The following is a 228,755-nucleotide window of genomic DNA, read 5'->3' as shown; positions in this document are numbered from 1 at the left end:
AAAGCGGCGAGAGGCGCAGCATCCGGCAGCGCGAGCGGATCGTGGGCAAGAGCCGCGAAGGCTGATGGGTGACCAGAAGCAGGGTGGTGCGCGCTGGCGGCTCTTCCAGCATCTTCAGAAGGGCGTTCGCGGCCTGTGTGTTCATCTGGTCGGCGGCATCGACGATGACCACCCGGCGGCCGCCATCGGTTGCGCTGAGGTGGATGAAGCGCGAAAGGCCGCGAATTTCGGGGATGCGGATATCCTTGGAAAAGCGCCCCTCGGCGAAGGCCTTGTCGCGTTCGCTTTCGGTCGAGCCGGCACCGCCGCGCCGCACGAGGTAGAGCCCCGGGTCCGATCCCGCCATGAGGCGCCGGGCCACCGGGTGATCGGCGGGAATTCCGAGTGTGTCGGGCGGGGGCGGCGCGTCGCCGAAGAGCCCGCCATCGTCGTCCCCCGGCGCGGGCGTCGCCAGAAGGAAGCGCGCGATCGACCAGGCCAGCGTCGCCTTGCCCACGCCGCGCGGGCCGGTGATCATCCAGGCGTGATGCAGCCGGTCGGTATTGAAGGCGTCAAGAAAGTCGCGCTCGGCAGCGCCCTGCCCGATCAGCCGCGGGGTTTCGCGCGGATGCGGCGCGCCCTCGATCCGGTCGGGTTCGATGCGGGGGCTGTCATCGTTGGCGCTCATGGCAGCCATGACTCGACGATGTCACGAATATCGGCGGCGACCGCGTCGATCTCGCGGTTGCCATCCACGGTGACGAAGCGCTCGGCGAACTCGCGCGAAAGGTCCAGAAAGCCCTGCCGGACCTTCTGTTGCATGGCGTCGCCGAAGGATTCAAAACGCTCCTCGCCCTCACCGCGACCCAGAGCGCGCGCCAGCCCGGTGCCGGGGTCCATGTCGATCAGCACGGTGAGGTCGGGTTCGCGCCCGATCATCAACTCATGGAGCTGATCCACAACCGCGCGCAGATCGGCCCGCGCAAGCCCCTGGTAGAGCCGCGTGCTGTCGGCGAAACGGTCCGTGATCACCACCTGCCCGGCCGCAAGCGCCGGTTCGATGGTGCGTTCGAGATGGTCCCGCCGCGCGGCCGTGAACAGCAAGAGCTCGGTTTCGGGCGACCAGCGGTCGGTGGCACCTTCCAGAACCAGCGCGCGGATGTCCTCGGCGCCGGGGCTGCCGCCGGGCTCCCGCGTCAGCACAACGTCGCGCCCGGTGCCGCGCAGATGCTCGGCCAGAAGCCGCGCCTGCGTCGACTTTCCCGAACCGTCGATCCCCTCGAAGCTGATGAAATATCCCCGTTTGCCGCTCAAATCGCGTCCTCGGACTCCTGGCGCAAGCGCGTGACAAGCAGCCCCGAGACCGTGCGGATCCGCGCCATGAAGCCACCGCGCGGCACGTCCTGCGCGGCGACCAGCGGCACGCGGGTTTCGGGCAGGCCTTCGGGCGCGAAGACCAGCTCGGCCAAAGCGTCGCCCGCCTTGACGGGCGCGCGGATCGGACCCTGGTAGACCACTTCAGCCTTGATGTCGTCGCTGGCCAGAACCGGCATCAGCGTCGAGATATCCTCGGCCGGGGTCAGGCCCACGCTGGGCATGTCGCCCATCCAGACATCGGCACGTGCCACCTCGGTGCCCGCCTTGAGAACCGATTTCTCGACGAACTGGCGAAACGCCCAGTTGACGATCGCCTCGGCCTCTTCGGCACGGCCCGGCTGGGTGTCGATCCCGGAGATCACGAAGACGACACGCCGGTCCCCCTGCTTGGCCGATCCCACAAGCCCGTAGCCCGCTTCCTGCGTATGGCCGGTCTTGAGCCCGTCCGCGCCGATATCCAGTGCCAGAAGAGGGTTGCGGTTGCGGGTGTTCTGCGGTGCGCGGCCATCGAATTCATACCTGGTTTCGGAGAACATCGGATAGAAGCCGGGGAAATCCTCGATGATGCGGCGCGCAAGAAGAGCGAGGTCGCGCACGCTCATGCGGTGGCCCGCCGCAGGCCAGCCGTTGGAGTTGATGAAAGTCGAGTTCGTCATGCCCATCCGTTGGGCGCGCTGGGTCATGTAGCGGGCAAAGCCCGCCTCGGTGCCGTCGGGGCTGAGCGCCTCGGCCAGCACGGCGCAGGCATCGTTGCCCGAGAGCACGATAATGCCGCGCAACAGGTCTTCGACGCGGACCCTGTCGGTCGTATCGAGGAACATGGTCGAGCCGCCATAGCTCATGGCGTGCTGCGAAACAGGCAGGCGTTCATCGAGCGAGAGGCGCCCATCGCGGATCGCCTCGAAGGCGACATAGAGCGTCATCAGCTTGGACATGGAGGCCGGCGGCAGCGGCTCGTCGGCATTCTTGTCGAGCAGCACCGTGCCGGTCTTCATGTCGAACACGAAAGCGGCCTTGGCTCGCGTATCGAAGGCGGCCGCAGGCAGGGCCAGCGCCAGGACAAGGAGAACCGGAGTCAGCAGGCGGAACAGACGGGTCATGGGGCCTCGGGTCTAGTTGGTTACCGGATAGGCGTCAGCAAAGCCGACCCCCTTGATCTTCTTGAGGAGAATGCCGCGTTCCGAGCTGTTGGCGGCCGGACCGACGATCACGCGCCAGAAATCCTTGCCCTGGGTGGTCTGCTTCTTGACCGTGGGCACCATGCCGTTCTGACGCATGGCGGTGGCGGTGTTGCGGGCGTTTTCCTCGACGCTGAAGATGCCGATCTGGATGAAGGGCTTGTCGAGCGAGGATGCAGGGGCGCGCGGCGCGGATGCGGCGGGCGGCGGCGATACCGGTCTTGGCGCGGATTCGGCGGGCATCGAGGCATCTGCGGCGTCGATTGCCGCTGCAGCGCCCGCGACCGGATCAAGTGAGGAGGTCTCGATCGCGGCGGGATCGTCAAGCGGTTCAGCGGCGGCCTCTTCGGCGGGTGTTTCCGCAGGGGCTTCCTCGCGGCGCAGCGCGGTCACGTTGAGCTGTGCCGGGGCACCGGCCAGCATGCCCAGCGCGGCGGCGGCGTCCGACGAGACCTGGAAGGCCGGGCCAGGATTTTCGCGCTCGCGCCGGAACAGCGCGCCGATCACGAATTTGGAATTGGCGGCGTTGCGGATGATCACGCGCTCGGGTTCGTTCACATCGGGATGGGCGACCCAGACACCGCCCAGCGAGGGGCGGCCATCCCAGAGGCCCATATCGGTCTTCTGGAACACATCGGGCGCTTCGACATCGCGCTCGACCAGCTTGGTGGAGGTGCTGTCGGCCGCGGGTGCCGCTGCGGATTCGCTGGCGTCGGGCCTTGATTTGAAAGGATTGATCTTGCCCATTTCCTGGCAACCGCCCAGCATGAGCAGCGACGCCGTGACCACGACCACGCCTTTCAGCCCCCGTGCTGTGCCCTTGTCCAAACGCTCGATGTCGACCTGCCCCATCCCGAACCCCTTGCCTGTGATGCGTGCCGGTTCTCCCGGCCTTGTTCCATCGTGACGCAGGCGGCTACCCGCCCGCGCGCCGACATTCTAACGCCTTGCCCGCTTCAAGAAAAGCGCGCAGGCACCATTCGGCGGAATTCCCCTGAGATCAGCATCTTCCAGAATCGCTGCGCGGGCTATAGGGAAGTGCGGACCGGAGGAGTGGCAGAGTGGTCGAATGCACCGGTCTTGAAAACCGGCGTGCGTGAAAGCGTACCGTGGGTTCGAATCCCACCTCCTCCGCCAACTAGACGACCGCCCGTTAAGCACTTGAACTTAAACATCTTTATCCATCAAGCATACAAGCCACCACACACACATACCACACACATTAAGAGCATCATCCGATGCACAAGCCAACCGCACGGTCGCTTTAACCCTGATTCCACATCGGTTAGCCTCCAGAAATGGGAAGAAAGGCTAATCACCACATAGTACCGCAATACTATTTGAGGCAATTCGCACAGGGAGTTAAGCGCAACGCTCGCGTTGTGGCTTTTGATGTTGAAACCGGCCACTCATTCCCCACTTCCGTCCGCAATGTAGGCGCTAAGCGCGACTTCAACCGCGTAGAGATCGAAGGTGTTGAACCTAATGCCGTAGAAGATGCTCTCGGGGAGCTGGAAGCTGACTTCAACGGCGCACTCAAGTCCATCGTAGCCGACCGACGCTTCAGTTCCGACGAAGACTTCAACCTACTGCTAAATTTGATTGCTCTTCTTTCGGTTCGAAACGAACGAACCAGACAGGAGTTTCAGAGATTCACATCTGAGACACTTCGCTTGACGATGCAAGTTTCGCTCCAATCGGAAGGGGGATGGTCCGGGATGACAGAGAAAGCTCGCGATGCCGGGTATGATTTATCAGACGTCTCGTACCAAGATATAAAAGAGGTACTTGACCCCGAGAAGTATGACATTGGATTTGAACAAACGTATTTCGTCACGAAAGAACTAGAAGCCATAGATGTTGTGCTGCCCTATCTGGCTCGACGCAATTGGACGCTACTTGAACCAACAGCATCAAATAGCTTCGTAACCTGCGACCATCCGGTAATACTCTCATGGGAAGATGGAGCCAATCAAGGTCGCTTCAGGCCGCCCGGCCATGGGCTTATAGGAACTGCCGTGTTCTTCCCACTGGCACCCAGTCTAGCAATCTACGGTACCTTTGAACGCATGACGCCAGAGTTTCTTAAGGTATCCGATGGGACAGTAGCGCAACTAAACAGCGAGATAATCATCAACGCTAATCGTCACGTTTTCGGTCGAGATACGCTGTGGAAGTTTTGGACACCCAATGGCTACCCTGAAGCCAGTGACCTATCCAAAGGGCTCCGATTTCTCAGAGGCGAACAATCATAGATGCTCGTATTACTTCGCAAACGGACAATTAAGCCCCACCATTGAAGGAATGACGACGTGGACGACGTCGAGGAGTTGGATAGCCCCAGTTCCAACTGAGGCACAGCTCCAGCAATTCCTTCAGCTGGTCCGTTGCTCGGTTCCCCATTGGGCAGGTTTCAATACTTGCCTGAGGGGTAGCTGAATCCATCACTTGAGTATGCAGCCTCAGGGCGTGCAATCTGCATAGGCTGCGGACCGCTCCGATTCACACAAGAAACAAGCGGACCATTGCAAATGATCAAGCAACAACAAGCACTTAAGCGGGTGAAGAGAACCCAAGTGCCGCTGAAGGACCTTTGGACTAGACCTGAGGTCTTCCAGTATCGAGATAAGGAAGTGGAAAACCACCACGTCGAAGACATAGCCAGTGTGATTAAGCTTAAAAGGACTGTTGATCCTCTAGATGTCTGGAAGGACCCGTCCAACGGCGCACTAGTGGTCATCGACGGCCACCATCGTCTTGCAGCCTATAAGCGAGCCGGTGTAACACGACAAATCCCGGTTGTGATCTTCGAGGGCCCAGAGACAGCAGCCCGTCTTCACGCATTGAGCGAGAACGCGAAGGCGCGACTGCCGATGACAGCGACCGAGAAGAACAATGCCGCATGGCGACTGGTCTGCCTGACAGCTGATGACGGAAAGAGCATTTACAGCAAGGCGGATGTGACAAAGCACACGGGCGCTTCTGATGGAACCGTGGGCAACATGCGCCGAACGCGGAGAAAGCTATTGAAAGCCGACGAATGGCTGCCTGAGACTTGGAAGGCGGCATTAGCACAGCTGAAAGGACAAGAGCAGGAAGAACTCAGCGACGAAGACTGGAACGCAATCATCCGTGAGCGGGCACAGCGCCTCGACGATAAGGTCGGCAAGGAAATCGGCCACATGGGAGACCTACAGATCGACGCGGTGGCCTTGATGCTCGAGAAGCGCTTGGGAGGCAAAACGGAAATCCTTGGCGAGCGCTGGAGGACGGACCTTGTCGACGGCGAAGAGTTTCCGTTCTAGAACCGCAGGGCACTGCAGATGGCACCCAAGAGGTCTACACCTCATAAATCTCAGCGGGTGAATACATATGCTGCAGTGCTTTCTTTTCCCCCGTCGGGCCATACCGTGGCAGTCAACACGCGGGAATGATGAGTGATGCAGAGCACGTTGAACCCCATCTGCTTGGCTCGCGCTGTCGCTGTGACAGCCACTCGCGATCATCGCTGCAATGAACACGGAAATGCTTCCGCCAGCGCTTGGGCAACACCAGAGAAAAAGGGGGCATTCCATTTGCTTCGATTGTCGGCTGCCCAGTCCAAGTACGCTTGTCGACCTGCCGCTCGAGATGGGAACCAGCCTATCGCCAGACCAGCGTCGCCACCAACTTGGCAATTGGCCATCATAACGTGTCCTGCGCCTTCGATATATGCCTCACAATAGCTGTGTGCCTTGCGGCAATCTGGGATCATCATTTCTACTGATTGCGCTGAGATACTCGTCGCGGTCATGACGAGCATCATCGAAGTATTCAACAGCTTGGACACTTGAACTCCTCGCTTGCTCTATTGCCGCCCGTTGGTAACTGGACAGGTTTTCTGAAGCAAGAAATCTGGGCAGATCGAAAAGTTCGATTTGAGTATACCCATAGAAGACGCTTGGACAACACAGCCCAAGTGTACTTTTAGGGTTGATTTGCCGATTTCAGGACAATATGGGTTAAGGGTCTAGAGCCAAAAAGGACAACAGAACATGCCGACATATGGATATGCCCGCGTCTCAACCACAAGCCAAGACCTCGAACTTCAACGCAAGGCACTGCAGGCTGCAGGCTGTGAGGTCATCAGGGAAGAGAAAGTCAGTGGTACTAGTCGTCGAGGCCGCGAAGAACTGAAGACCCTGCTGGAGTTCCTGAGAGACGGCGACACGCTGGTTGTGACACGTCTTGACCGATTGGCCCGCTCGATGGATGACCTCTCTAGCATCGTCACAGAGCTTCAGGCGAAGGGCGTGGCTTTGAAGGCCACAGAACAACCCGTGGACACCAGCAGTGCAGCAGGGAAGGCCTTCTTCCAAATGCTGGGTGTGTTCGCTGAGTTCGAGACAAACCTCAGGAAGGAACGCCAGATGGAAGGGATCGCCAAGGCCAAGAGCAAAGGTGTCTACAAAGGCCGCAGGCCGTCTATCGACGTCGAGGAAGTAAGGCGCTTGCGGAACGTTGAGGGGCTGGGGGCTACAGCAATCGCGAACAAGCTCGGCATCGCAAGAACATCCGTGTACCGCGTATTAGGCGACTAACAATCGCAGAAGCGGCTGGGAAAGGCTTACGCAACCGGAGCCGGTCTCAGTCGTGCATGACCTTAGTGTCGAAGTCTTGAGTTGGGTACGACAGAGCCTCCAGAGCGTTCAGCTTCACGTCAAATGGTGCCCCTGCCGAGTAGAGCCCATACGTCAGCGTTGGAATGTCATGCCCAACAATCCTAGCGCTCACGGCTTCGGGCACTCCTGCTGCGTCGAGTTGGGTCGTGACTGTCATACGGATCGAATGGAAGACCTGCGTTGGGCCATACCCGAGAGATGCCTTCAACCGACCGAAGCGTTTTCCTACTGCGTTTGACCTGTCCGCATATTTGTTCCGAGTTAGCCCAGACAAGACGTATCCGTCTGTGCTGTTATCTCGAAGATGGGCCATCGTTTCGCGCAACTGGCTATGGATGGGAACCTCTCTCCAACCGGCTTCTGACTTCGCGTCTTCGATCCAAAAGCGGTCTTGCTCGACGTGATGGACGCCAAGCGCACAAAGCTCCTCAATTCGACATCCCGTCCACATGCCTAACCAGATCAATCGCACGAGGTCTCGGTCGCCCTTGTTGGCGGCCTGTCTCAGCAACCCAACCACGTCACTCGGCTGAAACGCTCTCCGTTTATTGGCAACGTCTCGCTTGGACAGTTTCTTCTTGGCGGGCACAACTGCATGGAAAGGATCGACGTCATCAGCAACCACGTCGAGACGTTGAAGGTAGCTCCAGTACCCTCGACATGCTGACATGATACGACGCACGGTCTGGGGTTTCAGCCCGTCCTCGTGCTGCAAGTGAAGGGCCCAGCGCTGAACGGCTTTCTTGCTCACCCTCCTCGTCGTCTTGAAACGTGCGCACAACCTCTTCAGGTCAGACCGTTTCATATCGATGCTCTTCGGCTCGTTGTCGAGCGTAGCCAGCCATTCCTCAATCTTCTCACTCGTCTCGACCCATTGCCGCGTAGCAACCTTGTAGAGTGCGAGCCCAGCCCCATCGTGCTGCCTTTCCACCTGCTCCGCTTCGTCTTGAAGGATCATCTCATACTTGGGCCAATCGTCGTTTGAGGCGTCATCCAACAGATCACGCCACCCCTTAGCTTTCTCCCGAAGGTGCTGGAGTGGCGCAGTGTCTCCAGTACGTGCGACCTCGATTTCTGCCTTCCATTTGGCAATGAGAATTGGACAACGCCGTTCGGCTTCGGTCAGGCTCTCCGTCTGCAAGCTCTCAATGAAACGAGGACGACCACCGAATGCAGGTCTCAGCTGGCGCGGGATGTCCAGCTTTGCGTACCAGCGCCGTCGACGCTTCTCCAGATAACGAGGCATAGGCTCCTCCACACACGGTTTCCACACACGCCTCACACACCAACCTTCTGTTATTCAAGCAAATAAGTGCTTTGGAGCCGCCACGCGGAGCATCCCACCTCCTCCGCCACCATCAAATTATTTATGGTAACTAATGGCTTAGCATTGTTCTCTACCGGCCGGAGACAGGCTTCCAAACACATCTGTTCTTCAACGACAGCTGACTAGCGCAACGCCAGGACAGCGAAACGACGCGCGGCTCGGTGAGGCAATTCTTCGGCAACGGACACAGGTCGCTTCAGTATCCTTCACCCATTTGTCGAGGTAATCTCGGGCATAAGGGGCAGTTCCCCCTGACCTGGCTGAGACTGGCACGAATTCGTCTGGCACCATCGCCTGACCGCGGGGGTGAAAGTTCAGTAGCAGGTCACCGCAGCGCGATGAATTCGCGGTTCTGGCACACTCCAAGCCGCTCCACACGCAGCGCGGTGTCGACAGGACACATCATGAAGAAATCAGAAACCCGGGTCGCGGCATCGCTGGCGTTTGACGGTGCCTTGTTCCTATCACTGCAGCGTTTGCATTGAGGCAGCAAACTTCAGAAGGGAGGACGAAATGTTGAAAGTAAACTTCACCGGGAGCTTGAAAGCCGTCGCGCTGGGATGGCTCGTCTGTTCGACGCCGATGAGTATTGCCCATGCCGATGCTCTTCTGGATGAGGCGGTCGCTTTCAATGGCACGATCCTTCACCTGCAATCCGACGCGCCAGGACTCATCCTGGGAGCGGTGAGAGGCGGCGAGACATCGATCATGGGTTTCGGTGAAACGCAGCTTGGAAACGGCATCACGCCGGACGCTGACACAATCCTGCGTATCGGCTCGATAACGAAGGTCTTTGCCGGGGAAATGCTTGCCCATGCAGTGGCACGCGGCGAGGTGGGCTTCACCGATCCGGTTGGCGGGTACCTGCACGGACGACTGGGAGAAGCCGTCGCCAAGCACCCGCCCATTCGCCTGATCGATCTGGTCACGCATTCCGCAGGCTTGCCGCGCGAGGTGCCGCGCGCCGAGAGCCCGCCTAAGGATCCTTTCGCCACGATAACTCATGACGCTTTCGCCAAATGGCTGGAAACCGAGCAACTGCAATTCGAGCCCGGCAGCAGCATCGCCTACTCGAACTTCGGCTTCGATCTGCTATCGGCGGCGCTGTCCGACGCCGGTGGCATGCCCTATGCTGATCTCCTGGACGAACGGATAACCCGCCCGCTCGACATGACGGATACCGGTTTCGATCTCATCGAGGCGACAGCGGATCGCCTGATGACGGGACATGCACCCGATGGTTCGCCACTTCCCGATGTTCCCTCAGGCAGCGTTATCACGGGGTCGGGTGGGCTGCGTAGCACCGCCAGCGATCTCTTGCGCTGGATGCAATGGCACCTGGATCACGGCGGGCCGGACAAAGAGGTGCGCTTTCTCGATCATGCGGTCTATGTGCAACGCGACGGGATGAAAACAGTCCTCGCTATGGACGAATCCGGGCGCATGGATGCGATGGGGCTCGGTTGGGTTGCCATGGCCTCAGATGCCGAGCGGCCCTTCGTCCTGCAAAAGGCGGGCGCATTGCAGGGACAGATGTCCTACATTGCCTTCGCGCCCGAGCATGGAACGGCGGTGTTCGTATCGATGAACCAGTTCGATTTCGCTTCTGCCTATGCGATGACCGAACTCGCCAATGGGCTCTTGGCCAATCTGAGCGGGTATTGAAGCCGATAGAAAACGCCCGGCCAGCCTGAAGCAGAGGACCTCTTCAACGCGGAGCGCCGACACTACTCAAGATCAGATGTCCGGCTGAACCGCGACGACGCTCTGGCTAGGTGACGCGGCCTTGGAATGACAGAAATGGCAGTTACCATGCTCTGACCGAGATGCGTCCGAAGCCGTCTGAGACCGCCTTTGGGGTAGATGGCTCGCGCGCCGATACAGATCAGCGTTTGCGCGATGCGCCCGAACCGACGGGCACCGCGCTTCGCCAGGCGTTCGACCCCTTGCAACGTCGACAAATCCGTTCTCCGAAACCTTCGCTCAAGAACGAGGTATCGCATCGCAGGCATTGGCGTTCCTGAGGAACGTCTCCCAAGGCCCTTGCAGTCGTGATGTTTGGAATTGCACCTTCGGCCATGGTCTTGTTCGCCATCACATCTGTCCCGCTGCGTGGGGGCGGCGCGAGGAGGCCGGTGTTTCCGGTTGCGAAGGCATGCCTTCGTTCTCGGCAGCCCGGATTGACGCGTCGTCGCGCGCCCCTTGGGTGGTCGTTTTCGATACGGAGACGTTCAGATCGGGACCAGGCGTCCCGTACCCTGAATAGAGATGTCGCAGATGCGCCTCGGAGACACCGTCGGCCTGCATCACGAGACGCACCATCGGATCAGCCAGCATTTCCTCGAGGAAGAAGTCGGACAACGCCCTGCCCGTCAGCTTGTCTCTCGCCCGCGCATGGTCCAAATCGGCAAGGGAAACTGTCAGGGTCCGCGCAAGTCCGGGATGCGACATCCTGGGGTGAAGTTTCACAAGGACGGAGGCTTTCCAGGCTTCGGAATCTAGTTGATCGGGGGGTGAAACCAACTCCGTTTCGATCTCGTATTCTCCCGCCGGGAGCGTCTCGGCAAAGCCTGGCACAGTGAACGGCTGGGAAAAAACCGCAATGGTCTTGCTCGTCAGGTCTTCCATTGGCGGGATCCTCTCCGTTGTTGCCGCGGGTCGTCCGCGCCCCCTTTTCTGAAAGGGGCGCGTGGCCTGTGCATATCTCAAGATGTCTTGGAGTCCGGAGGCGTTTCCTTACCGGCGGCCTTGGGCTCGTTCTCCTTGGCAGGGGTCGTCTCGGTCTTGGCTGGATTCGGCTTCATTGCGGCCGCAGCCTGAGAGGTCAGGTCCTTGAAGGACATGTCATTGATCCTTTGATTGACCGACACCAACTCCTCGTCCGTGACGGACAGGGATGTTTGGCATCGGTATTATCTATATGGGGACTGGCAGCCCGAATTACGATGGCTCAGCGCGAGCGATGAAGCATTTCCGCATCTGATTTACCTTCGGCGCGCTCCACACGCGGCAATGGCAGGGCACCGAGGGCAGAGGCCGGTCAACCTAGCCTCCACCCTGTTCGCATGGCAAAATGCGGGTTTCCGGACCGTCTACGCGCCGACATCAAAAGGAAATCAGGAACAGACTGATCTGCGGGTAGAAAATCAGGATCAACAGCCCAAGGATGATGGTGGCGATAAAGGGCAAGACCCGGCGCGAGACCTCTTCGACGGTCAGCCCCGATATCCCGCATGCGACGAAAAGGTTAACCCCGAGCGGTGGGGTCAGGAAACCGATCTCGCTGGTGACGACAAGGATGATGCCGAAATGGATCGGGTCAATCCCGAGTTGACGGACCAGCGGCAGGAGGATCGGGGTCAGGATGATCACCGTCGAAAGCGTCTCCATGAAGGTGCCCAGCACGATCAGGATCGCGCTGATGATCAACAGCATCATGACCGGGTCGGTCGTGATCGCCTGTAGCGATGCCGCGATGCGCTGCGGGATCATGTTGAGCGCCAGGAACTCGCCGAAAAAGATCGCCGTGCCCATGATCACGATCAGACCGCCGCAGATTGTGCTTGCCTCACCCAGCGAGTCCCAGATACGCCGCAGACCGATCGTTCGCTTGATGACGATGCCAACGAGCAGCGCATAGACCACGGCGACGATCGAGGCCTCGACCGGGGTGAAAATGCCCGCGTAGATCCCGCCCAGCACGACGAAGGGCGTGGCCAGCGAGAACTTCGCGTTATAGATGCTGCGAATAAAGGCGGCGCGCTCGAACGGGCGCGGGGTACCCTTGTAGCCGTTGCGCCGCGACAGAAGATAGGTGGTGCCGATCAGCAGGCTGCCCATCAGGATCCCCGGCAGAAGCCCGGCAAGAAAAAGGTCGCCGATCGAGACCGAGGCCAGCACACCATAGACGATCATCGGGTTGCTGGGCGGCAGCAGGATCCCCAGCGTCCCCCCGGACGAGGCCACGGCGGCGCCGAAATCCTTGGGATAGCCATCTTCCTTCATCGCCGGGATCAGCAGGCTGCCGATCGCGGCGACCGTGCCCGGCCCCGACCCCGAGATCGCAGCGAAAAACATGCAGGACAGGATCGTCACGATGGCGAGCCCGCCATAGGCCTGACCGACAATGGCGCGCATCACGTCAATGATGTCCCGCGTGATCCCGGCCCGCGACATGATCGCGCCCGCCAGCACGAAATTCGGGATCGCCAGCAACGGAAACTTGTCGACCCCATCGAACAGGCTGTGTGCCAGCGATGCCAGGGGGATGGGCGACGACACCAGCTCGACCAGCGATGGCACCCCCAGCGTGACGAAGATCGGAACGCCCAGCACCAGGCAGACGAGGAAGATCAAGGCGAAGATCATCGCGCGGCCTCCTCGGCCACCACGGTTTCCGCCGCGATCAGCGGCTCACCATGTTTCCACGCCCGCCACTGGCGTTCTAGGATGCGCAGGATCATCAGCGCATGTGCCAGCGGAATGACCAGGTAGATATAGGCCAGAGGGATGAAGAGCGAGGTGGAATAGACCGGATAGGTCAGTGTTCGCTGCACCAGCATCAGCCCCGCGACCACGACGAAGCCGTTGAAAACCACCCAGATCGCATCCGCCAGCAGGAAAAGATACCTGTCTGGCACCGGCAAGAAGCGGGCAAACAGGGTGACCCGGATATGGCTGCCGCGATGAGCCGCAAGACTGGCCGAGATGTAGACGAACCACACGAACAGGAAGCGCGAGATTTCCTCGCTCCATGACAGCCCGATCTGCAAGACGTAGCGAAAGAAAATCTGGGCCGCCAGCACCAGAACGAGCGCGGCAAGGCTCGTATTGGCCAGAACGAGTTCAAGGCGGCTCGACAGTGAAAGCAGGCGCGCGATCATCTTGGTCTATCCCGGTGAAAGTGTCAGACGCGAAGGATATTGCGAAAAATCCGTGAGTGGCGGCGAGTTGCCGGCACAAGGCCGGCAACCCAACTTAACGCTATTCGATCTTGCCGGTTTCCTTGTAGGTCAACGTGGTTTCGACCCAGTCTTCCCCGCCGCCGACCAGATCGTAGAGTTGCGGCCAGATGGCGCGCGCCTTCTCGGCCCAAACCTCCGGGTCCTTCAGCTCGCAGAAGGTGACACCGTGATCCTGAATCAGGGCCTCGCGCACCCGCGTGCCATTCTCGGCGACATATTGAGCGTGCGAGACATCCGTTTCCTCGGCCGACTGGCGCAGGATGGCGCGGTCTTCTTCCGAGAGGCTCTGGAGGAAGTCGTTGTTGATGATCACCACGGCGGCCTGCGGCAGATAGGTCGCCTCGGTGATATACTTGATATGCTCATGAAAACCCATGTTGAGCACCACATCCGTTGGGCTGTCGAAGGCATCGACCACGCCGGTGGCAACCGCGCCATAGGTCTCGCCCCAGGCGATCGGATAGGTGGACACGCCCCAGCTTTCCCACATGGCCGTCATGACCGGGTTCTTGGGTGCGCGGACCTTCAGCCCGTCGAGGTCGCCGATCTCGTCGACGCATTCATCCTTGGTAAAAATGCTGCGAAAGGCGTTGTTGAACCCGCCGATCACACGCAGGCTTCCGCTTTCCTTAAGCACGCGTTCGTTGAGCGCATCCCGATAGGGACCGGCGCGCAGCAACCCGCCCTCGCCGGTCAGGTCCTCGGGGCCGCTGTTGAGGTAAGGCAGCACCAGCACATTCAGGGACGGCGCAAGCTGCGCCACGTTGTTCGAGGTGATGCCGCCCATCTGGACACTGCCCAGTTGGACCTTCTGGGCGATGGCCTGCTCTGACCCCATGACGCCGCCGTCCAGAACCTCGACCTTGATCTCGCCGTTGGAGTTCTTCTCAACCGCATCCGCGAACTGATGCGCATAGACGCCGTAAGTATGCTCTGCCGGGCAACAATGCGCATAGGTCAGCGTCACTCGCGGTTCGGCTTGCGCCAGCCCGGTCCCGACGCCCATCGCGGCGATTGCCAGCATGGGCAACATCCCAAGCCTTTCGCACAATTTCATGAACATGATTTCCTCCCTTTTCCGGCTCAGATTGCCGATGTCCCGCGAAGCGCCCTGGAGCGCCTTGCGGGGTTTCTATGGTCCGGCCACCGCAAAACGCGGCTCCGGCACGCCGCGGGCATCGAGCCCGCGGATAGCGAACAGGCCACCGGCCAGCGGTTCCTGTGAAAGCTGTTCTTCCGTCATCGAGAAGGTTGCCGAGGTTACATAAAGCGTCGCCATGTCCGGCCCGCCGAAGGCGCACATCGTCGGGCAGTTCACCGGCAGCCGGACAAGCTGCAGCAACGCGCCCTCCGGCGAGAACCTCGCGACCGCTCCGCCATCAAACAACGCCCCCCAGTAGTCGCCTGCCTCGTCAACCGTAGCCCCGTCGATCCGTCCCGCATAGCTGCTGGTTTCCACGAAAGGACGGCGATTGCTGATCTTGCCGCTTGGCATGTCCAGATCGTAGCGGATCGACTCGTCTGTCCGGCTGTTGGAAAAATAAAGCGCCTTGCCGTCGCGGCTGAAGGCGATGCCATTCGACACCGTGAACCCGTCATCCATGCGATGCCATGTCAGATCCGGATCAAGGCGGTAGAGCGCAGCTTCCTTGCACTTGAAATCAAGGCACATCGAACCGCACCAGAACCGCCCCGCCGCGTCCACCTTGCCGTCATTGAGCCGCGTGGGCAACCCCGGCTCGGGATCGCCGATGCGCTCCAACCGCGCTTCCTGCCCGGAAATGTCGATCAGGGCGAACCCGTTGGCCATTCCGGCAATGAGGCGGCCATCATCGCAGAGGCCGATCGAGCCGATGGTTTCCGGCATGTCCCAGAACCGTGCATCCGACCCGTCGTAGTCAAGCTGCCAGATTTTCGCACCGTCGCTGTCGATCAACAGAAGCCGGTTCTTGCGCGGGTCCCAGAGCGGGCATTCGCCCAGCCGCGCCGGCCCCGGCCAGATACATTCGACACTGACCCCGCCAGTGCTCTGTGCAGCGTCAGTCATCGATCTGTCAACGGTCTGGCGATCCATCGCACCCTGCTGCTTTCCGTGAGTCTCCGCAGGAGGGTAGCAACAATCGCAAAACTGGAATAATGTATTTTATGAGCGATCAAGAGTTATAAAATGAATATCTCGCTACGCCAGCTCCGCTATGTCGTCACCGCGTCCCAGACTGGCTCCATCCTGGGTGCGGCTCAGGCGCTGAACATATCCACATCATCGATCCTCATGGCGATCGACAAGTTCGAACAGGAGTTCGGCACGCAGGTCTTCGTGCGCCAGCGATCCAAGGGGCTGGTCACCACTGCCGCGGGGATACGCGCCATCGCCCGGACGATCCGGCTGCTCGACGAGATGGATGCCTATGTGCGCGACATTTCCGGAGGCGAGAAGATTCCCTCGGGCGAGTTGCGGGTGGGTTCGTTCACCTCGCTCTCTCCCAACGTCACACCGCAGATCATCAGCGACCTGCATGCCGCCTGTCCCGACCTGATCGTGCATCTTTCGGAAGGCGACATGATCTCGATCCAGGAGAACCTGCGCAGCGGAATGGTCGATATCCTGCTGACCTACGATGCCGGACTCTGGGAGGAATTCGACTATGAAATCCTCGCCAATGCGCCGCCCCATGTCGTCCTTGCGGAAACCGACCCGCTTGCCCGCAAGGCGCGCATTTCGCTGGCGGATCTGGAGAACAAGACACTCCTGCTCTTGAACCTGCCGCAATCACGCGATTACGTCGGTTCCCTGTTCGAGCGCGCCGGGATCAAGCGCGGCCCCGTGCAGCGGCTGGAATCCTTCGAGATGGTGCGCAGCTCCGCCGCCGCCGGGCTTGGCGCGGCGATCCTCAACATCCGCCCCTTCACCGACAATACCTATAGCGGGCTGCAGGTGGCTTGCCGGCCTCTGGTCGAATCTCAACCTAGCCCGAACATCGTACTCGCGACCCGGGGCGGCGCGCGGATCAGCCGCCGCGCGCAGGCCTTCGCGTCCTATAGCCGTGCCTTCTTCAAAACGCCGCGCGCGCAGAACCTGTTCGTGACCTGAGGACGCCGGGGCAGACCTGACCGCAACCGGCGTCCGCCTTGTATGAAGGAAGATGGAGGATCCGGTTCTGAACCGAGCGGCCATCCTGCCAGAGAAAAACCGCCCCGGGTTTACCGGAGCGGTGCGCCTTTGGCTGGCGAAATGGATCGGCTGTGACCGCTTCGCATCCCGCGCGGCCACAGCCGATGCGAGGTCTCAGCTTCCCTCGCGTGGTTCCTTGCCAAGCACTTCAAAGGCCTTTTTCACGTAGGCTTTGCCGTCAAAGCCCAGCTCGGCTGCACGGTCGTAGAATTGCTTGTAGGACGCCCCCGCGAACTCAGCGGCCGTGACGCGCTCCACCTCCGAGGCGGGCGCAGTCCAGAGTTCGACGCCTTCGGCCTCCATCTCTTCGACGGCGGCGCGCACACTGGAATAGAAGTCATAAAGCGCCTCTTTTTCCAGCGCATCCATCTCGATCTGGATCGCGCTCCGGTGCTCCTCGCTCAGCCCGTCCCATGTGTCCTTGTTCATGATCACGACCCAGCCGGTGATCGGCCCGATCTGCCAATTCTGCACATTCGGTGCAAGGCGCCAGTATTCCTGCCCATTGCCGTAGCAGGTCGAGGTGAACACCCCGTCGATCACACCGCGTTCAAGGGCGGGGGGCACTTCCGACAGCGGCAGCGGCGCGGGTTTCGCACCGATCGCTTCCATCAATGCGGCGGTTTGCGGGTTATGGACCCGCAGGCGCTTGCCTTTGAAATCCTCGAGCGTGCGGATCGGCTCCTTGGAGAACAGCGCCTGGCTGCACCAGGCCCCTTCGGCAAGAACAACCGAATTCCAGCGTTCTTCCCAGAGGGCCTCGATATCGCCGCACCAGAACGCCTCGCAGAGATAGGCGTATTCCGCCATGTTGTTGATCAGCCCCGGGAGGTTGAAAAGCCCCATGCGCGGGTCCTCGCCCGCGAGATAAGTATGCAGGGCGCCCGACATCGGCACGCGGCCATCGCGCACGGATGCAGTGATCTGGGTTCCGCCCACAAGTGAATCGTTCAGGCTGACCGTGACCGCGCCACCGGTCGCCCGGCTGATCCGCTCGGGCACCTGTTCCATCATCTTCGTATAGAGCGAATTGGGCGAGGGCAGCACGCCCATCGTCAGATCTTCGGCCTGTGCCGGCGCGACGAATGCCCCGGCGGCCAGACCAAGCATCACCCCCAAAGCGCCAGTCGTGGCGCGCGCTTTCATCAGTAGCGTCATTTTCTTCCTCCCAATAATCAGCTGTCCGCGACCACCTTGCTCGCAGACATTAGGATTGTCATACAATATTACGATAATTGCAACCTTTCAGGGCTTGATGTAAAACGCATGGGAAGCCGGATTGACCGGTGCACGAGACAGGGGGAGCGGAGCGTGTCTGATTCATTTTCATCGCCAACACGAGCCGATGCGGAAAACCGCTATGAGGACGCCTTGAATCGGCTTGCCGGGATCACCGGGGTGATCAGTGCAATCGGTGTTCTGGCGATGACCGGGATCGTGGGCTACGAGGTGCTTTCGCGCTCATTGTTCAATGAACCCACGATCTGGAGCGCCGAGATCTCGACCTATCTCCTGGTTGCCATCGCCTTTCTGGGACTGACAGCGGCACTGCGCGGGGGCGATCACGTCCAGGTCGAGGTGCTGCTGACAGGTCTGCCCGACCGCTGGTCGCGGCGGCTCCTGTGTTTCGGGGATTGGCTCGGCCTGACGATGGTGGCCTTCGCCGCCTGGCAGATGGCGTTCTTCAACTACGCCGAATATGTCAACGACACGCGCGACTGGGGGCTGCTTGCCACGCCGCAATGGATACCGGAGTTGCCGGTCAGCATCGGACTCGCGCTATTCGCCGCCGGTCTCTTGCTTGAGATCATGCGCAAGTCGGAGCGGGTTTTCTCGGTGATCATCGTGGCGTTGCTGATGGCGGGGCTGGCCATCGCGCTGTTCATACTGGGCGCGCGCCCGCCGTCGATTCTCGGCACGCGGCTAGACTGGGGATCTGCCAGCATCGCGATCTGGATCTGCCTGAGCGCGCTGGCCATTAACGGACCCGGAATGGCCGGGGCGGTGGGTGCCGCCCTGATCGGGGTTTCGGGCATTTACTGGCTGGCCAACGGGCTTGGGTTGGCGGCAGTCGGGGCGCTGATTGCCATGACCATCCTCGTGCTGCTGGTGATCGGTGTCCGGGTGGCGCTGGCGCTTGGCATCATGGGACTCCTGACGCTTCTTTTCCTGCTGCCCACACCGCAATTGTCTGTGCTGGCGGAACGCTCGTGGAACAGTGTCAACACGTTCACGCTGACGGCCGTCCCGATGTTCGTGCTGATGGGGGCCTTGCTGATCCGCAGCGGCGTGACACGCGAAATGTTCGACGCAATGGGCAAATGGTTCGGCCGCACGCCGGGCGGCCTGGCCCATGCCAGCGTCGGCGCATCGGCAGTCTTTGCCGCCGTCTCCGGCTCAAGCCTTGCAACGGCGGCAACGATGGGGAAGGTCGCCTGCCCCGAAATGATTGAGCGGGGTTACGACCGGCGGCTGACCTACGGGGTGGTCGCGGCAGGCGCCACGCTTGGCATCCTCATACCGCCCAGCATCGCGATGATCATCTATGGCACGACGGTGGGCGTGCCGGTCACGCAGTTGTTCATGGCGGGCGTGATTCCGGGGCTGCTGCTGAGCGCGGGCTTCATGGGCTGCGTGTTGATCTGGTCGCTGCTGCGTCCCGAGGCCACGCCACGCGGAATGCATTACAGCCTTGCCGAGAAGATCCGCGGCAGTCTTTCGGTGCTGCCCTTCGGCCTCATCATCGTTGCCGTGCTCGGCTCGCTCTACGCCGGCTTCGCAACCCCCACCGAGGCCGGCGCGGTCGGCGCCATCGCCTCGCTTCTGGTCTGCGCGATGCGGCGCATGGTCAGCCTGCGCCTACTTTACGAAACCGCACTGGAAACGGCGCGGATCACGTCTTTCCTGCTGTTGATCGTGGTCGGTGCGGCGATCATGAGCTGGGGGTTCGATTTCCTTCAGATTCCGCGCTCGCTTGTCAGCACGGTCGACAACGCGAACCTGCCCCCTTGGGCCGTGGTGCTGATACTTGCGGCGCTCTATGTCGTTCTGGGCATGTTCGTTGAATCGATCTCGATGATGCTGATGACGCTGCCGGTCACCTTTCCGATCATCATCGCGCTTGGTCTTGATCCGATCTGGTTCGGGGTTGCGCTGGTGGTGATGATCGAGCTGGGCCTTGTCACCCCGCCCGTGGGCATCGTGCTGTTCGTCCTGCGCGGCGTGAGCGGGGATGTCCCGTTGCGCGACATCGTTTACGGGGTGCTGCCCTTCGTGGTGGTGATCCTGCTGTTCCAGGTCCTGATCTATTTCGTGCCCGAACTGGTCCTATGGCTGCCCGAACAGACCAAATAGAAAAGCCCCGGCACCGCGTCGGCGGGCCGGGGCAAGAAAGAGCAACATCGCGACGATCATTCGAGACCGGGCATGTTGCCAGGAAGGTTAACCGCCCTCGGCCGGTTCGATATCGAGACGGACGATCCAGTCCTCGGCCTGTTTGGACAGAGGGGGATAGAGGCTCATCACCTTGGGGTCGTGACCCGGAATGATATGTCCGGGCTTTGCCAGGCTGCGCAGGGTATCATAGCCGAGAAGCGCGTCCGAAACGCTGTCGCAGGTCGGAAAGACCTTGCCCTCGTCCATGTGCCTGTAGTGATGTGTTGCATCCGACGCCAACAGAACCGGGCCGCGCGCCGTCATGACGCGCACGCATTGCAGCCCGCGCGCATGGCCGCCCACATGGTGCAGCGTGATCCCCGGCGCCAGTTCGGACACCGTGTCATGAAACTGAACCGACCCCGCATAGACCCGCCGCACCAGCCCCACCACATCCTCGACATTGTAGGGATGGTTTGCATGGGCATGGCACATGCAACGACCGGTGGCGAAAGCCATCTCGCTGTCCTGAAGGTGAAAGCAGGCGTTCTGAAAGAGGTCGTTGTTGCCCGCGTGGTCGTAGTGCATATGAGTGATGATCACGTCCTTCACCGCATCCGGGTCCACACCCGCCGCCTGAAGCCCCTCCGACACCGGATGCAGGATGTCCCTGCCCCGCTCTCTTGCCTGCTGCTCGCCGAAACCGGTATCGACGACGATGGTGCGATGCGCGTTGCGGATCACCCACACGAAATAATCGAGGGGCATATCCGTGTCATGCGGATCCCCCCCGATGAAATTCTCGGGCGATCGCCGCGCGTTATGCGCATAGCGGATCGCCAGAAGTTCATAGATTTCGCTCATCCTCGCCTCACATTTCCTCGAAGGCCTCGCGCGCCGTGCGGAACGCATCCACCGCAGCAGGAACACCGCAATAGATAGCAACCTGAAGGAACACTTCGCAAATCTCCTCCTTCGAGACGCCGTTGCGCAATGCGCCCTTGATATGCATCTTCAGTTCATGCGGCCGGTTCAATGCGCTGATCATAGCCAGGTTGAGCATCGAGCGGGTCTTTTTCTCAAGCCCGTCCCGGCCCCAGACCGCGCCCCAGCAATACTCGGTCACGAGCTCCTGCATCGGGCGGTTGAAATCATCCGCATTGTTGATCGAGTTCTCGACGAATTCCGCGCCCAGAACGGATTTGCGGATTTCGAGGCCCCGCTCGAAGGTTTCCTTGTCCATCATCTTGCTCCTTCTATTTTAACTTTCCTTCGGCTGTGCCGGGCCTTGCGACCCGGCACGGCATTTGTCATTCGGTCGGCCATTTAGGCGCGGCGACAGCCAGCTCCTCGGGGAATACCGTTACCGGCACGCCCTCCTGCCACTGGATGATCGTCAGACTGGCCCCTTCACGGCGACCCATGTCGTCAAAGCTGATGGTGCCGCCGGGATAGTATTCGGATGGCCCGCCGTCGAGATTGCGCAGTGCCTCGCCCAGTGCCTCGCGGTCGCGGCTGCAGCTCTCCTCAAGTGCCGCTTTGAACACCCACATGTCGCCATAGGTCGAAATGGCATTCTGCGTCATCCACGGCTCGCCATATTCATCCTTCAGCCGCTGGATCAGGTCCTCCTGACCGGCGGCACCCCAGTTGGCCACAGCCGACATCACCCCGTCGAGAAGCTCCGGGTCCATGGTGTTGAGCACTTCGGGTTCCGCGATGGCGATCCCGAACGAGATCGTGGGAACGCTGACACGGAATTCCTGCATCTTTTCAAGGATGAGATTGGCATCCGAAATAACCGTCGGCAGGAAGAACAGCAGATCGGGCTGGCGCGCCCGGATCGTCTGGATCAGCGATGTTGCATCGCTGAGCGGCGGCGTGAAGACCTCTTCGGAAACCAGCTCAAGCCCGACATCGTCAAGCAGCCCGTTCTTCATCCGCTCGACGGATGACAGCGAGGCTGCGGTGTTGTCGGTGATCACCGCCACCGTTTCGGGGCGCTTGCCGGTCTGCTCCTCGGCCAGGTCCATGATGATCGGCAACGCGATCTCAGCCTGGCCACCGGCTGTCGCCGACGTCTGGAACACATTTTCATACCCGCGCTCGGTGATGAGATCCGAATAGGACAGGGTCAACACCGGCAGGTTCGCGCGCTCGGTCACCTCGGTCACCGCCAGGGTGAAAGAGCTGAGATACGAACCGGTGGCGCCCACCAGGTCCGGATAATCGGCCACCATCCGCTGCGCGGCATTGGTGGCTTTCTCCACCGAGTCGCCGGAGTCGATCACAACCAGTTCAAGCGGCGCACCGTTGAGGCATTCGATCCCGCCAGCGGCGTTCACATCCTCGACACCCAATTCTGCGCCCATCTTCATCACCTGGCCGGGCCGTGCATAGATCCCCGACACCGGCGCGATCAGCCCGATCTGAACCGGCTCGGCATCCTGCGCCAGCGCGCTTCCAGCGCCGAGCGCGGCGACGACCGTGCTGCACATCAATTTTCTCATTATATTCATTGTCGTTCCTCCCTTTTCAAACGGTCTACATGCCGAGATATGCCTGCCTGACGCGGTCATCCGCCTTCAGTGTCTCGCCATCGCCCTCCAGAACCACGCGCCCCGTTTCCAGCACGTATCCCTTGTCAGCGACCTGCAGCGCCTCGGCGACGCGCTGCTCCACGAGCAAGATGGTCAAACCGGCATCCTTTCGGATTTCCATGAGCTTATCGAAGACGAAATCGGCGATCGCCGGGGCGAGCCCCATCGACGGTTCATCCAACATCAGAAGTTTGGGCGAAGACGCGAGACCACGGCCGATGGCGACCATCTGCTGCTCGCCGCCCGACAGTGTCCCGGCGAACTGCCCAGCGCGATCCTCGAGGACCGGCAGCCAGCTATAGATCTGCTCCAGCGTCTGGGCCCAGTTCTTCTTGCCCGCTTCCGTGATTGCGCCCATCTCGAGATTCTCGAGCACGGTCAGCGAACTGAACACCTGACGGCCCTCGGGCACATGCGCGATGCCCAGGTGCGGGCGCGCGGCGGGGGCAAGTTTCATCAGGTTCTCGCCCTCGAACAGGATTTCCCCGCCCATTGGCTTCACGGTGCCCGAAATCGTCTTGAAAAGCGTCGATTTACCCGCGCCGTTCGGCCCCACGATCGAAACGAACTGGCCCGCCTCCACGCCGACGGAAAGGTCGTGCAGAACCGCGATTTCGGAATACCCAGCAGAGAGATTACGAATTTCAAGCATTGCTCGCCCACTTCTTGCCAAGATACGCCTCGATGACACGCGGATCGCGGGTGACGGCTTCGGGCTCGCCCTCGGTGACGACCTCGCCGTGATCCAGAACCAGGAAACGATCCACCAACTGAACCATTGCCTGCATCGTGTGCTCGATGATCACGATGGTCTTGCCGCTTTTCGCAAGCCGCCGGATGATTGCGATCACCTCTTCGGATTCATGTTTGCCGAGTCCGGCCAGAGTCTCGTCCAGCAACAGGATCTCAGGCCGCCCCGCCAGCGCGCGCGCCAGTTCCATCAGGCGCAGATCCTTGGTGGTCAGGCCCCCGGCCATCCGCTCGGCGATACCGTCGAGCCCCGCCTCGTGCAGCGCCGCGCGCGTGATCTCTTCGGCCTCGTCCTCGCTAGCGGCGTGGACATATGCGCCGACCTTGACGTTGTCATGCACGCTCATCCGCTTGAACGGGCGCATGATCTGAAAGGTCCGGCCGACCCCGGCGCGGCAGATCGCATGCGGCTTTTCACCCAGCACGTCACCGCCATTCAGCCTCACACGCCCCTCATCCGGTTTCTGAAAACCGTTCAGCAGGTTGAAAAGCGTGGTCTTGCCCGCCCCGTTGGGGCCGATGATGCCCAGGATCATGCCGGCAGGCACCTTGAAGCTGACATTCTGCACCGCCTTCAGGCCCCCGAAACTTTTCGACAGGTTGTCGACCTCAAGCACCGGTTCGGCGTCTGCATCCGCACTCGTCCTGAACTGGGTGGGCAAGGGCGTGACCGTCGCCAGCGCCTCGGCATCCGCCGGTGTCTCGGACTTCGGCATCTCCGTTTCGCCACCCGTTCCGCTTCGGCCGCGAAACAGGTCGCGCGCCTTCCAGTACAGACCTTCGGGTGCGGCGATGATCAGCACCACGATGGCAATGCCATAGACAACCCCTTGGATGCCGGGCAGGTAGCTGCCCAGTTCGGCGTGCAGCGTTTCGGCGATCGGGATCAGGAAGGACGCACCGATGATCGGCCCCCAGACCGTCCCCACACCGCCGAACATGGTCACGGTCAGCGCCTGGGCCGAGATCAGCATCCCGAAAACGCTGTGGGGGGTGATCACCAGGATCACGACGGAATAGAAGGCGCCGACCAATCCCGCGATTCCGCCACTGACGGCGATGGCGGCAAGTTTCCAGCCCAGGGTATTGATCCCCGCTGCCTCTGCCGCCGCCTCGTTCTGCTTGATGGCGATCAGCGCCATGCCGAAACGCCGGGTTTCGATGATCCGGGTCAGCACCACGATGGCGGCAAGGATCAGCATCGCCAGGAGCGTGTATATGCGCCCGTCATCGAACTGCATGTAGGCCGCGGGGTTTTCCCTTTCGCGCGGCAGGCTGATTTCGGGATAGCCAAGCCACTGAAATACATACATGAATGCCAGCGGGTAGGCGAGCATCGAAAGCGCGAAGTAATGTCCGCGCAGACGGAATGTCGGCAGGCCGATCAGCACCCCGGCCGTCGCGCCGATCAGGGCCGAGACCGGCAACATGATCCAGGGCGAGATCCCCAGATGGTAATGCGCCAGCACCGTCGCAAAGGCGCCGAGCCCGAAGAACGAGGCATGACCGAAGGAGATAAGGCCGGTATAGCCGCTCAGCATGTTCCAGGACAGCCCGAAGCTGGCCCAGACCAGAACCATCGTCAGGATGAACTGGTAGTAGGAATTGGTCACGACCATGCTGAGGGCAAGATAGGCGACCGCGAAGATCCCGAACGGGATGAGTGACTTGAAGACCTTGCTCATCAGGTGCGCTCCACGTTGCGGCCAAAGAACCCCTGCGGGCGCAGGATCACGATCAGCAGGAAGAAGACGAAGATCGTCGCGTTCTGAAGCTGTGTCGGCAGAATGATGGTGGACAGCTGTTGCACCAGCCCGATCGCCATGCCGCCCCAGAAGGCCCCGATCACGCTGCCGATCCCGCCAAGGACGACCCCGGCATACATGATGATCACGTACTCCAGGCCGACGAACGGATGGAACGGATAGTTCGTCGCCAGCAGCCCCCCCGCCGTCGCGGTAATCGCGGTTCCCAGCGCAAAAGCCGTCCGGTGCGAGCGGTCTACGTCGATCCCCATATAGATCGCGGCCTCGGGGTTGTCGGCGGCGGCACGAAGCGATTTGCCCAGGGTTGTGCTCTTGATGACCCACCAGAGCGCGACAATGATCACCACCGAGATACAGGCCGAAACCAGCCGCGCCTTGTTGAGGAACACCGCGAGCCCGTCAAGAAACGGCCCCACGAAGATCGCATCACTCGAAAGCGGCGTGCGGATCGAGATCAGTTCGGCGCCGAACAGAATCATCGCCCCGTTCTGAAGGATAAGCGCGATCCCGAGCGTCAGGATCAACTGGGCGTAATGCCCCTCGCCTTCCAGGTCCGCCGTCTCGATCCCGGTGACGCGCCGGATCAGCGTCCGGTGAATGAGCCAGCCGAAGCCATAAAGAAGCGGCGCCGCCAGCAGCACCGCCACGTAAGGCCCCACCACCGGCCCCAGGAAGGACGGCAACCCAAGCAGCGTCAACGCAAAGAAGGCGGCATACATGCCGATCATCATGAAGTCGCCCTGAGCGAAATTGATGACCCGCATGATCCCGAAGATCATCGCCAGGCCGACGCACATCAGCCCGTAGATCGCTCCGATCAAAATGCCCGCTGCGATGGCCTGCAGCGTGGACTCTATGAGTATCTGTGTTTCGGTCATGTGCTTGTCTCCAGCCCGCCCAGGCTCGCGACGCGCGCCGCATCATCCAGCGATGCGAGCATCTCGATAGCCTTGCCCAGTTGCTCCGCGCGATCCTGTCCCAGAAGATCCCGGCCATGACGGTTGAACCGTGAAACGATAAGTTCGGGGGTCGCGAAATGGATGTCGTCATGCGCGCATGCCGTCTCGCTGCCATCAAGGAAACGCAGCGTGACCCGCGCGCCCTGCTTGCCGGGGAACGCGGCGTTCAGTTCGGGCGATACATCAAAGCGCATAGCGCCGATGAGACGCTTGATCGCGGCGTCATCGAGCTTCTGATAATTGGTCTCTGCGATCTCGCCGGCATCAAGCGCCGCAGCCACGCCGAACGCGATGCTCATCTTCGCCGCCAGCGGCGTGCCAAAAGGGCCAAGCGATGCGCATCCGGGATAGTTGAGTGCCGCGTCATAGGTTTCAAGCCGCACCTCTCCGATCTCGCTGGCGGGCTTTCCCGCCTTTTGCAGCGCCGCAAGCGCGGTCTGTGCGGGCGACTGGGCGAAATTGCAGGCCGGGACATCCTTGTTGAAGACGGTGGCGATCTCGGCCTCGACCTTCGTGGGGAATAGCTCCAGGGCAGCGCCATCGGTGACCCGTGCGAAGGCCGCCAGAAGCCCGGACTCCCCCTCGAGGATCGCCGGCGATCCCCAGGCGCCCGCCTGCGCAAGCCGCACGCTTGTCAGCGCGTTGCGCACTGCGAATCCGGGGTGGAAATACATCTCGTCAGCGCCGTGATGCGGCCACTGGTTCATGCCGCCCGCCGTATTTGCCGCCAGCGACAGCGCGCTGGCCGTGACATCCACCGGCAGGCGCAAGGCGCGCGCCACCGCCGCCGCGGCCGCTACCGGCCCGACAAGGCCGGTGGGCCGGAACAGCCGCGCGACTTCCGGCGTGACCAGGGCGCGTCCCAGACGGCCACCCATCTCGTAACCGACCACAGCCCCGGCAAGAAAATCCTCGCCGGAGATCCGGTGCTCCTGCGCGGCCGCCAGCAGCGCGGGCCAGACGACGATGCCCAGATGCGCGATCGAACCCGGATGCATGTCTTCGCGCACCAGACCGTGACCGCGCACCGCATTGGCAAAGGCTGCATCGCCCGGAACCGCCCGCTTGGCGGCGCCGATTATCGTCGCACCGGTCGGCGACGGCTCAGCCACGGCCTCGGCCTGTTGCGACCAGGGCAGGCCCGCCGCCTCGAAAGCGCAGCTGTAGAAATCCGTCAGGCAGATCCGCGCCTTGTCGAAATGCGGCGCAAGGGTCGCCAGCGGCACCTCCTGTGCCACTTTCGCCGCGGCCTCAATGGCGTATGTCTCCCCCCTGTCTGTCATCAGCCACGGATCTCCACTCCGGTCCAGTCCTCGACCAGCTTCGCCATGCAGGTGAAATCCGAGTCAGGCCCGTATTTGGAATTGGTGATCGCCAGAATCTCGCGCACCATCGCCCCACCCAGCATCGGCACCCCGAGATTCTCGGACTCGTCGATGCACAGGCGTACGTCCTTGTAGGACAGCGCCGTCGCAAAGCCGAAATCGAACGTCCCCGGCAGGACCGCCTTGGGGAACTTGTCCTGCGAGGCGCTGTTGCGGCCCGTGGACAGGTTGATGATGTCCAGCATGGTCTTGGCATCGATCCCCGCCTTGACCCCCATCGCCATCGCCTCGGAGGTCAGGAAGATCGCCGCCGCTGCCAGCATGTTGTTGGCCAGCTTCACGACCTGCGCCTGCCCGGCCTCCTCGCCGACATGAAAAGACTTGCCGAAATGAGCGACGATCGGGGCGACCTCATCAAATACGTCCTTGGGACAGGACAGCATCAGCGCCAATGTTCCCTCCTGGGCACCCTTGATCCCGCCGCTGACAGGGCAATCGACCCATTGCTTGCCCTTCTCGGCCAGACCGGCGGCCACTTCGCGCGCCGTGGTCGGCCCGGTGGTCGACACGTCAAGCATGATCCGTGCGCGCTTGCCTTGCACGATACCGTTCTCGTCCAGCGCGACGGCCTTGACGATAGCCGGGGTCGGCAGGCTCGTGAGCACGATATCGGCCCTGTCGGCCACGGCCGCGGGACTGTCTGCTCTGCTGGCGCCCGCCTCGACCACGGCTGCGATCGCCTCGGCGCTCTGGTCGTTCACGACCACCTCGTAGCCCGCCGCCAGCAAGCGACGCGACATCGGTCCGCCCATCCGGCCCAGCCCTACGAATCCAAGTACTGGTTTGCTCATGTCTTCAGTCCTCCTGACCCTCACGGGCCCTTGATTGTCATCCCGCTGTCGACTTTCAGCGTCACTCCGGTGATGCAGCGCGCATCATCCGAGACAAGGAACAAGCCGGCCTTGGCGATGTCCTGCGCGGTTGGAAGTTCGCCAATCAGTGTCTTTGAGGCGCGCGAGCGCCAGCCGTCCTCGTCGATCACCTTGGCAGTGCCGGGCGTCGCGACGGTGCCCGGTGCCAGCGCGTTCACGCGGATGCCGTGGCCGCCAAGCTCGGCCGCCTGCTGTCGCGTCAGCGCGTCGATGGCACCTTTGATCGATGTATAAACAGCGGTGTTCATAAAAGCCTGCGTCACCGTCACCGAAGACAGGTTCAGAATCGACCCGCCCCCGGCCTTGCGCATATGCGGAATGCAGGCCTGGCTGGCCCAGATCGCCCCCTTGTAGCCCACGTCGATCATCTTTGACGCAACGTCAGGGTCGAACCCTTCAAGTGGCTCGTAGTGAAAGAAGACCGCGTTGTTGACCAGGATGTCGACCCCGCCATGCGCCTTGGCGAAGGCATTGACCCCCGCGAAAACCGCCTCGCGGTCCGATACGTCACACTCCACAGCGACAAGCCCCAGATCAGGATGATCCGCGACGGCCTTGTCCAGAAGGGCCTTATCGATATCGGCAATCGCCACTTTCGCGCCTGCCATGGCGAATTCGCACGCTATCGCCAGCCCGATGCCCCCGGCGCCTCCGGTCACGAATGCCGTTTTTCCTTCCAGTCGCATCTTTCCTCCCCCAAAGCTCGATCTTTCAGTCAGGTGATTCATAACAAAATTATACGATCATACAATCCTAAATGTCTGGCAATGCTTTTTCGCTTCGGTTAAAATTGCTATATGTCCTCTTCACCCCTTGATGTGCTTGGAGTTAAATATGTCAGAAGCGGCGGCTAAGCGGGAAACGCGGCAAGACTTCCGGGTCGCGCGCGAAGCGAGTACCTTGCGCCATCAGGTGACCGAAGCGATACGCAACGCGATCGCTGCCGGCCATTACGAGGCCGGGACACGGATGCCGGAAAAAGAGCTCTGCGAGTTGACGGGCGTCAGCCGGACACTGGTGCGCGAGGCCCTGCGCCAGCTTGAAAGCGAGGGGCTTGTCCAGGTCATTCCACACAAAGGCCCCATCGTCGCGAAGATGACCGTCGAGCAGGCGGCCGGAACCTACGAAGTGCGCGAGGTTCTCGAGGCCCTGGCGGCACGTCGCTTTGCCGAATACGCCACCGACGAGCATATGAATCAGATCGAGGCCGCCTTTGAGGATGTGCGCAGAGCCTATGAATCCGGCAAGGTCGTGGATCGCCTCGAAGCCAAGAACATCTTTTACACCCGACTCGTCGAGGGCGGCGGCAACGAGGCCATCGGCCTCGCATTGCACATGATCAATTCACGCACGATGCTTCTGCGGGGCCGCTCCCTGTCCCGCGAGAACCGCTGGCAGCAAAGCCTGCTTGAACTCGAGGCACTGCTCGAGGCGCTGCGCAAGCGCGACCCCGAGGCAGCGCACCGGCTTGCCACCGAGCATGTCCGCATGGCCGCGAAAGCTGCGTTGTCCTCTTTCGACGAAGGCGCGGCCCTTAAGCGCGGCAACTAGTCTCGCGGCCTTCCATCCGACCTCCTGCACGCAAAAGTCAGAAGGCCGGATTTGCGCGCCATCCCCTCGTTCGGGTTGTGCCGCCGATGGATACGCGGGCGGACCTCCCGCAGGAGGCAGTTTACATCGGGTCATCAATCTGCAAGACAAATCAGGCGTTTTCTTCCAAGACTGGCCCTTGTCATGACCGCGAGACCTGCTCTGAACAAAGCCCTGTTGCCATTTGTCGCGATGGCCATGTGCATGCTGTTGGTATCCTGCGGCTTTACACCCGCCTATGGTGAAAAATCCGAGGCCCGCGCCGTGCTGGAGCGGATCCGGCTCGAAAACCCGCGCGATCGCAACGAATACAGGTTTCTGAAAGCCGTCGAAGCGCGCATCCCCCAATCGGCGGATCCGCTCTATGAGGTCAGATATCGCGTCCGCGCCCGCGACCGGGGCGTGCCCGTGCGCGGCGTTCCCCGACGGCAGCTTCATGGCGACGTGCGGTATCACGTCGTGGATTTGAGCAGCGGCAAGCGGGTCTTGACCGACGAGATCGAAACCTTCACCAGCTACACCGACGAGGGCGATCTGCGGATTCCCCAGAAGCTCGACGCCGAGGAACGTCTGATGCAGATCCTCGCCGACCAGTTCGTGACGCGCATGACGATCAAGAGCGCCAGGATCGCACCGCGTTCCGAGTAATCCCGCCACTGCCCTGCCGTGGCGCGCTGGCGACAGTCGGCACGCTGCATTCCGTCAGGGGCGCGAGGCAGGACTTTCGGTCTGTGCGCTGCCATGCGGCCCTGCCGCGATCAGATCGGGGATATTCTCGATTGCCAGGGGGTCGATCTGCCGGATAACGGATTTTCGGTTCTGGCTTTCGGTCACCAGCGATGTGTCACGGCGACGCTTGAAGATGATCGTATCCTTGGCCGTCCGGTGCAACCAGCCAGCGGCCAGCGTTTCGATCGCGAACTGGGAATCCTGATAGGAGAGGCCGTTGGGGATATCGCGCGAGACATACGGGATATCCAGGTGGGCCTGTCGCGGAGCCATGCAAAGGCTGTCGTAGTAATTCTCGAAATAGAAGAAAACGGGCGAGAAAATCGGGCTTTCCTGCGGCGTGACTGCCATTAGCGCCTGATCGGCATCGAATATCCAGTTGATCGCGGGATGCGCGATGACCCGTTCGCCCGCTGCCGCGCCAGCATCCAGAACCGCCGCGCCCTGCGCCAGCCAGTTCTCGCTGAACAGGTCGTCGGCGTCGAGAAACGCAACATAAGACCCGCGCGCCATCCGCACGACACGGTTGCGGGCACGGCCCAGATCCCGCTCGCTCAGGTCGATCAGCTGCCAGTCCGAATAGGCCGGGTTTGAAAGACAGGCGCGCGTGCGCGGGGTGGCCGCATCCAGAACAATGATCTTTTCGACCGAATATCCCGCGCGTTCCGCCGCTTTTACCGAGGCGTTCGCCGCGATCATGGTGACGCCCGTCACCACCGTTTCATTATGCACCGTCAAGATCAGCGAAATATCGACCTCGGGCGCCTCCGTACAGGGTGCGTCATCCGTCCCGCCGACGTCTGGCGGGGTCTCGGCTGAGCTTGGCGCGGCGATTGCGGTTGAATCATCGAGCCGGACAATGCGTTTCGCGCAATCCGGACTCAGGCTGAACCAAGCGATCAACTGATCCCGCGCGGCTGCATCGAGAACATGGATCGCGGCAAGCACTTCGAAGAACCGATAGAATTGTCGTTGGGTGAAGCTGTTGCCGGGATGGGCGGAAAAAAATGCGCTCACCTCGCACGATGCCACGAGGGCCCTGCCATAGAGGGCCATGACGCCCCAGATCATTTCGCTGTCGGCAAGGATCACACGGCCCGGATGCACCGAGCGGATGAACTCGAACAGCACGCGTTGGGCCTCGGCGTCGGTCAGCCGCGCCATATGCGGAGAAACTGCGAATATCCGCAGCGACTCGCCCTTCAGCGCCAGCGCCCGCTCGCGCGAGGTATCTATCACCAGGATCGTCTCGCCCTGCGCCCCGACCTTGTCGATCAGGGCCTGGACCTCGGCGGGATCGGCCACGTCGCTGCTCACCACCACCGTGTCGAAACGCCGCCGGCCGATGCTTTCCTGAAGGTCCAGAATCCCGTTCATCATGTTGAGAAGAACCGACCCGGTGAACGGATGAACGAGCATCGGAAGGGACGGGCTGTAAGGCGGGATCAGGGGCTCGATCTTTCGGGCCGCGTCGGCCATGTCGTGCAGGGCACCCGATGTGAGCCCGCTCACCAGGTCCTGCCGAAAGTTCTCGAGCCATTTCGTGATCGTCGCGGGGGCGCGCCCGTGATAGCGAGCGAAAGCCTCCAGCGCGGCCTGTTCGACCCGCCGTTTGCGTCGGCGCAGGATCAGCATGCGTGCCAAGGTGAACGGCAGAATCGGGAACGCGGCCAGCAGCAGCCAATTCCTCTGACGCTTCAGTTTCTTGATTTGATCCATGGTCGACTTGTTGCTTCTTGATTGCCTATCCGCACGGTGATCGTGAGGTATCAGTGTTTCTAAGCCCGACGCGAGCCCGTGGTGCCAGCTATGTTCTTGTCAGATACCCGATTGCGCGGCAACTCTCATTCGCGCTCCTGGGTTGCGGCGGCCCGCTCTGGGCGGTCGAGATGAAACAGATCACGGTAATACGCGCTGTTCGCCGCCAGATTGTCGGGCGTGTCGAAGCCCGCCAGATGACCGCCATCCAGCAGGATCGTGCGATCCACATATTGCAGGGTCGATGCGCGGTGGGTCACGAACAGGATCGTGCGGCCCGGCATGTCCTTGAGGAGGTTCTCCATGATCTTGCGTTCATTCTCCCCATCAAGCGCCGAGGTCGCCTCGTCGAAGATGAAGAGCTTGGCATCCCGGATCAGCGCGCGCGCGATACCGACCCGTTGCTTCTGTCCGCCCGAGAGCGACACGCCGTTCGGGCCGACCTCGGTGTCCAGACCTTTATCAGCGGTCTCGATCATTTCGGTCAGGGCCGCGATATGGGCAGCGCGCTCCACCTCCTCATCCGAGGCCGAAGGGCGCCCGTCGCGGATATTGTCCCGGATCGTGCCCTCAAACAGGAACACATCCTGACTGATCAGCGCGATGTAATCGCGCAGAGATTTCTCGGCGACATCGTGAAGGTTGTGCCCCCCCAGACGCACGACACCTACAGTCGGGTCGTAAAAGCGCATGACGAGGTCGATCAGCGTGGTCTTGCCCGCGCCGGACCGCCCGACGATGGCGACCCGCTCGCCGGGTTCGATCTCGAAACTGACATTGCACAGGGCCGGGGTGCGCTTCTTGTACTCAAAGCTCACATCCTCGAACACGACGCCCGGCGCGGCATCGTCAAGTTCGACATCGCCATATTCCCTCTTCTCGGGCGGCTCCGAGATCATCTCCATCATCTTCTGCGACTGGATCACGCTCTTCTGGATCTCGACCCAGACATTCGACAGCCGCTCGGCGGGCTGGTAGGCCATGATGAAGGCAATGATGAAGGCGGTGAATTCGCCGGGTGTCTTGCCGTGGGTAATGGTCTGCCAAGCGGCATAGACCACAAAGAGCGCGATCACGACGCCGCCCAGCAGTTCCATCAGCGGGACGGTGGCCTTGGTGATCTTGGCAATCTTGAAGATACGGTTTTCCAGCTTGTCCACGGCGCCGTTGAATCGCCTGATCGTCTTGTCCTGCAAACCATAGGTTTTCACGGTCTTGATGCCGGCAAAGGCCTCGGAGCCGACCTTGACGAAACCGCCTTCCAACTCGGCCTCGGCGTTGGCCATGCCGCGAATCCGGTTGGACAGGTTCGAGACCAGCAGGAAGATCAGCGGAAACAGGACGCTGCTGAACAGGGTCATCAGCGGATCCTGGATGATCATCACCGTGAACAGCCCAAGAACGGTAAGGCCCTCGGTCAGCAGCTTGTTGGACACATTGACCACGACATTGGCGCAGGCATCGCCGTAGATGCGCACCTTGTTCATCTGAACCGAGGCGTGTTCCCCGATGAAGTGGCGCACTTCCTTGTGCAGCAGCTTCTCGAAAACCATCTTCTGATAGGCCGATGCGACCGAGCGCTGGAAAATCACCGAGATGACGTCGTTGGCGTATTGGAACGCGCTCTTGCCGATCGTGACGCCCAGGATCAGCAGCGCGACCTGGATCGCCGCCGTGGCATCGCTCGCGACGAACACGTCGTTCACGATCAACCGGGTCGAATAGGCCAGCGCGGCGGTGAACCCGGCGACACCCACCATACAGAAAATGGACAGCGCAAGCAGCTTCCAGCGCGACGGCAGAGCCTCGCGCAGAAGGTGCGTTATCGTTTGCATCGGGGTCAGTTTCGCCGGTTTCATGCAGGCCTTTCGGATCGGACTCCCTACGCGGGTGACGCATAGGGATTTATCGCCCTGCGGGCAAGGCGGTTGTCGGGACCGGGTGCGGATATGGGGTCGCATCCGGGCTCAAGCAAGAATTTCATCTCCTTTGCTTGCCTTGCAAGCCCGTCGCACAGAGCGAGGGCGCATTAGCTCTTGATGAAATGCGAACTTTCTTTTCTAACAGAGGCTGCGCAAAAAATGGCACGGGGACGGAAATGGCAGATGCAAACCGGAGAGGTCTTGCAGACCTGGCTACGACCTATTGGAGCGATAAAGGCCCTTCGCGCCTGCCGTTCCACGGCTATGCATTCGTTTACGAGGCGCTTTTTTCGAACTGGCGCGAAAAGAAGCTGAACATTCTTGAGCTGGGCCTTGCGCGCACGAACGCGGATTTCCGCGGGCGCAGCGAGATCAGATCCGAGAGCATGAGTCCCTCGGTCCAAATGTGGCTCGATTACTTTCCCAACGCACATGTGACCGGCTTCGACCTGAGCGATTTCTCGACGGCGCAGAATGAACGATTCACCTTTGTGCAAGGCGACCTCGGTCGCGAGGAGGACCTTCAGAAGCTGAACGTGAAGGGCCAGCAGTTCGACATCATCATCGATGATGGGTCGCACGCAACCGTCCACCAGATGCTGACCTTCAAGGAACTATTTCCGCTCGTGCGCGATGATGGTTTCTTCATCATCGAAGACCTGTCTTCACAGCCGCAGGAAATAGAACAGGCCAATCCTGCGACACACACGATGGCCGATCTGTTGGCAGAGTATCTCCGACTGGGTTACTTTCCAGATTGCGACCCAGTTTCAGCCGACGCATTCAACGCGTTCCGGGACGAGATCAACTGCGTGATGCTTCTTCCCTATCAGCTTGTTTCGGGCAAGCCGACACAGCTTGCGGTCATCCATAAGAAATCCGGCAGTCGTTTCAGCGATTACCGGGCTAAAATTCGCTTCTTCCGCGCGCAGCCGACCGAAGATGACGTTCCTTCTCTCTTGAAACTGGAGGCCATTGATCCGGCATGTGCGTATTCCAAGAGTGAGTTGGCCCGTGTCGCTCAGCAGAAAGGGGATCTGCAACAGGCGGTCTCTCTCGCGCGCGAAGCCAGCGCATTGGAACCAGATGACCTGGATCTGGCCATCCTGCTCGCACGTCTCCTTGCGGAATCCGGTGAGTATGAGGAAGTCACCACACTTGCGCTGGAACAGATGACAATCGAACCCAAGGCGCTGGAAATGGCTCGAAACGTCATTCCAGCCTTGATCGACGGGGGTACTCTGAACGCCGCCGAAATCATCATCGACCGCATGGAACAGATCGACCCGAAATCGAGCCACGGCTTTTACCTACGCGGGCGATGCCATGAGGCGCAAGGGAATTTCGCCGAGGCGAGCGAGCGATACCAGCTGGCCTGCGAACGCCTGCCCGCAAAACTGCCCTATTTCGAAGCCTATGCACGCGCTGCCGGCAAGGCCGCGGCGCGTGGTGACATTCCCGCTCAAACGGTCACCGACACGCTCGAGCGTCTCTCCCAGACAAACGCGGCCAAGGCCAGAACCCATCTCATTGTGGCGCAGACCAATGCGAAGATCGGCCAGACAGAAGCCGCAACGCATGCCGCTCGACGGGTTCTGAACATCGATCCCGAAAACACGAAAGCGCATCAACTTCTTTCTTATCCGCCCGGAGCGCCTGATGAACCGTCTGATCGGGGTGGGCTGCTCTCCCGTCTGGGAAAGAAGATCACAGGTAAATGACGAGAGGTCTGAAACGCTACGTCAGGCTTATCGACGTTGGCGCTTCCAGGAGCTTCCATCCTGCGCTTGAGAATTCGGGTATTTCCCGAAAGCCGAAGAGGTCCCGGAAATACTCGTTGGCGATGACGCCGACATGCGCTTCCGCGCGCTCGTCGGGCGTGTAAAGCGACAGATCGTAAATGCGGCTGTAGAACTCGCTGCTGCTGAGGCTTTCCTCTTTCTCGGCAAGATTCCACGTCACGTCATCGAACGCTATAAGAGCCCCCGGGTTGAGCAGCGGAATACAGGCCATTGCGGCGGCGAAATCGACATACATCGTGTGATGACCGTCGAGATAGATGAAATCGAATTTCGCGCCTTCGCGCTTCAGCCGGATCAGGTTGTAAAGATACGTGCCGGTCGTATTCCCCACGTAACGCATGCGGTCTGGGGAGATGCCGAGGCGGTCGCGCTCGGCGGCGTGAGTGTCGCAGACCGGCTGGAAATCAAGACCGGTAAAACTGATGCCCAGCCGATCGATCGCTTCCAACCGCGACGGGCGAAGCTTGGGGCCGAGGCCGATTTCCATAAACGAGCGGATCTCGAATTGTTCGAGAATGGTCTCGATATTCTTGTTGATGTCCTTGCGCTTCACGTCTCGAGTCTCCGTTGTGCGGACGTCGCCGCGAATGCGTGTCATCGCGAGCAGGCGAAGAGACCGCTCATTCCTCGGCCCAGTTCGTCCGCTGGTGCCGATCAAGGTATTTCATAACCGCTGCCGGGTTGTTGAACCGATCCACGATGCGCGACGGATTGCGCTTCACGGCATCCGACGTCATCGGCATCGGCTCGACACCCAGAAACGCCAGCAGCTTTTCCAGCACCGGCTCCTGGCCAAGCTCGGAATAGACCATTCTGAACACACGCTCTTCCGGGATCACTTCGAGCTGCCGGTTCACCTCGTCGTCCCACTTTCCCTGAGCGTTCATGAAATGCTCAAAGTCGCGGGCGTCGAAATCAAGTTTCGCTTGGCGCACCTGTTCGCCCACCCTGACCGCGCCTTGCCCCGTCATCGCGGCGATCCGCGAGCTGGAATATGTCGCCAGCAGGTTCGGTCGCACCAGCCGGATGATCTGCATGTCAGGGCGGCGGGCGATCTGGCTCACGGGCAGGAACTGCTTGGGGAAGACCTTGAAGCCCAGCGTTCTCGCCTCGGGTGCCACAAAACTCTCAAGCTCGTCCAGAAATCGGTTGGGCTCGCTCGTGCGCTCCTCGATGGGAAGGAAGTGTGCAAATTCCTCGCCAATCAAGTCGGTGACCCTGTAGCCGTCCCGGAAAACTTCCCCATAGCAGGCAATCTGCGGATGGGATTGTAACAGCGAAACGAAATGGTTCGTTCCTGAACGCTGCTTACTGACGATCATGAAACGCTTCATGATAATTCCTCATCTGGCGCCACAAAGCGGGCTGCGCCCGTACATCTGGAAAACTCAACGCGCTACTGATACCAAAAGCAGCAGACGGCGCAAGCGAACAGTCGCGTCTGAAGCCTCGTTTCCCTCGATATGTCCGCGAAGAATCCACAACGGCAGATAGATTACGGGACCACAAATTTGCCCCCCACGGTCTTTCTTCTCGATGCCGATTGCCTTAAGGCACACACAGGTTTGTAGTTCATTCAGGGACAGTGTGCAGTGCAAGAAGACGATTTCAAGGTCACACCTTTTCCCGATCTCTCGGGGTGTAGGGTCGAGAGTCAGGTGCAGCGCCGTTTGCGGGTCTGCATCGTCACCGAGGAAATCTTCGGCCCGGTGCGCAATGGCGGTATCAGCTCCACCTACATGTATCTTGCCAAGATGCTCGCCAAGGCCGGGCATGATGTCAGCGTGCTCTACCTGAAGGGACGCGCATCCGAGGATCACTCGATCGATCACTGGATCGCCTGGTATGCCGAGGCGGGCGTTACCTTGGTTCCCCTGCCCGATCCGGAATGGAACTGCTCGGGCGCTATGTGGCAGTTCCGGCACTACGCCGCTTATCACTGGCTCAAGTCTCAGCCGGATTTCGACATCGTCCACACCTCGGAATGGCGCGGCGGCTGTTATTACGCGCTGCTTGCCAAGCGCCAGGGCCTCGCCTTCCAGAACACGATCTTCCTCGTCAAGACATCCTCGCCGCATGTCTGGAACCGGCATTACCAGATGCAATTCCTGACCGATCCTCAGGCCTTCAAAGTCATGTATCCCGAACAGATGTGCGTCGAAAACGGCGACATAGTCATCGGCGGCAGCGCGCATCTTCTGCGCTTCATGGAGCAGGTCGGATATACGCTGCCCGAGGGGCGCGTGTTCGTTCAGCCCAACGTGATCGAACTGGCGCATCTGGATGTCGAGGACAAGCGCCCTCCCGTCGAACCCGGCGACATTGTTCAATGTGACGAACTGGCGTTCTTCGGTCGGATCGAGACCCGCAAGGGGCTCGAGGTATTTTGCGAGGCGCTGGATTACCTCGTTGCGCGCGGGACGGTCCCCTCCAAGGTCAGCTTCCTCGGCAAGCCAGGTGCGCTGCTATCGAACCCGGATATGAACAGCCTGCAGTATCTCGAGCAACGTGCCGCCCGCTGGCCCTTCGAGGTCGAGATCCATACCGGTTTCAACCAATTGCAGGTGATCAGCTATCTGACCGAGAAAAACCGCATCGCCGTCATGCCCTCGCTGATCGAGAACTCCACGATGGCGGTCTATGAAGCGCTGATCTACAAGGTGCCGTTCATCGCCTCCAATGCCGGCGGCACACCCGAACTGGTAGCCCCCGAACATCACGACGAGACCCTTGTTCCCGCGCGCCCCCGCGAACTCGCGAACGGGCTGGAACGCGCGCTGCGCGATGGCGCGCGCGTCGGCAGATGCAGCTTCGACAATACCGAGAACCTGCGCGTCTGGAACGCCTTTCACGAATTCCTCGCCGCCCGCTTCGAGACAGCGACCGCACCCGAGATCATCGAGGAAATGCGCTATGCCGGCACGCCCCGCCGCGCCACGTCGCCGCGCCTCAGCATCTGCCTGCTGCATCGCGGCCCGACTGACATCGCGCAGACTATAATCGATACCCTGGCTGGCGAGGCCGCGGATCGCCCCGATCAGATCGTTCTGGCGGTGCATGAACACGCCGAAAGCACCGAGGCCTTTGCCGAAATCAAGGCAGCCCTCACCGCGCCCGAAGGCGTCGCATTGGACGTGGTCAGCGCGAATGAACGCACCTTGGGCGAGGCATTCAACCTTGCGCGCCAACATGCCACCGGCGACGCGCTGGTCTTTGCGCGCACCGACATCCATACGCCCTATCCGCAAACCGCCAAGGTTTTCCGTAGCGCGTTCGCGCAGTCGGACGCATCGGTCTTCACCTGCTTTTACGACACGCTCGGCCAGACAAGCCTGGAGCGCATCCATCAGATCTGCATCGGCGCAGACATGGCGGCGGGCTTCTATGATCGCACCACGATGGGCAGCACCATGATCGCCGTCCGCGCGGATCTGTTCGACGAGAGGGGTGGTTTCATCGACATTTTCGGCGTTGACGGGGTTGAGCACAATTTTGTCTTCAGCGCGATCAATGCCGGTACCGGGGTCGAGATCATTCCCGAACACCTGGTGCTGGAGAAGCCCGACATGGACAGCCTGTCGCTCAATCAGGCGAGCGCCCAATACCTGGTCGCGCGCGATCTGATCCAGTCGCCGTCCTACCCGCTTCGCCGCCTGCTTCTGGCAAGCAAGAGCAACCAGGGGCAGGTCTCGGTCTCCTCGAATGTCGGTTCGCTCTATCAGCTTACGCTCTCGGCGCTTCCGTCCCGTATCCGAAGTGAAGACGCTCTTGACGCTGCGTTTCAGAAAAAGGAGCGCTGGGGACGGATTCTGGTGCAGCGCCCCTTGGCTTTCGAGGAATGGATGGCGGTGCGCCGCCTCAATCGCCTAGACTGGCAACACGCCGCCAGACCGACCTCGGAAACGCTGCTGCTCAAGGCCCTCCCGGCAGAGATTCGCACGTTCGAATGCGTCGAGAAGATCATCAACAGCGATGTCACCTGGACCGACATCCTGAAAAAGAACCCGCTCAACCTGACCTACGCGGCTGCCGTCAAACGGCTCCAGAGAACGCATCGCAATGCGAACCGCTGACAAGGCGCAAGTCGATGGGGCCGGCGTCTAACCGGCCGCTTCGATCACGTCGCCGTTGTGAATCTCGATCGCGGGAAACTGGTCGAACCGGGTTTCACTATCGTCTGACTCGTGCTTGCGGATATAGAGATTTTGCACCGGCACGGTATCGATCGTGGCCTCCTCGGAACGTACCCCAACGCCATAAAGCATCTGGCGAATGCCGCGAAACGCGCGGCGCGGGGGTTGCACGATCCAATGGGTCTTGTCGATCACGTCGATGACGGCTGAAATCTCGATCTGCCAGCCATTCTGCTGAAAATAGGCCGACAACCATTCAGGACCCGGCTGATAAAATCCGTGCTGCATCCAGTTGTTCGCAGGCGAAAGATGCACAAGGCAGCCCCCCGGACGCACGAAGGATGCTGCATGCTGAAGCGCATGCGAGATGTGAAAGACATGCTCCAGCGTACCGCCGGTAAACACCATGTCGTATTGCCCCAGCAGATGCGCGGGCGCCTCGGGCTGGTTCAGGTCGAAAATATGATCCGACCCTTCGTAATCTGAGACATCGAGGCTTTGCACGTCATCGAAACCTAGCGCCTCAAACACGTCGGTTTGCGTCAGGTCCTTGCGAAGGTCACGCTGCCCCAGCATCTCCGCCAATCTGGCAGAGCTGAACATCACGGTCTGCTCACCCAGCGTTAGCACCCGTCCCTTGCGCCGCGGCAGGCGCCGGAAAAGCTCGATGATGTTCGGATTCAACGCCACTGCGGGTCACTCAGCAACGCGCGGCAAAGGCCCCTGCCCTCGCCGCGCGTCACGATCAATTCCACTTGGAGATACAAGGGATCTTGTTGCGATCGCAATTGTCGGCGTATTTGCGCGCAATCTCGGTAACTTCGTCCAGAAGCCCAGCTTCCAGCGTGATCGGCTCGAGCCCAAGGCCCAGGAACCGGTCGTTGGCGACGTGCAAATCGTTCTCGTCGGCCTCGTTGCGCGGATTCTCGACAAACGCGATCTCGGCGCCGGTCTGATCGGCGATCATCTTGGCCAGGTCGCGCACACGGTGCGTTTCGGTCATCTGGTTGAGGATGTTCACGCGCTCGCCCTTCTGCGGCGGATTGGTCAGCGCGAGCTCGATGCAGCGGCACGTGTCCTGAAGGTGGATGAAGGCGCGGGTCTGTCCGCCCGTGCCATGCACGGTCAGCGGATAGTCGACGGCGGCCTGCATCAGGAAGCGGTTCAGAACGGTGCCGTAATCGCCGTCATAGTCGAACCGGTTGATCAGACGCTCGTCCATCTTGGTCTCGTCGGTCTGCGTGCCCCAGACGATACCCTGATGAAGGTCGGTGATCCGGACCTTGTCGTTCTTGTTATAGAAATGGAAGAACAGCTGATCCTGGGTTTTGGTCATGTGATAGATCGAACCCGGATTGGCGGGATACAGGATCTCGGTCTTGTGCGGGCCGTTCGGCGTGTCGACCTGGACCTCGAGATACCCTTCGGGAATCTGCATGCCGGCGGTGCCGTAACCGTAAACACCCATCGTGCCAAGATGGATGAGATGCGTATCGACCCCACTTTCCACGATGGCGGCAAGCACGTCATTGGTCGCATTGAGGTTGTTGTTGACCGTATAGCGCTTGTGCGCGGCGGATTTCATCGAATAGGGCGCGGCGCGCTGTTCGGCGAAATGGATGATCGCGTCCGGCTGTTCCTCGCGGATCATGGTCATCATGCGATGGTAGTTCTCGCCCACGGTGAAGGTCTCGACCCGGATTTCCTCACCTGTCAGTTCCTTCCAAGCGGCGATCCGCTCGCCCAGGGGCCGGATCGGCGTCAGCGAGGAGACCTCGAGCTCGATATCGATATTGCGGCGCGAGAGATTGTCCACGATGATAATCTCATGGCCCTTCTTGGACAGGTGCAAGGCGGTCGGCCAGCCGCAAAACCCGTCGCCCCCCAGAACGATAACCTTCATCGAGAAACTCCTTCACAGTTTTGTTAACGGCTCTGCTAGAAGAGCTTCTACATGAAGTCAATCGCACCCACCGTCGTCTTGGCGGAATGCAACCGATGCACGACGAATTCAACCCCGAACGCTCGATTCCTGTGCTGAATTGAGCGCGAAATGTCACACAATTCCTGCAATTCACGGCGCGCTGCGGCAATCCGCCAGCTTTGGCCCTTTATTCGCGAGGCCTCGCGTCGTATGGGGGCGCAACAAGTAAACGGAGGGACAGATGCGGATACTCGTGACCGGCGGCTGCGGCTTTGTCGGTGTGAACCTGAGCCATTACCTCAAGTCGTCGGGCTACAACGTACGCGTGTTCGACAACATGCGGCTTGGCAGCCCGGCTCATCTCGAAGGGCTGGACGTGGAGATCATCGAAGGCGACATGCGCGACAGGTCCGCCGTGGAACGCGCGGTCGATGGCGTGGACGCGGTGGTCCACCTGGCCGCCGATACGCGGGTGATCCCCTCGATCGAGGATCCGCAGTTCAACTTCGACAACAACGTTATCGGCACCTTCAACCTGATCGAGGCGATGCGCGCGGCTGGTGTCACGCGGCTGGTGAACGCCTCCACGGGCGGGGCGATCCTGGGCGATGTGCCCCCGCCGGTGCATGAAGGCATGGTGCCGGAACCCATCTCCCCCTATGGCGCCTCGAAACTGGCCTGCGAAGGCTATCTATCAGCCTATGCCGGCAGCTACGGCATGCAGGCCGCCTCGCTGCGCTTCACCAATGTCTACGGGCCGCGCTCGTTTCACAAGGGTAGCGTCGTGGCGCATTTCATGAAGCAGATCCTGAAGCAGGATGACCTGGTCGTCTACGGCGATGGCAGCCAGGCGCGCGACTACATCTATGTCGACGACCTTTGCAAAGGCATCATGGAATGCATCACGCGCGGCGCCGCCGGCGTGATCCAGCTTGGCACAGGCATTCCGACACCGCTCAATGACCTGATCGCGGTGCTTCGCGACGTCGCCGGGGCCGACGGCATCACCTTCAACGTGCGCTACGAAGATTGGCGCCCCGGCGAAATCCGCGACACCTATGGCCTGATCGACAAGGCAAATGCGGTGCTGGACTTCGCCCCCGAAGTGAAGCTGGACGAGGGTGTTGCCCGGACCTGGGCATGGTTTCGCGAGCGGTATCAGCAGGGCGACTGAACTCAAGACGCCGTCGCACCGCCCCGTTCACAGCGGGAACATGCAACGGTGGCCGCGGTCGCCCTCGGTCTGCCAGTCCGGCTCATTGACCTTGCACGCGTCGCGCGCCCAGGGGCAGCGCGGGTGAAAATCGCAGCCCGACGGTCGGTTGACCGGGCTCGGCACCTCACCCGAAAGCTCGACGCGCTCGCCGCGCGCATCGGGGTCGGGCTCGGGGTTCGCGCAGAGAAGCGCCTTTGTATAGGGGTGGCGCGGGTGCTCGAAAATGCGCCCGGTTGGCCCTTCCTCGACAAAGCGGCCCAGGTACATGATCGCCATGCGGTCGGTCACGTGGCGCACCAGGTTGAGGTTATGGGTGATCACCAGGATCGCGACGCCGGTCCGCTGCTGCACCTCATTGAGCAGGTTCAGAACCTCGCCCTGCACCGACATGTCAAGCCCCGCCGTCGGTTCGTCGGCGATCAGCAGACGGGGATCGAGCGCCAGCGCACGCGCCACGCCGACCCGGCGCGCCTGGCCTCCCGACAACTGATGCGGGTAGCGCGCCGCGTATTCGCCCGGCAGCCCGACAAGGCTCAGCAGGCGTTCGGCCTCGTTGCGATCCGCCTTCTGCCCGTGGATGCGTAAGGGCTCGGTGATCAGCGACCTGACCGTCAGGCGCGGCGAAAGCGAGCCGACAGGGTCCTGCCACATCATCGACATCTCGCGCCGCAGCCGCGCCCAATCCCGCGCCGAGGCGCTGGCGACCTCCTCGCCGTCAAAGACGATACTGCCCGAAGCGGGCGCCTTGAGGCCGATCAGGGTGCGCGCGATGGTGGATTTTCCCGACCCGCTCTCGCCCACGAGGCCCAGCGTCTGCCCCGCCTCGATCGAGAAGGACACGCCGCTCACGGCCTCGAAATCATGTGCCTCTCCGCGCAGGGCGGCGCGCAGCCGTCCCTGCCTTGCATAGCGCACGCGCAGGTCGGTGACTTCGAGAAGGCTCATGCCGCGCCCTCCTCTGCGTCCGCAAGGTGGCAGCGGATGCGGTTGTCCCCGGCGTCACCCGCATAAAGCGGCGGGTGCTCGCGCTCGCAGCGCTCCCAGCCATGCGGGCAGCGGGCGCGATAGGCGCAGCCGGGCGGCGGCTGGCGCAGGTCCGGCAGGGTGCCGGGAATCGTGGGCAGATCGCGGGTGGCGTCCTTGATGCGCGCCGGGTCGCAATCCAGCAACGCCTGCGTATAGGGATGCCCGGGCGTGTGAAAGATCGCCCGCGCGCTGCCATATTCCACCACCTCGCCCGCATACATCACCGCCACCTCGTCGCACAGCTCGGCCACCGTGCCCAGATGGTGCGACACGAACAGGACCGAGCAGCCGAACTTGCGCTGCAGTTCACGCAACAGGCTGACGATCTGCATTTCCAGCGTCGCATCAAGCGCCGTGGTCGGCTCGTCGGCGATCAGCAGGTCCGGCTGCGTCAGCAAGGCCATTGCGATACAGACCCGCTGGCGCATCCCGCCCGACAGCTGGTGCGGATAGACATCCAGCTTTGAGGGCGCATCGGGGATCTGCACCTGCTCAAGGAATTCGATGGCGCGCGCGCGCTTGGCGGCGCGGCTCGTGTCGTCGCGATACTGGATGTCCAGCATCTGCTGACCGATCGTCGTCACCGGATTGAGTGCCGTCATCGGGTCCTGAAAGATCATCGCGATCCGTCTGCCGCGCAGGTCGCGCCAGGCGGCAGGGCCAAGCCGGGTCAGATCCTGATCGCCCATCCTGATGGCGCCGCCCGCCACGCGGGCATTCTCGGCCAGAAGCCCGATCAGCGAATAGGCCAGCGTGGACTTGCCGCAGCCGGATTCACCCACCAGCCCCAGCACCTTGCCCCGTGGCACCTCCAGATCGATGTCGCGCAGCGCATGGACCGTGCCGCGCCCGGTGTCGAAATCCACCGACAGCCCCTCGATGGAAACCAGTGCATCACTGGCGGCGCCGGACCCGTCGGCCGTGGCGGCGTTGAGTGCAGTGGAAACCATCAGCGGGCCTTTCTGAGCTTGGGGTCGAAGATGTCGCGCAGGGCCTCGCCCATGAAGGTGAACCCCAGCGTCACGAGGATGATCGGGATCGACCCGCCGATGACCGGCCAGGGCGAGTTGCGGATGAAATTGTAGCCGTCATTGAGGATGACGCCCCAGGACGGCGTCGGCGGGCGCACCCCCATCCCCAGAAAGCTGAGACCGGCCTCGGTGGCGATCACCAGCGGCACGTCCATCGACGCCAGGATCAGCAGCGGCCCCAACACGTTGGGCAGGACGTGAATGGCCAGCAGGCGCGGCATTCCCACGCCCATCGCGCGCTCGGCCAAGATGAATTCGGCATTCTTGAGCGCCATCGTCTGCGTGCGCACGATGCGCGCATAGATCGGCACCGAGGTGATCGCCACCACCAGAACCACGGTGAACAGGCTCGGCCCGATGATCGTGACCACCGCAAGGCCGAACACGATGACGGGAAACGAGCGCAGCGCGTCGAACAGCAGCAGCAGCACATTGTCGAGCCAGCGCGGCCCCAGCCCCGCGATCAGCCCCAGCGCCAGCCCAACGCTCAGCGCCGACGCCAGCGAGGCCATCGCCACCAGCATCGCGATGCGCCCGCCCGCGATCACGCGGCTGAAGATGTCGCGCCCGATATTGTCGGTTCCCAGCCAGTGCTCTGCCGAAGGTGGCGCCATGCGCGGCCCTACCATGATCGCCGTCGGATCGTATGGCGCAATCCAGGGTGCCAGCACCGCCGCACCGATGATCAGCGCGACCAGCACGAAACCGATCACGCCTGTCCGGTTGCCCGACAGCACCCGCAATGTGCGCGCCAGGACCGTGGGTTCGGGCAGCGGGCCTTGCGATGCGGCGGCGGATGTAGGTGTGGTGTCGCTCATCTTACAGCTCCTCGCGCTGACGCGGATCGAGCAGCGCGATCACCAGGTCCGAAATCAGCGTCGCCAGCACGATGATCCCGGTCGTGACCAGCACCGCGCCCAGCACGATCGGGTAATTGCGCTCATTGACCGCCTGCACGATCAGCGCGCCGATACCGGGGCGCGCAAAAATCACCTCGACAAAGACCGCGGCCGAGAAGAGATGCGCCACCCCGGTCCCGATCAGCGTCACTGCCGGCAGAACGGCGATCTTGAGGATATGGGATTGCGTGATGCGCCGCTCGGGCAGGCCGAAGGCGCGCGCCATGCGCACATGCGGCTGGCCCATGATCTCGAGCATCGAGGCGCGCACCATCCGCGCCACGTAACCTACCCAACTGACGCCGATGGCAAAGGCGGGCAGGATCAGGTGGGTGATCGAGTCAAGAAACCCCTCGCCCGCCCCGATCGCGGGCAGCCAGCGCAGCCAGACCGCGAAGATCAGCACCGAATAGAGCGCCATCACGAAAGCCGGAATCGAAATCGTGCCGACCGAAACGACTCCCGACAGCGTGTCGAACCAGGTGTTGCGGCGCAGCGCCGAATAGGCGCCCAGCACGATGCCCAGCACCGCCGACCACATGATCGCCACCGCGATCAGGATCAGCGTATAGGGCAACTGCTCGAACACGATCCGCGACACGGCGCGGCCCGTGAACACATCCTGGCCAAGATCGCCGCGCAGGATATTGCCGAAGAACGTCACCAGCTGCATCAGCAGCGGGCGGTCCAGCCCCATCGCCTCGCGGGTCCGTTCGATCAGTTCGGGTGTCGCCCGGGGACCAAGGACCAGAACGGCCGGGTCGCCGGGCACCACATGCAGCATCAGTTTCAGGATCGAGACCGCGACCATGACGATCACGACCGACAGGACAAGCCTTTGCGCGGTATAGAATAGCACGGGTCGCGGTCTCCTTTACGTCGCTTCAGGCTCAGGTCTCGCCATCGAAACCGATGAACAGCGGGCGGCCATCCGGGCGCAGCGCCGGTTCCAGCCCCTCGCGATACATCACCGGCGTCCCCTCGTGGGTGATGAACTTGTAGGCGCCGGTCGCCTCCATCATGTCCTGCATCTGGCGATACATCTCGGCGCGCTTCTCCCCATCGCTCTCGCTCAGCGCCTTCTGGTGAAGCTCGTCGAACGCCTCGTTCGAAAACCGCTCCCAGTTCCAGATGCCGACCTGGTCACTGACGAACCAGCTGGTCGCGTAATAGGGGTCGGGCAGCATCGAGAAGCGGTTGAGAACAAGCTGCATGTCCTTCCAGCGGTCGCCTTCGCTTTCCATGCCCAGCGTCCAGAACGAGCCGGAATCCTGAACGTTGATCTGCACCTCGATACCGATCTGCGACAGCTGCGCCTGGATCACCTCGGCCATCGTCTTCCAGACCGTGGCATTGAGCGCGTCGATCGTGATCGGCTCGGCGGGCGGGCCGCCCGCGGCCTCGAGGAAGGCGCGCGCCTTCTCCAGATCACCTGCCACCGGCACCGAAGGTGTCTCGCGATGGCCCGGCAGGCCCGGCGCAATCATCCCGGTCGCCGGTGCGGCCTCGCCGAAATAGGCCGCGTCGATGATCTGCTCGGCATTGATCGCGTGCTGGATCGCCTTGCGCAGGTTCTCGTCCTTGAGCACCGGATTGTCGAGGTTCATCCCCAGCCAGACATAATAGAGCGAGGGGTATTCCTCGATCACGGTATTCGCGGGCTTGTTGCCGCGATACTGCGCCAGCGATGACAGCGTGATCTCGGTGAAATCCAGGTCACCCGCCTCATAGGCGCGCTCGGCGGTCTTGGTGTCGTCCATCGGCAGGATGCGGATCTCGTCGAATCCCGGCGCCTCGCCTTTCCAGTCCGGATTGCGGACCAGGTGGACATACTGGTTCGGCTTCCATGCTTCGAGGATGTAGGGGCCGGAAAACGCCGGCGGCTCCATCCCGAAATTCCCGCCCGATTCCGTGGCTTCCATCACCGCCTTCTTCGACACGATATGGCCGGTGCCATAGGGCAGCGTGATGGTCCAGAGCGGCTGGAACGGCTCCTTGAGGACAATCACGCCCTCATAGGTGCCGGTCACTTCCACATGATCCAGCGGACCCCAGTCGCTCTTGACCGGGCTGTCATGTTCCAGCACCCGCTCGAACGAGAATTTCACGTCCTCGGCGGTCATTTCGCCGTAACCGCCGGTGAACATCATGCCCTGTTTCAGCTTGAAGCGGATATGGGTGTCGTCGACCTGCTCGATCTCTTCGGCGGCTTCCAGTTCCCAATCCCATTCGCGCCCCGGCACATATCGCACCAGCTTGGAATAGATGCAGTTCATCACGTCGACATTATAACCGTTCTGGTAGAAACCGGGATCGAGCGCGTCGATATCGGCATAGGAACTGACGCGCAGCACCTTGCCCGATTGCGCCCAGATCCGCGAACCCAGAGGCATGGTCGCGGCGGCAAGCCCGGTTGCGGTGGCCCCTTTCAGAAACGCCCGGCGGCCGAAGCCGGCTGGATTGGCTGTCTTGATGTCGGTCATTTGGTTTATCTCCCTGACAGGGCCGTCATGCGGCCATTATGAATTTGCAGGATGACCCCGTTAATCGGGGCGTGGTTCATGTTGCGCGCCCGATGCCTTTGAAGCAATTTCGCATCGGGCGCGAAAAGACGCTGTTTTTGCGTCACTCTGCGAATAAAACCGCGCGATCACGCAAGATCCCTCGGGATCTCGCACTCCCAGCTTTCCTCGTGGGCAATCGCGTCGCCCTCGCGCGCCACCAGACTTGCCTTGACGATGAAATGGGTCGCCGTTGCGGTCATTTCGGTTTCCGTGCGGCTGCTCATCCGCCAGTCGCCCCGCGACATGTCCAGATCCCAGACCACATGCCCCCTGAACGAGCGCCAGTCATTGCCGCTGAAGCCATAGGTCTCGACCCCGCAGCCGCCGGTTTCCATGCCGCTGTCCTTGATGCGCACGCGACCTTCATCATCGGTCACGGTCACGCGCGTGTCGCCGCTGGCAAGGTTCTCGGTCACGACCCAGTCGGCGCTGGCCGCGGCCAGGCGCTCGATCTCGGCGGGCGCGGCGCCCTTCGGCGGGCCGAACGCGCGCGGCGCGGGATCGTCCGAGGGCTTGCGCAGCGGCAGCACAAGGCGGCTTGCCGCCGTGTCCAGCGACAATGTCACCGGCTCGGGCGCGGGCCACGCGATGGGGAAATAGCTGGTCGAGACCGACAGCCGCAGGCGATGCCCCGCGCGAAATGTCTGCGCGACATGCTTGAAGGGCACGGTCGCCTTGTAGACCTCGCCGGGGACCAGCGCCTCGGGGGTTTCATGGCTGTCGCGATGGGTGAGGTTCAAGAGCCCATAGCTCACACGGGTGGCCGCACCATCGGGCGCCACATCCACCAGCCGCGCGGCAACCTGCGCAACGGGCCGGTCCACCGAGAATGTCAGCTCCAGGTTGGCATCGCCCGCAATCTCAAGCGGAGCCTCCAGCGGCGCTGTCTCGAACACCAGGCTTCCGGCATCGTCGCGGCGCTGGTCGACCGGCTGATCGCCCGGCTTGGCATATGAACACCACTTGCCCCCCGCAAGCCCCGTGCCCAGGGGCGAGCAGATCGAAACGCTACCAGTCTGCGCGCCGTCCTGCCCCAAGGTGCCATCAGCACCCAGCGCAAAGGGCGTGCGCGCCACGTTGGGCGAGGGCCAGGACGGCTCCTCGATCCAGCGCCCATCGCGATGGGCATAGTAGCTCGCGGGTTCGGCATGGTCCTGCATGTAAAGGCGCAACTGCGGCTCGTCCATGATGCCGGTCTCGATTCCCTTCAGCCACTGATCCCACCAGCGCAGCTCTTCCGCCGCCCAGTCGATCGCCGGGCCGGGCACCCCGATATGCGGGTATTTGTGCGACCACGGGCCGACCAGCCCCTTTTTCGGACCTTTCAGGCTTTCCATCAGCCGGAACACCGTGCGGCAATAGCCATCGGCCCAGCCCGACACGGCATAGACCGGCACTTTGATGCGCGAAATGTCCTCGCAGACCGAACCATGTTTCCAGAACGCATCGCGGCGCTGATGCTCCAGCCATTTCTTGAGCCACAGCCCCGACCCCCGCAGCCGCTCGAGCCACATTTCGCGCCACTTGTCGCCCACAAGATCGGGGTCGGGCGGCAGTGTGTTGATGGCGAACATGTTGGACGCCCAGGATATCTGGTCGATCACCATGGTCCCGCCCATGTAATGCACATCATCGGCATAGCGGTCATCCGTCGAGGCGATCGAGACCACCGCCTTCAGCGCCGGGGGCTGAAGCGCGGCAACCTGCAACCCGTTGAACCCGCCCCAGGAAATGCCGACCATGCCGACATTGCCATCGCACCAGTCCTGCGCCGCCATCCAGGCGATCACGTCGCAACCGTCCTGCAACTCCTGCGCGGTGTATTCGTCCTCCATCAGCCCTTCGGATTCGCCGGTGCCACGCAGATCGACGCGCACATAGGCATAGCCATGCGCGGCGATATGGGGTGCGCGCACCGCATCGCGGGCCAGCGTGCCGTCGCCCTTGCGATAGGGCAGGTATTCCAGGATCGCAGGCACGGGCGTGCCATCGGCAGGGCGCCAGATGCGCGCCGCCAGAACGCAACCGTCAGGCAGCGTGATCTCCACATGCCGCGCCTCGGTGACCTCGTGAAGGTTGGTGCGAGCCTGATCCATGCAAACGTTCCCTTGTCAGTATCCGCAGCCAGCCTGACACGGGGCGGCCCTGCGTCACAACTTCGCTGACCGTCGCAGGTTGACTTTCAAAATGCGTCAAGTAGCGTATGCCCATGGTATCAGATCCCCTTCCCGACAACCTTTCCTACGCCTGCAGCCTGTTTCCATCCATCGCGCATGTCTGCCGCCGGATCGGAATCAACCGCCAGCAGTTCAACAAGTATCTCGCCGGGTCCGTGCGTCCCTCGCGTCACAACATGCGCAAGATCTGCGACTTTTTCGGTGTGACCGAGGCCGAACTTCTGGCCGAAACCCCGCGCTTTGCCGAACTCATATCCCTGCGCCGCCGCGCCGGAACCGAACAGGATCACTCGCCCCTCGGCCCGACCCTTATGCGGCTCAACCAGTTTTCGACACCGCTCGACCGCTATTGCGGGGCGTATTTCAGATACTTCTTTTCCTACAGCAATCCCGGCCAGATCATCCGCTCCTTCGCGCTTCTGACTCGGCGCGACGGCTACTACCTCTGGAAGAACATCGAACGCGAACAGATCACCTCGGGCGGCGCCAGGGATGTGTTCAAATACGAGGGCATCGCGTTCTATCTCGGCGAGCGCATCAACGTGGTCGAAAACGAATGCCTGCTCTCCTCGTCGATCACACAGATGATGCTCTACCCCTCCTATGCCGCCGGAATCGACTATCTGCTGGGCATCCAGACCGGCGGCCCGCTCAAGCGCGGGCGCAAACCCGCCGCCTCGCGGGTGCTGCTCGATTACCTTGGGCAGAACATCGATTCACGCCGCGCGCTCGGGCAATGCGGCCTCTTCAAACCCGAGGACCTCGATCCCCGTATCGTCGAACTCGTGCGCAACGAGATGCCGCCGGGCGCCACCGTCTTCGAAGTCGAACAGCTTTAGCACCGCGCGCCGTCAGATCGCCCGCGCCAGCCGCAGCCCGTCATAGACCACGGCGTGAATGTTGCGCGACGCCACCGCGTCACCGATGCGAAACAGCATGAAATCGCCATCCGGATTGCGCGTCACCTCCTGCTGGCGCCCCGACAGGAACGCGGCATCCTGCCCAATGCGGGGCAGTTCTGCGTCGCCGGATCGCGGATGATCGTCGCGCGCGAAATCGCCGACGAGCTGGCCGCGCGCCTGACCGCGCGCTTTCAGTCGCACAGCCCCGCCCCCACCTGGGCCGAGCAGCCCGGCTTTTCGCCGATCATATCGGAAACGCAGCTTTCGCGCATCGACAGCATCGTTTCGGCCTCGCGCGCTCAGGGCGGCGAGATCCTCTGCGGCGGCGCACGGTTCGATTGCGAAGGCAGCTTCTACCGCCCCACGCTGATCGCCGGAACGACACCGGACAACCCCGCCGTCACCGACGAGATCTTCGGCCCCGTCGCCACGTTCCAGACCTTCGAAACCGAGGAAGAGGCCCTCGCCCTCGCCGCCCATCCCACCTACGGGCTGTGCTCGGGGATCTTCACCCGCGACCTCGGCCGCGCCCTGCGCCTGTCGCGCCGGATCGAGGCGGGCACCGTCTGGATCAACCGCTACGGGCGCTCGCTCGATCACATCCTTCCCACTGGCGGCTGGAAGGCCAGCGGGTTAGGCAAGGATCTGGGCCGCGAGGCCTTCAGCGCCAACCGCCGCACCAAGGCGGTGCTGGCCGCGCTCTGAGCCGCACCGCAACACAGGAAGGGACCACCATGACCAGCCACAGGATCGCCCTCATTCCCGGCGACGGGATCGGAACCGATGTCAGCGACGCCGCGATGCAGGTGCTTCACGCGGCCGCCGCCACGGCGGGCTTCAGCCTTGAAACCGAAACCTTCCCCTGGTCATGCGCCTACTACCTCGAAACCGGCGCAATGATGCCCGAGGACGGGATCGAAACGCTGCGCGGCTTTGATGCGATCTATCTCGGCGCGGTCGGCTGGCCCGACACGGTGCCCGATTCCGTCTCGCTGCACGGCCTGCTATTGCCGATCCGCAAGGCGTTCGACCAATATGCCAATATCCGCCCGCACCGCCTGTTGCCGGGGGTCGAGGGGCCGCTGAAATCCGAGAGTTTCGACATCCTCTGCATCCGCGAGAACACCGAGGGCGAATATTCCGGCGCGGGCGGGCGCGTCCATCAGGGCCGCGACAACGAAGTGGCGCTGGAAACCTCCGTCTTCACCCGCAAGGGGGTGGAACGCATCTTGCGCTTCGGTTTTGAGCAGGCCCGCGCACGGCGCGGCCACCTCACCTCGGTCACCAAGTCGAATGCGCAGAAATACTCGATGGTATTCTGGGATGAAATGACACGCGCGCTGGCGGGCGAATACCCCGACGTGACCGTCAGCCACATGCATATCGACGCGATGGCCGCGCGGATGGTGATGGCCCCCGAAACGCTCGACGTGGTGGTGGCCTCGAACCTCTTCGGCGACATCCTCACCGATCTCGGCGCCGCCATCCAGGGCGGTCTCGGCTTTGCCGCGTCGGCCAATATCTGCCCCGACCGCGCCGCGCCCTCGATGTTCGAGCCGGTCCACGGCTCGGCCCCCGACATCGCCGGTCAGAACATCGCCAACCCCATCGCCGCGATCTGGTCCGGCGCGATGATGCTGCACCATTTGGGCGAAAGCGCCGCCGCCGAAGCGGTGGAAAACGCCCTTTCCGCCACCACCGCGCAGGGAATCGGCGCACGCCCCGGCAGCCATTCGACGCAACAGATCACCGACGCCGTGATCGCCGCCCTGCAAGGCTGATCCGGGCAGTAGGGAAAACCGGCGAAAATTCCCCTTCGCCGCAAATCCTATTCGACCTATACGTCCGCATAGTCAGCGAGTCGTATGAGCATCCCGGTTGCAGAGTGTTGGCACGTGGAAAGGGGGCCTTCGTGGCCCCCTTTGGTCTTGGCGCCCCCCCGACCTTGCCCGCTCACAGGCGCACATCCCGATCGCAGGCCCGCCCTTGGCCACAGCACGCGCGTGTCACAACACAGGCCGCGCCCCGGCATGACTCCCGCCTAGAGGCCAAGATCGTCCAGCCGGGCCTTGAGTTCCGCCTCGGGGATCGGCGCCTTCCAGTTGAGCTTGCTCAGCGGAAAGCCCTGCTCTCGCGCGCTCAAGAAAGGCCCCGCGTCGCTGGTCCCGTCAATAAAGGCCTGCAAGAAAAACGCCGGCACCGCAGGCAGCGCCCCGGACCCGCGAAACGCATGGTTCAATTCCTTGCGCTTGAGTATCGCCCACTGGAAAACATAGACCATCATGAAATACTTGTCCGGCTTCGTCCGCAGGCCCGATACGTATTGATGATAGCTTTCGACCCATTGATTGATCAGCTCGTTTTGCGGATGGGCGGCGATGAACCAACTGTCCAGCCACCTGTCGTAATAGGGGCCGCGAAAGGCAAAGAAACCGGTCTGTCCGGCAATCAGCGGGAGCCACCCATCCAAAGGCCGGTGACACAGCGCCGTCGCATCCGCCCAGACCCCACCATGACGCGCCAGCAATTGCAGGCGCAACAGGTTCGACCTGAAACGAACCGGCAGCGCATCCACTTGCTCCAGGCTTTCGGCATATTTCGCAACGTTCCCGCCATCCAGCACCCGCACATCCCAGCCGGGATTGTGATCGCGCCAGGATTGGATGCACCGCCGCACAAGGTAAGGCGCCTGATCCTCGCCCTGCTCCCAGTAGATCCATATGATCTTGGGAATATCCCGGTCACGATACCGCGCGGTGTAATCCTGCCATGCCGCCGCGCCCCCGCCGCGCAGCCGCGCGGTCAGTGCACGGTTGTCCCGGTCGATAAACCGTGTGTAAATCTCCAGTCCCGGCGCCCTGGGCAATTCCGTGACCGCCCAGCGCGCAAGCGTTCGCCCGCGGCGAAGTATCTTCCCAATTCCTTTTCGCAATGCGCTGCATTCCAATCAAAAAACAATGCGGAAAGCATGCCGCTTTCCGCATCGTCTGGCAACCGCCTCATGGCCTGACCGGGCCGGAACCTGCGCGGCCCCTTCAACAGGAACCGCGCGCGGGGTCCGACCGGTTCAGGCGGCCCGCTTGCGCGACTTGCGCAGCCGCATCGAGGCCAGCACGCCAAGCCCGCCCAGCAGGAACGCCGCCGAGGCCGGCAAGGGGATCGGCGCAACCGCCGTCGTCACGCGCAGCGTGAAGTTATTGCCGGCGAACTGGTCCGAAAGGAAAATCCCGTAGTTGAGATTGAGGTTGGCGAGATCCTCGATGAACGGCTCCTCTTCAAGCGAGACACCCCAAAGCGACTCGAATTCCTCGAGCGTCGCCTTGCGGATCGGGTCATCCAGAATACTGACCGCTTCCCCGTCAACGACCGTGCGCAGCGCTTCCCAGAGCCCCGCTTCCTCGTCGAACCACGCCATGACCAGCGCATCGGTGGTCACATCCCCGTCATCGTCCCACAGCAGCCCCGCCGGGGCCATTTCCTGGGACAGCCACGCACCGTCGAACAGCCCCGCATAGGCGCCATAGATACCCGTGCTGACAAGCATGTCCTCATCCGACGTGTCCAGCGTGAACCCTGAACGCGCATTGTCGAAGAACCCGTCCAGCGTGAAGTTGTTGTTCGCCGATGCATCTCCGAACAGGCCGAACGGATACTGCGTGAACGCCTTGAGATCGTTCGGCCCCAGCGCGACATTCGCGAAAGACAGCCCGTCGCCATCGGTCGATTGCTGGAACCCGTCGCCGACACCAAAGCCCAGCTCGACAGAAACGTCGTGAATGACCTCTCCCGTCAGGTTCACGAGGCGCTGGAACACCTGATAGACCGAACCCTCGGTGTTGTCCGAAAGGCCGTTGGTGGTCGGATCGACGTTGAAGACCAGATCGACCGGACCGGTATCCGTCAATTGCTCTTTGAAGCGCTTGCCGCTCTGGAACGGCCCATTGCAGGCGGTTCCGCTGGTCGCAAGGATACAGCCATCGAATGACTCGCCCTGTGCAGTATAGCTGAGTTGCTGAACCTCCAGGCCGGGCGTATCCGATTCCGGCGCCTCGTAATAGATTTGCGCATTGGACGTCGCCGTCGCCGGATCGCCCTGATAGATCACGCTGACGTCGCTGTCACCGTCAGCCACGACCGGGTCGCCGACATCGACATTGCTTGTGTTCCAACTGGTGATCGTCGCGGCCCCCGCCAACGACGGCACACAGGCGACAGCGGTCAGGAACAACGCGGACTTCAGTCTGATTCCAGATATCATTTTTCCAATCCCCCACGGAAATGATGTTTTTATTCAATAACTTGCCGCCGAGAAATCAACGGCATAACACTCGTAAAATACAGTCACATATGAATTATCGCATATTTATCTGACCAACTCTCTGACTCAAGTCAACATTCAAGTTCCAATATGTTTTCGCCAGCCATGCCCGCGCGCACCCCTTCACCGAACGAAAAAGCGGCAGCCGTGGGAGGTCGGCTGCCGCTTGCGCAACGCCTGCCGGGAGGGAAGAACCGGCAGCGTCATGTCTTGCCGGTTCAGTCGTTCATCCCGGCATCCGCCTTGGCGTTCACGCTGGCGTTTACGCTGGCGCGCAGATCGGCCAGATTCATCGCATATTCGACCGCGCCGGTGGCGTCCTGCTCAAGGCTGCGCACATCGACAGCGATACGGTTGGCGGCAAGGTTCGCGCTCTCGCTGACCGAGATCAACGCCTGCGTGCGCCCGTCATCCGCCGTGCGGGTGCCAGCGATCTCGCCGATCACCTGCCCGTCGGCCGACATGATCGACGTGCCCTCGTTGAGCCCGTTCAGAGCCTGCGCCGCAACGCCGCTCGCCGAATTCATGGCATCCGAGGCCGCGGCCTCCGCTCCGGCATCCGCGCCCACATTCGCACCGGCATCGCTGGTGTCGCGATCGGCACCGCTGTCGCCGACACCCGCGTCGGCATTGCCGAACCCGGCATTGGCACCCGTGCCGGTGCCTGCATTTTCGCCGATGCCGCCAACTGCGCCGACACCGCCGCCTGCCTGAGCGCCGCCGCCGACATCCTGTGCGTGAACGGCCAGCGCGCTCGCGCTGGTGAGGATTGCTGCGAGGGTCATCTTACGGAAGGACATGTGTCTCTCCTTTTTCATCTGCTTCGTGCTTCATCTGCATCTCAGTAAGTGCCGCCTGATTGCGGCCCTTCCATCCGCCCAACGCAAGGTCCCGCCCCCGGTTCCATAGCCGCGCAACATCCCCTTTCGCGCGGCGCGGGAACCGGCAAGATTGTGCCTTCGGGAGGGGGAGGAAGGGGAGAGCGGACGTTCGTTGCGGCGTGTGCATCGAGGTCGTCTGTGCGGGACATTACCGTCGTTGGTTGCAGGCCGCCTGCGCGGAATCAAGGCCGCAGGCCGCCGCGCATCGCCGGGCCGCCCCCCGGCACGGCGATTTGGCTGATCTTGGCGCAGGTTCGCAGGTTCGGGGACTTGGCTGGGATAAAGTGCCAGATCACCAGCATCGGATCGCCGAACCGCGGCCCGACGCTGCACGGCTCGTTTACCGCGCCACAAAGGGCTCGTTCCGGTTATTCGCTGCAGTTGTCCTAAACGACGCGTGTGCGGACAAAGTGAGTTTTCGCGGTGGATGCGCCAACGACTGCATCGGTGCTTCTCTCAGAAGAACTCCTTTGGAGAAGTGGCGCGACGTCTATACGCCATCCAAACACAAAACTCTCAGTCCAGAATTGAGCTAAAACTAGACTAACCCTTCGCGTTCGAGCACAGCCCTTATCTCTTCAAAGGCTGCGGAGATATTGTTTTTTGGGAAGCGAATTTGACCGAGGCCTTGAATGTTCGAGAACTCCTCGCACCCTTCTTCCAGCACTACGATAGCTTTGGTAAATCCCAATCGCCCTTGGAAGAGTCCAACTTCATGAATTACATTCATCCTAGCTTGCATCGTGCCGTCGGCCTTCTCATCTTCTGCCGTCAAAAGTATGAGGGCACAACTGGCACCGTCCAGCATCTCGGATAACCGAGCTATGTTTGTAACTCCTGCGACTGGCACGCGGTTGAATTCCTCGTAAGGAAGCTTCAGCCGGTCAACGACAAAGTCTTTCAGTTCCCGCCACAACAATGAGCGACCATGCCCAATGAAAATGTTCGTGCCAATCCGCGCCGAACGTTGTGCGCTTCTCTCCTTCCGTGACATATGAGAGCCGGCCTTTCTGATGATTGCAGCCAGATCGGACGCCACATCACAAGGCATCTGAAGCGCTGCGGTTTCGGCGATGATTTCTTGGTGCGGCGCAAGCTGAACACCGGCTAGTGCAGCGTTGCTGTCCCTAGACATCATCTGGCCGCTCGAAAGCATTGATCTGCACATATTGGAATAAGTTAGAAGCTTGATGCTTTCAGCCTCTTCTTTGAGACGTTCGAGGAAGGTATCTTCACGATCATCCAGCGCGACCGTTAGGACTGACAAGAGCTCATCACGCGCTCGATTTACTAGAGATCCCAAATCCGAGCTCGCTTCTTCGACACCGCTCAAATCGGGGTGATCTGCCCGCTCGTAGATTGCATTTTTGACGGCCTCAGCGGGATACTCACACCATGAACCTACCGTACCCATACTAGTGTAGCTCATATCCATGAGCCCCCACTCTGCGCTGAATTGAGCTCCGGGAGGTCTTGGATCCAAATTTTCGTAGTAGACCAATGCGTGATATCCGAGGTTCGACCCGCTCCAAGATTTATGGACTTCTGTGGCGGCGTCAGTCAGCGCCTTCAGCGTTTCCTTATGCTCAACTTGAAAGTCTTTGGCTGCCGCCTCTAACTGATCGGCTAGCTCCAAAAGCTCGATTGACAACTCTTTTTTTCCTTACAGGGCGACACCTTGTGTGGGTGCAGCGTTTAACATGTAGATTCTTCCATTGGTTCCTATAGCAGACGTCGGTGGAACTCGCAGCATTAGACATTTTGGGCTCACAGCGGCCCTTCGCTGCGCGGAACGTGAACGGCAGCTCTTGTTTGATCGCGCGGGACGTCCAGGATTTTAAAGCGCTGGCGCTGCTGCGCTGCCGGAGGGCCGCTCGACATGTCCTTCCCAGCGGTTTCGATCATCTGCTTGCCACCTGCTTCGCGAGATCCTAGTTCCTCGGATGAGGACGGCCTCACCATCTTGGTCATCATGCGGGACGGCCCGGAACAAGGAGATCAAGCATGGCTTGGATCTGTCTTTTCGCCGCCGGTATCCTGGAAATCGTATGGGCATTCTCGATGAAAAAGTCCGCCGGTTTCACGCTTCTCATCCCGACGACCATCACCATCGCAACAATGATCGTCAGTTTCGGTCTGCTGTCGGTCGCGATGCGAACACTTCCGCTCGGCACGGCCTACACGATCTGGACGGGCATCGGGGCTGTTGGTGCGTTCGTCGTCGGGATCACCGTATTGGGCGAGGCCATCACCCCGGCAAGGATCGTTGCGGCGCTTCTCATCATCAGTGGCATCATCACGATGAAGCTGGCCAGCGCCCACTGAATTGCTTTCCAGGGAAACGGTGATGTCTCCCCCGTCGCACCACCCCCGAAGGGGGGTTGAGGCGTTCTGTACAGAACCGGGCCGCTCCGGGCCGAAAGAGGTACAGAACCGGCGTACAAACCGGACGTTTTGTACGCCCGTCACGCCGCGCCGGGCGTCTTGTTCCGGGCGCGCGGACTGGACTCATATCTGCTGCGCGTCTGGTGGTATGTCATCATTCACCTCTGGGCCTAGGCTCGTCGAGGGAGGACACGACATTGAAAAACAAGGCAAAGCAGCAATGCTGATGCGCGGTCTGGAAGCAACCTGCGCCGCGGTCTCCGCCGTCATGGGGCGCATCGGCTGGGTCTTGATCCTGTATTGCATGGCCTTCGGCGTCTCCGACGTCTTCATGCGCTACGTTCTGAACGAACCATCCATGTGGATCGGCACCTCGCTTCAGGCGGCGATGGTGCTGCTGGCCTGCACCGGCGGCGTCTATGCGCTGCAGCATGACAGCTTCGTCAAACTGGACCTGTTCTACGCGAACGCGCGCACCCGCACCAAGGCGCTCCTCGACATCGCGACCGCGCCCGTCGCCTTCCTTTTCCTCGCTGTGTTGATCTGGAAAGGCTATGATGCGGCGATGCTGTCGCTCAAGCTCAAGCAGGTCACGCCGACGGCGGTTCCGATTCCGATCTACCCCATCAAGTTCGCCATTCCGCTAACCGGGGTTCTCGTATTTCTTATTGTTCTCAAGCAGTTCCTGCGCGACGTGCGCACGGTTCTGGGCCGCGAAACACAGCATTAGCCACCGCGGGCACCCTTCCAGAGGCGTGGCCGGGCAGCAGAAACGATAAAACCGAAACGCAATTTCCAGAGGAGGAAACCATGAAACAAGACCGATTTATCCGGACATTCCTGGCAGCAGGGGTGGTGGCCGTTTCCGGCACACTCGCCATCGCTCAGGATGGCCCGCCCGATGAAGTGACCGAATGGGTCTTCCAGCCCGCATTCGACCAGACCGACGCAGGCTGGGACAACGGTGTGATCCCCTGGGTCGAGGCCGTCGAGAAAGCCACCGAAGGCACGGTGAAAATCCGCGTCGAGCCCGCTGGCGCGCTGGTCAGCGGCGCCGAGGCCTTCACCGCCGCAGCCGCGGGCCAGACCGACGGCTATGCCGGCTGGGCCACGGTCTATGGCGGCGACATGCCCGAAGGCATGCTCGCCTTCGGCATGCCGATGGGTGCCAACAGCCCCGAGCAGGCCTGGGAAGCCATGTGGGGCAATCCCGACTACCGTATCGGCGAAATCGTCCAAGAGGCCGCCCATGCCCGCAACCTGCATTGGGCCGGTTGGAGCAACCAGGGTCCCAACGCCATGTTCACCAAGTTCCGTGTGGAAAAGATGGAGGACCTCGCAGGCCACAAGATGCGTGCCGGCGGGCCACAGGCGCTGTTCCACTCCACGATGGGCGGCTCGCCCGTTTCGATGAACGCGGGTGACATCTACACCGCCATCAAACTCGGAACGATCGAAGGCACCTACTGGGACACCGGCGGGATCGACGACATGTCGTTCCACGAGGTGATCGACTATGCCATCATGCCGGGCTGGAACCCTGCCCAGCATCAGGAAATCTTCATCAATCTCGACAGCTGGAACGCTCTGACCCAATGGCAGCGCGACCAGATCGACGGGATCTTCAAAGAGACGTATTTCCAGACCAGCCAGATGCACGCCGATGGCGTCGAAGAGGCGCTGCAAATCCTGAGGGATGCCGGCGGCGAGGTCATCGAGCTGTCCGACGAGGAGATCGCACGGATGCGCGAGAAGTCGATCAACGACGTCTGGCCGCAGATCGCCGAGCAATCCGAAGGCAACGCACGCGGTGTGGAGCTCTGGAAGCAATATCTCAAGGATGTCGGCGCCTACTGAGCCGGGATGACAGAAAACCAGACCGCCGGCCCGCACCCATCGGGCCCGGGCCGGCGGTTCAAACCAGCACCGCGCCAGATCGGCCAAATGGTCTGGCGCACGCTTTGCGAATGACCTCTTGAACAGCCGAACAACAAGGAAAAAAGAAACGCCATGAGCCTCGAACTCATCACCGCGCTGTATTTCATCGTTCTGTTTGCGCTGCTTTTCATGGGGTTGCCCGTGGCCTTCGGTCTCGGCGGGACGGCGGTCATGTTCGCGATGATGGTCGAGCCGCGCGCGCTTCTCTCGGTGCCGAGCGCCTTCTATTCGACTCCGTGGAACTCGATCCTGGTGACGGTCCCGCTATTCCTGTTCATGGGCGGGCTCATACGATTTTCCGGGATTGCCGAGGCCGCCTATGACGCCGTCTACAAGCTGATCGGGCATATCAACGGCGGGCTGGCGATGGGCACCGTGCAGGTCTGCACCATCTTCGCGGCAGTGACCGGCATCACCCCGCCCGCGACCACGACGATGGGCCAGATCGCCTATCCGTCGATGATGAAATACGGCTATGACCGCTCGATCGCCATCGGTTCGATCGCGGCCGGCGGGGCGCTCGGCGCGCTGATCCCGCCAAGCGTGCCGTTCATCTTCTATGGCCTTCTGGCCAAGGTCTCGATTGGGGATCTGTTCATGGCGGGGATCATTCCCGGCCTGATGCTGGCCACCTTTTACGTGATCTATATCGGGGTGCGCTGCAGGATTCAGCCGCATCTGGGGCCGGGGCTTCCCGAAGAGATGAAGTTCACCCCGCGCGAAAAGGTCCGCGCAGTCATCAGCATATGGCCCTTTGCCGTTCTGATCGCGATCGTTCTCGGGGTCATCTGGGGCGGTATCGCGACCCCTGCCGAAGCCGCCGCTTTCGGCGCTGCCGGTGCCTTCCTGATCAATGCGATTTACGGCCGCCTCAGCTGGTATGTGCTCCGCGAGTCGCTGGTGTCGACGCTGAAACTGACCGGGATGGGGCTTTGGATCCTGATTGGGGCAACCGTTTACCTGAACGTGTTCAACTCCATGGGAAGCCAGGATTTGCTGACCGAGCTGGTTCTGGCGATGCCCGGCGGGAGCACCGGGATCATGCTGATGATGATGCTGATCATCCTGGTTCTTGGCATGGTGATGGACGATTGGGCGATCATCATGCTCTGCACACCACTGTTCATCCCGATCATCGACGGTCTCGGGATCGACAAGCTGTGGTTCGGCGCGCTGTTCATCGTGAATATCCAGATCGCCTATCTGACCCCACCCTTCGGCTTCGTCCTGTTCTGGATCAAGGGTGTGTTGCCGCGCGATGTCAGCATGGGCGACGTCTACAAATCGGTCGGGCCCTTCGTCCTGTTGCAGTTCCTGGGCCTGACGCTGATATTCCTGTTCCCGCAGATCGCCACCTGGCTGCCGATGGCATTGAAATAGCGTGGAATGGAGGCGGATCAGGAGATCAGCCTGACCGCCTCCAGAACGTCTTGGTCAAGACCCTCACCGCCATGCGCGACATAGTCCTGTAGCTGGTCGCGCATTCTCGGCTCCCAGAAATCGGTCAGGTGGTTAGCGACCTTTTCGGCCTTGTCATCTCCAGGCTGGGACTTGAAGAAAGTGGCGATCTGGTTCGCCATGTGAACCATTTTATCAGGCGACATCGGTGACCTCGGATGTGATGCGTTCGGGATGAGAATATATGTCGAAGCCGCCCTCGCGGGCAAAAGCGACGACCGTGATTCCGGCGCCTTCGGCCAGCCGCAGAGCATGCGCCGTGGGCGCCGAAACGGCAATCAGGACGGGGCAGCCGGCCATCGCGCATTTCTGCACAAGCTCGAGTGACAGGCGGCTGGTCAGAACAAAGGCCCCATCGGCGGCGGATATGCCCTGACGCGCCATCGCGCCGATCAGCTTGTCGAGCGCGTTGTGACGGCCGATATCCTCGCGCACGGCGATGATACCCTGGCCGGGAACAAGGAAGCCCGCCGCATGAGTCGCGCCCGTCTTGGCGTGAAGCGGCTGCGCTGCGCGCAGGTCGTCTGTCGCGCGGGCGACCTCGCGATGCGCCAGGCGCAGCGACATATCGCCGACATGCGGCAGTGCGCGATTGGCCTGTTCGAGGCTGTCGATACCGCAAAGCCCGCAGCCCACCGGCCCGGCCATGAAGCGCCGCCGCGCCGCCAATGCCTCCTGCCGGTCCTCGCGCAGCCAGAACCGCGCCTCGATTCCGGCCTCGTGGCACTGCTCCTCGAACCCCTCGATCTGGTCGAGGCTGTCGATCACCCCTTCGGTCAGGGCGAAGCCATACGCGAAGTCGGCGATATCGCCGGGGCTGGCCATCATCACCGCGTGGGTCGTGCCGTCATAGACCACCGCGACCGGAACCTCTTCGGGCAAGGTGCGCGTGATCTCGGCGCGCCCCTCATCATGCGCCGAAATCCCCGGCAGACTGCGGCTGAGGGAAAAGCGCATGATGCGCCCTCACTCGGCCGCGGGCAGGATACGGCGCGAGCGCGCGGCCTGCTCGGCGTAATCCTCCTGCCAGTCGGTCGGCCCATTCGAGGGGCTGATCTGCACCGCCGTCACCTTGTATTCCGGGCAGTTCGTGGCCCAGTCGGAATAGTCGGTCGTGATGACATTGGCCTGCGTATCGGGATGATGGAAGGTCGTGTACACCACACCGGGACTCACGCGGTCGGTCAGCGTCGCGCGCAGCGCCGTCTCACCCGATCGGCTGGCCAGCTTCACCCAGTCCCCATCCTTCACGCCACGTGTTTCGGCGTCATGGGGATGGATCTCCAGAAGGTCCTGTTCGTGCCAGACGACGTTCTCGGTGCGCCGCGTCTGCGCCCCGACATTGTACTGGCTCAGAATCCGCCCGGTGGTCAGCAGCAGCGGGAATCGCGGCCCGGTCTTTTCGTCGGTGGGCACATATTCGGTGATCATGAAGCGGCCCTTGCCGCGCACGAATCCGTCCACATGCATCATCGGCGTGCCCTCGGGATTGGCCTCGTTGCAAGGCCATTGCACGCTGCCCTTCTCCTCGAGCAAGGCGTAATCCACATTCGCGAAGGAAGGCGTCGTCGCCGCGATCTCCTCCATGATCTGAGCGGGATGGGTATAGTTCCAACCGGCCCCCATCGCATTGGCCAGCAGCTGGGTGACCTCCCAGTCGCCATAGCCATTCTTCGGCGCCATCACCTTGCGCACGCGGTTGATCCTGCGCTCGGCATTGGTGAAGGTGCCGTCCTTTTCAAGGAAGGTCGAGCCGGGCAAGAACACATGCGCGTAATTCGCCGTCTCATTGAGGAAAAGATCGTGCACGATCACGCATTCCATCGCCGCCAGACCGGCGGCCACATGTTTGGTATCCGGATCCGATTGCAGGATGTCTTCGCCCTGGCAGTAAAGCCCCTTGAAGCTCCCATCGACGGCCGCGTCCAGCATGTTGGGGATGCGCAGGCCGGGTTCCGGGTCGATCTCGACGCCCCAGGCATCCTCAAAGATCTTGCGCACCTCGGGCAGTTTCACATGGCGGTAGCCCGGCAATTCGTGCGGGAAAGACCCCATGTCGCACGAACCTTGCACGTTATTCTGGCCGCGCAGCGGGTTCACGCCCGCACCTTCATGCCCGACATTGCCAGTCAGCATCGCAAGATTGGCGATCCCCATGACCGTGGTCGATCCTTGCGAATGCTCGGTCACGCCAAGGCCGTAATAGATCGCGCCATTGCCGCCCGTCGCATAAAGCCGCGCTGCCTTGCGCAGTTCCTCGGAGGGCACACCGGTCAGCATCTCCGTCGCCTCGGGTGAGTGGCGGGCATCGCTGATGAACGCGGCGTATTCCTGGAATTCCTCCCAGTCGCAACGCTCGCGGATATAGGCCTCATCGAACAGGCCCTCGGTGACGATCACATGCGCCAGCGCGCTGACCACGGCCACATTGGTGCCGGGGCGCAGCGGAAGGTGATGCGACGCCGCGATATGCGCCGATTTGACCAGGTCGATCCGTCGCGGGTCGATCACGATCAGCTTCGCGCCCTCCCGAAGCCGCTTTTTCAGGCGGCTGGCAAAGACCGGATGGCCATCGGTCGGGTTGGCGCCGATCACGATCACCACATCGGCATATTGCACGCTGTCGAAATCCTGCGTCCCCGCGGACGTGCCATAGGTCTGGCCGAGGCCATAGCCGGTCGGCGAATGGCAGACCCGCGCGCAGGTGTCGGTGTTGTTGTTGCGAAAGACGGCCCGTGCCAGTTTCTGAACGAGGAACGTTTCCTCGTTCGTGCAGCGGCTCGAAGTGATGACGCCGATGGATTTCTGGCCATAGCGATCCTGCAGACCGCGCATACGATCCGCCGCAAAGCTCAGCGCCTCGTCCCAGCCGACCTCGCGCCAGGGTTCATCGATGCTGTCGCGGATCATCGGGTTCAGGATGCGGTCCTTGTGATTGGCATAGCCATAGGCAAAGCGGCCCTTGACGCAGGAATGGCCGCGATTGGCCTTGCCGTGCTTGTAGGGCACCATCCGCACCAGTTGGTCGCCGTTCAACTCGGCCTTGAAGGAACATCCGACCCCGCAGTAGGCACAGGTGGTCACGACCGAACGGTTCGGTGTGCCCATCTCGATCACGGACTTCTCCTGCAGGGTTGCGGTCGGGCAGGCCTGCACGCAGGCGCCACAGCTGACGCAGTCAGATGTCAGGAAATCATCCGCCGGCGTTCCCGCACGCACCCGGCTGTCGAAACCGCGTCCCTCGATTGTCAGCGCAAAGGTGCCCTGCACTTCCTCGCAGGCGCGCACACAGCGGCTGCAGACAATGCATTTGCTGGGGTCATAGGTGAAATACGGATTGCTGTCGTCTTTGGGCAGCCATTCCGGATTGGATTCGCCACTTGTGTTGCGGGCCTCGAAATGGTTGGCCAGCGTGCCAGCTTCGGGCGCGGTGTAGCGAACGTCGCGCAATCCGACCATTCCGGCCATGTCCTGCAATTCGCAATCGCCATTGGCGGCGCAGGTCAGGCAATCCAGCGGGTGATCCGAGATATAGAGCTCCATCACACCGTTGCGGATCTTGCGCACCTTGTCGGACTGAGTCCGGACGACCATTCCGGGCGTCACCGGCGTGGTGCAGGACGCGGGCGTGCCACGTCGCCCCTCGATCTCGACCACGCAAAGCCGGCACGAGCCGAACGCCTCGAGACTGTCGGTCGCGCAGAGCTTGGGCACCTGGATGCCCGCCTCGGCGGCGGCGCGCATGACGGACGTGCCCTCGGGCACGGTCACGTCGAAACCGTCGATGCTCAATGTGACGGGGGCACCCTTGGTTGCCGGGGTGCCCATGTCACGGTCGTCGGGGATGATGAAATCCTTCATTCTGCGGCCTCCTTCGTGGTCGCGAAATCGTCGGGGAAATGGGTGACGGCAGACATCACCGGCAGCGGCGTGAACCCGCCAAGCGCGCAAAGCGAGCCATCCTTCATGGTCTCGCACAGATCGGCCAGCAGCGGCATCGCATCGGCGTCGCCCTGTGCGATCCGGTCAATGGTCTCGACCCCGCGCACCGCACCGATCCGGCAGGGCGTGCACTTGCCACAGCTCTCGATGGCGCAGAACTCCATTGCGAAACGCGCCATGCCCAGCATGTCGGCGCTGTCGTCGAACACCACGAGCCCGGCATGGCCCAACAGCCCGCCTTCGGCATCGAGTTCCTCATATCCGAGCGGCGCATCGAATTTCGCAACCGGCAGATAGGCCCCGAGCGGGCCACCCACCTGTACCGCCTTGACCGGTCGTCCCGAAGCGGTGCCGCCGCCAAGGTCATTCACCACCTCGCCCAGGGTGATCCCGAAGGCGGTCTCGAAAAGCCCGCCGCGCGCGACGTTGCCCGCGATCTGAAGGGTCACGGTCCCACGCGACCGGCCGAGTCCGAAATCGGCGTAGTGCTGCGCCCCTTTCTCGAAGATGACCGGCACCGTGGCCAGCGAAATGACGTTGTTCACGACGGTCGGCCGCCCAAGGAACCCTTCCAGTGCAGGCAACGGCGGCTTGGCACGCACCACGCCGCGCTTGCCTTCGAGGCTGTTGAGAAGCGAGGTTTCCTCGCCACAGACGTAGGCCCCCGCCCCGACCCGGATCTCCATATCGAAGGCCCGGCCAGAGCCAAGCACATCACTGCCCAGAACACCTTTCTGGCGCGCGATCTGCACGGCGGCATTCATGACCTTGATCGCATCGGGATATTCCGAGCGCAGATAGACGTACCCCCGGGTCGCGCCCACGCCAAGGCCCGCAATCGCCATCCCTTCGATCAGGGTAAAGGGGTCGCCCTCCATGATCATGCGGTCGGCAAAGGTGCCGCTGTCGCCTTCGTCGGCATTGCAGACGATGTATTTCTGTGGCGCTTCCGCCTCCAGAACGGTGTTCCACTTGATCCCCGTCGGAAACCCCGCGCCGCCGCGACCGCGCAGGCCCGAGTCGGTGACCTCCTTGACGATCTCGGCGCCGCTCATCGCGGCCGCGCGGCGCAGCCCGGTCAGACCGCCATGCGCCTCGTAATCCGCAAGGTTCAATGGGTCGATCACGCCGCAGCGTGCAAAGGTCAGCCGCGTCTGACGCGCGAAGAACGGGATATCCTCGACCGGCCCCAGGCTTTCCAGAGCACCGTCCAGCAAAGCGGGTACATCCGCCGCACCAATCGGCCCGTAGGCCTGACGCCCTTCACCGCGGTCGATCTCGACCAGTGGTTCCAGCCAGATCATGCCGCGCGTGCCGTTGCGCACCAGTTCGATTTCAAGCCCACGGCGCGCGGCCTCGGCGCCGATCGCCTCGGCCACCGTGTCCGCTCCAAGCGCCTTGGCGGCGCTGTCCATCGGTACCCATATCTTCATGCGCCCGCCTCCTTCAGAAGTTCGGACATCCGGGATGCATCGAGACGCCCCACGACCTTGTCGTCCACCATCGCGGCGGGACCGCAGGCGCAAAGCCCCAGGCAATAGACCGGCTCGATGGTCACCGCGCCATTCGCCGTCGTGCCGTGCCATGCGACCCCAAGCTGACTCAAAGCCGCATCAGCCAGCGCGTTCGCGCCCATGGCCTGACAGGCCTCGGCGCGGCAGATCCTGACCACGTGACGACCGGCGGGCACCTCGCGGAAATCGTGATAGAAGCTCATGACCCCATGCAGTTCCGCGCGGGAAATGTTGAGCACATCGCAGATGATCGGCGTCGCGGCCTGCGGGACACATCCGAAATGCTCCTGCAAGGCATGCAGAATGGGCAGCAAGGGGCCTTCCATTTCGGCATGTTCGTCAATGATGGCCCGGATTTCGATATCCTCGGCCCGTGGCTCTGCGCTTTGCATGGCTTTCCTCAACTCCGGTCCTCTGCGGTCCCGATACCAGACCAAATCCACACCCCTACAATCAATATCGCTATTCCGTGGCCCGATCAGGATTCTCAATCGTTCCAGCGGGGCAAACGGCGCGCCTGCGTAAGAAGCGCGTCGATGACCGGTGTGTGGGGTTCGCGATAGGGGGCGACAAGGCCCACTGAATGCCCCCTTCCCGCACCGGAAAGAGGTATTATTTTCAATGGCTTGCCACCTGCCAAGAAGCGCGCGATATCGGCGGGAAGCACCGTCAGCCAGTCGCCTGATTCCACATTGGACACAAGCGCGACGATGGAATTGGATTCGATCCAGGCCTCCGGCGCGATTCCGGCGTCCATGAAATTCTTGTTGATGATGCGGCGGTTCTGCATGTCAGGGGTCAGAAGACACAGCTTTTGCCCATCCAACTCACCCCATCCGACCGACTTTTGCGAGGCGAATGACGAGCGATCCGAGCAGACCAGCATGTATTCCTCGTGATAGAGATGCTCGGTGCTGACGCGGCCCATCGGTTCGTTGTCGATGTAGGATATTCCGATATCGGCCTCGAAATTCTCGAGCATGGTCAGGATATCGCGCGACGTCCGGGACAGGATCGTGAACCGCACGTTGGGATGCTGGTCGTTGAAGATCGCCGACAGCCGCGCCGCCCAGGTCAGCGCCGTCGGGATCGCCGCGATCCTCACCCGACCGGACAGGCCATGCCGGGTATTGCGCATCTCGTCCTTCAACTGGCGCGCGTCCCCGACGATGCGGCGCGCCCAGACCAGCGCGCTCTGCCCCTCGGGGGTCAGCCCGCCAAAGCGCGAGCCGCGAAAGATCAACTGCACGCCAAGCTGTTCTTCCAACTGCTTGATTCCCGCCGACAAGGTGGGCTGCGTCACCCCCAGGCTGTCGGCTGCCCGACCGAAATGGCGCTCCCGGGCCACGGCGATGAACATTTCAAGCTTGTCGAGCATGATAGAAAATTCCAATCGAAAAGCTGTTGATTGATTGCACCTCGGGCAATGGAGCAAGCGCTGTGCGCCGTCAACACCTTGCCATGCAACGTGCCGCAAATCGAGCCTCGCGCGCCGTATCCCGCCGCGGAAATGGTCGTCCGGGGCGCAGGATCACGCGCGCCCCGGACCGTTGCGATCATTCCACAGGCACGGCCGCCAATTCGGCCTCGTCGTGGTGATGGTGCTCTTTCACGGGCCTCATGACGAGGTTGGCGAAGAATGCCACCACCAACAGCGCCGCCATGCAATACATCGTTGTATTGTAGAGGCTTGGCGTCGGGTCGATGGTGCCCTCAGGCGCGATCTCCATCAGTCGCGAGATCGTCACGGTCTTGGCAGCGACCAGCTGGTCCAGTTGCGCGAGCGGCGCGCCGAACTTCTCGGCAAACGCCGCCGGATCGACTTTGGCAGCGAGATCGTTGATCGCGCTGGTGACCGACATCTGTCGCAGCGACGTGATTGCCAGCGGGCCAAGCACACCCGCCGTCGACCATGCCGTCAGCAGCCGCCCGTGGATGCCCCCCACATGCATCGTGCCGAACATGTCGGCCAGATAGGCCGGGATCGTCGCGAACCCGCCGCCATACATCGAGAAGATGATCATCGTCGCAGCATAGAAACCGATCAGGTAGATCATGGCCGGATTGCTGGCGACAGCCGTGGCGAAGTAGGGAATCGACAGATACAGCAGCGTGCCCAGAACGAAGAAGCACATATAGGTCGCCTTGCGCCCGATGTAATCCGAGGTCGAGGCCCAGAAGAACCGGCCAACCATGTTGAAGACCGAAATCATCAGAACATAGGTCGAGGCAAAGGCCGCGGTGACGACCAGCGGCATCACCGTCCCGAAAATCTCCGACATCATCGTCTTGGCCACGCCGATCACACCGATCCCCGCGGTCACGTTGAAACACAGCATGACCCACAGCTGCCAGAACTGAGGTGTCTTGATCGCCTGGTCGATATGCACGTCATTCTGGGTGACAAGCCCCGAGCGGCTGGGTTTCGGCTCCCATCCTTCGGGCTTCCAGTCCTTTGCGGGGACACGATATTGGAAGGCCGCGATCACCATCACGATGAAGTAGACCACACCGAGCGTCATGAAGGTCTGAGCCGCGCCGGTGTCACCGGTCCCGACGACATAGACCCCGGCCTCGCTTCCGAGTTCGGCCGCCTGCGCCGCCGAGGCGATGACCACCTCGACCTTACCGGCCGCAGTTTCGGCGAAGATCCGGCCGTTCTCGACCATCGTCGTCACGGCATCCTGAGCACCCAGATACTCGGGCGTGGTCTCGAACAGGTTCAACAGCCACCCCTTGACCGGGGCCGCGATCATCGCGCCGCCGCCGAAGCCCATGATCGCCATGCCCGTTGCCATGCCGCGCCTGTCGGGGAACCAGCGGATCAGGGTCGACACCGGCGAGACATAGCCAAGCCCCAGACCGCAACCGCCGAAGACCCCATAGCCAAGGTACACCAGCCAAAGCTGATGCGACGCGATACCAAACGACCCGAGGATAAAGCCACCACCCCAGAGCAGGGCTGCGACCACGCCCACCATCCGCGGGCCGACCTCTTCCAGCCACTTACCTGCAAAGGCAGCGGCAAGGCCCAGGAACACGATGGCGACAGAAAAAATCCAGACGACCGATCCAAGGCTCCAATCCTCGGCGGCAGGCGCCACGACGCCCAACTGGCGTGTCAGTGGCGGGTTGAAGACCGACCAAGCATAGACCGAGCCGATGCAAAGATGGATCGCGATCGAAGCAGGCGGCACCCGCCAGCGATTGTAGCCGGGTCTGGCGACGATGTGGTCCTTGTAAAGGAACCCCAATGCCCCTCCTGAGCGTGCATTGCTCATGACAAATTTCCTCCCATTGATGTGCCTGGCGCGCTTCCTGGCCTCCACCCAAAGCTCGCCAACATTGCGGCATGCTGTTGCATGCCCGCAAAAACAGTTCGCCAAGCGCAACCAAGTCTGTCAATATATTTATTGTTTTATATCAATATCTTAGATGGACTTTTTGACGCTCCGGCGGGCTTGGACCAGGTGTGACCGGGACTTTCTGTCGGTCGCTCGTCACCAGACCGGCTCCAACCGGGACATTCTGTCCAAACCGGGGGCTTTCGTGGATTTGCGAAGAAAGTCGCGATGTGCCGGGACATTGCCGGGTCAGCTGCGCCTTCACCTCAGTCGACCGGGGGCTCTTGCGCCGATTCACCCCTGCGCTGGAATGCGGCGGGTATCAGACGCCCCAGGCGGCACATTTGCGTTCGATGGTCTTTCGCGACACGCCCAGCCGTTTCGCCGCCTCGGTGCGATTCCCGCCAACCTGCTCAAGCGCGCGCAGGATCTCGCGGCGCTCAACCTGGTCCAGCGGCACGATCTGCTGATCGGTCATGTCATTTCCGAGCGTCTCCAGCGGAAAGCTCCCGAAAATCAGTGACCGCTCGATGAAGTTGCGCAATTCACGGATGTTGCCGGGCCAAGTATGCCGCAGGATAGCCGCCCGTGTCGCGGTATCGATCTCAAGACGCTCCAGCCGCAGGCGCGATGCGATTTCCTCAAGAAACAGCTCGGCCAGTTCGATCACGTCGGTCTCCCGGCGGTTGAGCGGCGGCATCCGGATCTCGACAACGTTCACGCGAAACAACAGGTCCTCACGAAAACGCCCCGCTCGGACCTCTGCCGTCAGGTCGCGGCTGGTCGCCAGAACAAAGCGCAGGTCGAGCTGGATGTCCCTCTCCGTGCCGACCGGACGGATCAGCCCATCCTCAAGCACCCGCAGCAGCGCTGATTGGGCAGCGGCATCGAGTTCCGATATCTCGTCGAGGAACACCGTGCCGCCCTGCGCCGAGGCCAGCAACCCCTCGCGCCCACCCTGTGCACCCGGAAAGGCGCCGGGCGCATGGCCGAACAGTTCGATTTCAATCATCTCGGCGGGGATCGACCCGCAGGAGATCGGCACGAATGGCATCTTGGCGCGTGACGAATGCGCATGGAGGTGCCGGGCAGCCACTTCTTTCCCGGTGCCCGACGCACCCGTGATCAGCACCGGGGTCGAAACATTCTCGACACGAGCAAGGGTCTGGCGCACGGATTCGATGACTTCGGAACTTCCGATCAGTTCATGACGCCGTTTGCGGCCGATGTCGGTTGCGTCAAGTTCGCGTTGAAGCAGCATGTTCTCGCGCCGCAAGCGCGACATTTCTATCGACCGCTGGATGGCGTTCAGCAGCTGGTTCGAGCGGAACGGCTTGAGTATGAAATCCGAGGCCCCCGCCCGCATGGCTTCGATCGCCGTCTCAAGGTCCGCATAGGCGGTCACCATGATGGTATCGGTGAACCCGCCCTTGCTGCGTTCCTCGGCCAGCCATTCGATGCCTTTGCGCTCGGGCATTATATTGTCGAGAATCATAACGTCGTAATGGCGTTCGGCGAGGCAGGCACTGGCGGCCTTGGCGTCGGCGGCCTCTGCGACATGGGCGCAGAAGGGTTCGATCGTCTTCATCATGAAATTGCGCATGCCGGGTTCGTCATCGACGATCAGCACGCTGGCATTGCCAAGGCGCTCGCCCCACTGCTTGTCCGGGATCGTGTCGGTTGAATCCAAGGCCCCCTCCGTTCAGGCGCCATAATGGTCAAACAGATCGCTCAGACCAGCCATTTTTTCGATCCGCTCCGCCTTGATCCGCGCAGCCGATGAAAACAGGCAAAACCGATAGGGCGGGGCGATGAAGGGCCTGCCTTCGACGCGTCCCCGCCCCTGCCCGACCGGTTTCGTCAGGCTTGCACGGCTTTCATGAAACGGTCGCGGATGACGACCGGGTCCATCGTGATGACAGGCATCTTGGCGTTGCCGCTTTCGCACTTGCAGACGATGACCGTCATCTTGCGGGCATCAAGCGCCTCTTGCAGGACGCGCCCGGTATCTTCGGCTTGGCATTCGATAACGCGTTCGCATCCGCAGGCCTCGGCCACCTTGGCCAACGATGTCTTGCGCCCGGCATAGGTAGGCTGATCGCCGGTCGACCCATATGAGCCATTGTCGATGATCAGCAGGATGTAGTTATCCGCGACGTTGTTGGCGATGGTCGGCAATGTCCCCAGATTGGTCAGGACCGAGCCGTCCCCATCGATGACCACAACCGGCTTGGGCTGCGCGAGCGCAAGGCCAAGGCCGATCGACGACGCCAGGCCCATCGTCCCGAGCATGTAGAAATTCGTTGGCTGGTCATCGATGGCATGCAGCTCCTGGCTGGGAATGCCGATATTGCACACGACAAGCTCGTCACGAAGAATCGGGGCGATTTCCTTCAGGATTTCGGAACGGATCATCTCAATAGCCTCCCCAGAAGCTGGCATCGGTCAGGATCGCGACCGGCTTGTTGCACATGAATGTAAACTCAAGAATCTTCGGCAGCTCGGCGACATCCGCCTGATGGTGGAAATGGTAGGTCGGGATATGCATCTGCGCCAGCAAGGCCTTGGTGTGCACTGCCATTTCGACCTGACAGGCCACCGGCTCGCCCAGTTCACCGCGATAGGAAATCAGCATCGGCAGCGGCATCCGGTAGAACTGCGTCAGTGTCGCCAGCGTGTTCAGCGTCACCCCGAGCGCCGTGTTCTGCATGATGATCGCAGGGCGTTTCCCGCCCATCCAGGCGCCCGCGCACAGGCCCATCCCCTCGTCTTCCTTGTTTGACGGGACATGCGCGATCTCAGGGCGCCGATCAATCTCGTCGATCACGCCTGCAAGCTGCTTGCAGGGCACGGTGGTGACGAATTCGATCTTGCTGGCGACCAGATCGTCAGTAATTCGGGTATCTATGGACATTGGCGGTCTTTCACCTTTTCAAGAAGTTCAGAGCCAGCCAATGTCGCGCCGTCGCGACGCCGATGGATACGATACCACCGCGCCCGGCACCACGCACCGGCCGGGACGGCTGACTGCGCGGAATGCTAATCGGCTGTCGCCGCGTGAACAATGGGTTTCTTGCCCGCTGCCGCCAACGCACCCGGGGAAAGTGGGTCGGACTCTCTCGGTGCGGGTCCGTGATTGGGATTGACACTGCCACATTCTCCGCGCGTAAATGTGGCACAACACAAACCGCTGTCATGAAAGTTTCGTGCGCGCATGGCATGCGGATACGGCTATTCAAATCACCAGACGGGGACCAACATGAAGACGACATCGAACCAAGTGACGCTCGCCACCGCGATTGCGGGCCTTCTGGCACTGAGCCAACCCGCTGCGGCAGAAACGCTCCGCCTGCTGACATGGGGTGGCTATGCGCCCGAAAACGTGGTGGCGAAATTCGAAGAGGAAACCGGCCACAGTGTCGAGGTGACCCTTTCAAACAACGAAGAGATGATCGCCAAGCTGCGCGCGACCGGCGGCGGCGGCTTTGACCTTGCCCAGCCCAGCCAGGACCGGATCGCCGGACCGCAGGCCGAGTTCGGCATCTACAAGCCGATCGACCTCTCGAAGATCGACGCCTCGCAATTCATTCCCTCGATGCTCGAGGCGACCAAGGCGAACACCACCGTGGATGGCAACGTCTATGGCGTGCCGCATGTCTGGGGAACCTCGGGTCTTGTCCTGAACACCGCCGAAGCCGGCATGGTCAAGGACTACACCGACCTTTGCGCACCCGAGGTGGCCGGCAAGGTATCCTACCGCCTGCGCCGCCCGACCCTGATCGGCTTTGCCTTCTCGATGGGGATGGATCCGTTCGCCGCCTATGGCGACGAGGCCGCCTATACCGAGATCATGGAAAAGGTCGAAGCCAAGCTGATCGAATGCAAACCCAACGTGAAGGCCTACTGGAGCGGCGGTGACGAGCTGATGAACCTCATGCGTTCGGGCGAGGCCGTTGCGGCGATGGCATGGGATACCGGCGGCTGGAAGCTGAACGAGGACAATGCGGACGTGACCTTCGTCGCCCCGACATCGGGCGCACTGGGCTGGATCGACACCTTCGTCCTGCCCGCCAAGGGCAGCGCGGACGATGCCGCCTATGACTGGATCAACTTCGTCATGCGCCCCGAGGTCTCGGCGATGATCACCGAAGCGGCGGGCAACTTCACCGCGTCGAAAGGTGCCGACGAGTTCGCCTCGGACGAACTGAAGGCCAAGTATCAGGCCAGCTTCCCGCCTGAGGCCGTTGACAACATCAAGTGGTATCCCCCGGTTCCCGCAGGCCTCGAGGTGATCGAGGGCGGCGTTCTCGACCGCGTCAAAGCGGCGAACTGAGGCTGATCAATTTCAGGAGGCCCCCGCTCCTACGGCGGGGGCCTCTTCTTTGTGAAGGACCACGACGACATGACAATTCCCGATCTCGAATGCACCGACCTGACGAAACGTTTCGGCGACACCAGCGCCGTCGAGAACGTCTCCTTCGAAGTGCCGCCGGGGTCGTTCTTTTCCATCCTCGGGCCATCGGGCTGCGGCAAGACCACGATCATGCGGATGATCGCGGGATTCCTTGCCCCCACCAGCGGCGATATCCGGATCAAGGGCCGCTCGGTGCTGGACGCGCCGCCCAACAAGCGCCCGGTCAACATGGTCTTCCAGCATCTCGCGCTGTTCCCGATGATGAACATCGCCGACAATATCGGCTACGGGCTGCGCCGTCAGGGCGTGTCCAAACCTGAAATCACCCGCAAGGTGGGTGAGGTCCTGGAACGGATCGGCCTGCCCGATATCGGCGAACGCAAGGTCGATGAGCTGTCGGGCGGCCAGAAACAGCGGGTCGCCATCGCCCGCTGCATGGTGCTGGAACCCGATGTGCTGCTGCTTGACGAACCGCTTGGCGCGCTCGACCTGAAGCTGCGCGAACATATGAAGATCGAACTGAAGGCACTGCAGAGCGCGTTTGACACGACCTTCGTCTACATCACACACGACCAGAGCGAAGCATTGGTCATGTCGGACAATATCGCAGTGATGAACGCCGGCCGCTTCGAACAGATCGGCAGCGCGCGCGACCTCTATTACCGCCCTGAAACGCCTTTCGTCGCCAGCTTCGTCGGCGACAGCAACCGCTGGCGCGGGCGCGTCGTCTCGGTGTCGGGCGACAACCTGCGCCTGCGCAGCGAAAGCGGGCTCGATCTTTGCGGCAACAGCCACGGCCGCCCCGTCTCGGATGGCGACGAGGCCGAGATATTCGTGCGCCCCGAGGCGATCCGCCTTGGCCGTGGCGAAGCCGACATCGCCCATTTCGACAACCGCCTGTCGGGCCGGGTCACCAGCCTCCTGTTCAACGGCGCCGCCAGCCGTATCCTTCTGCGTCCCGACAGTGGCGGCGAGGAAATCGAGGTCGCCCTGCCCCAGTCGGGCGAATTCGCGCATCTGTCGCGTGGCGACACCGTGCATGTCGGATGGTCCAGCGATCAGGGCAACTGTTTCGCGACGGAGACAGGCTGATGCAGGCGGCGCATCGACTGGGCTTCGTGCTGCTTCTGACGCCGCTTCTTCTGTGGCTTTCGTTGCTGATCCTCATTCCGCATGTCGACATGTTCCTCGTGTCGCTGCGCGAACGTGTCGGGGTCGGTGAATATGCCACCAGCCTCGCCAATTACCGCAGTTTCATCGACGAACCGCTGTATCTCTGGACCTTCGCGCGCACGGCGGTCATGTCGGTGATGGCCACCGCGCTGACGCTGCTGATCGGCTTTCCCGTCGCCTATTACATCGCCAAGATGGCGCGTGGGCGGGTGCGCTCGGCGCTGTTTCTGCTCTGTCTCGTGCCGTTCTGGGTCTCGGAACTGGTGCGCACCTTCGGCTGGATGATCCTTCTTCGCGAAACGGGCCTGTTCTCGTCGCTGCTGCAATGGGCCGGGCTGGTCGATGGGCCGGTCGAGATGCTTTACAACGATGTCGCGATCATGGTCGGGCTGGTCTATACCTCGATGCTGTTCATGGTGGTCCCGCTGGTGACGACGCTCGACAGCCTCGACGACTCGGTTATCGAGGCCGGTTACGACCTTGGCGGCTCCGGCCCCTCGATCCTGCGCGAGATCGTCATCCCCCATGCCATGCCCGGCATCGTGTCGGGCTCGATCGTGGTGTTCATGCTGTCGCTGGGCAATTACCTCACCCCGATCATGCTTGGCGGCAAGGACAGCCTCTGGTTCACCGAGCTGATCTATTCGCAGTTCATCGTCCGCTTCAACTGGGAGTTGGGCGCCGCCTTCGGCTTCATGCTGCTGATCCTGTCGTCGGTCATTGTCTGGGGCACGCTTCGGCTGACCGGGCAGACGCTCGAAAAGACAATGGGATAAGGAGAGGCGCGCGATGATCCCCACGATCCCCCAAAACCGCACGATCCGCGCCGCCTACATGGCCTATGTCGTGCTGTTCTTCCTCTACCTCGCGCTGCCCCTGGCGGTGGTCGCGGTCTTCGCCTTCAACGACAGCCAGTTCCCCTCGCTGCCCTGGGAGGGGTTCACCTGGGCCTGGTTCTTCGGCGACGAAAGACCGATGATCGGGGTGTTTCACGAGCGTCCCATCCTGCGCGCCATCGGCACATCCGCCTTCGTCGGGCTGTGCGTTTCGGTGCTGGCCGTGGCAGTGGGCACCACCAACGCCTTTCTGTTCAACCGCTACGAGTTTCGCGGGCGGGGGTTGCTGTACGTTCTGATGCTTCTGCCGCTGGTCATTCCGGGTATCGTTCTGGGCATCTCGATCCTGGTATTTTCCTCCACCGTCGCCAATGCCGCATGGGACATGGCGAATCTCGACCTTCAGGCATTGCGTCCCGGACTCGTTCTGGTGGTGCTGGGGCAGTTTTCCTTCATCACCACGATCGCGACGCTGGTGATCGCCGCACGGCTTCAGAAATTCGACCGCACGCTGGAAGAGGCCGCGCTCAACCTTGGTGCCGGTCGCCTGACGGCGGTGCGCACCATCACCATTCCGTTCCTCATGCCCGCCATTGTCGGCGCCTTCGTGGTGGCCTTCCTGATGAGCTTCGAGAATTTCAACACGACGCTTATGCTGGTGGGCTCCGACGCGCCGCTGACCATCGCCATGTTTGACCGCCTCAAGGAGGGATCGACACCGTTGCTGAACGCGGTCTCGCTTCTGCTGATGGTGGGATCGAGCCTGCTGGCGCTGGTCATGATCCTGTTCCAGCGCCGATAACTCCAACCCGGCCAGCCCCACCGATCCGGCTTGCGAAAAGACACGGGGTTGAAAGACCGTTTTACGGCTGCCATATCCCCCGGCATATCGAAACATCATGTCCGCTTAACCCATTTCATGGGCCGGGAGGCTTTTTTTGACTGACAAGATCGTTGCTGAAAACCTTTCCAAGGTGTTCGGAGACGACCCGCGCGAGGCGCTCGAACTCATCCGCCAGGGCAAGACCAAGGACGAGGTTCTTGCCCAGACCGGACAGACAATCGGAGTCCATTCCGTCGATTTTTCCGTCGCCGAAGGCGAAGTCTTCGTCGTCATGGGCCTTTCCGGGTCAGGCAAATCCACCCTGGTGCGCATGCTGAATCGCCTCGTTGAGGCCAGCGACGGCGCCATTTATCTCGACGGCGAGGATGTCTGCACCGCCAATCCCTCGGCGCTGCGCAGGCTTCGGCTAGAAAAGATCACGATGGTCTTTCAGCATTTCGCGCTTTTCCCGCACAAGACGGTTCTCGAGAATGTTGAATATGGCCTCAAGATCGCGGGCGTCCCGGCGAGCGACCGGCATGAGCGCGCCCGCGACGCGCTTGACAAGGTCGGGCTGTCTGCCTGGGGTGATCGCCGTCCAGCGGCCCTCTCGGGCGGGATGCAACAGCGCGTCGGCTTGGCGCGCGGACTCGCGGTCGACCCCGAGATCCTCTTGATGGACGAGCCCTTTTCGGCACTCGATCCGCTCATTCGCAGGGACATGCAGAACGAATTGCTGGTCCTCCAGCGCGAGCTGAAGAAGACCATCGTCTTCATCACCCACGACCTTGACGAGGCCCTGACCCTCGGCGACCGGATCGCCATCATGAAGGAGGGCCGTTTCGTTCAGGTCGGCACGGCCGAAGAGATCGTCGGCAACCCGGCGGATGACTATGTCGCCGCCTTCACGCAGGATATCGACCGCGCGCGTGTGTTCGATGCAGGCCGTGTCATGGACGTGCCCGAGGCGCTCGACCTTGACGCCGACGATCCCTCCACCGCACGTCAGCGGCTTGACGACCTTGGCCGCGACAGCGTGCATGTGCTGGCCAAGGGCGCGCTAGCCGGGATCATAACCCGCCGTTCCCTCTCGCAGGTCGAGGGCCGGCGCAATGCTTCGCTGGACGATGCGCTGCAAAGCGAGGCCCCGACCGCGCGGCCCGAGACGCGTCTCTCCTCGCTTTACGGCGCGTGCCGCTCGGGCCTGCCGGTCGCCATTGTCGACGACAGCGGTGATTTCGTCGGCGTGGTCACGCCCGAAGCCGTGTTCGACCTTCTCGCACAAGACAACACCAATCCAGGCGAGTCCGGCGAACCCGCTGACGCCGCGCCTGCGTTTTCGGCGTGAACGGGAGAAACGACCATGTGGCAACCATCCGATAGCTTTGAAATCCCGCTCGACACCTGGGTCGAGGCCGGTATCAAGGACTGGCTCGTGCCGAATTTCCGCGAGGTCTTTCAGGCGGTCCAAACCCCCATCGCGTTGGTGCTCGATGGGTTCGACATGGGTCTTCAGGCCATCCCGATGCCGATATTCACCATCGTCATTGCGCTTGTCGCCTGGAGTGTCGCCAGCCGAGGCCTGGCGGCATTCACCCTTGTCAGCCTGGCTTTGGTCGATCTGATCGGCGTCTGGTCGCAGACCATGACCACGCTGGCGATGATCCTGACCGCGGTGCTGTTCTGCGCGCTTGTGGGCGTGCCCCTCGGGATCGCGGCGGCGCGCCGCGACGGGTTTGAAAAGGGCATCCGCCCGGTGCTCGACATCATGCAGACCATTCCGCCCTTCGTTTACCTCGTGCCGATCGTGATGCTGTTCGGCGTCGGCATGACGCCGGGGATCATCGCCACGATCATCTTTGCGCTTCCGCCAATCATCCGCCTTACCAATCTGGGCATCCGCTCGGTCCCCGCCGACCTGATCGAGGCCGCCTACGCCTTCGGCTCGTCGCCAAGGCAGGTGCTCTGGGAAGTGCAGTTGCCGCTGGCGCTGCGCACGATCATGGCGGGGCTGAACCAGACCCTGATGCTCGCGCTTTCGATGACCGTGATCGCGGCCCTGATCGGCGCGGGCGGGCTTGGCCTGACGGTCTATACCGGGCTGGGGCGGCTTGATGTCGGTGCGGCCACCGAAGGCGGCCTCGGGATCGTGCTGCTGGCGATGATCCTCGACCGGATCACTCAGGCGCTCGGCAGCGATGCAACCCGGCAGTCGCCGGGGCTGCTGGAGACACTTAAATCGTTCTTTCGCAAACGGGCACCGGCAACGTCGTCGCATGGCTGACGCCGAAGCGTACCCGTGACACCCATCCCATGCGGTCATGCGCTGCCGGCATGACTGCTGATCCGCCCCCGGCGCGCGAAACGCCGGCGTGGCGACAATCCGAGAAGAAGGAGGACTTTCGCGATGATCAACAAGAAAGCGATCCTGAAGACCACGACCACGATGGCCGTTGCTGCCCTTGTGGCGATGCCCGCCGCGACGGCAGCCCAAGAGAAAAGCATGCCCGGCGAAGGCGTCAGCATCGACATGGCGCGCGCCGGCTGGGATACGGGCTGGTGGCAGGCCGAAATCTACAGCCAGTTGCTTCAGGAACTGGGCTACGAGGTGTCGCGCATCACCACGCTCGACAACCCGCCCTTCTACCAGACCGTGGCGCAGGGCGATGTGGACCTCTGGGTGAACGGCTGGTTCCCGCTGCACAACTCCTACGAGGACGCCTTTGAGAACGGCGCCGAAAAGATCGGTTATGTCGCCAAGGGCGGTGCGCTTCAGGGCTACCTGATCGACAAGAAGACGGCCGAAGAGCATGACATCACCTATGTCTCGGACATCACCAAGGACGAGAACCAGGAACTTTTCGACGCCGATGGCGACGGCAAGGCCGATCTTGTCGCCTGCCCGCCGGGCTGGGGATGTGAAACGGTGATTTCGCACCATTTCGAGGCCTATGAATGGGGCGATGACTTCAACGCCATCAAGGCCGGGTATTCCGCGTCGATGGCCGATGCGCTTGGCCGGTTCCAGAGCGGTGAGCCGATCTTCTTCTATACCTGGACGCCGAACTGGACCGTGGGCGAACTGACGCCCGGCGAAGACGTCGTCTGGCTTCAGATGAAGGAAACCAAGCTGCCCGAGGACCAGGCGGATCTGGCCGATGCCACCACCGTCGAGGACCTCGAAGGCTGCCGTGGCGAACAGCCCTGTGATCTGGGTTGGCCCGCCAACGACATCCGGCCCGTGGCGAATTCGGAATTCTTGGAAGAGAACCCGGCAGCCGCCGAGCTTCTGCGCCAGGCCAGCATTCCGATCAGCGCCATCTTCGATCAGAACGCGAAGATGAACGAAGGTGCCGACAGCCCCGAGGATCTGGAACAGCAGGCCTCGGCCTGGATCGAGAACAACCGCGACAAGGTCGACGGCTGGCTCGATGCCGCGCGCGACGCGGCCAGCATGTAACGGTGAAGGTCCGGCCGGGGTTTCAACGCGAAATCCCGGCCGCCCCGCGACTTGTGGCATTGCCCGCGCGCCCATTCGGGTGCGCGGGCATTTTCGTTTTAGGTTCCCAGCCTGCGGCACAACGTGGGATCAGGGATGAACCCTCGCCACGCCGGGCGCAGTCGCATAGAACCGGTGCGGCAACATGCCGGCAAGCCTAGGCGCGACCGGTCCTGATTCAGTGAAACGAGGCTGCCCCGTGACGACATCATCCGCCCCGCCCCGCCCCATCGCCGCCACCATCGCCACCGTGATCCGGGACCAACAGGTGCTGCTCGTGCGCCGCGCCAATCCCCCTGATGCGGGCCGCTGGGGCTTTCCGGGGGGCAAGATCGAGCCGGGCGAAACCATCAGCGATGCTGCGCTGCGCGAACTCTTCGAGGAAACCGGCACCAAGGCCGAGGCTGAGCGCATTTTCACCGCTGTCGATGTCTTCGAGCCCGGCGGCGATGGCGCGCTTGGGCGTCACTTCATCCTGATTGCAGTGCTGTGTCGCTGGATCTCGGGAGACCCGGTCGCGGGTGACGACGCGCTCGAGGCGCGCTGGTTCGACCTCGAAGCGCTCGACGGGGACGATATCGTGCTCAGCCTCGATGTCGCCCGCGTCGCCCATGAGGCCGCGGCACTGCGCCTTGCATGACACCGGAAAACAAAGATGCCCGCCAAGACTGGCGGGCATCCATTTCCACTTGATCGCAGTGCTTACTTCACGCACTCGCGCAGCGCTTCGACATCGGGACCATTGGGCGTGCGGCCCAGGTTGAACGGTGCCGACGCGTCGCGCCACTGAGCATAATCGTTCACGTATTCCATCATGCTCAGATAGACCTTGGCCGAGTTGGGATTCTCGCAGGCGGTCTCGATGATCACCTCGTTGGCCATTTCCTGAACGCGGGCCAGCGTCTCGTCGTCATAGCGGTTGATTTCGACGGCTTCGTCGAATTTCGCATAGGCTTCGGTGGCGCGCTTCTCGGTGAAGGCAAGCGACCAAACCAGCGTCGCATCTGCCGCGATCTTCAGTTTCTCTTGCGTTTCGGGGCTCAGCGCGTCCCAGGCGGACTTGTTGATCATCACGCCGAACACCGATGCGGACTGGTGCCAACCGGGCGTCGCCCAGTATTTCGTGACCTGCTGGAAGCCACCCGACCAGTCGACATTCGGGGTCGAGAATTCGGCACCGTCGATCACGCCGCGTTCCAGCGATTGATAGATCTCGCCGCCCGCCATCGACACCTGGTTGCCACCGAGACGCTCAAGCAGCTTGCCCTGTTCGAGGCCCGAAAGACGCAGGCGCTTGCCTTGCAGGTCGTCGAGGCTGACGATCGGCTCGTTGGTCCGGAAACCGGATTCATTGTTGGTCACGCCATAAGGCAGATAGACCATCCCGTAATTGCCGTAGATCTCGTTGTAGAGCTCGGCACCGCCCCATTGCTGAATCCAGTTCACATAGTCGATCGCATTGAACAGGCTGGGCGTTGTCGCCAGCGGCGAGAACGCCGAGTCGCGCCCGGCCCAGTAACCCGGCCAGTCGGCACCGGCCTGAATGGTGCCGGATTCAACCGCGCCGAAGACCTCGCCCGAGGGGACGATCGCGCCGCCTTCAAAGAATTCGATGGTCAGCTCACCGGCAGTCAGCTTGTTCGCCAGGTCGACGAAATGCCGGTCGGTCTCGATCAGCTCCAGCGACGACGGCCAGGTCGTCGTCATGGTCCAGCTCTCCTGTGCGGTCGCCTGCGCGGCCAGCGCGCCGGCAGCTCCTGCGGCGAAAACAAATGCTTTAATGGTCATTCTCTTCTCCCTTTCATGGTTTAGAGGTCACTTCGTATAAAGAACATCCGGCAGCCACGTAACGAGCGCCGGGAACGCCGCCACAAGCACGCACATCGCGACGATCAGCCCGATAAACGGCAGCACGCCGCGGATGATCGCACCAGTGCGCACCTCACGCGGGGCAATGGCGCGCAGATAGAAAAGCGCATAGCCGAATGGTGGCGTCAGGAACGAGGTCTGCAGCACCACCGCCATCAGCACGACGAACCAGAGCAAGTTGACATCCGGCATCTCCTGAATGATCGGCAGGAAGATCGGGAAGGACAGCAGCACGATCCCGGTCCAATCAAGGAACGCCCCGAGGATGAACACGATCACCATCATCATGGTGATCAGCATCCAGGGTTCCATATCCATTGCGCGGATCAGCTCTTGGGTGGCGCGCAGCCCGCCGGTGATGTTGAACACCCCGGTAAAGGCGGTGGCGCCGACGACGATGAACAGGATCATCGCCGATGTCCGCCCGGTCTCCAGCATCGCGCCGTAAAAGGTGCCGAGCTGGAACTTGCCGCGCAGGATCACGATCAGCAGCGCCAGTGCCGCGCCAATCGCCGATGCCTCGGTCGCGGTGGCGATCCCCGCCAGCAGCGAGCCGAGAATCCCGAAGATCAGTACCAGCGGCGGCATCGCCTCAAGCACCAGCATCCGCATCAGCGCGGAGCGGCCGATCTTCTCGTCGGGCTCGACCGCGGGTGCCAGATCAGGGCGCAGAACCGAGATCACGTAGACGTAAAGCGCGTAGCTAAGGCCAAGCAACACACCCGGAAGCATCGACCCCGCGAACAGCTCGCCCACCGACAGGGGCGAATAGCTGGCCATCAGGATCAGCATGATCGACGGCGGGATCAGGATGCCAAGACAACCCGAGGCCGCGATCACGCCGGTGGTCAGCGTCTGGGAATAGCCATATTGCAGCATCGGGCGGAGGGCCATCACGCCCATAACGGTGATCGACGCGCCAATGATGCCCGTCGTCGCCGCCAGCAGGATCGAGATGAACACCACCGCCAGCGCCAGACCCCCGCGCACCCGGCTCATCAGCAGGCGCAGGGTCTCGAACATTCGGTCCGTCACGCCTGAATCCGACAGGAATCGCGCCATCAGCACGAAAAGCGGAATAGCGATCAAGGTGTAGTTATCCAGCACATCACCGAAGATGCGGTTGATCACGATGCCAAGCACCATCGGCTTCCCGGCGATGATCGCCGTCAGCACGGCGGTGCCACCCAGGACAAAAGCCAGCGGATGCCCGAGGAACAGGCCCGAGATCAGCAGGCCGAACATCAGGACGGCAATGAGTTCGGGGTTCATTCAGAGGCCTCCTGCCGGTCGAAAATCAGTTTGATGACCTCGGCGACGCCTTGCAGCATCAGCAGGCCCGCCGCCAGGCACATGGCCATCTTGAGCGGATAAACCGGCATCTGGATCGCCCCATAGGTCACCTCGCCCTGCGCCCAGGAGCGCGCGGCGAATTCCCAGGATCGCGTCAGGAAAACCCAGGTGAAAGGAAAGAAGAAGACCACATAACCCAGCAGGTCCGCCACCCGCTGCGCACCGCGGCCCAGCTTCTCGGTAACGATGTCCACCCTGACATGCGCCTTGTGGCGCAGGGCATATCCACCGAGCATCACGAAATAGAAGCCGAACATCTGCTTTGCGACGTCGAAGGCCCACCTGGTCGGCTCGTTGAAGACATAGCGCAGGACCACATCGTAGATGATGATCGCCGCAAAGCCGACTGCGAAGACGGAAACGATCCGTCCTACGACCTCATTCAGCCCGCTGATCGCGCGCACTATCATGAATTTCTCCTCCTTGGCGGTGTCGCACCGCGCAGAATCACCACCCGCACCGACCATCCGCCGTCATCGCGAGACTGGCGTGAATCAATAGGGAGTTCAAGCGTATCAGTGCGCAATTGCATACAGACCACGGCGGCGAAACGCCGCTCTTGGATCGCATCCTGCCCACAGATTGGCGCGGGGGCTCGATCCCTCTCACGCGGTCAGTTCGCGGGTCAACCGACGGGCGATCATTACCGCACCCAACGACAGCGCGACGCACCACGCGCCCATGAACAGGCACTGTGTCGGAAAGTCGATTCCGGCGTCGATCAGAATGCCGGTCAGGCCGGGGCCGATCGCGGTCGAAACCACCATGATCGTTGTCGCCAGCGACCGGATCGCGCCCAGATGTCGGGTTCCATACGCCACCGGCAGCAACACACCCCAGAGAGCCCCGGCCATGCCCTGGGTAATCCCGATCACCCCGAGCGCCACATGCCACGCGACGACCTCTTCTGCGGGCCAGATCAACGCAATTCCCAGTCCCATCGGCAACAGCAGGACCGGCAGCAGGGTCTGCGCCCCGAAGCGGTCTGCCGCCCAACCGGCGGCAAAGGACGCGGCCACCGCGCTTGTTGCATAGGCCGAATATGCCGGCGCCATGCCGACCAGGGTCCAGCCCTTCACATCGGCCACATGGACCTGCTGAAAGAACACCACCGTGCCGATGAATCCCGGCGTCAGCAACATCGGCAACAATGCCGGCAACAGCCAGTGCCGCGCCGCGTCCCGCCGGCTCCATTGACGCCCCATCAGGCCCGGTCTCGCGCCGCCGCCCTCGACTCCCTCTGGCGCGCGCCCCTCGCTCAGCAACAGCCACAAGAGCGGCGCGACCACAAGCAGCAGCAGAACCGCAACGCCGATCCATGTGGGTCGCCAGCCGATCCCGGCAATCGCCAATACCGCCAGCAGCGGGATCACGATCTCGCTGGCGGGGTGGCCCAGGCTGGTGATCGCCACCGCCTGCCCGCGCCGCGCCTCGAACCAGCGCCCCATTGCGGTCATCGCGATATGGCTGAACATGCCCTGCCCGCAGAAGCGCAACAGAAAGATGCACAGGCCCAGAAGCCAGACATCGCGCGCCACCGCCATGCCGAGCGCCGCCAGCGCGAAACCCGTCGCGATCGCCGGGGCCAGCCGCGACAGGCGCATGGTGTCGACAACCGATCCGCGCGAGAACAACAGCGCCGCAGATGCCAGCGTCGCAACCGTGTAAAGACTGCCCCAGCCGCCATCGCTGAGCCCGTATTCGTCCTTGATCGCCCCCGCGAACAGCGAGATGAACCATGTCTGCCCGAAGGCCGAGGCGAAGGTCAGCAGCACCCCACCCGCCAGCCAGCGCAGGTTCTCGCGCAGGAATGTCAGCATGTCGGCTCAGTCCCGCTTGGCTCGCGCGGCTCCCGTCTCATCGCATGATCAGAACCGGCACGCGGCAGGATCGCAGCATCTCTGTCGTGGTCGAACCGATCACTAGGTTGCGCACCCGCGAATGCCCGTATGCGCCCATCACCAACAAGCCATGCGCGCCCTCGATGATGATCTCGCCCAGCACCGCTTCGGGGTCGCCGCTGCGGATCTCGATATCGACATCGCTTCCGCCCGCCTTCAGCGTAGCATGTGCATCCTCAAGCGCCTTGCGCATCTCCGGCGTGTCCTTGCCGGCGAATACCAGCGTCACCCGCAGCCCCACGAAAAGCTCGCTGCGCGCGATGTAATCCACCGCCTTGAGCGACGACGTCCCGCCATCGAAGGCCACCAGAACCTTGTCGATGGGTTTGAATGCGCGGTTGGCGATGAAAACCGGCCGGTGGCTGGCGCGCACGATCCGTTCCAGGTTCGAGCCCAGATGCTCCATCGCCAGCGCGGCCGCCTCGCCGCGCTTGCCGATCACGACCATCTCGCCGCTTTCCTCCTTGGCGGTGACGGTCTCGACCAGATCACCCTGGCGCAGGCGGGTTTCGACCTCGATCGCCCCGTCGCCTTCGACAATCGTCCTTGCGTCATCAAGGATCGCGCGCCCGTGCTCATGCGCAAGCTTGGCACGCGCCTCGTCGAGCTCGGTCAGCTGAGCCAGAAGCGCCGTGCGCGCACCCAGCCGGATCGCGCCGCTCAGGTCCTGGCTTTCGATCCGGTCACGGCGGCCCATGACGTGATAGATCTTCACCTTCCAGTCGTTCTTCCCCGCGATCCAAGCCGCGTGGTGACAGACGCTTTCGGAATAGGCCGAACCGTCGACAAGGGCGATCAATGTGTTCGTGCTCATGGATCCGTTCCTTTTCAGTGGCCCAGCAGGCGATCCATCGCCCCCGGTTTGTCATGGATGGCCAGCCGGTCGACAATCGTCTCCGACGCCTCGTTCATGCCGATGATCTCCACATCAGCCCCCTCGCGACGGAACTTGAGCACGGCCATGTCCACCGCTGCAACCGATGAAATGTCCCAGATATGGGCACGGCTCACATCGATCGTCACTTTCTCGGGCGCTTCCTTGAAGTCGAACGCCTTCATGAAGTCCTCGACAGAGGCAAAGAACAGCTGCCCCTCGACGTGATAGGTGCGATGGATCCCGTCCGCGGTGATCTCGGTGCGCACACGGAACAGCTGCGCGATCTTCCAGGCAAAGAAGATACCCGACAACAGAACGCCCACCAGCACGCCAATGGCCAGGTTATGGGTGTAAACCACGAAGAACACCGTCGCCAGCATCACGATCGAGGACGAGCGCGGATGCTCGCGCAGAGACTTGACCGACGACCATGAAAAGGTGCCGATCGAGACCATGATCATGATCGCCACCAGCGCGGCCATCGGGATGATCGCCACGATATCGCCCAGCACCACGCAGAGGATCAGCAGGAAGATCCCCGCGACAAAGGTCGACAGCCGTCCGCGTCCGCCCGACTTCACGTTGATGATCGACTGCCCGATCATGGCGCAGCCCGCCATCCCGCCGATGAAACCGGTCGCGGTATTGGCCAGCCCCTGGCCCACGCATTCCTGGTTGCGGTCGCTGCTGGTGTCGGTCAGATCATCGACGATCTGCTGGGTCATCAGGCTTTCCAACAGCCCCACCACCGCCACGGCGATGGAATAGGGCATGATGATCCGAAGTGTCTCGAAGGTAAGCGGGATGTCCGGGATCAGAAAGATCGGCAAGGTGTCCGGCAACTGGCCCATGTCGCCGACTGTGCGCACCTCCCAGCCCATGGCCACCGTCAGCAGAGTCAATACGATGATCGTGACAAGCGGCGACGGGATCGCCGTGGTGATGCGCGGGAACAGATAGATGATCGCCAGCCCGCCCGCGACCAGCGCATAGGTCAGCATCGGCACTTTCGACGGGTCGAGTTCCGGCAACTGCGCCATGAAGATCAGGATCGCCAGCGCATTGACGAATCCCGTCATCACCGAACGCGACACGAACCGCATCACATACCCCAATCGCAGGAACCCCGCCACGATCTGCAACAGCCCCGCCATAACAGTCGCCGCCAGCAGGTATTCCAGCCCGTGATCGCGCACCAGCGTGACCATCAGCACCGCCGTTGCCGCCGTCGCAGCCGAGATCATCCCCGGCCGTCCCCCCGTGATCGCGGTGATCACCGCGATCGAGAAACTCGCATAAAGCCCCACCTTCGGATCGACCCCGGCAATGATCGAAAAAGCGATCGCCTCGGGAATGAGCGCCAGCGCGACGACAAGCCCTGACAGAAGGTCGCCACGGATATTGCCGGTCCATTGGCGGCGGTATTGGGTAAGTGAGATCATGAAAGTCTGGTATCCTCGGGCCGCGCGGCGATGCCTGCGGTCTTGATTGCCGTGTGGTCTGGTGCGGGTTTTTGTTGTCCGGCGGATCGGCGGCCGGAAGAGCCAGCCGGGGATCGCACCCGGCTCCTTGCGTATCGCGACGGGCTATAGTCGCTTAGCCGGTGATTGCCAAGCTGCGAAACTGATGTTTCGCGCTCCTCGCCGGGATCACGGCACGGGGCGGGCGTGCCGCCTGCTAGTCGCGCGCGTCAGGAGCGGGCCGCATCGTCGCGACAAGTTCGGCCACCGTCATCCCGAACTTGCGCATCTGCGACCGATTGATGATCGCACCGTCGCGCGTCAGGTAAAGCCAGTCGGTCACGTCCAGAACATGCCCCCCTGCCTCCTTCGGCAGGACGATCCGGTACCGCATCTTCACCGTCGATCCCGATATCCATCCCTGCGCCACGCCGCGTATATCGTCCGCCGTCGCGGTGAAGCGCCCGGCCTTGCCCAGGGTGATGTGCCAGGCGCGCGCCTGTTGCCGGTCGTTGGAATAGGTGAAATTCTCGCTCAGGACGCCGCTCTCCCCGTCCCACTTGCCCGACATTTGCGCCACAAAACTGTTGGTCATCCGCCCGTCGGGGCCAAAGATCACCCCTTCAGACAGGATATCGCCTGACAAGTGTTCGTTCAGCAAAAACTCCGGCCCACGATCCACGTAATCGCCTGGTTTCTGACTGCGGAAACTGAAGTGGCGGGATCGGACATATACCGCCACGAGGATCAGCGCCAGCAGCGCAGCCAGCGCGCTCATGCGGGTTGCGCCTCGGCCGGCAGGCGGAAGACCAGCACCAGCGCAGCAAGTTTCAGGATGCAGGGCAACACCGCGTAGGAAAAGTTCAGCATGCTCAAAGCACTCTCATCGTTGATTTCTCCGGGGGCGAAACCGCTCCCCTCCAGCAGCGGCAGCACCGCGAATGCTGCCAGCGCCAGCCCCAGCTTGCCCGCAAAGGACCAGATCCCGAAAGCCATCGAGGCCTTGAGCCCCGCACGCGTCAACGCAACCGAGAACATCGCGGGAAGGATCACCATGTCCGCCCCCAGGGCGGCCCCCGACGCCACGCAGATCACCGCGAAGCCGACCAGGTTGCCCGGCGCCAGGAAAGCCGCGCCGATAAAGCCCAGGATGGCCAGCGGCATCGCCACCAACAGCGTCGGGCGCGACCCGATCCGCTGGCTCATCCGCGCCCAAAGCGGCACGCTCAGACCGGCGCTCAGGAAAAACACGATCAGAAGCGGCCCCGCCATCCCCTCAAGCTGCAAGCGATCCTCGACAAAGAACAGGAACAGAGTCGACGTGATCGCCACCGGCAGGCTGTTGACCAGCGCCAGCGCCAACAGCCTCAGCGCCCCTGCCTCGCCAAGCCCCTCCAGCGACAGGCGTTCGCCCAGCACCGCGCAGCGTCGCCATGCGGGCCGCGTCAGCAACGCCACCACCACCGCCAGCGCGCCAAGGAACAGGCCGAAGGCCGGATAACCCCGCCCGCCCGCGCCAAGCCCCATGAGGACCGCGGGCGCAATCGCCGCGATCACCACGCCCGCCAGCATCCCCGCCTCGCGATAGGCGGCCAGCGTCATCAGTTCCTGGGGGGTGCCCTCACGCGCCAGCGTCGCGCTGCGCCCGTAAAGCAGGATCATGCCCAGACTATAGGCCGAAAAGAGCAGCACCAGGATCGCGATCAACCGCGCCACCACATGTGGCCCCGCCTCGAGCGTGAACAACAGCGGAAACCCCACCGCCAGGCCGCCCGCCGCCAGCATCGCGAACAGGGACTGCGCGCGCGGCCAGCGGTCGATCGCCCAGCCGATCAGCGGGTCCTGCACCAGGTCGATCAGCCGGATCACCAGCAAGACGGTTCCGATCACGCCCAGCCCGATCCCCAGGTTGACCGAGGCAAATCGCGGCAAATGGATGTAAAGCGGGATCCCCGCTGCCGCCAGCATCATCGCGTAAAGGCTGACGCGCGGATAGCGCATCACTCGCCCTTCAATGCGCGGGTGAAGCTTCTCGAGCGGCTGTTCTCGCCCAGGAAGATCCGCATGAAGCCTTGCTTGATACCGGGATGCGCCACCGTGCAGACCCGCCGGTCATTGCGCCAGAATGCCAACCGGTCGGGACCATCCGACACCGCGGCATAGCGATCCCCGGTCTGCACAGCCTCGAAACACTGCTGCAGCTGGTCGCGCACCGGCAGCGGCGTGCCGGTGCGGCGCAATTCTCGCATCGTGCTTTCGACAAGGTCATAAGCGGTCAGGTTGCGCCTGTATTGCAGCTCCAGCCCGAAATCCTCGCTCCAGTCCAGCGGCGCGCCGTCCTGCGTGTAAAGGCGCGCATCGTAGAGCGGGAAGCCGACAAAACGAAACGTGGCCGCGCCCCGCAGTTCCGCATCCGCCAGTACGGATTTGATGATCGACGCCTCGGCCAGCGCCGGGCAGACCATCACCGCCGCGATCAGCACCGCCTTACGCATGAGCCAGCTCCACCTGCACCACATCGGTATGGCCCACCGCGAAGGAGGCCGCGCAGATCTCGAGATAGTATTTCCAGTTGCGGAAGAACGCCTCGCCATGACCCATTTCTGCGATCCGCCGTTTCTGCGCGCTCAGTCGCTGCGACCAGGTCCGGCAGGTGCGCGCGTAATCCTGGCCAAAGGCGAAACTGTCGCGCAGCTGCAACCCCGCATCGGATGCCTGGCGCGCAATCACCTTGCTTGACAACAGCATCCCACCGGGGAACACGTATTGGCGGATGTAATCGGACGACGCCGCATAGCGGTCATAGAATGCATCGCTCACGGTGATCGCCTGCAACACCACCCGGCCACCCTCGGCAAGGTTGTTTTTCAGCACCGAGAAATAGCTTGGCCAATAGCGCGCACCGACCGCCTCGATCATCTCGATGGAAACGATATTGTCATATTGTCCCGCCACGTCGCGATAATCGCGCAGCTGGATATCGGCGCGCCCGTCAAGGCGGCACTGCGCATAGGCGTGCTGGTTGCGCGAGATCGTCACCCCAGTGACGTCGCGCCCCTCGCCCGCCGCCTGTTCGGCAAAACCGCCCCAGCCGCAGCCGATTTCCAGAAGCCGCTCACCCGACCCCAGCCGCGACAGGACGCGGGCGTTCTTGCGCGCCTGAGCCTGGCCCAGGTCATGATCCGTCTCGTCCGAATCGAACAGCCCCGCCGAGTAGGTCATCCCCTCGTCCAGCCACAGCCGGTAGAATTCATTGCCCACATCGTAATGTGCGCGGATGTTCCTTTTGGCGCCGCGCTTGGAATTGGAACGCAGCACACCGTCCACCAGCCGGAATTTCGCACGGTTCAGCAGGCTGGCGTGGTCATAGGCGCCCAGATGGTCGCGGTTCAGCATCGCCAGCTGCGTCAGCCCCTCGATCGAGGGCGTATCCCACAACCCTTCGACATAGGCTTCGCCCAGCCCGACCTGGCCATGCGCCGCCATCGCCGAGACCGCCGCCCAGTCGTTAATGACCATCTCTGCCTCGGGGCCGGAACTGCCGAAGTGATGGCACTCGCCCTCGGGCGTGCGCAGTGTCAGGCGACCTTCACGCAGACGCTCGCAGGTCGACAGGAATTCCGATCTCAGGGCCTTGTTCGTGAAACGCAATCTCGCTTCCTTTCGTGTGATCCTGGGCATTGATCCCGCGCACGATCCGCATCGCGCTGGCGATGCCGTCCTCGTGGAACCCATGCCGGTTGTAGGCGCCGGCGAACCATGTGCGGTTGCGCCCCTGCATCTCGCGGATCCGCTGCTGCGCGCGCAGCGCCGCCTTGTCGAACACCGGGTGGGCGAAAGTGACCTCGTCATAGATCGACTCGGCCGGGATTTCGCGCGACGGGTTCAGCGTGACGAAAAGCGGGTCGCTTTCCGGGATACCCTGCAAGCGGTTCATCCAGTATGTGACGCCGATCGCGCCACCCTGCGAGCGATAGACCCAGCTTGACCAGCACGCCCGCCGACGGGGCATCTGACCGGGATCGCAATGCAGGACCGCATGGTTGTCCTGATAGCGGATATCGCCCAGCGCCCCGGCTTCTTCTTCGCTGGCGTCACCTCCAAGGATCGCCAGCGCCTGGTCCGAATGACAGGCCAGGACGACGTCATCAAACAATGTTTCCCCCGCGCCCGGCGCCATCACCCTCACACCGGCAGACCCACGCGTGATGCGCGCCACGGGCGCGTCTAGACGGATATCGCAGCCCCGCGCCACCAGCGCGGCCTGCAGACGGTTGACATATTCGATGCTGCCGCCCTTGACCGTCCACCACTGGTGCTGCCCCGACCCGGCCAGAAGCGCATGATTGCGAAAGAACTGCACCAATGAGCGTGCCGGAAAGCGGTCGACCTCCTCCATCGGGGTCGACCAGATCGCGCCGCACATCGGCAAGAGGTAATTGTCCCGAAACCAACCCCCGAGGCCCAGCTCGTCGACCAGTTCGCCGATGGTCTTTTCGTCATCCATCGCCGCCGCCTCGGCCCGTTTGCCAAAGCGCAGGATGTCGGCGATCATGCGATAGAACTGCGGGCGGACAAGGTTGCTTTTCTGCGCCGTCATCGCGCCCAGATTGCTCAGGCTGTATTCCAGGCGGCCGTTGTCGATGCTCGCGCCAAAGCTCATCTCGCTCTTGATCACAGGAACGTCGAGTTCCCGGAAGAGGCCGGTAAGATAAGGATAGGTCGCATAGTTGAACACGATGAAACCGGTATCGACCGGCTGATCGCCATTCCTGCCCGCCATCACGGTGCGCGCATGACCGCCCAGGCGCGGCGCCGACTCGAAGATCGTGACATCGTGATGCGGAGAAAGATAATAGGCCGCCGAAAGGCCCGAAATACCACCGCCGACAATGGCGATCTTCTTTCGGGGATACTGCACTTGGTCGAACATTCGGCCCTCGTCTTTTTCTGTCATTGCCCACCTGTTACGCGAGGCGGGAACGCATGGATCAAAAAATGACGCCACGACAGGGGGGTTGCAGGATTTTGCGCCCCTGCACTGAACCCGGCGCGCAAGTGATCCGGCGGCGCGCGCGCGACGTATCACCCACATGGTGATCGAACACATCCAGGGCCAGACCTATCACGCGCGCCGCGGCGCGGTGGTGAACGCATTCCGCTACGGCGTCGATTACGTCCTGCTCGATCCGGAGTCAGACCACCTCCCCCGTCTCATCTCGCGCAACCGCTTCAACCTCTGGTCCCTGCACGACAGGAATCATGGCGGGCCGCGCGGGGAAGGCCGCGGGGCGACCTGGTTTCGCGAGGTGCTGGCCGAACACGGGCTCGATCCCGGCACGGTCGATATCCGCCTGCTCACCCAACCCGGCTACCTGTGGTTCCACTTCAACCCTGTCAGCTTCTGGATCGCCCTGCGCGATGGCGCACCCTGCGCCTTCGTGGCCGAGGTGAACAACACTTTCGGCGACCGCCACTGCTATTTCTGCGCCCATCCCGATTTCCGCCCGATCACGGCGGCCGACACGATCACGGCGCAAAAGCTCATGCATGTCTCACCCTTCCAGCAGGTCGCGGGGCTCTATCGTTTCAATTTCAGCTTGTCCGAGCACGCCATAGCGATCCGCATCGCTTATGAGAACGGCGATCAGGGCGTGCTGGCGACGTTGACCGGCAAGCGTGCGCGCGCCACCAACCGCTCGCTTCTCTGGGCGGCGCTGCGCCGCCCGACAGGGGCGTTGCGGGTTCTGGCGCTGATTCACTGGCAGGCGCTGATCCTTTACTTCAAGCGCGCGCCCTTCCTGCGCCCGCCTCCTGCACCCGAAACATTGCTGTCCGACAGCCAGGCCTTCAGGGAACCCACCAAATGAGCACCATCGCGGGAAAGACATTCTGGCTGATCGGCGCCAGCGAGGGACTGGGGCGCGAACTGGCTGTCTTGCTTGATGCCGCGGGCGCGCGGCTGGTGCTCTCGGCGCGCAGTGCCGAAAGGCTCGAAAGCCTCGCCGCCACGCTTGACGACGCGCGCGTCCTGCCGCTCGACGTGACCGACCTTGCGGCCGTGCGCGATGCCGCCGCCGATATCGGGCCGCTCGACGGGCTGATCTACAACGCCGGCGCCTACGAGCCGATGCCCGCCACAAGGTGGGACAGCGATGCCGCGCTGAAGGTGTGCGATGTGAACTTCACCGGCGCCATGCGCGTGCTGGGCGAAATCGTCCCCCGCTTCGTCGAAACGCGCGCTGGCGACATCACCCTTGTCGGCTCGCTTGCGGGTTATCGCGGCCTGCCCTCGGCCATCGCCTACGGGGCCAGCAAGGCCGCACTCATCAGCCTTGCCGAAACCATGCGCCATGACCTGCGGAACAGCGGCGTGACCGTGCGGATCGTCAATCCCGGTTTCATCAAGACCCGGCTGACCAGCAAGAACGATTTTCACATGCCGATGCTGATGGACCCGAAAGAGGCCGCAAAGCGTGTGCTTTCGGCCATGCAGCGCCGCCGCTTTCGCACCGATTTCCCGGCACCGTTCTCGTGGTTCATCCGCGCGCTGGTCTACCTGCCCGACCTCGTGATCTATCGCGGCCGCTAGGCGCGCGCCCGCCGGTCAGATCCGAAACAGCGGTTGCAGCAGGCGCGGCACGATCGCGCGGAACCGCAGCGGCGCATCCGTCGCCGCAAGGCAGATGCAGGCATCCCCCGGATCGGCGACAGGCGTGTGCTCCAGGTCCTCATCCGCGATCTCAAGGTCGCCGACCCCGAAGCGCCCCGTCGCATCGCTGAAACTTCCCTGCAAAACCAGAGTCAGTTCCAGCCCGTTGTGACTGTGATCGGGCACCGCCTGTCCGGGCGGGATATACAGCAGCCGCACCGAACCCTCCTTGCCCGCATGCAGGATGTCCTGACGTACCCCCATGCCCAGCGACTTCCAGCGCGGTTCGCGGCCCTTCAATGCGCTCATCACCGGGCCGGGCAGCGCGCCCTTGCGCCGATGCACGGGCTCGGGCGTGTAGGGCGCATCGAGACGCGCCAGGATATCGGCCTTGAGACCGTCCGAAACGGCCACAGTTTCAGCCGACTCCAGCAACGCGCCACCAATACCCTGATGCGCCTCAAGCGCGGCGCGGCATTCGATGCACAGCGATACATGGCTCGCGATCACCAACGCGAAAGGATAGGGCAGACTGCCCGCCGCGTAGGCGGCCAGCATGGCGTCGGGGACATGATGCGAAATGGCTTTCATGACTTGAGTTCTCTCAGCTCGTGTCTCAGGCGATCGAGGCCAAGGCGGATGCGGGACTTGATCGTGCCCAGCGGCAAACCCGTCTGCTGGCTGATTTCCTGATGTGTCAACTCGCCCATATAGGCTTTCTCGATGATCTCGCGCTGGTCGGGCCTCAACTGCCCCAGCGCCGCTTTCAGACGCCGTGCTTCCTGTTCGAGCGCCAGGATCTGGCTCGCATCCGCCTCGCTGCCGGGCTCCTCATGCAGTTCCTCGGGCATGGGGCGGCGCTCACGGCGCAGGATGTCGATCTGCCGGTTGCGCGCGATCTGGTAGATCCACGCCGAAACCTGCGCCCTGTGCGGGTCGAACATCGCGGCCTTGCGCCAGACTGTCAGCATAACGTCCTGCACGATCTCTTCCGACTGATGGGCAGACAGGCCCGAACGCATGATGAATGCCTTGAGGCGGGGCGCGAAGAAATCGAACAGCGCGGCAAAGGCCTCGCTGTCACGGTTGTCGCGAACTGCCAACATCCAGACCGTCTGCTGTGATAGCTCCGTATTCTCTTGCGACACCTTTTTCCCTTCTTCACTGGGCATCACGGGCACAATGGGCCCGGCGCGCGAAGTATCAAGGTCAAGCATCAGCATAACCGCAATACGCAGGTGCATGTAAGTTGGATCATTTTATGCGCGCCGGTTTTTTGCCCCCCGCCCCGACGGGCGGGCGGGGGGAGGCACGCCACCGTCAGGCGCTCTGGCGCCCGGTCGCGATATCGCGCTCCGCTGCTTGCGGCATCACGCAGACCGCATCGGCCTGACCTGCGGCATGCGGTCGGCCAAGGTCATGCGGCAACAACACCGCCGCGCCCGCGACACCCAGATCCTCAAGCTGCGCCGGCGTGCCGCCGCGATACTCCAGGTGCCCCCGGCCGATGATCCCCACGACCAGCGGCTTGTCGGGTTCGTTCAGCCGCGCCGCGATCCGGCAGGCAAAGGCCCGGTCCCATGTCTGCTGGGCGCGCACGAAACGGTCGAATGCGGGGTCGTCGGGCGTCTGCGCCGTGCGATCCGGGTGCGGACCGCCGGTGATCTCGAACAGGAAACGGCGATAGTCCGGGCTCGCCGCACATGCCGGGGTCAGTCCCTCGCGTTCGGGTTCGGGCACGCCCTCCCAGCCCAGCTTGCCCACCTCCGAAACCAGCCCGCGGCGGCAATTCAGTCCGATCATTTCCAGCCCGAAATCCCTGCACAGCCGAAAGATCGGCATGTATAGCTCGGGGTCGAAATTCCACACCTGCCGCCATTCGGCACGTTCAAGGAAGCCCGCCTCATCAAGGCCCCCGGCCACCCATTCGGCCAGAACCGGCGTGAGCCGCGCCGGAAACATCTCGAAACCGACGACGATATCGCGCCGATGCGCCATCAGCCCCGCGATCACATGCGCCTGCCAGCGGTGGATATCGGCCCGGTCATGGGTCTCACCCAGCAGCACCGCAGGCGCCCCGGCGGCGCGCGCAAGAACGGCCTCGTGGCGCATCGCCGCGCCCGAGCCCGGCTCGAACCAGTCCCCGGCCCTCATGCCCGCGCCACCGTCAGACCAAGCGGCGCGCCGCCCTGACCCAAGGCTTGCCAGCCATCCGCCGCTTCGCGCCATTCGCTTACGACATCGGCGGCCAGATGCAGGTGGAACCCCGGCGTGATGATGTTGATATGGCCGCCCATCGGCATCAGCTTCTCGATCTTTCCGCTCCAATGCTGGCGCATCCCGTCGCGCCAGGCCTCGATCCCGACGACCGTGCCATCCTCGCGCAATCGCTCGAGCAGCGCAAACCCCGGATCGGCGGGATCGATATCTTCGGGGCGCGCCTCGGCGGGCGTTTCGCCGCGCGGCGGGGCGGGCCGGCGCGCGATCCCTTCAAGCGCGTTCAGCATCGGCGCGCTCCCCTCGAGCCCGGTCACGCTGAACAGCCGCTCGCCATCCGCGCCCGAGAATTCAAGCCGCGGATAGGGCTTGTCGCGCATGGTGGTCGTCGTATCCAGAATGCACGCCGTCAACAGCCCCTGTGGCAGGCGTGTATCCTGCTGGTCTCCGGCGATCAGGATATCGCCATCCTTCACGGTCACTGACGCCACCGGCCCGAGACGCTCATGCAACAGCCCGTCCTGACGGATCGCCAGCATCACCCGATCCATGTGCACCAACAGCTCCAACACCGCCTCGGGGGAAATACCCTCCAGATGCCAGCGACCCTTCTCGATATCCTTGGCCTCGCTCACTGCGCTATCGCTTTTCGTCGTCATGCGGATTTCCTCTCTTCTGCATTGTCATCTCCGATTCTCCATATCTCGTAAGGCGCCAGCGGCTTTGGCGGGCGATGGGCCACGCACAGGATCGCCGCATCCGGCAGCGCGGCGCGGATCACACCCAGCACCTCCGCTTCGGCCTCCGCGTCCAGCGCGCTGGTCGCCTCGTCCAGCACCACCCAGTCGGGTCTCAGCAACAGCGCGCGTGCCAGCGCCAGCCGTTGCCGCTCTCCCATCGAAAGCCCCTCCAGCGCACCGGGGCCGCGCATGTCCAGCCTGTCCAGCCGATGACCCAATCCCAGGCGCGTGATCGCCTCGCGCAACTGACCGGGCGAGAATTCCTCCGGGTCAGCCGGGTAACACGCCGCCGCCGCCAGCCCTTCGGTAAACAGATGCGGCTTTTGCGGCAGGTAAAGAAACCGCCCCTCGGGCAGGCAAATGCGCCCCTCGCCATAAGGCCAAAGCCCCGAAATCGCCGCCAGAAGCGTGCTCTTGCCGCGCCCCGATGCTCCCGCGATCCAGACCCGCGCGCCGGGCAGCACGCTCTTGTCTGGCACCGGCGCCAGCGCCTTGCCCTGCGGCGTGGAAAGCCGCAAACCCTCGACATGCAGCGCGGCGTCGGGTGACCTTTCGCGCAGGATCGCGCGCGGCGCACCCGGCATCGGCGCGGGCGACACCGCATTGGCGAACAGATCGTCCAGGCGCTCGGCCACGGCGGCGAACTCGGCCAGGTTGCGATAGGAAAAGATGAACCAGCTCAGCGTCTGCGTCACCCGCCCGAAGGCGCCCGATAACTGCATGAGCCCCCCCAGCGTGATCGCGCCCATGAAATAGGCCGGCAGTGCGAAGAACAGCGGCACCCGCAGGATCGACTGGAAATAAGGCCGGGTGAACAGCCCCAGGATAAGTTCGCGCCGGATCAGCCGGTTCCAGTTACCCCGGATACCATCGAACCGCGCCGCCAGCCGCCGCCGCTCGGCGGGTTCGCCGCCCGAATAGGCGATCTCGGTCGCATTGTCGCGCAGCTGGATCAGGCTGTGCCGGAAATCGGCCTCGAAACGCTCCTGATGGAACACCAGCGATTTCAGCGGGCGGCCCATGAGATGCGTGAACAGGCTCGACACCGCCACATAGATAAAGGCCAGCCAGACAAGATAGCGCGGAATATCGACGCTCGAGCCGAAGATCGGCAGGGTCAGCACGAAATCCGAAAGGTTCCACAGCACCGCCACATAGGACACCAGCGCCACGATCCGCGTCACCAGATCCAGCGTCTCTTCCAGCAACAGGCGAACGTAATGACGGCAATCCTCGGCGACGCGCTGGTCGGGGTTGTCGACCGCCTTGGGCGACATTCCCGGACGCAGATGCCAATAGGCGCGCGAGCCGGTCCAGCGATCCAGCGCCTGATCCGTCAGCCGCGCCCGCCATCGCAGCAACAGCCGCTTGCGCAGGTAGTCGCTGATCAGGAATATCGCCGCCGACAAACCCACAATGCCGCCGAACACCCACAGCTCCCGGATCGCCGTCGCGGCGTCACGCTGCTCCAGCGCATCGAAGAACCGTTTGGACCAGTCGATCATCTGCAGATCGACCCAGATATCGGCGAATTGCAGCCCCAGAACGGTGCCGAACAATGTCAGTCCGACCCATGCCCGCGGCCCCGAGGCCGCAAGCAGGGTCAGACGCCAGATTCGTCCCAGAATGACCCGCATCTAGAACGTCTTGTCAAAGCTGATCGAAAAGGTTCGCCCCGGCCCGGTCTGAAGCTCGATGGGGTCCCCGATCGCCACCGCGGTCGATGCAGTGTCACTGTAGGTGGCCGCATTGGCGGTGAAATAGCGTTTGTCGAAAACATTCTGGATCCCCAGCTTCAGGAACCCGTTATCCACGACCTCCCATTTCGCATAGAGATCCAGGATCGCGTAGCCATCCGGCTTGAAATCATTGGCATTCGCCGTTTCCTCGACATCGCCCGCGAATGTCGCCACCCCTTCCAGCATCAGGCTGTAGGCCGGGATGTAATGGCTCAGCGACAGGCTCGCGGTCAGCGGCGGCAGGGTGTGCGGGGTCTTGGCCGCCGTCGGGTCCAGCCGCTGGCGACCCTTCTGCCACGCCGCCGAGAAACCAAGCTGCGTGCGCTCGGACAGGTCCCATGACCCCGCCGCCTCGATGCCCCAGACCTTGACCTTGGATATGTTGCGGTAGGTGATATCGATCGTGCCCGGTATCTGGTAGAAACTCTGAATGAAGTTCGAGTAATCCGCCTGGAACGCATTGATCGACGCAAATCCCCGGTCATGCTCGAACCTCAGCCCGACCTCATAGCTTTCGACCTCTTCGGGCTCCAGATCGGGCGCCGGGATCAGGTTGAAAAAGGTCGAGGGCAGCGAGGTATAAAGTTGCTGCGCGGTGGGCATCTTGAACCCTTCGCCATATTTCGCCCAGACCGACCAATTGTCGTCGATGCGATACATCGCGCCCAGGCTTTTCAGCAGCGCCTCGTCCTTGCGCTTGCGCGGTGCCTTACCCGGCACGGTCAGGTAGTCGCTGTCGGGGCGCGGGTCGATCTCGTAGGTCGCATAGCGCAGACCCGGCGTCAGCTCGAAGCGCCCGTCCCAGAAGGATATCCTGTCCTCGATATAGATATCCGCCCGCGTCGTCGTGGCGTTGGCAAAGTTGAAACCGCCCGCGCGCGTTTCGGTCATCGTGCCGGTGGTCAGGTTGTTGGCGATGTCGCGCCGCTCGTAATCGGTCCATGCGATGTCGCCGTCAAAACCCATGATCACCCGGTGATCAGCCGCGCCCGTGCTGAAGTCCGATCTTGCCTGAAGATCGAATTCCACGAAATCCTCCGCGTATTTCAGCTCGTCGCGCGCGAATATCCGGTCCCCCGCCGCCGAGGTCGACCGCTCGGTGCCGGTGCGCGTATAACTGTGCGGCGCATAGGCCAGCGTGGTGCGCAGCTCGCTCAGCAGGCCGCTTTCGGGCGTGTATGTATGCTCGATCGCATAGCGTTGCCGGTTCAGGTCCAGCTTGCGCCCCTTGCCCTGAACGATCTCGCCCGTCGGCAAGCCCGTGATCGTCGAAACCGTTGGTCCCAGGGCGTAATTCTGATCGACCGCCGTGTCGCGCTGCAGCAGGTCGGCGGAAAACTCCAGCCGGTGACGCGTGCCCGGAGTCCAGACCAGCTTGACGAGGCCCCGCGTCGAATCCGACGTCATCGGGTCAATGCTGCCGCAGGGCGTCGCGCCATAGCTCAGGTTGCGCGGACATCCATAGATGCCGCCATCGTCGCGCGCATTGGACAGTTCCGGCTCGTGCTTGGTTTCGCGCGCCAGCCCCACAAGCAGGCTCAGGTCAGGCGACAGGCGCTGGCCGAATGTCAGCGCCACGTTGCCCGACTCCTCGAAACTGTCAAAGCCGCCCTTCAGGTTCACCGCCCGGTCGCGCCCCTCCATCAGGTCTTCGGGATCAAGCGTCTCCATCGCCACAAGCCCGCCCAACGCATCCGCTCCCCACAGAACCGAGGCCGGTCCGCGCACGATCTCGACCTGCTTGGTGAAATTGAAATCAAGGTAGTCTCGGGTGCCGTCGATGATCCGCTCCGCCACGCGCGAACCGTCCATCTGGATCGCCACCCGGTTGCCGCCGACGCCGCGGATGGTGAACCCGCCAAAGGTGCTGAACGGATCGGCGGTCGATGTCTGACGCCCCACGCTCACCCCCGGCACATTGCGCACAAGGCTCTGCATGTCGGTGATCTGGCGATCCTCGATCTGGTCGCCGTCTATGACCGTCACATTGGCGGGCTGGTCCAGCACCTCGCCACCGGCACGGTCGGTGCGCAACAACAGCGTGCCAAGCGGCACGGAATCGCCGGGCGCCTCCTGAGCGAAAGCGGGCGTCACAAGGCAACAGCCCAGCAGAAGGCGGGCGCCAAGGCGCAGGGAACAGGTGAATGAATCGGACAAGATGCGATCTCCTTCGAGTAAGCGTTCTCTAGTGCTGGCTCGAAGGGCTGGCAGTGTCAGGAAAGGCCACTACCAATCCTGAATTTTTCTGTCAACTTTTATTATCCGCCTCTATGCGCTTTTCCTATACGCCAAGACGCGACATTCAAATGACTGATAATAAATGACTTTGATGCTTTTGCGCGCGGCAGGAAAAGACCCGGCCGCGCGCTGGCCGGTCACTCAGCGGCGACACTGGCGCCGATGCTCTGGATCGACCGGAATCCCTCGAAATGCGGCGATCCTTCATGCAGCTTGCGGGTCTGCCCGGCCTTGGAATGAGCATCGCGGAACTGCGCGCTCTTGGTCCAGGCGGCGAAATCCGCCTCGCTTTCCCAGACCGTATGCGAGGCGTAAAGCACCTTGCCCTCGGTCTCGGGGCCTTTGAGCATGTGAAAGCTCACGAAGCCCTCCATCTCGTTCAGGCGGCTCTCCCGGCTCAGCCAGAGTTCCTCGAATTCGGCTGCGTTCTCCAGCGGCACGGTGAATCGGTTCATAGCAAGATACATGGTCGTCCTTTCAGGGTTGCGCCATATGCGGCGGTTTCGGGAGAAGATCGCCTGACGGTGGGAATACCGGGCGCGCAGAGCCGCGACTCCCGCGCGCGCGCCCCCGGACAATGCTTGGCGATGGCTGCGCAGGGCAATCGGGATGCGTGGCTCAGATTTGATACCCGATTCTTTTAGTCTGATTAAAGCCGCCCCGCAACCAAGAACACCCCGCGTGTCCTTACTGCGTCGTTGCGGCGGGCAGGAAGATCCTGAAATCGCTGCCTTCTCCCGGCACCGAACTTGCACTGATCGTGCCCCCGGCGCGGCTCACCAGCGTCTGGCTGATCGACAGCCCCAGCCCGGTGCCCTCGGCCTGCTTGGTGGTGAAGAACGGATCGAAAATTCGCTTCAGCACCTCGGGCGCGATGCCCTGCCCGCTGTCGCGGATATGGATCACCACGCCGCCCTCCTCGTCGCTGGTGCGGATCGTCAGGGTGCCGCCGTCCGGCATCGCGTGCACCGCGTTCAGAACGAGGTTCACCAGCACCTGTTGCAGCTCGGTGCGGGCAATCAGAACGCCGCTTGTGCTGTCCAGATGCGTGACCACGGTCACATGCGCGGCTTCGATCTGATGGCGCGTCAGCACCAGGCAGTCGCGCACCACCTCGGCGGGGAAAATCACGTTGGCCGCGCCAGAGTACTCCTCGGGCTTGGCGAATTGCAGCAGCTTCGAAACGATGGCGCTGATCCGGTAGACCTGATCGTCGATCAGGCGGAATTCGGTATCCACCTTCTTCGCCTCCTCCTGCGCCAGAAGGTTGCGCGCCACTTCCAGGTTGCCCTGGATCACCGCGATCGGGTTGTTGATCTCATGCGCGACACTGGCGGTGATCTCACCCACGGCTGCCAGCTTTTCGGACATGATCAACCGCTCGGTGGTCTTTTCCAGCTTGCGGTTTGCCGCGCGCAGATCGCGGGTGCGTTCCTCGACCTTGCGTTCGAGACGTTCGGCCCATTCGCGCAACTGGCGGTCGCGCTCCTGCACCTGGTCCAGCAACACATCCAGATGCCCGGCCACCTGCGCGATCTCGCCGCTCTCCTCGGCCGGACGGTTGCGCGCATCAAGGTCCCCCGCCTCGACCCGCGCGATGGTCTGGGTCATCTTTTCCAACGGCAGGAAAATGCGCCCCGCCCAGCGCAGGAAGATCGGCACCGACAACAGCGCGATCAGCACGAAGGTCAAGGTGATCGTGATCACCGAATTGGTCTTCGCCGCCCGGAACGGCGCCTCTAGGAAACCGACATAGAGCATCCCGACGCGCGCGCCCTTGCTGTCCACGATCGGCTCATAGGCCGAGATATACCAGTCATTGACCACGAACGCCCGGTCCAGCCACGTCTCGCCCTTGTCCAGCACCCGCGCCCGCACGGCTGCCGACACCCGAGTGCCCAGCGCGCGCACATTCTCGAACAGCCGCACATTGGTGGAAATCCGCACATCCTCCAGGAACAGCGTCGCCGTGCCCTGGCTGCCCTCGGGCAGGCTCTGTTCGCGATAGACCAGCGCGTTGATCGTATCGATGAAATCAAGGTTGCGGTTCAACAGCATCCCCCCGACAAGCGCGCCCTGACCGCCCGTGCCGGTTCGCTCGACGGGGGCGGCAGAATGGATCACCATGCCCCGGTCCTCGACGCTGCGCTCGGTGGGCACCGCCGCCTGGGTCGGCACCAGCCGGATCGCGGCGCGCTCCGACAGGCCCGGCGATATCCGCTCGAGCGCCGCCGCGCTCATGATGTCCACCTCGCTGCGCCATGTCCCGCTCAGCGCGCTTTCGATCACAGGCCAGTCGCCGGGCGCAAAACCCTCGGGCGCATCGCTGCCATCGGTCAGATACAGGAAATCGAGCCCCAGCCTCCGGCGCTCGCCGTCCAGCAGCGCCGCCAGCGCCTCGGGATCGTCCATCGCCCGGTTCAGGGCGACCGACCCCGCCAGCGCCTCCAGCCGCTCGCCCGAATTTTCCAGCAACCGTTGCAGATACTGATCGGCAATCGTCAGATCGCCGTTCACCTTGGTAATCAGGATATCGTCGACCTTGCCCGCCCAGCGCAGCATCGAACCGCCCAGCAACAGCGGCAACAGCACCAGCATCGGCAACAGCGCGATCACCAGCAGCCTCACCCGGACCGAGCCGAAGACCCGCCTCAGCATCGCCAAGCCGCAGCCCCCTGCCTCGCGGCATCCTCGCCCCGGCTGCCGCCCGCTTGTCCTGTCCGCTCTGCCATGCGCTGCGTCATCCACTCCTCCACCGGCCCATAATGGCGCAAGAATCGCGACGATCCACCGGTTTCTGCCACGGCCCGCCCATGACATCCGTGTTCTCGCGACCACAGCTTTGCCTGCGGTGCATCAAATCGCTTTTCTCGGGGCCGCGACTCGGTCTAGAAGGGCCGCACTTCGGTCCGGGTGGCTTGCCGCCCGGTGAAAAGGGAACAACGGTGCGGCATCGCCTGATGCCAAGTCCGTGACTGCCCCCGCAACTGTAGGCGGATAGCGAAGCCGGAACATGCCACTGCCGCGCCATGCGGTGGGAAGGCACGGCCAAGCAATGACCCGCAAGTCAGGAGACCTGCCGAGGCGATCACCCTGTCCGGACGCGGGGCGCGTCATGGACAACGGAACCTTCCGTCAGTGGTGGCATCTATCGCCGTCTGCCGGGAAGGTCTGTCCTTCCTCACGACATCACGACTTGACCTGGCCATATCGGCCAACGGAGGGACATGAGAATGCACCGTTCGATCTTTACTTGCCTGTTGGCAGGCACAGCCCTGACCACCCAAACCGCACTTGCACAAGACTCCATCGCGCTCGATCCGATCATCGTGTCGGGCGGGCTCACACCCGTCGCCGCCGCGCAATATGGCCGCGCCGCCAGCGTCGTCACCGCCGACGAGATTCAGTCGCGCTCGATCCAGTATGTCTCGGACGCGCTGCGGCTCGTGCCCGGTGTCTCGGTGACGCGCACGGGGTCGTTGGGTGGCACCACCGCCGTCCGCCTGCGCGGCCACGAGAGCAATCACACGCTCGTGCTGATCGACGGGGTCAAGGTCGCCTCGCCGGACACGGGCGCCTATGACTTCAGCGGGCTGCTCGCCACCGATATCGAACGCATCGAGGTCATTCGCGGCCCCCAATCCGCACTCTACGGCTCGCAGGCGATGGGCGGCGTGATCTCGATCACCACCAAGCGCGCCGAAGAACCGGGGATCAGCGGCCGTGCCGGCGCCGAGGTCGGCTCGGACGGCACCCACCAGGTCGATCTGGCCCTGCGCGGCAAGGGCGCACGCGGCGATATCAGCTTTTCGGCTTCGCGGCGGCATTCGGGCGGCTTTGACGTGTCTGGCACGCCGGGGGGCGAAGAGGACAGCGCCCTCCACCGCAGCTACACGCTCAACGGGCGGTATTTCCTGACCGATAACATCACCGTCGGCGGCAGCCTGCGCCATGTGGACCGCATCACCGACAACGACAATTTCAACTTCGCCGCTCCCACCACCGCCGGGCTTGTCACCGATTCCATCGCAGCCAGCACCGCGCAGGAAACCTATGGCGCGCTTTATCTCGACGCGACCGCCTGGGGCGGGCGCATGTCGAACCGGCTGACCTATTCCTTTGCCGATATCGACCGGCAGGGCGTCGACGGCACCGGCACCAAGGATGCCGACAACACCGGCACCCGCCGCAAGATCGCCTATCAGGGCACGATCGCCCTCGATGCCGCGACTCTGGCCAGCGCCAGCCATACCCTGACTTTCGCCGCCGAGTTCGAGCGCCTCACCTACCGCGAGAACGACCCGACCATCGTGTTCGGCGTCGGCCAGCTTGCGAAACGCGAGCGCGAGCAAACCGCCTACATCCTCGAATACCAGGGGGATTTCGGAAACGGCCTCGCGCTTCAGGCCAGCCTGCGGCATGACGACAACGATGCATTCAAGGATTTCACCACCTACGCGATTGGCGCCTCCTACACGCTGCCCAACAACAGCACCCGTCTGCATGCCTCCTATGGGACCGGCGTGCAGAACCCCACCCTGATCGAGCAGTTCGGCTTCTTCTCGGATTTCGCGGGCAACCCCAACCTCAAGCCCGAACAGAGCGAAGGCTGGGATATCGGCATCGAGCAGCAGTTCCTCGACGGGCGCGGGGTGTTCGACATCACCTATTTCGATGAAACTCTCGAGGACGAGATCGGCTCGCAATTCGACGTGGGCCTCGGCAAGACCGTCCCGATCAACAACACCGGGCGCAGCGACCGGCGCGGGATCGAGGCCACGGCGCGCTATGACGTGACCGACCGCCTCGGCCTGTCGCTGGCCTATACCTGGCTTGACGCAAGCGAACCGGTTCCCGTTGCCATCGGCGGCACCCGCAACGCCATCGAGGTGCGCCGCCCCGAACATGAACTCTCGCTCGGCGTGGATTACACGCTGCCCAATGACCGCACCCGCCTGCGGCTCGACGTGCAGCGCGTGGCCGGTCTCTATGACTCCAACTTCAAGACCGCCAGCTTTCTCAGCGGCAACCCCGATGACGATTTCGACCGCGTCCGCCTCAGCGACTACACGCTTGTCAATCTGGGCTTCACCCATGACATCACCGACAAAGTTCAGTTGACCGGACGCATCTCGAACCTTCTCAATGAAAGCTATGAGGAACTCGAAGGCTATGCCACACCGGGCCGGACCATGTATCTTGGCCTTTCCGCGCGCTTCTGATCGGCGCCGCGGCAGCGGGCGGCGCAGTGGCGCCGCCCGTCTGGCGTGCGCTGCGCTGGCCGCCCTGGCAGCGCTCGGCGCACTGACGCCGGCCGCTCTGGCCGATGCGCCGGACCGTGTCGTGTCGATGAATCTCTGCACCGATCAGCTGGCCATGCTGATCGCGGACGATGGCCAGCTTCATTCGGTCAGCCATGTGGCGCTCGACCCGCGCGCCTCGGCCATGGCCGACGAGGCTGCGCGCCACAGGATCAATCATGGCCGCGCCGAAGAAGTCTACCTCATGCAGCCCGACCTCGTGCTGACCAGCACCCTCTCGGCGCGCCATACCACGGCGATGCTCAGGAGGCTTGGCATTCCCGTCATCACCCTCGCGCCCGCCAATTCGCTCGAGGACGTGCATGACCGCATCCTCGAGATGGGCGCGGCTCTGGGGCGCGAGGATCGCGCCCGCGCCATTGCCGCCGCCTTTGACGAAGACCTCGCGCGCCTGCGCGCCACCGCCACGACACGCCCCTCGGCGGTGCTTTACTATGCCAATGGCTATACCTTGGGCGATCAGACGCTCGCGGGTCAGATCCTTCTGGCGGCCGGGTTCTCCAACGCCGCCAGCGCGGCGGGCTACGAGACCGGCATGCGCATGCCGCTCGAGGTGCTGGCCATGACCGCGCCCGATACCGTTGTGACCTCGCGCCGCTATCCCGGCGCCTCGCGCGCCGAGGACATCATGGATCACCCGGTGGTGCAGGCCCTTCGCCACAGCAGCACCGCAGCCGCCATCGCCGATCACGACTGGCTTTGCGGCACGCCCCATGTGCTGCGCGCCATCGAAAGCCTCGTGCGCACCCGCCGCGCCCTTCAGGGGGATGGATCATGAGCCGCCTTGCCATCGGCCTTTGCCTTCTGGTGATCGCGCTTTTCGCCGCCTCGCTGTTGATCGGCCCGGCGGGAACCGGGCCGGGCGAAAGCCTTGCGGCGCTTTTCGCAGGGGATGGCGGGCCGCTGACACTGGTGATGCGTGAAATCCGCCTGCCCCGCGCGATCCTCGCCCTGATGATCGGCGCAAGCCTCGGGCTGGCGGGGGCGGCGATGCAGGGTTACCTGCGCAATCCCCTGGCCGAACCGGGCCTGATCGGGGTGTCCGGCTCGGCGGCGCTCGGCGCCGTGCTTTCGCTTCAGACCGGGCTTGCCGCGGCCTTCGCGCTGGCGCTGCCGCTCTCGGCGCTCCTCGGGGCGCTCATCGGCATGGGGCTCGTGATGGCGCTGGCAGGGCCGCGCGGCGGATCGCTCACGCTGATCCTTGCGGGGATCGCCGTATCGGCACTGGCGGCGGCGCTCACATCGCTGGTGCTGAACCTCTCGCCCAATCCCTTCGCCGCCAATGAAATCGTGTTCTGGATGATGGGCTCGCTGGCCGACCGCTCGTTTACGCATGTCTTGCTGGCTCTGCCGCTGATGGCGCTTGGCGCGCTGCTGCTCGCGCTGGTCGGGCGCGGGCTCGATGCGCTGACACTGGGCGAAGACGCCGCCGGCGCGATGGGGATCGACATGCGCCGCCTGCGCCTCACCATCGTCACCGGCACGGCCTGCGTGGTGGGGGCGGGCACGGCTGTTGCCGGGGCGATCGGCTTTGTCGGCCTCGTCGTGCCGCATGTGCTGCGCCCGCTGGTCGGCGCGCGGCCCTCGCGCCTGCTCTGGGCCTCGGCGCTTGGCGGCGCGGCGATGCTGCTGGCCGCCGATATCGCGGTGCGCGTCATCCTTCCGGCGCGCGACCTCAAGCTGGGGGTGGTGACCGCCCTTGTCGGCGCGCCGCTCTTTCTGCACCTTATCCTGAAACTGCGGACCGAGCGGATATGAGCCTCCTCACCCTCTCCAACCTTTCCGTCACGCTGCGCACGCGCGCGGTGCTCCGCGACGTGTCGCTTGATATCGGCGAGGGGGAGTTCGTCGGGCTGATCGGCCCCAACGGCGCGGGCAAGACGACGCTGATGCGCGCCGCCCTTGGCCTCTTGCCCTTCAGCGGGGAAAGCTCGCTCACCGCCCTGCCCCAGCATGAGCGCGCCCGCATCGCCGCCTGGATGCCCCAATCGCGCGAGATCGCCTGGCCGATCAGCGTCGAAACCCTGGTGCTGCTGGGACGCATCCCGCATCTCGGCGCCTTTGGCGACCCCTCGCCCGAGGACCGCGCGCGGGTCGATGCCGCGCTCGACTGGATGGGTCTGGACGCGATGCGCCACCGCGCCGCCTCGCGCCTGTCGGGAGGCGAACAGGCGCGCGCCCTGATCGCCCGCGCACTGGCGCAGGACACGCCGCTTCTGATGGCCGACGAGCCCATCGCCGGGCTTGACCCCGCGCACCAGATTTCCACCATGCGCACCTTCGCGCAACTGGCCGAGGCCGGGAAATCCGCGCTCGTATCGCTGCATGACCTCGGCATGGCCGCGCGCCACTGCACCCGGCTCGTGATGCTATCCGAAGGCCGCCTTGTCGCCGATGGCCCGCCCGCCGAGGTGCTGACCCCCGAGCGGCTCGCCGATGTCTTCGCCATCACCGCATGGTATCAGCATACCGATCAGGGCACGGTCTATCAGCCGCTCGAGGTGCTCCGTTGACCGCCCTTCGCCCCCGCATCACCCTTGACCGCCCCTGGCTGGAATTCGACCTCGGGGCGCCGATGCAGGTGCTCAGTTGGGCGCTTGATCGCCCCGGCCTCGTGCGTGCGCGCCGCATCCTGTGGCGCGAGGTGCGCAATGCCGACCTGCCGCAGGATCTCGATGTCGGAGCGTGGCTTGCGGATGAACTGGCGGCGCGCGGTGCAGAGGATGCCGTGACCTTCCTCACCTCGCGCGATATCCGCGCCCATGATATCGCCAGCGCCCGCGCCGGGGCCGTGCAGGCCCAGGCCGTGGCGACAGTGGGCCTTTCCAATGCCGAACGGGTCGGTCACCGGGTTGATCGCACCGGCCATGACTGGGGCACGATCAATGTCGCCCTGCATGTGGATTGCGGCCTCAGCGAAGCCGCGCTTCTGGAACTTCTCGCCATCGCCGTGCAGGCCCGGACCGCCGCCGTGATGGATGTGAACCTGCCGCTCGCGCCGGGGCGCGCCACCGGCACCGGCACGGATTGCGTCGCGGTGGCCGCGCCGCAAGGCGCAGGCCAATATGCCGGGCTTCACACCGACGCGGGCGAGGCCGCGGGCCGCGCCGTTTATGACGCGGTGCTTGCGGGCGCGCGCTGCTGGATGGATACGGTCCGGCGCCCCGAAGACACCTCCCTGCGCGCCTGAGCGCGCCTCACCCCACCCGGATCAGGTGATTGTCCCAGGCCCGGTCATATGATTGCGCCGGGCGCATGGCCTCGCCCCTTATGCGCAGCACGCCGCCCATACCGTCCGTCACCAGCAACCCGCCGTTTGCCGCCGGGGCCACGCCGCAGACATCCGCGCGCTTCAGGCTGGCGCGAAACTGCCCGTCCATGCCGAAGACATGCACCCGCCCGCCACGCGGCGAGGTGATCGCGACCTGCCCGCCGCTCATCGCCACCGATCCCGCGTAACCCTCCATCGCGAACTGCTCGGCCATATCCGCCGCGCACAGAACCGGCGCCTCACCGCGCCGATGCAGGCCCAGCAAGGGCGCATTGTCGGGCAAGTCCCCCTGCCATTGCATCGCGAAACCGACCACGCCCTCCGCCTGCGCCAGATGCCGGATCGACGCCAGATGCAACTCGGGCTCCAGTTCCACCTGCTCCTCGATCCCGCCGCGCAGCGTCAGGTAGCTCAGGTTCGGGCGCATGGTTTCCAGGTTGAGCTTCTCGCGCCCCCGGTCGGGATGGGTGCGGATGCCGCCATTGGCCACCACCAGCACATCGCCATCCAGCCGCAATATGTCATGCGGCCCGACGCCCCCCGACGGGATCTCGCCGATCCGCGCATAGCCCTCGTCGCGCGCCCAGAGGCCCAGCCACCCCCGGCCGGTCTCGATATCGTTTTCCGGCGTGACCAGCACTGCGCCGTCCTCGACAAAGGCGCCATGACCGTAGAAATGGCGCCCCTCGGGACTGTGCAGGCGATGCGTCTCGCGCCCGGCCACGCAGTCGATCACCAGCGCGAACCGCCCCGGCCTGCGCGCGAAACCCACCGCCTCGGGCGCGCTCGGATGCGCGGTGGCGGCATGGCCGCGTTCAGGCAGCGGGATGCGGAAAATCTCCGCCCCGTCCTCGCCAAGCCCGTAAAGCGCATAAGCCCCGTCCGCCTCGCGCGCCGCCGCCAGGTAAGCAGGGTTGCCCGCATCCGCCCAGCCCAGCCGCGGCATCGCGGCGGAAAACAACATGCTCGACAGGAAACTGCGCCGGTCCATGCCTCAATCCCCGTCCTGCGAATTGAACCCCGCCGTGACACCCAGCGCCACGCCGATCTCCTGTGCCACCGCCTCTTCGATCCTGCGGATCTCCTGCGCCAGCACCTCGACCTTCAGCCGCCCCTGCGGCGTCGCGACACCCGCGAGAACCGGATCGTCCAGCGCCTCGGCCCTCTCCAGCGCCTGTGCAAAGGCCGCCTCGCTGTCCTCCATCGGCCCGTCCGCCAGCGCCCGTGCCATATCGCGCAGCGCCTCCAGCGACAGCACCACATTGCGCAGCGAGCGCTCCGAGCGGCGCGCCTCGGCACGGTTCGGGCGCGGGCGCTCGAAACTGCCCATCACCCGCCCCAGCCTCTGATCGCGGTTGAACTCCAGCCCCGACATCAGCGCGGTATAAAGCGCCTGGCTCGCCTCCTCGGGCTTGAGGAACACGTCATTGCCCGGCGCACCGGCGCTGCGCAGCAATCCGGCGAAATCGGGCCACTCCTCGTCCATCTCCCGCGCCATCCGCGCAAGGTCCACCGAGATCGCCCGTGCCAGCCGGCATTGGTAATCGCCCTTGCCATAGCCCGCCAGGTGCGGCTCGTATAACAGCCGCTCAAGCGCCATGAGCCCGCGCCCCGCCACCGACACATCAGCGAAATCCTCGGCCGAATCCACCACAGGGTCCGCATCCGCAACCAGCCCCGCCACCGTGCGCCCGACCATGCCGCGCGTATCGGGCCAGAACGCGATCGCCAATGCCCGGCCACCCTGCTCCAGCGGCCCCAGATGCAGGTGGCTCACCCCCATCCAGGCATCATAGGCGGCGTGATAGGCAGGTTTCAGCGCCTCGGCGCGGCAATCCTCTTTTGCGCTCGCCGCCAATGCCGCGCTGCTCTCGGCGAACGCACCGAACCCCGGCAGCACATGACGCGACAACGCCTCGTCCACGCCCGCCCTCGCCATGCCCGAAAGGCCACAGGCCAAGGCCAGCGTGATCGTCAGGCTTCGCATTGCAAGGGATGTCCGCATCATAAACTCTCCAGGAACCGGATCAGTGCCGCACGCGCCCCGGCGGGCATCTCGACCACCCGGTCCCGTGCCGCCTGCGCCTCGCCACCATGCCACAGGATCGCCTCCAGAATCGAGTGCGCCCGCCCGTCATGCAAGAACCGTGTATGCCCGTTCACCTGCCCGGTCATCCCGATTCCCCAAAGCGGCGGCGTGCGCCATTCCTGCCCGTCGGCCACGCCTTCGGGCCGCCCATCCGCCAGCCCCGGCCCCATGTCGTGCAACAGGAAATCCGAATAGGGCCAGATCAGCTGGAAACTCTGCTCGTCCTGCCCTTCAAGCCGGTGGGTCACGTATTTCGGGCTGTGGCAGGCAATGCAGCCTGTCTCGTAGAACACCTGCTTGCCGCGCAGCACCTCGGGGTCATCCACATCGCGCCTTGCGGGCACCGCAAGGTTGCGACTGTAGAAGGTCACAAGGTCCAGCCCCTCGCGGTCGATCTCGAAGACACGCTCGTCGCCATCGCCATGCGGCCCCGCGATACAGCCCTCCTGCGCCGGGGTGCAATCGCCCGCCGCGCCAGGGAAAAGCGGGTTGGAAATGCCGATATCCCCGGCAAAGGCGCTGGCGCTCTGCTGCTCGATGGTGGGGTTGCCCGCCTTCCATCCGAACCGCCCCAGCATCGGGCGCTCATGCACCTTTGACCAGGCGATCTGCGCACGCCCCGAAATGCCGTCGCCATCACGGTCATCGGGATCGGCATGGGCCAGGATATCCGCCGCCGGGATCGCCTCAACGAGGCCCAGCCCGATCATCTGCGGCGCCACCCGCGGCGAGATCAAGAGATCATCCGAAAGCGGCCCGTATCCGGGATCGGCGATGGTGTAGCTCGGTGTATGCAGGGTGGCGCTCTCGCCATCCGAAAGGGCGATGTCCGCCTCTTCATAGGTGATGCGCATCTGCCCTTCTGCGGCATGGCCGGTCACGGCCAGGTCCTGCAACTGCCCGCCATAGACCGGATCGGGACGGGTGCGCGGCGTGTCGATCCCCTGCGCCGCCAGGTAGGTTTCTATCTCGCTCATCGCCGCATCGTCGTGGGCAGGCACAGACAGGCGCAGGAACATCGACACGCGGCTGTCCTCGTCGCCCTCGGGCGGATGCCCGCGACCGTCCTTCAGATGGCAGCGCTGGCAGGACCGCGCGTTATAGACCGGGCCAAGCCCGTCCGATGCCTTGGTCGACGAGGGCGACGACACCCAGACCTTCTTGAAGAGTCCGTTGCCGAGCTTGAAATCCATCTCACGCGCAAAGGTGATATTCCCGGATGGTTGCGAAAACGCATCCGCGTCCTTGCGTGCGCGCACCGTGGCCGCGCCGGCCGGGTTGGTCTCGAAAGGTTCGGGGGCGCCGAACTCTGTCGTCGGGGCCGTCACCGTCTTGATGCGCGCGGCTTCGTCTTGGCTGCGCGGCACCACATCCAGATGCACATCCTGCAGCGGTTCCGCCGCCGCGCCGATCGGCGCGACGCCAAGGAAATACGCGCCAAGCGCGATGCATGCACTTCGGGAAAGGAACGCGAATCCGGGTCTGAACTGGGGGCGTGTCATGGCACTCTGGCTTTCAGGTTGGTCTTGGTCCTGATGACGTGGCGCATTATCTTGACAATTTCAATCGGAAATAATCAGGGGCGCCGGATTGTCGCGCCCGGAACCGGATCGCGGCCCTTGGCGGGGTCGCGATCCGAAGTCTTCCGGCGGCTTACTGGAACACCGCGTCGGGATTGTCGAGGCTGTCGGACCCCTCGAAACCGATCTGCCCGACGCCCAGCGCCGTCACCGCGCGCTCGATCGAGCGCGTCTGCTTCACCAGCGCATCGACCGCGCTCATGATCAGCGCTTCGCCCTCTTCATTGCCGCGCGCCAGCATCTGGTCATAGCTTGTCCCGGCCTCGGCCGACGCCTTGATCTGTCCCAGCTCGATCATCGTCGCGTTCAGGTCGGCGCGCAGCGCGGCATCCACCGCCTCATCCGATTCCGCCACCAGCGAGGACAGGCTTTCGCCCGACACGACGCTGCCATCGACGCGCACATACTCGCCCATATAGACGTTCCGCACGCCCAAGCCGTCATAGAAATGGCTGTTATGCGTGTTGTCCGAGAAGCAATCATGCTCTTCCTCGGGATCGTTCAGCATCACGCCCAGCTTCATGCGCTCACCGGCCTGTTCGCCATAGGACAGGCTGCCCATCCCGGTCAGCATGGTGACGATCCCGGCGTCCGGGTCGGCCGTGACCGCCTCGCGCGCTCCACCTCCGTCGGCCCATTGCGCCGTCATCCACTCAAGGTCCGAAATCAGCAATTCGGTCGCCGCCGTCAGATACGCGCCGCGCCGGTCGCAGTTGCCGCCGGTGCAGTCATCGCCGCTGGCGTAATCGGTCCAGGGCCGCTCGCCCGCACCCGGCTCGGTGCCATTGAGGTCCTGCCCCCACAGAAGAAATTCGATGGCGTGGTAGCCGGTCGCGACATTGGCCTCGACCGCATCCGCCTCATGCAGCCTGTCGGCCAGCAATTCGGGCGTGATCTCGCGCGCGTCGATCTCTTCGCCCGACAGGGTGAAGGTCGGATTCGCGATGACATTCAGCGCCGCAAGCTGGTTCTCATCCGTCGCTCCGCCATAGGCGCTGTCGACATAGTCAATCAGCCCCTCGTCCAGCGGCCAGGCATTCACCTTGCCCTCCCAGTCATCGACAATCGGATTGCCGAACCGATAGGCCTCGGTCTGCTGATAGGGCACGCGGGCCTCGATCCAGACCGCGCGCGCCGCGTTCAGCGTCTCGGGCGAAGGATCCGCCAGCAGCGTCTCGATGGCCGCCTGCAATTCCCGCGCCTTCAACAGGCTGTCCTCATAGCCCGCATGGGCAATATCGGCATAGGTCTCCAGCACCTCGGCCTTGCCCGCCAGGGCAGGCGCGCCAAAACCCAGCACAAGCGCCATCGCTGTCATGGATGTTTTCATCTCGATCGGTCCTTTTTCGTTTCCGCCGCACGCGCACGCAGGGTCGCACCTTCTGGCACGTCACACCCCGGCACGTGAGAATTCCACCTGCCCGATGGCAGGCCCCATTTGGTTGACAGAAAGAGTCGGATTGGTCAATTCCGATTATTTCACTCGGATAATTTTCATGCCCTGCGAGCAGGAAAAACCCCCGCACGCTTCGCAGCTTGCGGGGGTAAATGTTTTATTTGTCAAAGGCTTGAAAGACAGCCCTGAATTGGCGCCGGGTTTCGCTCCTGCACTCAGCCCTGTGCGGACTGGAACGCATCCAGCCCCGCCTGCGCCACTTCGCGGTCCTGAGCCGGCGTGCCGGAACTCACGCCGATCCCGCCCACGACCTCGCCGTCGACGATCACCGGCAGGCCGCCGCCGACCACCATCAGGCGCCCGCCAATGGCCGACCCGATCCCGTAGGCCGGTGCGCCCGGCTGGCTCGCCTCGCCATATTCATGCGTGGCCTTCTTGGCACCCGAGGCGGTATAGCTCTTGTCGATGGCAATGGTGATCGACGTAACCTTGCCGCCGTCCATCCGCTCGAAGGCGACAAGGTTGCCGCTCTCGTCGGTAATGGCGATGCACATCGGCACGCCGATCTCCGTGGCCTTCTCGCGCGCGCCCTTCAGCAGGCTGCGCGCATCCTCCAGATCCAGTCGCTTGATCGTCAGCATCTCTCACTCTCCCTTTTGTGCCTGTGCCTTGGCCACCCGCCGCGCCGCGTGCAGCAGCGGTTCGGTATAGCCCGAGGGCTGTTCGGCCCCCTTGAAAATCAGGTCATGCGCCGCCTTGAACGCAGGCCCGTCGAATCCCGGCGCCATCGGCCGATAAGCCGGATCGCCCGCATTCTGCGCATCGACCTTGGGCGCCATGCGCCTCAGCGATGCCTCGACCTCCTCGGCGCTGCAAATCCCGTGCAGCAGCCAGTTGGCCAGGTATTGCGACGAAATCCGCAAGGTCGCGCGGTCCTCCATCAGGGCCACGTCATTGATATCGGGCACCTTCGAGCACCCGATCCCCTGATCGACCCAGCGCACCACATAGCCCAGGATCGACTGGCAGGAATTGTCGAGCTCGCGCTGCACCTCCTCGGGCGACAGGTTCCGCCCCACCATCAGCGGCGGTGTCAGCAGCGCCTCGCGCGACGCGGGCGCGCGGTCCTTCAGCTTCGCCTGAAGGGCCGCCACATCCACCTGGTGATAATGGGTGGCATGCAGCGTCGCGGCCGTGGGCGAGGGCACCCAGGCGGTATTCGCGCCCGCCTCAGGATGGCCGATCTTGGCCTCCAGCATCGCCGCCATGTCGTCGGGGCGCGCCCACATGCCCTTGCCGATCTGCCCCTTCCCGGCCATGCCCGCGGCCAGCCCGGCATCGACATTGCCGGCCTCATAGGCGGCCAGCCACCCGGACTGCTGCATCTCGCCCTTGGGCACGACAGGCCCGGCCTGCATCGCGGTGTGGATCTCGTCGCCGGTGCGATCGAGGAAGCCCGTGTTGATGAACACGCAGCGTTCCTTCACCGCCTCGATACAGGCCAGCAGGTTCGCCGACGTGCGCCGCTCCTCATCCATCACGCCCAGCTTCACGGTATTGCGCTCAAGCCCCAGCAAGTCCTCGACCCGCGCATAAAGCGTGTCGGCAAAGGCCACCTCTTCGGGGCCATGCATCTTGGGCTTGACCACATAGACCGACCCCGCGCGCGAATTCCCCTCGCCCTCGCGCGCCAGGTCATGCATCGCCGCCGCCACGGTGACGGCCGCGTCCAGCATCCCTTCAGGGGTTTCCTGCCCGTCCATCAACACCGCATCGGTGGTCATCAGGTGGCCGACATTGCGCACCAGCAGCACCGCGCGCCCCGGATGGGTGACGCTGTTGCCCTCCGGATCAAGATAGCTCACGTCCGGCGCAAGGCGGCGCGTCATGGTCTTGCCGCCCTTCTCGAAGCGCTCCTCCAGATCGCCGCGCATCAACCCCAGCCAGTTGGCATAGGCCAGGCACTTGTCCTCGGCATCCACCGCCGCGACCGAATCCTCGCAATCCTGGATCGCCGTCAGCGCACTTTCGAGCCGCAGGTCGGCGATCCCCGCCGGATCGTCCCGCCCGATGGCGGAGTCGCGGTCGATCACCACCTCGATCAACAGGCCGTTGGCGCGCAGGAAAACATTGCCCGCCTCGGTGTAACCGGCGAACTGGCCGGGATCGGCAAGGGCGCTTCCCTGCCCCTTCACCGCGACCTTCAGCGCACCGCCCTCCACATCGAGCGCGGTCACATCCGCCCAGGACCCGGTCGCAAGCGGCACCACCCGGTCGAGATGCGCACGCGCCCAGGCGATCACCTTGGCGCCGCGCGCCGCGTCATAGCCCTGGCCCTCGGGTTTTCCCTCGATCGCGTCGGTGCCGTAAAGCGCATCGTAAAGCGAACCCCAACGCGCATTCGCGGCATTGAGCGCGAACCGCGCATTCATCACCGGCACCACCAGTTGCGGCCCCGCAACGCTGGCGATCTCGGGATCGACATTGCGGGTCGTCACCTCGAAGGGCGCAGGCGCGGGCAGCAGGTAACCGATCTCCTTGAGATAGGCGCGATACGCCTCGCCATCGAAAGGCTGGCCGCGATGGGCGATGTGCCATTCATCGATCCGGCGCTGCAATTGCGCGCGCTTTTCCAGAAGCCGCGCGTTCTGCGGCGCCAGGTCGCGCAGCATGGCAGCATAGCCCGACCAGAACTGATCGGCGCTCACGCCCAGCAGAATCTCATCCTCCAAAAGCCGCGCCAGCGGCGCAGCCACCGACAATCCGTGACGGTCTACATATTCGCTCATGTGCTTCCTCCGTTTCCAGCGCAAGGGCTAGCGCAGCGGGCGCGAAGCTGTAACAAATGGAAAAATGTTTTCCACGGTATGGAAAGGTATACCGAAATGAGCCCGGACAAAGCCGAAGGCGTGCAATCCGTCGCCCGCGCGCTGCGCCTGCTGCGCCATCTCAGCCAGCATGACGACGGACTCCGGGTCAGCGACCTCGCGCGGCTCAGCGGCTTGGCGGTGTCCACCACGCATCGCCTGCTGACCACGCTCGAATTGCAGGGCTTCGCGCAGTTCGACCCCGACAGCGCGCTCTGGCATGTGGGACGCGAGGCCTTTGCCGTGGGCGCCTCCTTCGGGCGGCGGCAGAATTTCGTGGCCCCCGCCCTGCCCTTCCTGCGCCGCCTGCGAGACGCCACGCGCGAGACCGCCAATCTGGGGATTCTCGACAATGACGAACTGGTCACCGTCAGCCAGGTCGAAAGCCGCGAGATCATGCGCGCAATCTCGCCCCCCGGCGGGCGGGTGCCCGCCTTCTGCTCGGGCATGGGCAAGGCGATCCTCGCCACATGGGAGGATGCCGATATCGCCGCGTTCGTCGCGCGCACCGGGCTGCACCCGATGACGGCGCGCTCGCATCGCGATGTTGACAGCGCGATGCGGGATATCGCCCGGATCCGGCAGCAGGGCTACGCGCTCGATGACGAGGAACATGTGACCGGCCTGCGCTGCATCGCGGCGGTGGTGTGGTCCCCGCAGGGCGAAGCCGCCTGCGCGATCTCGATCTCGGGCCTTGCCGCGCGGCTGCCGGATGACAGGCTCGACCGCATCGGCCAGATCGTCGCCCGCGCCGCCCACGACCTCACCGAAACCCTCGGTGGCCAGCCTCCGTCGCCGCCCTGACGCAGCACCCGGACGTCCTCACACCGGCTGGCTGACCACCTGCCGCTCAACCAAGCGCGCACAGAGGCGAAGCGCTCGCGATCCCTGCCCTCATCCTTCGCCTCGCCACCCGACTTTCGGGCCAGAGACGCGACAACATCGGGCAGATCGCCGCCCGCGCCGCCCACGACCTCACCCAAACCTCGGGCGGCCAACCCGCCTCGCAACGCTTGCGCGGCACCCGGACGGCCTCGCGCAGCGGGCTTGCCGCACCCGCCGACGCGGGCGTGGCGCTTGCCCTTCACGCCATGTCCGATGCAATCATGGGCGAAGCGCAACCCGACAGGAGGCACGGACATGGACCCAATCACCGGCACTTGCCTTTGCGGCGATGTCAGCATCACGGCCTCGGGACGGCCCGACCGGGTCGGGATCTGCCATTGCCTCGATTGCCGCAAGCATCACGGCGCATTGTTCTATGCCGCCGCGATCTTTCCCGAAGGCGCGGTGACGATCGAAGGCGAAACCAACGCCTATGAGGGGCGGCATTTCTGCCCGCGTTGCGGATCGTCGGTCTTCGCCCGCAGCGGCGACGAGATCGAGCTGCACCTCGGCGCCCTCGATATGCCCGACCCTCCGTCATCCGACACCGGCCTGACGCCCAGCTACGAATGCTGGACGGTGCGGCGCGAATCCTGGCTCCCGCCTTTCCCTCGCATGAAGCACTACGGGCATGACCGGAAGAGCGACCGCCGCGGCTGAATCCGGCTTGCATGGTTTGCCTGCCCATCCGCTCTGGTGCCCATCTATCCTGTTATCGCATCATCGTTGTCTTGCTCCTGCCCGTTTGCCCCGAATCATCGCCCGATGCGGGTGATGCGATCAGTAGAGCGCATGAGTGTTGCGAATGCGTTACCGCGGCGTCCCGCGCGGCGGCGGCAAGACGTTTGTACAAACCGGATTCCGAAGACCGCGACTTCGGTACAAAACCCATGTACAATTCGTCTGTTTCGTACGTTCCGCCCACGCCTCTCAATGGCGCACAGTCACTGTTCGGCGCGGATGGTTGCCATTCCGTCCCGGCTTCTGTTTAACGGGCGCGTATTTACAGCGTTTCGCGCGCGGGTTCTGCGCGCATGTCCGTTCCCCGAAAGGTCTCCCATGACATTGCTCGCGCGTTTCACCTTTGCCCTCTCGCTCTGCATCGCCCTGACCTCTCCGGCCCTTGCCCAGCAAGGCGGCGGTCAACCGACCCCGGTCACGGTCGTCACCCTCGAGCCGCAGACCATCACCCTGACAGCGACCCTGCCAGGCCGCGTCGCCGCCTCGGCCCTCGCCGAGGTGCGCCCGCAGGTCAACGGGATCATCACCGAGAGGCTTTTTGAAGAGGGCGCGCATGTCGATGTGAACGATCCTCTTTTCCGCATTGATTCCGCGACTTACGAGGCAACCTTGCAGCAATCTCGCGCCAGCGTGGCGCAGGCCGAAGCGCAACTTCGCGCCGCCGAACGCGATGCCGGGCGGCTCGAGGAATTGCAGGCCCGCAACGTCGCCAGCGAACAGGCGCTCGACGATGCGCAAGCCGCCCGCGACTCCGCCGCCGCCGCGCTGGAACTGGCGCGCGCCCAGATGAATTCGGCGCAGATCGAACTGTCGCGCACCACGATCCGCGCCCGTCTCTCCGGGCGGATCGGCCTATCGCAAACCAGCCAGGGCGAGCTTGTAACCGCCAGTCAGGCACAGCCGCTCGCGGTCATCCGCACCATCGATCCGGTCTATGTGGACGTCACCCAATCCTCCGCCGACCTCCTGCGCTGGCGGCGCGGCGAAACCGAACGCGCCCTCGCCGACGCCGACCGCACCGTCCGCCTGACCCTCGCCGACGGCTCCGTTTATGAACACACCGGTCGCCTTCAGGCAGCGGAACCCAATGTCGATCCGCAGACCGGCGTGGTCACCATGCGCATGCAGTTCGAGAACCCGCAAACACTGCTGTTGCCGGGCATGTATGTTCAGGTCGAGATGCCCGTCGACGTGGCCGAGAACGTCTATCTTGTGCCTCAGGAAGGCGTCGTGCGCGACCGGCGCGGGCGCCCGACCGCATGGGTTGTTAACCCCGATGGCGTCATCGAGGAGCGCCCGCTGTCGATCGTTCAGGACCGCGACAACGAATGGGTCGTCGACGAAGGGTTGAACCCCGGCGACAGGGTCGTCGTCGCGGGCTTTCAGAAAACCGCGCCCGGCGCCACCGTCGCACCGGAAGAACGCGACACCAGCAAGACCACCGCCGACGCAGCGTCGGAATAACCGGCGGAAACGGGGACAGATATCATGGCACGCTTCTTCATCGACCGTCCGGTCTTTGCCTGGGTGATCTCGATCCTCATCATGGGGATCGGGGTGCTCGCGATCCGGATGCTGCCCGTGGCGCAATATCCGCAGATCGCGCCGCCCTCGGTTTCGATCAACGCCAGCTACCCGGGGGCCTCGGCCGACACGGTAGCCAATACCGTGACCCAGGTCATCGAACAGCAGATGACCGGACTCGATGGCTTGCGCTATTTCTCGTCCAGTTCGACAGCGGCGGGCCAGGTCCAGATCACCCTCACATTCGAGACCGGCACCGATGCCGATATCGCGCAGGTCCAGGTCCAGAACAAGCTGAGCCAAGCCACGCCGCTCTTGCCGGAAATCGTGCAGCGACAGGGGATTACCGTCGAAAAATCCTCGGCTGGTTTCCTCATGGTCGTTGGCCTGACCTCAACCGATGGCAGCCTCGAACAGGTGGATCTTGCGGATTACATGGTCACCAACCTCGTTGACGAACTGAGCCGCATTCGCGGCGTCGGCTCGGTCAATGTGTTTGGCGGGCAATACGCCATGCGCATCTGGCTCGACCCGGCCAAGCTGGCCGCATTCGAGCTGGCGCCCTCGGATGTGGTGGCGGCGGTTTCCGCGCAGAACGCGCAGATTTCGGCGGGCGCTTTCGGTGCACGCCCGGCGGTCGAGGGGCAACAGCTCAACGCCACGATCACCGCACAATCGCTGCTCAGCACGCCGGAGGATTTCCGCCAGATCGTGCTGCGTGCCGAAACCGATGGCGGGCTGGTGTTGCTGGATGATGTCGCCCGCGTCGAGATCGGCGCCGAGAACTACGCCACCATCGCGCGCTTCAACGGCAGGCCGGCATCAGGCATGGCCATCAGCCTCGCGCCCGGCGCGAACGCGCTCGATACCGCAGAGGCGGTCAAGGCCCGTATGGAGGAATTCGCCCGCTTCTTCCCCGAAGGCGTGGAATACGTGATCCCCTATGACACCACACCCTTCATCGAGATCTCGATCAAGGAAGTGGTCAAGACCCTGTTCGAGGCAATCGGCCTCGTGTTCCTGGTGATGTTCCTGTTCCTGCAGAACCTGCGCGCAACCCTGATCCCGACCTTGGCCGTGCCCGTGGTCCTGCTGGGCACGTTCGGCGTTTTGGCGGCGGCGGGATTCACCATCAACACCCTGACGATGCTGGCGATGGTGCTGGCGATCGGCCTCTTGGTGGATGACGCGATCGTCGTGGTCGAGAATGTCGAACGGATCATGGAAGAAGAGGGCCTGCCCCCGCGCGAGGCCACGCATAAATCCATGGGACAGATCACCGGCGCGCTGATCGGTATCGCCATGGTTCTGTCGGCGGTGTTCGTGCCGATGGCCTTCTTTCCGGGCTCGACCGGCGTGATCTACCAGCAGTTCGCGATCACCATCGTTTCGGCCATGGCCCTGTCGGTGGTGGTGGCGATCACCCTGACGCCGGCGCTCTGTGCCTCGCTTCTCAAACCCAAGGGACATGCGGCACAGCGCGGACCATTCGCCTGGTTCAACAAGGGCTTTTCAGGTCTGACCTCGGGCTATACCGGCACCGTGCGCTGGACCGTGCGGCGCCCCTTCCGGGTGGCGATCGTCTATCTTGCTTTGGCCGCTGCAATGGCGTTCCTGTTCATGCGCACGCCGACGGGCTTTCTGCCCGAAGAGGATCAGGGCATCCTTTTCACCCTGATCCAGACCCCGACCGGCGCCAGCGCAGAGCGCACTCTCGACGTGGTGAAACAGGTCGAAAACTACTACCTCACGCAGGAAGAAGGTGTCGTGGATTCGATGTTCGGCGTGGTCGGTTTCAGCTTCGCGGGCAGCGGGCAGAACATGGGCCTCGCCTTCGTGCAGCTCAAGGATTGGGACAAGCGCCCCAGCCCGCAACAAAGCGTGCAGGCATTGGCCGGACGGGCCTTCGGCGCATTCAGCCAGATCCGGGATGCGCAGGTCTTTCCGGTGGTGCCGCCTTCGGTGATCGAACTCGGCAACGTGTCGGGTTTCGACTTCTACCTGCAGGCGCGTGAAGGGCAGACCCATGACGAACTGGTGAACGCCCGCAACCAGCTGCTTGGCATGGCCGCGCAAAGCCCGGTCGTCACATCAGTGCGCCCTAGCGGCCTCGAGGACGCGGCACGCTTCAACCTGGATATCGACTGGCGCATGGCCGGCGCGATGGGGCTGACGCCGAACGATGTGGGGCAGCTGCTTCAGGTCGCCTGGGCAGGCACCTATGTGAACGACTTCATCGACCAGGGCAGGATCAAGCGGGTCTATGTACAGGGCGAAGCCGAGGCCCGCGCGACACCCAAGGACATCGAGAAATGGCGCGTGCGCAATGTCAGCGGCGGGCTTGTTCCCTTCTCGAACTTTGCCCAGGGCAACTGGGATTACGGCGCGCAGGGGCTTTACCGCTATAATGGCGTGCCCTCGATCCAGATTCAGGGCTCACCCGTCGAGGGCGTGACCACCGGCGAAGCGATGGCCGAGATGGAACGCCTCGTGGCGCAACTTGGGCCGGGCTTTGACGTGGCCTGGACCGGCCTTTCGCTCGAGGAGCGGGAATCGGGCAGTCAGGCGCCCTTGCTCTATGCGCTCTCACTGGCGGCGGTGTTCCTGTCGCTCGCTGCGCTTTACGAAAGCTGGTCGATCCCCTTCGCGGTAATGCTGGCCATGCCCATCGGCGTGCTGGGCGCGCTGATCGGTGCGTGGCTGGGCGGCTTCGAGAACGGCGTGTTCTTCCAGGTCGGGCTGCTGACCGTCATCGGCCTCACGGGCAAGAACGCGATCCTGATCGTGGAATTCGCGCGCGAGCGCTATGAGGCCGGCGAGCGGGTGATCGACGCTGTCGCCACCGCCGCGCGCCAGCGTTTCCGCCCGATCATCATGACCTCGATGGCCTTCTCGCTGGGCGTTCTGCCGCTGGTGCTCAGCTCGGGCGCGGGTTCGGGCGGGCGCAATGCCATCGGCTCGGGTGTCCTGGGCGGAACGATTTCGGCCACGGTCCTCGGCGTGGTCTTCGTGCCGCTGTTCTTCATGATCGTGACACGGATCTTCCGCCGGGCCGGCGGGGCCTGAAGGCTCAGAAACCAAGAAGGGGGCGTCGAAACGCCCCCCTTCCGTGCATCATTTCATGCATCTGTCGAGCACCGCTCGGTGCGGTCAGACCACCAGCACCGGAATTCGCGAAAGGCCCGTGACCTTGTGCGAAACGCTGCCCAAAAGGTAGTCCTCGACCGAGCCCATGCCACGGCTGCCGATCACGATCAGGTCCATCCCATGTTCCTGCGCGAACTTGACGATGGTGCGCGATGTCGGCCCCGATTTGACGAAGGCGCGTGTCTCGGTCAGCCCGGCCTCCTGCGCGACGCTCTTGGCGCGCTCGGCGACCTCCTTGGCATGGTTGCGCATGATGTCGTCCATATTGCCCGGATCGTCGGGGCGCACCATCGACAGCGACGCCTCGAGCATCGAGTGATGCCGATAGACCGTCAGAATGGTGACCTTGCCGCCGCATTCGTGCGACATGTCGATGGCCATATCCAGCGCCTTCTCGGCATTGGGCGAGCCATCGAAGGGAACGAGTATAGATTTGAACATAAGGGTCTCCTGACTACTTCGCGAAGGCAAGGTCACGCAGGAACAGCGCGATCTGCGGGAAGAAGATCAGCGCGACCGCCACCGACAGCAGGATGAAGATGAACGGCGGCGTGCCGCGGATGACCTCGAAATAGGGGCGCTTGAACACGGCGATGGCCGTGAAGATGTCGCAACCGAATGGTGGCGTGGCCGATCCGATGGCCACCTGCAAGGTGACGATCGTGCCCACCAGAACCGGGTCAAGCCCGACCGAGTTCACCACCGGCGCGAAGATCGGCACCATGACCAGGATCACCACGATCGGGTCGACGAACATGCAGCCTATGAAGAAGGCGATCGAGATCACGAACAGAACACCGATTTGACCCATCTCGTCGACGCCGATACCGCCAAGGATCTGCTGTGGGATCTGTGCGAACGAGATCACCCAGGAAAACGCCGCGCCAACGCCCACAAGGATGAACACCACCGCCGTGATCAGCCCGGTCGACTTGGCAGTGTCATAGACCCCGGCAAGGTCGAGTTCCTTGAACACGATGACTTCAAGGATCAGCGCATAGAGCACACAGGCGGCGGCGGCCTCGGTCGGGCTGAAGATACCGCCATAGATTCCGCCGATGATGATCGCCGGGAACCCCAGCGGCCAAAGCGCCTTGCGCGCGGCAGCCATGCGTTCGGGCCAGCTTGTCTTGGGTTCGGTCGGGACCTGGTGGCGCACCGCATAAAGCCAGGAATAGAACGAGAAGAGCACGAGGATCAGCAGCCCCGGCCCGATCCCTGCAATGAACAGCTCGGCGATCGAGGTGTTCGACACCACGCCATAGATGATCATGCCGATCGAGGGCGGAATGAGAAAGGCGATATCCGACGAATTGACGATCAGCGCCAGGATGAAACTGTCCTTGTAGCCCGCCTTCTGCATCCGTGGACGCAGCGGCGAACCGATGGCGACCACCGTCGCCTGGGTCGACCCCGAGACCGCGCCGAACATCGTGCAGGCCGCCGCAGTGGATACCGCCAGCCCACCCTTCAGATGCCCGACAAAGGCCATCACCAGGTCGATCAGCCGGTTGGCCGATTGCCCGCGCGTCATGATATCGGCGGCGAAGATGAACATCGGCACCGCGATCAGCGAGGCGGGCCGGATGCCCGCCATGATCTGCTGGATCATCGTTTCAAGCTGGCTCATCCCGCCGAACAGCGAGAAGAAGCCCACGAAAGCCCCCACGATCAGCGGGATCATCATGGGAAAACCCAGCAGAAGGAGCACGATCATGATCGAGAAAATCGTCAGTGCCATCTTTCAGACCTCCATCTCGTCGTCGTCATATCCTTCGAGCACGGCGGTCGAGAGATAGGTATCTTTTTCAATGATGTTCTTGATGGCAGTCAGCGCATATTGCATCCCCGTCATAAAGAACCCGAAGGGCACCCAGACCAGCGTGATCCACACCGGGATCTGAAGCGACGGCAGCACGCGGCCCCGTCCCGCCTGAGTGAGAATGTAGTTGAACGAGTAGTAGCAAAGCCCGAACATGAAGACCGCCGTCACCACCGCGATGATGATCATCATGATCTTGCGCCCCTTTCCGGGCAGCGCGTCATAGATCGCCGACATACGGATATGACGGCCCTGACGCGCGGCATAGCTGATGCCGGCAAAGGTGATCATGATGATGAGAATGCGGTTCAGCTCTTCGGAAAAGAAGATGCTGTTCTGAAAGACGAAGCGCCCGACCACGTTGGCGATCGTATTCGCGGCCATCAGCAGCACACCCGCCGCCAGCACGATGGCTTCGATCTTGCTGATCAGATTGTCCAACGTGCCCAGAACGCCGGGAAGCGTGGATTGATAGTCCTTGAAGGATGCGTCATCCGTCGAGGTGGTGTCGGTTTGCGACTGTGTCTGAGACTCGTTCATCCCTGTCCAGGCCCCGCGATGATGTTGAATGTGATGTGGGTAAAGTAAACCGGCGGCCCCATCTTCGATGGCGGCCGCCGGTCCCTGTCTTTAGTTTTCGACAGCTTCAAGGTCCGCCTTGAGCTGTTCGAGAATCTTGGCGCCGGAATCCCCGGTCATCTCAAGGAAGGTCTCTTCGACCGTTGCAGCCGCTTCGACGAAGGGCGTGCGCTCTTCCTCGCTCAGGACATTGACCTGCATGTCGGGCTTGGCTTCCTTGATCTTCTCGATGCTCTCTTCGTGCAGACCGCTCTGATAGTCGATGATGTGGTCAAAGGCAGTATCCATCGCCGCCTGCACCATCTCCTGATCTTCTGCCGAAAGGCCGTCGAAGAACTGCTGGTTCGCCATCACGGCCGTGGTGAAGTTGTTGTGGCCCGCGCAGGTGATGACGTCGGTCACTTCATACATCTTGGTCGACTCGATGAAGAACATCGGGTTTTCCTGACCCTGGATGATGCCCGTCTGCAGTGCACCATAGACTTCGCCCCAGGGCAGCGGCGTGGGTGTGGCGCCGAACGCCTTGTAGCTTTCCACCAGAAGCGGGTTGGTCATCACGCGGAACTTCACCTCGTTGAGGTCATCCGGCCCTTTGACGGGCTCCTGCGTGGTCATGCAGACCTCGCCTTCGGGGAACATCACCAGAAGCTCGAGGCCCTGCTGGGCGTAAAGCTCGGGGAACATTTCGTTGATCGCCTTGGAACTGCGGAAGAATTCGCTCAGCTTCTCGGTGTCCTGGGGCAGCAGATATGGCACGAAGAACACTTGCGCCTCCGGGATCAGCGAACCCGTGAAACCCGGGCTCTGGTCCACGAATTGCAGGATGCCGGCCTGGGCTTGTTCCATGATATCCGCCGATTCACCCAAGGTGCCATAGGGGAAAAGCTGGACCTCGTGGTCGGAATTCGCTTCGATCTCTTCCTTGAACTTCTGGGCGAAAACGCCCTGCACCTCGTCGATGGCCTCCTCGAACGCGTAGCGCCAGGTGTCGGCCTTTGCCATGCTGCCTGTGATGGCCATGACACCGACGGCGGCCGCAGCTGCGAACGTGTTGGTCATGAATTTCGCCATTACTTTGCTCCCTGTTTCATAAAATGCACTGGAAGCGTGTGACGCATTGTATTGCATGTCAAACCAATAATTGACGCATGACAAATGTCAGTATTCAAGAGGAAAGGCGATTTCATGCGTCGCTCGGAGCAACATCGAGACCCGCTCGAGTGCCGTCCTGAACTGGGTTTCATCGCGCACGCCGCCCACGGAAATCCGCACCGCATCAAGGGCCGGAGCCTGGGCTGTCAGAAAAGGAGTCGCGGGCGCCAGCGCAACGCCAAGCTGGCGGGCATTGCGCACGACATCCTCGGTCGAGCGCCCCTCGGGAAGGGTCAACCAATAGTGCAGCCCGCCCGGATGACCCTGAAGCCTCTGATCGCCCAGAACCTCGTTGACGATCCGCCCGCGCGCGGCCAGCGCAGCGCGCTGCCACTCGGCCAGGGCGGCGGCGGTGCCGTCGCGCACCCAACGGGTGGCGATCTCACCGACCAGCGGCGTAGCCGCCCATGAGAACACCAGCAGGCGGCTCAGCAACGCCGATTGCAGATACGCGGGCGCGGCCATGTAACCCGCGCGCAGCCCCGAAACGGTGCATTTGGTGAATGTCGTCAGGTAGATCGTGCGCTCCGGTGCCAGCGCCGCAATCGGCTCGGGCGCATCCTCGAGGATCTGCGCATAGGCATCGTTTTCGATGACCACGAGATCGCGGGCTTGCGCCACCGCGGCGACTGCACGCCTGCGCGCCTCGCTCATCAATCCCCCACGCGGTGCCGCCAGGTTCGGCAGCGTCACGATCGCACGGGCATCGTGACTGCGACAGACCCGCTCAAGCGCGTCCGGGCACATCCCCTCGTCGTCTCCCGCCACCCCGATAAGCGTCAGGCCAAGGTAACGGCAGAGCGAAATGATAAGGTGATGGGTCACATCGTCGGCCAGCACCACGTCACCCGGCGCGGTCACCGCTGACAGCGCCGCCGCCATGCCATGCGTCACGCCGTTGGTCAGCAGCACCCGGTCGGCGCTGGTGTTCAGGCGGCACCGTGCCAGCCAGTCGACAGCCGCCGCGCGATGCGCGGTCTGCCCGATATTGGGACGGCAGGACAGGATCGTCGCCGGATCGGCATTGCCCGCCATCTCGCGCAGCGTGCGGCGCATGGCCTGGTCATGCCTTGCATCGTAAAGCGGGCGCGAAATCGCCAGGTCCAGCACATCTTCCCGCTGGGATTTCAGCGCATAGGGCGGCTCGTCCCGCGCCGAGGGGTCGACAACGAAACTGCCCCGCCCCACATGCCCGTGGATCAGGTTGTGCTGGCGCAGGCGGTCATAGGCCTTGCTGACGGTATGGACACTCAGCCCAAGCTCGTTCGACACCGCCCGATGCGTCGGCAACCTGTCTCCGGGGCGCAGCACGCCTTCGCGGATCTGCCGCTCGATGGCGGCGGCAAGGCTGGCATAGAGCGGCTCTGCAAGGGCCTCCCGGTCGGGGAATTCGAACGTCATCCTGAACTCACGCTGATTGTGGCCTTTCGGGATATCAATAGCACATGGCGCGCAGAACGCATGTGCTTTGGCAATAGGCCAGATACCCGCAGCCGCCTTGAATGGCCTTGCCGGGTCGGACGCATATCGCCATGATCTGGCCCTCACGCGGGCTTTGGGATAAGGGCTGCACATGAAATTCACGCTCGCCGATCTCCGGTCTCTCAACGACCTTCCCGCCGATACGGTGATCGACGCCCGCTCGCCCTCGGAATTCGCCGAAGACCATGTGCCCGGCGCGATCAACCTGCCTTCGCTCAGCGATGCCGAGCGCGCCGAAGTCGGTACGATCTATGTGCAGGACGACCGCTTCAAGGCGCGCAAGATCGGTGCGGCCTATGTGGCGTGCAACGTCGCGGGGTATCTTCAGAACGAGCTGGCCAACAAGCCCGGTGGCTGGCGTCCGATGGTCTATTGCTGGCGTGGCGGCCAACGCTCGAACGCCTTCGCCACGATCCTGCACCAGATCGGCTGGCGGGTGCGGGTGCTGGATGGGGGGTACCGCGCCTATCGCCGGCTGGTCGTGCAACGACTTTACGACAATACGCTTCCAATCCGCCCGGTGCTTCTCGATGGCAATACCGGCACTGCAAAGACCCGGCTTCTGGCGCTTCTGGCGGAGCGCGGCTGGCAGGTGATCGACCTTGAGGGGCTGGCCAATCACCGCGGTTCGGCGCTTGGCGGGGTCGCCGGCGGGCAACCCGGCCAGAAGCTCTTCGAAGGGCGGCTCGCGCAAGTGCTGTCGGGGATGGACCCGGCGCGCCCGGTCGTCATCGAAGCCGAGTCGAACAAGGTCGGCCAACGCATCGTGCCGCCTGCACTCTGGTCCGCGATGTGCGCCGCCCCGACTGTCGAGATATCCGCCCCCCTTGCCGAGCGCGCCCGCTATCTGGCCCGTGCCTACAGCGACATCACCGCGACCCCCGACCACCTCGCCCGGCAACTCGACCTGCTGCGCCATATCCGTGGCAATGCCCAGGTGGATGAGTGGCAGGGCATGGCGGCGGCCGGGGAATTCGAGGCGCTGGCCGGGGCGCTGATCCTTCGGCATTACGACCCGGCCTACACAAAGGCCCGGGGCCGCAAGCCTCAAGGCCCCGAACAGCATGTCGGCATCGCGGCACTGGACGATGCCGGTTTGCAGCGTGCCCTGCCCGACCTTGAAGAGGCGCTGACACGCGCAGCGCGTGACTAGAGCAGCGTGATGCGCGGCGGCCCCTCGGTGATCCGCCCGATCACGCTCGCGGCAACACCCTCTTCGCCAAGCACGGCGAGACAGACATCGACGCACTCTTCGGGCACCGCCGCAAGCAGTCCACCCGCCGTCTGCGGATCGAACAGCCACGCTGGTGCATCACCCACGCAATCAATCGCGGGCTGCGCATAGGCCGCGTTCGCCGCGTCGAGCGACGAGCGCACCCCCTGCGCAAAGAGTTGCTCGGCGCCTGGCAACAACGGCACGGCGCCGAGATCGATCTCGGCACCCTGGCTGCTGGCGCGACAGATCGCCAGAAGATGCCCCGCAAGACCAAATCCCGTGACATCCGTCATGGCCCGCGCCATGCGCAGCGCGCGCGCATCGCCGGCAAGGCTCCGGCTCATCGACCCTATGGCCGCACGCACCACGTCGCCATCAACCTCGGCCCGCATCGCCGCCGCCATGATGGCGCCGGTGCCAAGTGGTTTGGTCAGGATCAGCCGGTCGCCGGGACGCGCGCCGTCCAACCCGATCGCCCGGTCTTCGCTCAGCCCCGTCACCGTGAAGCCGATGGTCAATTCGCTGCCCTGCGTGCTGTGCCCGCCGATGATCGCGGCCCCCGCCTCGGTCATGACGCCGCCCGCACCATCCATGATCTCACGCAGTGTGCGGCGCTGAAGCGGCTCGCTCATCCGCGGCAGGACAATATTGACCAGCGCCGCCTGCGGCTCGGCCCCCATCGCCCAGACATCGCCAAGCGCATGGATCGCGGTGATCCGCGCCATCTGCCAGTGATCTTCGACGAAGGCCCGCAGGTGATCGGTGCTCAGAACCTGAATCTGCCCGCCGATGCGCAACACGCCCGCATCGTCCCCCGGCCGGCTGAGGACATCAGCGCGCTCCGGCGGCGCCAGCTCGTTGATCAGCCCCATCAGCGCGCCCGGCCCCACCTTGGCGCCACAGCCGCCACAGATTATCGGATGCGCCGACATTTCGGCGCGCACACCTTCGGCCATTTCGCGCGGCAGGTCCGGCGCGGGCATTGCGGGCAGGTCGTGAAACTTCTGCATGAACCGCCGGTCGATCCAGTCCTTCCAATACCAGAGCCCCGGCAGTTGCAGGCCGATCCCGCCCTTGTCGGCCACTGCCGCCTTGCGCCCCAGCGATACCAGCTTGAGGAAATCCCTCTGCGGACGATACGCGCGGCGGCGGCCGCCGCTCAGATCGGCGCGCAGGTTGTGAAACAGCACCGGCGCGGCGCGCACCGCATAGACCCCGGCCTTGGGGCGCGGCGCGTGCGAAAGATGCGCACAGTCGCCCGCGGCATGGATCGCCGGATCGTCCGTGACGCGCAGACCGTCGTCCACCTTGATAAAGCCGTTCTCGAGCGGCAGGTCTGTCGCCTCGAGCCAGCCCCAGGGCCGCGCCCCGGCGACGCCCACGACCAGCGCAGCCGCGCGCAGCCCGCCATCCGCCATTTCGACGCCATGCCCGGTGATCCGTGCGATCCTGGCATTCTCGGTCAGCGAAATCCCCGCCCGCGCCATCTCGCGCAACAACGCGCGGCGCGTCCCCGGCGCCGTGCCCTGCAAGGCGCGACTGGCTTCCAATACGTCGATCTCTGGACGCTTGTCCGTGACGCCGGTCAGCCTGTGATGCATCGCCAGTGCCAGTTCCACCGCCCCGACACCGCCGCCGACCACCGCAACCTGTGGCGGTTTTGCCCCCCGCGCGACCGCCACCACGAAATCCTCCCAGATTTCGGCGTATGGCCCCAGCGGCTTGGCGGCGATGGCGAAGTCGTCGAAACCTTCGATCTCGCTCGCCGCCGAGGTGATCCCGATATCTATGGACAGGTGATCGTAGGCGACGGGCAGACGCCCTTCCAGCATGACCAGACGCGCGGCACGGTCCAGCCCGTTTGCACGGTCCATTATCAGGCGCGCTCCGGCGAACTGCGCAAGCCGGACAATGTCGATCTCAAGATCGCCGCGCCCGTAATGCCCGGCCACATGACCCGGCAGCATACCCGTATAAGGCGCCTTGACGTTCGGTTCGATCAGGGTCAGGCGCACCCCCGGCAGAGGGTTCATCGCCCACCTGCGCAAGACCAGCGCATGGGCGTGACCGCCTCCCAGAAGCACCAGATCACGCGTAAGCGGAAGTTGACTTTCCATGAAGAATCCATAGCCGCTGCGGCGCGCCGCGGCCATACGCAAAGCGCATGCCAAAAATGCCCGGATTCAGGTGCCGCCGTTGCCCTTGCTGATCTTGTTGAGGTGGCGCGGATAGACCTCCTCCTCAACCAGCAGCTCGTTGAGCAGCGATTTGTAACATTGGGTACCGCTTGCGCCATCGGCGCGTTCGCTGCGCACGTTGCGGCGCTCCTCGAAATCGACAAGGGTGGTATCGCGCTGCATCTCGGGCACGGGCCCTTCGGTCGACTCGTCGGCGCTGCGGGCAGCATTGAACAGAACCCGCAACGCGCCCGATTTGGTCACCCAACGCAGCGGATGCTGTTTGCCGACCGCCAATTCCAGAGGCACATCGACCGGAAGCTGCGCCAGCGCCAGTTGAAGCCGGCGATTGAGCGGCTGTTCGATGTCGTCGCGACCAAGCGCGCTGCGCCCGTTCTGAATGCACAGGAACACACCCGCGCCGCGATAGGAAATGAAACAGCTGTCGCGCTTCATCGTGTCCGAGATCACCCCGGCCACCGCCTGGAGCATCTTCTGGAACTGCTCATCCGAGCAGAGCTTGTGGGCCTTTTCGGCGTTCAGGATGCGGATCGAACAGATCGACGACAGGAACATGCCGAAGCGCGGCAATTGCATGATGTAATTTTCAAAGGCGGTATAGCCCAGGACCCGGTCGACATTGTGAATGTCGATCACATCGAGAAAGGCATTGCCCTCGGATGTCTCGGACAGGTCGGCGGACGCTTGGTCCGTGGTCGCCTGCGGATCCGACGACCCACGTTCAGCATCCTCCGCTGCGCCTGCGTTTTCGGCCTGCTCTTGGGCGAAACGCTGGCTGCTCCTGATACGCGCGCTCAGTTCGCCCAGCTCGAACGGCTTGGTGATGTAGTCGTTGGCCCCCGCCGCAAACGCCCGGTCAAGGTGATCGAGCTGTGTCATTGCGGTCAGCATGATGATCGAGGTGTTGCTATAACGCGGGATCTCACGGATGCGCTTGCACAGCACGATCCCATCGATCTGCGGCATCTGGATGTCCAGGATGAAGCAATCGAACGGCTCATCCGTCCGTTCCAGCAGCTCCAGCGCAGCAACGCCGCCAGCACAGGCCGAAACGTCGTGTCCGCAGGACGCGCTCAGATACTGCTTCAGCAGCGCCAGAATGCTTTCGTCATCGTCAACCAGCAGAATCTTCATTCCGTCGGCCTCCAGTTTGGTCCGAAGTTGGCTGCCTACAGAACCCACGGCGGCACCCCAGCAGAAAGGCAGATGGGCGCGCACCAACACACGCGTTAACCAATACTAAATGAAATCGACCAAATTATGGCGTGGCGCTCTCCTGCATGCACCCCAAGGTAGAATTACAGCGGTGCGAACACGCCTCTTTTTCCCGATCGCCTGATAGCCGCGCAATACCACTCGTGCTTGCAGAATATCCTGTGGATGCAACTCAAGCTGCGTGCAAACCCTGCAAAAACCCCTTAAACGACCATGCCGGCGGCCATACGGCACGCGCTGGCATCGCGCGGCCCCGGCTGTGCCGATGCCCTCGCATTGGGGATGACCTAAGTTCTACCGCAATTTGCGCAAAGAAAATCCAGATTCGGATGCGAGCGTGCAGCATGCGCGTTGCGGTTGCGAGTTCCAGTTTTTCTATCCTCCAGAATACACAGGGCAGCCGATGAAAATCCTCACCGTTGACGACGACGATTCGTTCGTGGAACTGATCGAGCGGTCTCTGACAGTCAGCGACAACCACGAAATCGTCACGGCGCAGTCCGGCATCGAAGCGATGAACATCCTCACCCATGAGGACGCGGCCTTCGATTGCCTTTTGTTCGACATCCAGATGCCCGAACTGGACGGCATCACACTCTGCCGCAATGTGCGCAACACCCCGCGCTTCTCGGCAACGCCGATCATCATGCTGACCGCGATGTCGCAGAAACATTATCTCGACAACGCTTTTGCGGCCGGCGCATCGGACTACCTCAACAAGCCGTTCGATTTTCAGGAACTGCGCGAGAAGCTGCGGACATGGCAACGCACCGACCTGGCCTTTCACAAGCCCGATATTCACTTTGACGGCTACCAGCGGGTCGAGGCCCGCTCGGTTAAGGCCTCGGACGCAGAGCTTGCCCGCCAGCTTGAGAAACAGGATCTGCCACGGCTGGTCGAATACCTCGCCTTCGAAAATTTCTGCGTCAAACGCGCTCAAAGCGGTCGTCGCCGCTTTTGCGTCAGCGCGTTGAAGATATCGAATTTCGAGCAGTTGCAGGACAACCTTACCGCCGACCAGTTCGCCGAGTCGCTCTTTGCCTTCGCCAAGGTGCTTTCGGCCAGCCTCAAGGGGATGGACGCGATGTTCTCCTATCGCGGGCGCGGAATCTTCCTGGTAGCTTATTCTGCGGCCAACGCGCTGCTCAACGTCAAGCTTCAGGCGGCGATGCGCCGTGCGGTGGGTCAGGTCAAACCCCGCGAGGCGATCGCGCAATCGCGTATCCGCTACGTTCTGGGAACACCCGTCAAGGTCAATCCCCGCCTGTCATCCGATGCCCTTTTCGCGCTTCATGCGGCGGTGAAAAGCGTTGAATCCAAGAATATCGAGCATTCGCTCGACAACGTTCCGACCAAACATCTGGGCAGTCTCTACCTCAAGGACGAGCTTTCGCATCTCGAGGCACGCGGCTATCGCGCGCTCTTCAATGACGAGATCCGCGACCGCGACGTCAGCTGGCCGCCCCGCAAGATGCTGACGCGCAAAGCCTGAACCGGCCCGGCCCGTTTTCCCTCTCTCCCCCGCCCGCTTCGAGCGGGGGTGCGCTGGCGGTTTTTCCTCCGAATCGACATTCTTGCCATGCCCGCACGCCGACTCAGCGTGGCGCGGTGCATGCGCATGAACGGCATATTTTCCTTTTGAATCCTTACAGATGCAGCCTTACGCATCGTCAACCGACGGCGCAACTCGCGTAAATGTTGAACAATTTCAAAAAATTCACGCGAATTGTCGCTGCAACGCGAAAAAGGACTGGCATAATTGCACCACCATGTCTCATAATAGCCACTAAAAAGACATATTTGGGCGCAGGCCATGAAGAATTTCAGAGTTCCATCAGACACAACTTCTGCGGCAACGGTATTTCCCGAACTGCCCTCCGACGGCAAAGCGCTCCGCGATGCTGTCAGCAGCCGCGAGAAGAAACGATCCCTGATCCGTGCCAACCGACAGGTCGAGAGGGCAGAGCATGTGCGCGCCACGAGCCTCTCGTTTCAGAACATGCATCAGTACGGGGAGCTTCTGGTCAATTACCTCAAGGCAAGAAAGCGCGTTTTCATAGATCAGCTCGACTGGCAGATCTACGAAGCCGACGGCATGGAGTTCGATCAGTACGACACGCCCCAGTGCCGCTGGATCATCGTCCACGAATTCGGCGAAATCCTGGCCGGCATCCGGCTCTCGCCGACAACAGCGCGTTGTGGCACCTACAGCTACATGCTGCGCGACGCACAGCGCGGCATCCTCGAAAACATGCCGCGCGACGTGCTGTTCATGGATGCGCCCGTCGATCCCAGGGTCTGGGAAGCGGCGCGCGTGTTCATCACCGAACATGTGCCCGCGCAGCGGCGCATGGAAATCCAGCAGGTTCTCGTGAACCAATTGATCACCACCGCCCGCGAGCTTGGCGCATCGCATGTCATTGGTATCGTGCCTGCGATCTGGTCACGCTGGCTGCGTCGGCTTGACCTGCGGGCCGTGCCCATCGGACCGCGTTTCCGCACCGATGGAACCTACAGCCAGGCGATCCTTTTCAATGTCGTTCAGGCCATGAACTGACACGCGCCGCGCGTTTCATTCACCCGGCACGAACGCCATCGAACGCGGGCGCCCGTCGGCCGCCGCCTCGTCTTCATCCTCGAACTCCAATTCCTCCCTGTCGGGGACGTGAAGATCGAACTCCAGGAAAAAGGTGGTGCCCTCGCCGACACGGCTCTTGTAGTGGATCGTGCCGTTATGGCGCTCGATGATGCGCTTGCTGATATTCATCCCCAACCCGGTGCCGCCGACCTTGCGCTGATCCGATGAATCCACCTGGCTGAACCGCCCGAACACCTGCGACTCGCAATTCTCGGGAATGCCTGCGCCGGTATCCTCTACGCTCACCCGCACCCGATGGTCCTGACGCTGGACCGTCACGGTGATCACGTCACCCGCCTGCGAGAACTTGAGCGCATTGGACAGAAGATTGCCCAGCACTTGCTGGATGCGCGCCTCGTCGCCGTTGATCAATGTGTCTTCTTCGGGAAAGACCGTGCGCACCTTGATCTCCTCGGCATTGGCCTGCGCCATGATCGCATCGACACTTTCCGCCACCACCCGCGAGATATCGAGGCTCTGGAAACGGAACACCATCTCGCCGCTTTCGATCTTTTGCAGATCCAGCGTCTCGTTGATCAGTTCGGCCAGCCGGCGGCTGTTCTTGACCGCGATATCCAGGATCGGCTTCAGATCGTCCGGCACTTTGGCCACACAGCCCGAATCCATCAGGTCCAGCGAGAACTTGATCGAGGTGAGCGGCGTGCGCAGTTCATGGCTCATGGTCGACAGGAATTGCGACTTGATCTCATAGGCCCGCTTGGCGCGATCATGCTCCAGCTTGATCTTGTGCAATTGCTTGAGCCCCTTGCGGTAGAGCTTGAGGAACATGAACGAGCAGTCGACGATGAAGTAGAGAACGAAGATCACCGTGAAGAACTCAAGCCAGAGATAGGAATCGATAGTCGGCTTCTCACGCACGATGTCCAATATCGGAATCGTCAGGAAGGTGACCCCGTATATCGCCAACCGCAAAACCAGCGACGGAACGACCTGGTGGTTGTTCATCGCCGCGAACAACGCCGCCGCGAAAAGGAAGAACAACGGCATGAAGTGATCGCCCGACTTTTGCTGTATGGCGATCAGAAGCACGAAAACCGAGATCATGCTCGCGCTCAGCGCCGTGTTCACCATCACCCAGGCCAGAAAACGGCGCGCGCCAACCGGATCGTTGCCTTTCCACGCCCGCACCCGGCGGGTCAGAACCAGGTCCAGCACCTCTGTAAACAATAGTCCCGCGTAGCACATCAATGCCATCACCGGATCGAAATAGAAGGCCGACAACAGCATCGCGGCAAGGAAGCTGGCCTGCCGTTGCCAGATCAGCTTCTTGGTGATTTCGACATAATGGCGCAGCTGGCGCTCGCGGGTGTCGCCCGCCAGATTCTTCTCTAGCTTGGAATGAATATCATGCGCCATGTCGTCGAAATACCGGTCCGGAACTGATTTTTGTCAGGCTACTGCGACATCGCGAAATTATTGGGTCGCGATTGCGGAGAATTTGCGACCTTGCCGCATTTGAACTCACGTAGCGACGCCGCCGTTGCCGGATCCATAGATCTCGCGCCAAACCTGCATCGCGGGCGCCAGATCGCTTTCGTTCACCACCAACAGCAGACAATCCGCGCCGTCCGCTGCGATCAACAGGTGGCGCGCACCGGGCAACGACAGGATCGTGCAGCGCGGCGCCTTGCCCCCAACCTGGCAGGGCAATGCGCAATCTCCGGCCAATGCAGACAGAACGTCGATCAGTTCGCCCGGCCCTTCGCTGCGCATATCATCCCGGTCCCCGCACATCGCCCAGGCAAGAGCGCGCGCACGCAGCGCACGCAACACGCCCTCCAGCCGGATCTCCGTATCCAGCGCGATCACGGCCGCAGCAAGCTGGCGTGCCGAGCAGCTTGCCGCGCCGCCCCGGTCCGCGCCCAGGGCCGGGCCGATCGCACGCAGCGACAAGACCCACCCCTTGTCTACAAGCCGCTTGAGCCGTTCCGCATGGACCTGCGCGGCGGTTTCCGAATCCGGGGGCTGGGCCGCATCCGTCGGCACCGCTCCGGCAAGGTCAAACGCGGCAAGGCGCCTGTTCGACATGGTCAGCCTAGCCTGCTCCTGCCCCTGCGCCATCAGCGCGAATGAACGCGGCAGGACCGCATCGTCGATCTCTCGCGTCAACAGCCGCAAGAGTGACGCGGAATCAGACGCGGTTTCGTCACGCTCCTCCAGAAGTTCCGCAGCGTTCGCCGACAGGCGCATCAGCTTCTCGCGCAAGCGTCTGGCGGCGTCGCGATCCGGCGTCGGTCTGGCGTGCATCATGCGTCTCATCAGCCGCCCCTTGCCGCGACGCGCAACAGCTCGCGCGCCGATGCTATCATTGCCGGAACCGCCTCGTGGCTGTCACCCACCGCGCAGACCACATCCGCGCCATTGCTTTGCGAACGCACGAAAACCCGCAGGTCGCGCGGCGTCATCACCAGCGTATCTTCGGCCGGTTCACCGCCTTGCGCCATGTCCTGCGCCAGCTTGTCCGCCGCGGCAAAGCTGGCCACCGCCTGGGCGAAAATCTCGTCGAGCTTTTCACGCGGACAGGGCGCTGCGGAACTGGTGCGCAGCGCAAGCGCGGTCTGAAGATCGCCAAAGGACACCAGCGAACATCCCGCGATATCTGCGCGCATCGCATCAAGACGCTCCGAATGGATCATGCGCCTGCTCCTGCCGGATAGATTTCAAACGGCTCAGCCACCATCCGCCGCCTCTCGCCGCGCGGGCCGTCGCGAGCGCCTTGGCTGATCAACCGGGGGCTGCACCCGCTTGGGCCTGACCCGTGGTCCGTCCTCCGCCACATCATCCTGCGCACTCTCGTCCTCAACCGTTGCGCGCCGCGACATCTGGACGATCTCGGCGCCCGTCGTCGCCCGGTCGGCGCCGTCGGCGCGCGGGCTTGCGGCGCGCTGACCGGTCTCGGCACTCAGCAGCAGCTCGACCAGATGCTCGACGAAATCCGCCGCGCCGCTCTCCTGCCAAAGCGCAGCGTCCTCGCCCGCCTCGATCGCACCTGTCAGCGATATGGGATAGATCGCCTCGAACAGACCTTCGGTTTCCTTCCCGACGCGTGACATCACCCGCCCACGTTCACGCCCCTTGCGCAGCTTGTCGATCTGCGTGACCAGCAGCAGGTTGCGTCCGTTGGTAGCACCTGCGATTTCCTCCCAGACCGCGGCCTCGGATTGCCGCCAGGCCTGCGTGGCATGGGTGCACCAGACCACGCTGTCGACCTCGTCGATCAGCGATTGCCAGACCTCCGCCGCCATGTTTGGATCGGAAATGCCGGGCATGTCGATGAGGTCGCAGATCTCGAGCGTGTCGGCCACCATCTGCATGCGGATGAACTTCGTGTCCTCCAGCGACACATGCGCAAGCTCCGCGATGCTCAGCGCACGCTCTTCTCCGTCATGCGACACCGCCACCACCGAATCCGGCCCATATGAGATCCAGATCGGAGGCAAGCGCGTGGCCGTCACCCGCACAGGCAGAGCTCTGCCTCCCAACAGCATGTTGCTGAGGGTGCTCTTGCCCGCGCTGAATTCCCCCATCAATGCCAGCCGCGGTTTGCGGGCGGGCATCTTGCCGGATTCTTCTGCTGCGGTTGTCAAAATTGCCTCCCCTGTCATGCGACATGCCGTTCGAGGATCGTTAGCGCGCCGTTCAGCGCCTCGCGCCGGGCCTGTTCGTCGCCCGTCCCGAACAGCGCGCCGACATCGTCCCGACCTTCTGCGCCTGCGCCGAGTTCCATCAGGATATCCTGCTGCTGATCGAAGAACGCGCCAAGCCCCGCCAGAATACCGGCGCGGATGTCACGGGTCTGGATATCGGTCATCTGGGTCATGAAGTCTTCGGTTTCACCGATGATCAACTGGCGGAACTGCTTGGCGAAAGCCTTGTAGCCGCGCGTGCGCCGCCACCAGGCGGCCCACCAGCTATCGTTGAAATCAAGCGCGATCGTCTGCGCCAGGGCCACCGGCGCTGGGTGTTCGGGCACATCAGGCACGCCCAGCCGGACTCCCTCGACCGCCGGTCCGAACCCGCGATAAAGCACTCCCGCCGCCGCGCCCACGGCCTCTTCGTAGCGCGCCTCCGCCGCCTTGCGCGTGCGGCTGCCCAGCACCGACCAGGCCGAACGCAACAGGATGCGCAACCCGGCCGGGTCATATTCCCACATCTCGTCCGATCCGCGCTGCTCCAGATGTTCGAGCAGCGAATGCGTGGCCCGATCCACGAAGGTCTCATGCGCACGCACGGCTCGGGCGCGGTATTCATCGAGGATTGAATCGAGATCGCCTTCCAGCGCCGCCAGCGCCTCGTGCGCGACCCGATCCATTTGCGCACGCAGCTCTTGCGCACCGATCCCGTCGGCAAATCCTCGGCCCTGCACCTCGACCGATGCGGCGGCCTCCTGCGATGTCGCCAGCGTAATCGCCGGGCGGGCGATCCCGGCCAGGCAGGGCGCGCCCAGATTGGTCACGATCCGCCTGCTCAGCGCCTTCCAGAGCGCGGGAAGACCCGACATTTCCCACACGATATTAGCGGGCGAATGGTTGCTGTCCGACAGTTCGAGCTTGGCCTCCGTCCAGGCGATCAGCGCCCGCGAACTGGCACTGTTCATCTCTTCCAGCTCGCCGCTCAGCACCGTGTTGGCCCAAGCCGCGCTGCCAAAGATGATCTCGGCTCCGGCAGGGCCGTCATGGTCTTTCAGAGTCTGGCGGATGCTCTCTTCGATTTCGGGGATCTGCGCCACCGGGTCGGGCAGTTCGTCGATCCGGTTCACAAAGATCACCACGTCGCGCGACTGAAGGTTCGCGATCATGCGGATCAGCGCCATGTCCACCGATGTCAGTGCCTGTCCCGCCGACAGCACCACCACGCAGATCCGGCTGTCGCGCACAGCCTTGATCGTCACCATCTCGCGCATCATGAAGGTATCGTTCACGCCCGGCGTGTCGCGCAGGCACATGCGGAAGGGCACGGCCTGGCAGTTCAGGAACAGGTCGGCGGAGCGCGTGATATCGGCGAAACGCCCCTGATCCTCTACGCCCTCATCCGCGCCGCCAGCATCGAAATCGTCGCCAAGACAGATGTAACGCTCCAGCAGGTTCTTGTCGAAGAAGCCGTAATCGTGCTCCTGCCCCATCAACAGCTCGAAATTGCGCCCAAGGCGCGCACGCGCCTTGTCGCGCATCGCGTCGATCTGGCGGCGGATCTTTTCCAGCTCACCCTCGGCGCCCGCACGCCCCGCCAACTCGCCGATCCGTCCGCCCTTGACGGTCAGACGATCCCATTCCTCTTCGGTCATGAAACGGAATCGCGCGCCCGTTTCAGCGCGCCGACTGGCTGGGGCGAGGTGCAGCGAGGTCACAACCGAGGTCCAGGGATTGACGTCCGACGGCAACAGATCGGACCAGCCCGCCATCGCGTTGATGAGCGAGGTCTTGCCCGATTTCACCTGCCCAAGCAGCGTGACGCAGGGCTCGAACCCCTGAAGCTGCGTCTTCAGCTTTGCGACGGCGCGCGCCGCATCCGGCCCCGACAGATCGGCCAATTGTTCCAGTGCATTCTCGATGCTCGCGGCCTCCTGCGCGAATTGCGCAAGGGCCTCCATCCCGGCCTTGAGGTTGGTCGGGCGCGCCTGCGCCCTGATCTCGGTGGTGGGGTCAATCTCTGCCTTGATATTCATGCGTCATCCGCCTGCGTTGGGCAAAGGGCTGTTTCGGTTGGGGTATCGGGGGCCTGAACAAGGGCGTCACTCACTGGACTCACTGCCGAAAGGTGGAACCTGAATGTGGTGACAATTGGGCTGGCGCCGGGGTTGGAAACGCTCATGATTGCGCCCTCCCGGCGGTTTTCCCGACCATTTCCTTGCGCAGTTGCAACAGCAGCGTCACCGCATCCAGCGCCGCCTCCTCGCCGCGTTCGAGCTGGAACAGCAGCAGCATTTCCTCGCCGTCCTGCAGGTCCAAGCGCAGATCGGCGGCGTCGGAGTCATCCTGGGGCGCACGCTCCATGATCCCGGCCAGGGCGGCCACGGCATCGACGCATTGATCCAGCAGCGCATCGCTGTCCAGATCCTCGCTTTCGTCCAGCAACTCCAGCATCCTGCCCGCCCGGTCCTGCAACAGCGTTGCGGCATCCATCAGCGCCTCACCTTGCGCAGGACTGCCCGTGGTGTCGGGTCTCGCGGGTTCTTGCGGTTCCGTGGGCGCGGGGGCCGTGACAGGCGCCGCGCGGCCCCGCCCGCTATGCGCGCTCAGCCTGTCCAGCAACAGCTGCGCCTGATCCACATCCGATGAGCGGCCCAGCTCGGCCTGGTGCGCGATGCATTGCGCCAGGGCCTTGCCGCCGCTTGCGGCCCAGAGATCACCATCCACCCCGTCGCCCGCCGTCAGCGCGCTCAACCCCTGCATCGTCGCCACCGGGTATAGCCCCAGGAACTCCTCGGCAACGACCGGCTCCAGCGCGGCGATCGTCTGACCGAGAATCCCGCGCATTACCTGACGATCGGCCATCGTCAACACCAGCAGGCTGTGATCCTTGATCGGGTCGGGCACGGCGCTCCAGAGGCGCTGTTCGGCGGCGGTGAAACTCTCGCTGCACCACAGGATGATATCGGCCTGCGCGACAATCTCCTGAAGCCGCGTCATCTGCGCGTCGGGATGGGCTGGCAGGCCGATCTCTATCAGGCTCCGTCGCGCCAGTTCCGGGTCCGGCAATTCCTGGCGCACCCGCCTTACATCCTGCGGCCAGACCGCATCGCGCGCCAGCCCCACGCTTTGCCTGACCGACCCGTCGCGCCGCTCGAACAGGGTGCGCGCGTCGCTGCCATGCGTGATCTCGCTCACCTCCGCACCGCCCTGAGCACCCTGCCCGCCCAGCACGTTCTGCCCCGCCAGCATGTTCAACAGCGCGGTCTTGCCGCTTCCCGGCAGGCCGGTCACGACCACCTGCACCGGCTTGCGCAGATGTGACAACAGCCGCGCGCCCCAGCGATGATAGGGCGCCGGAACATCCGAAGCCTCCAGCACGGTTTCCAGGCGCGCCACGACAGGGTTCATATTCTCGGCAATGCTCACTTCGCTTTCCCCGTGCTTGCGCCTTATCCGGCGCTCCGCTTCACCTTGGCCAGAATCGTGACCGAGCCGTTTCGCGCCTTGAACTTCCGGCGCAGCACCGGGTCTTCGGCGGGTTGCGCCGGTTCGCCCTGTTTCTGCACCTTGATCACGCAAAACGAGACATTGTCCTGCCAGGGGTCATCCAGCCGCGCGATATCGCGCAACAGCCCGTCCGCGATGCGCTCGGCCGATTGGTTTCCGGCAAAGCGCAGCAGCGCCTCGATCCGTGGCTCGCTCAGCGATTGCAGCCCGTCGCTGGCAGCGATCACGATATCGCCATGCGCCAGCCGCACCGGCGTCGCGCGGCAGTCGATCTGCGCTATGTCACGCCCGGCAAGAACCGATGTCAGACAGTGCTGGTCGGGATGATTGACCGCCTCTTCGCGCCCCATCAGCCCGCTGTTCACCATGAAATCAATCTGCGACACCAGCACATGATCCGCGTTCAACCGGCTCAGCGTGCCGTCGCGAAACAGGTAAAGCGGCGAGTCCCCGATCGACACCCAGTAGAGCCGGTCATCCATCAGCACCGGCGCCAAAAGGGTCGCGCCCATGCCCTCATGTTCGGGCGAACGGCTGGAATAGAGGCCGATGCACTCATTCGCACTCAGCGCCGCATCGCCCAGGATATCCCCGATCCGCTGCTCCAGCACCTCGGGATCTCCCGATTGCATCTTCAACTCGCTGAACACTTCGGTCACCACGATCTTGCTGGCGACATCGCCCCCCGCATGCCCGCCCATGCCATCGGCCAGCACCACGAAGCCAAAGCCGTTCCCGGTCGGGAAATCCGACACGATCGCATCCTCCTGACGCGCGCGCCGCCCCTGGTCGATGACCATCGCGGCGTCATAAAGGAATTCAGGCAAGCGAGGCTTGGGCATGGCTGCTGTCCTGCCCCTCGTCCCAGCTGAACTCAGGACCGCAGAGCGGCGCAAAGCGCAGCGTCGTTTCGCCGATCACGATCAGGTCGCCGGCCTGCATCTCCTCGGTGCTCAGCACCGGGCGGCCATTGCGGCGCACCAGATTGGCCTTGCCGCCGTGGCCGATGAAAAAGGCTTTCTGCTCCGGATCATAGGCGATCGCGGCATGGTTCTCGCGCGAAATGCTGTTATCGCCGAAATCAAGCCGAACCTGCTGTCCCGCGCCGCGTCCGATCTGGGCCACGCCGGTCTGCAGCGTGAATGCCTCGCCGCGCCCCGGTCCCTTGACCACGACCAGCCAACCGACAGGAAAGCGCGTATCGGGCGCGTCAGGCCTTTCGCGCTCCGCCGCCAGAGGATCAAGCCCCGGCGTCTGCCCGCCATTGAAGCCCAGCAGCCTTGTCTTGACGCGTCCGGCGCGCCCCGCCGCGCGGCCCAGGGCCGGTGCGGTCACATCCACCGGCGCCGAAGGTTCGGCGTCGGGTGCCGGGCAGCTCATTGCCGGCTCGACAGGTGTTGCGGCCTCTGGCGCGCTTGCCTCTGGCGGCTGCCGGGTTTCGGCGGCTGCAGGGACGTCCTCTTGCGGCACGTCAACCTCGGGAAGGATCGCCGCCCGCTCCGCCTCGGGCGCGCGCGGCGCCTCCCGGCGTTCAAGCGGCGCGTCATCCGGTTGCGTCGCCTCTGCTTCCGCCCCGCCCGCACGCATCGCGCTCAGAACAGCATCAAGGCCCTCGTCGGCGGTCTCTTGGTTGTCCAGGGGCTCCTCTCCCGGCACGTCAAACGCTGCGTCGGCGGAATCCTCGTGCCAGAGATTATCAACCTCCTCCTCCGCCCACGGATCCGCCAACACCTCATCCTCGGCATCATCCGCCTTCGCAGCCGTCAGAGCCATACGGATCGACTCCGCGGTCGGATCCACCGCCTCGGTCTCCTCCTCGAAACCCGCCCGGCGGGTTTCGTCCTCCGTGCGATCCTCTGCCCCGGAGTCGAAGAAACCTGCATATCCTGCCAGCGCATCGGACCGCCGGTCCGCCTCGTCTCGATCCGGCACCACCTCTTGGGGCGGCACACGGCTGAACGCATCCAGCTGCAATGGCGCGGCATGTGCCGGTTCAGATACGTCCGGCGCGGCTGCGGCCGCGTGATCCTGCTCGAAAGGCATCGCATCGCCCTCCGCGTTCTGGCGCTTCTCGCCGATGATGTCGCGTATGAATTTCATCTCCGATCCCTTCAGTTCCGGATCATTTCTTCGTCACCCGACCTGCGCCGCCCCTTCACGAGGGCGCGGACAAGCCGGGAAAGAAGCGATGTCGGGCGTGTCTCGTCATAACCCGCCGCCAGGGTCTGACGCGGGGCGCGTTTCGCCCATCCCGACCGGCGCGTCCCTTCGGGCTTTGCGCCTGCCTGCCCGGTCCCATCACAAGCGCCCTTCCGTGACAGGCGGTCCTGTTCCTTCAACCATGCTTCGACATCGTCGACCGGCTCTCCGAAGATGTCATACAGCTGCTCAGGGCGCGTTTGGTCATCCTGGCGCTCTGCCTTGGGCGCCGCCGGCCCGTGTCGCACATGCATGGCGCGCAAGGCGCGGTCATGCGGGCCGGGCGACAGATGGCTGTTGGTGTCACGCACCAGCGACGAGATCGCCTTGAACAGCGCAGGGTCCAGCTCCTTGACCCGTTCGGCGGGCACCTGCCCGGTTTCCTCCTGCACGGCGTCGACCGGCAGCAGCTCTTCGCAGTCCAGAAGCTCGACCCATTCCGCAACCGACTGGATCCGGTCCTGCGGCGCCACCGACAATGCGCGGTCGATCGTCACCAGCATGTTGTGGCGCAGGTTCCAGGGGCCAAGCGCCAGCGGCTGATAGGGATCGGCGCAATCGGACGCCATCGCCGCCAGGCGTTTCTGGCTGTCGGGCGGGGCCGAGCCCGTGATCAGGTGATAGAATGTCGCCGCCACCGAGTAGAGATCGCTCGACGGGGTTTGCGCCATGTCCTTGAGGTAGAATTCATGGGGCGAATAGCCGTCCTTGACCGACAGCACTGCCGACAGCGCACGCGACTTCTGACAATACCCTTCTCGCGCGGCGCCGAAATCGATCAGCGTAAGACTGTCATCCTCGCCCAGCAGCAGATTGTCAGGCGAGATGTCGCGATGCAGCATGTCGAACCCATGCACATAGCCCAGCGCATCCAGCGTGTCGCGCAGCGCCTTTTCCAGCACCTCCCGTGTCAGGCGCGGCGAATCCTCCTGGCGAATCGTCAGCAGGTCCAGCCCCTCGACCAGGTCCATCGCCATGTAGGCCGTGTTGTTTTCCTCGAACACCTGGTGAACCCGCACGATGCCGGGATGATCCAGCCGCGCAAGACGCCGTGCCTCCATGATGAAATTGCGGATCACGCTTTCATATTGCGCTTCCTGGCTTTCACTGCGCGGCCGCACCTCGCGGCCCCGGCGCAGGCAGAGCGCGCTGGGATAGCATTCCTTGATCACCACGCGCCGGTCCAGGCTGTCACGCGCGAGATAGGTCAGCCCGAAGCCGCCCCCGACCAGTTGCTGTTCGATTTCATATTGACCGTGCAGCAGCGTTACGCCGCCGGGCAGTTCATCGGTCAGGCTGTCGTCTTGGCAGATCGCATTGTGTTGCACAGCGAGGTATGTCCATCCGTGAGCAGAGAAGCGGCAAGGAAACCACGGTCACACTCGTAAACAGGACGAGATTGCAGAGGAATTATGATCAGAAAGTGGCCATTATCCGCCAAAGACTCGGCATTCCCGCTATTGGGCCGGTCATGGTGCCGCACCCACCCTGATCCGCGCCGCTGTCGCGCCCTCAGTTTGTAAATTTTAGCTTACACAAATCATAAGTCTTTATTCCTTTTCGTTAGGTAAATTCATCATTATAACTCTCGGACAGTATTTCATGAGCGGGAGGCGTGTCGCGTGACGACCAAGGCGGAGGTTCTTGAAGTTTCGGTCTGGCGTGGGTCAGCCGATGGTGGTGCACTCGAAACCTTCGAGGTGCCCGCCCGCGAAAGCCAGACGGTTCTGGACGTGGTCAGCTGGATTCAGCAATTCGCCGACCCGACCCTGACCTATCGCTATGCCTGCCGCGTGGGCATGTGCGGCAGCTGCGCCATGATGGTCAACGGAACGCCACGCTGGACCTGCCGCACCCATGTGCAGAAGGTCGCCGAGGGCAACAGCCTGCGTATCGAACCGCTGCGCAACCTGCCGGTGATCAAGGATCTCGCCGCCGACATGGACCCGTTCTTCGACAAATGGGTCGAGGCCGAGGCGGTGCATCATCCCACCGGCACCCGCCATGACCCGATCGCGCATGTCGATGCGGACTCTGGCGCGCGGCAGGCGGCGGATGCCGGGATCGAATGCATCAACTGCGCAGTATGTTACGCGGCCTGCGACACTGTGGCGGGCAATGCCGACTACCTTGGCCCGGCCGCGCTGCAGCGCGCTTGGACGCTGCTCAATGACACGCGGGACGGCGGTGGTGCGTCGATCCTCGATGCGGTTTCGGGCGGCGGCGGATGCCACAACTGTCACTCCATGGGCAGTTGCACGCAATATTGTCCCAATGAACTCGACCCGATGTCAGCCATTGCCGGTCTCAAACGTGAAACCGTGCGGCGAGTGTTCCGGAGGCGGCGCGATGCTTGATTTCAGACTCTACATGGCGCAGCGCCTGACGGCCCTGATCATGGCACCGCTGGTGCTGGGCCATATCGCGGTGATGATCTATGCGATTCAGGGTGGCCTCAGCAGCGCCGAGATCCTCGGACGCACCCAGGGGTCTCTGTTCTGGCTCCTGTTCTACGGGCTCTTCGTGCTGGCAGTCTCGATCCATGCCGCGATCGGCATCCGCGTGATCGTGCATGAATGGGCCGGTCTCAAGGGCGCGGCGCTGTCGGCGCTGACTTGGGCCACCGGCCTTGGACTTCTGGCTATGGGAGCACGCGCCGTCTGGGCCGTGACCGCAGCATGATCCGTCCGGCCCGCACCCACCCGCTCTGGCTCGCCTATCTGCTTCACCGTGTTTCGGGACTGGCGCTGGCATTGTTCCTGCCGCTGCATTTCTGGGTTCTGTCCAAGGCCCTGACCGCACCGGATGAACTTGATGCCATGCTTGCCTTCACCGACAACCCGGCAGTCAAACTGGCCGAATTCGGCCTGGTTTTCCTTCTGGCGGTGCATTTCTTCGGGGGCCTGCGTCTCCTGGCGATGGAGTGGCTCCCCTGGTCTCAGGGCCAGAAAACCGCCGCCGCCGCCGCATTGGCGCTGGCCTTCTTCGTTTCCGGCACATTTTTTCTCAAGGCGATCTGACCCATGCGCCACGATATCGACCGACATGACACCGACATCCTGATCCTCGGCACCGGGGGGGCGGGCCTGTTTGCCGCGCTCCATGCCCAGCAATCCGCGCCCGAGGGCACCCGTATCACCATCGCGGTGAAGGGGCTGATCGGCAAATGCGGCTGCACCCGCATGGTGCAGGGCGGCTATAACGTGGCGATGGGCGGCGGCGACACCGTCGAGCGCCATTTCATGGATACCGTCAAGGGCGGCAAGTGGCTCCCCAATCAGGACATGGCCTGGCGGCTTTGCGAACAGGCGGTCGTGCGCATCCGCGAACTCGAGAACGAGGTCGGCTGCTTCTTCGACCGCAACCCGGACGGCACCCTGCATCAAAAGGCCTTCGCCGGGCAGACCGCCGACCGCACCGTCCACAAGGGCGACCTGACCGGTATCGAGATCATCAACCGCCTGATGGAACAGGTGCTGGCCCGCCCGGTCGAGAAACTGCAGGAACACCGCGCTATCGGACTGATCCCGACGGCCGACGGCAGCGCGCTCGCGGGGGTTCTGATGATCGACATGCGCACCGGGCGCTTCCGGCTCGTGCGCGCCAAGACGGTGCTGATGGCCACCGGCGGTGGCCCGACCATGTACAAGTATCACACGCCCTCGGGCGACAAGACGATGGACGGGCTGGCAATGGCGCTGCGCGTCGGCCTGCCGCTGCGCGACATGGAAATGGTGCAGTTCCATCCCACCGGCCTTCTGGCCGGGGATCACACGCGGATGACCGGCACCGTGCTCGAAGAAGGGCTTCGCGGCGCGGGCGGTCATCTTCTGAACGGTGCGGGCAACCGCTTCATGTTCGACTATGACGGCAAGGGCGAACGCGCCACCCGCGACGTGGTCAGCCGCTGCATCTATGAAGAGATGCGCAAGAACAACACCTCCGAGAATGGCGGCGTCTATATCTCGATGGGGCATCTGGGCGCGGATTTCGTGGCCGAGAAGTTCAAGGGCATGGTCAAGCGCTGCGCCGATTGCGGCTTTGACCTTGCCGGCGGGCGCGTCGAGGTGGTGCCAACGGCGCATTACTTCATGGGCGGCGTGGTGGTCGATGTCGACACCCGCACCGCGCTCGAAGGGCTTTACGTGGCGGGCGAGGACGCGGGCGGCGCGCATGGCTCGAACCGCCTTGGCGGCAACGGCGTGGCCAATTCCACCGTCTATGGCGGCATCGCGGGCGACGTGATGGGTAGCGACATTCGCAACATGGGCGCGCTGCGCGACCCCGACGAAACCATCCTCGCCGCCGAAATCGACCGCGCCACCCGGCCCTTCTCGAAACCCGCTGGCCTCGTGCAGCCCCTGCGCCAGAAACTGCAAGAGGCCATGTGGGAAGATGTCGGCGTCATGCGCACCGAATCCAAGCTGCGCCGCGGCATCGACGAGGTCGACGCGATTCGCGCCGAACTCATGGAGACCGGGGTGTCCGCCGACAACCTCGCCTTCAACCTCACCTGGCATGACTGGCTGAACTTGGCCTCGCTTTGTGATATATCAGAGGTTATCGCCCGCGCGGCCCTGTGGCGCGAAAACTCGCGCGGCGCCCATTACCGCGAGGATTTCCCGGACGAAGGCGATCTGGAGAATTCCTACTTCACCGTGGCCCGGCGTGACGGCGACAGCGACTCCGACAACGGCGTCAGCGTCACGCGCGCGCCCGTTCAATTCACCATCGTTCGCCCCGGCGAAACCATCCTGCCCGAGGGCGAACCCGAAACACTGGTAGCAGCCCAATGATACCCATCGACCAGATCCAGACAACGGCCGAAACCCTGATGGACAAGGCCGCCATCGAGATCCCGCAGGACTACCTCGACGGGCTCAAGGCCGCCGCCGAGACCGAGGACGGGGATCTCTCATCCTTCGTGCTTCAGGCAATGCTGGAAAACTACGACGCCGCGAAAGAGGACCGCCGCGCCATGTGCGGCGATACCGGCGTGCCGCGCTGGTATGTGAAGATGGGCAACGAGGCCCAGGTCGAAGGCGGGATGCTGGCACTGGAAACAGCCCTGCGCCGCGCCACCGCTCGTGCCACCAACGGCGTGCCACTGCGCCCCAACCGGGTGCATCCGCTCTGGCGCACGGATCACAACAACAATGTCGGCATCGGCGCTCCTGAAATCGAATACGGGTTCGAGCCCGAAGGCGACTGGATTGATCTCATCACCGTCCACAAGGGCGGCTTGTTTGGCACCGACTACCGGATGCTGTTCCCCTCGGACGGAATCGAGGGGATCAAGCGGTTCTATCTCGATACGCTGGTGGCGTTCGGCAAGCGCGGCCTTGCCTGCCAGCCCGCGATCATCGGGATCGGGCTGGGCGGCTCGAAGGATACCTGCATGGTGCTGGGCAAGCGCGCATCGACGCTGCGCACCGTGGGCAGCCGCAACAGCGATCCGAAGATCGCCGAGCTCGAGGACGAGTTCAAGGAACTGGGCAATTCGATCGGCATGGGCGCGATGGGGTTCGTCGGCAAGAACATGGTGATCGACTGCAATATCGAGGTCGGCTACTGCCATACCGGCGGCATGCAGATGAGCGTCCACGCCTTCTGCCTCAGCTCCCGGCGCGCGGTGGCGCGGCTGTTCCCTGACGGGCGCGTTGAATACCGCACCGACCCCGACTGGTTCACCCCCTATCAGCGCCGCGAAACCGTGGAATGGCCGCCTGCTGCCTCTCAGGCCGCGGAATGACCCAAAGCGCGCTCGACGCTACTGATATCAACGCGCTTGCACGGGCCAGTACGACCCATGACGCCACCACAGGAGGGCCACAGAATGAAACCGCGTGAGATTCGTCTCAGCACCACGCCCACCGACGAGGACATCGCCCAGCTTCGCCTTGGCGATATCGTCTATCTCGACGGGCTGATGTATACTGCCCGCGAGGGCGTCTACATGCGTGCACTGGAAAAGCAGGCCAATATCCCGATGGAACTGCCCGCTGACAGTGCCGCGAATTTCCACTGCTCGCCCGCCGCCGTCATCCGCGAGGATGGCAGCTTCGACATGGGCGCGGTGACCGCGACCGCCTCTTTCCGCTTCGCCAAATGGTTGCCCGAATGGATCGCCAAGACCGGCGCCAAGCTGATCATCGGCAAGGGCGGCATGTCCTCGAAGGACTACAAGGAATATTTCGTGCCCAACGGCGCGGTCTACCTCTCGACTGTCGGCTATGGCACCGGCGCGCTTCTGGGACGCGGGGTCGAGAATGTCGAAGCCGTTCACTGGCACGAGGAGCTGGGTCTTGCACAGGCCATGTGGGTCATCAAATGCAACAAGATGGGACCGTTCATCGTCGCCTCGGACATGGAGGGCAACTGCCTGTTCGAGCGCGAGAACGCCCGCATCGCCGAGAACCTCTCGCGGGTCTATGAAGGCACGCGGCCGGCCGTTCTCAAGCGGTTCGGCGAAACCGATGACCGCAACGATGAGCTGATCGGCTGAAGGGCCGAAGGGCTGCGCTCAGCCCTTCGCCGTCTCTCGTGACAACGTGCGATAGCGCGCGATCTCTTCGGGCAGGGCTTCGATCCCCAGACCGGGCCTTGCCCCGATGACGAAATCGCCCCGTGCGGCTGGACCCTGCGCGAAGAACGCATCGCGCAGCGGGTTGTCATTGGCATCAAGCTCCAGCATCCCTGGCCCGCCCGCCGCCGCCAGCAGATGCGCCGAGGCCGCAAGGCCGATCCCCCCCCCAAGAAAATGCGGGCAATAATTCAGCCCCGCCTCCAGCGCCTCGCGCGCCACGCCGATGCATCCGCCGACACCACCCCATTTGGCGACATCCGGCTGCACCACCGCCAGCGCGCCGCCCTGCACCGCGCGGGTGAAATCCGCATGTCCGACGATGTTCTCGCCCGCCGCCAGCGGAATCGAAGAGGCCTGCGCCAATGTATGCCACGCATCCGCCGGGGCATCCGCGCCGATGGGTTCCTCCAGCCAGCCAAGGCCGAGATCACCCGCCGTCTCGACGAAACGCAGCGCCTCGCTCAGCGTCCAGGCCTGGTTGGCATCCGCCATCAGCCCCTCGCCTTCGCCCAGATCGGCGCAAAGCATGCGCAGATCCGCCATGTCGCGCATCGCATCGAACCCGATCTTGACCTTGAAGGCGCGAACGCCCGCCTCCCGCGCCGCCGCGATTGCATCGGTTGCCGCCGAAACATGCAGCCCGCTGGCATAGACCGGCACCGACTCGGCCGCGCCGCCCGGCGCCAGCATCTTGGCAAGCGGCACGCCCGCGCGCCGTGCCAGCAGATCGTGCGCGGCAATGTCGAGCCCTGCAATGACCTGCCTGAACGGCCCCCATTCACCGCATTGCAGCGCGCGCACATGGGTTTCCCGCGTCAACCCGGCCCATAGCTCCCCCGGCGCACCGACGCCGCGGCCCAGCACCAGATCAGCGATATCCTCAAGCAGCAGCCTTGCGCGATGCTCGGCCCCCGCAGACGGCCAGTTGGCGAAAATCTCGCCCCAGCCAAAGGCGCCGTCGCTGTCCTCGATGCGCACGAACACCGCCGGACGGTCGCGCATCACGCCGAACGACGTCGCCACCGGCCGCGTCACCGGCGCACGGAATACATCCACATTGATTCTCTCGATCGTCATATCAGCTCCCTCACCATCAGAATGAGTCCCGACAGGAAACACATGCCGATCAGCAACCGTCGGAACAGATCGTCGGGCAGGCGGCGAAACACCTCGATTCCGACCTGCGCGGCAAGCAGCGTCACCGGGATCGCGACCGCAAGGTAGATCACCATCTTCGCCGTGTAGACGCCCTGCAGCCAAAGCGTCCCCGTCGTGATGCTCAGAATTGCAACGTTGAAGGGCTGCAGGACCGCGCGGGTCGCATCCTTGGTCCAGGGGCGCATCGAACACCACATGGTCGGCAAGGCCCCCGACAGCCCCGTCGCGCCCCCAAGGATACCACCCAGGAACCCGACCCCCGAATCCACCAGCGGCGTGGGCCGCTGGAACCGCGGCAATGACCGGCGCAGGGTGAAGAACCCTCCATAAAGCAGCAGGAAGCCCGCGATCACCAGCTTGAGCGCGACCGCGTCGATGACCGACAGCGCCATCACCCCGAGCGGAATGCCCAGCAAACCGGGCAACAGGAACCGCATCAGGCGGCGCGGCTCGTCCCAGATCGCGCCGCGCACGACCCAAAGCCCCTGCAGGCCGCTCAGCACCGACAGCACCACTACCACGCCCACAGCCTGCGGCGGCGTCATGACATTGAGAAAGAATCCCAACGCGAACAGCGACGTGCCAAAGCCGGCCAGACCGTTGATGAATCCTCCCGCGGCGGCCCCGGCAATCACCAGGACGATCTCGTGCGTGGTCATGAAGCAGCGCTCCCGCTTTCGCTTGTGGTCACTTCGCCGCGCAGGGCGCCCGGCTCGAAGGTTCCGATCCGCACGCCTTCCAGCAATGCGTCCTCCATCCCCGTCATCACCCGGCTGCGCGGATTGTCACGCCGATAGATCAGCCCCAGGTGCCGTGTCGGCGCGCCCTCGCCCAGCGACAGGCGCTTGAGCGGCAGCGGGTTGCAGCTGCGCACGCAGCTTTCCGGCACGATCGAGACACCCAGATTCGCCAGCACCATGCTGGAAATCGCCTCCAGCCCCTCCAGTTCCATCGATTCATGCACCCGGATGCGCTCTTTTTGCAGCCAGGATTCGATCTGATGCCCGACCACCGCATCGCGGTTGAACCGGATGAACGGCTGCGTCGAGAGCAGCGCCCGCGCGTCGTCGCTTTCGATGTCCTCCGAAACCAGCAGGCGCAACGGCTCCTCGGCGATCTCGCGATACTCGAGATCGGGCGACACGACCATCGGGCGCGACACCAGCGCCGCGTCGATCGCGCCGCGCTCGACCTGCGACACCAGATGCGCCGTCAGGCCCGGAAACAGCCGCACATGCAGCTTGGGATATCCGGCCTTCAGCAGTGAAATCGCCAGCGGCGCCAGCCCGATCAGCGTGGTCGGCACCGCCCCCAGCATGACCTCGCCCTCAAGGCTTTCACCGCTGATGACCGAGGGCACGATATTGTCATAGGCGCGCACCACCTCGCGGGCGCGCGCGACGATGGCCCGCCCGGTCGGTGTCAGTTCCGGGGTGCGCTTGGAGCGATCGAACAAAGCGACTTGCCAATCGTCTTCCAATGCGCGCATCTGCTGACTGACCGCAGCATGGGTGACATGCACGGCATCCGCCGCGGCGCTGAAGGTCTTGTTCTCCTCGACCGCGATCAGCGTGCGAAGCATTCGGATGGACATGGATGTGCGCGCCCTTGTCATTTATTATAATGTTCGTTAGTTTTTCTAACGGTTTGTGTAATAGATTATTTCTTCTATTAAGTTCACCTTAAAGATATACGAAGTCAAGGGCCACGGAATTTCGTGCTACCATAGGCCCAAGTCATAGGAATCCAGGGAGGAGCAACATGACACTCAAGACAATTTTCACGGTCGGCGCATTCGCGGCCGGGCTCACAGCCACCGCGGCACTTGCCGAATATCCCGAACGACCCATCAACATGATCATTCCCTACGGCGCCGGCGGCGCGACGGATATCTCCGCGCGCACCATCGCCGAGCCGCTGGGTACGGCGGTCGGCAAGCCGCTGGTGATGGCCAATGTCACCGGCGCGGGCGGCGCGACCGGCTCGGTTGCGGTTCAGAACGCCAGCCCCGATGGCTACACCATGCTGTTCGCGCGTGTCGGGTCGCATTCGGTGAGCCCGGCAATGAAGGCCACGCTGCCTTACACGCTGGACGATTTCCGCTTCGTCACCGTCTACGAGATCAACCCGGTCGCCTGTGCCGTGAACCCCTCCTCGGGGATCGAATCGATGGAAGACCTTGTCGCCAAGGTCAAAGAGGGCGGCGTTACCTACAGCTCTTCGGGCGTCGGTTCGCTGCTGCACCTCGCCGGGGCGATGGTCCTGCGCGAATTCGGCATCGAAGATCCGCTCGAGGCAGCCACGCATATTCCGCTCAAGGGCGGCGGCGCTGCGGCCACGGCGGTCCTCAATGGCACCGCGACCTTCATCTGCACCAACTCCTCGGCGCTGGCCAGCTTCGTGGCGAACGAACAGCTCAACCCGATTCTCGTGACCACCGCCGAACCGGTCCCCGGTTTCGACGCGCCGACATCGGCCGATGTCGGCAAACCGCAGCTCGAGCAGCTTGTCGGCTGGACTGGCATCGCCGGTCCTGCGGGTCTGCCCGATGACGTGGCCGCGAAATGGGGCGAGTGGATGGCCACTGCCACCAAGGACGAGGATTTCCTCACGAAGATGACCGAGCGCGGCTCGGTGATCGAGCTGATGAGCCCCGAAGAAGCCAACGAATTCATCGAAACCCAGTACAACACCTTCCGCAAGCTGGTGGATGAACTCGGAATGCGTGTCGAGGGCTGACGCCCCGACACACCCAAAGCCAAATCCACGCCGGGCCGTCTGCGGTCCGGCGTGATCTCGCCAGGGAGGAGCGGCGTGACCAACAGGAGCGTTCAACTGCAATTGGGACTCGGGGCCTGCATCGCCTCGCTGTTCCTGATTTTCGTGGCCATACCGGGCTGGGTGGCATCGCCCACCAACGTGCGTAACATCATCTTGTCGCCACTGTTCTGGCCCTATGTGCTGGCCGGGCTGACCGGACTCACCGGGCTTGGCCTGCTGGCGGTCGGATGGTTCACCGAGGAAGACGGCGTGCCGCTCAACGACGCGGCCGACAAGCCCCACACCGCCTGGCTACGCCTGTTCGGGCTGGCCGCGATCATGGTGGTGACGATGCTGCTTCTGCCCCGGATCGGAATGGTCTGGACCAGCATGCTGGCCTTTGTCGCCACCGCCTTCACGGTGCGCACCCGCCATCCCATCGCAGCGGTGATCTGCGCCATCGTGATTCCGCTCGTCCTTTATGCATTTTTCGCCCATGTCGCCGGAGTGGCGATCCCGCAGGGCCATTTCGTGAGACTTCCATGAGCTTTATCGACAGCCTCCTTGCCGGCCTGGCCCTCGTGGGCAATATCGAGGCCTTCCTGGCGCTTGGCGCCGGGGTGGCGATCGGTGTGATCGGCGGCGCCATTCCGGGCATGTCGGCCACGATGGCCGTGGCGCTAACCCTGCCCTTCACCTTCGCGATGCAGCCCATCACCGGCATCCTTCTGCTGCTCGGGGTCTACAAGGGCGGCATCTTCGGCGGCTCGATCCCGGCGATCCTGATCAAGACACCGGGCACCCCGGCCTCCTCGGCAACGATTCTCGACGGCTATCCGATGGCCGAACGCGGCGAGGCGGGGCGCGCGCTCGGCATGGCGCTCTGGGCGTCCTGCACGGCCGACCTCATCTCGAACCTGGCGCTGATCGTCTTCGCGGGCTGGCTCGCCTCCTTCGCGCTCAATTTCGGCCCGCCCGAATTCTTCACACTGATCCTGTTCTCGCTGACCATCATCGCGGGCGTCTCGGGCGACAGCCTTCTGCGCGGCGCGCTCTCGGCTGTGCTGGGTCTGTTGCTGGCCACGATCGGGCTTGACCTGGTCTATGGCACCAACCGCTTTACCTTCGGCAGCCCCGACATGATGGGCGGGCTCAACTTCATCGCCGTTCTGATCGGCCTCTTCGCCATCCCCGAGATCCTGGCAATGGCCTGGAACCCGACGGCCCACCTGGGCAAGACGCGCTCGCTTGGCAACAAATGGGTCACGTTCGCCGATTACCGCAGGTGCTTCCGCTCGATCGTGCGCGGCAGCATGATCGGCGTGTTTCTGGGCTCGATCCCCGGCATCGGCGCTGCCCCCTCGGCCTTCCTGAGCTACTCCGAGGCACGGCGCAAATCCAAGAACAAGGCCAATTTCGGCAAGGGCGAGGTCGAAGGCGTCGCCGCTTCCGAGGCTGGCAATAACGGCGTCGCCGGGGCCACGCTGATCCCGCTTCTGGCGCTTGGCGTGCCCGGTGACGTGATCACCGCGATCATCATCGGCGCGTTCATGGTCCACGGGCTGCAGCCGGGACCGATGATGTTCGTCCTCAACGTGGATATCATCTACGGGCTGTTCATCGGCCTGATCGTCAGCTCGATCTTCCTGTTCTTCATCGGCACCGCCGCCATCCGCGGCTTCAAATACGTCGCCGACATCCCCAAGCGGCTGCTGATCCCGTCAGTCTTGGTGCTGTGCATCTACGGCGTCTTCGCGGTGAACAACAACATCTTCGACGTGGGCGTGATGTTCGCGATGGGCTGGGTCGGCTATTTCATGATGCGCTATCACATCCCGGCCGCCCCCTTCCTGATCGCCTTCATCCTCGGCCCGCTTCTCGAGGACAATTTCCGCCAATCCATGCTGATGTCCGGCAATGACTGGATGGTGCTGTTCCGCGGCCCGATCACCTGGTTCTTCTGGACCGTGACCATCATCACCGTCGTCGCGATCATCCGCGCGGGCTACCGCGCGGCACGCAACATCGGCGCAAACCGCTTGAAGGGCTGACATGACAGAAACACGCGGCGCAGACATCCTGGTCAGGGCACTGGCCGAGGCCGGAACCGATACGATCTTCGCACTCTCGGGCAACCAGATCATGCCGGTCTTCGACGCCTGCATCGACGCCGGGCTGCGCATCGTCCACACCCGCCACGAGGCCGCCGCCGTCTTCATGGCCGAGGCCCATGCCCAGCTGACCGGCCAGGTCGGCGTGGCGCTGGTCACGGCAGGGGGCGGGATCGCCAATACAGGCGGCGCGCTGTTCTCGGCCTCCGAATCCGAAACCCCGGTGCTGCTTCTCTCGGGCGACAGCCCGGTGGCACAGGACGGGCGCGGCGCCTTCCAGGAGATGGACCAGCTTGGCGTGACATCCGCGCTCACGCGCCTCTCGCTGCGCGCCACGCGCGCCGACGCGCTGGCCGATAATCTTGCCCGCGCTCTCGATGCCGCCGCTGGCGGGCGTCCCGGTCCCGTCCACATGGCACTGCCCTTCGACGTGCTGAACGATCCCGTCCCCGATGACGGCACCGCCACCATCGCGCGCCCGGCGCGCGACGTGCCTGCAGCGGACGATATCGCCAAGGTCGCAGCCGCCCTCACCAAGGCCAAGCGCCCGCTGATCATCCTCGGCCCCGCGCTCAACTCCACCCGCGCTCCCGGCCTCGCCGCGCGCCTGCGCGCGCAGACCGGCGCGCCTGTCTGCGCGATGGAAAGCCCGCGTGGCCTCAAGGATCCCGCATTGGGCCATTTTGGCGAACTCATCCCCGACAGCGACCTCATCGTCACCATCGGCAAGCGGGTGGATTTCACCCTTGGCTTTGGCGCCGGCGACATGAGCTGGATCTGCGTACAGGCCGACGCCGACGAGGCCGCCCGCGCCGCGCTGAACCTCAAGGACCGGCTGCACCTCGCGGTGCAGGCCTGCCCGCGCGCCTTTGCCGAGGCGCTGGCCGACCACGCGCAAGACGCGCCCGCCCGCGACGTCTGGTGCGCCAGCGTGGACGACCTGATCGAAGAGCGCCTCTCCGGCCCGCCTGAGGACGCCGACGGGCGCATCACCTCTGCCGGCCTCTGCATGGCCGTGCAGGCCGCGCTTGCGGCCCGCGCGCCAGCCGAAACGGTGGCGATCTGCGACGGGGGCGAGTTCGGCCAATGGGCACAAGCCATCCTGCGCCCCGACGCGCGCGTCATCAACGGCCCGTCCGGCGCCATCGGCGGCGGGCTGCCCTATGCCCTTGGCGCGCGCGCCGCGCGCCCCGACGCCGCGATCGTGGCCATGATGGGCGACGGCACCGTCGGCTTCCACCTGCCGGAATTTGAAACCGCGATGCGGGAATCCCTGCCCTTCGTCGTGGTGATCGGCAATGACCGGCGCTGGAACGCCGAACACCAGATCCAGCTGCGCAATTACGGGGCCGAGCGCCTGATCGGCTGCGAACTGAGCGGCGCGCGCTACGATCTGGCCGCCGCGGGGCTCGGCGCACATGGCGAATACGTGACCCGTCCCGACGATCTGCCGGCGGCGCTCGAACGCGCCTTCGCCGCGGGCAAGCCCGCCTGCGTCAATGTCGAGATCGCCGGCTTGCCCGCGCCCTCCGGCCACTAGCGGCCAAGAGGCCCGTCAGGCAAAGATCTGCGCGGCGTGCTCTTCGAGATAGATGCGCAGCCAGGGCGTGAAGCGCCCCGGCTCGTCACGGGTCCGCGCCGCCAATTCGGCAAGATCCACCCATTCGGTATCCATGACCTCGTCGGGGTTCGGCGCAACCGCGATACGTTCCGCCACGCGCGCCACGAAGATATCGACCAGCTCATGTTCGATCATCCCGCTGCCCACATCGGCGCGGTATTCCACCTGCGCGCGGTGATCCAGCTCCAGCCCGGTGATGCCCAGTTCCTCATCGAGACGGCGCACCGCGCAAACCTCCGCCGCCTCGCCCCAATGGGGATGCGTGCAGCATGTATTCGCCCAAAGGCCCGGCGTGTGATACTTGCCAAGCGCCCGGCGCTGGATCAACAGGTCCGCCCCCTGCAGGACAAAGACCGATACCGCCTTGTGCCGCAGCCCCCGGCGATGGGTCTCGATCTTGCCCACCGGCATCAGCGCGCCATCGACCCAGGCCGGGATCGCACCGCTGTCTTGTGGCTGTTGCGTCGCTGAGGTCTTGGGGGTCATCACGCGTCTCTCGGCTTCGGTCGCGCGCTTATAACCACCCATCCGCCCCAAGGCCAGCACCCAGCCGCCGCTCTGGACGTGCGCAGCGTTCCGCCCTAAACTTCAATTCAACCCGATGTTCCACCCCTACAATCCAGGATGATTGAACTTGGCCATCAAACTCGAAATGCTGCGCTGTTTTCGCACCGTCGCCGAACAGGGAAGCCTTGCCGATGCCGCCGAGGTGCTGGGGCGCACCCCTTCGGCCGTATCGATGATGCTGCGCCAGTTCGAGGACCATATCGGCGCGCCGCTCTTTGAAAGCGCGCGCAAGTCGCGCCTCACCCCGCTGGGCGAGCTGATCTTCTCCGAGGCCCGGCGCGAGCTGGCTCATTTCGACCGCACCATCGCCGCCATCGAAGGCATCTCGCGCGCCGAGGCGGGCCACGTCCGGCTTGCGGTCACGCCCTCGGTCGGGCAGGTCATCATGCCCCCCATCCTGCGCGCCTACATGGCCGCCCATCCCGGTGTCCATATTGACATGCGCGACGGCGATTCCGCCTCGGTTCAGGACGAACTGAGTGCAGGGCGCGCCGATATCGGGCTTGCCACGCTGGGGCCGATCCCTGGCTTCACACGCAGCCTTATCTTTACCGACCGGTTCGGTGTCGTCTGTCCCTCCGGTCACCCGCTGGTCGAGAACTGGTCGCGCCTCAGCTGGGCCGACATGGACGGGGCCGATTTCATCACCAACGGGCTCTGCCAGCACATCACCGACGAAAGCGTCGCCCCGATCCTCGACGCGGCGCGCCTGCATGTAGCCAATACCGCCTCGCTTCTCAGCATGGTGCGCGCGGGCGCGGGCGTCACCCTCCTGCCCGAACTCGCCTTGCAGCAAAGCGAAGGCGGGCTTGTCTTCCTGCCCCTCCTCGACAGCAGCGCACGGCGCGAGGTCTGGATGCTGACGCCGCCAGATGACCTCATGACTCCCGCCGTCAAGGCGCTGGCCCTCGCCATCAAGCGCGCCGATCTGCCCGGCTCTTCCGCGCCGCCCGACGCGAAACTTAAGTCAATCTGAATTTTGCTTCAAATGTTTGCGTTTGCCTGAAATCGCCTGACGTGGCCTTCTGTCCGCCATCAACTTGAATGCGCGACTCAGGACAAGGGCGAACCATGACCGAGACGAAACTCAACCATATCGCGGGCGAATGGGTCTCCGGCGGCAGCGAGATCGAAAACCGCAACCCTTCGGACCTCAGCGACCTTGTCGGCCGCTTCGCGCAGGCCACGCCCGATCAGCTCGACACCGCGCTCGACGCCGCCATCGCGGCACAGGCCGAATGGGCCGCCTACGGGCTCGAGCGCAAACAGGCCGTGCTCATGTCCATCGGCACCGAGATGATGGCCCGCGCCGAGGAACTGGGCACGCTTCTCAGCCGTGAAGAGGGCAAGCCACTCGCCGAAGGCAAGGGCGAGGTCTACCGCGCCGGACAGTTCTTTACCTATTACGCCCATGAAATCCTGCGCCAGCTGGGCGAAAACGCCGACAGCGTGCGCCCCGGCATCGAGGTGGACATCCGCCGCGATCCCGTCGGCACCGTCGCCGTGATCAGCCCCTGGAACTTCCCCACCGCCACCGCCAGCTGGAAAATCGCCCCCGCGCTGGCCTTCGGCAACGCGGTGATCTGGAAGCCCGCCAATCTCACACCCGCATCCGCCCATGCCCTGACCGAGATCATCACCCGTCAGGACATCCCCAAGGGTCTCTTTCAGCTGGTCATGGGTGCAGGGCGCGACGTGGGCCAGCGCCTTGTGGAAAGCCCCAAGGTCGATGCCATCTCTTTCACCGGCTCGGTGCCCGTGGGCAAGGGCATCGCCGCCGCCGCGATCGGGAACCTGACCCGCGTGCAGATGGAGATGGGCTCCAAGAACGCGCTCGCGGTGATGGATGACGCCGATCTCGATCTTGCCGTGACGCTGGCGCTTGGCGGCGCCTTCGGGGGCAGCGGGCAGAAATGCACCGCCTCCTCGCGTCTGATCGTGCATGACGCCATCCACGACGCCTTCGTCGACAAGCTGGTCGCGGGCGCGAAGGCGATGAAGGTCGGCCACGCCCTCGCCGAGGGCACCCAGATGGGTCCGGTGGTCAGCGAACAGCAACTCGCCGAGAACCTCGCCTATGTCGAACTGGGCAAGTCCGAAGGCGCCGAACTCGCCTGCGGCGGCGCACGCCTCACGATGGAGACCGAGGGCTATTTCATGTCGCCCGGCGTGTTCCTCAACACCACCAACCAGATGCGCATCAACCGCGAGGAAATGTTCGCGCCGCTCGCTTCCGTGATCCGGGTCGGTTCGTATGACGAGGCCCTCGCCACCGTCAACGACACCGACTTCGGGCTGGTCTCGGGCATCGTCACCCGCAACCTTGCGCGCGCCACCGATTTCCGCCGCAAGGCGCAGACCGGCGTCGTCACCGTCAACCTGCCCACCGCGGGCACCGATTACCACGTCCCCTTCGGCGGGCGCGGCCTCAGCTCCTATGGTCCGCGCGAACAGGGCACATACGCGCGCGAATTCTACACCAGCGTCAAGACATCCTACATCGCGTCCGGAACGCCGGAGTGACCCGCATGAGCCCCCGCATCGATTGCCTGCAATATGCCAACTGGTCCGAAAAGATCTTTCGCCAGATGCGCGAAGGCGGGCTCGATGCGGTGCATGTGACCATCGCCTATCACGAGACCTTCCGCGAAACCGTTCTCAATATCGAACGCTGGAACCGCTGGTTCGAACAATATCCGGACCTGATCTTTCAGGGCGAATGGGCCAGCGATATCGACAAGGCCCGCGACAGCGGCCGCACCGCGATCTTCTTTGGCGCGCAGAACCCCTCGCCCATCGAGGACGATATCGGCCTCGTCGAGGTGCTGCACAAGCTGGGCCTGCGCTTCATGCAGCTCAGCTACAACAACCAGTCGCTACTGGCGACGGGCTGCTACGAGGCCGAAGACCCCGGCATCACCCGCATGGGCCGCCAGGTCATCAAGGAAATGAACCGCGTCGGCCTGGTGGTCGACATGAGCCATTCCGCCGACCGCTCCACCATCGAGGCCGCCGAGATCTCCGAACGCCCCATCGCCATCACCCATGCCAATCTGCATTCTTGGCAACCCGCCCTGCGCAACAAGCGCGACGACGTGCTGCGCGCGGTGGTGGAAAACGGCGGGATGATGGGCTTCTCGCTCTATCCGCATCACCTGCGCGGCAAATCCGACTGCACGGTGGATGATTTCTGCGCCATGATCGCCACCGCCGCCGAACGCTTCGGCGCCGAGCATTTCGGCATCGGCAGCGATCTTTGCCAGGACCAGCCCGACAGCATCGTCGAATGGATGCGCGTGGGCCGCTGGAGCAAGGAAATCGACTATGGCGAAGGCTCTGCCAGCGCGCCGGGCTTCCCGCCCCAACCCGCCTGGTTCCGCGACAACCGCGACTTCGGGAATATCGAAAGCGGGCTGCGCAAGACCGGCTTCAGCGACTCCGAGGTCGCCGGCCTGATGGGCGGCAACTGGCGCCGCTTCTTCGAGACGAACTTCATCCCGGCAAAGCCAACGCCGGACATGTAAGGGCCAACGCGCCCACCACGGTCATTCGCAGGGAGGAAAGAATGTCCGAAACCACCCACACCGACGCCAGCCGCCAAGGCGGCCTGCACCATATTAACAAGCCGCTTTTCGCCGTGACCGGCGGCTTCATCGCGCTGTTCTGCCTGATCGCGCTTTATGACCTCGACATGCTCTCGTCGATGGTCGACTCGAGCTTCGCCTTCTCGGCCAGGTATTTCGGCCTCTACTGGCAGCTCCTGCTGCTTGGCACCTTCCTGATGGGACTCGTGCTGGTGGTGCTGCCGGGCAGCAAGGCCATCATGGGCGGACGCGACACGCCTGAATTCCCGCTCTTTCAGTGGGGAGCCATGATCATGTGCACATTGCTGGCCGGGGGCGGCGTGTTCTGGGCCGCGGGCGAGCCGATGGCGCATTTCCTTTACAATCCGCCCTATTTCGGCGGCGACGGCCCGACCGAGGCCGCGGTCAATCCCGCCCTCGCGCAGAGCTTCATGCATTGGGGCTTTCTTGCCTGGGCGATCCTCGGGGCTCTGACCACGGTGATGCTGATGCATTACCACTATGAAAAGGGTCTGCCGCTCTCGCCGCGCACGCTGCTTTACCCGGTCTTCGGCGATCGCGCGATCAATGGCCCCATCGGCCTCATTGCGGACGCCTCCTGCATCATCGCCGTGGTGGCGGGCACCGTCGGGCCGATCGGCTTTCTCGGGCTTCAGGTCAGCTACGGGCTTAACGCCCTCTTCGGCATCCCCGATGCCTTCGGCACGCAAATGGTGGTGATCCTCGGGCTGGTGGCGATCTATACGATCTCGGCAATGACCGGCCTCTCCAAGGGCATCCAGATCCTCAGCCGCTTCAACGTCATCCTGGCGGGGCTGTTGCTGCTGTTCATGCTGATCGCCGGGCCGACCATGTTCATCCTCAAGGGCTTCTTCGGCGGCTTCACCACCTATATCGGCGATTTCTTCGGCATGGCGCTCTATCGCGGCGAGGCCGGGCTCTTCGGCGATCCGGGCTGGCTTGGCTGGTGGACGGTGTTCTTCTGGGGCTGGTTCCTCGGTTACGGGCCGCTGATGGCGATGTTCATCGCGCGGGTGTCGCGCGGCCGCTCGATCCGCTCGATCATCATCATGCTCTCGATCGTCGCACCCATCGTCACCGCCTTCTGGTTCACCATCGTCGGCGGCACCGGCATCAGCCAGGAACTGTCAAATCCCGGCTCGGTCTCGACCGCATTCGAGGGCTTCAACCTGCCCGCCGCCCTGCTGGCCATCACCCAGCAATTGCCGATGGGCTTTCTCGTGTCGGTGCTGTTCCTGATCCTGACCACGGTCTTCGTCGCCACCACCGGGGATTCGATGACCTATGTGATCTCGGTCGCCATGTCGAACGAGGACATCCCCTCGCTGCCGGTGCGTATGTTCTGGGGCGCGGCGATGGGCGTAATGGCCCTGATCCTGATCTACACGGGCTCCGGCGGCGTCGGCAAACTGCAAAGCTTCATCGTCGTCACCGCCGTGCCGGTGTCGCTGGTGCTGCTGCCCTCGCTCTGGGATGCGCTGCGCATCACCCTCGCCAAGGGCCGCGAGGCCGGCGGAAACTGACGCCAGAAAACGGGGCGGCCCTTTCGCGGGCCGCCCTATATCGTTCACAATGGGATGACAAAGGGAGGCCCCAGCATGGAACAGCACCAGGGCATGACGGTGCCGCCCCGTGACCCCGATCAGGTGATGCGCCTTTCACGGCTCGGCTCGTTCCATCAATCCCGGCTCAGCTTCATGCGCATCCTTCTGCGCCGCATGGAATCCGAATCCTGGCGCTTCGAGCGCCCCGTCTTCGACATCGACGCGGCGGGCACCGGGCGCGCGGTCTATACAGCCCACGGCCCCGAACACAGCTATTCGCTGGTGGCCTTCGCCAATGACCTGCCCGCCGATCAACGCTCGGACCGGGTGATCGCCACCGCATGGGACGCCACATTCGCGCTGTTCGACGGTGTGCCGACCACGGCCGATCTCGACCGCCTGGAACAGAACGTCCCCCGTCAGGAGGCCGGCCGCATCACCGAAAGCGAGCTGTCGCTCAGCCGCGCCAACCGCTCGGTGCGGCTGTGGGATCATGTGGTGGAACGACTGGCCGCGGGGCAACAGCCCGACCGCACCACGGTCGAAGAGGTCGGCTATCTCATGCGCACTACCGCCGTCTACGGCTCGGGCAAATTCGGCGCGGCGGATCGCGAACGCACCGCCGAGCGTCCCGAATTCCAGCCCCCTTTTCAAATCGAGATGCTTTCGGTCTACCTCACCCGCGCCTTTGTCATGGACCTCGTCGAACACATGGCTTTGATGCGCGCACCCGACACCGCCACGGCACTTGATCCCGACCTGCGCCGCCGCTTCGGCATCGGCAATTCCACCGGCCTCGGCATGGCGCCCTTCCTCGTGACGCACCCGGCTCTTCTCAACAACTGGATCGGCGCGCGCGAAGAGGCGCTGTCGCGTATCCGCTCGCTCCCCGGCGCCAGCAGCAGCGAGGCCGCAAGCCTGCGCGCCTTCGCGCGCCGCGCCGCCGCGCATGTGGGCGAATGGCACTCCGAACACCCCGCACAGATCGCCAAGCTCGACGCGCTCGGCGCCGACATGCAGGCGCTTCTCGCGCATCTCGAGAGCGCCGATCTTTGCGCGGATCACCCCTGGAACCGGCTCTGGCTCTGGGGCGAAAACGCGCTCTCTCTTGAGGGGCAGGAATTGCTGGCCTCGCTTCTGCTTGAACCCTACCCGCATCTCGTCGACGGGCTTGCCAGCTGCATGGCGGCGGATGAATCCGCCACATGGCGCATCGACGGGGCGATGTCCGTGGCCCGCCTGCGCGAACTGGTCGAACGCATCTATGGCTGGGCGCTCGCAACCGACTGGAACGATCCCGCCGCGCAGGCGCGGGTCTGGTATGTGTCCGAAGAAAAGCTCGAACCGCGCCTTGGTGAGCGCTCCACCGAGCCACTCGAACCCTATGAACAGCCGCTCTGTCCGGGGCGCGACGCCGCGCGGATGCATGCCGACCTGGCCACCACGCGCGAAACCACCGTCGCCGGGTTCCTCATGCGCCATCCCGAACACCGCCACATCCTGCGCCGCGCCCAGATCGCCGCGCGCCTGCCCTATGCCGAGATTCGCGACAACACGATCGACGCATCGGTGCTGCCCATCGACATGCTCCGCATGAAACTCAGCTTCTTCGGCGCCAGCCATTTCGACCCGCGCTCGGATCGCTGGGTGCGCATCAACATGTATCAGCACGCCCCCTTCCCGCATGAACTGGGCACGCGCTCGGGCGACGACTGGGCCTATCCATTCCTCAACGGGGCGGTGTCATGACCTGGTCGCTCAACGAAATCGAGACGCTCTCGCGCAAGGCGGCACGCGGCGCGGGACTCAGCTGGGGCCTCGCCGAAGAGGCCGGCAAGGCCACTCGCTGGCTTGCCGCCGCCGGTCTGCCGGGGCCGCAGGTGCTGGCCGATCTGCTGACGCGCAATGACGGGCGCGACTACGAAACCCTCTGCCCGCACGAAGAGCACGAAGGCACCTGGATCGCGCGCGGCGGCACGCTCTGCCCGCTGATTTCCGGCGCGGCGCTCTCGGATCACGCCGGGCGGCTGGCGCAGGGCGACGCGCTCACCCTGGGGCGCACGGCCTCGCCGATGCTGCTGCTTCCCTATCTCGACGCCGCCGCGCAGCTTTCGGGGCGCGACATCACCGTCAGCTGGGATGGCGTCACCGTCGCCTGCGGCCCCGCCATGCGGCCCGATCCGGGCGCCGGGGCGGCGCTCGGCGTCGCCATCGTGGACAGCGTCACGATCAAGAGCACCCCTTCATCGGGCAACGCGACACCCCGGCCCGCCCAGGGCCGCGCCGATATCGCCCCCGAAACGGCGGCCCGGCTCGACGCGTTCGCGCGCCGCACCTATGCACCCGAAACCCCCGAAAGCCGCCTCTCGGGCGCGGGCGCGGGCCTGACCGACAACGACTGACCCCCGGTCCCGAAATCGTGACCCCAAAAAATCCGTGGCCGTGTTAAGCTTTGGTCTGTGCGGGTCTCCCGCCGCTGCCCGAGTCCCGCCCAGATCGCCCGGCGCGCATATCGCGCCCGAATGTGCAGAATTGGAGGGCAACATGGTCAAGACAATCGGAAATCCATTCACCTGGGCCGCGCAAGGCGTCTCGCATATGGGACATGCCGCGCGCGATGCCACCGCCGCCCTTGGCAGCGAAGTCACCGAACCGCCCGAGGTCAACGCGATCACGCCCCGCGACCTCGGTATCGCCCTGCGCAAGGGCTATCGCGATTTCACCCGCTTTCGCAGCGACGTGATGTTCGTCGTGCTGCTCTACCCGATCATCGGCCTCTGCCTTGCGGCGCTGGCCTTTCATGGGGCGCTCCTGCCGATGCTGTTCCCGCTTGGTGCAGGCTTCCTGCTGCTTGGCCCCATCGCCGCCATCGGCCTTTACGAGATGAGCCGGCAGGGCGAAGACAACGACGATGTCGGCTGGGGCGCCGCGCTGTCGGTGCTCAGGGCGTATAATATCGGCCCCGTTCTGGTGATGACCTTCTATCTTCTTGCGCTGTTCCTGCTATGGATGGCGGCTGCGATGCAGATCCACGCATGGACCCTCGGCCCCGGCATGCCCGCCAGCGTGACCGGTTTCGCCGCGCAGGTCTTCACCACCGAGGCGGGCTGGACCATGATCGCTGTCGGCATGGGGGTCGGCCTCGTGTTTGCCGCCATCGTGCTGGTAATCAGCCTCACGGCCCTGCCGATGCTGATCGACCGGCATGTGGGCCTGCCGGTGGCCGTGGCCACCTCGGTCAAGGTGGCGCGCCGCAACCCGTTCACCGTGGCCGGCTGGGGCCTTCTGGTCGCGGTGGCGATGCTGCTGGGAACGCTGCCGTTCTTCCTGGGGCTGATCGTGGTGCTGCCGATCCTCGGCCACGCCACCTGGCACATCTACCGCGCCGCGGTGCCGCGCAGCTGACCCTGGCCGCAGGCCTTAAAAGAGGGCGCACCGGATCGGACCGGCGCGCCCTTTTCATGTCTCGCCTTCAGAACTGCCAGAGCGCGGGAACGAAGCGATAGACATCGCCGTCGCGCTGCACATGCCCCACGCCGGGGAAGGGGAAATGATAACCCAGAACCGCGATCCGGTCCGCGGCCGCCATGTCCAGCAGGCGCTTGCGCGTCGTCACCGTCTGTTCGCCGTCACTGTCGAAGTTGTTGTACCATTCGGGATGGGCGAAATTCGTATAGGCGTGGCTCATCGCATCGCCCAGCGCGATCAGCGACTGGTCCCCGCTGTCCACCCGCAGGCTCATATGCCCCGGCGTGTGACCCGGCGTGTCGAACATGGTCAGGCCCGGCACCACCTCGTGCCCGTCCTGCACCAGGGTCCATTCCGCACCGTCCACATTGATCGAATTCACCGCCCCCAGCACGAACTGCTGGTCTTCTGCGGGTACGCGATCCACCAGACCGTCCTGCATCCAGTAATCGTGCTCGGCCTCGCCCATCAGGTATTGCGCATCCGGGATGATCGCCTCGTCGAACCCGTCGCGGATGCCCCAGATATGATCGGGATGCGCATGGGTGATGACCACATGGGTGATCCCGTAAGGATCGATCCCCGCCGCCTCCAGGTTGCCCATCAGCTTGCCGGTATGTTCCATGAACCGGTTGCCCGACCCGACATCGACCAGCACCTTCGCATCGCCGATTTCGACGAACAGGTGGTTGGTATGCGAATAGCCCAGATCGGGCGACAGGAAATGGCGCTTGAGAAACGCCTGCACCTCGTCGCGATCGGCGTTGACGCCAAGCCCGTCCGTGGGCAGGCGGAAATACCCGTCCGAAACGATGGTGATGCGCGCATCCCCCACCGAAAAGCGGAAATGCGCCGGGTTGGTGCCCTCCGGCGCGCCCAGCTCGGCGCGTGCGGCGGCAGGCATCGCGAATGCAGGCGCGGCCGCGGCCATTTTCAGAAGATCGCGGCGCGTGGGTCTGAGCAACGTCATGAAATTCCTCCCTTGGTTTTGGCCAAGGATAGTGCCCGCATGCATTTACGCAATGGATTTCGTGAATATGAATGCACCGATCCGCCAGATGCGCGACGAATGCGAAACCGCCCCTGAAACGTCACACTCCTTTCGCTTGACTGCCGCATCGCCCTGCCAGGCAACGCCCTGACGCCACGCCAACGGGAGAGCCCGATGCCTGACGCCTCATACCTGCCGCCGCGCAGCCAAACCGTGACGCAGGGCTTGCAGCGCAACACGATCCTGCTCGGGTTGGTTGCCTGCCAACTTGCGCTGGCATCGGCGATATCGGCCATCGCGGGCGCACCCTTCGATGATTCGACCGTGACGACGCTGCTGCTTCTGGCCACGACGCTGGTGCCGCTTTTCATGGTCGTGCTGATGGTTGCGCATTTTCTGCACCTTGCCCTCCTTCGCCGCCCCGGCCGCCCGCTGCAAAGCTGGCTACGCGACATACGGATCGTCGCGCTTGATCCGCGCCGCCTTGGGGCTGGGCTTCTCTCGCTGCTTCTGGTGGCGATCTTCACAAGCGCCTTTGCCGATGCCAAATCCAATATCGCTCTGATCCAGCCATTCGCATGGGATCCCTGGCTGGCGACCCTCGACCGGTGGCTCCATTTCGGCCACGATCCCTGGGTCTGGCTGCAACCGCTCTTTGGCTCGCCGCTGGCGACGACGATCCTGAACGCCAACTACCATTTCTGGCTGTTCATGATGCACTTCATGATCTTCATGGCCTGTTTTGATCGTCACGAACGCGCCCAGAGCGCCCGCTTCATCTTTGCGCTGCTGCTCGGCTTTGCGCTTGGCGGCAATGTCCTTGCGCTCGTCCTGTCCTCGGCGGGGCCGGTCTATTTTCAGGCGTTCGGCTTCGGCCCGGATTTCGCGCCGCTGGTGCAGGGGCTGCGCGCATCCGATCAGGTCAGCCCGGTCTGGGCGCTCGACGTGCAACGCACGCTGCTCAAGGGCTTCAACGACGAGACAACGGTCAGCGGCATCTCGGCGATGCCGTCCATGCATGTGGCCAGTTCGGTGATCATGACGCTCTATGCGTTTTCGTGGCGGCGCTGGGCGGGGTGGCTGCTGGTGCTGTTCAGCGTGCTGATCGTGCTCGGCTCGGTTCATCTGGGATGGCACTACGCCGTTGACGCCTATCTGGCGATTCCGCTGGCTCTGGCCTGCTGGTGGCTCGCCGGACGGCTCTGCCGCCTGCTCGCCGACCCGGCCTGAGCGCGGCAATGCACCCGCCTTGCGCTGCGCTGCGCACCGGCCCGTGAAAAAACGCCGCTGCCGCGAAAACGGCCCAATCGCGCCGGGACACTGTCACGATCCTTCAGCATATAACCCGCAGTATTGTTCTGTTCGATGATCGAGGTCGTGCAATGGAATTCCAGGTCAATATCGCCACCGCGTGGTCCAGCCTTCCGGGCCGCGCGATCTGGCTCAACCGGTTCCTGCTCACGCTCGCGGGGCTGCACCTCGTGGCGGCGCTGATCGTCTCATGGGCGCTCGGGCAGCCGTTCTATTCCTCGACCGTCACGATCCTGCTGACGCTGTTCAGCTCGATGGTGCCCTTCTTCGTGCTCTTGCTGGCGCTTGGCCGCCTGGGCTGGATCGCCATCGTGCTGCGCCCGGCCTATCCGCTGCGCCGCTTCTTTCAGGACATCAAGGCCCTGCTGCTTGACGGCGAACGCCTGCTTGGCGGCGCCGTGGCGCTGGTCACCATCGGCTTCATCGTCAGCACCGCCACCTTCCTCAAGGACATGATCCCCATGATCGTGCCCTTCTCATGGGATCCCACCTTTGCGGCGCTCGACCGGGCGCTCCATGGTGGCCAGGATGCCTGGCGTCTGCTCGCGCCGCTCCTGGGTTATCCGTTGGTGACCACAGTCATCAACGCTGCCTACCACGTCTGGATCATGCTGCTCTATTTCCTGGTGTTCATCGCCTGTTTCGGCCGCGCCGAGGCCACCGGCCACCGGGCCTTCCTGTTGTCGATGGCGATGGCCTGGGTCTTTGCTGCCAACCTGCTGGCAACGGTGTTCTCCTCGGTCGGGCCGGTCTATTACGCGGCCTTCGGCTTTGGCGACACCTTCGAGCCCCAGTTGCAGATGCTGCGCGATCTGCACGATGTCAGCCCGGTCTGGGCGCTCGGCGTGCAGGACATGCTGCTGGAAGGCTATCGCAATGGCGGGCCGGTGCGTGGCATCTCGGCCATGCCCTCGATGCATGTGACCACCGCGGTCCTGATGGCCTTCTACGGCTTCAGCCTGTCGCGGGCGGTTGGTTGGGCGCTCAGCGTCTTTGCGGCGATGATCGCGCTCGGTTCGGTGCATCTTGCCTGGCATTACGCCGTCGACAGCTACCTCGCGATCATCCTCGCGGCGCTGTTCTGGACGGTCTCGCGGCGGCTCCTGTCGCGCGATCCGATCTGAAATCGCACCGCCCCCGGCGGCTGCCCTATCAAAGCGTCTCCTGCAACCGCGCCACATAGCGCGCCAGCGTGTCGATCTCGAGATTGACGAGATCGCCCACCTGCGCCTCGCCCCATGTGGTCGCCTGCTTGGTATGCGGGATCACGTTGATGCCGAAATCGCGCCCCTCGACCTCGTTGACCGTAAGCGACGTGCCATTCAGGGCCACCGACCCCTTGGGCGCGATGAACCGTGCCAGCGCCTCGGGCGCCGTCATCGTGATCCGCGTGCTGTCGCCCTCGTCCCGGATCCCCACGATCTTCGCCAGCCCGTCCACGTGACCCGACACGATATGCCCGCCCAGCTCGTCACCGACCCTGAGCGCGCGTTCCAGGTTCACCCGCCGCCCCTCGGTCCAGCTCGCAAGATTGGTCTTCGACACGGTCTCGGCGCTGATATCCACGTCGAACCAGTCGCCGCCCTTGTCCACCACCGTCAGGCAGACCCCGTCGCAGGCGATCGAGGCGCCGATATCGACGCCGCCCATGTCATAGCCGCTCGCGATCCGCGCCCGCAGATCGCCGCGCCGCTCCAGCGCCCGCACCTTGCCGACATCGGTGATGATCCCCGTGAACATGGCTCGCCTCCACACTTCATGCCCTTCGCACCTAGCCCCGCCTGCGCCCGGTGACAAGTCATCACGCGCCGCGGCATGCCGTGACCCCGCCCCGGAAAGGACTTATTTTCACCGCCGAACTGCGCTAGGGGTAACCGACGGGTAACAGATGCGCGTTTAGGGTTTTGGCATCATGGCAGGCAGCGACCGGACATTTCTGTTTCTCCAGGGGCCGCATGGCCCCTTCTTTCACAAGCTGGCGTCGATGCTGCGCCGCACAGGCGCGCAGGTCTGGCGCGTCGGCTTCAACACCGGCGACAGGGTGTTCTGGGGCGATCGCGCCAGCTATATCCCCTATCTCGGCACGCTTGAGGATTGGGGCGACAGCCTGCGCGCCCTGCTCCGCGACAAATCCGTAACCGACCTTGTGCTTTACGGCGATACCCGCCCGGTCCATGCCGAAGCCGTCGCCATCGCCCGCGCCGCGGGCCTTCGCATCCACGTCTTCGAGGAAGGCTACCTGCGCCCCTATTGGGTCACCTATGAGCGGGGCGGATCGAACGGCCATTCCCGCCTGATGTCGCTCGACATCGCCGACATGCGCGCGGCACTCGAACGCTGCGACATGGACGCGCCGCCACTGCCCCCGGCCAGCTGGGGCGACACCCGCCAGCATGTGTTCTACGGCGCGCTCTATCATGGCTTCGTGCTGTTCCTGAACCGGCGCTACCGCCATTTCCGCCCGCATCGCGCGCTGTCGGTCGGCCAGGAATTCAGCCTCTACCTCCGCCGCCTGCTGCTCATGCCCTTCCAGGCGATCGAGCGGCGCATCGCCACGCTGCGCGTCACCCAGGGCGGCTTCCCCTATCACCTGGCGCTCCTGCAGCTCGAACATGATTCCGCCTTCCAGGCCCATTCGCCCTTTTCCACGATGGGCGAATTCCTCGAAACCGTGATCGCCGATTTCGCCAGCGGCGCGCCGCGCCACCATCACCTTGTGATCAAGGCCCACCCGCTCGAGGACGGGCGCGCACCGATCCGCCACGACGTGCGCCGCTTCGCGCGGGCGCATGGCATCGCGAAACGGGTCCATTTCGTGCGCGGCGGCAAGCTCGCGCGCCTTCTCGACGAGGCCCGCAGCGCCGTCACCGTCAATTCCACCGCCGCCCAGCAGGCGCTCTGGCGCGGCATTCCGCTCAAGACCTTCGGCGCCGCGGTCTATGACAAACCCGAATTCGTCTCCTCGAAACCCTTGCCGGAATTCTTCGCCTGTGCCGAACGTCCCGACCGGCGCGCCTATGCCGATTATCGCCGTTTCCTGTTGGAAACCAGCCAGGTGGCAGGGGGGTTCTACTCCTCTCGCGGGCGCCGCCAATTGCTGCGCCAGACCGTCGACATGATGCTCGCCCCCGAAGATCCCTATGATGCGCTGCGCTCAGGCACCGCGGCTCCACGGCAACAGTTGCACGCCGTGACCTGAGCCAAACCGCTCAAGACTCTGGATTTAACAGCGCATTTCCGGTAGCTTGCGGAAAAAGACCAAAAAAGAAGCAGGCAGAATAGGTCGAGGAGACCGAGCAGTGAAACCCAGAACCAGTCGCCGGGCGCTATCCGTCGCCCTGTTAATCAGTGTCGCTATGGTCTCAGCCTGCGGCACTCTCCCCCGTGTCGGCCCCAACAAAAAAGAAATCTACGCCGGATCGGTGCAACGCCAGGGCGACGCCTTCATCGTCACGGTCAATGACCGCGTGACCCGCGCCACCGCCGTGCAACCGGCCCTCGGCTTCTCCGACGCCTTCCGCAACGCCGGGCGCCTCGGGTCGGACACGATCCGCCCCGGCGACGTGCTGGGCCTGACCATCTGGGAAAACGTCGATGACGGGCTGCTTGCAGGCCAGGCTGCCAACCAGACCATCCTCGAAGAGGTCCAGGTCGATGGTTCCGGCTTCATCTTCGTGCCCTATGCCGGGCGCATCCGCGCCGCCGGCAACACGCCCGACGCGATCCGACGGATCATCACCTCCAAGCTCGATGAACAGACCCCCGACCCCCAGGTCGAAGTGCGCCGCGTCGCCGGTGACGGCTCCACCGTGTCGCTCGTGGGTGCGATCGGCGCCCAAGGTGTCTACCCGATCGAACGCCCGACCCGCACGCTCTCGGCGATGCTGGCCGCGGCGGGTGGCATATCCATCGAACCCGAAATCGCGCAGATCACCGTCATCCGTGGCGGCGAGCGCAGCCAGGTGTGGTTCCAGGATCTCTACAAGGATCCCACCTATGATATCGCCCTGCGTGCCGGTGACCGGATCCTCGTCGAAGAGGACACCCGCTCCTTCACCGCGCTTGGCGCCACCGGCGCCCAGGCCCGCGTGCCCTTTGAATCCCAAAACCTCTCGGCGGTCGAGGCCCTCGCACAGGTCGGCGGCCTGACGCCCAGCGCCGCCGATCCGACCGGCGTCTTCGTCATGCGCAACGAACCGGCCGAAATAGCCAACCAGGTGCTTGGCCGGGACGATCTCATCGGCGCGCAGCGCATGGTCTATGTGCTCGACCTCACCAAGCCGAACGGCATGTTCATGGCGCGTGACTTCGTGATCCGCGACGATGACACGCTCTACGTCACCGAAGCGCCCTTCGCGCAATGGAGCAAGGTCATCTCGGCCCTGACCGGCACCCTCGGTGCGGTGGGTTCAGTGGCCTCGACGGCCAGCGCCTTCAGCAGCAACTGATGCAGGCGCCCGCCGCGCCCGACCCCGCCGCACCGGAAATGGCGCGGCGGGTTCTGTATTTCAATGCCGGCTTCCTGCGCCAGCGCCGCCTGCGCCGGATCATGGCGCTCGCGGGCTATCCGCTCAGCCTCGGCCGGCCCGGCGCGGATGACCTGATCGCCGTCTGGGGCCAAAGCCCCTATGCGCGGCGCGGCGAAGCAATGGCCGCGCAGAGCGGCGCGCAGCTCCTGCGGATCGAGGACGCCTTTCTGCGCTCGCTCAATCCGGGACGCGCGGGAGAGCCGCCCCTCGGCCTCCTGATCGACAGGACGGGCGTGCATTTCGACGCGCGCACACCCTCCGATCTCGAAACCCTGCTGGCGACCCACCCGCTCGACCAGACCCCGCTGCTCGATCGCGCGCGCGAGGCCGCCGCCCGCTTGTCCGACTCCCACCTCAGCAAGTATAACGCCTTCGATCCCGAAGCGCCCTGCCCCGATCCCGGCTATGTGCTGGTGATCGACCAGACGCGCGGCGACGCCTCGCTCACCGCCTCCGGCGCGGATGCCAATACCTTTCGCGAGATGCTGACCTTCGCGCAGCAGGAAAACCCCGGCGCGCGTATCCTGATCAAGACCCATCCCGAAACCCTGGCAGGCCATCGGCCGGGCCATTTTTCCGGCGCGGACGAAACCGACCGCATCCGGCTCTTCAGCGATCCGGTCAGCCCCTGGCACCTCCTTTCGGGCGCCACCGCCGTCTACACGGTCAGTTCTCAACTCGGATTCGAGGCGATCTTCGCAGGTCACCGCCCGCATGTGTTCGGCCAGCCCTTCTATGCGGGCTGGGACCTTACCGAGGATCGCCATCCCGCCGCCCTGCCACGCCGCGGTCGCCGCCTCACCCGCGCACAGCTCTTCGCCGGTGCGATGATCCTCTACCCCACCTGGTATGACCCCGATCGCGACCGCCTCTGCCCCCTCGAGGACACGCTCGGCGCGCTCGAGGCCCGCACCCGCGCCTGGCGCGAGGACCGCCACGGCTGGGCCGCCGCCGGTATGCGCCTCTGGAAACGCCGCGCCCTGCAGGGGTTCTTCGGCGCAAAGGGCCGCCCCGTCCGCTTTTGCAGAACCGTATCCGACGCCACCCGGTTCGCCGCCCGGACCGAACGGCGCGCGATGGCCTGGGCCTCCGCCACCGCGCCGGATGATGATATCCTGCGCGTCGAAGACGGCTTTCTGCGCTCGCGCGGGCTTGGCGCGCGGCTCGTGCCGCCGCTCTCGCTGGTCTGCGACGATCTCGGCATCTATTATGATCCCACCCGCGAAAGCCGGCTTGAACGCCTGATCGCCGCCCGCGCCGATCTGCGCCCGGGCCAGTTCGCCCGCGCCGAGGCGCTGATCCGCGCGCTGTGCGACGCGGGCCTCAGCAAGTACAATCTCGGCGGCGCGCTGCCAGCCCTGCCCGCCAGCGGCCACCGCATCCTCGTCCCCGGCCAGGTCGAGGACGACGCCTCGATCCGCCTCGGCGCAGGCGACCCCGCGACCAATCTCGGCCTCCTCGAACATGCCCGCGCCGCCAATCCCGACGCGCTCATCCTCTTCAAGCCCCATCCCGATGTCGAAGCAGGCCTGCGCCCCGGCGCCATCCCGCCCGGCGCACTCAGCGGCCTCGCCGATCACGTGCTCACCGCTTGCGACCCCGCCGCCCTCCTCGACCATGTCCACGAGGTCTGGACGATGACCTCGCTGCTCGGCTTCGAGGCGCTCCTGCGCGGCCTGCCCGTCACCACCACCGGCGCGCCCTTCTATGCGGGCTGGGGCCTCACCAGCGATCTGGGCCGGATCCCGGCGCGGCGCGGGGGCGCACGCCCCTCGCTTCACGGTCTGGTCCATGCCGCCCTGATCGACTACCCGCGCTACCGTGACCCGCTCACCGGCCAGCCCTGCGCCGTGGAAACCATCGTCGCCCGCCTCTGCGCGCCCAATACCCTGCCAACGCCCGGCCCCGCCAACCGCATGCTCTCGAAACTCCAGGGACTCTTCGCCAGCCAATCCTGGCTCTGGCGCTGATCCGCCCTTCATCTGGCCGAAAATACCTCGGGGGAGTCGCCGCTCGCGGCGACGGGGGCTGCGCCCCCTGTCCGGCCCGTCTCAGCCGCGCCGCCAGCGGCTCATCGTGTCGCCGCCCACCGCGCGGGTTTCGGCCAGCGCGAAGCGCTCCGCCCCCGCAAGCCGATCAAGGCCCAGCGCACCGATCCCCGGCAGGCCCTCGGCGCCGATCGCGATCCCGGCGCGAAACACCACCAGCTCATCGACCAGCCCCGCGCCCAGAAGCGATGCCGCCAAACCGCCGCCGCCCTCGCAGAAGACCCGCGTGATGCCCTTGTCGCCCAAGGCCCGCAGCACCGATGCCATGTCCAGCTGCCGGCCCGTCAGATCGCAGGCGATGCGCGTCGCACCGACCCCGTCCCAGGCCTCGGCCAGCGCCGCATCCGGGTCCGGCCCGTGGCAAAGCCACAGGGGCACCTCGCGCGCGCTCTGCGCCAGTTGCGACATCAGGGGCAGATCCAGCCGGCGCGACACGACCACCCGCACCGGCTGCCCGGTGATGCCAAGCCCGCGCACCGTCAGCATCGGGTCATCCGCCCGCGCCGTGCCCGCGCCCACCATCACCGCGTCATGACGCGCGCGCATCGCATGGACCACGCGGCGCGCCTCGGCGCCGGTGATCCACTGGCTGTCGCCCGATGCGGTGGCGATGCGCCCATCGAGCGACATCGCCAGTTTCAATGTCAGATGCGGCAGCCCGGTTTCGGCCCGGCGCAGAAACCCGCCAAGATCGCGCAGCGCCTCCCCGGCGCAGATGCCGGTCTCCACTTCGATCCCGGCACTCTCAAGCCGCGCAAACCCCTGCCCGGCGACGCGCGGGTCGCTATCGACGATAGGCGCCACGACCCTGGCCACACCGGCCGCGATCAGCGCATCGGCGCAGGGCGGCGTCTTGCCGTGATGGGCGCAGGGTTCAAGACTGACATAGACCGTCGCGCCGCGCGCGCCCTCGCCCGCCTGCTTCAGCGCGCGCACCTCCGCATGGGGCCGCCCGCCCGGCGCGGTCCAGCCGCGCCCGACAATGCGTCCACCCTTCACGATCACGCAGCCCACCGCCGGGTTGGGCCAGCACCGGCCCTGCCCGCGCCGCCCCAGCGCCAACGCCAGCGCCATGTAGCGGGCGTCCTCCCCGCGCATGGGACTACTCGTCTTTTTCTTTGGCTTCGGCGATCGCCTCGTCGGGGCGCAATTCGCTGACGAACTTGTCGAAATCATCCGCCGCCTGGAAATTCTTGTAGACGCTGGCAAAGCGCACATAGGCCACGGTATCGATCCGCGCCAGGCTCTCCATGACGATCTCGCCCACCACCTTCGAGGGGATATCCGTCTCGCCCATGCTTTCCAGACGCCGCACGATCCCCGAGATCATCTGCTCGATGCGCTCGGGATCGACCGGCCGTTTCTGAAGCGCGATACGGATCGAACGCTCCAGCTTGTCGCGATCGAAATCCTCACGCCGCCCGTTGGTCTTGACCACCACGAGATCGCGCAGCTGCACCCTTTCATAGGTGGTGAAACGCCCGCCGCATGCCGGACAGAACCGCCGCCGCCGGATCGAAACATGATCCTCCGCGGGGCGTGAATCCTTGACCTGTGTATCTATATTTCCGCAAAACGGGCAGCGCATCGGCCGTTCCCCTTTTCTGGTCCGCCTCAATGATGGGTCTCAAGCCCACTTATCCACAACCACTATAGGCGAGCCGCAATGCTTTGGGTAGGGGTGAAATGCCACCCCTAGATGAATGGCACGCCTCCCCCTTTGATACCCCGCCCATGATGATTACATCGTTGTTAACCACATCATGACGCATGAATTTCAACGCGAAAGGATCATCTCCATGAGCGACAAGACGCTATTCATCACCGGCGCTTCCAGCGGTATCGGCGCCGCCACCGCGCATGCCGCCGCCGATGCGGGCTGGAACGTGGCACTGTTCGCGCGCAATCAGCAGAAACTGAACGCTCTGGCCGAGGAAATCGGCAATGACCGCGCCCTCGCCCTGCCCGGCGACGTCACGCAATATGACGACGTCGCCGCCGCCATCGAACGCGCCGCCACCCATTTCCAGGGGCTTCAGGCGGTCTTTGCCAATGCCGGCATGGGGCTCGATACGCCCGGCGTCGAACAGGGCGACCCCGAGGAATGGCGCAGGATGATGGAGGTGAACGTCATGGGGGTCCTCTGGACAACCCGCGCCGCGATGCCCGCCCTGCGCGCCAGCAAGGGGCACCTGGTGCTGACCGGCTCGGTCGCGGGCAAGATCCACCTGCCCGGTTCGGTCTATGGCGCCTCGAAATGGTTCGTCCACGGCTTTGCCGGCAACATGTCCAAGGAAATGCACGAATGGGGCGGGCGCTGCACCGTGATCGCACCCGGCATGGTCGACACGCCCTTTTTCGATGAACCCAAACCCGACAAGCTCAAGCCCGAGGACGTGGCCGCAAGCGTGGTGCACGCGCTCGATCAGCCACGCCGCGCCGACCTGCGCGAACTGGTGCTGATGCCCAACGGCTGAGCGCGCTTACGTCGTCAGCAGATGCGCCGCCACCGTCCGCCGGTGGGGCGCATCGCGGTGCTCGAACAGATAAATGCCCTGCCATGTCCCCAACAGCGGATGCCCCCCGCTTACCGGGATCGACAGGCTGACCGGCATCATCGCCGCCTTGATATGGGCAGGCATGTCGTCGGGGCCTTCAATGGTGTGGCGCAGATAGGCCATCGCCGGGTCATCGCCCGGCGGCACCAGCCGCCCGAACCACGCCCGCAGGTCGCGCTGCACGTCGGGATCGGCGTTTTCCTGGATCAGCAGGCTGGCCGATGTGTGGCGGATGAACAGCGTCAACAACCCCGCATCCACCCCCGATGCAGCCACCCAGGCGGTGACCTCGCGGGTGAATTCATAAAGTCCCTGTCCATTGGTCTCGATGGTGAAACTGCTCTGCATGGCTCAGCATTCGCCCCATCGGAACATCTCGCGGTTCCAGCACTGCCCCGCAGCCTCCTTCGCCTCGAAGAGCGGGTAGATATCCGACACCGTGACCGCACCGGCATCGCAGGACAGATCGGCCAGCTCGTCTCCCCCGCGCGTGACGATCACGCCGCCAGTGACCTCATGCGCCTGCGTCAGCCGGTCGATGGCATAGTGAACGGTATAGTCATACCCGCCGTTTGAAAACGTCGCCGTCTCGAAGATCGAACGCCCCACCCCGTTCCAGGGCCGCATGTCGACCGCGCCGGCCCGCCGCGCCAGCAGGATATCCGCCGCGCCACCTGCGGGACCGAAACGGTAATAGGCGACATCGTCCTGCAGGCAGACATCCACCGCCTTGGTGCCGCCGTTCAGCGTGCAGTGAAACAGCGGCGTGCCGGGGCCGAAACAACCCTCGGCGCTCGCCGCCCCCGCAAGCGCGCCCAGCGCGATCACCCCCAGGGTCAGACCCCGCATCGCCAACTCTCCCGGCAAATGGATTTATCAGGGTCAAGCCTATCACAGGCCCGCACGCGCCGCCCAACCCTTTCGTTCCCGTGACCCGACCGCGCGCCGTCTTCATCCATCACCGGCGCGCGCACTCTTCACATTCCCTTCACCTGTCGGCGGCGCCTCGCCTCTGAGGGTGGCAATTCCTAACACCCCGACCGGCCCAACGTGCCAGCGCGCCCCACCTCTCCCGCGCCCTTCTGGGGCCGCCTCCGAGGCAATGTACAAACCTCAGCGCGCCCTGGCCGGAATCTGTACAAAACCGGCGTACAAACCGGACGTTTTGTACAAAAAAAGCCGCGTCTCCGCGGCTTCTTTTTCTCTCGTCCGGTGCCCTTCGGGGCGCCTACTGATCCAGGAACGACCGCAGCTTGCGCGACCGCGAGGGGTGCTTGAGCTTGCGCAGCGCCTTGGCCTCGATCTGGCGGATCCGCTCGCGCGTCACGCTGAACTGCTGGCCCACTTCCTCAAGCGTGTGGTCGGTGTTCATGCCGATCCCGAACCGCATCCGCAGCACACGTTCCTCGCGCGGCGTGAGCGACGACAGCACCCGCGTCGTGGTTTCCTTGAGGTTGTCCTGAATGGCGGAATCCAGCGGCAGGACGACGTTCTTGTCCTCGATGAAATCGCCAAGCTGGCTGTCCTCCTCGTCCCCGATCGGGGTCTCGAGGCTGATCGGTTCCTTGGCGATCTTCATCACCTTGCGGACCTTTTCCAGCGGCATCTGGAGCTTTTCGGCCAGTTCCTCGGGCGTGGGTTCACGGCCGATCTCGTGCAGCATCTGGCGACCGGTGCGCACCAGCTTGTTGATCGTCTCGATCATGTGGACCGGGATACGGATGGTGCGCGCCTGGTCGGCGATCGAGCGGGTGATCGCCTGGCGGATCCACCAGGTCGCATAGGTGCTGAACTTGTAGCCCCGGCGATACTCGAACTTGTCCACGGCCTTCATCAGGCCGATATTGCCTTCCTGAATGAGATCAAGGAATTGCAGGCCGCGGTTCGTGTATTTCTTGGCGATGGAAATGACCAGCCGCAGGTTGGCTTCGACCATTTCCTTCTTGGCCAGACGGGCCTCTTTCTCGCCCTTCTGGACCTGGCTCACGATGCGGCGGAACTCGCTGATATCGAGGCCGACATACTGGCCCACCTGCGCCATGTCGGCGCGCAGTTCGGCGACCTTCTCGGGGTGACGCTCCATGAACATCTGCCAGCCGCGGCCCGATTTGGCGGCCATGTCGTCCAGCCAGTTGGGGTCCAGTTCACGGCCGCGATACTCGTCGATGAATTCGCGACGGTTGATGCGCGCCTGGTCGGCCAGCTTCACCATCGCGCTGTCGATCTGCATGATCCGGCGGTTGATCCCGTAAAGCTGGTCGATCAGCGCTTCGATCCGGTTGTTGTGCAGGTGCAGTGAATTCACCAGCTCGACAATCTCCGAGCGCAGCGTCTGATAGGTCGCTTCCTGCTTCTTCGAGAACGAGCCGTCCTCGTTCAGCGTCGCCGAGATGCGGCTGTCCTGCATCGCGCTCAGTTTCTCGTAATCGTCGGCGATCCGGTCCAGCGTCTCCAGAACCCGCGGCTTCAGCGCGGCTTCCATCGCGGCCAGGCTCATGTTGGCCTGTTCTTCCTCTTCCTCGTCGTCGTCATCCGAGGCGATGGGGTTGCCATCCGCATCCAGTTCCGGCTGATCGTTGTCCCGCCGCTCATTGGGCGCAGCGCCGACATTGGCGGCCTCGACAACCGGTTCGGCGCCCTCGCCGTCCAGCTGGTTGCCGAAAGTCGCCTCGAGGTCGATCACGTCACGCAGCAGAATGTCTTCGCCCAGAAGTTCGTCACGCCAGATGGTGATCGCCTGAAAGGTCAGCGGGCTTTCGCACAGGCCCGCGATCATCGTGTTGCGACCGGCCTCGATCCGCTTGGCGATGGCGATCTCACCCTCGCGGCTCAGCAATTCGACGCTGCCCATCTCGCGCAGGTACATGCGCACCGGATCGTCGGTCCGGTCCAGCTTCTCGCTGTTGCCCGACCCAAGCGCCAGCTCACCCTTCTTGCCGATCTCGGCAACGGCGGTGGTTCTCTGCTCCTCGTCCTCGGCGTCCTCTTCCTCGATGATGTTGATGCCCATCTCGCTGAGCATCGACATCACGTCCTCGATCTGCTCGGACGAGACCTGATCGGGCGGCAGAACCTTGTTGAGCTGGTCGTAGGTGATGAACCCCCTCTCGCGCGCCTCCGCGATCATTTTCTTGACCGCCGTCTGGCTCATGTCGAGCGACATTTCGGTGTCCTGATCGTCGGGCTTTTGGTCGTCGTTATCCTTGGCGGCCATGAAGGTCTCCTGAACAATGGGCAGTTCGGGTGATTCGTTAAAAACGAATCAATAGCGCGATCTGCTGATTCGCACACCCTTTACCCTGTTTTCTTTACCTATTCCTCACCAAACGACAATCAACGCGTCGGTTTGGAAAACGTGATGCGATCAAGCAGCGCATCAAGGCGCTCGCGCTCGTCGCGACTGATTCGTGCGCCGTTATCGGCAAGGTCGTATTCGGTCCGGTCTTCGCTCTGGCTCCGCAGGGTCCGTTGGCGTTGCTCGGCGGCCTGTCCCAGCCGCCATGTCACTGCCTCATCGGCCACCCCGGCAAGATCCTCGGCCGCTTCGCTCACTTCGGCATCCAGCCCGCGCTCGGCCTCCAGCTTGGCCAGCTCCTCGGCGATGGTCATGCGCGCCATGTCGCGGTCTCCGGGCCTGCGCACGGCGGGCGTCAGCGCGACATGGGGCAAACGGAGCAGCTTTTCAAGGGCTTCGCTGCCGAATGCCTCTTCGATACGACCACGCAGGTCCTCTGTTCCGTCGGGGGCATGCCTCAGGATCAGCGCGCGCAGTCGCTCGTGTTCGGGATCGGTGCAGATCATCGTTTCCAGCGCGCTCTCGACGTCATCGAACACATCGGGCGTGCAGATCACCGAGGCAAGAATGACTGCCTCGCGCAGACGGTGCGGCGCACCATCACCAGCGGCGGCCAACAGGGAAGAGCGCGTGCCGGGGCGCGCGGGTTCCGGGGCGGGCTGCCATCGACCCGTTGCACCGATCCGCCCACCCGGCCGGCGCGACCCGGCCGGCGCGCGGCGCGGGCTGAACAGCTCCCACCGCAAGTCCTTGATGGCCTGCCCGTAATGGCTGCGGATCGACGGATCGCGGATCAGCTTGATCTTCTCGCGCAGCGCCTTGTCCAATGCGGCGCGGCGCTCGGGGCTGTCGAAATCGCGCCCTTCGGTCTCGCGGCGCCACAACAGCTGCACCATCGGCACCGCCCCGTCCAGAACCTCGCGCAGCGCCCCCGCGCCCTTGGCGCGCAACAGGTCATCGGGGTCCTGCCCCTCGGGCATCAGCGCGAAGCGCAGCGACTTCCCGGCCTCGATCAGCGGCAGCGCCTGATCGATGGCGCGATAGGCCGCGCCCAGACCGGCGCGATCGCCATCCAGCGCGATGATCGGCTCATCGGACATGCGCCACAACATCTGCAACTGATGCTCGGTGATCGCCGTGCCAAGCGGCGCGACGGCGGCGTCGAACCCCGCCAGCGCCAGCGCGATCACATCCATGTAGCCCTCGGCCACGATCAGCGGCTTGCCCTTGCCCGCAGCCTCGCGCGCCGGTCCGTGATGGTAAAGCGTGCGTGACTTGTCGAAGAGCTCGGTATCGGGGGAATTGTAGTATTTCGCGTCGTCATTCGGGTCCATCGCCCGCCCGCCAAAGGCGATGCAGCGCCCGCGCGGATCGCGGATCGGGAACATGATGCGGTTGCGAAACACGTCATAGGGCCGCCCGCCGGGTTTGCGGCTCGGGCGGGCCAGCCCGCAATCCATGATCAGATCGTCGGCGATCCCTTTGCCCTTCAGGTGATCCCAGAGCGCCTGCCACGCGGCGGGGGCGAACCCCAGCTCGAAACGCGCCTGCGCCGCTTCGTCCAGCCCGCGCCCGGCCAGATATTCGCGCGATGCGGCCCCGCCCGCGGTCTTGAGCTGCAGACAGAAGAACTGCACCGCCAGGTCCATCACCTCGGCCAGCTGGCTGCGCCGGTCGGCCTTCTGCTGCGCCTGCGGGTCGCGTTCGGGGATCTGCATCCCCGCCTCCTGCGCCAGGATGCGTACCGCCTCCATGAAATCGACATTCTCGGTTTCTTTCACGAAGCTGATCGCGTCGCCCTTGGCGTGGCAACCAAAGCAGTAATAAAAGCCCTTGCGGTCATCGACGTGAAAACTGGCGGTCTTTTCCTGATGGAAGGGGCATGGCGCCCACATGTCGCCCTTGCCCTGGTTGGACTTGCGTGTATCCCACATGACCTTTCGGCCTGCCACCTGGGCAAGCGAGGTCCGTGTTCGCAATTCATCGAGAAAGCCGGGCGGTAGACTCATGCAATGGAATATGGGCGATCCTTGGCCCGTGGGCAAGATCGTCCGGGGCGCTGTCGTGCTAACCGCTGTAATCGAGGCATTGTTTCTCGAAGGCGGCGGGCAGTCCGGGCACAAGCTGCTCTTCGGGCAGCGTATAGATCCAGTCGACGAGCGGCGGCACGCCGGGGGCGTATTTGGCCGCCACGGCCCCCTCGCCGCTGGTCAGCCCGCGCTTGGCCTGACTGAGATCCTGGCCGAGCTGGCGCGCGGTCACGCTGCGCGCGATCACGTCGCTCAGGGCGGCGCAACGCTCGGCCTTTTCGGCCTCGGTCTCGGTGGCCGACTGGGCCGTCGCGGTCGCACCCGTCAGGGCGATTCCGCAACAAAGGGTCACAACTCTCAGCATCGATTCCTCGTGTCCGGTGATCTTCGACACAGACTGTCAGGCCCCGGCCCGAATGACAACGGGCCGGGCATCTCAGCGCCGCCGATCGGCGATCAAAGCCCGAGCGCGCGGTAACTGGCGGCGACCTTGCCGATCGACACAAGGTAGGCCGCGGTGCGCAGGTCGGTCACATCCTCGCGCCCGTGCCAGACCTCGCGCATCGATTGGTAGGCCGTGCGCATCGTGTCATCCAGCCCCGAACGCACCAGTTCCAGTTCGCCCGCGCCGCGCAGATATTGCTGCTTGAAATTGGGCGAGATGACCCAGGCGTCGCCGAGATGCTTGTCCAGCCGCTCCAGCTCGTCCACGATCAGCTGGTGGCGCGCCTCTTCCTGGCGGCGGCCCATGCGGCCGAAACGGATATGGCTCAGGTTCTTGACCCATTCGAAATAGGACACCGTGACGCCGCCCGCGTTGGCATACATGTCGGGGATGATCACCGTGCCCTTGCGGCGCAGGATGTCGTCGGCCCCCGCCGTCACCGGGCCGTTCGCCGCCTCGATGATCAGCGCCGCCTTGATGCGGTCGGCGTTGTTGATGTTGATCACACCCTCCAGCGCCGCCGGGATAAGGATATCGCACTCCTCCTCGAGCACCGCGCTGCCATCGGCACTATGGGTCGCATCGGGATACCCCGACACGCCGCCATGCTTCATGATCCAGGCGCGCACCGCTTCCACGTCAAGGCCGTTCTGGCTGAACAGCGCGCCGTCATGCTCGATGATGCCAGTGATGATCGCGCCGTCCTCCTCGCTCAGGAACTTGGCGGCGTGATACCCCACGTTGCCAAGGCCCTGCACGATCACGCGCTTGCCATCCAGCGTGCCGGTCATATTCGCGGCCTGCTTATCCTCGGGGTGGCGGAAGAATTCGCGCAGGGCATATTGCACGCCGCGCCCCGTCGCCTCGACCCGCCCGGCGATCCCGCCCGCATTGAGCGGCTTGCCGGTCACACAGGCGCGGGCGTTAATGTCGGTGGTGTTCATCCGCCGGTACTGGTCGGCGATCCAGGCCATCTCGCGCTCGCCCGTGCCCATGTCGGGGGCGGGCACGTTCTGGCTGGGATGGATCAGGTCGCGCTTGGCCAGCTCATAGGCGAAGCGGCGGGTGATCCGTTCCAATTCATGTTCGTCCCATTCGCGCGGATCGACACAGAGCCCGCCCTTCGAGCCGCCGAACGGCGCCTCGACCAGCGCGCATTTATAGGTCATCAGCGCAGCCAGCGCCTCGACCTCGTCCTGATTGACGGCCATCGAGTAGCGGATACCGCCCTTGACCGGCTCCATATGTTCGGAATGGACGCTGCGATAGCCCACGAAGGTGTGTATCTTGTCACGCAGCCGCACGCCGAAACGCACCGTGTAGGTGGCGTTGCAGACACGGATCTTCTCCTCCAGCCCCGGCGGCAGGTCCATGAGCGCCACGGCCCGGTTGAACATCAGGTCCACACTTTCGCGGAACGTCGGCTCTTTGATCTCTTTCATCGCGCGTCTCCCTTGTCATGCCGACACAATTCCGGCATTCCCCCTTTAGACCCTCAGGCTTTAAACATCGTGAAGGCCTGCGACAATTTTGTCCACCCGTCGCCCGCCCGGATGTCGCGGTTAACAGGTCTCGCCGGATTTTTGGGGGAATTGCTCGCAAAGCGGAAACAACCCACGCAGGCGCGCAAAACTGTTTCAAAACACCACCTTATTGCCTGTATCGGCACCTTGTCGCGCCTTATTTTGGCCATAAAACTCGGTAAGAAATCCACTTTGGACCGTTCCAGGACCGGGATCGTCCGCACAACAGACGATACGTCGAGTTTTGCGAGGTGACGTATGATTGGCTTCAAGAGCGAGCGGCGCGCGCGTCAGTATTTGACGGCGGGCAAACCGCGGATTTCCAAAATGGGCTTGATGCGAGCGCTCTGGCGCTATCGCAAGGATGAAAGCGGGGCCGTCGTGGCCCTGGCGATCTTCATTTTCATCGTCATGCTGGTGGCGGCCGGGCTCGGCATCGACACCATGCGCCACGAGATGACCCGAACCCATATCCAGTCAACACTCGACAGTGCCGTGCTCGCGGGTGCCGGTGCCCCCGTCGGCGCCACCAACGAGGACATCAAGGGTATCGTCGAAGATTACTTCGAAGCCGCCGGCCTGCAGCAATACCTGGAACCGATCGACCCGGCGACGGATATCGACGCCGGTCTCAACAGCAAGCGCGTGACCGCGTCGGCCTCGATGACGATGGCTACGCTGCTGATGAAGCTCTCCGGCATCGACACGCTCGACGCCGCCGCAACCTCGACGGCCGCGATCGCGTCGCCCAAGATGGAGATCGTTCTTGCGCTCGACGTATCCGGCTCCATGGCCGGCACCCGCCTGGCCAAGATGAAGGAAGCCGCCAAGGAATTCGCCGAGGATGTGATGAACAACTCCGACGAGGGGACCACCACCATTTCGGTCGTGCCCTACAGCTGGAATGTGAGCCCCTCGCCGGAAATGTTCGATGCCCTGTCCGTGAACAAGACGCACAACTATTCGACATGCCTCGATTTCACCAACGATGAATTCCACAACGCGGCCATCGACCCGAACGTCTCCTACGCACAGACGCTCTACACGTCGCGTTACGGTAGCTTCGGCCAGGTCGGCTCCGGCAATGTCGAAAGCGGCTCCTCGAGCGCCTATAACCGCAGCTGCTTTGACGACGACTACTTCAGCATCCTGCCCTATGCGAGCACCTATGCCGCAGTGGAACGCAAGCTCGATTCGCTCAAGGCCGCGGGCAGTACCTCGGCCGATATGGGGATGAAATGGGCCAGCGCCCTGCTGGATCCGGCCTTCCGTCCCGTCGTGACCAGCCTCCAGGCTGATCGCACCCGGCCGGACGGCAATGGCGGCACCGAGACCTACAACGTCGTCAACCCCAACATTTCAGACCTGCCCGCGCTTTACACCACCGGCCAGGTGCTCAAGATCATCATCCTGATGGGTGACGGTGCGAATGACTGGTCCTATCATCTGTCGGACCCGAACGATCTGATCGATCCGAACGTTCCCGAAAGCCACGCGACCCCCGACTATCGCGGCCCGAACTCCAACGTCTACGAGATCACCTATGAAGCGGACGAATTCCAGCAAGCAAAGCTGGTGAACTCGAGTGGCAGTGTCATCGACTACTCCAACAACGAATCCAAATGCGGCACCGACGTCTATGAGGGTTACTGGATCTGGAGAACCTATGTCGGCACATGGGAATGCGACTACTCGACCGAAGAGCACGAGGGTCACTACATCTACACCCCGAAGCTGAGCAAAAAATACTATGATCCCGCACGCAATCGGCGTTTCTACTCCCTCAGCGATGCCTTCTCGAACGTGATCAGCCAGAACCGCCTGAGCTGGGAAGAGGCCTGGGGCCTGATGTCGCCCGACTGGTATGGCGATATCAGCGACGACTATGTCCCCGACCAGCAATTCGACAGGTACAGCTCGGGCAGCATCAGCCCCAGCGACAAGGACGACCGCATGTCCTATATCTGCGATGCTGCCGACGCCGCGGGAATCGTTGTCTTCACCATCGCCTTCGAAATGGGTGACCAGACCAGCGCGGCAAGCAAGCTCGCGAACTGCGCCTCAAGCGATGGCAACCATTACGACGCCACCACGGTGAACATCAAACAGGCGTTCGGCTCCATCGCCGCAAACGTCCAGAAGCTGAGGTTGACCCAATGACCCGCTTCATTTCCCGAAGACTCTCGCGGTTGCGGCGTGACGACAGCGGCAACGCGTCGGTGGAGTTTGTCATCATCTTCCCCGTGTTCGTGATGTTCCTCTTGTTCTCGATCGAACTCAGCGTCATCACCCTGCGCCACGCCATGCTGGAACGCGGTCTCGATCTTACCGTGCGCCAGATCCGGCTGGGCTATGCGACGCCGCCCAACCACCCGACGATCAAGAACATGGTCTGCGAGTTCTCCCACCTTGGCGGAAACTGCAGCGAGAACCTCCGGCTCGAGATGAAACCCGTGGATATCCGCGCCTATAGCGGGCTTGACGCAACGCCGGATTGCTCCGACGAGGCCCAGCCCACGAAACCGGTGCGCCAGTTCGTGCCCGGCCAGCGCAACCAGCTCATGCTGCTGCGCGCCTGCCTGAAATACGACCCGATGATGCCCCAGGACATCCTTGGCAAGGCCCTGAAAAAGGATAGCAGCGGCCAGGCCGCCGTCGTATCCATGTCCGCCTTCGTGCAGGAGCCATGAGACCGATGTTGATCGCCCGTTTGAAATCCTTTCTCACCCGTTTTCGCGACTCTACCCGCGGCACCGTGACCGTCGAAACGGTCATCGTTGTCCCGCTCCTGTTCTGGACCCTGTCGGCGACCTACGAGTTCTTCGAGATGTATCGCTACAAGAGCGTGCGCGAGAAGGCGAGCTATACCATCGTCGACATGATCTCGCGCGAGCAGACCAACGTCTCGACCGCCTATGTCGACAACACCAAGACCCTGTTCGACGATTTCACCAATGATCGCGGCGAGAACCAGATGCGCATCTCGATCATCACCTACAATTCCGACGATGACGAATATGCGATCGTCTGGTCCGAAGTGCGCGGCGACGGCCCGCTTGATGAGCTGACCGACGACAGCATCAAGACCCGCCACGACATCCTGCCCATCATGGGCAATGGCGAGCACCTGATTCAGGTCGAATCCTATTCGGAATACGAACCTCAACTGGATATCGGCTTCAGCAAGGCGATCGGCATCCAGACCCGCGTCTTCACCAGCCCGCGCTTTGCCGAACAGGTCAAATGCCCGGATTGCTGACCGCCGCCTGCCGGGATCGCGCCTGAATCAGCGCGCCTGCTGCTGCATCAGTTCGGCCAGGATTTCGGCCATCGCGCGCGATTGCGCGCCCGGCGTCACCCCCCCGACCCCGATGCGGCGCGCCATGCGCCACCACAGGCCCGGCTCCCAGCGGCGCGCGCCGCTCGCGCCTTCCTTCAGGCGCAGGGTGAATCCGTTCGACGGCTTGAAGGCGAATACACCGCGTTCCAGCGCCTCGATATCGCCGACCTGCGCCAGAACCTCGCCCGTGCTACTGCGCAACACCTCATGCGTCAGCTCCAGTTGGGCCATCGTGGCCTGGCGCATCCGGTTGCTCAACCACAGCGCCGCCATCCCCAGAACCAACAGGAACACCGTCCACCCGAAATGCCCCGGCGGCTCGAACAGGGCGACATAGACCGCGATCGCACCCAGAGTCAGGACCGTCCCGACCCCCAGCACGCGCCGCCCCGGTGATGCCTTCAGCACCATCAATACCTCGTCCGCCATCGTCATCTCCCGTTTTGCTCAGGCGGCTTAGCCCGAAACCGCCCCCGATGCGAGTATCATTCGTGCACCAAAGCGCCCTGCGGGCCTGCGCACAGGTGCGGTTCACGGCCACACAGCCGCACCCATTGCACCTTGCGCCCAGCGCCATAGGTCTTTGGGGACAAAAGGAGACACGCCATGTCGATCAGACCCGTCCTTGAATCCCGCGCCGCCCAGCCCACGATGGAAGGTGCCGGGGTCCACCTGCACCGCGCCTTCGGCTTTCACAAACCGTCCGAGCTGGACCCGTTCCTTCTGTTCGACGATTTTCGCAACGAGGATCCGGCGCATTACGCCCAGGGCTTCCCCTGGCACCCGCATCGCGGCATCGAAACCATCACCTATGTGCTTTCGGGCAGCGTTGAACACGGCGACAGCCTGGGCAATCGCGGCCTGCTGGGTGCGGGTGACGTGCAATGGATGACCGCGGGGTCGGGCATCATGCATCAGGAAATGCCGAAAGGGAACGCAAAAGGCCAGATGCATGGCTTCCAACTCTGGGCCAACCTGCCGTCATCGCTCAAGATGACCGCGCCGCGCTACCAGGACGTGAAAGCCCCCGACATCCCCGAGGTGATCGACGATGACGGCACGGTGGTGCGCGTGGTGGTCGGCACATTCTGGGGGCGGCGCGGCCCGGTCGACGGCATCGCCGCCGATCCGCAATATCTCGATATCTCGGTGCCGCCGGGCGTGAAAAAGACCCTCCCCGTCGATACCTACCGGCGCGCCTTCGCCTATGTGTTCGAGGGCTCCGGCGCCTTTGCCGATGCAAGCCAACCGCGCGGCGTGCTGCTGGAAAAAGAGGTAATGGGCCAGGAGGTCAACATCCGCGACATGTCCGGTGACCGCACCCTGATCCGCTTTGGCACCGGCGACGAGGTGACGGTGCAGGCGGGCGAGAACGGCATTCGCTTCCTCTTGGTCTCGGGCGCGCCCATAGCCGAGCCCGTCGCCTGGCATGGCCCCATCGTCATGAATACCGGCGAAGAGCTGCAACAGGCGATGCGCGAGCTGCGCAACGGCACCTTCATCAAGCCCGCGCATTGAAGCGCGCCGGATGAATTTCGCGCTGCGGGGCGGCCTTCGGGCCGCCGCGCGTCGCTACGTCACTGGCTGGGGGGCGTCCCGCCGCGCCGTTTCGATCTCCACCACCGCCTTGCGGTTCCTCCGGTGTCGCTCGGCCAGGTGCTGGCCCTTGCGTGCGCTCGAAAACTGGCGGATGGGGCGGGGCGGCTCCGTCATGTATTTGAGCTCCGGGAACAGCTCCAGAATTTCGTTGCGCGATTGCGGACAAAGCGAGCGCATCGCCACCGGACCGGTATAAAGGCTCTCGGTCGGGGCGCCGTTTCCAAAGATGATCTCGTGCTGGTCGAACAGCAGGTGGTAATACTCCACCTCTTCCAGATCCTCGACAATCTCGACCCCGTCCAGCGCCAACAGGTGCTTGGCCGCAACCAGAACCTCGCCGCAGGCGAACATCCGCTTCACGATGGTCGAACGCACCAGCATCCTGTGCTGCTGTGACACCATGAGATCCTTGTTCGGCAGGGCTTCACCCAGGCACCCGGCGCGAATGCGGACCGGATACATATGCGATGCACCTTTCAGTTCGGTATGGCTCAGCCTGCGCCTGCCGATCCAACGGATCGGCTGACAGCCGTGGTCGAGCGTCACCACCGGATCCCCCGGACCAAGATCCTCGATCGCGACCGGCCCGCGACTCGTATCGATAAGGGAGCCGCGCACAAAGCAGATGAGACTGGAAAATGCGACGCTCGGGTCGGAATCCGCCGTGCTTCCAAGGAATGGGGGAATGTCATAGCTGACATTATAGGTGACGGTCGGGTCGATCGGGCGCTCTGATGCAAAGCCGACAACCGTGTTTCCCAGAAGCAACGTCGTGGCCGTGATCGCATAGATGCGGAACGACTCGCCCGTGCCAGGATCAGTCAGCGTATAGGCATATTCGGGTTCGATCCCGCCATCGAGGTTGAACAGGGTGGTCGAAGAGGTCGATGTCTGCCCGCCGATCAGCCCGACATCGCCATCCCCGAAAACGCTATCGTTATCGTTGACAGTGATCACGTCGCCGTTCAGATTCCCGAAGGTGACGGTCGCCCCATCCGCATCATTATCCCCGGTCGAACTGTTGGGAAAGAAGCTCGCTTCGGGCGTGGACAGAAAGTTGGTCTCTGAATACTGCGTGACGCTGTTGGTATTGTAGAGCATCAGGTTATAGTTCGGCATCGAAACACACTCCAACTCAGGCAACACATGCCACTTGTCCACCGGGCATGACCCGCACCGCAGGCATGCCCAGCCCTCTTGCGCGCTCCCGCCGAGCAGCGCCGTAATACTGGGCCATGCCTAACAAACGGTTAGGCGGCCACTCGTTTTAGCCCTGCAATCAGGCAAGATTTTGTTGGATTTGTGCAATTTCTTGTGCACGCCAAGGTTGCGCGCTTGTGTCATGCGGCGCGCGCCCGATTCACCCTGCGCGATGCGGCACGGCGCACTGACGCGATACCGATGTGATACTGACGCGATACAGGCAGTGTTTTTTTATTTTAAAGCAAGATATTAACCGTGATTCGGTGGCTCCGGCGCAGAGACGGCCTTGCGCACCATGTCCCAGTGGAGCTGCTCAATCTGCGGCAGACTCAGCCGCCCGCCTTCCCGAAACCATGTATTGACCCCGTTCAACATCGCGATCACCGCCATTGCCGCAATCTTGGGTTCGGCCACATCGAACGCACCGATCGCCACGCCACGCCGCAAGATCGCCTCCAGCTGGTCTTCGTAACTCCGCCTAAGACCTTCTATTTCCTTGAAGTTTTCCGGCGAAAGGTTGCGCAGCTCCATATAGGAGATGAACACCTCGTCGGGGCGGTCATGGTGGAAACGGATGTGGAAACGGGTGAACCCCTCCAGCGCCGCCAGCGGGTCGTCAGGGCCAGGTTCAGCCGCTCGCGCTGCCAACAGGTCGTCCATATGGCCTTTCATCAGGTCGAACAGCAGGCTCTGCTTGTCTGGCGTGTAATTATACAGCGCCCCCGCCTGCACCCCAACCTCACCCGCGATTTGTCTCATGGAAACAGCGGCATAGCCATGCGTTGCAAACAGACGCAACGCAGCCTCCCGCACCCGCGGGCCGGTGATATCGGAATGCGATCCCTGTGTCCTGGCCATGGTCTCAGAGTTATCTGAACACTCGTTCAAATCAAAGCCCCCGCTTGCCCTCGGCATTGAAACAGTGGCATGAGGGAAACAACTGTCCCGTCCCGAGATCACCCATGCGCCTTTCCGCCCTTGCCCTGTTGGCCCTGATCGCCCTGCCCGCTACCGGCTGCACCCGGTTTCCGGACCTCGACGAGGCGATCGACGACGACGTGCGCACGGCGCCCTATCTCGATCTGCTGCCCACCGAAGACCTCCGTGAGCGCGCAGCCGAGCCGACCCTCACCGAACAGGACGAGACCGATGTTGAAGACCGCGCCGAGACCCTGCGCGATCGCGCCAAGCGGCTCCGGGGATCGGTGATCGACTCCGAAACCCGCACCCGCATGTCCCGCGGCATCCAGGCACCAGACCCCGGGTAATCCCCCGGCATCCCCGCCAAAAACCCGCGTTGCAAGGCGCTTGCGAACCCGTTACATCGCGTTTTCATAGCCCTATTCCCGTGACGATTGGAGACCGACATGACCGAACCCCTGCGCCTTGGCATCGCCGGACTGGGCACCGTCGGCACCGGTGTCGTCAAGATCGTCCGCCAGAAAGCCAGCCTTCTGGCCGCCCGCGCGGGCCGTCCCGTAGTGATCACAGGCGTCTCGGCGCGCACCCGCGACAAGGATCGCGGCGTCTCCTTGGATGCCTATGCATGGGAGGACGACCCCGTCGCCCTGGCCCGCCGCGATGACGTGGATGTCTTCGTCGAACTGATGGGTGGCAGCGACGGCCCCGCCAAGGCAGCGACCGAGGCCGCCATCGCCGCGGGCAAGGATGTCGTTACGGCGAACAAGGCGATGCTCGCGCTGCACGGCCAAGCTCTTGCTACGGCAGCGGAATCCGCGGGCCGCGTGCTGCGGTTCGAGGCCGCCGTGGCGGGCGGCATCCCTGTCGTCAAGGCCCTGACGGAAGGCCTTGCGGGCAATGACATCACCCGCGTCATGGGCGTCATGAACGGCACCTGCAACTATATCCTGACCCGGATGCAGGCCACCGGCCAGGGCTATAACACCCTGTTCGAGGAGGCCGACAAGCTGGGCTATCTCGAGGCCGACCCCAATCTCGATGTCGGCGGCATCGATGCCGGACACAAGCTGGCGCTGCTTTCCAGCATCGCCTTTGGCACCCAGGTCGATTTCAGCGCGATAGAGCTCGAAGGCATCGAGCGCGTCACGCTGGCCGATATCCGCCATGCCGACGACATGGGCTATCGCATCAAGCTTCTCGGTGTCGCGCAGATGACCGGACGGGGGCTCGAACAGCGCATGTCGCCCTGCCTCGTGCCCGCCGACAGCCCGCTGGGGCAGCTTGAAGGGGGCACCAACATGGTCGTTCTCGAAGGCGACATGGTCGAACAGATCGTGTTGCGCGGCCCCGGCGCAGGCGAAGGCCCCACCGCCAGCGCCGTGATGAGCGACGTGATGGATATCGCCCGCGGCTGCCGGATCGCAACCTTCGGCCAGCCCGCCAGCGGCCTGAAACCGCCGAAAGCCGCCCGCGCCGCCACGCCCGCGCCCTATTACCTGCGCATCCTGCTCGAGGACAAACCCGGCGCGCTGGCCAAGGTCGCGGCCGTGCTGGGCGAGGCCGGCATATCGATCAACCGGATGCGCCAGTATCGCCATGACGACACCACCGCGCCGGTGCTGATCGTCACCCACAAGACCACCCGCAGCGCGCTCGACGGCGCGCTCGACGCGATGTCGCGACTCGATGTGATGGTCGGCGAGCCCGTCGCCCTGCGCATCGAAACCGTATGAGACACCCTGCCCCGGTCCGCGGCACTTGTGCCACAGCCACCCTGCCGCTAATGCTTTCGGGGCTTTGAATATACAAGGATCCGCCATGACCGCCGCCGATTTCAACGACCGCATGCTTTCACTGGGCCTTGCCCGCGTGTCCGAGGCCGCCGCCCTGGCCTGCGCCGACCTGATCGGTCGCGGCGACGAGAAGGCCGCCGACCAGGCGGCGGTGAACGCCATGCGCGAGCAGCTCAACATGCTCGACATCAAGGGCGTCGTGGTGATCGGCGAGGGCGAGCGCGACGAGGCTCCGATGCTCTATATCGGTGAAGAAGTCGGCACCGGCGAAGGCCCCGGCGTGGATATCGCGCTCGATCCGCTGGAGGGCACCACCCTCACCGCCAAGGCAATGCCCAATGCCCTGACCGTGATCGCCATGGCGCCGCGCGGCACGCTGCTGCATGCGCCGGATGTCTACATGGACAAGCTCGCCATCGGGCCGGGTTATGACAAGGACGTGGTCTCGCTCGACATGTCGCCGCGCGAACGCGTCGAGGCGCTGGCCGCTGCCAAGGGCTGCAAGCCATCCGAAATAACCGTCTGCATCCTCGAGCGGCCCCGCCACCAGGAAATGATCGACGATGTGCGCGCCACAGGCGCCTCGATCTACATGATCTCGGATGGCGACGTGGCCGGCGTGATGCACTGCGCCGAACCCGAAATGACCGGGATCGACATGTATATGGGCGCCGGCGGCGCACCCGAGGGCGTTCTGGCCGCCAGTGCGCTCAAATGCATGGGCGGGCAGATGTGGGGCCGTCTGCTGTTTCGCAACGACGACGAGAAAGGCCGCGCCGCCAAGGCCGGGATCACCGATCTCGACCGCGTCTATTCCCGCGACGAGATGGTGACATCTGATGTCATCCTCGCCGCCACCGGCGTCACCAACGGCTCGGTCGTTTCCGGGATCAAGCGCCGCCCCGGCTATGTCGAGACCGAAACTGTTTTGATGCGGTCCAAGACCGGCTCGTTGCGCCGGATGATCTACCGCAACCCGATCCGCTGACGCTGCGGGCCGGCGGTGGATGCCTATCTCGGAATTGAAAGCTCCCTGACCGGACGGCGCTGGATCGGCCCCGGCACCGAGATCGACCGCCTGGCCGAGGCGATGGCCCAGGCCACCGCCCTGCCCCGCCCGCTCTGCCAGACGCTCGCGCGCCTTGGCGTGGCTGCCGATGAGGCCGAAGCCTACCTTGTCCCGGCGCTGCGCGACCTCCTGCCCGACCCGCGCAGCCTCAAGGATATGGAACCTGCCGCCGCGCGGTTCCTTCAGGCGGTCCGCGACCGGCAGCGGATCGCGATCTTCGCCGATTACGACGTGGATGGCGGCGCCTCGGCGGCGCTGCTGCTGGACTGGCTGCACCGGATGGGCCAGGACGCCACGCTATACGTGCCCGACCGTATCGACGAGGGCTACGGGCCCAACGTGCCCGCGATGTCCGAGCTTGCCGCTAATCACGATCTGATCGTCTGCGTCGATTGCGGCACGCTCAGCCATGACGCCATCGCCGCCGCCAAGGGGGCCGATGTGGTGATCCTCGACCACCACCTGGGCGGCGAGACCCTGCCCGACGCGCTGGCCGTGGTAAATCCCAACCGGCAGGACGAATCCGGCGACCTTGCGCATCTCTGCGCCGCCGCCGTCGTGTTCCTGATGCTGGTCGAGGCAGGCCGCCAGCTGCGCGAGGCCAGGCAGAAAGGCCCCGACCTCATGGCGATGCTGGATCTTGTGGCGCTGGCCACCGTGGCCGATGTCGCGCCGCTCAGGGGGGTGAACCGCGCCTTCGTGCGCCAGGGGCTGCGGGTGATGGCGCATCGCGCGCGCCCCGGCCTTGTGGCGCTCTGCGATGTGGGGCGGCTTGATAGCGCCCCTGCCGCCTATCACCTCGGCTTTGTCCTCGGGCCGCGCATCAACGCGGGCGGGCGCATCGGCAAGGCCGATCTTGGTGCGCGCCTGCTGGCCACGCGCGACCCCGCCGAGGCAGCCGCGATGGCTGAGCGGCTGGATCAGCTCAACACCGAGCGCCGCGAAGTCGAATCTCTCGTGCGGGCCGCCGCCCTGGAACAGGCCGAAGCGCGCGGTTTCGATGCACCGCTGGTCTGGGCCGCGGGCGAGGGCTGGCATCCCGGCGTCGTCGGCATCGTCGCCTCGCGGCTCAAGGAGCTGACCAACCGGCCTGCCGTCGTGATCGGCCTCGAGGGCGACGAGGGCAAGGGTTCGGGACGCTCGGTTTCGGGGGTGGATCTTGGCGCCTCGATCCAGCGCCTTGCCGCCGAGGGCCTGCTGATCAAGGGCGGCGGGCATCGCATGGCCGCCGGGCTGACCGTGGCGCGCGACCGCATCGACGAGGCGATGGCGCGTCTTTCCGAACTGCTGGCACGTCAGGGCGCGGGCATGGCCGGGCCTGCCGATCTGCGCCTTGACGGGCTGCTGATGCCCGGCGCCGCAACCGTGGAACTGGTCGAACAGATCGAATCCGCCGGCCCCTTCGGCGCAGGTGCGCCCGGCCCGCGCTACGTGTTCAGCGACATGAGCATCGGCTTTGCCAAAAGGGTCGGCGAGTCGCACTTGAAACTGCGCTTTGGCGACGGATTGTCGGGGCAACTCGACGCCATCGCCTTCGGCGCCTTCGATGGCCCCCTCGGCGCGGCTCTCGAACAACATGGCGGCGCGCGCTTCCACCTTGCAGGGCGGCTCGACATCAACCACTGGGGCGGCCGCCAGACCGTGCAATTGCGCCTCGAAGACGCGGCCCCGGCACAGAAAGCGTGATCCTTGCCCACCGCCGCGCGACCCCTGACACATATCGCGCTCGTCCGCGTGCTTTTTTTGCAAAATGCCTCTTGCGTCGGCCTCTGCTTTTTTCTAGGTAACGCCTCACGCCACGGCATGGCCCGTTCGTCTATCGGTTAGGACGCCAGGTTTTCAACCTGGAAAGAGGGGTTCGATTCCCCTACGGGCTGCCACTTATCCCCAGCACCCTCCAGGTATGACTGTTCGGACGAACCCGCTTGCCGGTTGTGGCGCGGGCATGGTGCTATTGACGCGCCGCTCTCGCGACCGTTCAGCCACATCCAGAGACGCGATCCAAGCGACATTCGCGTTGCAGTCGCGCCAGCCATAGGCGATGGATCGACGCAGGCGAAGGCGCATTCATCCCGGAGGACATCGCGTGACATTCTCGATCGGAATCGGCCCCAATATCCGCAAATCCGCTTATTTCGACGCCACTGTGCGCGATGGCGTCCGGTGCTTCTCGGTCTATAACCACATGTATATCCCCGGCGATTTCGGCGACCCGGAGGCCGAATACGACCGGCTGTTGAACGGCGTTGCCATGTGGGATGTGGGCGCGCAGCGTCAGGTGGAACTGACCGGCCCCGATGCTGGGCGACTGGCGCAATACCTCACGCCGCGCAACCTTGCCAAGACCCGCGTCGGCCAGGGCCGCTATGTCCCGCTTTGCGATCACGATGGCTGGCTGATCAACGACCCCGTCCTTCTGAAACTGGCCGAGGATCGCTTCTGGTTGTCGGTCGCCGACAGCGACATCCACCTCTGGGCCGCGGCCATTGGCCGGGAAAAGGGCTGGGATGTGGCGGTCGGCGAGCCCGATGTCTCGCCGATGGCGATACAGGGGCCGAAGGCGATTGATGTCGCCGCCGCGTTATTTGGCGAAACGGTGCGCGATCTGCGCCATTTCGGCTTCATCTCGACCAAGCTTGACGACATGCCGCTGGTTCTTGCGCGCTCGGGCTGGTCCAAGCAGGGCGGATATGAGCTTTATCTCATGGACCGGTCCTGCGGGACGCAGCTCTGGGACAGGGTCAAGACGGCTGGCGCGCCCTTCGGCATCGGCCCTGGTGCGCCCAACGATATCGAGCGGCTCGAAGGCGGGCTGATTTCATATGGCGCCGACATGCGCTGGCAGGACTACCGTGCCAACCCGTTCGAGATGGGCTTTGGCGGGCTGATCGACCTTGCGGCGGATCACGATTTCGTCGGTCGCGCCGCGCTGGAGCGGCTTGCGGCCAAGCCCCTTGCCCGGCGCCGCACCGGGCTGATCGTCGATGGACACCCACCCCTGCCCGGCCATACCGTGCGGCTGACATGCGATGGCCAGGATGCAGGCTTCGTCAGCGAACTGGCATATTCCAAGCGGATTGGCGCGACCATCGCGGTCGGTCTGATCGGGGCGGAGTTTGCCGACGCGTCCGGCGCACTGGCGGTCATGATCGACGGGGCCGCATACCCTGCGCGCCTGCATGATCTGCCCTTCGTGACCTGAGCGGCAGCCCGCTGCGCGCTCAGATGACGCCGGTCATCACCAATGCCACGAAACCGGCACTGACCAACAGCATCAAGCCCACCGCCAGCGATCCGAGGTCCTTGGCCTCTTTCGCCATGAGCGACCATTCCGGCGACACCCGGTCAACCAGGATCTCCAGCGCAGTGTTGATCGCCTCGATCGCCAGCACCAGCGCGACAAGGGCAACCAGCGCCGCCCAGTGCCACGGCTCGGCTCCGCGCCACAGGAACCCGAGCGCCGCCCCGCCAGCCGCCAGAAACTCCAGCCGCGCAGCACTTTCGCGCGCCAGCCGACGCATCCCGGCCAGCGAATACCGCGTGGCGTCGATGACATGAAACAGCCCTCTCCGCGCGGGAACGACCAGCGGCTCGGGATCTCCGGGGGTGGCTTTCTTCAACTCTCTCGGTCCTCGCTGCGGCAGGTTTCGGTGAGATCGAGAGATGGATCCCGCGCGGCGGTCCTGATGTCAAGAAGGCCCAGCATCGTGTGAAACAGATGATCGTGGCTTACCGGAGCGTCGGCATGGGCGCGCATGCAGTCAGGTTTCAGCCTCATGACATCGCGGAATGCATCGCCCAGCCACATCACCATCGGCACCTTGGTCTGCTCCTTGGGCGCCATGAAACGCGGCGCTGCATGCAGGTAAAGGCCACTCTCCCCAAGGGATTCACCGTGGTCGGACAGAAAGACCATCGCCGGCAAGACGCGGTCTGACGCATCGAGCATGTCGATGGCGCGCGAAAGAACCAGGTCCGTCTCGACCACGGCGTTGTCATAGGCGTTCACGATTTCCTGCACCGGGCAGTCCGAGAATTGCGCGCTGCGGCAGTCCGGGCTGAATGGCGCCTGCCCCTCCGGATAGCGCAGATAATAGGCCGGCCCGTGGTTCCCGATCATGTGCAGGACCAGCACGGTATCCTCAGTGACCTCTTCAAGCGTCTTTTCGATGAGCGGCAGAAAGACCTCGTCGGTGCATTCGGTCACGCAGGCATCGGGGGCAAGGGTCTTTTCCACGATCTGCCAACCTTGGCGCATCGCCACGCCCATGTCGCCGGTGTTGTTGTCGACCCAGTTCACCTCGAACCCGCTGCGCACCAGCACATCCAGCAGGTTCTCCCGCGACAGCGCGGCCTCGCGTGAATAATCACTGGTCGCGAGCGGCGAGAACATGCAGGGCAGCGACACCGATGTCGATGTCCCGCACGCGGTCACATCGGGGAAGTTGATCACGTCCCGCGCGGCCAGCCCCGGCGTCGTGTCGCGCTCATATCCGTTCAGCCCGAAATTCTGCGCCCGCAGCGTCTCGCCCACGAAAAGCACCATCAGCACGGGCTTCTCGGCCTGCGCCAGATGCCGCCCCGGCGCGGCATCCCCCGCCACCTCCTGCAGCACGGAGTCGACAACCATCATCTGCTCTTCGCCATAGGCGACAAGTGCGCGGATGAAGGCCACCGGCTGATACGAGGCCATCACATCGCGCCGTTCACGCAAGGCCGCCGCATAGGCCTTGTAGTTGAACGCGATACTCCCCAGGACCAGCGCCACCGACAGGGCCACCCCCACAGGCCATCGCCACAGGTGATGCCAGCGCCGCACGCGCCGCACCCTCGGCCAGAACACCATCGCGGCGGGGATCACCCCCGTCAGAGCCATCTGCCACAACGCCGCTGGCGTTATCAGATGACGCGACTCGGTCACGGTGGTCTCGAAAATGTTGCGCATCATGTCGCGGTCGATCAGAACCCCGAAATTGCGCTCGTAATAGCTTGCCCCGGCCGCGATCATGATCAACAGCGCCGCCACCGGTTTCTGCATCCGCCCCGGTCCCAGCAATTCCAGCGCCAGAACCGTCAGGCCGAAGATGCCGATCGCGAAACAACCGATCAGCACCACGTCCCCCGACAGCGCCTCGATCGCACGCGACCAGAAGCCAAGGTTGAGCGCGACAAAGATATAGCCCGCGACCAACAGGTTCAGCGTAAGATGAGTCAGCACCGGGCGCCGTGATCCGCGGGGTGAATTCGTTGTTTCGTTCTGCATAGCCTGCCTACATGTTGGTTTCCTCATGCAGGCTTTGCCGCGCCCAGCTTGCGCCAACCTTACAGCGGCGTCGTTTTGCACTCGCCACCCGAGCCGGGACGCGCTAGCACATTCAACATGCGCCTGCTTCTTGTCGAAGATACATCCGAGCTTGCCCATTCGATTCTGCGGGCCCTTCGCGAAGAAGGACACGCCGTCGACCTTGCACCCGACGCCCAGACCGCGACCGAAGCGATGGCCGTGGCCGATTACGCCTGTGTGATCCTCGATCTGGGCCTGCCCGACGGGTCGGGACTCGAGGTGCTCAAGGCCCGGCGCCGTGCGGGTGACCGCACACCCGTCATCATCGCCACCGCACGCGACCAGATCAGCGACCGGATAGCAGGGCTGGACGCGGGTGCCGACGACTACGTCGTCAAACCCTTCGACCTGCACGAGCTCTCGGCGCGCATCCGCGCCCACGCCCGCCGCGCGCAGGGCCTGCCCGAGACCCGCTTTCGCATCGCCGATCTGGAAATCGACCGCGCCGCCGCGCGGGTCTGGCGCGACCGCACCGAAATCCGCCTGACTGCCCGTGAATGGGCGCTGTTCGACGCGCTTCTGGGCGCGCGTGGCCGGGTTCTGGGCAAAACCGCGCTGGAGGACGCGCTGTTCGCTTTTGACGACGCGATCGAGGGCAACGCCGTCGAGGTTTATGTCTCTCGCCTGCGCCAGAAACTCGGCGCCCAGGTGATCGAGACCCGGCGCGGCCTCGGGTATATCGTGCCATGAGCCGCCCCGGCACGCCCTCCTGGTCGCTCAAGCGGCGCCTGACCGGGCGGGTGCTTGGGCTCGTGATCGGCGGCTGGCTTCTGACCATCGTGCTTGCGACGCTGGTGCTTGACCACGAAATCAACGAAATGTTCGATGAAGAACTGCATGCGCTTGTCGAGACGACGGCGCTCTACCTAGACGCGGTGCAGCGCCCCGTGATCGCCCGCAATATTGGCGTCGAAACCAATGACGGCGAACGCATCCTGCGCATCATGCCCGCCGATGGCACAATGACCCCAGCCCCCTGGCCGCCGGTGCCTGCCGATGGCTTTCACGATCTGCAAGGCTGGCGCATCCTGCGCAAGACCACCGAAGGAGTCGCGATCGAGGCCGCCCAATCCAAGGCATGGCGGCGCGAGGAAATGCTCGAGGCCGCCTCGGCCCTCCTGGTGCTGGCGCTTCCCCTGGTGGGCCTGCTCCTCTGGGGGCTGGGCCGGACCGTGGCCGAAACAACGGCCCCCGTTACGGCGCTGGCGCGGCAAGTGGGCGGTCGGCGGCCCGACGATGACACCCCGATCCGCGCAGAGGGCCTGCCTGAAGAACTGCTACCGCTGGCTTCCGCTTTTGACGGTTATCTTGCCCGGATCGAGTCGGTCCGCCGCGCCGAACGCGATTTTGTCGCCAATGCCGCCCATGAACTGCGCACGCCCCTGGCCGCCATCCGCGGGCGGCTGGAGGTGTCTGACGATTCCGACGCCACCGCCACCTTGCCGATGATCGACGCGCTCACCCGCCGGGTCGAGCGGCTGCTGCAGCTTGCCCGCCTCGATGCGGGCGTAGCCATCGGGCGCGGTCCGACGGACCTCGTGCGCGTGCTGCGCCTGCTGATCGACGAAATCCGCCCCCTCAGCCCGCATCCGATCCGCTTTGACGATGGCGACGTTGAATCCCTCATGATTTGCGCCGATGCCGATGCGCTGGCGATCCTGCTGCGCAACATTCTGGAAAACGCCGTCGAGCACGGCACCGGCGAGGTGCGCTTGCGTCTGTCGGCCAATGGGCAGCTGAGCATCGAAAACCCCACCGATACCCACGCGCTTCCCGCAGCGCGCTTCGCGCGCGGCTCCGGGTCGACCGGTCAGGGGCTTGGCCTGTCGATCATCGAGGCGTTGGCCAAGGCGATGGACATCACCGTATCGCAGCGCGCCGGATCGGGCCGCCTCGCGCTTGACCTGCGCTTCCCGCTCGCGGCGCAACCGGGCTGAGCCACCGCTCTCAAGGCGGCGGGCCGGCCGGGCTGGTATCGGCGCGCCGCTGCGTGGCTTTGGCTTGCATGACCGGCGGAGTCTTCGGATCATAAAGCACATGACGCCCACGACCGCTTTGCTTTGCGGCGTACAGCGCCGCGTCGGCCTTGGCCATCATGGCGTCTATATCGGGCGCGTCGCTATCCCTGCTCAACACCGCGCCGATACTGGCCGAGATGCGGCAGGTCTCGCCTTCATAGACGATCGGCACCTCCAGCCGGGCGATCAGGCGGCGTGCGAATTCATCAACCTCGGCACGGCGTGTCATCCCGGCCAGGATCAGCATGAATTCATCCCCGCCAAAGCGCAGCACGGTGTCGTCGCTGCGGGTCTCCTCCAGCATCGCCTGAGCGGCGGCGCGCAGCACATGATCGCCCGCTGCATGGCCCAGACTGTCATTGACTGCCTTGAAGAAATCGAGATCGAGGCTCATCAGCGCGAAATCGCGCTCGCCCGCGATCATTCGGCTGGTGACGCGGTCCAGCAGGCGCCGGTTGCCCAGCCCCGTCAGCGTATCGGTGAATGCCTTTGCCTCGGCCTCGGTCTTGCCCCCCTGCAAGCGAAGGTTCGCCTTGTGCAGGGCCTCCATCGTCATCGTCTTGGCCTCGATCAGATAGAGCATCTCGACCGCCAGATCGGTCGCCGCGAAATCGGCACGAGTCAGATCGAAGGCGCGCACCGCGTCCGGCAACGCGATCGCGAAGGACAGGTTCACCAATGCCCCGCCCTCAGGGCCAACCGCCGAATCCGGCCCGAGCGCCACCAGGACCCCCTTGAGCGCCAGTCCCGGAGGCTGGCGCAGCCGCAGCCGCAGGGGCAGGCCCGCGGCCGCGCGCAATGCCTCCATCGATTGTCCGGTCACCGGGCGACGCATCTCGAACAGCTCCAGAAACCGGCGCCCGCGCAGGTCGCCCTCCGGGTGGATGCGCTGCAATGTCGGCCCGGCATGGACGATATGGCCATGGGCGCCAAGGCGGGCATGCATCGGGCAAAGCGTGTCGAAAATCGCGCTCATTGCCCCGCCCCTGCGCCAAGCGCAAATGCGCGCGCCTCGCCGTGGTCCTGCGCCAGCAGCTCGACCTCGATCAGCTCGCGCGCCCCGTCCTGTCCCTTGTGCTCCAGCGTGACCAGCGCACCGTAATCATCCGCCATCGCCCGCAGCAGCCCCATGAAGGCGCTGCCGAAACACACCGAATCGGGGCCGGTCGGCGTCACCGCGAGGGTGAACACGCTCCCCCGGCAGGCAATCACCTCAAGACGCGGCAGATCGAGCCCCGGCAGCGCCAGATGCGCCCGGTCAGGCAGATCCTCCAGCGAATGCAGGAAGTCCTCGAAACTGTCGCCGCCAAAGCGCAGCAGGCGGCGCACTGGTGCATTATGGGGATGGGTCACAAGGTAGGTGCCTATATCCTCCTCGATGGCGCGCGCGGGGCGTTCAAGGATTTTCGCCACCACTGCCATCAGATGATGCGTCACGCTGGCGTCAAAGCCCTGCATCGCGTCGAACGCATCGATATCGGGGTCAAGCAGGCGCGCAACCTCCACCCACGTCTCGCGCCCATATGTATCGCGTACGAACCGCTCGACCGAGCGGTTGACAAGCCAATGCATCACGGCCTCCACTCTCCAACCGCGCCCAGCATGCGGAAGAACCCGTTAACACGGCCTCAACGCCTTCAATTGTCGCGATTTTCCCCGCCGCCGCGTCGACCGCTTGCCCTGTCGCGGCTGGCTTGATACACCAAGGTCATCCGTTGGGGTGCCCTGGACAACCAGGGCTGAGAGGTCTGTGACCAACCCATCGAACCTGATCCGGTCAATACCGGCGGAGGGAACGGAGCACAGCAGACGCATCGCGCGCCCCGCTCTTCCCTCTGCCCAACCCGGAACGAGAATGGAAGAGAGAGCCCATGACCCGCCTTGCCGCCCTTGCCGCCGCCATGTTCATCGCCGCCCCTGCCCTCGCCCAGGACAGGATGACGCTTGTCCTCGATTGGTTCGTGAACCCCAATCACGGCCCGGTCATCGTGGCCCAGGAACAGGGCTATTTCGCCGACGAGAATCTCGACGTCGAGGTGATCGCCCCCGCCGATCCTGCCGCACCGCCCAAGATGGCCGCAGCGGGCAAGGCCGACCTTGCCATTTCCTATCAGCCGCAATTGCACCTTCAGGTCGCCGAAGGCCTGCCCCTCAAGCGCGTCGGCACGCTGGTCGCCAGCCCCCTCAACTGCCTTCTCGTGCTCGAGGACGGCCCGATCAAATCCGTCTCCGACCTCAAGAGCCGCAAGGTGGGTTTCTCGGTCGCGGGCGTCGAAGAGGCGCTGCTTGGTGCCATCCTCTCGGATGCCGGGCTGGCGCTGGACGATGTCGATCTCGTCAACGTCAACTGGTCGCTCTCACCCTCGCTCATGTCAGGGCAGGTCGACGCGGTGCTCGGGGCCTATCGCAACTTTGAACTCAACCAGATGAAGATCGAAGGCGTGGAAGGCCGCTGCATGTTCCTCGAGGAAATGGGCGTGCCCTCCTATGACGAACTGATCTACGTCGCCAATCCCGAAACCGCCGACATGGCGCTGATCCAGCGGTTCCTGAGGGCCACCGAACGCGCCACGCAATTCATCGTGAACCACCCTCAGGAAAGCTGGGAAATCTTCTCGGCCACCTCGGCGGACCTTCAGGACGACCTAAATGAAATGGCCTGGGCCGACACGATCCCGCGCTTCGCGCTGCGCCCCTCGGCGCTCGATCACGGCCGTTACCGCGCCTTCAGCACCTTCCTTCAACAGGCCGGTCTGATCGACGCGGCCCAGCCTGTCGAGACGCTGGCCATCGACCCGGCGGCGCAATGACCCGATATGGCGAAACCTTCCCGGCCTGGCGCGCGGCGGCGGGCGATCACTGGCACGCCTATACGCGCCACGCCTTCGTCGAGGGTCTGCGCGACGGCAGCCTGCCGCGCGCAGCCTTCCTGGATTACCTGGTGCAGGATTACATTTTCCTGATCCACTTCTCGCGCGCCTGGGCGCTGGCGGTCACCAAGGCCGACACGGTGGATGAAATGCGCCTTGCGGCAGGCACGGTGAACGCGCTGATCAACGACGAAATGGCGCTCCATATCCGCATCTGCGCCGAAGCGGGCATAAGCGAGGACGCGCTTTCCGAGGCCGAGGAAAAGACCCAGAACATCGCCTATACGCGCTATGTCCTGGATGCCGGCCATTCGGGCGATTTTCTCGATCTGCTCGCGGCACTGGCGCCCTGCGTGCTGGGCTATGGCGAGATCGGCGCGCGCCTCTCGCATGAGGCCACCTCCGACACCTATGCCGACTGGATCGCCACCTATGCGGGCGAAGATTACCAGCAGGTCTGCCACGATGTCGGCGGGCTGATCGACTCCGCGATTGCCCGCCGCCTTGGCCCCGCAGCCCAGGACAGCCCCCGCTGGGCGCATCTGTCGGCCCGCTTCACCACCGCGACCCGGCTCGAGGTGGGGTTCTGGGACATGGGGTTCGAGGGGTGAACGCCCCGGCGCTGCATATTTCGGGCGCGGCCCGGATCGGTGCGACGCCCGTGTTCGGGCCGCTGTCCCTCAGGGTGGGGGCTGGCCAGTGGACCTGCCTCCTGGGACCGTCAGGCGTGGGCAAGACGACGCTCTTGCGCCTCATCACCGGCGTTGACGAGGTGACGAGCTTTGACGGCACCATCGCGGCCAGTGACGGTCTGGCGCTCGAGGGGCGCATCGCCCTGATGGCGCAGACCGACCTGCTGATGCCCTGGCTCGATGTGATGGACAACACGCTGCTTGGCGCGCGCCTGCGCGGAGAAAACCCTGACCGCGCCCGCGCCCGTGATGTTCTGGATCGTGTCGGGCTCTCCGATCACGTGCATAAACGCCCCCATGCGCTGTCGGGCGGGCAACGCCAGCGAGTCGCGCTGGCGCGCACGCTGATGGAAGACCGCGCCTTCGTGCTGCTTGATGAACCCTTCTCGGCGCTCGATGCGCGCACGCGCTCGCAGATGCAGGATCTTGCCTGCGAACTCCTGTGCGGGCGCACCGTGCTGATGGTCACACACGACCCGGCCGAAGCCGCGCGGCTGGGCGATGCGATCCTGATCATGGAACCCGACGGGCTGACGCCGGTGACGCCCCCGCCTGGCCCTGCACCGCGCCCCGAGAACGACCCAGACACATTACGCGCGCAGGCCGATCTTCTGATCCGCCTGCGCGACAGCCAGACATGACGAAGGAGCCACCGATGCGCCCGACGGAACACCTGAAATCGCTGGCCCTTCAGGACTGGCAGGCGGCCACGCGCCACCCCTTCACCACGGCGCTGGCCGATGGCACGCTTGGCCATGACCGGATGCTGGCCTATCTGCGACAGGACCATCTTTTCATCGATGGTTTCGTGCGCCTTCTGGCCTCGGCGGTCGTCCACGCCCCGAGCCTCCCCGACGCGATCCCGGCGGCACAGTTCCTCGGCCTCATCTCAGGCCCCGAGAACACCTATTTCCTGCGCGCGATCAAGGCGCTTGGCGGCGATCCGGAAACCCCGGCCAAGGCGGCGCCCGTCACGGCGGAATTTCAGGAACTGATGGCCCGCGCCGCCGCATCGGGGCGCTATGAACAGATGCTGGCGGTTCTGGTCGTGGCGGAATGGAGCTATCTCGACTGGGCCTCGCCTTTCGCGGACCATCCGCAGACTCTGCCCTTCTGGTTCGGCGAGTGGATCGAACTGCATACCGGCGCGGGCTTTGAAGGCGTGGTGGCGTATCTGCGCGATCAGCTCGACAGCGCATGGCAGGGACTCGACGATGACGCGCACCGCGCGGTCGAAGCCACCTTTACCCATGCCGTCGCGCTCGAGCGACGCTTCTTTGACGCCGCGCAGGACGGGTTCAGCGGATGATGAAGGGCTGGCCCTCGATCCTGGCCTCGGCCTGTCTGGGCATCCTGCTCTGGCAAGGCGTGGTGATGCTGGCGGCACCGCCATCCTATATCCTGCCCCCGCCGCTGGATGTGGCGGCGACGCTCTGGTCGGCGCGCGAACAGATCGCGCATCACTCGATCTACACGATTGGCGAGATCCTGATCGGGCTTGCCCTTGGCGCGGTGCTCGGGGCGGTTTCCGCAATCGGGCTTGCGGCGTCGCCACTGGCGCAGGCACTGCTGCGCCCAATGATGGTATTCAGCCAGGCGATCCCGGTTTTCGTTCTGGCGCCGATCCTGACGCTGTGGCTGGGCTACGGGATCTGGCCCAAGGTGATGATGGCGCTGCTCATCATCTACTTCCCGGTCACGTCGGCTTTCTTCGATGCGCTGATGCGCACGCCGGGCGCGTGGCTCGACCTTGCCCGCGTCATGGGCGCGCGCCCGGCGCGGGTGATGTGGCATATCCGCATTCCCGCCGCATTGCCGGGGCTGGCCTCGGGGCTGCGGCTGGCGGCGGTCTATGCGCCCATCGGGGTCATCATCAGCGAATGGGTCGGCGCATCGCGCGGGCTTGGCTATCTCATCCTGCTGGCGCTTGGCCGGGTGAAGGTGGACCTTATGTTCGCCACCACCATCGCGCTGGCGGTCTTCACCCTGCTGCTCTACGCCGCCATCGACCAGATCTGCCGCCGCTGGCTGGACGCGCCGGACGACTGAAAAGTGAACGGCGGGGGCGCTGCCCCCGTCGCCGCAAGCGGCGACTCCTCTGGAGTACTTCCGGCAAGATGAAGCCCGACACGATACCGACGTCATACCGACGCGATACCGAAGTGATGCTGCCTCAGAAATCGGTCGGCGCGCCGCCCTCGGATTTGCGCCGCTCGACAAAACCCGCAAGTTCCTCGCGCAGGCTCTCATCCATCGGCGGCGGTTCATAGCTCTCGATGATGTCCTGGCCGATCTGATGCGCCCTCTGAGCCGTCCAGACACCGCCCGCGGCCTCCCAGGCCTCGTAGTTGCGCCAGTCGCTCAGGAAGGGCTGGTAGAAGGCGGTGGTGTAGCGGTCCTGGGTATGCTGGATGCCGAAGAAATGCCCCTGATCGCCCACCTCGCGCACTGCATCAAAGGCAATCTCGTCGGGTCCGGTCGCGGTGAGGGCCGGATCCATATATCTTTGAATATGCTGTATTATTTCGCAATCCATGATGAATTTCTCTGGGCTCGCGATCAGCCCGCCCTCCAGCCAGCCAGCGGCGTGATAGATCATGTTGGCGCCCGCCTGCACCCCTGACCAGAGGCTGTTCGAGGTCTCCCACATGGCCTGCCCGTCAGGCACGTTCGCCGCACAGACGCCGCTCGCGCGCATCGGCAGGCCATAGAAGCGGGCCAGTTGCCCGGTCATCTGCGTGGCGCGCATGTATTCCGGCGTGCCAAAGGCGGGCGCGCCCGATTTCATGTCGACATTCGAGGTGAAGGTCCCGATCGCGCAGGCCGCGCCGGGGCGGATCAACTGCGCCAGCACCACCGCGCAAAGCCCCTCCGCCAGGCTCTGCGCCACCGCCCCCGCCATCGTCACCGGCGCCATCGCCCCGGCCAGCGTGAAGGGGGTGACCACCAGCCCCTGGTTGCGCCGCGCGACGCGCATCCAGCCGTCCAGCATCGGGTAGTCATGCTTGAGCGGCGAGGTCGAATTGATGTTGGTATACATATGCGGCGATGCCTCGAACGCCTCATGACTGAGCCCGCCCGCGATGCGCACCATTTCCATCACGTCCTCGACCCTCTCGGGCCCGAGGCAATAGGCATGGGCGACCTTGTCGGTCAGCGTCAGTTTGTCATAGAGCACATCGAGATGCCGCACGCTGGCATGGATGTCCTGAGGCTCGACAGGGTAGCCGCCGATGAAATGGATGCAGTTGAAATACTGGCTGAGCTTCAGCAGTGTTTGGCACATCTCGCGATTGCCCGGCACCTTGCGCCCAAGCGACATGTCCCAGTAATTGGGCGGCGAGGAGACATTGCCGAACACCATGTTGCGCCCGCCGATGGTGAGTTGCCTTTCGGGATTGCGCGGCGTGATCGTCCACTGGCGCGGCGCCTTGGCAATCATCTCCATCACGAAATCGCGCCCCATGCGGACCGTCTCACCCTCGATGTCGCAGCCCCCCGAAGCGCGCAGGATCTCGAGCGCCTCGGGATTGAGAAACGCGATACCGATCTCTTCGAGGATACGCATCGCGCCGTCATGGATGGCCGCGATCCCGTCCGCGTCGAGCGGTTCGACCGGCCGGTCGGTATTGACCGGCGGGTTCCAGGGCATCTGCTCGATCACGGCGACGCCACGGCGCTGTGCGTTGCCAGCGCGCCCGCCGCTGCGTTTTCTGCGTTTCACCGGCTCTGCCATGTCGGGGCCTCCGCTGCTGCTGGCCCCATGAGAGCACCGGGCAAGACGCAGCGTTTGCCACTTTGCGACTGATCCTGTCGTTTTTGGATAACTCCGAACGTCAGCGCGCGCGGCGCGCCCTGCTTGCGCGTTGCCCAGTCCAGAGGATGTAGAGCGCAAGGCTGCCGACCACCAGCGCACCGCCCAGAATCATCATCGGCGTCGGCGCCTCGCCGGTGCCCAGCCATACCCAGGCCGGCCCCAGCACGGTTTCAAGCAGCAAGAGCAGGCTGACATTGGAGGCATGAGTGAACCGCGATGCGAGCGACAGCGTGAAAAACGACACCGGCAGGATCACCAGACCCGTTACCGCGATCGCCCAGACATTGCCGTCCGTCATCGCCGCCGGTCCCGCAATGCTCAGTCCGCTCAGCCCCGCCAGAACAGCGCCGGTCCCGATAACCAGGAGGATGGGCAGTTGCGGGCGGCGGCGGATCACCACGAAATTGAGCGCCAAAGCAATCGCGGTGCCCAAGCCGAACAACGCCCCCAGCAAAGAGGCCGGGTTCAGACCGACCTCGCCCTTGTCACCACTCAGCACCGCGATGCCGATCCCTGTCATCACAGCGAAGATGGTGAGCCAGGTCGCGATGCGCGTAGGCTCACCCAGGATCATCCAGGCGAGCACCGCCGAGAATACCGGCACAGTGGCCAGCCCGAACAGCACCACCGCCACGGGCGCCAGCGAGATGCCAAGTGCGAACAGGCTGGCGTTGGCGAACTGACAGGCCACGATGGTCAGCCCGAACCCCGAGACCAGCACCCGCAAATCGCCGCGCCTGTTGCGGCTCAGGATGGCCCAGGCGGTCAGCATCGCCGTCCCCATCAAGAGACCGCGCCACGCGACCATCTCGAATCCGTTCATCTCGGACCAGCGCATGAACATCGTGTCCGGAGTCAGGACAAGTGTGCCGAACGCAGCCAGCAGGATGCCGAAAAGCGGGTGACGCGTCATGCGGCCACCCAGGCGGGAAGATGCCCGATATCAGGCAAAACCGCATCGGCGAGCGGCCACAGCTCATCCGCAAGACTGGTGCCGGTCAACACTCCCACGGTCTGCATCCCGGCGGCACGCCCGGCCCGTAGGTCATGGGTGCTGTCGCCCACCATGACGATCCGCTCCGGGGCAAGGCCGGTCTGGCGCGCAAAGGCCAGCAGCGGGCCGGGCTGGGGCTTGGCGCCATGGCCGGAATCGAACCCTGCGACGAAGGTGAAACAGGTCTCGATGCCCGCATGCTCCAGATGGCGGCGCGCACCGTACTCGGTATCGTTGGTCATCACACCAAGCGCCAACCCATCGGCCATGAAATCACCCAACAGTTCTGCCAGCGGCACTGCCGGGGCGGGCGCGGCTTCGGCGGCACTGAGCATCAGCAGGTGCTCGATCTCGTCGACGTCCCGTCCGGGCAGGGCGCGGGCGACACACTCGGCCCCTTCGCGGTTGGTGCCTGCGATCATCGGGCTTTCGGGCCGGAACTGACCGACGGCCAGATCAAAGCCGATTTCGCTGGCAATCCGCGCCATCGTCGCGGCCTCGCCGCCGGACAGATCGCGGATGATGTCGGCGGCCCAGCCGCTCCAGGTGGCGTGGAAATCGAACAGGGTGCCATCCTTGTCGAAGAGGATCGCATCAACCTTTCTTGCCATACTCTTGCGGATCGCGGTCATGTCCAGTTCACCTGTTCACCCCCCGGAAGGGCCGCGCGGGCGCGCATCGGCAAGTCGGTGCTCAGCCCCTGCGCCTCGCAACAAGCGAGCACCCAGGCGTCGTCCATCAGGATGAAATCCAGAACTGAACCTAGGAAATCAGGGTCTTGGACCGCATCGCGCAGGGCCTCTTGCGAGGCCCCGGTGGTGCCCATGAAGACCCCGATCAACTCGTCATCACTCATCAGCCAGACCAGGCATTTCAGCGCGATCGTTTCGGCGGACTCTTGCGTCAAAGTCAAAATGATTAATTCCCGGAAAGGTTTTCTTAACCTCTCACAGGGATAGTCATGACTGAAGAAAGAGCAAGTCCGAAAGGCGGCAGTGCATGTCAGGCAAGGTTCTCATCGTTGATGGTTTGGCGACCAACAGGATCGTGATGAAAGTCAAGCTGTCGGCGGCCTATTACGACGTGATTCCGGCTGGCACGGCGGCCGAGGCTCTGGCGCTGGCTGCTCTTGAGTCACCCGACCTCGTGATCTGCGCTCCGACCATGGTCGATATGTCCGGCCCCGAATTCGTCCGCAGACTCAAGAAACAACAGGAGGGCGATGCGCCTCCGGTGCTTCTGTTTCTATGCGATCACACGCTCGACTTGCGGCTCGATGCGCTGCGTGCTGGCGCTGACGAAGTGCTGGTCAAGCCGGTCGACGACCCCGCCTTGCTGGCCCGGTTGCGCAGCCTTCTGCGGCAGCATCAGGTGACGCGCGATCTGAGGATGCATGCCGGTGCCGTCTCGGCGCTCGGGCTTTCCGAAGCTGCACCGGGCTTTGACCGTCCCGGTCGTATCGGCCTGATCGCGCCCGACAGGGGCGGCGCGGCGATGCTTGCTCAGCGGCTTCAGAGATGCAGCGGGCACAAGGTGAAGCCGCTCGACCCCGAAGCCGCGCTTGTGAAGCCGCGCTCGGGCACAGCACCCGAAATCTATGTGCTCCGGGTCTGCGCAGGCAACCGCAACGCGGCCACAGACCTGATCGCCAACCTGAACGCCAAGCCCCATAGCCGCTCAAGGCCAATCGTCGTGCTTCTCGCACCTGACGCGCAGGGGCAGACGGCCAACCTCTTGGACATGGGCGTCGCAGATGTGATCGCCGAATCGAGCGCCCCCGATGAATTGGCGCTGCGGATCGGGCGCCAACTCACCTTCGCGCGCCGCGCAGAGGCCATGCGAGAACAGCTTCAGTCCGGGCTCAGAGCCGCGGTGGTTGACCCGCTGACAGGGCTGTATAACCGCAGGTATGCCCTGCCATTCCTGAACCGCCTGGTCGACACGGCTTCGCATGACGGGCGCGGCTTTGCAGTGATGGTGGCGGATCTCGATCATTTCAAACTGGTCAATGACCAATACGGACACGCGGCGGGCGACACCGTGCTGCGCAAGGTGGCGCGGTTGCTGAAATCCAACCTGCGCTGCGAGGACATGATCGCCCGGATCGGCGGCGAGGAATTCATGATCGTGATGCCCGAAACCACGCGAAGCGAGGCGCGCCGCATGGCCAGCCGGCTCTGCGCAGCGGTGCGCGACGCTCCGGTGCCGATCGCCTCAAGCGAGGCCCCGGTCCATGTCACCGTCAGCATAGGTGTCACGATCGGTCATGCGGGCGGCAATGCGGCCAACCTGCTGGACGAGGCCGACCGCGCGCTCTACGGCTCGAAATCGGGCGGGCGCAACACCGTCACGCTAAGCCGTCATCCGGCGGCCTGATCCCGGACAGGACTCGACCGGTACAGCCGCTCATTCATCCCTGCCGCGCCCTGCGTGATGGCGCCACCCCGCCTCAAGCCGGTCTGCATAGGCCTTTCGCGCGGCGGGATCCATGTCCGACAGCCGGTCGAGCAGCAGGCGCTGTCCCAGCTCCACCCGCGCGCTGATCATGCCACGGATTCCCGCCATATGTGCCTCGATCGCGCTGCGATCGAACGGTTCGGCGCGCAGGTCTGAAATCAGCGACTTGAACGCCGCATGCTGTGCCGTGCGCCCCGGCCGCCCGTCGCGATAGGCCTGGCGCATCTGCTGCGCGATCGCGTGCCGATCCTCCTCGGCCAGGGCACGGGTCATCGGCCCCGCCGCTCCGGAAATATGTGGCATGTGCCCCATGTGACGCCAACCTGACGAAAACAGCGCACCGCCAATCACCCCGAGCACCAGAAGGTTCAACGCCAGCGAGACGATCAACGCCACGCGCATCCAGCGCCTTGGCGCACGCGCGCCCCTTTTTTCATCCTGCGCCATCACATGGCTCCTTCCATCACGCTTGCCAGGTCGAAGGCATCCCAAGGATCCAGATCGACCACAAAAGCGGCTTCACCCTCGGCAAGATATCCTTCGAGTCCGCTGGGCGGGCTCGCCCCGATCCATATTCCCACAACCGTTGCCGTCGCGAGACCGGTCAACGCGGGCCAACCACCCAGACCTTGAAACACCTGCCGCCAGAAACCGGCCTCATGGGCAGGCGCCCTGCCCTGCGGCGCGGGCGTCTCGGCCTGTTCTTCCTGAATTTGCATCGCGTCGGCCAGAACCCGCGCCAGCAACGCTTCGGAGGGCCGTGCGGCGTGGCTGCGAGCGGCCTCGAAATGCGCCTTCAGCGCCGTGATGTCATCGTCATTCATGCTCATCCGCAAACCCCAATTCCGCGCGCCGGCCGGCCAGTTCCGCCGCCAGAGCCCTTCGTCCACGCGTGAGCAGGCTTTCCACTGCTTCGACGCTGATTTCCATGATCCCGGCAATCTCGGGATTGCCCAGATCCTCGAGGTGGCGCAGTACCACCGCCTGTCTCTGGCGCCGGGGCAACCTGACAAGCGCCTTTTGCAGCGCATCCACCCGCGCCGCGCCCTGCAATGCCGCATCCGCGCCCTGCGCGGTATCGAGCGGCTCGGGCGCCGCGTCTAACGGCAGCGGACGCGCCTTGCGCAGCCGGTCGGTGCACAGGTTCGCAACCACCCGGTAGAGCCATGTGGTGACCTTGGCATCGCCCTGACGCCAGTCGGGTGCGACCTTCCACAGGCGCAGCATCGCTTCCTGGGCGACATCCTCGGCCTCGGCGGCATTTCCCAGCAGGCGCTGCGCATGCGCCAGAACACGCGGCGTCAGCCGCAGCGTCAGCGCCCGCGCCGCCGCCCGGTCGCCATTGGCAAACAGAACCAGCAAGGCGTCGTCCGATATGTCCTTCATCGCATCCAGCGGCATCTTCCCTGTCCCGGCGGTTCAGGATGCACCGCCCTGGGCGGCGCGGCAATGGGCCTTCGGGCCGGGCCAATCCGGCCCTGGCCCCGTGTACTGACAGCCGCTCAGTTCTGCGACTTGGACTTCGCACCGGACTTCCCGCAGGGCATGTCACCCTGGCTGCACCCTCCGCAGTCCATCGCGCCGTGCCGGGCGTGTCCCCAGCCCTTGTCCGACTTGCCCATGCGGCCACCACGCCGGTCGCCGATAGCATCGAATTCTTCGGCGGACACCTTGCCGTCACCATCACTGTCCAGCCGCGCGAACATGCGATCCATGCCGCCCGCGCGCATCTCATCAGCGCTCAGCATGCCGTCGCCGTCGCTGTCCCGGCTCTCGATCATCGCCTGGGCACGGGCGGTCATGCGATCCGCCATCATCGCGCGCATCTGGTCAGCCATTTCATCGGACGTCAGCTTGCCGTCGCCATTCGCATCGGCGGCATTGAAACGCGATTCTGCACGGGCGGTCATTTCTTCGGCGGTGATTGCACCATCGCCATTCGCGTCGAGCTCCTCGAAATCGAACATCGGCCCCTGGCCACGCGCCATGCCGCCACCCTGTCCCTGCTGCGCATAGAGCGCGCCCGAGGTTGCGATGACAAGGGCGGCGGCGACCCCGGTGATATAATATGCAGGTTTCATGTCGTTCTCTCCTTGGCTCGACAGATCATTACGAAACCGGTCGCGTCGACCGTTTCAAATGGTCAAACGGGCGGGGCTTGCAATTCCGTCGCGCGGCCCACACATTTTCTCATCACGCTTGCGTGAAAACCGCGGCCTGATTTGCGACATCACGACGCAAGCACACCGCAACACCTTCATATCGGGCGCCGAATGGCCCATTTTCCGGGTTCCGAACGGCAGGAAACGCGATGACACAGATTGATAACACGATGGCCGAGCGCGAACTCTGGCCTGCCCTGCGCAAGGGCTTCCGGCGCAAGTGCCCCAACTGCGGAAGCGGGCCGATGCTCAAGAGCTACCTGGGAGTGCGAGACACTTGCCCGGTCTGCCGCGAGGATCTCAGCCACCACCGGGCCGATGACGGCCCGGCCTACCTTACGATTCTGATCGTCGGGCACCTGATGGCGCCTCTCCTGCATATTGCCTTTGTCACATGGCGGCCCGAGCCGCTTGTGCTGTTCACGATTTTCGCGGTTGGATGTGTCACGCTCTCACTATATCTTCTGCCACGATTGAAGGGGATGATAGTGGCGTTCCAGTGGGCCCGTCACATGCACGGGTTCGGGGACGCGACCTGACCCTTTCTGAAGCGGAAGGGCCAAGATGAACACGAGCGACAAGTCCGCCCTGCGCGACGCCGCAACGGTGATCGCACTGCGCGACCGACACAGTGACCCGCATGTTCTGATGGGTCAACGCGGCGCGACCGCGGCCTTCATGCCGAGCAAGTTCGTCTTTCCCGGCGGCGCTGTCGATCCCGCGGACGCCGACGTGCCGTTTTCACGCCCGCTGCCCGCACTCTGTGCCGAGCGCCTGACCGAAGATGCGCCGGGCGCTTTGTCGAATGCGCTCGCGGCGGCGGCGATCCGCGAACTCTGGGAGGAAACCGGCCTGATGCTGGGCGATCCAGGTGAATGGCCCGGCACTGCGCCTGCTGATTGGGCGCAATTCGCTGCGCGCGGGCTGCTGCCTTCGGCCCATGGGCTGCAATTCGTGTTTCGCGCCATCACCCCGCCGGGCCGCCCGCGCCGCTTCGATGCCCGTTTCTTCCTGGTGGATGCCGGAGCGATCCAGGGCGATCTCGATGACTTTTCCGCCGCCTGCGAAGAGCTTTCGCACCTGCAATGGGTGCCGCTTGCGCGGGCGCGCGAATTCGACCTGCCCTTCATTACCGAAGTCGTTCTGGCCGAAATTGCCGCGCGCGTACATGATCCCGAGCCGCCCGCTTCGGTGCCGTTTTTTCGCAACGATGACGAGGAAAGCCTGTTCCTGCGCCTTCAGGGCCACAGTCCGCTTGCGGCGCGCCCTTAAGCCAGGACGACCAGCGCGAGAATCGAACCGGTCAAGAGCGCGATGCCCAGACCTTCGCGTCCGGTCAGGCGTTCACGAAAGACCAGCAACGACACCGCCAGCGAAAAGATCACCTCGATCTGCCCGACCGCAAAGACAAGCGCGGCATTCTGCAAGGTGAAGGCGGTAAACCAGCACAGGCTGCCGCCCATGCTGCTGACCCCCATCCACAGCGCCACGCGGCGCGCGCGCCAGACCGCAGCAAGTTGCCCGCTCTCGCGGTATGCAAGCCAGATCGCCATGCCGATCACCTGGCTCGTGGTCACCGCCGCCAGCGCGACGCCCGCCCGCAACAGCGCATCCTCGCTGCCGACCGCCAGCGTCGCGCCACGATAACACACCGCCGACACCGCAAAGAATGCTCCAGAGGCGAGTCCCAAACCCGCCGCCCGATTCGCGACCCGTCGCAGGCTGAGCCCCGGCATCCCGGCATTATCCGACAGCACGAGCACACCAATCAGGCCGAGAACGATGGCACAGAGAGCCAGCAGTCCAATCCGGTCTCCCAGAACCACCAGCCCGACCAATGCGGTCAGGATGACTTCGGTTTTCTTGAAGGTGATTCCCACGGCAAAGTTGCGCGCAGCAAACAGCGCCACCACGCACCATGTCGCCAGAACCTGCGTCAGCCCCCCGGTCAGCGCATAGGCCCAGAACCCCGGTGCCAATGCCGGCAGCGGCGTGCCGGTTGTTCCCAGATAGGCCGCCACACCCGTGACCACCAATGGCGCGGAATAGGCGAAGCGCGCGAAGGTTGCGCCCCCGGCGGACAAGGCGCCAAGGCTGAGCTGCTTTTGCAGCATGAACCGCAGTGTCTGAAACGCCGCCGCGGCCACGGAAAGGATGATCCACGGCTCCATGCGATGCGATATGCCCCGAATTTACCGTCTGGGCCAGAGCGGATGCGGCACAGGGTCCTTGGCACGCAGGAAATGCCGCCGGAAGATCTCGCCATAGGAGCGATAGAGATAGCCATCGTTGCGCCCAAGGTAATGCGCCCGGTGCGCAGCATAGAGCGCGGGCAAACGGTACCAAGGCACCTTGGGGTGCATGTGGTGAACCACGTGAAGGTTGTTGTTGAGGAAAATCAGCGCCAGCGGCCCGCGGTCCTCGATGATGACGGTGCGCCCGCGCGCCTTGTCATGGGCGCGGTGCTCGAGGAAGGTTCGGATCTTCAGGATCGACAGGGCCGCATAGACCGACAACAGATAGGCCCAGATCGGCATCTGCGCCACGGCGACAAGCCACCAGGATACCAGCAGCACCGCGGGCACATGCCAGAGCCAGGCCGACAAGACCCCCGGCACACCGGCACGGATCGCGCGCAGGTCGTCGCGCATGAACGCCACCTGCCCAACGAGCGGCCCCACCAGAAGGCGCCCCGCCAGCGTGTTGTTCAGCGCCAGGACCCAACGCAGCCACCCCGGCAGCCGCGCCCAGACGGCTGGATCAAGGTAATTGCTCTCTGGATCGTCATAGGGGTCGGTCAGGTGCTCGTCGCGGTGATGCGCCAGATGCGTATCGCGGAACCGCCGGTACGGCACGACAAGGCTGAGGGCGGGAAAAACCAGCGCCTCGTTGAGCCGCGCATCCCGCATCGGATGTCCGTGCAGCGCCTCGTGGCAAAGCGAGGAATGCAGCGCCACGCAAAGTGTCACCACCACCATCCCCAGCGGCAACCAGAGCGCTGCCGCCCATGTCGTGCCCAGCAACCAGCCGCCATAGCACGCCACCAGGAGCAGCAATGTCGGCCATTCGGCGACCGCCCGCGCGCGCAGCGCCTTAGCCATGCTTGCGCCCCCAGCCGATATGCGCCCAGATGCGCTCGTAGATGAAATACATACTCAGGCCGAGCATCGTGTTGATTGCCGCCATGGCGCCGCCCACTGCCGCCGATCCCGTCATCAACAGCCCGACAATGGCCATGACCGTCAGCCCGATCATATTCCAGACAATCGCTTTCACCAGCGTGCGCTGCCGCGTTTCCATGAATCCTCCGATGTTGTGTTTGGCACTACCGATACGCTTCGAGGCCATGGCTGGGCATTCCAAAAACGGTTAACATTTTTCTGCAATGGTGATATTTGTCACCACATGTCGCAAAAAACCGACAAACGCCTGCGGGCCGACCTGTTTCGCACCCGCCTTGCCGAAGCCCTGCGCGAGCGCGGCACCAACCAAAGCGCCCTTGCCCGCGCGGTGGGGGTTGATCGCTCGACCATTTCGCAGCTTCTCAAGGGGACGGGTGCGCGGCTGCCCAATGCGCAGGTGGTGGGGGAATGCGCCCGCGCGCTCGGGGTATCGGCCGACTGGTTGTTGGGGCTGACCGACCGGCCCGAAACCGCCGCCGACATTCTCGCCAATACCATGTCACTGACCGAAGCGCCCCGTGCACTTGTCGACGAACAGATATTCCAGTGGCACAAGGAGGCCGCGGGCTACAAGATCCGCCACGTCCCGGCGGGGCTGTCGGACATGCTCAAGACCCGCGAGATGCTGGAATGGGAATATGCACCGCATCTTGGCCGCAGCACGCAACAAGTGATCGGCGCCTCCGAGGACCGGATGGACTGGATGCGTGGCGCACAATCCGACTATGAAATCGCCATGCCGATATTCGAGGTCCATAGCCTGATGCGCGGCGACGGATACTATGCCGGCCTGCCCCGCGACATTCGCGAGGCGCAGGTTGATCGCCTGATCGAAACGACCGAGCAACTCTACCCCCGGCTGCGGGTCTACCTGTTCGATGCGCGGCGGCTCTATTCGGCGCCGGTCACGATTTTCGGCCCGCTTCTAGCGGTGATCTACATCGGCCAGAACTACCTGGCATTTCGCGACACCGAGCGCGTTCAGGCGCTGACGCAGCATTTCGACCACCTCGTGCGCGAGGCACAGGTATCGGCGCGCGAACTGCCCGGCCACCTGCGCGCGCTGCGCCAGGAGCTTCTGGAATAACCGGGTGCCGCGCAGCAGCTCCCGTACCTGCACACCCGCATACATCCTGCGCAACCGTAGCCTTTCGGGGTGATCTCCATCATGTCGACACATCCTCGCCATGCCCCCACCACAGTTCCCATGCAGGTGCATGGCATGGGCTGAAACATCTGGACGGGGCGACGGGAGACACCCGATGATCGACTATTTTCTGATCCTTGCCTTGGGTCTGCTCGTGTTCTGCCGCCCGTTGGCAAACGTCGCGCGGCGGTCCCGCCATGTGGCCAGGTTCTTTCCGAACGAAAGCCCGTCAGACGCAAACGACTCCCGCTGAACAGACACGGCTTCGCCGTCCGGCGCTTGCCTTGGTCAAACCCATGAAGACACGAGTCGAAAAACCTACGCATAAATACCTAAATTTCTGTTTCACTAAATTTAGGGTTGATCTCACCTGCCACTGCATTAACGTTAACGCACAACCAAGGGTCGCAAAAGGCCCACGAGCAGACAAAAGGCAGGCATATGATGACTCAACTCTGACGTTGAGTTGAATTCGGTTTCCCCGTGCCACGATGGTTCGTCTCTTTCACGAGACGCGTAGCGTTCCCGGCCGCGTTATCGCCGGGCTTTCGTTCCACATGTTGATGATGATCTGGTTGGGTGCATTTTGAAACCTTCCGGAGGGCAAATTGCTCTTTTATATCGCCAGTTTCCTTAGCATCACGTCCGGCCTGATCCTATTCGGACTCGGGGTCTACGGGTTGCTGGGCAACGACTACACAAAGCTGCATGTCGTCACCGAATTGCTGAAACCGATGGGGTTCAGCCCGGTGCTGGACCAGCTATACCTCGGGTTCCTCTCGGTGCTCGGTTTCTGGCTGACCCTGGGCGCTTTCGTGCGTATCCCGGCGGCGATGGCGCTCGGAATGATCATCGGCAAGTTGCTGCTGGTCGGCGACATGCTCAAGATCGACTCACTGCTGTCGCTCGCGCTGGTGCTGATTTTTTATGCAGGCCTTGTGCGCATCATCACCAACACCTCGCATGACAAGCACGACCGCATCACGCCATACGTGTTCAAGTTCTGGTAGCCGCGCAAGGCCGGACGTCAGAACGGCATCGGATGCGCCCTGTGCGCGGCGTCGATATCCTCCAGCACCTCCGGGGACAGTTCCATATCCCCCGCATCCAGGGCATGATCGAGCTGTTCAAGACTGGTCGCTCCAAAGATAGCCGAACACATGAAGGGCCGCGAAAGGCACCATGCCAGCGCCATCTGCACCGGCTCCAGCCCGTGCTTTCGCGCGACGTCCAGATAGGCATCGACCGCCCCGAAGGCGCGCTCGGTGATACGCCCCCCGAGGGTCTCGTTCAGGCTTCGCCGCGAACCCTCAGGCACGGTGTCGCCCTGGTATTTGCCACTTAACAGCCCCGCCGCCAGTGGCGAGAAGGCCAACAGCCCGACATCCTCGTTGACGCAGAGTTCCGCCATGTCGGTATCGAACAGCCGGCACATCAGCGAATATTCGTTCTGCACGGACGCGACCCTCGGCCAACCCCGCGCCTCGGCAATGCGCAGCCATTGTGCCGTGCCCCACGCGCTCTCGTTGGACAGGCCGAAATGACGGAGGTTGCCCTTGTCCACCTGCTTTTGAAGCGCCTCAAGCGCGTCTTCCATATGCGCGATGGTCGCGTCGCGGTCCTGCGACGAGGGATCGAACTGCCAGTTCTTCCGGAACATGTAGCTGCCCCGGTTGGGCCAGTGGAACTGATAAAGGTCGATATGGTCCGTTCTGAGCCGCCTGAGCGAACCCTCGACCGTTTCGGGGATGGTGGCGGAACTGATCGGCGCGCCGTCGCGCGCGTTCATGAACCCCTCGCCGGAATGCTTGGTCGCAAGGATCACGTCACCGCGCCGCCCGCTCTTGGCGAACCATTCGCCGATGATCTCTTCGCTGCGCCCGGTGGTTTCCTTCAGCGTCGGATTGACCGGGTACATTTCCGCTGTGTCGATGAAGTTCACGCCGCGCGCCAGCGCCCGGTCGATCTGCGCATGGCCCTCGGACGCGCTGTTCTGCGACCCCCAGCTCATCGAACCAAGACATAGCGCACTGACCTCAAGGCCGGTGCGGCCCAGCGGATTCATCTTCATGTCTGTCCCTTCCCGTCGATTTTTCTTAACTCGCGTCGAACTTACCGCTTTGGCGCGCCGCGTCACCCCCGGATTTGTGTCGCGTCGCCTGTGCATCAAAAAGCAGACCGATAGGCGAAAAACGACATGGCTTTGTCGATTAGCTGCTGGCGTTTACGCGCCAAGCTGACACTCTGGACCGATCATGCGCATCCTCATTTCCTTCGCCGCTCTCTTTCTCTCCGTCATCCTGCTCCAACTTTCGACCGGAGGCGTCGCCCCTCTCGATGCAATCTCAGGGCTGGCGCTCGATTTCACGACCGCCCAGATCGGCTTCCTGGGGTCGGCGCATTTCGTGGGCTTCTTCATCGGCTGCTGGTGGTCGCCCCGGCTGATGGGCAGTGTCGGCCATTCACGCGCCTTCGCCGCATTCACCGCGATGGGCGCGATCGGGCTCCTGCTGCACATGATGGTTGTCGACCCCTATGCCTGGGCGCTCTTGCGGGTGGCCTCGGGAATCTGTGTCGCGGGCTGCTACACGATCATCGAGGCCTGGCTCCAGGCCGAAGTCACCAACGAGACGCGGGGCCGCTCGATGGCCGCCTACCGGATGGCCGACATGGGGGCGTCACTTCTGGCCCAAATGATGATCTCGGTGCTCGAACCGGCCTCTTACGTGTCCTACAACCTGCTGGCGCTGCTGTGCTGCGCGTCGCTTCTGCCGCTGGCGATGACGCGCATCCGCGAGCCGGTGACACCCGATGCCCCGCGCCTGCGCCCGAGGCTCGCCATCGAATGCTCGCCTCTGGCGGCGATGGGGGTGGTGGTTGCGGCGCTATCCAGCGCCACGTTCCGCATGATCGGGCCGGTCTATGGACAGCAGGTCGGATTGGCGATCGACCAGATCGCGTGGTTCCTGGCCGCCTTCGTGCTTGGCGGCGCACTGGCACAATACCCGGTTGGCTGGCTCGCGGATCGCTATGACCGTCGTTGGGTGCTCTTGGGCCTCTCAGTGGCCACGATCGTCAGTTGCATCGTAACAGCCATAACGCATGAACTGACCACCAACGGCGTCTTCCTGACCGCATTTTTCTTCGGGCTGACCAGCTTTCCGATCTTCTCGGTCTCGGTGGCACACGCGCATGACTTCGCCAGGTCGTCGCAGCGGGTCGAGCTGTCGGCGGCGCTGATGTTTTTCTATGCGATCGGGGCCATCGCCGCGCCGGTTCTCGCCTCCACGCTGATTACCCGTTACGGCCCACAGGCGATGTTCGTCATGATCGCCGTCGGCCATCTGGCGCTGATCGTGTTCGGCCTGGCACGAATGCGGGCGCGTCCCACCTCGGGCGCGCGCACCTCCTATGTCTGGGCGCCGCGCACCTCTTTCGTGATCGGCCGCCTGACCGGGCGCAGCCGCGAGCGCGATCAGCGCCGCGCCGAGTGATCCGCTGCGGCCTCCGCCGCCTCGGCTGCATCCTCGGCCTGCTCCACATACCATTCCTGCGCCGCCTCAACGGCCACGGGCGAGGAAGTCGGCAGAACGCCCAGGTAACTGCCGGTCTCGTCCACCGGCACGGCGGGGCGGCGCGTCATCCGCCAGGTTGCATACAGCGTGATCGCCACGAAGATGACGGCCGAGAACAGCCAGAACCCCTCCGGGCCGACCAGTTCCATCACCTGCCCCATGATGATCGGCCCCGCGATCGCCCCGACGCCATAGGCAAAGATCAAACCACCCGACGCCGCCGCCATGTCCTCGGCCTCGAGCGAGTCATTGGTATAGGCGATGAACAGCGCATACAGCGGGTTGGCCACGCCGCCCATGACAAAGGCCAGCACCAGCAGCGTCTCGAACT

The 228,755-nt window shown here is 63.7% G+C and carries 210 protein-coding genes, 2 tRNA genes, 2 riboswitches and 1 other annotated feature (2 of these 215 only partly in view); of the genes, 88 read left to right on the top strand and 124 right to left on the bottom strand.

Annotation, left to right across the window (positions count from 1 at the left end):
- The 4 genes in view from ROH8110_RS02160 to ROH8110_RS02145 are tightly spaced (at most 12 nt apart) and all read right to left on the bottom strand, a layout consistent with a single transcriptional unit that may run on beyond the window.
- Positions 1-667: the 5' portion of a DNA polymerase III subunit delta' gene (locus tag ROH8110_RS02160; protein WP_085816135.1), read on the bottom strand. The gene continues 506 nt to the left of window position 1, outside the view; 667 of the gene's 1,173 nt are visible here — the first part of the coding sequence; the start codon lies at positions 665-667; its stop codon lies off the left edge, out of view.
- Positions 664-1,293, bottom strand: a complete 630-nt coding sequence (gene tmk / locus ROH8110_RS02155; protein ID WP_085816134.1) for a dTMP kinase — start codon at positions 1,291-1,293, stop codon at positions 664-666. Before tmk ends, ROH8110_RS02160 begins: the two co-directional genes overlap by 4 nt.
- A complete protein-coding gene (locus ROH8110_RS02150) occupies positions 1,290-2,456 on the bottom strand; it encodes a D-alanyl-D-alanine carboxypeptidase family protein (protein ID WP_085816133.1) in 1,167 nt (388 codons plus the stop codon). Before ROH8110_RS02150 ends, tmk begins: the two co-directional genes overlap by 4 nt.
- Before the next feature lie 12 nt (positions 2,457-2,468).
- Positions 2,469-3,386 (bottom strand): SPOR domain-containing protein, encoded by a 918-nt coding sequence (locus tag ROH8110_RS02145; protein WP_085816132.1) that lies wholly within the window; start codon positions 3,384-3,386, stop codon positions 2,469-2,471.
- Positions 3,387-3,581: 195 nt separating this feature from the next.
- Here ROH8110_RS02145 and ROH8110_RS02140 point away from each other — a divergent pair.
- The 3 genes from ROH8110_RS02140 (at position 3,582) to ROH8110_RS02130 (ending at position 5,839) form a co-directional block, all read left to right on the top strand.
- Positions 3,582-3,671, top strand: a tRNA-Ser gene (locus ROH8110_RS02140).
- 161 nt (positions 3,672-3,832) lie between these two features.
- Positions 3,833-4,789 (top strand): DUF4238 domain-containing protein, encoded by a 957-nt coding sequence (locus ROH8110_RS02135; protein WP_085816131.1) that lies wholly within the window; start codon positions 3,833-3,835, stop codon positions 4,787-4,789.
- Positions 4,790-5,065: 276 nt separating this feature from the next.
- Complete coding sequence (locus ROH8110_RS02130) at positions 5,066-5,839, top strand: ParB/RepB/Spo0J family partition protein (protein WP_085816130.1); 774 nt, start codon at positions 5,066-5,068, stop codon at positions 5,837-5,839.
- A 197-nt stretch (positions 5,840-6,036) separates the two neighbouring features.
- Here ROH8110_RS02130 and ROH8110_RS18415 read toward each other — a convergent pair whose 3' ends face one another.
- Positions 6,037-6,363, bottom strand: coding sequence for a Rap1a family protein (locus ROH8110_RS18415; RefSeq protein ID WP_139837376.1), 327 nt, complete (start codon positions 6,361-6,363; stop codon positions 6,037-6,039).
- Between the two features lie 205 nt (positions 6,364-6,568).
- Between ROH8110_RS18415 and ROH8110_RS02125 the strand changes: the two genes are divergently transcribed.
- A complete protein-coding gene (locus ROH8110_RS02125; protein ID WP_085816129.1) occupies positions 6,569-7,114 on the top strand; it encodes a recombinase family protein in 546 nt (181 codons plus the stop codon).
- Between the two features lie 46 nt (positions 7,115-7,160).
- Here the strand turns inward: ROH8110_RS02125 and ROH8110_RS02120 are convergent, their stop codons facing one another.
- Positions 7,161-8,441, bottom strand: a complete 1,281-nt coding sequence (locus ROH8110_RS02120) for a DUF6538 domain-containing protein (protein WP_139837375.1) — start codon at positions 8,439-8,441, stop codon at positions 7,161-7,163.
- A gap of 594 nt (positions 8,442-9,035) precedes the next feature.
- Between ROH8110_RS02120 and ampH the strand changes: the two genes are divergently transcribed.
- Complete coding sequence (gene ampH, locus ROH8110_RS02115; protein WP_085816127.1) at positions 9,036-10,187, top strand: D-alanyl-D-alanine-carboxypeptidase/endopeptidase AmpH; 1,152 nt, start codon at positions 9,036-9,038, stop codon at positions 10,185-10,187.
- Positions 10,188-10,616: 429 nt separating this feature from the next.
- Here the strand turns inward: ampH and ROH8110_RS02110 are convergent, their stop codons facing one another.
- From ROH8110_RS02110 to ROH8110_RS02090, 6 genes are all read right to left on the bottom strand, one after another.
- The gene (locus ROH8110_RS02110; RefSeq protein WP_085816126.1) at positions 10,617-11,150 is read right to left on the bottom strand and encodes a hypothetical protein; all 534 of its coding nucleotides are present in this window, start codon (positions 11,148-11,150) and stop codon (positions 10,617-10,619) included.
- A 77-nt stretch (positions 11,151-11,227) separates the two neighbouring features.
- On the bottom strand, positions 11,228-11,365 hold the full coding sequence (locus ROH8110_RS18635) for a hypothetical protein (protein ID WP_170156451.1): 138 nt from the start codon (positions 11,363-11,365) through the stop codon (positions 11,228-11,230).
- 262 nt (positions 11,366-11,627) lie between these two features.
- The gene (locus ROH8110_RS02105) at positions 11,628-12,890 is read right to left on the bottom strand and encodes a TRAP transporter large permease (RefSeq protein WP_085816125.1); all 1,263 of its coding nucleotides are present in this window, start codon (positions 12,888-12,890) and stop codon (positions 11,628-11,630) included.
- A complete protein-coding gene (locus tag ROH8110_RS02100) occupies positions 12,887-13,405 on the bottom strand; it encodes a TRAP transporter small permease (protein WP_085816124.1) in 519 nt (172 codons plus the stop codon). Before ROH8110_RS02100 ends, ROH8110_RS02105 begins: the two co-directional genes overlap by 4 nt.
- A gap of 100 nt (positions 13,406-13,505) precedes the next feature.
- Complete coding sequence (locus ROH8110_RS02095) at positions 13,506-14,549, bottom strand: TRAP transporter substrate-binding protein (RefSeq protein ID WP_085816123.1); 1,044 nt, start codon at positions 14,547-14,549, stop codon at positions 13,506-13,508.
- Between the two features lie 69 nt (positions 14,550-14,618).
- Positions 14,619-15,533 carry an SMP-30/gluconolactonase/LRE family protein gene (locus tag ROH8110_RS02090; protein WP_170156452.1) on the bottom strand — a complete coding sequence of 305 codons (915 nt, stop codon included), beginning with the start codon at positions 15,531-15,533 and terminating at the stop codon, positions 14,619-14,621.
- Positions 15,534-15,653: 120 nt separating this feature from the next.
- Here ROH8110_RS02090 and ROH8110_RS02085 point away from each other — a divergent pair, with 120 nt between their 5' ends.
- The gene (locus ROH8110_RS02085; protein ID WP_085816121.1) at positions 15,654-16,577 is read left to right on the top strand and encodes a LysR family transcriptional regulator; all 924 of its coding nucleotides are present in this window, start codon (positions 15,654-15,656) and stop codon (positions 16,575-16,577) included.
- 195 nt (positions 16,578-16,772) lie between these two features.
- Here ROH8110_RS02085 and dctP (ROH8110_RS02080) read toward each other — a convergent pair whose 3' ends face one another.
- On the bottom strand, positions 16,773-17,816 hold the full coding sequence (dctP, locus tag ROH8110_RS02080) for a TRAP transporter substrate-binding protein DctP (RefSeq protein ID WP_085816120.1): 1,044 nt from the start codon (positions 17,814-17,816) through the stop codon (positions 16,773-16,775).
- 153 nt (positions 17,817-17,969) lie between these two features.
- On the opposite strand from dctP (ROH8110_RS02080), the gene ROH8110_RS02075 reads away from it, so the two are divergent.
- Positions 17,970-20,012: a TRAP transporter large permease gene (locus ROH8110_RS02075; RefSeq protein WP_170156453.1), complete on the top strand. Its 2,043-nt coding sequence runs from the start codon at positions 17,970-17,972 to the stop codon at positions 20,010-20,012.
- A gap of 87 nt (positions 20,013-20,099) precedes the next feature.
- Here ROH8110_RS02075 and ROH8110_RS02070 read toward each other — a convergent pair whose 3' ends face one another.
- The 9 genes from ROH8110_RS02070 to ROH8110_RS02030 all read right to left on the bottom strand — a co-directional run bounded on the left by ROH8110_RS02070 (position 20,100) and on the right by ROH8110_RS02030 (position 29,051).
- Positions 20,100-20,897 (bottom strand): N-acyl homoserine lactonase family protein, encoded by a 798-nt coding sequence (locus tag ROH8110_RS02070; RefSeq protein ID WP_085816118.1) that lies wholly within the window; start codon positions 20,895-20,897, stop codon positions 20,100-20,102.
- A 7-nt stretch (positions 20,898-20,904) separates the two neighbouring features.
- Entirely contained in the window at positions 20,905-21,276 is a 372-nt protein-coding gene (pcaC, locus tag ROH8110_RS02065; RefSeq protein ID WP_176236578.1) for a 4-carboxymuconolactone decarboxylase, read from the bottom strand.
- A 67-nt stretch (positions 21,277-21,343) separates the two neighbouring features.
- Positions 21,344-22,543, bottom strand: coding sequence for an ABC transporter substrate-binding protein (locus ROH8110_RS02060; protein WP_085816116.1), 1,200 nt, complete (start codon positions 22,541-22,543; stop codon positions 21,344-21,346).
- Positions 22,544-22,577: 34 nt separating this feature from the next.
- A complete protein-coding gene (locus ROH8110_RS02055) occupies positions 22,578-23,285 on the bottom strand; it encodes an ABC transporter ATP-binding protein (protein ID WP_085816115.1) in 708 nt (235 codons plus the stop codon).
- Positions 23,278-25,068, bottom strand: a complete 1,791-nt coding sequence (locus ROH8110_RS02050; RefSeq protein WP_085816114.1) for a branched-chain amino acid ABC transporter ATP-binding protein/permease — start codon at positions 25,066-25,068, stop codon at positions 23,278-23,280. Before ROH8110_RS02050 ends, ROH8110_RS02055 begins: the two co-directional genes overlap by 8 nt.
- Positions 25,068-26,027, bottom strand: coding sequence for a branched-chain amino acid ABC transporter permease (locus tag ROH8110_RS02045; RefSeq protein ID WP_211330739.1), 960 nt, complete (start codon positions 26,025-26,027; stop codon positions 25,068-25,070). The genes ROH8110_RS02050 and ROH8110_RS02045 overlap by 1 nt, the downstream gene beginning before the upstream one ends.
- Positions 26,024-27,391 carry an MmgE/PrpD family protein gene (locus ROH8110_RS02040; protein ID WP_085816113.1) on the bottom strand — a complete coding sequence of 456 codons (1,368 nt, stop codon included), beginning with the start codon at positions 27,389-27,391 and terminating at the stop codon, positions 26,024-26,026. Before ROH8110_RS02040 ends, ROH8110_RS02045 begins: the two co-directional genes overlap by 4 nt.
- Positions 27,391-28,284, bottom strand: a complete 894-nt coding sequence (locus ROH8110_RS02035; protein WP_085816112.1) for an NAD(P)-dependent oxidoreductase — start codon at positions 28,282-28,284, stop codon at positions 27,391-27,393. Before ROH8110_RS02035 ends, ROH8110_RS02040 begins: the two co-directional genes overlap by 1 nt.
- 20 nt (positions 28,285-28,304) lie before the next feature.
- Positions 28,305-29,051, bottom strand: coding sequence for an SDR family NAD(P)-dependent oxidoreductase (locus ROH8110_RS02030; protein ID WP_085816111.1), 747 nt, complete (start codon positions 29,049-29,051; stop codon positions 28,305-28,307).
- A 226-nt stretch (positions 29,052-29,277) separates the two neighbouring features.
- Here ROH8110_RS02030 and ROH8110_RS02025 point away from each other — a divergent pair, with 226 nt between their 5' ends.
- Both ROH8110_RS02025 and ROH8110_RS02020 read left to right on the top strand, forming a co-directional pair.
- Positions 29,278-29,916 carry a GntR family transcriptional regulator gene (locus ROH8110_RS02025; protein WP_211330741.1) on the top strand — a complete coding sequence of 213 codons (639 nt, stop codon included), beginning with the start codon at positions 29,278-29,280 and terminating at the stop codon, positions 29,914-29,916.
- Between the two features lie 237 nt (positions 29,917-30,153).
- The gene (locus tag ROH8110_RS02020; RefSeq protein WP_147430603.1) at positions 30,154-30,603 is read left to right on the top strand and encodes a hypothetical protein; all 450 of its coding nucleotides are present in this window, start codon (positions 30,154-30,156) and stop codon (positions 30,601-30,603) included.
- Between the two features lie 54 nt (positions 30,604-30,657).
- Here ROH8110_RS02020 and ROH8110_RS02015 read toward each other — a convergent pair whose 3' ends face one another.
- Both ROH8110_RS02015 and ROH8110_RS02010 read right to left on the bottom strand, forming a co-directional pair.
- The gene (locus ROH8110_RS02015; RefSeq protein WP_085816108.1) at positions 30,658-32,403 is read right to left on the bottom strand and encodes a glycosyltransferase family 2 protein; all 1,746 of its coding nucleotides are present in this window, start codon (positions 32,401-32,403) and stop codon (positions 30,658-30,660) included.
- Positions 32,404-32,528: 125 nt separating this feature from the next.
- The gene (locus ROH8110_RS02010; RefSeq protein WP_176236577.1) at positions 32,529-34,277 is read right to left on the bottom strand and encodes an ABC transporter ATP-binding protein; all 1,749 of its coding nucleotides are present in this window, start codon (positions 34,275-34,277) and stop codon (positions 32,529-32,531) included.
- A 263-nt stretch (positions 34,278-34,540) separates the two neighbouring features.
- On the opposite strand from ROH8110_RS02010, the gene ROH8110_RS02005 reads away from it, so the two are divergent.
- Complete coding sequence (locus ROH8110_RS02005) at positions 34,541-36,085, top strand: tetratricopeptide repeat protein (protein WP_085816106.1); 1,545 nt, start codon at positions 34,541-34,543, stop codon at positions 36,083-36,085.
- A gap of 16 nt (positions 36,086-36,101) precedes the next feature.
- On the opposite strand, the gene ROH8110_RS02000 is transcribed toward ROH8110_RS02005, so the two are convergent.
- Positions 36,102-36,719 carry a class I SAM-dependent methyltransferase gene (locus ROH8110_RS02000; protein ID WP_085816105.1) on the bottom strand — a complete coding sequence of 206 codons (618 nt, stop codon included), beginning with the start codon at positions 36,717-36,719 and terminating at the stop codon, positions 36,102-36,104.
- 67 nt (positions 36,720-36,786) lie between these two features.
- Entirely contained in the window at positions 36,787-37,500 is a 714-nt protein-coding gene (locus ROH8110_RS01995) for a sulfotransferase (protein ID WP_085816104.1), read from the bottom strand.
- Between the two features lie 258 nt (positions 37,501-37,758).
- On the opposite strand from ROH8110_RS01995, the gene ROH8110_RS01990 reads away from it, so the two are divergent.
- A complete protein-coding gene (locus tag ROH8110_RS01990; RefSeq protein ID WP_139837373.1) occupies positions 37,759-40,239 on the top strand; it encodes a glycosyltransferase family 4 protein in 2,481 nt (826 codons plus the stop codon).
- A gap of 27 nt (positions 40,240-40,266) precedes the next feature.
- Here the strand turns inward: ROH8110_RS01990 and ROH8110_RS01985 are convergent, their stop codons facing one another.
- Together ROH8110_RS01985 and ROH8110_RS01980 are read right to left on the bottom strand one after the other, a co-directional pair.
- Positions 40,267-40,989, bottom strand: coding sequence for a class I SAM-dependent methyltransferase (locus ROH8110_RS01985; RefSeq protein ID WP_139837372.1), 723 nt, complete (start codon positions 40,987-40,989; stop codon positions 40,267-40,269).
- Between the two features lie 55 nt (positions 40,990-41,044).
- Complete coding sequence (locus ROH8110_RS01980; RefSeq protein ID WP_085816101.1) at positions 41,045-42,202, bottom strand: NAD-dependent epimerase/dehydratase family protein; 1,158 nt, start codon at positions 42,200-42,202, stop codon at positions 41,045-41,047.
- Between the two features lie 262 nt (positions 42,203-42,464).
- Between ROH8110_RS01980 and ROH8110_RS01975 the strand changes: the two genes are divergently transcribed.
- Positions 42,465-43,397 (top strand): NAD-dependent epimerase/dehydratase family protein, encoded by a 933-nt coding sequence (locus ROH8110_RS01975; RefSeq protein WP_085816100.1) that lies wholly within the window; start codon positions 42,465-42,467, stop codon positions 43,395-43,397.
- 27 nt (positions 43,398-43,424) lie between these two features.
- Here the strand turns inward: ROH8110_RS01975 and ROH8110_RS01970 are convergent, their stop codons facing one another.
- The 6 genes from ROH8110_RS01970 to ROH8110_RS01945 form a co-directional block, all read right to left on the bottom strand.
- Positions 43,425-44,384 (bottom strand): ABC transporter ATP-binding protein, encoded by a 960-nt coding sequence (locus tag ROH8110_RS01970; RefSeq protein WP_085816099.1) that lies wholly within the window; start codon positions 44,382-44,384, stop codon positions 43,425-43,427.
- Positions 44,381-45,415, bottom strand: coding sequence for an ABC transporter ATP-binding protein (locus ROH8110_RS01965; protein WP_085816098.1), 1,035 nt, complete (start codon positions 45,413-45,415; stop codon positions 44,381-44,383). Before ROH8110_RS01965 ends, ROH8110_RS01970 begins: the two co-directional genes overlap by 4 nt.
- Positions 45,415-46,314, bottom strand: a complete 900-nt coding sequence (locus tag ROH8110_RS01960; protein ID WP_085816097.1) for an ABC transporter permease — start codon at positions 46,312-46,314, stop codon at positions 45,415-45,417. Before ROH8110_RS01960 ends, ROH8110_RS01965 begins: the two co-directional genes overlap by 1 nt.
- A 1-nt stretch (position 46,315) precedes the next feature.
- On the bottom strand, positions 46,316-47,254 hold the full coding sequence (locus ROH8110_RS01955) for an ABC transporter permease (protein WP_085816096.1): 939 nt from the start codon (positions 47,252-47,254) through the stop codon (positions 46,316-46,318).
- 31 nt (positions 47,255-47,285) lie between these two features.
- On the bottom strand, positions 47,286-48,878 hold the full coding sequence (locus tag ROH8110_RS01950) for an ABC transporter substrate-binding protein (protein ID WP_085816095.1): 1,593 nt from the start codon (positions 48,876-48,878) through the stop codon (positions 47,286-47,288).
- A gap of 167 nt (positions 48,879-49,045) precedes the next feature.
- Positions 49,046-51,055, bottom strand: coding sequence for a CocE/NonD family hydrolase (locus ROH8110_RS01945; RefSeq protein ID WP_085816094.1), 2,010 nt, complete (start codon positions 51,053-51,055; stop codon positions 49,046-49,048).
- 113 nt (positions 51,056-51,168) lie between these two features.
- Between ROH8110_RS01945 and ROH8110_RS01940 the strand changes: the two genes are divergently transcribed.
- From ROH8110_RS01940 to ROH8110_RS01930, 3 genes are read left to right on the top strand one after another with little or no spacing between them, the layout of a single operon-like run.
- On the top strand, positions 51,169-51,975 hold the full coding sequence (locus ROH8110_RS01940; RefSeq protein WP_170156455.1) for a helix-turn-helix domain-containing protein: 807 nt from the start codon (positions 51,169-51,171) through the stop codon (positions 51,973-51,975).
- A 54-nt stretch (positions 51,976-52,029) separates the two neighbouring features.
- On the top strand, positions 52,030-52,743 hold the full coding sequence (locus tag ROH8110_RS01935) for an aldehyde dehydrogenase family protein (protein ID WP_254903665.1): 714 nt from the start codon (positions 52,030-52,032) through the stop codon (positions 52,741-52,743).
- Positions 52,744-52,772: 29 nt separating this feature from the next.
- On the top strand, positions 52,773-53,819 hold the full coding sequence (locus ROH8110_RS01930) for a tartrate dehydrogenase (protein WP_085816091.1): 1,047 nt from the start codon (positions 52,773-52,775) through the stop codon (positions 53,817-53,819).
- A 260-nt stretch (positions 53,820-54,079) separates the two neighbouring features.
- On the opposite strand, the gene ROH8110_RS01925 is transcribed toward ROH8110_RS01930, so the two are convergent.
- The 5 genes from ROH8110_RS01925 to ROH8110_RS01905 form a co-directional block, all read right to left on the bottom strand.
- Positions 54,080-54,904: a capsular polysaccharide synthesis protein gene (locus ROH8110_RS01925; protein ID WP_170156456.1), complete on the bottom strand. Its 825-nt coding sequence runs from the start codon at positions 54,902-54,904 to the stop codon at positions 54,080-54,082.
- A gap of 201 nt (positions 54,905-55,105) precedes the next feature.
- The gene (locus tag ROH8110_RS01920) at positions 55,106-56,296 is read right to left on the bottom strand and encodes a VPLPA-CTERM sorting domain-containing protein (RefSeq protein ID WP_121143664.1); all 1,191 of its coding nucleotides are present in this window, start codon (positions 56,294-56,296) and stop codon (positions 55,106-55,108) included.
- A 278-nt stretch (positions 56,297-56,574) separates the two neighbouring features.
- On the bottom strand, positions 56,575-57,156 hold the full coding sequence (locus ROH8110_RS01915) for a hypothetical protein (RefSeq protein ID WP_085816088.1): 582 nt from the start codon (positions 57,154-57,156) through the stop codon (positions 56,575-56,577).
- Between the two features lie 619 nt (positions 57,157-57,775).
- The gene (locus tag ROH8110_RS01910) at positions 57,776-58,888 is read right to left on the bottom strand and encodes a TIR domain-containing protein (RefSeq protein WP_085816087.1); all 1,113 of its coding nucleotides are present in this window, start codon (positions 58,886-58,888) and stop codon (positions 57,776-57,778) included.
- Positions 58,889-59,004: 116 nt separating this feature from the next.
- The gene (locus ROH8110_RS01905; protein ID WP_085816086.1) at positions 59,005-59,211 is read right to left on the bottom strand and encodes a hypothetical protein; all 207 of its coding nucleotides are present in this window, start codon (positions 59,209-59,211) and stop codon (positions 59,005-59,007) included.
- A 30-nt stretch (positions 59,212-59,241) separates the two neighbouring features.
- Here ROH8110_RS01905 and ROH8110_RS01900 point away from each other — a divergent pair, with 30 nt between their 5' ends.
- The 4 genes from ROH8110_RS01900 (at position 59,242) to ROH8110_RS01885 (ending at position 62,940) form a co-directional block, all read left to right on the top strand.
- A complete protein-coding gene (locus ROH8110_RS01900) occupies positions 59,242-59,562 on the top strand; it encodes a DMT family transporter (RefSeq protein WP_085816085.1) in 321 nt (106 codons plus the stop codon).
- Positions 59,563-59,848: 286 nt separating this feature from the next.
- Complete coding sequence (locus tag ROH8110_RS01895) at positions 59,849-60,352, top strand: TRAP transporter small permease subunit (protein WP_176236576.1); 504 nt, start codon at positions 59,849-59,851, stop codon at positions 60,350-60,352.
- Between the two features lie 80 nt (positions 60,353-60,432).
- On the top strand, positions 60,433-61,479 hold the full coding sequence (locus ROH8110_RS01890) for a TRAP transporter substrate-binding protein (protein WP_085816083.1): 1,047 nt from the start codon (positions 60,433-60,435) through the stop codon (positions 61,477-61,479).
- Positions 61,480-61,632: 153 nt separating this feature from the next.
- A complete protein-coding gene (locus ROH8110_RS01885; protein WP_085816082.1) occupies positions 61,633-62,940 on the top strand; it encodes a TRAP transporter large permease in 1,308 nt (435 codons plus the stop codon).
- A 17-nt stretch (positions 62,941-62,957) separates the two neighbouring features.
- Here the strand turns inward: ROH8110_RS01885 and ROH8110_RS01880 are convergent, their stop codons facing one another.
- The 10 genes from ROH8110_RS01880 to ROH8110_RS01835 all read right to left on the bottom strand — a co-directional run bounded on the left by ROH8110_RS01880 (position 62,958) and on the right by ROH8110_RS01835 (position 74,732).
- Entirely contained in the window at positions 62,958-63,164 is a 207-nt protein-coding gene (locus tag ROH8110_RS01880; protein ID WP_085816081.1) for a formate dehydrogenase subunit delta, read from the bottom strand.
- Complete coding sequence (fdhD, locus tag ROH8110_RS01875) at positions 63,154-63,975, bottom strand: formate dehydrogenase accessory sulfurtransferase FdhD (protein ID WP_085816080.1); 822 nt, start codon at positions 63,973-63,975, stop codon at positions 63,154-63,156. Before fdhD ends, ROH8110_RS01880 begins: the two co-directional genes overlap by 11 nt.
- Positions 63,976-63,984: 9 nt before the next feature.
- Positions 63,985-66,879 carry a formate dehydrogenase subunit alpha gene (gene fdhF / locus ROH8110_RS01870; RefSeq protein ID WP_085816079.1) on the bottom strand — a complete coding sequence of 965 codons (2,895 nt, stop codon included), beginning with the start codon at positions 66,877-66,879 and terminating at the stop codon, positions 63,985-63,987.
- Complete coding sequence (locus ROH8110_RS01865; RefSeq protein WP_085816078.1) at positions 66,876-68,393, bottom strand: formate dehydrogenase beta subunit; 1,518 nt, start codon at positions 68,391-68,393, stop codon at positions 66,876-66,878. The genes fdhF and ROH8110_RS01865 overlap by 4 nt, the downstream gene beginning before the upstream one ends.
- Positions 68,390-68,866, bottom strand: coding sequence for a formate dehydrogenase subunit gamma (locus tag ROH8110_RS01860; protein WP_085816077.1), 477 nt, complete (start codon positions 68,864-68,866; stop codon positions 68,390-68,392). The genes ROH8110_RS01865 and ROH8110_RS01860 overlap by 4 nt, the downstream gene beginning before the upstream one ends.
- Positions 68,867-68,961: 95 nt before the next feature.
- On the bottom strand, positions 68,962-69,852 hold the full coding sequence (locus ROH8110_RS01855; protein ID WP_085816076.1) for a LysR family transcriptional regulator: 891 nt from the start codon (positions 69,850-69,852) through the stop codon (positions 68,962-68,964).
- Between the two features lie 178 nt (positions 69,853-70,030).
- Complete coding sequence (locus tag ROH8110_RS01850) at positions 70,031-71,755, bottom strand: OFA family MFS transporter (protein ID WP_085816075.1); 1,725 nt, start codon at positions 71,753-71,755, stop codon at positions 70,031-70,033.
- A 385-nt stretch (positions 71,756-72,140) separates the two neighbouring features.
- Positions 72,141-73,508 carry a sigma-54-dependent transcriptional regulator gene (locus ROH8110_RS01845; RefSeq protein WP_211330743.1) on the bottom strand — a complete coding sequence of 456 codons (1,368 nt, stop codon included), beginning with the start codon at positions 73,506-73,508 and terminating at the stop codon, positions 72,141-72,143.
- 170 nt (positions 73,509-73,678) lie between these two features.
- On the bottom strand, positions 73,679-74,233 hold the full coding sequence (gene comE / locus ROH8110_RS01840; RefSeq protein WP_085816074.1) for a sulfopyruvate decarboxylase subunit beta: 555 nt from the start codon (positions 74,231-74,233) through the stop codon (positions 73,679-73,681).
- Between the two features lies 1 nt (position 74,234).
- Complete coding sequence (locus tag ROH8110_RS01835) at positions 74,235-74,732, bottom strand: decarboxylase (RefSeq protein WP_085816073.1); 498 nt, start codon at positions 74,730-74,732, stop codon at positions 74,235-74,237.
- 345 nt (positions 74,733-75,077) lie between these two features.
- Here ROH8110_RS01835 and ROH8110_RS01830 point away from each other — a divergent pair, with 345 nt between their 5' ends.
- From ROH8110_RS01830 to ROH8110_RS01795, 8 genes are all read left to right on the top strand, one after another.
- Entirely contained in the window at positions 75,078-76,151 is a 1,074-nt protein-coding gene (locus ROH8110_RS01830) for an extracellular solute-binding protein (protein WP_085816072.1), read from the top strand.
- A 69-nt stretch (positions 76,152-76,220) separates the two neighbouring features.
- Complete coding sequence (locus tag ROH8110_RS01825; RefSeq protein WP_085816942.1) at positions 76,221-77,324, top strand: ABC transporter ATP-binding protein; 1,104 nt, start codon at positions 76,221-76,223, stop codon at positions 77,322-77,324.
- Positions 77,324-78,181 (top strand): ABC transporter permease, encoded by an 858-nt coding sequence (locus ROH8110_RS01820; protein ID WP_085816071.1) that lies wholly within the window; start codon positions 77,324-77,326, stop codon positions 78,179-78,181. Before ROH8110_RS01825 ends, ROH8110_RS01820 begins: the two co-directional genes overlap by 1 nt.
- A gap of 13 nt (positions 78,182-78,194) precedes the next feature.
- The gene (locus ROH8110_RS01815) at positions 78,195-79,043 is read left to right on the top strand and encodes an ABC transporter permease (RefSeq protein ID WP_085816070.1); all 849 of its coding nucleotides are present in this window, start codon (positions 78,195-78,197) and stop codon (positions 79,041-79,043) included.
- Positions 79,044-79,179: 136 nt separating this feature from the next.
- On the top strand, positions 79,180-80,412 hold the full coding sequence (locus ROH8110_RS01810; protein WP_085816069.1) for a quaternary amine ABC transporter ATP-binding protein: 1,233 nt from the start codon (positions 79,180-79,182) through the stop codon (positions 80,410-80,412).
- Positions 80,413-80,427: 15 nt separating this feature from the next.
- A complete protein-coding gene (locus tag ROH8110_RS01805) occupies positions 80,428-81,348 on the top strand; it encodes an ABC transporter permease (RefSeq protein WP_085816068.1) in 921 nt (306 codons plus the stop codon).
- 123 nt (positions 81,349-81,471) lie between these two features.
- Complete coding sequence (gene proX, locus ROH8110_RS01800) at positions 81,472-82,524, top strand: glycine betaine/L-proline ABC transporter substrate-binding protein ProX (RefSeq protein WP_085816067.1); 1,053 nt, start codon at positions 81,472-81,474, stop codon at positions 82,522-82,524.
- A 238-nt stretch (positions 82,525-82,762) separates the two neighbouring features.
- Positions 82,763-83,203: an NUDIX hydrolase gene (locus tag ROH8110_RS01795; protein ID WP_245962770.1), complete on the top strand. Its 441-nt coding sequence runs from the start codon at positions 82,763-82,765 to the stop codon at positions 83,201-83,203.
- A gap of 62 nt (positions 83,204-83,265) precedes the next feature.
- Here the strand turns inward: ROH8110_RS01795 and dctP (ROH8110_RS01790) are convergent, their stop codons facing one another.
- The 11 genes from dctP (ROH8110_RS01790) to ROH8110_RS01740 all read right to left on the bottom strand — a co-directional run bounded on the left by dctP (ROH8110_RS01790) (position 83,266) and on the right by ROH8110_RS01740 (position 94,956).
- The gene (dctP, locus tag ROH8110_RS01790; protein WP_085816065.1) at positions 83,266-84,351 is read right to left on the bottom strand and encodes a TRAP transporter substrate-binding protein DctP; all 1,086 of its coding nucleotides are present in this window, start codon (positions 84,349-84,351) and stop codon (positions 83,266-83,268) included.
- A gap of 27 nt (positions 84,352-84,378) precedes the next feature.
- Positions 84,379-85,704, bottom strand: a complete 1,326-nt coding sequence (locus ROH8110_RS01785; protein WP_176236575.1) for a TRAP transporter large permease — start codon at positions 85,702-85,704, stop codon at positions 84,379-84,381.
- Entirely contained in the window at positions 85,701-86,195 is a 495-nt protein-coding gene (locus tag ROH8110_RS01780) for a TRAP transporter small permease subunit (RefSeq protein ID WP_085816940.1), read from the bottom strand. The genes ROH8110_RS01785 and ROH8110_RS01780 overlap by 4 nt, the downstream gene beginning before the upstream one ends.
- Before the next feature lie 195 nt (positions 86,196-86,390).
- Positions 86,391-87,605 carry an MFS transporter gene (locus ROH8110_RS01775; protein WP_085816064.1) on the bottom strand — a complete coding sequence of 405 codons (1,215 nt, stop codon included), beginning with the start codon at positions 87,603-87,605 and terminating at the stop codon, positions 86,391-86,393.
- A 37-nt stretch (positions 87,606-87,642) separates the two neighbouring features.
- A complete protein-coding gene (locus ROH8110_RS01770; RefSeq protein ID WP_085816063.1) occupies positions 87,643-88,500 on the bottom strand; it encodes a universal stress protein in 858 nt (285 codons plus the stop codon).
- A gap of 14 nt (positions 88,501-88,514) precedes the next feature.
- Positions 88,515-90,005 (bottom strand): SulP family inorganic anion transporter, encoded by a 1,491-nt coding sequence (locus ROH8110_RS01765; protein WP_085816062.1) that lies wholly within the window; start codon positions 90,003-90,005, stop codon positions 88,515-88,517.
- Positions 90,006-90,077: 72 nt separating this feature from the next.
- Positions 90,078-90,135 (bottom strand) — a sequence feature (sul1 is cis-regulatory element that is thought to sense ions involved in sulfur or methionine metabolism; They are found in Alphaproteobacteria).
- Positions 90,136-90,240: 105 nt separating this feature from the next.
- Positions 90,241-90,801, bottom strand: coding sequence for a DUF3833 family protein (locus ROH8110_RS01760; protein WP_085816061.1), 561 nt, complete (start codon positions 90,799-90,801; stop codon positions 90,241-90,243).
- Positions 90,798-92,024, bottom strand: coding sequence for an MFS transporter (locus ROH8110_RS01755; RefSeq protein ID WP_085816060.1), 1,227 nt, complete (start codon positions 92,022-92,024; stop codon positions 90,798-90,800). Before ROH8110_RS01755 ends, ROH8110_RS01760 begins: the two co-directional genes overlap by 4 nt.
- Positions 92,024-92,518, bottom strand: a complete 495-nt coding sequence (locus ROH8110_RS01750; RefSeq protein WP_085816059.1) for a chalcone isomerase family protein — start codon at positions 92,516-92,518, stop codon at positions 92,024-92,026. Before ROH8110_RS01750 ends, ROH8110_RS01755 begins: the two co-directional genes overlap by 1 nt.
- Complete coding sequence (locus ROH8110_RS01745; protein ID WP_085816939.1) at positions 92,511-93,674, bottom strand: SAM-dependent methyltransferase; 1,164 nt, start codon at positions 93,672-93,674, stop codon at positions 92,511-92,513. The genes ROH8110_RS01750 and ROH8110_RS01745 overlap by 8 nt, the downstream gene beginning before the upstream one ends.
- Positions 93,613-94,956, bottom strand: coding sequence for an NAD(P)/FAD-dependent oxidoreductase (locus ROH8110_RS01740; RefSeq protein WP_085816058.1), 1,344 nt, complete (start codon positions 94,954-94,956; stop codon positions 93,613-93,615). The genes ROH8110_RS01745 and ROH8110_RS01740 overlap by 62 nt, the downstream gene beginning before the upstream one ends.
- Before the next feature lie 160 nt (positions 94,957-95,116).
- Between ROH8110_RS01740 and ROH8110_RS01735 the strand changes: the two genes are divergently transcribed.
- Both ROH8110_RS01735 and ROH8110_RS01730 read left to right on the top strand, forming a co-directional pair.
- Complete coding sequence (locus tag ROH8110_RS01735) at positions 95,117-95,893, top strand: DUF1365 domain-containing protein (protein ID WP_085816057.1); 777 nt, start codon at positions 95,117-95,119, stop codon at positions 95,891-95,893.
- Positions 95,890-96,615: an SDR family NAD(P)-dependent oxidoreductase gene (locus ROH8110_RS01730; RefSeq protein ID WP_085816056.1), complete on the top strand. Its 726-nt coding sequence runs from the start codon at positions 95,890-95,892 to the stop codon at positions 96,613-96,615. The genes ROH8110_RS01735 and ROH8110_RS01730 overlap by 4 nt, the downstream gene beginning before the upstream one ends.
- A 15-nt stretch (positions 96,616-96,630) precedes the next feature.
- Here the strand turns inward: ROH8110_RS01730 and ROH8110_RS01725 are convergent, their stop codons facing one another.
- The 8 genes from ROH8110_RS01725 to ROH8110_RS01690 all read right to left on the bottom strand — a co-directional run bounded on the left by ROH8110_RS01725 (position 96,631) and on the right by ROH8110_RS01690 (position 106,267).
- Positions 96,631-97,266, bottom strand: coding sequence for a ChrR family anti-sigma-E factor (locus tag ROH8110_RS01725; protein WP_085816055.1), 636 nt, complete (start codon positions 97,264-97,266; stop codon positions 96,631-96,633).
- On the bottom strand, positions 97,263-97,847 hold the full coding sequence (locus tag ROH8110_RS01720; RefSeq protein ID WP_245962771.1) for a sigma-70 family RNA polymerase sigma factor: 585 nt from the start codon (positions 97,845-97,847) through the stop codon (positions 97,263-97,265). The genes ROH8110_RS01725 and ROH8110_RS01720 overlap by 4 nt, the downstream gene beginning before the upstream one ends.
- Before the next feature lie 148 nt (positions 97,848-97,995).
- Positions 97,996-98,829, bottom strand: coding sequence for a ChaN family lipoprotein (locus tag ROH8110_RS01715; protein ID WP_085816053.1), 834 nt, complete (start codon positions 98,827-98,829; stop codon positions 97,996-97,998).
- Positions 98,826-99,551 carry a hypothetical protein gene (locus tag ROH8110_RS01710; RefSeq protein WP_085816052.1) on the bottom strand — a complete coding sequence of 242 codons (726 nt, stop codon included), beginning with the start codon at positions 99,549-99,551 and terminating at the stop codon, positions 98,826-98,828. The genes ROH8110_RS01715 and ROH8110_RS01710 overlap by 4 nt, the downstream gene beginning before the upstream one ends.
- On the bottom strand, positions 99,548-101,269 hold the full coding sequence (locus ROH8110_RS01705; protein WP_085816051.1) for an ABC transporter ATP-binding protein/permease: 1,722 nt from the start codon (positions 101,267-101,269) through the stop codon (positions 99,548-99,550). The genes ROH8110_RS01710 and ROH8110_RS01705 overlap by 4 nt, the downstream gene beginning before the upstream one ends.
- On the bottom strand, positions 101,270-103,528 hold the full coding sequence (locus ROH8110_RS01700) for a TonB-dependent receptor (protein WP_085816050.1): 2,259 nt from the start codon (positions 103,526-103,528) through the stop codon (positions 101,270-101,272). It lies immediately after the preceding gene.
- 218 nt (positions 103,529-103,746) lie between these two features.
- The gene (hmuQ, locus tag ROH8110_RS01695) at positions 103,747-104,076 is read right to left on the bottom strand and encodes a heme-degrading protein HmuQ (RefSeq protein WP_085816049.1); all 330 of its coding nucleotides are present in this window, start codon (positions 104,074-104,076) and stop codon (positions 103,747-103,749) included.
- Between the two features lie 220 nt (positions 104,077-104,296).
- Positions 104,297-106,267: a sensor histidine kinase gene (locus ROH8110_RS01690; protein WP_085816048.1), complete on the bottom strand. Its 1,971-nt coding sequence runs from the start codon at positions 106,265-106,267 to the stop codon at positions 104,297-104,299.
- Between the two features lie 230 nt (positions 106,268-106,497).
- Positions 106,498-106,707: riboswitch (cobalamin riboswitch) on the top strand.
- A 129-nt stretch (positions 106,708-106,836) separates the two neighbouring features.
- Between ROH8110_RS01690 and ROH8110_RS01685 the strand changes: the two genes are divergently transcribed.
- Genes ROH8110_RS01685 through ROH8110_RS01665 form a run of 5 tightly spaced genes read left to right on the top strand, consistent with a single transcriptional unit; the run spans position 106,837 to position 112,120 of the window.
- Positions 106,837-108,831 (top strand): TonB-dependent receptor plug domain-containing protein, encoded by a 1,995-nt coding sequence (locus tag ROH8110_RS01685; protein ID WP_085816047.1) that lies wholly within the window; start codon positions 106,837-106,839, stop codon positions 108,829-108,831.
- Positions 108,809-109,708 (top strand): ABC transporter substrate-binding protein, encoded by a 900-nt coding sequence (locus ROH8110_RS01680; protein WP_245962772.1) that lies wholly within the window; start codon positions 108,809-108,811, stop codon positions 109,706-109,708. Before ROH8110_RS01685 ends, ROH8110_RS01680 begins: the two co-directional genes overlap by 23 nt.
- Complete coding sequence (locus ROH8110_RS01675) at positions 109,705-110,688, top strand: FecCD family ABC transporter permease (protein ID WP_085816045.1); 984 nt, start codon at positions 109,705-109,707, stop codon at positions 110,686-110,688. The genes ROH8110_RS01680 and ROH8110_RS01675 overlap by 4 nt, the downstream gene beginning before the upstream one ends.
- Complete coding sequence (locus ROH8110_RS01670) at positions 110,685-111,443, top strand: ABC transporter ATP-binding protein (protein ID WP_085816044.1); 759 nt, start codon at positions 110,685-110,687, stop codon at positions 111,441-111,443. Before ROH8110_RS01675 ends, ROH8110_RS01670 begins: the two co-directional genes overlap by 4 nt.
- The gene (locus ROH8110_RS01665) at positions 111,440-112,120 is read left to right on the top strand and encodes an adenosylcobinamide amidohydrolase (RefSeq protein WP_503167787.1); all 681 of its coding nucleotides are present in this window, start codon (positions 111,440-111,442) and stop codon (positions 112,118-112,120) included. Before ROH8110_RS01670 ends, ROH8110_RS01665 begins: the two co-directional genes overlap by 4 nt.
- A gap of 7 nt (positions 112,121-112,127) precedes the next feature.
- Here ROH8110_RS01665 and ROH8110_RS01660 read toward each other — a convergent pair whose 3' ends face one another.
- The 6 genes from ROH8110_RS01660 to ROH8110_RS01635 all read right to left on the bottom strand — a co-directional run bounded on the left by ROH8110_RS01660 (position 112,128) and on the right by ROH8110_RS01635 (position 120,055).
- Positions 112,128-113,192: a DUF1513 domain-containing protein gene (locus ROH8110_RS01660; protein ID WP_085816042.1), complete on the bottom strand. Its 1,065-nt coding sequence runs from the start codon at positions 113,190-113,192 to the stop codon at positions 112,128-112,130.
- Positions 113,193-113,195: 3 nt separating this feature from the next.
- Positions 113,196-114,206 (bottom strand): imelysin family protein, encoded by a 1,011-nt coding sequence (locus ROH8110_RS01655; RefSeq protein ID WP_085816938.1) that lies wholly within the window; start codon positions 114,204-114,206, stop codon positions 113,196-113,198.
- A complete protein-coding gene (locus ROH8110_RS01650) occupies positions 114,206-115,792 on the bottom strand; it encodes a di-heme oxidoreductase family protein (protein WP_085816041.1) in 1,587 nt (528 codons plus the stop codon). The genes ROH8110_RS01655 and ROH8110_RS01650 overlap by 1 nt, the downstream gene beginning before the upstream one ends.
- Positions 115,793-115,943: 151 nt before the next feature.
- Positions 115,944-117,200, bottom strand: coding sequence for an imelysin family protein (locus tag ROH8110_RS01645; protein WP_085816040.1), 1,257 nt, complete (start codon positions 117,198-117,200; stop codon positions 115,944-115,946).
- 281 nt (positions 117,201-117,481) lie between these two features.
- Positions 117,482-117,907 carry a GlcG/HbpS family heme-binding protein gene (locus ROH8110_RS01640; protein WP_085816039.1) on the bottom strand — a complete coding sequence of 142 codons (426 nt, stop codon included), beginning with the start codon at positions 117,905-117,907 and terminating at the stop codon, positions 117,482-117,484.
- A gap of 3 nt (positions 117,908-117,910) precedes the next feature.
- Positions 117,911-120,055, bottom strand: a complete 2,145-nt coding sequence (locus ROH8110_RS01635; protein WP_085816038.1) for a malate synthase G — start codon at positions 120,053-120,055, stop codon at positions 117,911-117,913.
- Between the two features lie 96 nt (positions 120,056-120,151).
- On the opposite strand from ROH8110_RS01635, the gene ROH8110_RS01630 reads away from it, so the two are divergent.
- The 4 genes from ROH8110_RS01630 to ROH8110_RS01615 all read left to right on the top strand — a co-directional run bounded on the left by ROH8110_RS01630 (position 120,152) and on the right by ROH8110_RS01615 (position 126,349).
- Entirely contained in the window at positions 120,152-120,937 is a 786-nt protein-coding gene (locus ROH8110_RS01630) for an IclR family transcriptional regulator (protein WP_085816937.1), read from the top strand.
- A gap of 336 nt (positions 120,938-121,273) precedes the next feature.
- Entirely contained in the window at positions 121,274-121,678 is a 405-nt protein-coding gene (locus ROH8110_RS01625) for a GFA family protein (protein ID WP_085816037.1), read from the top strand.
- A gap of 399 nt (positions 121,679-122,077) precedes the next feature.
- Positions 122,078-123,223, top strand: a complete 1,146-nt coding sequence (locus tag ROH8110_RS01620; protein WP_085816036.1) for an efflux RND transporter periplasmic adaptor subunit — start codon at positions 122,078-122,080, stop codon at positions 123,221-123,223.
- A 24-nt stretch (positions 123,224-123,247) separates the two neighbouring features.
- On the top strand, positions 123,248-126,349 hold the full coding sequence (locus tag ROH8110_RS01615; RefSeq protein WP_085816035.1) for an efflux RND transporter permease subunit: 3,102 nt from the start codon (positions 123,248-123,250) through the stop codon (positions 126,347-126,349).
- Between the two features lie 84 nt (positions 126,350-126,433).
- On the opposite strand, the gene ROH8110_RS01610 is transcribed toward ROH8110_RS01615, so the two are convergent.
- The 5 genes from ROH8110_RS01610 to ehuR all read right to left on the bottom strand — a co-directional run bounded on the left by ROH8110_RS01610 (position 126,434) and on the right by ehuR (position 131,384).
- Positions 126,434-126,871, bottom strand: coding sequence for a universal stress protein (locus ROH8110_RS01610; protein WP_085816034.1), 438 nt, complete (start codon positions 126,869-126,871; stop codon positions 126,434-126,436).
- 13 nt (positions 126,872-126,884) lie between these two features.
- On the bottom strand, positions 126,885-128,171 hold the full coding sequence (locus ROH8110_RS01605) for a TRAP transporter large permease (RefSeq protein WP_085816033.1): 1,287 nt from the start codon (positions 128,169-128,171) through the stop codon (positions 126,885-126,887).
- Positions 128,172-128,174: 3 nt separating this feature from the next.
- Positions 128,175-128,792, bottom strand: coding sequence for a TRAP transporter small permease (locus tag ROH8110_RS01600; RefSeq protein ID WP_085816032.1), 618 nt, complete (start codon positions 128,790-128,792; stop codon positions 128,175-128,177).
- Between the two features lie 90 nt (positions 128,793-128,882).
- The gene (locus tag ROH8110_RS01595) at positions 128,883-129,902 is read right to left on the bottom strand and encodes a TRAP transporter substrate-binding protein (protein ID WP_085816031.1); all 1,020 of its coding nucleotides are present in this window, start codon (positions 129,900-129,902) and stop codon (positions 128,883-128,885) included.
- Between the two features lie 87 nt (positions 129,903-129,989).
- Positions 129,990-131,384, bottom strand: coding sequence for a MocR-like ectoine utilization transcription factor EhuR (gene ehuR, locus ROH8110_RS01590; RefSeq protein WP_085816030.1), 1,395 nt, complete (start codon positions 131,382-131,384; stop codon positions 129,990-129,992).
- Between the two features lie 172 nt (positions 131,385-131,556).
- On the opposite strand from ehuR, the gene mnmH reads away from it, so the two are divergent.
- Positions 131,557-132,618 carry a tRNA 2-selenouridine(34) synthase MnmH gene (mnmH, locus tag ROH8110_RS01585; RefSeq protein ID WP_085816029.1) on the top strand — a complete coding sequence of 354 codons (1,062 nt, stop codon included), beginning with the start codon at positions 131,557-131,559 and terminating at the stop codon, positions 132,616-132,618.
- Here mnmH and selD read toward each other — a convergent pair.
- Both selD and ROH8110_RS01575 read right to left on the bottom strand, forming a co-directional pair.
- The gene (gene selD, locus ROH8110_RS01580; RefSeq protein ID WP_085816936.1) at positions 132,615-134,798 is read right to left on the bottom strand and encodes a selenide, water dikinase SelD; all 2,184 of its coding nucleotides are present in this window, start codon (positions 134,796-134,798) and stop codon (positions 132,615-132,617) included. The two genes, mnmH and selD, sit on opposite strands and share 4 nt — an antisense overlap.
- 66 nt (positions 134,799-134,864) lie before the next feature.
- Positions 134,865-136,013 carry a response regulator transcription factor gene (locus ROH8110_RS01575; protein WP_085816028.1) on the bottom strand — a complete coding sequence of 383 codons (1,149 nt, stop codon included), beginning with the start codon at positions 136,011-136,013 and terminating at the stop codon, positions 134,865-134,867.
- Positions 136,014-136,497: 484 nt separating this feature from the next.
- Here ROH8110_RS01575 and ROH8110_RS01570 point away from each other — a divergent pair, with 484 nt between their 5' ends.
- Together ROH8110_RS01570 and ROH8110_RS01565 are read left to right on the top strand one after the other, a co-directional pair.
- Positions 136,498-137,586, top strand: coding sequence for a response regulator (locus ROH8110_RS01570; RefSeq protein ID WP_085816027.1), 1,089 nt, complete (start codon positions 136,498-136,500; stop codon positions 137,584-137,586).
- A gap of 321 nt (positions 137,587-137,907) precedes the next feature.
- Positions 137,908-138,651: an acyl-homoserine-lactone synthase gene (locus ROH8110_RS01565; protein WP_085816026.1), complete on the top strand. Its 744-nt coding sequence runs from the start codon at positions 137,908-137,910 to the stop codon at positions 138,649-138,651.
- 15 nt (positions 138,652-138,666) lie between these two features.
- Here the strand turns inward: ROH8110_RS01565 and ROH8110_RS01560 are convergent, their stop codons facing one another.
- The 9 genes from ROH8110_RS01560 to ROH8110_RS01520 form a co-directional block, all read right to left on the bottom strand.
- On the bottom strand, positions 138,667-140,109 hold the full coding sequence (locus ROH8110_RS01560; RefSeq protein ID WP_085816025.1) for a sensor histidine kinase: 1,443 nt from the start codon (positions 140,107-140,109) through the stop codon (positions 138,667-138,669).
- Positions 140,110-140,214: 105 nt separating this feature from the next.
- Positions 140,215-141,012 carry a hypothetical protein gene (locus tag ROH8110_RS01555; RefSeq protein WP_139837371.1) on the bottom strand — a complete coding sequence of 266 codons (798 nt, stop codon included), beginning with the start codon at positions 141,010-141,012 and terminating at the stop codon, positions 140,215-140,217.
- A complete protein-coding gene (locus tag ROH8110_RS01550; RefSeq protein ID WP_085816023.1) occupies positions 141,012-141,389 on the bottom strand; it encodes a hypothetical protein in 378 nt (125 codons plus the stop codon). Before ROH8110_RS01550 ends, ROH8110_RS01555 begins: the two co-directional genes overlap by 1 nt.
- 33 nt (positions 141,390-141,422) lie before the next feature.
- Positions 141,423-142,340 (bottom strand): dynamin family protein, encoded by a 918-nt coding sequence (locus ROH8110_RS01545; RefSeq protein ID WP_245962774.1) that lies wholly within the window; start codon positions 142,338-142,340, stop codon positions 141,423-141,425.
- A 14-nt stretch (positions 142,341-142,354) separates the two neighbouring features.
- On the bottom strand, positions 142,355-144,418 hold the full coding sequence (locus tag ROH8110_RS01540) for a dynamin family protein (RefSeq protein ID WP_085816021.1): 2,064 nt from the start codon (positions 144,416-144,418) through the stop codon (positions 142,355-142,357).
- Positions 144,419-144,560: 142 nt separating this feature from the next.
- Positions 144,561-145,811, bottom strand: coding sequence for a hypothetical protein (locus ROH8110_RS01535; RefSeq protein WP_139837370.1), 1,251 nt, complete (start codon positions 145,809-145,811; stop codon positions 144,561-144,563).
- A 23-nt stretch (positions 145,812-145,834) separates the two neighbouring features.
- Positions 145,835-146,734, bottom strand: coding sequence for a PP2C family protein-serine/threonine phosphatase (locus ROH8110_RS01530; RefSeq protein ID WP_085816019.1), 900 nt, complete (start codon positions 146,732-146,734; stop codon positions 145,835-145,837).
- Positions 146,712-147,992 (bottom strand): FHA domain-containing protein, encoded by a 1,281-nt coding sequence (locus tag ROH8110_RS18850; protein WP_085816018.1) that lies wholly within the window; start codon positions 147,990-147,992, stop codon positions 146,712-146,714. Before ROH8110_RS18850 ends, ROH8110_RS01530 begins: the two co-directional genes overlap by 23 nt.
- An 11-nt stretch (positions 147,993-148,003) precedes the next feature.
- Entirely contained in the window at positions 148,004-149,419 is a 1,416-nt protein-coding gene (locus ROH8110_RS01520; protein ID WP_085816017.1) for a serine/threonine protein kinase, read from the bottom strand.
- Positions 149,420-149,713: 294 nt separating this feature from the next.
- Between ROH8110_RS01520 and ROH8110_RS01515 the strand changes: the two genes are divergently transcribed.
- From ROH8110_RS01515 to ROH8110_RS01490, 6 genes are read left to right on the top strand one after another with little or no spacing between them, the layout of a single operon-like run.
- Complete coding sequence (locus tag ROH8110_RS01515) at positions 149,714-150,448, top strand: succinate dehydrogenase/fumarate reductase iron-sulfur subunit (RefSeq protein ID WP_085816016.1); 735 nt, start codon at positions 149,714-149,716, stop codon at positions 150,446-150,448.
- On the top strand, positions 150,441-150,773 hold the full coding sequence (locus tag ROH8110_RS01510; protein ID WP_085816015.1) for a succinate dehydrogenase: 333 nt from the start codon (positions 150,441-150,443) through the stop codon (positions 150,771-150,773). Before ROH8110_RS01515 ends, ROH8110_RS01510 begins: the two co-directional genes overlap by 8 nt.
- The gene (gene sdhC / locus ROH8110_RS01505; protein ID WP_245962775.1) at positions 150,770-151,111 is read left to right on the top strand and encodes a succinate dehydrogenase, cytochrome b556 subunit; all 342 of its coding nucleotides are present in this window, start codon (positions 150,770-150,772) and stop codon (positions 151,109-151,111) included. Before ROH8110_RS01510 ends, sdhC begins: the two co-directional genes overlap by 4 nt.
- Before the next feature lie 3 nt (positions 151,112-151,114).
- The gene (locus ROH8110_RS01500) at positions 151,115-152,887 is read left to right on the top strand and encodes an L-aspartate oxidase (protein ID WP_085816013.1); all 1,773 of its coding nucleotides are present in this window, start codon (positions 151,115-151,117) and stop codon (positions 152,885-152,887) included.
- Positions 152,884-153,843: a fumarate hydratase gene (locus tag ROH8110_RS01495; RefSeq protein WP_085816012.1), complete on the top strand. Its 960-nt coding sequence runs from the start codon at positions 152,884-152,886 to the stop codon at positions 153,841-153,843. Before ROH8110_RS01500 ends, ROH8110_RS01495 begins: the two co-directional genes overlap by 4 nt.
- A 57-nt stretch (positions 153,844-153,900) precedes the next feature.
- Positions 153,901-154,596, top strand: a complete 696-nt coding sequence (locus ROH8110_RS01490; protein WP_342769057.1) for a fumarate hydratase C-terminal domain-containing protein — start codon at positions 153,901-153,903, stop codon at positions 154,594-154,596.
- A gap of 18 nt (positions 154,597-154,614) precedes the next feature.
- Here the strand turns inward: ROH8110_RS01490 and ROH8110_RS01485 are convergent, their stop codons facing one another.
- The 3 genes from ROH8110_RS01485 to ROH8110_RS01475 are packed head-to-tail and all read right to left on the bottom strand — an operon-like array spanning position 154,615 to position 157,429.
- Positions 154,615-155,754, bottom strand: coding sequence for a mandelate racemase/muconate lactonizing enzyme family protein (locus tag ROH8110_RS01485; protein ID WP_085816010.1), 1,140 nt, complete (start codon positions 155,752-155,754; stop codon positions 154,615-154,617).
- Positions 155,751-156,494 (bottom strand): sulfite exporter TauE/SafE family protein, encoded by a 744-nt coding sequence (locus ROH8110_RS01480; RefSeq protein ID WP_085816009.1) that lies wholly within the window; start codon positions 156,492-156,494, stop codon positions 155,751-155,753. The genes ROH8110_RS01485 and ROH8110_RS01480 overlap by 4 nt, the downstream gene beginning before the upstream one ends.
- Positions 156,491-157,429 (bottom strand): LysR family transcriptional regulator, encoded by a 939-nt coding sequence (locus ROH8110_RS01475; protein ID WP_085816008.1) that lies wholly within the window; start codon positions 157,427-157,429, stop codon positions 156,491-156,493. Before ROH8110_RS01475 ends, ROH8110_RS01480 begins: the two co-directional genes overlap by 4 nt.
- Before the next feature lie 167 nt (positions 157,430-157,596).
- On the opposite strand from ROH8110_RS01475, the gene ROH8110_RS01470 reads away from it, so the two are divergent.
- From ROH8110_RS01470 to ROH8110_RS01455, 4 genes are all read left to right on the top strand, one after another.
- The gene (locus ROH8110_RS01470; RefSeq protein ID WP_085816007.1) at positions 157,597-158,574 is read left to right on the top strand and encodes a Bug family tripartite tricarboxylate transporter substrate binding protein; all 978 of its coding nucleotides are present in this window, start codon (positions 157,597-157,599) and stop codon (positions 158,572-158,574) included.
- A 75-nt stretch (positions 158,575-158,649) separates the two neighbouring features.
- The gene (locus ROH8110_RS01465; protein WP_085816006.1) at positions 158,650-159,141 is read left to right on the top strand and encodes a tripartite tricarboxylate transporter TctB family protein; all 492 of its coding nucleotides are present in this window, start codon (positions 158,650-158,652) and stop codon (positions 159,139-159,141) included.
- Positions 159,138-160,646, top strand: coding sequence for a tripartite tricarboxylate transporter permease (locus ROH8110_RS01460; RefSeq protein WP_085816005.1), 1,509 nt, complete (start codon positions 159,138-159,140; stop codon positions 160,644-160,646). The genes ROH8110_RS01465 and ROH8110_RS01460 overlap by 4 nt, the downstream gene beginning before the upstream one ends.
- A 1-nt stretch (position 160,647) precedes the next feature.
- Entirely contained in the window at positions 160,648-162,246 is a 1,599-nt protein-coding gene (locus ROH8110_RS01455; protein ID WP_085816004.1) for a thiamine pyrophosphate-binding protein, read from the top strand.
- A 15-nt stretch (positions 162,247-162,261) separates the two neighbouring features.
- Here ROH8110_RS01455 and idi read toward each other — a convergent pair whose 3' ends face one another.
- Positions 162,262-162,813 carry an isopentenyl-diphosphate Delta-isomerase gene (idi, locus tag ROH8110_RS01450; RefSeq protein WP_085816935.1) on the bottom strand — a complete coding sequence of 184 codons (552 nt, stop codon included), beginning with the start codon at positions 162,811-162,813 and terminating at the stop codon, positions 162,262-162,264.
- Positions 162,814-162,961: 148 nt separating this feature from the next.
- Here idi and ROH8110_RS01445 point away from each other — a divergent pair, with 148 nt between their 5' ends.
- The 7 genes from ROH8110_RS01445 (at position 162,962) to ROH8110_RS01415 (ending at position 171,448) form a co-directional block, all read left to right on the top strand.
- Positions 162,962-163,870: a LysR family transcriptional regulator gene (locus tag ROH8110_RS01445; protein WP_085816934.1), complete on the top strand. Its 909-nt coding sequence runs from the start codon at positions 162,962-162,964 to the stop codon at positions 163,868-163,870.
- A gap of 95 nt (positions 163,871-163,965) precedes the next feature.
- A complete protein-coding gene (locus ROH8110_RS01440) occupies positions 163,966-165,417 on the top strand; it encodes an aldehyde dehydrogenase family protein (RefSeq protein ID WP_085816003.1) in 1,452 nt (483 codons plus the stop codon).
- A 5-nt stretch (positions 165,418-165,422) separates the two neighbouring features.
- On the top strand, positions 165,423-166,418 hold the full coding sequence (locus ROH8110_RS01435; RefSeq protein ID WP_085816002.1) for a membrane dipeptidase: 996 nt from the start codon (positions 165,423-165,425) through the stop codon (positions 166,416-166,418).
- Positions 166,419-166,459: 41 nt separating this feature from the next.
- On the top strand, positions 166,460-168,022 hold the full coding sequence (locus ROH8110_RS01430; protein ID WP_085816001.1) for a BCCT family transporter: 1,563 nt from the start codon (positions 166,460-166,462) through the stop codon (positions 168,020-168,022).
- Between the two features lie 75 nt (positions 168,023-168,097).
- The gene (locus tag ROH8110_RS01425) at positions 168,098-169,792 is read left to right on the top strand and encodes a hypothetical protein (RefSeq protein ID WP_085816000.1); all 1,695 of its coding nucleotides are present in this window, start codon (positions 168,098-168,100) and stop codon (positions 169,790-169,792) included.
- Positions 169,789-170,445, top strand: a complete 657-nt coding sequence (locus ROH8110_RS01420) for a DUF3726 domain-containing protein (protein WP_085815999.1) — start codon at positions 169,789-169,791, stop codon at positions 170,443-170,445. The genes ROH8110_RS01425 and ROH8110_RS01420 overlap by 4 nt, the downstream gene beginning before the upstream one ends.
- A gap of 142 nt (positions 170,446-170,587) precedes the next feature.
- Positions 170,588-171,448 carry a DUF2189 domain-containing protein gene (locus ROH8110_RS01415; RefSeq protein WP_085816933.1) on the top strand — a complete coding sequence of 287 codons (861 nt, stop codon included), beginning with the start codon at positions 170,588-170,590 and terminating at the stop codon, positions 171,446-171,448.
- Positions 171,449-171,515: 67 nt separating this feature from the next.
- On the opposite strand, the gene ROH8110_RS01410 is transcribed toward ROH8110_RS01415, so the two are convergent.
- Positions 171,516-172,481: an MBL fold metallo-hydrolase gene (locus tag ROH8110_RS01410; protein WP_085815998.1), complete on the bottom strand. Its 966-nt coding sequence runs from the start codon at positions 172,479-172,481 to the stop codon at positions 171,516-171,518.
- Positions 172,482-172,676: 195 nt separating this feature from the next.
- Here ROH8110_RS01410 and ROH8110_RS01405 point away from each other — a divergent pair, with 195 nt between their 5' ends.
- Complete coding sequence (locus ROH8110_RS01405) at positions 172,677-173,732, top strand: phosphatase PAP2 family protein (RefSeq protein ID WP_085815997.1); 1,056 nt, start codon at positions 172,677-172,679, stop codon at positions 173,730-173,732.
- 152 nt (positions 173,733-173,884) lie between these two features.
- The gene (locus ROH8110_RS01400) at positions 173,885-174,937 is read left to right on the top strand and encodes a phosphatase PAP2 family protein (RefSeq protein WP_085815996.1); all 1,053 of its coding nucleotides are present in this window, start codon (positions 173,885-173,887) and stop codon (positions 174,935-174,937) included.
- A gap of 28 nt (positions 174,938-174,965) precedes the next feature.
- Here the strand turns inward: ROH8110_RS01400 and ROH8110_RS01395 are convergent, their stop codons facing one another.
- Positions 174,966-175,553: a riboflavin synthase gene (locus tag ROH8110_RS01395; protein WP_085815995.1), complete on the bottom strand. Its 588-nt coding sequence runs from the start codon at positions 175,551-175,553 to the stop codon at positions 174,966-174,968.
- 172 nt (positions 175,554-175,725) lie between these two features.
- Between ROH8110_RS01395 and ROH8110_RS01390 the strand changes: the two genes are divergently transcribed.
- The 3 genes from ROH8110_RS01390 (at position 175,726) to ROH8110_RS01380 (ending at position 180,312) form a co-directional block, all read left to right on the top strand.
- Complete coding sequence (locus ROH8110_RS01390) at positions 175,726-177,012, top strand: capsule polysaccharide biogenesis protein (RefSeq protein ID WP_085815994.1); 1,287 nt, start codon at positions 175,726-175,728, stop codon at positions 177,010-177,012.
- A 157-nt stretch (positions 177,013-177,169) separates the two neighbouring features.
- Positions 177,170-178,261 (top strand): polysaccharide biosynthesis/export family protein, encoded by a 1,092-nt coding sequence (locus ROH8110_RS01385; protein WP_085815993.1) that lies wholly within the window; start codon positions 177,170-177,172, stop codon positions 178,259-178,261.
- Positions 178,261-180,312 carry a capsule polysaccharide biogenesis protein gene (locus ROH8110_RS01380; RefSeq protein ID WP_085815992.1) on the top strand — a complete coding sequence of 684 codons (2,052 nt, stop codon included), beginning with the start codon at positions 178,261-178,263 and terminating at the stop codon, positions 180,310-180,312. Before ROH8110_RS01385 ends, ROH8110_RS01380 begins: the two co-directional genes overlap by 1 nt.
- Positions 180,313-180,393: 81 nt before the next feature.
- Here ROH8110_RS01380 and ribD read toward each other — a convergent pair whose 3' ends face one another.
- Both ribD and nrdR read right to left on the bottom strand, forming a co-directional pair.
- Positions 180,394-181,488 (bottom strand): bifunctional diaminohydroxyphosphoribosylaminopyrimidine deaminase/5-amino-6-(5-phosphoribosylamino)uracil reductase RibD, encoded by a 1,095-nt coding sequence (ribD, locus tag ROH8110_RS01375; RefSeq protein WP_176236574.1) that lies wholly within the window; start codon positions 181,486-181,488, stop codon positions 180,394-180,396.
- A 4-nt stretch (positions 181,489-181,492) separates the two neighbouring features.
- A complete protein-coding gene (gene nrdR / locus ROH8110_RS01370) occupies positions 181,493-181,978 on the bottom strand; it encodes a transcriptional regulator NrdR (RefSeq protein WP_085815991.1) in 486 nt (161 codons plus the stop codon).
- A gap of 211 nt (positions 181,979-182,189) precedes the next feature.
- Between nrdR and ROH8110_RS01365 the strand changes: the two genes are divergently transcribed.
- Positions 182,190-182,867 carry an SDR family oxidoreductase gene (locus ROH8110_RS01365; protein ID WP_085816931.1) on the top strand — a complete coding sequence of 226 codons (678 nt, stop codon included), beginning with the start codon at positions 182,190-182,192 and terminating at the stop codon, positions 182,865-182,867.
- Positions 182,868-182,873: 6 nt separating this feature from the next.
- Here ROH8110_RS01365 and ROH8110_RS01360 read toward each other — a convergent pair whose 3' ends face one another.
- The 6 genes from ROH8110_RS01360 to ROH8110_RS01335 form a co-directional block, all read right to left on the bottom strand.
- Positions 182,874-183,296: a secondary thiamine-phosphate synthase enzyme YjbQ gene (locus tag ROH8110_RS01360; protein WP_085815990.1), complete on the bottom strand. Its 423-nt coding sequence runs from the start codon at positions 183,294-183,296 to the stop codon at positions 182,874-182,876.
- Between the two features lie 3 nt (positions 183,297-183,299).
- Positions 183,300-183,797 carry a hypothetical protein gene (locus ROH8110_RS01355; protein ID WP_085815989.1) on the bottom strand — a complete coding sequence of 166 codons (498 nt, stop codon included), beginning with the start codon at positions 183,795-183,797 and terminating at the stop codon, positions 183,300-183,302.
- Positions 183,798-184,176: 379 nt separating this feature from the next.
- A complete protein-coding gene (gene rpoD / locus ROH8110_RS01350) occupies positions 184,177-186,162 on the bottom strand; it encodes an RNA polymerase sigma factor RpoD (protein WP_085815988.1) in 1,986 nt (661 codons plus the stop codon).
- Between the two features lie 119 nt (positions 186,163-186,281).
- Complete coding sequence (dnaG, locus tag ROH8110_RS01345; protein ID WP_085815987.1) at positions 186,282-188,252, bottom strand: DNA primase; 1,971 nt, start codon at positions 188,250-188,252, stop codon at positions 186,282-186,284.
- Between the two features lie 58 nt (positions 188,253-188,310).
- Positions 188,311-188,637 carry a hypothetical protein gene (locus tag ROH8110_RS01340; RefSeq protein ID WP_139837369.1) on the bottom strand — a complete coding sequence of 109 codons (327 nt, stop codon included), beginning with the start codon at positions 188,635-188,637 and terminating at the stop codon, positions 188,311-188,313.
- A gap of 92 nt (positions 188,638-188,729) precedes the next feature.
- Positions 188,730-190,160, bottom strand: coding sequence for a Glu/Leu/Phe/Val family dehydrogenase (locus tag ROH8110_RS01335; RefSeq protein ID WP_085815985.1), 1,431 nt, complete (start codon positions 190,158-190,160; stop codon positions 188,730-188,732).
- A 408-nt stretch (positions 190,161-190,568) separates the two neighbouring features.
- Here ROH8110_RS01335 and ROH8110_RS01330 point away from each other — a divergent pair, with 408 nt between their 5' ends.
- The 3 genes from ROH8110_RS01330 to ROH8110_RS01320 are packed head-to-tail and all read left to right on the top strand — an operon-like array spanning position 190,569 to position 193,500.
- Positions 190,569-192,401: a Tad domain-containing protein gene (locus ROH8110_RS01330; protein ID WP_170156459.1), complete on the top strand. Its 1,833-nt coding sequence runs from the start codon at positions 190,569-190,571 to the stop codon at positions 192,399-192,401.
- Complete coding sequence (locus ROH8110_RS01325) at positions 192,398-192,931, top strand: TadE/TadG family type IV pilus assembly protein (protein WP_085815983.1); 534 nt, start codon at positions 192,398-192,400, stop codon at positions 192,929-192,931. Before ROH8110_RS01330 ends, ROH8110_RS01325 begins: the two co-directional genes overlap by 4 nt.
- A complete protein-coding gene (locus tag ROH8110_RS01320) occupies positions 192,928-193,500 on the top strand; it encodes a TadE/TadG family type IV pilus assembly protein (protein ID WP_139837368.1) in 573 nt (190 codons plus the stop codon). The genes ROH8110_RS01325 and ROH8110_RS01320 overlap by 4 nt, the downstream gene beginning before the upstream one ends.
- Positions 193,501-193,527: 27 nt before the next feature.
- Here ROH8110_RS01320 and ROH8110_RS01315 read toward each other — a convergent pair whose 3' ends face one another.
- On the bottom strand, positions 193,528-194,010 hold the full coding sequence (locus ROH8110_RS01315) for a hypothetical protein (RefSeq protein WP_085816930.1): 483 nt from the start codon (positions 194,008-194,010) through the stop codon (positions 193,528-193,530).
- A 177-nt stretch (positions 194,011-194,187) separates the two neighbouring features.
- On the opposite strand from ROH8110_RS01315, the gene ROH8110_RS01310 reads away from it, so the two are divergent.
- Positions 194,188-195,099, top strand: a complete 912-nt coding sequence (locus tag ROH8110_RS01310) for a pirin family protein (RefSeq protein ID WP_085815981.1) — start codon at positions 194,188-194,190, stop codon at positions 195,097-195,099.
- A 54-nt stretch (positions 195,100-195,153) separates the two neighbouring features.
- Here ROH8110_RS01310 and ROH8110_RS01305 read toward each other — a convergent pair whose 3' ends face one another.
- Both ROH8110_RS01305 and ROH8110_RS01300 read right to left on the bottom strand, forming a co-directional pair.
- Positions 195,154-196,299, bottom strand: a complete 1,146-nt coding sequence (locus tag ROH8110_RS01305) for a Hint domain-containing protein (RefSeq protein WP_245962777.1) — start codon at positions 196,297-196,299, stop codon at positions 195,154-195,156.
- A 333-nt stretch (positions 196,300-196,632) separates the two neighbouring features.
- Positions 196,633-197,241, bottom strand: a complete 609-nt coding sequence (locus ROH8110_RS01300; protein ID WP_085815980.1) for a TetR/AcrR family transcriptional regulator — start codon at positions 197,239-197,241, stop codon at positions 196,633-196,635.
- A 104-nt stretch (positions 197,242-197,345) separates the two neighbouring features.
- On the opposite strand from ROH8110_RS01300, the gene ROH8110_RS01295 reads away from it, so the two are divergent.
- The 6 genes from ROH8110_RS01295 (at position 197,346) to ROH8110_RS01270 (ending at position 203,368) form a co-directional block, all read left to right on the top strand.
- Positions 197,346-197,651, top strand: a complete 306-nt coding sequence (locus tag ROH8110_RS01295; RefSeq protein WP_085815979.1) for a hypothetical protein — start codon at positions 197,346-197,348, stop codon at positions 197,649-197,651.
- 99 nt (positions 197,652-197,750) lie between these two features.
- A complete protein-coding gene (locus ROH8110_RS01290; protein WP_085816928.1) occupies positions 197,751-199,037 on the top strand; it encodes a homoserine dehydrogenase in 1,287 nt (428 codons plus the stop codon).
- 85 nt (positions 199,038-199,122) lie between these two features.
- Positions 199,123-200,085 carry a class II fructose-bisphosphatase gene (glpX, locus tag ROH8110_RS01285; protein WP_085815978.1) on the top strand — a complete coding sequence of 321 codons (963 nt, stop codon included), beginning with the start codon at positions 199,123-199,125 and terminating at the stop codon, positions 200,083-200,085.
- A gap of 15 nt (positions 200,086-200,100) precedes the next feature.
- Positions 200,101-201,852, top strand: a complete 1,752-nt coding sequence (recJ, locus tag ROH8110_RS01280; protein ID WP_085815977.1) for a single-stranded-DNA-specific exonuclease RecJ — start codon at positions 200,101-200,103, stop codon at positions 201,850-201,852.
- A gap of 119 nt (positions 201,853-201,971) precedes the next feature.
- Positions 201,972-202,046 (top strand) — tRNA-Glu (locus ROH8110_RS01275).
- A 206-nt stretch (positions 202,047-202,252) separates the two neighbouring features.
- Positions 202,253-203,368, top strand: a complete 1,116-nt coding sequence (locus tag ROH8110_RS01270; protein WP_085815976.1) for a glycine cleavage T C-terminal barrel domain-containing protein — start codon at positions 202,253-202,255, stop codon at positions 203,366-203,368.
- A gap of 19 nt (positions 203,369-203,387) precedes the next feature.
- On the opposite strand, the gene ROH8110_RS01265 is transcribed toward ROH8110_RS01270, so the two are convergent.
- Together ROH8110_RS01265 and ROH8110_RS01260 are read right to left on the bottom strand one after the other, a co-directional pair.
- A complete protein-coding gene (locus ROH8110_RS01265) occupies positions 203,388-203,786 on the bottom strand; it encodes a diacylglycerol kinase (RefSeq protein WP_245962778.1) in 399 nt (132 codons plus the stop codon).
- Positions 203,783-205,384: a phosphoethanolamine transferase gene (locus ROH8110_RS01260; RefSeq protein WP_170156460.1), complete on the bottom strand. Its 1,602-nt coding sequence runs from the start codon at positions 205,382-205,384 to the stop codon at positions 203,783-203,785. The genes ROH8110_RS01265 and ROH8110_RS01260 overlap by 4 nt, the downstream gene beginning before the upstream one ends.
- Before the next feature lie 162 nt (positions 205,385-205,546).
- Between ROH8110_RS01260 and ROH8110_RS01255 the strand changes: the two genes are divergently transcribed.
- Entirely contained in the window at positions 205,547-206,200 is a 654-nt protein-coding gene (locus ROH8110_RS01255; protein WP_085815974.1) for a response regulator transcription factor, read from the top strand.
- On the top strand, positions 206,197-207,447 hold the full coding sequence (locus ROH8110_RS01250; RefSeq protein WP_085815973.1) for a sensor histidine kinase: 1,251 nt from the start codon (positions 206,197-206,199) through the stop codon (positions 207,445-207,447). The genes ROH8110_RS01255 and ROH8110_RS01250 overlap by 4 nt, the downstream gene beginning before the upstream one ends.
- A 10-nt stretch (positions 207,448-207,457) precedes the next feature.
- Here ROH8110_RS01250 and ROH8110_RS01245 read toward each other — a convergent pair whose 3' ends face one another.
- Positions 207,458-208,504: a GGDEF domain-containing protein gene (locus ROH8110_RS01245; RefSeq protein ID WP_245962779.1), complete on the bottom strand. Its 1,047-nt coding sequence runs from the start codon at positions 208,502-208,504 to the stop codon at positions 207,458-207,460.
- Positions 208,501-209,100, bottom strand: a complete 600-nt coding sequence (locus tag ROH8110_RS01240) for a heme NO-binding domain-containing protein (RefSeq protein ID WP_085816926.1) — start codon at positions 209,098-209,100, stop codon at positions 208,501-208,503. Before ROH8110_RS01240 ends, ROH8110_RS01245 begins: the two co-directional genes overlap by 4 nt.
- Positions 209,101-209,234: 134 nt before the next feature.
- Positions 209,235-209,340, top strand: a riboswitch (TPP riboswitch).
- Between the two features lie 59 nt (positions 209,341-209,399).
- Between ROH8110_RS01240 and ROH8110_RS01235 the strand changes: the two genes are divergently transcribed.
- Genes ROH8110_RS01235 through ROH8110_RS01215 form a run of 5 tightly spaced genes read left to right on the top strand, consistent with a single transcriptional unit; the run spans position 209,400 to position 213,139 of the window.
- Entirely contained in the window at positions 209,400-210,338 is a 939-nt protein-coding gene (locus tag ROH8110_RS01235) for an ABC transporter substrate-binding protein (protein ID WP_085815972.1), read from the top strand.
- The gene (locus ROH8110_RS01230) at positions 210,335-211,009 is read left to right on the top strand and encodes a TenA family protein (protein ID WP_085815971.1); all 675 of its coding nucleotides are present in this window, start codon (positions 210,335-210,337) and stop codon (positions 211,007-211,009) included. The genes ROH8110_RS01235 and ROH8110_RS01230 overlap by 4 nt, the downstream gene beginning before the upstream one ends.
- Positions 211,006-211,731 carry an ABC transporter ATP-binding protein gene (locus ROH8110_RS01225; RefSeq protein ID WP_085815970.1) on the top strand — a complete coding sequence of 242 codons (726 nt, stop codon included), beginning with the start codon at positions 211,006-211,008 and terminating at the stop codon, positions 211,729-211,731. Before ROH8110_RS01230 ends, ROH8110_RS01225 begins: the two co-directional genes overlap by 4 nt.
- A 14-nt stretch (positions 211,732-211,745) precedes the next feature.
- A complete protein-coding gene (locus tag ROH8110_RS01220) occupies positions 211,746-212,399 on the top strand; it encodes a TenA family protein (protein ID WP_085816924.1) in 654 nt (217 codons plus the stop codon).
- Positions 212,399-213,139, top strand: a complete 741-nt coding sequence (locus tag ROH8110_RS01215; protein WP_085816923.1) for an ABC transporter permease — start codon at positions 212,399-212,401, stop codon at positions 213,137-213,139. Before ROH8110_RS01220 ends, ROH8110_RS01215 begins: the two co-directional genes overlap by 1 nt.
- A gap of 124 nt (positions 213,140-213,263) precedes the next feature.
- Here the strand turns inward: ROH8110_RS01215 and ROH8110_RS01210 are convergent, their stop codons facing one another.
- The 4 genes from ROH8110_RS01210 to ROH8110_RS01195 form a co-directional block, all read right to left on the bottom strand.
- Positions 213,264-214,826 carry a trimethylamine methyltransferase family protein gene (locus ROH8110_RS01210; RefSeq protein ID WP_085815969.1) on the bottom strand — a complete coding sequence of 521 codons (1,563 nt, stop codon included), beginning with the start codon at positions 214,824-214,826 and terminating at the stop codon, positions 213,264-213,266.
- A gap of 100 nt (positions 214,827-214,926) precedes the next feature.
- The gene (locus ROH8110_RS01205; RefSeq protein ID WP_085815968.1) at positions 214,927-215,820 is read right to left on the bottom strand and encodes a DMT family transporter; all 894 of its coding nucleotides are present in this window, start codon (positions 215,818-215,820) and stop codon (positions 214,927-214,929) included.
- On the bottom strand, positions 215,817-216,512 hold the full coding sequence (locus tag ROH8110_RS01200) for an HAD family hydrolase (RefSeq protein WP_085816922.1): 696 nt from the start codon (positions 216,510-216,512) through the stop codon (positions 215,817-215,819). The genes ROH8110_RS01205 and ROH8110_RS01200 overlap by 4 nt, the downstream gene beginning before the upstream one ends.
- A gap of 17 nt (positions 216,513-216,529) precedes the next feature.
- Positions 216,530-216,808 carry a DUF3572 domain-containing protein gene (locus tag ROH8110_RS01195; RefSeq protein WP_370738105.1) on the bottom strand — a complete coding sequence of 93 codons (279 nt, stop codon included), beginning with the start codon at positions 216,806-216,808 and terminating at the stop codon, positions 216,530-216,532.
- A 92-nt stretch (positions 216,809-216,900) separates the two neighbouring features.
- On the opposite strand from ROH8110_RS01195, the gene ROH8110_RS01190 reads away from it, so the two are divergent.
- On the top strand, positions 216,901-218,277 hold the full coding sequence (locus ROH8110_RS01190) for a diguanylate cyclase (RefSeq protein WP_085815966.1): 1,377 nt from the start codon (positions 216,901-216,903) through the stop codon (positions 218,275-218,277).
- Positions 218,278-218,307: 30 nt separating this feature from the next.
- On the opposite strand, the gene ROH8110_RS01185 is transcribed toward ROH8110_RS01190, so the two are convergent.
- The 4 genes from ROH8110_RS01185 to ROH8110_RS01170 form a co-directional block, all read right to left on the bottom strand.
- Positions 218,308-218,805: a periplasmic heavy metal sensor gene (locus tag ROH8110_RS01185; RefSeq protein WP_085815965.1), complete on the bottom strand. Its 498-nt coding sequence runs from the start codon at positions 218,803-218,805 to the stop codon at positions 218,308-218,310.
- Positions 218,805-219,182, bottom strand: coding sequence for a hypothetical protein (locus ROH8110_RS01180; protein ID WP_085815964.1), 378 nt, complete (start codon positions 219,180-219,182; stop codon positions 218,805-218,807). The genes ROH8110_RS01185 and ROH8110_RS01180 overlap by 1 nt, the downstream gene beginning before the upstream one ends.
- On the bottom strand, positions 219,175-219,759 hold the full coding sequence (locus tag ROH8110_RS01175; protein ID WP_085815963.1) for an RNA polymerase sigma factor: 585 nt from the start codon (positions 219,757-219,759) through the stop codon (positions 219,175-219,177). The genes ROH8110_RS01180 and ROH8110_RS01175 overlap by 8 nt, the downstream gene beginning before the upstream one ends.
- Positions 219,760-219,860: 101 nt before the next feature.
- The gene (locus ROH8110_RS01170) at positions 219,861-220,439 is read right to left on the bottom strand and encodes an EF-hand domain-containing protein (RefSeq protein WP_085815962.1); all 579 of its coding nucleotides are present in this window, start codon (positions 220,437-220,439) and stop codon (positions 219,861-219,863) included.
- 230 nt (positions 220,440-220,669) lie between these two features.
- Here ROH8110_RS01170 and ROH8110_RS01165 point away from each other — a divergent pair, with 230 nt between their 5' ends.
- Complete coding sequence (locus ROH8110_RS01165; RefSeq protein WP_085815961.1) at positions 220,670-221,059, top strand: DUF983 domain-containing protein; 390 nt, start codon at positions 220,670-220,672, stop codon at positions 221,057-221,059.
- A gap of 25 nt (positions 221,060-221,084) precedes the next feature.
- Positions 221,085-221,792 (top strand): NUDIX hydrolase, encoded by a 708-nt coding sequence (locus ROH8110_RS01160; protein WP_085815960.1) that lies wholly within the window; start codon positions 221,085-221,087, stop codon positions 221,790-221,792.
- Here ROH8110_RS01160 and ROH8110_RS01155 read toward each other — a convergent pair.
- Genes ROH8110_RS01155 through ROH8110_RS01145 form a run of 3 tightly spaced genes read right to left on the bottom strand, consistent with a single transcriptional unit; the run spans position 221,789 to position 223,820 of the window.
- Entirely contained in the window at positions 221,789-222,691 is a 903-nt protein-coding gene (locus ROH8110_RS01155; protein ID WP_176236573.1) for a DMT family transporter, read from the bottom strand. The two genes, ROH8110_RS01160 and ROH8110_RS01155, sit on opposite strands and share 4 nt — an antisense overlap.
- A 21-nt stretch (positions 222,692-222,712) precedes the next feature.
- Positions 222,713-223,621: a fatty acid desaturase gene (locus ROH8110_RS01150; protein WP_085815958.1), complete on the bottom strand. Its 909-nt coding sequence runs from the start codon at positions 223,619-223,621 to the stop codon at positions 222,713-222,715.
- A complete protein-coding gene (locus ROH8110_RS01145; RefSeq protein WP_085816921.1) occupies positions 223,614-223,820 on the bottom strand; it encodes a DUF2061 domain-containing protein in 207 nt (68 codons plus the stop codon). Before ROH8110_RS01145 ends, ROH8110_RS01150 begins: the two co-directional genes overlap by 8 nt.
- A 105-nt stretch (positions 223,821-223,925) precedes the next feature.
- On the opposite strand from ROH8110_RS01145, the gene ROH8110_RS01140 reads away from it, so the two are divergent.
- From ROH8110_RS01140 to ROH8110_RS01135, 3 genes are all read left to right on the top strand, one after another.
- Positions 223,926-224,789: a helix-turn-helix domain-containing protein gene (locus ROH8110_RS01140; RefSeq protein WP_085815957.1), complete on the top strand. Its 864-nt coding sequence runs from the start codon at positions 223,926-223,928 to the stop codon at positions 224,787-224,789.
- 175 nt (positions 224,790-224,964) lie between these two features.
- Positions 224,965-225,102 carry a hypothetical protein gene (locus tag ROH8110_RS18630; RefSeq protein WP_170156461.1) on the top strand — a complete coding sequence of 46 codons (138 nt, stop codon included), beginning with the start codon at positions 224,965-224,967 and terminating at the stop codon, positions 225,100-225,102.
- Positions 225,103-225,457: 355 nt separating this feature from the next.
- On the top strand, positions 225,458-225,859 hold the full coding sequence (locus ROH8110_RS01135) for a hypothetical protein (protein WP_085815956.1): 402 nt from the start codon (positions 225,458-225,460) through the stop codon (positions 225,857-225,859).
- Between the two features lie 17 nt (positions 225,860-225,876).
- On the opposite strand, the gene ROH8110_RS01130 is transcribed toward ROH8110_RS01135, so the two are convergent.
- Positions 225,877-226,920 carry an aldo/keto reductase gene (locus ROH8110_RS01130; RefSeq protein WP_085815955.1) on the bottom strand — a complete coding sequence of 348 codons (1,044 nt, stop codon included), beginning with the start codon at positions 226,918-226,920 and terminating at the stop codon, positions 225,877-225,879.
- Positions 226,921-227,104: 184 nt separating this feature from the next.
- Here ROH8110_RS01130 and ROH8110_RS01125 point away from each other — a divergent pair, with 184 nt between their 5' ends.
- Complete coding sequence (locus tag ROH8110_RS01125) at positions 227,105-228,343, top strand: MFS transporter (protein WP_085815954.1); 1,239 nt, start codon at positions 227,105-227,107, stop codon at positions 228,341-228,343.
- Here ROH8110_RS01125 and ROH8110_RS01120 read toward each other — a convergent pair.
- On the bottom strand, positions 228,325-228,755 hold the 3' end of the coding sequence (locus tag ROH8110_RS01120; RefSeq protein ID WP_085815953.1) for an MFS transporter. Its footprint extends 856 nt past the window's final position; the window shows 431 of its 1,287 coding nt (coding positions 857-1,287); its start codon lies beyond the right edge, outside the window; its stop codon occupies positions 228,325-228,327. The genes ROH8110_RS01125 and ROH8110_RS01120 overlap by 19 nt on opposite strands.

It is taken from the genome of Roseovarius halotolerans (genome assembly GCF_900172255.1).
GTDB lineage: Bacteria > Pseudomonadota > Alphaproteobacteria > Rhodobacterales > Rhodobacteraceae > Roseovarius > Roseovarius halotolerans.
The sequence above is the reverse complement of the archived record's forward strand: the minus strand, read 5'-3'. Positions and strand labels throughout refer to the sequence as shown.

Excerpts from the sequence above, each read along its gene's own strand:
- ROH8110_RS02150 (WP_085816133.1), bottom strand. The coding sequence starts at position 2,456 with ATGACCCGTCTGTTCCGCCTGCTGACTCCGGTTCTCCTTGTCCTGGCG.
- ROH8110_RS02145 (WP_085816132.1), bottom strand. The coding sequence starts at position 3,386 with ATGGGGCAGGTCGACATCGAGCGTTTGGACAAGGGCACAGCACGGGGG.
- ROH8110_RS02135 (WP_085816131.1), top strand. The coding sequence starts at position 3,833 with ATGGGAAGAAAGGCTAATCACCACATAGTACCGCAATACTATTTGAGG.
- ROH8110_RS02130 (WP_085816130.1), top strand. The coding sequence starts at position 5,066 with ATGATCAAGCAACAACAAGCACTTAAGCGGGTGAAGAGAACCCAAGTG.
- ROH8110_RS02125 (WP_085816129.1), top strand. The coding sequence starts at position 6,569 with ATGCCGACATATGGATATGCCCGCGTCTCAACCACAAGCCAAGACCTC.
- ROH8110_RS02120 (WP_139837375.1), bottom strand. The coding sequence starts at position 8,441 with ATGCCTCGTTATCTGGAGAAGCGTCGACGGCGCTGGTACGCAAAGCTG.
- ampH (WP_085816127.1), top strand. The coding sequence starts at position 9,036 with ATGTTGAAAGTAAACTTCACCGGGAGCTTGAAAGCCGTCGCGCTGGGA.
- ROH8110_RS02110 (WP_085816126.1), bottom strand. The coding sequence starts at position 11,150 with ATGGAAGACCTGACGAGCAAGACCATTGCGGTTTTTTCCCAGCCGTTC.
- ROH8110_RS18635 (WP_170156451.1), bottom strand. The coding sequence starts at position 11,365 with ATGTCCTTCAAGGACCTGACCTCTCAGGCTGCGGCCGCAATGAAGCCG.
- ROH8110_RS02105 (WP_085816125.1), bottom strand. The coding sequence starts at position 12,890 with ATGATCTTCGCCTTGATCTTCCTCGTCTGCCTGGTGCTGGGCGTTCCG.
- ROH8110_RS02100 (WP_085816124.1), bottom strand. The coding sequence starts at position 13,405 with ATGATCGCGCGCCTGCTTTCACTGTCGAGCCGCCTTGAACTCGTTCTG.
- ROH8110_RS02095 (WP_085816123.1), bottom strand. The coding sequence starts at position 14,549 with ATGTTCATGAAATTGTGCGAAAGGCTTGGGATGTTGCCCATGCTGGCA.
- ROH8110_RS02090 (WP_170156452.1), bottom strand. The coding sequence starts at position 15,533 with ATGACTGACGCTGCACAGAGCACTGGCGGGGTCAGTGTCGAATGTATC.
- ROH8110_RS02085 (WP_085816121.1), top strand. The coding sequence starts at position 15,654 with ATGAATATCTCGCTACGCCAGCTCCGCTATGTCGTCACCGCGTCCCAG.
- dctP (WP_085816120.1), bottom strand. The coding sequence starts at position 17,816 with ATGACGCTACTGATGAAAGCGCGCGCCACGACTGGCGCTTTGGGGGTG.
- ROH8110_RS02070 (WP_085816118.1), bottom strand. The coding sequence starts at position 20,897 with ATGAGCGAAATCTATGAACTTCTGGCGATCCGCTATGCGCATAACGCG.
- pcaC (WP_176236578.1), bottom strand. The coding sequence starts at position 21,276 with ATGGACAAGGAAACCTTCGAGCGGGGCCTCGAAATCCGCAAATCCGTT.
- ROH8110_RS02060 (WP_085816116.1), bottom strand. The coding sequence starts at position 22,543 with ATGAGAAAATTGATGTGCAGCACGGTCGTCGCCGCGCTCGGCGCTGGA.
- ROH8110_RS02055 (WP_085816115.1), bottom strand. The coding sequence starts at position 23,285 with ATGCTTGAAATTCGTAATCTCTCTGCTGGGTATTCCGAAATCGCGGTT.
- ROH8110_RS02050 (WP_085816114.1), bottom strand. The coding sequence starts at position 25,068 with ATGAGCAAGGTCTTCAAGTCACTCATCCCGTTCGGGATCTTCGCGGTC.
- ROH8110_RS02045 (WP_211330739.1), bottom strand. The coding sequence starts at position 26,027 with ATGACCGAAACACAGATACTCATAGAGTCCACGCTGCAGGCCATCGCA.
- ROH8110_RS02040 (WP_085816113.1), bottom strand. The coding sequence starts at position 27,391 with ATGACAGACAGGGGGGAGACATACGCCATTGAGGCCGCGGCGAAAGTG.
- ROH8110_RS02035 (WP_085816112.1), bottom strand. The coding sequence starts at position 28,284 with ATGAGCAAACCAGTACTTGGATTCGTAGGGCTGGGCCGGATGGGCGGA.
- ROH8110_RS02030 (WP_085816111.1), bottom strand. The coding sequence starts at position 29,051 with ATGCGACTGGAAGGAAAAACGGCATTCGTGACCGGAGGCGCCGGGGGC.
- ROH8110_RS02020 (WP_147430603.1), top strand. The coding sequence starts at position 30,154 with ATGTGCATGCTGTTGGTATCCTGCGGCTTTACACCCGCCTATGGTGAA.
- ROH8110_RS02015 (WP_085816108.1), bottom strand. The coding sequence starts at position 32,403 with ATGGATCAAATCAAGAAACTGAAGCGTCAGAGGAATTGGCTGCTGCTG.
- ROH8110_RS02010 (WP_176236577.1), bottom strand. The coding sequence starts at position 34,277 with ATGCAAACGATAACGCACCTTCTGCGCGAGGCTCTGCCGTCGCGCTGG.
- ROH8110_RS02005 (WP_085816106.1), top strand. The coding sequence starts at position 34,541 with ATGGCAGATGCAAACCGGAGAGGTCTTGCAGACCTGGCTACGACCTAT.
- ROH8110_RS01995 (WP_085816104.1), bottom strand. The coding sequence starts at position 37,500 with ATGAAGCGTTTCATGATCGTCAGTAAGCAGCGTTCAGGAACGAACCAT.
- ROH8110_RS01980 (WP_085816101.1), bottom strand. The coding sequence starts at position 42,202 with ATGAAGGTTATCGTTCTGGGGGGCGACGGGTTTTGCGGCTGGCCGACC.
- ROH8110_RS01975 (WP_085816100.1), top strand. The coding sequence starts at position 42,465 with ATGCGGATACTCGTGACCGGCGGCTGCGGCTTTGTCGGTGTGAACCTG.
- ROH8110_RS01970 (WP_085816099.1), bottom strand. The coding sequence starts at position 44,384 with ATGAGCCTTCTCGAAGTCACCGACCTGCGCGTGCGCTATGCAAGGCAG.
- ROH8110_RS01965 (WP_085816098.1), bottom strand. The coding sequence starts at position 45,415 with ATGGTTTCCACTGCACTCAACGCCGCCACGGCCGACGGGTCCGGCGCC.
- ROH8110_RS01960 (WP_085816097.1), bottom strand. The coding sequence starts at position 46,314 with ATGAGCGACACCACACCTACATCCGCCGCCGCATCGCAAGGCCCGCTG.
- ROH8110_RS01950 (WP_085816095.1), bottom strand. The coding sequence starts at position 48,878 with ATGACCGACATCAAGACAGCCAATCCAGCCGGCTTCGGCCGCCGGGCG.
- ROH8110_RS01945 (WP_085816094.1), bottom strand. The coding sequence starts at position 51,055 with ATGGATCAGGCTCGCACCAACCTTCACGAGGTCACCGAGGCGCGGCAT.
- ROH8110_RS01940 (WP_170156455.1), top strand. The coding sequence starts at position 51,169 with ATGGTATCAGATCCCCTTCCCGACAACCTTTCCTACGCCTGCAGCCTG.
- ROH8110_RS01930 (WP_085816091.1), top strand. The coding sequence starts at position 52,773 with ATGACCAGCCACAGGATCGCCCTCATTCCCGGCGACGGGATCGGAACC.
- ROH8110_RS01920 (WP_121143664.1), bottom strand. The coding sequence starts at position 56,296 with ATGATATCTGGAATCAGACTGAAGTCCGCGTTGTTCCTGACCGCTGTC.
- ROH8110_RS01915 (WP_085816088.1), bottom strand. The coding sequence starts at position 57,156 with ATGTCCTTCCGTAAGATGACCCTCGCAGCAATCCTCACCAGCGCGAGC.
- ROH8110_RS01905 (WP_085816086.1), bottom strand. The coding sequence starts at position 59,211 with ATGATGACCAAGATGGTGAGGCCGTCCTCATCCGAGGAACTAGGATCT.
- ROH8110_RS01900 (WP_085816085.1), top strand. The coding sequence starts at position 59,242 with ATGGCTTGGATCTGTCTTTTCGCCGCCGGTATCCTGGAAATCGTATGG.
- ROH8110_RS01895 (WP_176236576.1), top strand. The coding sequence starts at position 59,849 with ATGCGCGGTCTGGAAGCAACCTGCGCCGCGGTCTCCGCCGTCATGGGG.
- ROH8110_RS01890 (WP_085816083.1), top strand. The coding sequence starts at position 60,433 with ATGAAACAAGACCGATTTATCCGGACATTCCTGGCAGCAGGGGTGGTG.
- ROH8110_RS01885 (WP_085816082.1), top strand. The coding sequence starts at position 61,633 with ATGAGCCTCGAACTCATCACCGCGCTGTATTTCATCGTTCTGTTTGCG.
- ROH8110_RS01880 (WP_085816081.1), bottom strand. The coding sequence starts at position 63,164 with ATGTCGCCTGATAAAATGGTTCACATGGCGAACCAGATCGCCACTTTC.
- fdhD (WP_085816080.1), bottom strand. The coding sequence starts at position 63,975 with ATGCGCTTTTCCCTCAGCCGCAGTCTGCCGGGGATTTCGGCGCATGAT.
- fdhF (WP_085816079.1), bottom strand. The coding sequence starts at position 66,879 with ATGAAGGATTTCATCATCCCCGACGACCGTGACATGGGCACCCCGGCA.
- ROH8110_RS01865 (WP_085816078.1), bottom strand. The coding sequence starts at position 68,393 with ATGAAGATATGGGTACCGATGGACAGCGCCGCCAAGGCGCTTGGAGCG.
- ROH8110_RS01860 (WP_085816077.1), bottom strand. The coding sequence starts at position 68,866 with ATGCAAAGCGCAGAGCCACGGGCCGAGGATATCGAAATCCGGGCCATC.
- ROH8110_RS01855 (WP_085816076.1), bottom strand. The coding sequence starts at position 69,852 with ATGCTCGACAAGCTTGAAATGTTCATCGCCGTGGCCCGGGAGCGCCAT.
- ROH8110_RS01850 (WP_085816075.1), bottom strand. The coding sequence starts at position 71,755 with ATGAGCAATGCACGCTCAGGAGGGGCATTGGGGTTCCTTTACAAGGAC.
- comE (WP_085816074.1), bottom strand. The coding sequence starts at position 74,233 with ATGATCCGTTCCGAAATCCTGAAGGAAATCGCCCCGATTCTTCGTGAC.
- ROH8110_RS01835 (WP_085816073.1), bottom strand. The coding sequence starts at position 74,732 with ATGTCCATAGATACCCGAATTACTGACGATCTGGTCGCCAGCAAGATC.
- ROH8110_RS01830 (WP_085816072.1), top strand. The coding sequence starts at position 75,078 with ATGAAGACGACATCGAACCAAGTGACGCTCGCCACCGCGATTGCGGGC.
- ROH8110_RS01825 (WP_085816942.1), top strand. The coding sequence starts at position 76,221 with ATGACAATTCCCGATCTCGAATGCACCGACCTGACGAAACGTTTCGGC.
- ROH8110_RS01820 (WP_085816071.1), top strand. The coding sequence starts at position 77,324 with ATGCAGGCGGCGCATCGACTGGGCTTCGTGCTGCTTCTGACGCCGCTT.
- ROH8110_RS01815 (WP_085816070.1), top strand. The coding sequence starts at position 78,195 with ATGATCCCCACGATCCCCCAAAACCGCACGATCCGCGCCGCCTACATG.
- ROH8110_RS01805 (WP_085816068.1), top strand. The coding sequence starts at position 80,428 with ATGTGGCAACCATCCGATAGCTTTGAAATCCCGCTCGACACCTGGGTC.
- proX (WP_085816067.1), top strand. The coding sequence starts at position 81,472 with ATGATCAACAAGAAAGCGATCCTGAAGACCACGACCACGATGGCCGTT.
- dctP (WP_085816065.1), bottom strand. The coding sequence starts at position 84,351 with ATGACCATTAAAGCATTTGTTTTCGCCGCAGGAGCTGCCGGCGCGCTG.
- ROH8110_RS01785 (WP_176236575.1), bottom strand. The coding sequence starts at position 85,704 with ATGAACCCCGAACTCATTGCCGTCCTGATGTTCGGCCTGCTGATCTCG.
- ROH8110_RS01780 (WP_085816940.1), bottom strand. The coding sequence starts at position 86,195 with ATGATAGTGCGCGCGATCAGCGGGCTGAATGAGGTCGTAGGACGGATC.
- ROH8110_RS01775 (WP_085816064.1), bottom strand. The coding sequence starts at position 87,605 with ATGCTGACATTCCTGCGCGAGAACCTGCGCTGGCTGGCGGGTGGGGTG.
- ROH8110_RS01770 (WP_085816063.1), bottom strand. The coding sequence starts at position 88,500 with ATGAGCACGAACACATTGATCGCCCTTGTCGACGGTTCGGCCTATTCC.
- ROH8110_RS01765 (WP_085816062.1), bottom strand. The coding sequence starts at position 90,005 with ATGATCTCACTTACCCAATACCGCCGCCAATGGACCGGCAATATCCGT.
- ROH8110_RS01760 (WP_085816061.1), bottom strand. The coding sequence starts at position 90,801 with ATGAGCGCGCTGGCTGCGCTGCTGGCGCTGATCCTCGTGGCGGTATAT.
- ROH8110_RS01755 (WP_085816060.1), bottom strand. The coding sequence starts at position 92,024 with ATGCGCTATCCGCGCGTCAGCCTTTACGCGATGATGCTGGCGGCAGCG.
- ROH8110_RS01750 (WP_085816059.1), bottom strand. The coding sequence starts at position 92,518 with ATGCGTAAGGCGGTGCTGATCGCGGCGGTGATGGTCTGCCCGGCGCTG.
- ROH8110_RS01740 (WP_085816058.1), bottom strand. The coding sequence starts at position 94,956 with ATGTTCGACCAAGTGCAGTATCCCCGAAAGAAGATCGCCATTGTCGGC.
- ROH8110_RS01735 (WP_085816057.1), top strand. The coding sequence starts at position 95,117 with ATGGTGATCGAACACATCCAGGGCCAGACCTATCACGCGCGCCGCGGC.
- ROH8110_RS01730 (WP_085816056.1), top strand. The coding sequence starts at position 95,890 with ATGAGCACCATCGCGGGAAAGACATTCTGGCTGATCGGCGCCAGCGAG.
- ROH8110_RS01725 (WP_085816055.1), bottom strand. The coding sequence starts at position 97,266 with ATGAAAGCCATTTCGCATCATGTCCCCGACGCCATGCTGGCCGCCTAC.
- ROH8110_RS01720 (WP_245962771.1), bottom strand. The coding sequence starts at position 97,847 with ATGCCCAGTGAAGAAGGGAAAAAGGTGTCGCAAGAGAATACGGAGCTA.
- ROH8110_RS01715 (WP_085816053.1), bottom strand. The coding sequence starts at position 98,829 with ATGAGGGCCGGGGACTGGTTCGAGCCGGGCTCGGGCGCGGCGATGCGC.
- ROH8110_RS01710 (WP_085816052.1), bottom strand. The coding sequence starts at position 99,551 with ATGACGACGAAAAGCGATAGCGCAGTGAGCGAGGCCAAGGATATCGAG.
- ROH8110_RS01705 (WP_085816051.1), bottom strand. The coding sequence starts at position 101,269 with ATGCGGGTCATTCTGGGACGAATCTGGCGTCTGACCCTGCTTGCGGCC.
- hmuQ (WP_085816049.1), bottom strand. The coding sequence starts at position 104,076 with ATGTATCTTGCTATGAACCGATTCACCGTGCCGCTGGAGAACGCAGCC.
- ROH8110_RS01690 (WP_085816048.1), bottom strand. The coding sequence starts at position 106,267 with ATGCTGAGGCGGGTCTTCGGCTCGGTCCGGGTGAGGCTGCTGGTGATC.
- ROH8110_RS01685 (WP_085816047.1), top strand. The coding sequence starts at position 106,837 with ATGAGAATGCACCGTTCGATCTTTACTTGCCTGTTGGCAGGCACAGCC.
- ROH8110_RS01675 (WP_085816045.1), top strand. The coding sequence starts at position 109,705 with ATGAGCCGCCTTGCCATCGGCCTTTGCCTTCTGGTGATCGCGCTTTTC.
- ROH8110_RS01670 (WP_085816044.1), top strand. The coding sequence starts at position 110,685 with ATGAGCCTCCTCACCCTCTCCAACCTTTCCGTCACGCTGCGCACGCGC.
- ROH8110_RS01660 (WP_085816042.1), bottom strand. The coding sequence starts at position 113,192 with ATGGACCGGCGCAGTTTCCTGTCGAGCATGTTGTTTTCCGCCGCGATG.
- ROH8110_RS01655 (WP_085816938.1), bottom strand. The coding sequence starts at position 114,206 with ATGCGGACATCCCTTGCAATGCGAAGCCTGACGATCACGCTGGCCTTG.
- ROH8110_RS01650 (WP_085816041.1), bottom strand. The coding sequence starts at position 115,792 with ATGACACGCCCCCAGTTCAGACCCGGATTCGCGTTCCTTTCCCGAAGT.
- ROH8110_RS01645 (WP_085816040.1), bottom strand. The coding sequence starts at position 117,200 with ATGAAAACATCCATGACAGCGATGGCGCTTGTGCTGGGTTTTGGCGCG.
- ROH8110_RS01640 (WP_085816039.1), bottom strand. The coding sequence starts at position 117,907 with ATGCTGACGATCAAGCGACTGGATCTGGAGGATGCGCGCAGCCTGCTG.
- ROH8110_RS01635 (WP_085816038.1), bottom strand. The coding sequence starts at position 120,055 with ATGAGCGAATATGTAGACCGTCACGGATTGTCGGTGGCTGCGCCGCTG.
- ROH8110_RS01630 (WP_085816937.1), top strand. The coding sequence starts at position 120,152 with ATGAGCCCGGACAAAGCCGAAGGCGTGCAATCCGTCGCCCGCGCGCTG.
- ROH8110_RS01625 (WP_085816037.1), top strand. The coding sequence starts at position 121,274 with ATGGACCCAATCACCGGCACTTGCCTTTGCGGCGATGTCAGCATCACG.
- ROH8110_RS01620 (WP_085816036.1), top strand. The coding sequence starts at position 122,078 with ATGACATTGCTCGCGCGTTTCACCTTTGCCCTCTCGCTCTGCATCGCC.
- ROH8110_RS01615 (WP_085816035.1), top strand. The coding sequence starts at position 123,248 with ATGGCACGCTTCTTCATCGACCGTCCGGTCTTTGCCTGGGTGATCTCG.
- ROH8110_RS01610 (WP_085816034.1), bottom strand. The coding sequence starts at position 126,871 with ATGTTCAAATCTATACTCGTTCCCTTCGATGGCTCGCCCAATGCCGAG.
- ROH8110_RS01605 (WP_085816033.1), bottom strand. The coding sequence starts at position 128,171 with ATGGCACTGACGATTTTCTCGATCATGATCGTGCTCCTTCTGCTGGGT.
- ROH8110_RS01600 (WP_085816032.1), bottom strand. The coding sequence starts at position 128,792 with ATGAACGAGTCTCAGACACAGTCGCAAACCGACACCACCTCGACGGAT.
- ROH8110_RS01595 (WP_085816031.1), bottom strand. The coding sequence starts at position 129,902 with ATGGCGAAATTCATGACCAACACGTTCGCAGCTGCGGCCGCCGTCGGT.
- ehuR (WP_085816030.1), bottom strand. The coding sequence starts at position 131,384 with ATGACGTTCGAATTCCCCGACCGGGAGGCCCTTGCAGAGCCGCTCTAT.
- mnmH (WP_085816029.1), top strand. The coding sequence starts at position 131,557 with ATGAAATTCACGCTCGCCGATCTCCGGTCTCTCAACGACCTTCCCGCC.
- selD (WP_085816936.1), bottom strand. The coding sequence starts at position 134,798 with ATGGAAAGTCAACTTCCGCTTACGCGTGATCTGGTGCTTCTGGGAGGC.
- ROH8110_RS01575 (WP_085816028.1), bottom strand. The coding sequence starts at position 136,013 with ATGAAGATTCTGCTGGTTGACGATGACGAAAGCATTCTGGCGCTGCTG.
- ROH8110_RS01570 (WP_085816027.1), top strand. The coding sequence starts at position 136,498 with ATGAAAATCCTCACCGTTGACGACGACGATTCGTTCGTGGAACTGATC.
- ROH8110_RS01565 (WP_085816026.1), top strand. The coding sequence starts at position 137,908 with ATGAAGAATTTCAGAGTTCCATCAGACACAACTTCTGCGGCAACGGTA.
- ROH8110_RS01560 (WP_085816025.1), bottom strand. The coding sequence starts at position 140,109 with ATGGCGCATGATATTCATTCCAAGCTAGAGAAGAATCTGGCGGGCGAC.
- ROH8110_RS01555 (WP_139837371.1), bottom strand. The coding sequence starts at position 141,012 with ATGAGACGCATGATGCACGCCAGACCGACGCCGGATCGCGACGCCGCC.
- ROH8110_RS01550 (WP_085816023.1), bottom strand. The coding sequence starts at position 141,389 with ATGATCCATTCGGAGCGTCTTGATGCGATGCGCGCAGATATCGCGGGA.
- ROH8110_RS01540 (WP_085816021.1), bottom strand. The coding sequence starts at position 144,418 with ATGAATATCAAGGCAGAGATTGACCCCACCACCGAGATCAGGGCGCAG.
- ROH8110_RS01530 (WP_085816019.1), bottom strand. The coding sequence starts at position 146,734 with ATGCCCAAGCCTCGCTTGCCTGAATTCCTTTATGACGCCGCGATGGTC.
- ROH8110_RS18850 (WP_085816018.1), bottom strand. The coding sequence starts at position 147,992 with ATGAAATTCATACGCGACATCATCGGCGAGAAGCGCCAGAACGCGGAG.
- ROH8110_RS01510 (WP_085816015.1), top strand. The coding sequence starts at position 150,441 with ATGCTTGATTTCAGACTCTACATGGCGCAGCGCCTGACGGCCCTGATC.
- sdhC (WP_245962775.1), top strand. The coding sequence starts at position 150,770 with ATGATCCGTCCGGCCCGCACCCACCCGCTCTGGCTCGCCTATCTGCTT.
- ROH8110_RS01500 (WP_085816013.1), top strand. The coding sequence starts at position 151,115 with ATGCGCCACGATATCGACCGACATGACACCGACATCCTGATCCTCGGC.
- ROH8110_RS01495 (WP_085816012.1), top strand. The coding sequence starts at position 152,884 with ATGATACCCATCGACCAGATCCAGACAACGGCCGAAACCCTGATGGAC.
- ROH8110_RS01490 (WP_342769057.1), top strand. The coding sequence starts at position 153,901 with ATGACGCCACCACAGGAGGGCCACAGAATGAAACCGCGTGAGATTCGT.
- ROH8110_RS01485 (WP_085816010.1), bottom strand. The coding sequence starts at position 155,754 with ATGACGATCGAGAGAATCAATGTGGATGTATTCCGTGCGCCGGTGACG.
- ROH8110_RS01480 (WP_085816009.1), bottom strand. The coding sequence starts at position 156,494 with ATGACCACGCACGAGATCGTCCTGGTGATTGCCGGGGCCGCCGCGGGA.
- ROH8110_RS01475 (WP_085816008.1), bottom strand. The coding sequence starts at position 157,429 with ATGTCCATCCGAATGCTTCGCACGCTGATCGCGGTCGAGGAGAACAAG.
- ROH8110_RS01470 (WP_085816007.1), top strand. The coding sequence starts at position 157,597 with ATGACACTCAAGACAATTTTCACGGTCGGCGCATTCGCGGCCGGGCTC.
- ROH8110_RS01460 (WP_085816005.1), top strand. The coding sequence starts at position 159,138 with ATGAGCTTTATCGACAGCCTCCTTGCCGGCCTGGCCCTCGTGGGCAAT.
- ROH8110_RS01455 (WP_085816004.1), top strand. The coding sequence starts at position 160,648 with ATGACAGAAACACGCGGCGCAGACATCCTGGTCAGGGCACTGGCCGAG.
- idi (WP_085816935.1), bottom strand. The coding sequence starts at position 162,813 with ATGACCCCCAAGACCTCAGCGACGCAACAGCCACAAGACAGCGGTGCG.
- ROH8110_RS01440 (WP_085816003.1), top strand. The coding sequence starts at position 163,966 with ATGACCGAGACGAAACTCAACCATATCGCGGGCGAATGGGTCTCCGGC.
- ROH8110_RS01435 (WP_085816002.1), top strand. The coding sequence starts at position 165,423 with ATGAGCCCCCGCATCGATTGCCTGCAATATGCCAACTGGTCCGAAAAG.
- ROH8110_RS01430 (WP_085816001.1), top strand. The coding sequence starts at position 166,460 with ATGTCCGAAACCACCCACACCGACGCCAGCCGCCAAGGCGGCCTGCAC.
- ROH8110_RS01425 (WP_085816000.1), top strand. The coding sequence starts at position 168,098 with ATGGAACAGCACCAGGGCATGACGGTGCCGCCCCGTGACCCCGATCAG.
- ROH8110_RS01420 (WP_085815999.1), top strand. The coding sequence starts at position 169,789 with ATGACCTGGTCGCTCAACGAAATCGAGACGCTCTCGCGCAAGGCGGCA.
- ROH8110_RS01415 (WP_085816933.1), top strand. The coding sequence starts at position 170,588 with ATGGTCAAGACAATCGGAAATCCATTCACCTGGGCCGCGCAAGGCGTC.
- ROH8110_RS01410 (WP_085815998.1), bottom strand. The coding sequence starts at position 172,481 with ATGACGTTGCTCAGACCCACGCGCCGCGATCTTCTGAAAATGGCCGCG.
- ROH8110_RS01405 (WP_085815997.1), top strand. The coding sequence starts at position 172,677 with ATGCCTGACGCCTCATACCTGCCGCCGCGCAGCCAAACCGTGACGCAG.
- ROH8110_RS01400 (WP_085815996.1), top strand. The coding sequence starts at position 173,885 with ATGGAATTCCAGGTCAATATCGCCACCGCGTGGTCCAGCCTTCCGGGC.
- ROH8110_RS01395 (WP_085815995.1), bottom strand. The coding sequence starts at position 175,553 with ATGTTCACGGGGATCATCACCGATGTCGGCAAGGTGCGGGCGCTGGAG.
- ROH8110_RS01390 (WP_085815994.1), top strand. The coding sequence starts at position 175,726 with ATGGCAGGCAGCGACCGGACATTTCTGTTTCTCCAGGGGCCGCATGGC.
- ROH8110_RS01385 (WP_085815993.1), top strand. The coding sequence starts at position 177,170 with ATGGTCTCAGCCTGCGGCACTCTCCCCCGTGTCGGCCCCAACAAAAAA.
- ROH8110_RS01380 (WP_085815992.1), top strand. The coding sequence starts at position 178,261 with ATGCAGGCGCCCGCCGCGCCCGACCCCGCCGCACCGGAAATGGCGCGG.
- ribD (WP_176236574.1), bottom strand. The coding sequence starts at position 181,488 with ATGCGCGGGGAGGACGCCCGCTACATGGCGCTGGCGTTGGCGCTGGGG.
- nrdR (WP_085815991.1), bottom strand. The coding sequence starts at position 181,978 with ATGCGCTGCCCGTTTTGCGGAAATATAGATACACAGGTCAAGGATTCA.
- ROH8110_RS01365 (WP_085816931.1), top strand. The coding sequence starts at position 182,190 with ATGAGCGACAAGACGCTATTCATCACCGGCGCTTCCAGCGGTATCGGC.
- ROH8110_RS01360 (WP_085815990.1), bottom strand. The coding sequence starts at position 183,296 with ATGCAGAGCAGTTTCACCATCGAGACCAATGGACAGGGACTTTATGAA.
- ROH8110_RS01355 (WP_085815989.1), bottom strand. The coding sequence starts at position 183,797 with ATGCGGGGTCTGACCCTGGGGGTGATCGCGCTGGGCGCGCTTGCGGGG.
- rpoD (WP_085815988.1), bottom strand. The coding sequence starts at position 186,162 with ATGGCCGCCAAGGATAACGACGACCAAAAGCCCGACGATCAGGACACC.
- dnaG (WP_085815987.1), bottom strand. The coding sequence starts at position 188,252 with ATGAGTCTACCGCCCGGCTTTCTCGATGAATTGCGAACACGGACCTCG.
- ROH8110_RS01340 (WP_139837369.1), bottom strand. The coding sequence starts at position 188,637 with ATGCTGAGAGTTGTGACCCTTTGTTGCGGAATCGCCCTGACGGGTGCG.
- ROH8110_RS01335 (WP_085815985.1), bottom strand. The coding sequence starts at position 190,160 with ATGAAAGAGATCAAAGAGCCGACGTTCCGCGAAAGTGTGGACCTGATG.
- ROH8110_RS01330 (WP_170156459.1), top strand. The coding sequence starts at position 190,569 with ATGGGCTTGATGCGAGCGCTCTGGCGCTATCGCAAGGATGAAAGCGGG.
- ROH8110_RS01325 (WP_085815983.1), top strand. The coding sequence starts at position 192,398 with ATGACCCGCTTCATTTCCCGAAGACTCTCGCGGTTGCGGCGTGACGAC.
- ROH8110_RS01320 (WP_139837368.1), top strand. The coding sequence starts at position 192,928 with ATGAGACCGATGTTGATCGCCCGTTTGAAATCCTTTCTCACCCGTTTT.
- ROH8110_RS01315 (WP_085816930.1), bottom strand. The coding sequence starts at position 194,010 with ATGGCGGACGAGGTATTGATGGTGCTGAAGGCATCACCGGGGCGGCGC.
- ROH8110_RS01310 (WP_085815981.1), top strand. The coding sequence starts at position 194,188 with ATGTCGATCAGACCCGTCCTTGAATCCCGCGCCGCCCAGCCCACGATG.
- ROH8110_RS01305 (WP_245962777.1), bottom strand. The coding sequence starts at position 196,299 with ATGCCGAACTATAACCTGATGCTCTACAATACCAACAGCGTCACGCAG.
- ROH8110_RS01300 (WP_085815980.1), bottom strand. The coding sequence starts at position 197,241 with ATGGCCAGGACACAGGGATCGCATTCCGATATCACCGGCCCGCGGGTG.
- ROH8110_RS01295 (WP_085815979.1), top strand. The coding sequence starts at position 197,346 with ATGCGCCTTTCCGCCCTTGCCCTGTTGGCCCTGATCGCCCTGCCCGCT.
- ROH8110_RS01290 (WP_085816928.1), top strand. The coding sequence starts at position 197,751 with ATGACCGAACCCCTGCGCCTTGGCATCGCCGGACTGGGCACCGTCGGC.
- glpX (WP_085815978.1), top strand. The coding sequence starts at position 199,123 with ATGACCGCCGCCGATTTCAACGACCGCATGCTTTCACTGGGCCTTGCC.
- ROH8110_RS01255 (WP_085815974.1), top strand. The coding sequence starts at position 205,547 with ATGCGCCTGCTTCTTGTCGAAGATACATCCGAGCTTGCCCATTCGATT.
- ROH8110_RS01250 (WP_085815973.1), top strand. The coding sequence starts at position 206,197 with ATGAGCCGCCCCGGCACGCCCTCCTGGTCGCTCAAGCGGCGCCTGACC.
- ROH8110_RS01245 (WP_245962779.1), bottom strand. The coding sequence starts at position 208,504 with ATGAGCGCGATTTTCGACACGCTTTGCCCGATGCATGCCCGCCTTGGC.
- ROH8110_RS01240 (WP_085816926.1), bottom strand. The coding sequence starts at position 209,100 with ATGCATTGGCTTGTCAACCGCTCGGTCGAGCGGTTCGTACGCGATACA.
- ROH8110_RS01235 (WP_085815972.1), top strand. The coding sequence starts at position 209,400 with ATGACCCGCCTTGCCGCCCTTGCCGCCGCCATGTTCATCGCCGCCCCT.
- ROH8110_RS01230 (WP_085815971.1), top strand. The coding sequence starts at position 210,335 with ATGACCCGATATGGCGAAACCTTCCCGGCCTGGCGCGCGGCGGCGGGC.
- ROH8110_RS01220 (WP_085816924.1), top strand. The coding sequence starts at position 211,746 with ATGCGCCCGACGGAACACCTGAAATCGCTGGCCCTTCAGGACTGGCAG.
- ROH8110_RS01215 (WP_085816923.1), top strand. The coding sequence starts at position 212,399 with ATGAAGGGCTGGCCCTCGATCCTGGCCTCGGCCTGTCTGGGCATCCTG.
- ROH8110_RS01210 (WP_085815969.1), bottom strand. The coding sequence starts at position 214,826 with ATGGCAGAGCCGGTGAAACGCAGAAAACGCAGCGGCGGGCGCGCTGGC.
- ROH8110_RS01205 (WP_085815968.1), bottom strand. The coding sequence starts at position 215,820 with ATGACGCGTCACCCGCTTTTCGGCATCCTGCTGGCTGCGTTCGGCACA.
- ROH8110_RS01200 (WP_085816922.1), bottom strand. The coding sequence starts at position 216,512 with ATGGCAAGAAAGGTTGATGCGATCCTCTTCGACAAGGATGGCACCCTG.
- ROH8110_RS01190 (WP_085815966.1), top strand. The coding sequence starts at position 216,901 with ATGTCAGGCAAGGTTCTCATCGTTGATGGTTTGGCGACCAACAGGATC.
- ROH8110_RS01185 (WP_085815965.1), bottom strand. The coding sequence starts at position 218,805 with ATGGCGCAGGATGAAAAAAGGGGCGCGCGTGCGCCAAGGCGCTGGATG.
- ROH8110_RS01180 (WP_085815964.1), bottom strand. The coding sequence starts at position 219,182 with ATGAATGACGATGACATCACGGCGCTGAAGGCGCATTTCGAGGCCGCT.
- ROH8110_RS01175 (WP_085815963.1), bottom strand. The coding sequence starts at position 219,759 with ATGCCGCTGGATGCGATGAAGGACATATCGGACGACGCCTTGCTGGTT.
- ROH8110_RS01170 (WP_085815962.1), bottom strand. The coding sequence starts at position 220,439 with ATGAAACCTGCATATTATATCACCGGGGTCGCCGCCGCCCTTGTCATC.
- ROH8110_RS01165 (WP_085815961.1), top strand. The coding sequence starts at position 220,670 with ATGACACAGATTGATAACACGATGGCCGAGCGCGAACTCTGGCCTGCC.
- ROH8110_RS01160 (WP_085815960.1), top strand. The coding sequence starts at position 221,085 with ATGAACACGAGCGACAAGTCCGCCCTGCGCGACGCCGCAACGGTGATC.
- ROH8110_RS01155 (WP_176236573.1), bottom strand. The coding sequence starts at position 222,691 with ATGGAGCCGTGGATCATCCTTTCCGTGGCCGCGGCGGCGTTTCAGACA.
- ROH8110_RS01150 (WP_085815958.1), bottom strand. The coding sequence starts at position 223,621 with ATGGCTAAGGCGCTGCGCGCGCGGGCGGTCGCCGAATGGCCGACATTG.
- ROH8110_RS01145 (WP_085816921.1), bottom strand. The coding sequence starts at position 223,820 with ATGGAAACGCGGCAGCGCACGCTGGTGAAAGCGATTGTCTGGAATATG.
- ROH8110_RS01140 (WP_085815957.1), top strand. The coding sequence starts at position 223,926 with ATGTCGCAAAAAACCGACAAACGCCTGCGGGCCGACCTGTTTCGCACC.
- ROH8110_RS18630 (WP_170156461.1), top strand. The coding sequence starts at position 224,965 with ATGATCGACTATTTTCTGATCCTTGCCTTGGGTCTGCTCGTGTTCTGC.
- ROH8110_RS01130 (WP_085815955.1), bottom strand. The coding sequence starts at position 226,920 with ATGAAGATGAATCCGCTGGGCCGCACCGGCCTTGAGGTCAGTGCGCTA.
- ROH8110_RS01125 (WP_085815954.1), top strand. The coding sequence starts at position 227,105 with ATGCGCATCCTCATTTCCTTCGCCGCTCTCTTTCTCTCCGTCATCCTG.